At 47.7% G+C, this 226,237-nt stretch carries 195 protein-coding genes, 3 tRNA genes and 1 riboswitch (1 of these 199 running past the window's edge); of the genes, 82 read left to right on the forward strand and 116 right to left on the reverse strand.

Features of this window, described 5'->3' with window-relative positions; genetic code table 11:
- Positions 1–1,116 carry the start of a nitrite reductase large subunit NirB gene (gene nirB / locus ABEA14_RS11815; RefSeq protein WP_345340216.1) on the reverse strand. The gene continues 1,473 nt to the left of window position 1, outside the view, so the window shows 1,116 of its 2,589 coding nt (coding positions 1–1,116); its start codon is at positions 1,114–1,116; the stop codon falls past the left edge of the window.
- A 17-nt stretch (positions 1,117–1,133) separates the two neighbouring features.
- Positions 1,134–1,955 (reverse strand): uroporphyrinogen-III C-methyltransferase, encoded by an 822-nt coding sequence (cobA, locus tag ABEA14_RS11820; protein WP_345340217.1) that lies wholly within the window; start codon positions 1,953–1,955, stop codon positions 1,134–1,136.
- Positions 1,956–2,363: 408 nt separating this feature from the next.
- Between cobA and ABEA14_RS11825 the strand changes: the two genes are divergently transcribed.
- Together ABEA14_RS11825 and ABEA14_RS11830 are read left to right on the forward strand one after the other, a co-directional pair.
- Positions 2,364–5,039, forward strand: coding sequence for a nitrate reductase (locus ABEA14_RS11825; protein WP_345340218.1), 2,676 nt, complete (start codon positions 2,364–2,366; stop codon positions 5,037–5,039).
- Between the two features lie 163 nt (positions 5,040–5,202).
- Complete coding sequence (locus tag ABEA14_RS11830) at positions 5,203–5,919, forward strand: hypothetical protein (protein WP_345340219.1); 717 nt, start codon at positions 5,203–5,205, stop codon at positions 5,917–5,919.
- Positions 5,920–5,984: 65 nt separating this feature from the next.
- Here ABEA14_RS11830 and bioA read toward each other — a convergent pair whose 3' ends face one another.
- On the reverse strand, positions 5,985–7,295 hold the full coding sequence (gene bioA, locus ABEA14_RS11835; protein ID WP_345340220.1) for an adenosylmethionine--8-amino-7-oxononanoate transaminase: 1,311 nt from the start codon (positions 7,293–7,295) through the stop codon (positions 5,985–5,987).
- 104 nt (positions 7,296–7,399) lie between these two features.
- On the opposite strand from bioA, the gene bioB reads away from it, so the two are divergent.
- Genes bioB through bioD form a run of 4 tightly spaced genes read left to right on the forward strand, consistent with a single transcriptional unit; the run spans position 7,400 to position 11,091 of the window.
- Positions 7,400–8,440 (forward strand): biotin synthase BioB, encoded by a 1,041-nt coding sequence (gene bioB / locus ABEA14_RS11840; RefSeq protein WP_345340221.1) that lies wholly within the window; start codon positions 7,400–7,402, stop codon positions 8,438–8,440.
- 5 nt (positions 8,441–8,445) lie between these two features.
- Positions 8,446–9,606: an 8-amino-7-oxononanoate synthase gene (bioF, locus tag ABEA14_RS11845; protein ID WP_345340222.1), complete on the forward strand. Its 1,161-nt coding sequence runs from the start codon at positions 8,446–8,448 to the stop codon at positions 9,604–9,606.
- Positions 9,593–10,423: a malonyl-ACP O-methyltransferase BioC gene (bioC, locus tag ABEA14_RS11850; protein ID WP_345340223.1), complete on the forward strand. Its 831-nt coding sequence runs from the start codon at positions 9,593–9,595 to the stop codon at positions 10,421–10,423. The genes bioF and bioC overlap by 14 nt, the downstream gene beginning before the upstream one ends.
- Positions 10,420–11,091, forward strand: a complete 672-nt coding sequence (bioD, locus tag ABEA14_RS11855; RefSeq protein ID WP_345340224.1) for a dethiobiotin synthase — start codon at positions 10,420–10,422, stop codon at positions 11,089–11,091. Before bioC ends, bioD begins: the two co-directional genes overlap by 4 nt.
- 6 nt (positions 11,092–11,097) lie before the next feature.
- On the opposite strand, the gene pepE is transcribed toward bioD, so the two are convergent.
- Entirely contained in the window at positions 11,098–11,796 is a 699-nt protein-coding gene (gene pepE / locus ABEA14_RS11860; protein WP_345340225.1) for a dipeptidase PepE, read from the reverse strand.
- 275 nt (positions 11,797–12,071) lie between these two features.
- On the opposite strand from pepE, the gene htpX reads away from it, so the two are divergent.
- The 7 genes from htpX (at position 12,072) to ABEA14_RS11895 (ending at position 17,435) form a co-directional block, all read left to right on the forward strand.
- Complete coding sequence (gene htpX, locus ABEA14_RS11865) at positions 12,072–12,953, forward strand: protease HtpX (RefSeq protein WP_345340226.1); 882 nt, start codon at positions 12,072–12,074, stop codon at positions 12,951–12,953.
- 116 nt (positions 12,954–13,069) lie between these two features.
- Positions 13,070–13,810: a Sir2 family NAD+-dependent deacetylase gene (gene cobB / locus ABEA14_RS11870; protein WP_345340227.1), complete on the forward strand. Its 741-nt coding sequence runs from the start codon at positions 13,070–13,072 to the stop codon at positions 13,808–13,810.
- A gap of 8 nt (positions 13,811–13,818) precedes the next feature.
- Positions 13,819–14,463, forward strand: coding sequence for a LysE family translocator (locus ABEA14_RS11875; RefSeq protein ID WP_345340228.1), 645 nt, complete (start codon positions 13,819–13,821; stop codon positions 14,461–14,463).
- Between the two features lie 21 nt (positions 14,464–14,484).
- Entirely contained in the window at positions 14,485–15,036 is a 552-nt protein-coding gene (locus ABEA14_RS11880; RefSeq protein ID WP_345340229.1) for a YaeQ family protein, read from the forward strand.
- Positions 15,037–15,147: 111 nt separating this feature from the next.
- Entirely contained in the window at positions 15,148–15,942 is a 795-nt protein-coding gene (locus ABEA14_RS11885; protein WP_345340230.1) for a YciC family protein, read from the forward strand.
- Between the two features lie 171 nt (positions 15,943–16,113).
- Positions 16,114–16,779, forward strand: a complete 666-nt coding sequence (locus tag ABEA14_RS11890) for a glucosaminidase domain-containing protein (protein ID WP_345340231.1) — start codon at positions 16,114–16,116, stop codon at positions 16,777–16,779.
- Between the two features lie 44 nt (positions 16,780–16,823).
- Positions 16,824–17,435, forward strand: coding sequence for a DUF2987 domain-containing protein (locus ABEA14_RS11895; protein ID WP_345340232.1), 612 nt, complete (start codon positions 16,824–16,826; stop codon positions 17,433–17,435).
- Between the two features lie 43 nt (positions 17,436–17,478).
- Here the strand turns inward: ABEA14_RS11895 and ttcA are convergent, their stop codons facing one another.
- The 12 genes from ttcA to ccoN form a co-directional block, all read right to left on the reverse strand.
- Positions 17,479–18,384 carry a tRNA 2-thiocytidine(32) synthetase TtcA gene (gene ttcA / locus ABEA14_RS11900; RefSeq protein ID WP_345340233.1) on the reverse strand — a complete coding sequence of 302 codons (906 nt, stop codon included), beginning with the start codon at positions 18,382–18,384 and terminating at the stop codon, positions 17,479–17,481.
- A gap of 113 nt (positions 18,385–18,497) precedes the next feature.
- Complete coding sequence (locus ABEA14_RS11905) at positions 18,498–19,043, reverse strand: hypothetical protein (RefSeq protein ID WP_345340234.1); 546 nt, start codon at positions 19,041–19,043, stop codon at positions 18,498–18,500.
- 100 nt (positions 19,044–19,143) lie between these two features.
- Positions 19,144–20,076, reverse strand: coding sequence for a universal stress protein UspE (gene uspE / locus ABEA14_RS11910; protein WP_345340235.1), 933 nt, complete (start codon positions 20,074–20,076; stop codon positions 19,144–19,146).
- 143 nt (positions 20,077–20,219) lie between these two features.
- Complete coding sequence (fnr, locus tag ABEA14_RS11915; protein WP_345340409.1) at positions 20,220–20,933, reverse strand: fumarate/nitrate reduction transcriptional regulator Fnr; 714 nt, start codon at positions 20,931–20,933, stop codon at positions 20,220–20,222.
- Positions 20,934–21,028: 95 nt separating this feature from the next.
- Complete coding sequence (locus ABEA14_RS11920) at positions 21,029–21,709, reverse strand: sulfite exporter TauE/SafE family protein (protein ID WP_345340236.1); 681 nt, start codon at positions 21,707–21,709, stop codon at positions 21,029–21,031.
- Positions 21,709–21,873: a cbb3-type cytochrome oxidase assembly protein CcoS gene (gene ccoS, locus ABEA14_RS11925; RefSeq protein WP_345340237.1), complete on the reverse strand. Its 165-nt coding sequence runs from the start codon at positions 21,871–21,873 to the stop codon at positions 21,709–21,711. Before ccoS ends, ABEA14_RS11920 begins: the two co-directional genes overlap by 1 nt.
- Positions 21,870–24,275, reverse strand: a complete 2,406-nt coding sequence (locus ABEA14_RS11930) for a heavy metal translocating P-type ATPase (RefSeq protein ID WP_345340238.1) — start codon at positions 24,273–24,275, stop codon at positions 21,870–21,872. The genes ccoS and ABEA14_RS11930 overlap by 4 nt, the downstream gene beginning before the upstream one ends.
- Before the next feature lie 27 nt (positions 24,276–24,302).
- Positions 24,303–24,794 carry a FixH family protein gene (locus ABEA14_RS11935; protein ID WP_345340239.1) on the reverse strand — a complete coding sequence of 164 codons (492 nt, stop codon included), beginning with the start codon at positions 24,792–24,794 and terminating at the stop codon, positions 24,303–24,305.
- Positions 24,795–24,928: 134 nt separating this feature from the next.
- Positions 24,929–25,891, reverse strand: coding sequence for a cytochrome-c oxidase, cbb3-type subunit III (gene ccoP / locus ABEA14_RS11940; RefSeq protein WP_345340241.1), 963 nt, complete (start codon positions 25,889–25,891; stop codon positions 24,929–24,931).
- A gap of 3 nt (positions 25,892–25,894) precedes the next feature.
- The gene (locus ABEA14_RS11945; protein ID WP_345340242.1) at positions 25,895–26,068 is read right to left on the reverse strand and encodes a cbb3-type cytochrome oxidase subunit 3; all 174 of its coding nucleotides are present in this window, start codon (positions 26,066–26,068) and stop codon (positions 25,895–25,897) included.
- A gap of 9 nt (positions 26,069–26,077) precedes the next feature.
- On the reverse strand, positions 26,078–26,689 hold the full coding sequence (gene ccoO, locus ABEA14_RS11950; protein ID WP_345340243.1) for a cytochrome-c oxidase, cbb3-type subunit II: 612 nt from the start codon (positions 26,687–26,689) through the stop codon (positions 26,078–26,080).
- Between the two features lie 14 nt (positions 26,690–26,703).
- Entirely contained in the window at positions 26,704–28,143 is a 1,440-nt protein-coding gene (gene ccoN / locus ABEA14_RS11955) for a cytochrome-c oxidase, cbb3-type subunit I (RefSeq protein ID WP_345340244.1), read from the reverse strand.
- Positions 28,144–28,549: 406 nt separating this feature from the next.
- Between ccoN and ABEA14_RS11960 the strand changes: the two genes are divergently transcribed.
- Positions 28,550–28,828: a hypothetical protein gene (locus ABEA14_RS11960; protein ID WP_345340245.1), complete on the forward strand. Its 279-nt coding sequence runs from the start codon at positions 28,550–28,552 to the stop codon at positions 28,826–28,828.
- Positions 28,829–28,854: 26 nt separating this feature from the next.
- Entirely contained in the window at positions 28,855–29,475 is a 621-nt protein-coding gene (locus tag ABEA14_RS11965; RefSeq protein WP_345340246.1) for a GDSL-type esterase/lipase family protein, read from the forward strand.
- On the opposite strand, the gene ABEA14_RS11970 is transcribed toward ABEA14_RS11965, so the two are convergent.
- Positions 29,472–30,332 (reverse strand): hypothetical protein, encoded by an 861-nt coding sequence (locus tag ABEA14_RS11970; RefSeq protein WP_345340247.1) that lies wholly within the window; start codon positions 30,330–30,332, stop codon positions 29,472–29,474. The genes ABEA14_RS11965 and ABEA14_RS11970 overlap by 4 nt on opposite strands.
- 227 nt (positions 30,333–30,559) lie before the next feature.
- On the opposite strand from ABEA14_RS11970, the gene ABEA14_RS11975 reads away from it, so the two are divergent.
- Both ABEA14_RS11975 and fabA read left to right on the forward strand, forming a co-directional pair.
- A complete protein-coding gene (locus tag ABEA14_RS11975; RefSeq protein ID WP_345340248.1) occupies positions 30,560–32,560 on the forward strand; it encodes an AAA family ATPase in 2,001 nt (666 codons plus the stop codon).
- 70 nt (positions 32,561–32,630) lie between these two features.
- Entirely contained in the window at positions 32,631–33,143 is a 513-nt protein-coding gene (gene fabA, locus ABEA14_RS11980) for a 3-hydroxyacyl-[acyl-carrier-protein] dehydratase FabA (protein ID WP_345340249.1), read from the forward strand.
- A 73-nt stretch (positions 33,144–33,216) separates the two neighbouring features.
- Here the strand turns inward: fabA and rmf are convergent, their stop codons facing one another.
- The 5 genes from rmf to rlmKL form a co-directional block, all read right to left on the reverse strand.
- A complete protein-coding gene (gene rmf / locus ABEA14_RS11985) occupies positions 33,217–33,393 on the reverse strand; it encodes a ribosome modulation factor (RefSeq protein WP_345340410.1) in 177 nt (58 codons plus the stop codon).
- A gap of 111 nt (positions 33,394–33,504) precedes the next feature.
- Complete coding sequence (locus ABEA14_RS11990; protein ID WP_345340250.1) at positions 33,505–35,175, reverse strand: DUF3466 family protein; 1,671 nt, start codon at positions 35,173–35,175, stop codon at positions 33,505–33,507.
- A 13-nt stretch (positions 35,176–35,188) separates the two neighbouring features.
- On the reverse strand, positions 35,189–37,081 hold the full coding sequence (gene uup, locus ABEA14_RS11995; RefSeq protein WP_345340251.1) for an ATP-binding cassette ATPase Uup: 1,893 nt from the start codon (positions 37,079–37,081) through the stop codon (positions 35,189–35,191).
- A complete protein-coding gene (locus tag ABEA14_RS12000) occupies positions 37,078–37,305 on the reverse strand; it encodes a glutaredoxin family protein (RefSeq protein ID WP_345340252.1) in 228 nt (75 codons plus the stop codon). The genes uup and ABEA14_RS12000 overlap by 4 nt, the downstream gene beginning before the upstream one ends.
- Positions 37,302–39,404: a bifunctional 23S rRNA (guanine(2069)-N(7))-methyltransferase RlmK/23S rRNA (guanine(2445)-N(2))-methyltransferase RlmL gene (gene rlmKL / locus ABEA14_RS12005; protein ID WP_345340253.1), complete on the reverse strand. Its 2,103-nt coding sequence runs from the start codon at positions 39,402–39,404 to the stop codon at positions 37,302–37,304. Before rlmKL ends, ABEA14_RS12000 begins: the two co-directional genes overlap by 4 nt.
- 158 nt (positions 39,405–39,562) lie before the next feature.
- Here rlmKL and ABEA14_RS12010 point away from each other — a divergent pair.
- From ABEA14_RS12010 to ABEA14_RS12020, 3 genes are all read left to right on the forward strand, one after another.
- Positions 39,563–39,639: transfer RNA gene (locus tag ABEA14_RS12010), tRNA-Met, on the forward strand.
- A 48-nt stretch (positions 39,640–39,687) separates the two neighbouring features.
- Positions 39,688–39,764: transfer RNA gene (locus ABEA14_RS12015), tRNA-Met, on the forward strand.
- 24 nt (positions 39,765–39,788) lie between these two features.
- Positions 39,789–39,865: transfer RNA gene (locus ABEA14_RS12020), tRNA-Met, on the forward strand.
- Positions 39,866–39,979: 114 nt separating this feature from the next.
- Here ABEA14_RS12020 and ABEA14_RS12025 read toward each other — a convergent pair.
- The 13 genes from ABEA14_RS12025 to ABEA14_RS12085 all read right to left on the reverse strand — a co-directional run bounded on the left by ABEA14_RS12025 (position 39,980) and on the right by ABEA14_RS12085 (position 61,587).
- The gene (locus ABEA14_RS12025) at positions 39,980–40,528 is read right to left on the reverse strand and encodes a cell division protein ZapC domain-containing protein (RefSeq protein ID WP_345340254.1); all 549 of its coding nucleotides are present in this window, start codon (positions 40,526–40,528) and stop codon (positions 39,980–39,982) included.
- Positions 40,529–40,672: 144 nt separating this feature from the next.
- Positions 40,673–41,683: a quinone-dependent dihydroorotate dehydrogenase gene (pyrD, locus tag ABEA14_RS12030; RefSeq protein ID WP_345340255.1), complete on the reverse strand. Its 1,011-nt coding sequence runs from the start codon at positions 41,681–41,683 to the stop codon at positions 40,673–40,675.
- Positions 41,684–41,728: 45 nt separating this feature from the next.
- Complete coding sequence (locus tag ABEA14_RS12035; RefSeq protein WP_345340256.1) at positions 41,729–46,555, reverse strand: NAD-glutamate dehydrogenase; 4,827 nt, start codon at positions 46,553–46,555, stop codon at positions 41,729–41,731.
- 171 nt (positions 46,556–46,726) lie between these two features.
- Complete coding sequence (locus ABEA14_RS12040; RefSeq protein WP_345340257.1) at positions 46,727–49,057, reverse strand: efflux RND transporter permease subunit; 2,331 nt, start codon at positions 49,055–49,057, stop codon at positions 46,727–46,729.
- 9 nt (positions 49,058–49,066) lie between these two features.
- Complete coding sequence (locus ABEA14_RS12045; RefSeq protein WP_345340258.1) at positions 49,067–50,083, reverse strand: WD40/YVTN/BNR-like repeat-containing protein; 1,017 nt, start codon at positions 50,081–50,083, stop codon at positions 49,067–49,069.
- Between the two features lie 63 nt (positions 50,084–50,146).
- Entirely contained in the window at positions 50,147–51,511 is a 1,365-nt protein-coding gene (locus ABEA14_RS12050) for a DUF1329 domain-containing protein (protein WP_345340259.1), read from the reverse strand.
- Between the two features lie 17 nt (positions 51,512–51,528).
- The gene (locus ABEA14_RS12055) at positions 51,529–53,661 is read right to left on the reverse strand and encodes a DUF1302 domain-containing protein (RefSeq protein WP_345340260.1); all 2,133 of its coding nucleotides are present in this window, start codon (positions 53,659–53,661) and stop codon (positions 51,529–51,531) included.
- A 261-nt stretch (positions 53,662–53,922) separates the two neighbouring features.
- The gene (locus tag ABEA14_RS12060; RefSeq protein WP_345340261.1) at positions 53,923–54,141 is read right to left on the reverse strand and encodes a DUF2835 domain-containing protein; all 219 of its coding nucleotides are present in this window, start codon (positions 54,139–54,141) and stop codon (positions 53,923–53,925) included.
- A gap of 21 nt (positions 54,142–54,162) precedes the next feature.
- Positions 54,163–56,778, reverse strand: a complete 2,616-nt coding sequence (pepN, locus tag ABEA14_RS12065; protein WP_345340262.1) for an aminopeptidase N — start codon at positions 56,776–56,778, stop codon at positions 54,163–54,165.
- Between the two features lies 1 nt (position 56,779).
- A complete protein-coding gene (nhaC, locus tag ABEA14_RS12070; protein WP_345340263.1) occupies positions 56,780–58,258 on the reverse strand; it encodes a Na+/H+ antiporter NhaC in 1,479 nt (492 codons plus the stop codon).
- Between the two features lie 122 nt (positions 58,259–58,380).
- Positions 58,381–60,441 (reverse strand): carboxy terminal-processing peptidase, encoded by a 2,061-nt coding sequence (gene prc / locus ABEA14_RS12075; RefSeq protein WP_345340264.1) that lies wholly within the window; start codon positions 60,439–60,441, stop codon positions 58,381–58,383.
- A 9-nt stretch (positions 60,442–60,450) separates the two neighbouring features.
- Complete coding sequence (gene proQ / locus ABEA14_RS12080) at positions 60,451–61,089, reverse strand: RNA chaperone ProQ (protein ID WP_345340265.1); 639 nt, start codon at positions 61,087–61,089, stop codon at positions 60,451–60,453.
- Positions 61,090–61,113: 24 nt separating this feature from the next.
- The gene (locus ABEA14_RS12085; protein WP_345340266.1) at positions 61,114–61,587 is read right to left on the reverse strand and encodes a GAF domain-containing protein; all 474 of its coding nucleotides are present in this window, start codon (positions 61,585–61,587) and stop codon (positions 61,114–61,116) included.
- A gap of 122 nt (positions 61,588–61,709) precedes the next feature.
- On the opposite strand from ABEA14_RS12085, the gene ABEA14_RS12090 reads away from it, so the two are divergent.
- Positions 61,710–63,503, forward strand: a complete 1,794-nt coding sequence (locus tag ABEA14_RS12090; protein ID WP_345340267.1) for an ABC transporter ATP-binding protein — start codon at positions 61,710–61,712, stop codon at positions 63,501–63,503.
- Here ABEA14_RS12090 and ABEA14_RS12095 read toward each other — a convergent pair.
- Together ABEA14_RS12095 and rluC are read right to left on the reverse strand one after the other, a co-directional pair.
- Positions 63,482–64,165, reverse strand: a complete 684-nt coding sequence (locus ABEA14_RS12095) for an HAD family hydrolase (protein ID WP_345340268.1) — start codon at positions 64,163–64,165, stop codon at positions 63,482–63,484. The two genes, ABEA14_RS12090 and ABEA14_RS12095, sit on opposite strands and share 22 nt — an antisense overlap.
- Positions 64,165–65,202, reverse strand: a complete 1,038-nt coding sequence (gene rluC, locus ABEA14_RS12100; RefSeq protein WP_345340269.1) for a 23S rRNA pseudouridine(955/2504/2580) synthase RluC — start codon at positions 65,200–65,202, stop codon at positions 64,165–64,167. Before rluC ends, ABEA14_RS12095 begins: the two co-directional genes overlap by 1 nt.
- Before the next feature lie 490 nt (positions 65,203–65,692).
- On the opposite strand from rluC, the gene rne reads away from it, so the two are divergent.
- On the forward strand, positions 65,693–68,605 hold the full coding sequence (gene rne / locus ABEA14_RS12105) for a ribonuclease E (RefSeq protein WP_345340270.1): 2,913 nt from the start codon (positions 65,693–65,695) through the stop codon (positions 68,603–68,605).
- A gap of 103 nt (positions 68,606–68,708) precedes the next feature.
- Here rne and ABEA14_RS12110 read toward each other — a convergent pair whose 3' ends face one another.
- The 3 genes from ABEA14_RS12110 to ABEA14_RS12120 all read right to left on the reverse strand — a co-directional run bounded on the left by ABEA14_RS12110 (position 68,709) and on the right by ABEA14_RS12120 (position 69,823).
- Entirely contained in the window at positions 68,709–69,176 is a 468-nt protein-coding gene (locus tag ABEA14_RS12110) for a low molecular weight protein-tyrosine-phosphatase (RefSeq protein ID WP_345340411.1), read from the reverse strand.
- Between the two features lie 61 nt (positions 69,177–69,237).
- On the reverse strand, positions 69,238–69,549 hold the full coding sequence (locus ABEA14_RS12115; protein WP_345340271.1) for a DUF2845 domain-containing protein: 312 nt from the start codon (positions 69,547–69,549) through the stop codon (positions 69,238–69,240).
- Positions 69,550–69,595: 46 nt separating this feature from the next.
- Positions 69,596–69,823, reverse strand: a complete 228-nt coding sequence (locus ABEA14_RS12120; protein ID WP_345340272.1) for a hypothetical protein — start codon at positions 69,821–69,823, stop codon at positions 69,596–69,598.
- A 155-nt stretch (positions 69,824–69,978) separates the two neighbouring features.
- On the opposite strand from ABEA14_RS12120, the gene ABEA14_RS12125 reads away from it, so the two are divergent.
- Positions 69,979–70,524, forward strand: coding sequence for a SprT family zinc-dependent metalloprotease (locus ABEA14_RS12125; RefSeq protein WP_345340273.1), 546 nt, complete (start codon positions 69,979–69,981; stop codon positions 70,522–70,524).
- 1 nt (position 70,525) lies between these two features.
- On the opposite strand, the gene ABEA14_RS12130 is transcribed toward ABEA14_RS12125, so the two are convergent.
- The 20 genes from ABEA14_RS12130 to tagH all read right to left on the reverse strand — a co-directional run bounded on the left by ABEA14_RS12130 (position 70,526) and on the right by tagH (position 95,198).
- The gene (locus tag ABEA14_RS12130) at positions 70,526–71,380 is read right to left on the reverse strand and encodes a hypothetical protein (protein ID WP_345340274.1); all 855 of its coding nucleotides are present in this window, start codon (positions 71,378–71,380) and stop codon (positions 70,526–70,528) included.
- Between the two features lie 12 nt (positions 71,381–71,392).
- Positions 71,393–71,680 carry a PAAR domain-containing protein gene (locus ABEA14_RS12135; protein ID WP_345340275.1) on the reverse strand — a complete coding sequence of 96 codons (288 nt, stop codon included), beginning with the start codon at positions 71,678–71,680 and terminating at the stop codon, positions 71,393–71,395.
- A gap of 10 nt (positions 71,681–71,690) precedes the next feature.
- Entirely contained in the window at positions 71,691–73,520 is a 1,830-nt protein-coding gene (locus ABEA14_RS12140) for a type VI secretion system Vgr family protein (protein ID WP_345340276.1), read from the reverse strand.
- 58 nt (positions 73,521–73,578) lie between these two features.
- Positions 73,579–74,058: an Hcp family type VI secretion system effector gene (locus ABEA14_RS12145; RefSeq protein WP_345340277.1), complete on the reverse strand. Its 480-nt coding sequence runs from the start codon at positions 74,056–74,058 to the stop codon at positions 73,579–73,581.
- A 233-nt stretch (positions 74,059–74,291) separates the two neighbouring features.
- Entirely contained in the window at positions 74,292–76,868 is a 2,577-nt protein-coding gene (gene tssH, locus ABEA14_RS12150) for a type VI secretion system ATPase TssH (RefSeq protein ID WP_345340278.1), read from the reverse strand.
- A 38-nt stretch (positions 76,869–76,906) separates the two neighbouring features.
- Positions 76,907–77,878, reverse strand: a complete 972-nt coding sequence (gene tssG, locus ABEA14_RS12155) for a type VI secretion system baseplate subunit TssG (protein WP_345340279.1) — start codon at positions 77,876–77,878, stop codon at positions 76,907–76,909.
- Positions 77,875–79,704, reverse strand: a complete 1,830-nt coding sequence (gene tssF, locus ABEA14_RS12160) for a type VI secretion system baseplate subunit TssF (RefSeq protein ID WP_345340280.1) — start codon at positions 79,702–79,704, stop codon at positions 77,875–77,877. Before tssF ends, tssG begins: the two co-directional genes overlap by 4 nt.
- On the reverse strand, positions 79,704–80,198 hold the full coding sequence (gene tssE, locus ABEA14_RS12165; RefSeq protein ID WP_345340281.1) for a type VI secretion system baseplate subunit TssE: 495 nt from the start codon (positions 80,196–80,198) through the stop codon (positions 79,704–79,706). The genes tssF and tssE overlap by 1 nt, the downstream gene beginning before the upstream one ends.
- Positions 80,198–81,007 (reverse strand): type VI secretion system accessory protein TagJ, encoded by an 810-nt coding sequence (locus ABEA14_RS12170; protein ID WP_345340282.1) that lies wholly within the window; start codon positions 81,005–81,007, stop codon positions 80,198–80,200. Before ABEA14_RS12170 ends, tssE begins: the two co-directional genes overlap by 1 nt.
- A gap of 4 nt (positions 81,008–81,011) precedes the next feature.
- Positions 81,012–82,436 (reverse strand): type VI secretion system contractile sheath large subunit, encoded by a 1,425-nt coding sequence (tssC, locus tag ABEA14_RS12175; RefSeq protein WP_345340283.1) that lies wholly within the window; start codon positions 82,434–82,436, stop codon positions 81,012–81,014.
- 57 nt (positions 82,437–82,493) lie between these two features.
- A complete protein-coding gene (gene tssC / locus ABEA14_RS12180; protein ID WP_345340284.1) occupies positions 82,494–83,987 on the reverse strand; it encodes a type VI secretion system contractile sheath large subunit in 1,494 nt (497 codons plus the stop codon).
- Complete coding sequence (gene tssB, locus ABEA14_RS12185; RefSeq protein ID WP_345340285.1) at positions 83,984–84,496, reverse strand: type VI secretion system contractile sheath small subunit; 513 nt, start codon at positions 84,494–84,496, stop codon at positions 83,984–83,986. The genes tssC (ABEA14_RS12180) and tssB overlap by 4 nt, the downstream gene beginning before the upstream one ends.
- 71 nt (positions 84,497–84,567) lie before the next feature.
- Positions 84,568–85,653 (reverse strand): type VI secretion system protein TssA, encoded by a 1,086-nt coding sequence (gene tssA, locus ABEA14_RS12190; protein ID WP_345340286.1) that lies wholly within the window; start codon positions 85,651–85,653, stop codon positions 84,568–84,570.
- A gap of 78 nt (positions 85,654–85,731) precedes the next feature.
- Positions 85,732–86,532, reverse strand: coding sequence for a PP2C family protein-serine/threonine phosphatase (locus ABEA14_RS12195; RefSeq protein WP_345340287.1), 801 nt, complete (start codon positions 86,530–86,532; stop codon positions 85,732–85,734).
- A complete protein-coding gene (gene tagF / locus ABEA14_RS12200) occupies positions 86,532–87,230 on the reverse strand; it encodes a type VI secretion system-associated protein TagF (RefSeq protein ID WP_345340288.1) in 699 nt (232 codons plus the stop codon). The genes ABEA14_RS12195 and tagF overlap by 1 nt, the downstream gene beginning before the upstream one ends.
- Entirely contained in the window at positions 87,212–90,760 is a 3,549-nt protein-coding gene (tssM, locus tag ABEA14_RS12205) for a type VI secretion system membrane subunit TssM (RefSeq protein ID WP_345340289.1), read from the reverse strand. Before tssM ends, tagF begins: the two co-directional genes overlap by 19 nt.
- A gap of 14 nt (positions 90,761–90,774) precedes the next feature.
- The gene (gene tssL / locus ABEA14_RS12210; RefSeq protein ID WP_345340290.1) at positions 90,775–92,070 is read right to left on the reverse strand and encodes a type VI secretion system protein TssL, long form; all 1,296 of its coding nucleotides are present in this window, start codon (positions 92,068–92,070) and stop codon (positions 90,775–90,777) included.
- A gap of 31 nt (positions 92,071–92,101) precedes the next feature.
- Positions 92,102–93,430 carry a type VI secretion system baseplate subunit TssK gene (tssK, locus tag ABEA14_RS12215; protein ID WP_345340291.1) on the reverse strand — a complete coding sequence of 443 codons (1,329 nt, stop codon included), beginning with the start codon at positions 93,428–93,430 and terminating at the stop codon, positions 92,102–92,104.
- A 29-nt stretch (positions 93,431–93,459) separates the two neighbouring features.
- A complete protein-coding gene (gene tssJ / locus ABEA14_RS12220; protein WP_345340292.1) occupies positions 93,460–93,909 on the reverse strand; it encodes a type VI secretion system lipoprotein TssJ in 450 nt (149 codons plus the stop codon).
- Between the two features lie 2 nt (positions 93,910–93,911).
- A complete protein-coding gene (gene tagH, locus ABEA14_RS12225; protein ID WP_345340293.1) occupies positions 93,912–95,198 on the reverse strand; it encodes a type VI secretion system-associated FHA domain protein TagH in 1,287 nt (428 codons plus the stop codon).
- A 397-nt stretch (positions 95,199–95,595) separates the two neighbouring features.
- On the opposite strand from tagH, the gene ABEA14_RS12230 reads away from it, so the two are divergent.
- Positions 95,596–97,494, forward strand: a complete 1,899-nt coding sequence (locus ABEA14_RS12230; protein ID WP_345340294.1) for a serine/threonine-protein kinase — start codon at positions 95,596–95,598, stop codon at positions 97,492–97,494.
- Between the two features lie 101 nt (positions 97,495–97,595).
- Entirely contained in the window at positions 97,596–98,390 is a 795-nt protein-coding gene (locus ABEA14_RS12235; protein ID WP_345340295.1) for a crotonase/enoyl-CoA hydratase family protein, read from the forward strand.
- Between the two features lie 12 nt (positions 98,391–98,402).
- On the opposite strand, the gene ABEA14_RS12240 is transcribed toward ABEA14_RS12235, so the two are convergent.
- On the reverse strand, positions 98,403–100,124 hold the full coding sequence (locus tag ABEA14_RS12240) for a mechanosensitive ion channel family protein (protein WP_345340296.1): 1,722 nt from the start codon (positions 100,122–100,124) through the stop codon (positions 98,403–98,405).
- Between the two features lie 164 nt (positions 100,125–100,288).
- On the opposite strand from ABEA14_RS12240, the gene ABEA14_RS12245 reads away from it, so the two are divergent.
- From ABEA14_RS12245 to ABEA14_RS12285, 9 genes are all read left to right on the forward strand, one after another.
- A complete protein-coding gene (locus ABEA14_RS12245; protein WP_345340297.1) occupies positions 100,289–100,513 on the forward strand; it encodes a PGPGW domain-containing protein in 225 nt (74 codons plus the stop codon).
- A 103-nt stretch (positions 100,514–100,616) separates the two neighbouring features.
- Complete coding sequence (locus tag ABEA14_RS12250) at positions 100,617–101,018, forward strand: translation initiation factor (RefSeq protein WP_345340298.1); 402 nt, start codon at positions 100,617–100,619, stop codon at positions 101,016–101,018.
- 1 nt (position 101,019) lies between these two features.
- Positions 101,020–101,511: a DUF4124 domain-containing protein gene (locus tag ABEA14_RS12255; protein WP_345340299.1), complete on the forward strand. Its 492-nt coding sequence runs from the start codon at positions 101,020–101,022 to the stop codon at positions 101,509–101,511.
- Between the two features lie 39 nt (positions 101,512–101,550).
- Positions 101,551–101,660: riboswitch (TPP riboswitch) on the forward strand.
- 38 nt (positions 101,661–101,698) lie between these two features.
- Positions 101,699–103,873 (forward strand): TonB-dependent receptor, encoded by a 2,175-nt coding sequence (locus ABEA14_RS12260; protein ID WP_345340300.1) that lies wholly within the window; start codon positions 101,699–101,701, stop codon positions 103,871–103,873.
- Positions 103,874–103,888: 15 nt separating this feature from the next.
- The gene (locus ABEA14_RS12265) at positions 103,889–104,149 is read left to right on the forward strand and encodes a YkoF family thiamine/hydroxymethylpyrimidine-binding protein (RefSeq protein WP_345340301.1); all 261 of its coding nucleotides are present in this window, start codon (positions 103,889–103,891) and stop codon (positions 104,147–104,149) included.
- 262 nt (positions 104,150–104,411) lie between these two features.
- Positions 104,412–105,032 (forward strand): nicotinamide riboside transporter PnuC, encoded by a 621-nt coding sequence (gene pnuC, locus ABEA14_RS12270; RefSeq protein WP_345340302.1) that lies wholly within the window; start codon positions 104,412–104,414, stop codon positions 105,030–105,032.
- Positions 105,016–105,864 carry a choline/ethanolamine kinase family protein gene (locus tag ABEA14_RS12275; RefSeq protein WP_345340303.1) on the forward strand — a complete coding sequence of 283 codons (849 nt, stop codon included), beginning with the start codon at positions 105,016–105,018 and terminating at the stop codon, positions 105,862–105,864. Before pnuC ends, ABEA14_RS12275 begins: the two co-directional genes overlap by 17 nt.
- A 190-nt stretch (positions 105,865–106,054) precedes the next feature.
- Positions 106,055–107,227, forward strand: coding sequence for a Bcr/CflA family multidrug efflux MFS transporter (locus tag ABEA14_RS12280; RefSeq protein WP_345340304.1), 1,173 nt, complete (start codon positions 106,055–106,057; stop codon positions 107,225–107,227).
- Positions 107,228–107,333: 106 nt separating this feature from the next.
- On the forward strand, positions 107,334–108,035 hold the full coding sequence (locus tag ABEA14_RS12285) for a glutathione S-transferase family protein (protein ID WP_345340305.1): 702 nt from the start codon (positions 107,334–107,336) through the stop codon (positions 108,033–108,035).
- Positions 108,036–108,248: 213 nt separating this feature from the next.
- Here the strand turns inward: ABEA14_RS12285 and ABEA14_RS12290 are convergent, their stop codons facing one another.
- Positions 108,249–109,820, reverse strand: a complete 1,572-nt coding sequence (locus tag ABEA14_RS12290; RefSeq protein ID WP_345340306.1) for a SulP family inorganic anion transporter — start codon at positions 109,818–109,820, stop codon at positions 108,249–108,251.
- Between the two features lie 284 nt (positions 109,821–110,104).
- On the opposite strand from ABEA14_RS12290, the gene ABEA14_RS12295 reads away from it, so the two are divergent.
- The 6 genes from ABEA14_RS12295 to ABEA14_RS12320 all read left to right on the forward strand — a co-directional run bounded on the left by ABEA14_RS12295 (position 110,105) and on the right by ABEA14_RS12320 (position 114,988).
- Entirely contained in the window at positions 110,105–110,305 is a 201-nt protein-coding gene (locus tag ABEA14_RS12295) for a DUF1289 domain-containing protein (RefSeq protein ID WP_345340412.1), read from the forward strand.
- 67 nt (positions 110,306–110,372) lie between these two features.
- Positions 110,373–112,013: a vWA domain-containing protein gene (locus tag ABEA14_RS12300; RefSeq protein ID WP_345340307.1), complete on the forward strand. Its 1,641-nt coding sequence runs from the start codon at positions 110,373–110,375 to the stop codon at positions 112,011–112,013.
- A gap of 11 nt (positions 112,014–112,024) precedes the next feature.
- Positions 112,025–112,561: a sigma-70 family RNA polymerase sigma factor gene (locus ABEA14_RS12305; RefSeq protein WP_345340308.1), complete on the forward strand. Its 537-nt coding sequence runs from the start codon at positions 112,025–112,027 to the stop codon at positions 112,559–112,561.
- Positions 112,548–113,486, forward strand: coding sequence for a hypothetical protein (locus ABEA14_RS12310; protein WP_345340309.1), 939 nt, complete (start codon positions 112,548–112,550; stop codon positions 113,484–113,486). Before ABEA14_RS12305 ends, ABEA14_RS12310 begins: the two co-directional genes overlap by 14 nt.
- Before the next feature lie 2 nt (positions 113,487–113,488).
- Positions 113,489–114,130 (forward strand): tRNA-uridine aminocarboxypropyltransferase, encoded by a 642-nt coding sequence (locus ABEA14_RS12315; RefSeq protein WP_345340310.1) that lies wholly within the window; start codon positions 113,489–113,491, stop codon positions 114,128–114,130.
- 198 nt (positions 114,131–114,328) lie between these two features.
- A complete protein-coding gene (locus ABEA14_RS12320) occupies positions 114,329–114,988 on the forward strand; it encodes a YiaD family glycine zipper/OmpA-like lipoprotein (RefSeq protein WP_345340311.1) in 660 nt (219 codons plus the stop codon).
- Positions 114,989–115,047: 59 nt separating this feature from the next.
- Here ABEA14_RS12320 and ABEA14_RS12325 read toward each other — a convergent pair whose 3' ends face one another.
- The 5 genes from ABEA14_RS12325 to ABEA14_RS12345 form a co-directional block, all read right to left on the reverse strand.
- Positions 115,048–115,353 (reverse strand): MGMT family protein, encoded by a 306-nt coding sequence (locus ABEA14_RS12325; protein WP_345340312.1) that lies wholly within the window; start codon positions 115,351–115,353, stop codon positions 115,048–115,050.
- A gap of 9 nt (positions 115,354–115,362) precedes the next feature.
- Complete coding sequence (locus tag ABEA14_RS12330; protein WP_345340313.1) at positions 115,363–116,178, reverse strand: SAM-dependent methyltransferase; 816 nt, start codon at positions 116,176–116,178, stop codon at positions 115,363–115,365.
- The gene (locus tag ABEA14_RS12335; protein WP_345340314.1) at positions 116,147–117,949 is read right to left on the reverse strand and encodes a GGDEF domain-containing protein; all 1,803 of its coding nucleotides are present in this window, start codon (positions 117,947–117,949) and stop codon (positions 116,147–116,149) included. The genes ABEA14_RS12330 and ABEA14_RS12335 overlap by 32 nt, the downstream gene beginning before the upstream one ends.
- The gene (locus ABEA14_RS12340; RefSeq protein WP_345340315.1) at positions 117,946–118,164 is read right to left on the reverse strand and encodes a hypothetical protein; all 219 of its coding nucleotides are present in this window, start codon (positions 118,162–118,164) and stop codon (positions 117,946–117,948) included. The genes ABEA14_RS12335 and ABEA14_RS12340 overlap by 4 nt, the downstream gene beginning before the upstream one ends.
- A gap of 172 nt (positions 118,165–118,336) precedes the next feature.
- A complete protein-coding gene (locus tag ABEA14_RS12345; protein WP_345340316.1) occupies positions 118,337–120,094 on the reverse strand; it encodes a GGDEF domain-containing protein in 1,758 nt (585 codons plus the stop codon).
- A 249-nt stretch (positions 120,095–120,343) separates the two neighbouring features.
- Between ABEA14_RS12345 and ABEA14_RS12350 the strand changes: the two genes are divergently transcribed.
- Positions 120,344–120,766: a hypothetical protein gene (locus ABEA14_RS12350; RefSeq protein ID WP_345340317.1), complete on the forward strand. Its 423-nt coding sequence runs from the start codon at positions 120,344–120,346 to the stop codon at positions 120,764–120,766.
- Positions 120,767–120,816: 50 nt separating this feature from the next.
- Here ABEA14_RS12350 and ABEA14_RS12355 read toward each other — a convergent pair whose 3' ends face one another.
- From ABEA14_RS12355 to ABEA14_RS12375, 5 genes are all read right to left on the reverse strand, one after another.
- A complete protein-coding gene (locus ABEA14_RS12355; RefSeq protein ID WP_345340318.1) occupies positions 120,817–121,692 on the reverse strand; it encodes a putative RNA methyltransferase in 876 nt (291 codons plus the stop codon).
- Positions 121,693–121,749: 57 nt separating this feature from the next.
- Positions 121,750–121,962 carry a hypothetical protein gene (locus tag ABEA14_RS12360; protein WP_345340319.1) on the reverse strand — a complete coding sequence of 71 codons (213 nt, stop codon included), beginning with the start codon at positions 121,960–121,962 and terminating at the stop codon, positions 121,750–121,752.
- A gap of 46 nt (positions 121,963–122,008) precedes the next feature.
- Positions 122,009–123,889: a tetratricopeptide repeat-containing diguanylate cyclase gene (locus ABEA14_RS12365; RefSeq protein ID WP_345340320.1), complete on the reverse strand. Its 1,881-nt coding sequence runs from the start codon at positions 123,887–123,889 to the stop codon at positions 122,009–122,011.
- Between the two features lie 157 nt (positions 123,890–124,046).
- Positions 124,047–125,966: a sensor histidine kinase gene (locus ABEA14_RS12370; protein WP_345340321.1), complete on the reverse strand. Its 1,920-nt coding sequence runs from the start codon at positions 125,964–125,966 to the stop codon at positions 124,047–124,049.
- A gap of 6 nt (positions 125,967–125,972) precedes the next feature.
- Positions 125,973–127,166 carry a sugar ABC transporter substrate-binding protein gene (locus ABEA14_RS12375; RefSeq protein WP_345340322.1) on the reverse strand — a complete coding sequence of 398 codons (1,194 nt, stop codon included), beginning with the start codon at positions 127,164–127,166 and terminating at the stop codon, positions 125,973–125,975.
- Between the two features lie 211 nt (positions 127,167–127,377).
- On the opposite strand from ABEA14_RS12375, the gene ABEA14_RS12380 reads away from it, so the two are divergent.
- Positions 127,378–129,024 carry an AMP-binding protein gene (locus tag ABEA14_RS12380; protein ID WP_345340323.1) on the forward strand — a complete coding sequence of 549 codons (1,647 nt, stop codon included), beginning with the start codon at positions 127,378–127,380 and terminating at the stop codon, positions 129,022–129,024.
- Between the two features lie 56 nt (positions 129,025–129,080).
- On the opposite strand, the gene ABEA14_RS12385 is transcribed toward ABEA14_RS12380, so the two are convergent.
- Entirely contained in the window at positions 129,081–130,766 is a 1,686-nt protein-coding gene (locus tag ABEA14_RS12385; RefSeq protein ID WP_345340324.1) for an NAD-dependent malic enzyme, read from the reverse strand.
- 48 nt (positions 130,767–130,814) lie between these two features.
- Positions 130,815–131,300, reverse strand: coding sequence for a YajQ family cyclic di-GMP-binding protein (locus ABEA14_RS12390; protein ID WP_345340325.1), 486 nt, complete (start codon positions 131,298–131,300; stop codon positions 130,815–130,817).
- A 470-nt stretch (positions 131,301–131,770) separates the two neighbouring features.
- Between ABEA14_RS12390 and gltB the strand changes: the two genes are divergently transcribed.
- The 3 genes from gltB to efpL all read left to right on the forward strand — a co-directional run bounded on the left by gltB (position 131,771) and on the right by efpL (position 138,600).
- A complete protein-coding gene (gene gltB / locus ABEA14_RS12395; RefSeq protein WP_345340326.1) occupies positions 131,771–136,372 on the forward strand; it encodes a glutamate synthase large subunit in 4,602 nt (1,533 codons plus the stop codon).
- Positions 136,373–136,409: 37 nt separating this feature from the next.
- Positions 136,410–137,897 (forward strand): glutamate synthase subunit beta, encoded by a 1,488-nt coding sequence (locus tag ABEA14_RS12400; protein WP_345340327.1) that lies wholly within the window; start codon positions 136,410–136,412, stop codon positions 137,895–137,897.
- A gap of 133 nt (positions 137,898–138,030) precedes the next feature.
- Complete coding sequence (gene efpL / locus ABEA14_RS12405; protein ID WP_345340328.1) at positions 138,031–138,600, forward strand: elongation factor P-like protein EfpL; 570 nt, start codon at positions 138,031–138,033, stop codon at positions 138,598–138,600.
- 13 nt (positions 138,601–138,613) lie between these two features.
- Here efpL and ABEA14_RS12410 read toward each other — a convergent pair whose 3' ends face one another.
- Positions 138,614–140,395, reverse strand: coding sequence for a flagellinolysin (locus ABEA14_RS12410; protein WP_345340329.1), 1,782 nt, complete (start codon positions 140,393–140,395; stop codon positions 138,614–138,616).
- A 264-nt stretch (positions 140,396–140,659) separates the two neighbouring features.
- Here ABEA14_RS12410 and ABEA14_RS12415 point away from each other — a divergent pair, with 264 nt between their 5' ends.
- Positions 140,660–140,851, forward strand: a complete 192-nt coding sequence (locus tag ABEA14_RS12415) for a hypothetical protein (protein ID WP_345340330.1) — start codon at positions 140,660–140,662, stop codon at positions 140,849–140,851.
- A 216-nt stretch (positions 140,852–141,067) separates the two neighbouring features.
- Positions 141,068–143,299 (forward strand): DUF6351 family protein, encoded by a 2,232-nt coding sequence (locus tag ABEA14_RS12420; protein ID WP_345340331.1) that lies wholly within the window; start codon positions 141,068–141,070, stop codon positions 143,297–143,299.
- Positions 143,300–143,344: 45 nt separating this feature from the next.
- On the opposite strand, the gene asd is transcribed toward ABEA14_RS12420, so the two are convergent.
- The 5 genes from asd to queE form a co-directional block, all read right to left on the reverse strand.
- The gene (asd, locus tag ABEA14_RS12425) at positions 143,345–144,457 is read right to left on the reverse strand and encodes an aspartate-semialdehyde dehydrogenase (protein ID WP_345340332.1); all 1,113 of its coding nucleotides are present in this window, start codon (positions 144,455–144,457) and stop codon (positions 143,345–143,347) included.
- 186 nt (positions 144,458–144,643) lie between these two features.
- Positions 144,644–144,862 carry a DUF3820 family protein gene (locus tag ABEA14_RS12430; protein WP_345340333.1) on the reverse strand — a complete coding sequence of 73 codons (219 nt, stop codon included), beginning with the start codon at positions 144,860–144,862 and terminating at the stop codon, positions 144,644–144,646.
- Between the two features lie 4 nt (positions 144,863–144,866).
- Positions 144,867–146,939: a S9 family peptidase gene (locus ABEA14_RS12435; RefSeq protein WP_345340334.1), complete on the reverse strand. Its 2,073-nt coding sequence runs from the start codon at positions 146,937–146,939 to the stop codon at positions 144,867–144,869.
- A gap of 129 nt (positions 146,940–147,068) precedes the next feature.
- Positions 147,069–147,377, reverse strand: a complete 309-nt coding sequence (locus tag ABEA14_RS12440) for a monooxygenase (RefSeq protein WP_345340335.1) — start codon at positions 147,375–147,377, stop codon at positions 147,069–147,071.
- 88 nt (positions 147,378–147,465) lie between these two features.
- The gene (queE, locus tag ABEA14_RS12445; protein ID WP_345340336.1) at positions 147,466–148,155 is read right to left on the reverse strand and encodes a 7-carboxy-7-deazaguanine synthase QueE; all 690 of its coding nucleotides are present in this window, start codon (positions 148,153–148,155) and stop codon (positions 147,466–147,468) included.
- Positions 148,156–148,234: 79 nt separating this feature from the next.
- On the opposite strand from queE, the gene queC reads away from it, so the two are divergent.
- Positions 148,235–148,891, forward strand: coding sequence for a 7-cyano-7-deazaguanine synthase QueC (gene queC / locus ABEA14_RS12450; protein ID WP_345340337.1), 657 nt, complete (start codon positions 148,235–148,237; stop codon positions 148,889–148,891).
- 40 nt (positions 148,892–148,931) lie between these two features.
- On the opposite strand, the gene ABEA14_RS12455 is transcribed toward queC, so the two are convergent.
- From ABEA14_RS12455 to ABEA14_RS19360, 4 genes are all read right to left on the reverse strand, one after another.
- On the reverse strand, positions 148,932–149,300 hold the full coding sequence (locus ABEA14_RS12455) for a hypothetical protein (protein ID WP_345340338.1): 369 nt from the start codon (positions 149,298–149,300) through the stop codon (positions 148,932–148,934).
- Positions 149,301–149,382: 82 nt separating this feature from the next.
- Positions 149,383–149,628: a FeoC-like transcriptional regulator gene (locus ABEA14_RS12460; protein WP_345340339.1), complete on the reverse strand. Its 246-nt coding sequence runs from the start codon at positions 149,626–149,628 to the stop codon at positions 149,383–149,385.
- The gene (gene feoB / locus ABEA14_RS12465) at positions 149,612–151,822 is read right to left on the reverse strand and encodes a ferrous iron transport protein B (RefSeq protein ID WP_345340340.1); all 2,211 of its coding nucleotides are present in this window, start codon (positions 151,820–151,822) and stop codon (positions 149,612–149,614) included. The genes ABEA14_RS12460 and feoB overlap by 17 nt, the downstream gene beginning before the upstream one ends.
- Positions 151,822–152,049: a FeoA family protein gene (locus ABEA14_RS19360; RefSeq protein WP_377776193.1), complete on the reverse strand. Its 228-nt coding sequence runs from the start codon at positions 152,047–152,049 to the stop codon at positions 151,822–151,824. The genes feoB and ABEA14_RS19360 overlap by 1 nt, the downstream gene beginning before the upstream one ends.
- Before the next feature lie 270 nt (positions 152,050–152,319).
- On the opposite strand from ABEA14_RS19360, the gene rrtA reads away from it, so the two are divergent.
- Positions 152,320–152,871 (forward strand): rhombosortase, encoded by a 552-nt coding sequence (gene rrtA, locus ABEA14_RS12470; RefSeq protein ID WP_345340341.1) that lies wholly within the window; start codon positions 152,320–152,322, stop codon positions 152,869–152,871.
- A gap of 23 nt (positions 152,872–152,894) precedes the next feature.
- Here rrtA and pyrF read toward each other — a convergent pair whose 3' ends face one another.
- The 10 genes from pyrF to gyrA form a co-directional block, all read right to left on the reverse strand.
- The gene (gene pyrF / locus ABEA14_RS12475) at positions 152,895–153,593 is read right to left on the reverse strand and encodes an orotidine-5'-phosphate decarboxylase (RefSeq protein ID WP_345340342.1); all 699 of its coding nucleotides are present in this window, start codon (positions 153,591–153,593) and stop codon (positions 152,895–152,897) included.
- A 27-nt stretch (positions 153,594–153,620) separates the two neighbouring features.
- Entirely contained in the window at positions 153,621–154,790 is a 1,170-nt protein-coding gene (lapB, locus tag ABEA14_RS12480; protein WP_345340343.1) for a lipopolysaccharide assembly protein LapB, read from the reverse strand.
- A complete protein-coding gene (locus ABEA14_RS12485; protein WP_345340344.1) occupies positions 154,790–155,080 on the reverse strand; it encodes a LapA family protein in 291 nt (96 codons plus the stop codon). Before ABEA14_RS12485 ends, lapB begins: the two co-directional genes overlap by 1 nt.
- A gap of 100 nt (positions 155,081–155,180) precedes the next feature.
- A complete protein-coding gene (gene ihfB / locus ABEA14_RS12490; protein ID WP_345340345.1) occupies positions 155,181–155,474 on the reverse strand; it encodes an integration host factor subunit beta in 294 nt (97 codons plus the stop codon).
- A gap of 98 nt (positions 155,475–155,572) precedes the next feature.
- On the reverse strand, positions 155,573–157,249 hold the full coding sequence (rpsA, locus tag ABEA14_RS12495) for a 30S ribosomal protein S1 (protein ID WP_345340346.1): 1,677 nt from the start codon (positions 157,247–157,249) through the stop codon (positions 155,573–155,575).
- Between the two features lie 99 nt (positions 157,250–157,348).
- Positions 157,349–158,044, reverse strand: a complete 696-nt coding sequence (gene cmk, locus ABEA14_RS12500; protein WP_345340347.1) for a (d)CMP kinase — start codon at positions 158,042–158,044, stop codon at positions 157,349–157,351.
- Positions 158,045–158,220: 176 nt separating this feature from the next.
- Positions 158,221–159,501 (reverse strand): 3-phosphoshikimate 1-carboxyvinyltransferase, encoded by a 1,281-nt coding sequence (aroA, locus tag ABEA14_RS12505; protein WP_345340348.1) that lies wholly within the window; start codon positions 159,499–159,501, stop codon positions 158,221–158,223.
- A 22-nt stretch (positions 159,502–159,523) separates the two neighbouring features.
- Complete coding sequence (hisC, locus tag ABEA14_RS12510) at positions 159,524–160,627, reverse strand: histidinol-phosphate transaminase (RefSeq protein WP_345340349.1); 1,104 nt, start codon at positions 160,625–160,627, stop codon at positions 159,524–159,526.
- 32 nt (positions 160,628–160,659) lie between these two features.
- Positions 160,660–161,748, reverse strand: coding sequence for a 3-phosphoserine/phosphohydroxythreonine transaminase (gene serC, locus ABEA14_RS12515; RefSeq protein ID WP_345340350.1), 1,089 nt, complete (start codon positions 161,746–161,748; stop codon positions 160,660–160,662).
- Between the two features lie 12 nt (positions 161,749–161,760).
- Entirely contained in the window at positions 161,761–164,403 is a 2,643-nt protein-coding gene (gyrA, locus tag ABEA14_RS12520; protein ID WP_345340351.1) for a DNA topoisomerase (ATP-hydrolyzing) subunit A, read from the reverse strand.
- Positions 164,404–164,571: 168 nt separating this feature from the next.
- On the opposite strand from gyrA, the gene ubiG reads away from it, so the two are divergent.
- From ubiG to adhE, 8 genes are all read left to right on the forward strand, one after another.
- Complete coding sequence (ubiG, locus tag ABEA14_RS12525) at positions 164,572–165,282, forward strand: bifunctional 2-polyprenyl-6-hydroxyphenol methylase/3-demethylubiquinol 3-O-methyltransferase UbiG (RefSeq protein WP_425557253.1); 711 nt, start codon at positions 164,572–164,574, stop codon at positions 165,280–165,282.
- Positions 165,283–165,993, forward strand: a complete 711-nt coding sequence (locus ABEA14_RS12530) for an HAD family hydrolase (RefSeq protein WP_345340353.1) — start codon at positions 165,283–165,285, stop codon at positions 165,991–165,993. It begins immediately after the preceding gene.
- Complete coding sequence (locus ABEA14_RS12535; protein ID WP_345340354.1) at positions 165,972–167,111, forward strand: FAD-dependent monooxygenase; 1,140 nt, start codon at positions 165,972–165,974, stop codon at positions 167,109–167,111. Before ABEA14_RS12530 ends, ABEA14_RS12535 begins: the two co-directional genes overlap by 22 nt.
- A gap of 85 nt (positions 167,112–167,196) precedes the next feature.
- Complete coding sequence (locus ABEA14_RS12540; RefSeq protein ID WP_345340355.1) at positions 167,197–167,913, forward strand: potassium channel family protein; 717 nt, start codon at positions 167,197–167,199, stop codon at positions 167,911–167,913.
- 101 nt (positions 167,914–168,014) lie between these two features.
- Positions 168,015–169,232 (forward strand): pyridoxal phosphate-dependent aminotransferase, encoded by a 1,218-nt coding sequence (locus ABEA14_RS12545; protein ID WP_345340356.1) that lies wholly within the window; start codon positions 168,015–168,017, stop codon positions 169,230–169,232.
- The gene (gene yfbR / locus ABEA14_RS12550) at positions 169,229–169,816 is read left to right on the forward strand and encodes a 5'-deoxynucleotidase (RefSeq protein WP_345340357.1); all 588 of its coding nucleotides are present in this window, start codon (positions 169,229–169,231) and stop codon (positions 169,814–169,816) included. Before ABEA14_RS12545 ends, yfbR begins: the two co-directional genes overlap by 4 nt.
- A gap of 12 nt (positions 169,817–169,828) precedes the next feature.
- Positions 169,829–171,163 (forward strand): anti-phage deoxyguanosine triphosphatase, encoded by a 1,335-nt coding sequence (locus tag ABEA14_RS12555; RefSeq protein ID WP_345340358.1) that lies wholly within the window; start codon positions 169,829–169,831, stop codon positions 171,161–171,163.
- A gap of 356 nt (positions 171,164–171,519) precedes the next feature.
- Positions 171,520–174,183, forward strand: coding sequence for a bifunctional acetaldehyde-CoA/alcohol dehydrogenase (adhE, locus tag ABEA14_RS12560; protein WP_345340359.1), 2,664 nt, complete (start codon positions 171,520–171,522; stop codon positions 174,181–174,183).
- Between the two features lie 101 nt (positions 174,184–174,284).
- Here adhE and ABEA14_RS12565 read toward each other — a convergent pair whose 3' ends face one another.
- Positions 174,285–174,794 (reverse strand): VC2046/SO_2500 family protein, encoded by a 510-nt coding sequence (locus tag ABEA14_RS12565; RefSeq protein WP_345340360.1) that lies wholly within the window; start codon positions 174,792–174,794, stop codon positions 174,285–174,287.
- Between the two features lie 154 nt (positions 174,795–174,948).
- On the opposite strand from ABEA14_RS12565, the gene ABEA14_RS12570 reads away from it, so the two are divergent.
- The 5 genes from ABEA14_RS12570 (at position 174,949) to ABEA14_RS12590 (ending at position 179,806) form a co-directional block, all read left to right on the forward strand.
- The gene (locus ABEA14_RS12570; RefSeq protein ID WP_345340361.1) at positions 174,949–176,580 is read left to right on the forward strand and encodes a response regulator; all 1,632 of its coding nucleotides are present in this window, start codon (positions 174,949–174,951) and stop codon (positions 176,578–176,580) included.
- 190 nt (positions 176,581–176,770) lie between these two features.
- Entirely contained in the window at positions 176,771–176,956 is a 186-nt protein-coding gene (locus tag ABEA14_RS12575; protein ID WP_345340362.1) for a hypothetical protein, read from the forward strand.
- A gap of 63 nt (positions 176,957–177,019) precedes the next feature.
- On the forward strand, positions 177,020–178,003 hold the full coding sequence (locus ABEA14_RS12580; RefSeq protein WP_345340363.1) for an ion channel: 984 nt from the start codon (positions 177,020–177,022) through the stop codon (positions 178,001–178,003).
- 218 nt (positions 178,004–178,221) lie between these two features.
- On the forward strand, positions 178,222–178,656 hold the full coding sequence (locus tag ABEA14_RS12585) for an acyl-CoA thioesterase (RefSeq protein WP_345340364.1): 435 nt from the start codon (positions 178,222–178,224) through the stop codon (positions 178,654–178,656).
- Positions 178,657–178,690: 34 nt separating this feature from the next.
- The gene (locus tag ABEA14_RS12590) at positions 178,691–179,806 is read left to right on the forward strand and encodes a pyridoxal-phosphate-dependent aminotransferase family protein (RefSeq protein ID WP_345340365.1); all 1,116 of its coding nucleotides are present in this window, start codon (positions 178,691–178,693) and stop codon (positions 179,804–179,806) included.
- Positions 179,807–179,876: 70 nt separating this feature from the next.
- Here ABEA14_RS12590 and ABEA14_RS12595 read toward each other — a convergent pair whose 3' ends face one another.
- A complete protein-coding gene (locus ABEA14_RS12595; RefSeq protein WP_345340366.1) occupies positions 179,877–180,272 on the reverse strand; it encodes a DUF6559 family protein in 396 nt (131 codons plus the stop codon).
- Between the two features lie 166 nt (positions 180,273–180,438).
- On the opposite strand from ABEA14_RS12595, the gene ABEA14_RS12600 reads away from it, so the two are divergent.
- The 3 genes from ABEA14_RS12600 to ABEA14_RS12610 all read left to right on the forward strand — a co-directional run bounded on the left by ABEA14_RS12600 (position 180,439) and on the right by ABEA14_RS12610 (position 183,290).
- Positions 180,439–181,629 (forward strand): GGDEF domain-containing protein, encoded by a 1,191-nt coding sequence (locus ABEA14_RS12600; protein WP_345340367.1) that lies wholly within the window; start codon positions 180,439–180,441, stop codon positions 181,627–181,629.
- 36 nt (positions 181,630–181,665) lie between these two features.
- Positions 181,666–182,475: an exodeoxyribonuclease III gene (xthA, locus tag ABEA14_RS12605; RefSeq protein WP_345340368.1), complete on the forward strand. Its 810-nt coding sequence runs from the start codon at positions 181,666–181,668 to the stop codon at positions 182,473–182,475.
- Between the two features lie 167 nt (positions 182,476–182,642).
- Complete coding sequence (locus tag ABEA14_RS12610) at positions 182,643–183,290, forward strand: Bax inhibitor-1 family protein (RefSeq protein WP_345340369.1); 648 nt, start codon at positions 182,643–182,645, stop codon at positions 183,288–183,290.
- A 97-nt stretch (positions 183,291–183,387) separates the two neighbouring features.
- Here ABEA14_RS12610 and ABEA14_RS12615 read toward each other — a convergent pair whose 3' ends face one another.
- Positions 183,388–183,882: a glycine cleavage system transcriptional repressor gene (locus ABEA14_RS12615; protein WP_345340370.1), complete on the reverse strand. Its 495-nt coding sequence runs from the start codon at positions 183,880–183,882 to the stop codon at positions 183,388–183,390.
- A 238-nt stretch (positions 183,883–184,120) separates the two neighbouring features.
- On the reverse strand, positions 184,121–185,686 hold the full coding sequence (locus ABEA14_RS12620; RefSeq protein WP_345340371.1) for a DUF3360 family protein: 1,566 nt from the start codon (positions 185,684–185,686) through the stop codon (positions 184,121–184,123).
- Between the two features lie 734 nt (positions 185,687–186,420).
- Here ABEA14_RS12620 and pflB point away from each other — a divergent pair.
- The 3 genes from pflB to ABEA14_RS12635 all read left to right on the forward strand — a co-directional run bounded on the left by pflB (position 186,421) and on the right by ABEA14_RS12635 (position 190,225).
- A complete protein-coding gene (gene pflB / locus ABEA14_RS12625) occupies positions 186,421–188,706 on the forward strand; it encodes a formate C-acetyltransferase (RefSeq protein WP_345340372.1) in 2,286 nt (761 codons plus the stop codon).
- Positions 188,707–188,826: 120 nt separating this feature from the next.
- A complete protein-coding gene (pflA, locus tag ABEA14_RS12630; protein WP_345340373.1) occupies positions 188,827–189,570 on the forward strand; it encodes a pyruvate formate lyase 1-activating protein in 744 nt (247 codons plus the stop codon).
- A 10-nt stretch (positions 189,571–189,580) separates the two neighbouring features.
- Positions 189,581–190,225 (forward strand): energy-coupling factor ABC transporter permease, encoded by a 645-nt coding sequence (locus ABEA14_RS12635; RefSeq protein ID WP_345340374.1) that lies wholly within the window; start codon positions 189,581–189,583, stop codon positions 190,223–190,225.
- 13 nt (positions 190,226–190,238) lie between these two features.
- Here ABEA14_RS12635 and yfbV read toward each other — a convergent pair whose 3' ends face one another.
- Positions 190,239–190,682 (reverse strand): terminus macrodomain insulation protein YfbV, encoded by a 444-nt coding sequence (gene yfbV / locus ABEA14_RS12640; RefSeq protein WP_345340375.1) that lies wholly within the window; start codon positions 190,680–190,682, stop codon positions 190,239–190,241.
- Between the two features lie 312 nt (positions 190,683–190,994).
- Here yfbV and ABEA14_RS12645 point away from each other — a divergent pair, with 312 nt between their 5' ends.
- Together ABEA14_RS12645 and pta are read left to right on the forward strand one after the other, a co-directional pair.
- Entirely contained in the window at positions 190,995–192,191 is a 1,197-nt protein-coding gene (locus ABEA14_RS12645) for an acetate kinase (protein ID WP_345340376.1), read from the forward strand.
- 61 nt (positions 192,192–192,252) lie between these two features.
- Entirely contained in the window at positions 192,253–194,397 is a 2,145-nt protein-coding gene (gene pta / locus ABEA14_RS12650; protein WP_345340377.1) for a phosphate acetyltransferase, read from the forward strand.
- Positions 194,398–194,680: 283 nt separating this feature from the next.
- On the opposite strand, the gene ABEA14_RS12655 is transcribed toward pta, so the two are convergent.
- The 4 genes from ABEA14_RS12655 to ABEA14_RS12670 are packed head-to-tail and all read right to left on the reverse strand — an operon-like array spanning position 194,681 to position 196,963.
- A complete protein-coding gene (locus ABEA14_RS12655; RefSeq protein ID WP_345340378.1) occupies positions 194,681–195,088 on the reverse strand; it encodes a CBS domain-containing protein in 408 nt (135 codons plus the stop codon).
- Positions 195,085–195,435, reverse strand: a complete 351-nt coding sequence (locus ABEA14_RS12660; protein ID WP_345340379.1) for a P-II family nitrogen regulator — start codon at positions 195,433–195,435, stop codon at positions 195,085–195,087. The genes ABEA14_RS12655 and ABEA14_RS12660 overlap by 4 nt, the downstream gene beginning before the upstream one ends.
- Positions 195,435–196,232, reverse strand: coding sequence for a DUF1538 domain-containing protein (locus ABEA14_RS12665; protein WP_345340380.1), 798 nt, complete (start codon positions 196,230–196,232; stop codon positions 195,435–195,437). Before ABEA14_RS12665 ends, ABEA14_RS12660 begins: the two co-directional genes overlap by 1 nt.
- Positions 196,229–196,963 (reverse strand): DUF1538 family protein, encoded by a 735-nt coding sequence (locus tag ABEA14_RS12670; RefSeq protein ID WP_345340381.1) that lies wholly within the window; start codon positions 196,961–196,963, stop codon positions 196,229–196,231. The genes ABEA14_RS12665 and ABEA14_RS12670 overlap by 4 nt, the downstream gene beginning before the upstream one ends.
- Before the next feature lie 168 nt (positions 196,964–197,131).
- On the opposite strand from ABEA14_RS12670, the gene ABEA14_RS12675 reads away from it, so the two are divergent.
- A complete protein-coding gene (locus tag ABEA14_RS12675; RefSeq protein ID WP_345340382.1) occupies positions 197,132–197,569 on the forward strand; it encodes a hypothetical protein in 438 nt (145 codons plus the stop codon).
- Between the two features lie 65 nt (positions 197,570–197,634).
- On the opposite strand, the gene ggt is transcribed toward ABEA14_RS12675, so the two are convergent.
- On the reverse strand, positions 197,635–199,401 hold the full coding sequence (gene ggt, locus ABEA14_RS12680; RefSeq protein WP_345340383.1) for a gamma-glutamyltransferase: 1,767 nt from the start codon (positions 199,399–199,401) through the stop codon (positions 197,635–197,637).
- Positions 199,402–199,549: 148 nt separating this feature from the next.
- Between ggt and ABEA14_RS12685 the strand changes: the two genes are divergently transcribed.
- Positions 199,550–199,804: a hypothetical protein gene (locus tag ABEA14_RS12685; protein ID WP_345340385.1), complete on the forward strand. Its 255-nt coding sequence runs from the start codon at positions 199,550–199,552 to the stop codon at positions 199,802–199,804.
- A 13-nt stretch (positions 199,805–199,817) separates the two neighbouring features.
- Here the strand turns inward: ABEA14_RS12685 and ABEA14_RS12690 are convergent, their stop codons facing one another.
- Positions 199,818–200,729: a class I SAM-dependent methyltransferase gene (locus tag ABEA14_RS12690; RefSeq protein WP_345340386.1), complete on the reverse strand. Its 912-nt coding sequence runs from the start codon at positions 200,727–200,729 to the stop codon at positions 199,818–199,820.
- A gap of 91 nt (positions 200,730–200,820) precedes the next feature.
- Between ABEA14_RS12690 and ABEA14_RS12695 the strand changes: the two genes are divergently transcribed.
- Positions 200,821–201,177 carry a hypothetical protein gene (locus ABEA14_RS12695; RefSeq protein WP_345340387.1) on the forward strand — a complete coding sequence of 119 codons (357 nt, stop codon included), beginning with the start codon at positions 200,821–200,823 and terminating at the stop codon, positions 201,175–201,177.
- An 85-nt stretch (positions 201,178–201,262) separates the two neighbouring features.
- Positions 201,263–202,153, forward strand: a complete 891-nt coding sequence (locus tag ABEA14_RS12700; RefSeq protein WP_345340388.1) for a TIGR01777 family oxidoreductase — start codon at positions 201,263–201,265, stop codon at positions 202,151–202,153.
- Positions 202,154–202,459: 306 nt separating this feature from the next.
- Here the strand turns inward: ABEA14_RS12700 and ABEA14_RS12705 are convergent, their stop codons facing one another.
- Positions 202,460–204,949 (reverse strand): ABC transporter permease, encoded by a 2,490-nt coding sequence (locus ABEA14_RS12705; RefSeq protein ID WP_345340389.1) that lies wholly within the window; start codon positions 204,947–204,949, stop codon positions 202,460–202,462.
- Positions 204,949–205,611, reverse strand: coding sequence for an ABC transporter ATP-binding protein (locus ABEA14_RS12710; RefSeq protein ID WP_345340390.1), 663 nt, complete (start codon positions 205,609–205,611; stop codon positions 204,949–204,951). The genes ABEA14_RS12705 and ABEA14_RS12710 overlap by 1 nt, the downstream gene beginning before the upstream one ends.
- Between ABEA14_RS12710 and ABEA14_RS12715 the strand changes: the two genes are divergently transcribed.
- Both ABEA14_RS12715 and ABEA14_RS12720 read left to right on the forward strand, forming a co-directional pair.
- Positions 205,610–206,257, forward strand: coding sequence for an arylesterase (locus ABEA14_RS12715; protein WP_345340391.1), 648 nt, complete (start codon positions 205,610–205,612; stop codon positions 206,255–206,257). The two genes, ABEA14_RS12710 and ABEA14_RS12715, sit on opposite strands and share 2 nt — an antisense overlap.
- A gap of 28 nt (positions 206,258–206,285) precedes the next feature.
- A complete protein-coding gene (locus tag ABEA14_RS12720; RefSeq protein ID WP_345340392.1) occupies positions 206,286–206,558 on the forward strand; it encodes a hypothetical protein in 273 nt (90 codons plus the stop codon).
- A 70-nt stretch (positions 206,559–206,628) separates the two neighbouring features.
- Here ABEA14_RS12720 and ABEA14_RS12725 read toward each other — a convergent pair whose 3' ends face one another.
- On the reverse strand, positions 206,629–207,987 hold the full coding sequence (locus ABEA14_RS12725) for a class II 3-deoxy-7-phosphoheptulonate synthase (RefSeq protein ID WP_345340393.1): 1,359 nt from the start codon (positions 207,985–207,987) through the stop codon (positions 206,629–206,631).
- Between the two features lie 393 nt (positions 207,988–208,380).
- Here ABEA14_RS12725 and ABEA14_RS12730 point away from each other — a divergent pair, with 393 nt between their 5' ends.
- Positions 208,381–210,135 (forward strand): DEAD/DEAH box helicase, encoded by a 1,755-nt coding sequence (locus tag ABEA14_RS12730; RefSeq protein ID WP_345340394.1) that lies wholly within the window; start codon positions 208,381–208,383, stop codon positions 210,133–210,135.
- Positions 210,136–210,215: 80 nt separating this feature from the next.
- Positions 210,216–211,112 (forward strand): DMT family transporter, encoded by an 897-nt coding sequence (locus ABEA14_RS12735; protein WP_345340395.1) that lies wholly within the window; start codon positions 210,216–210,218, stop codon positions 211,110–211,112.
- Between the two features lie 31 nt (positions 211,113–211,143).
- Here the strand turns inward: ABEA14_RS12735 and ABEA14_RS12740 are convergent, their stop codons facing one another.
- Positions 211,144–212,640, reverse strand: a complete 1,497-nt coding sequence (locus ABEA14_RS12740; protein WP_345340396.1) for a glycogen synthase — start codon at positions 212,638–212,640, stop codon at positions 211,144–211,146.
- A gap of 130 nt (positions 212,641–212,770) precedes the next feature.
- Between ABEA14_RS12740 and ABEA14_RS12745 the strand changes: the two genes are divergently transcribed.
- On the forward strand, positions 212,771–214,954 hold the full coding sequence (locus ABEA14_RS12745; RefSeq protein ID WP_345340397.1) for a transporter substrate-binding domain-containing diguanylate cyclase: 2,184 nt from the start codon (positions 212,771–212,773) through the stop codon (positions 214,952–214,954).
- A gap of 39 nt (positions 214,955–214,993) precedes the next feature.
- Here ABEA14_RS12745 and ABEA14_RS12750 read toward each other — a convergent pair whose 3' ends face one another.
- Positions 214,994–215,317 (reverse strand): hypothetical protein, encoded by a 324-nt coding sequence (locus tag ABEA14_RS12750; RefSeq protein ID WP_345340398.1) that lies wholly within the window; start codon positions 215,315–215,317, stop codon positions 214,994–214,996.
- Between the two features lie 525 nt (positions 215,318–215,842).
- Here ABEA14_RS12750 and ABEA14_RS12755 point away from each other — a divergent pair.
- Positions 215,843–217,825 (forward strand): SDR family oxidoreductase, encoded by a 1,983-nt coding sequence (locus ABEA14_RS12755; protein WP_345340399.1) that lies wholly within the window; start codon positions 215,843–215,845, stop codon positions 217,823–217,825.
- 16 nt (positions 217,826–217,841) lie between these two features.
- The gene (locus ABEA14_RS12760) at positions 217,842–218,345 is read left to right on the forward strand and encodes a DUF2505 domain-containing protein (protein ID WP_345340400.1); all 504 of its coding nucleotides are present in this window, start codon (positions 217,842–217,844) and stop codon (positions 218,343–218,345) included.
- 61 nt (positions 218,346–218,406) lie between these two features.
- Here ABEA14_RS12760 and ABEA14_RS12765 read toward each other — a convergent pair whose 3' ends face one another.
- Complete coding sequence (locus tag ABEA14_RS12765) at positions 218,407–218,682, reverse strand: acyl-CoA-binding protein (RefSeq protein ID WP_345340401.1); 276 nt, start codon at positions 218,680–218,682, stop codon at positions 218,407–218,409.
- A gap of 126 nt (positions 218,683–218,808) precedes the next feature.
- On the opposite strand from ABEA14_RS12765, the gene ABEA14_RS12770 reads away from it, so the two are divergent.
- Positions 218,809–219,390 (forward strand): TetR/AcrR family transcriptional regulator, encoded by a 582-nt coding sequence (locus tag ABEA14_RS12770; RefSeq protein ID WP_345340402.1) that lies wholly within the window; start codon positions 218,809–218,811, stop codon positions 219,388–219,390.
- An 8-nt stretch (positions 219,391–219,398) separates the two neighbouring features.
- Here the strand turns inward: ABEA14_RS12770 and ABEA14_RS12775 are convergent, their stop codons facing one another.
- The 5 genes from ABEA14_RS12775 to ABEA14_RS12795 form a co-directional block, all read right to left on the reverse strand.
- Positions 219,399–220,340, reverse strand: a complete 942-nt coding sequence (locus ABEA14_RS12775) for an alpha/beta hydrolase (RefSeq protein WP_345340403.1) — start codon at positions 220,338–220,340, stop codon at positions 219,399–219,401.
- 21 nt (positions 220,341–220,361) lie between these two features.
- Positions 220,362–221,810 (reverse strand): wax ester/triacylglycerol synthase family O-acyltransferase, encoded by a 1,449-nt coding sequence (locus tag ABEA14_RS12780; protein WP_345340404.1) that lies wholly within the window; start codon positions 221,808–221,810, stop codon positions 220,362–220,364.
- An 87-nt stretch (positions 221,811–221,897) separates the two neighbouring features.
- Positions 221,898–222,254 carry a phasin family protein gene (locus tag ABEA14_RS12785; protein WP_345340405.1) on the reverse strand — a complete coding sequence of 119 codons (357 nt, stop codon included), beginning with the start codon at positions 222,252–222,254 and terminating at the stop codon, positions 221,898–221,900.
- A 71-nt stretch (positions 222,255–222,325) separates the two neighbouring features.
- Positions 222,326–222,925 carry a phasin family protein gene (locus ABEA14_RS12790; protein ID WP_345340406.1) on the reverse strand — a complete coding sequence of 200 codons (600 nt, stop codon included), beginning with the start codon at positions 222,923–222,925 and terminating at the stop codon, positions 222,326–222,328.
- A gap of 544 nt (positions 222,926–223,469) precedes the next feature.
- The gene (locus ABEA14_RS12795) at positions 223,470–226,094 is read right to left on the reverse strand and encodes a PKD domain-containing protein (RefSeq protein WP_345340407.1); all 2,625 of its coding nucleotides are present in this window, start codon (positions 226,092–226,094) and stop codon (positions 223,470–223,472) included.
- Positions 226,095–226,237 lie beyond the last annotated feature (143 nt).

Raw genomic sequence — 226,237 nt, forward strand, 5'->3', positions numbered from 1 at the left:
CAACACCGCTCCCAACAGCTTCTTGTTGTCGGATGATACAACCAACTTTTTATACACTTGCGTGTACTCATCGATAAAGGTGTAACTCTGAGCACCTTCAGATTTAGCCATCGCATCACCGATGCTGGCCACGTCTACACCGAGAAGTTTAAGCTTGGTGCTCATGTCGGCACCGGCAAACTCTTCATCGCCGCCAGTGATTTGTGATACCGCAGCTTTGGCCATTTGATACCCGGGAGCGACCAGACCAAAGATCTTACCATCCCATAATGCACATTCACCAACAGCATAGATATCGTCAACACTTGTCTGACATTTATTGTCGATGGTGATACCGCCGCGTGGACCAATTTCGATGTCGAACTCACGTGCCAGGTTATCGCGAGGACGAATACCTGCAGAAAATACGATCATATCGGTTTCAAGGAAGCTGCCATCAGCAAAGTTCATGCGATAACGACAAGTGTCGCCAGCAACGATCTCCGTGGTGTTCTTCTCTGTGTGAACAGAAACGCCCAGATCTTCAATCTTGCGACGAAGCAGCTTGCCACCACCTTCGTCCAACTGAACGGCCATCAACCTTGGCGCGAACTCAACGACGTGGGTTTGCAGTCCCAAATTCTTGAGCGCGTTGGCACATTCAAGCCCAAGCAAACCGCCACCAACAACAACACCGATCTTGCTGTCTTTAGCGGACGCGGTGATATCTTCCAGGTCTTCAATGGTTCGATAAACCAGACAGTGGTCTTGGTCTTTACCTGGGATAGGCGGAACAAACGGGAAAGAACCGGTGGCTAAGACCAGTTTGTCGTAGCTTTCCACCAACCCTTTGTCTGTTGTGATGGTTTTAGCATCTTTGTCGATCGAGACCACCTGCTGGTTTACCAGGTGGCGGACATTACGCTCGTCGTAATACGCTTCGCTGGTCATCATCAGGTCATCGACCGTAGCACCAGAGAAATAGCTTGAAAGTTGCACTCGGTCATAAGCCAGACGAGGCTCTTCCGAAAAGGTTGTGATCTGATAGCTGTCTGCTTGGTCATGGTTTGCAAGTTCATCGATGAACTTATGACCAACCATGCCGTTACCGACAACAATGACTTTTTTCTGAGTCATACCGGGATCCCTCTAAGTTATGCTGACAGCTGATGCTGTTCTGATTCGATTAATTCGTTAAACCAGTTAAGGGCAGGGGCCAGGGTGACCACCTCCCCTATAACCACAAGCGTGGGAGAGGGCAGCTGATGAGTAGCAGCCATCTCGGGTAGTTCTGATAATGTGCCGATAACTGTTTTTTGGTTATCACGACAACCATTTGAGATAAGCGCTGCCGGCGTTGATGCAGTAAGTCCGGCGCCAGTCAGGCGATCTCGAATGAACGCCAACTTACTGAGGCCCATATACACCACCAATGTGTGTTGACTCTCAGCCAGGTTTTGCCAATCCAGATTCAGACCGCTTTCGCCGTGGGCGGTAATAAAGGTGCAGGCCTGCGACATGCCGCGATGGGTAAGAGGTATACCTGCATAGCTAGTACAGCCGGAGGCAGCGGTGATACCCGGAACAATTTCAACCTCGACACCCACCTGTCTTAGCTCAAGCGCTTCTTCGCCACCGCGGCCAAATACAAAAGGGTCGCCGCCTTTGAGGCGACAGATATTAAAACCTTCAAGGGCCTTATCTTTCAGAAGTTGGTTTAAAGCGTTCTGAGGAATGCTGTGATGATTTTTTGATTTGCCGACAAACAGCGCCGCGGTTTGCTTGGGAAACAAGTCGCGTATCTCATCACTGACCAACGCATCATAGAGAATCAAGTCTGCGGTTTGTATCGTGCGCAACGCCTTCACTGTGAGCAGGTCTGCGTCACCAGGGCCTGAACCAACAAGCCATACCTTGCCTACGGGCTTTTGGCTCCCCGTTGCAGCTTCAAACTTGATAATGGTCTCTTTGGTCATTGGTGCCCCCGATACAACATCTAACTTCTTGTTCAGAAGCAATTGAGCAAACGCGGGGCCAGTTTTGTTTTTTAACGTTAAAAAAATGTTATACGCATGATTTATATAGGATTTATTTTTTCTTGCTAAGGCTGGCCAATAAAACCCCTAGTTTGATGGGGGTAGTAGGTCTATCCCGGTATGGGTATAGAAAAATTGACCGAACTGCACAACGTGATCCCTGTTGCACTTCTAAACAGCGCCAATTATGTGCATGGGCATTTGCTTTGAATTTGTGGGTATGTGAGCTGGATAGTCCTATCTTATTGTTTTTATTGGTTTATAGCTTTGCACTTAATAGTGGCAAGAGTATTGCACCATCAGCATGCAGCGTAGTATTGAAGCATAGCGTAATTAATGGAGTTCCTGATGCAAGACAACTGGATTAAGACAACCTGCCCATACTGTGGTGTGGGCTGTGGCGTAGAAGCCAATGTCAGTTCTGATGGTCAAGTAACGGTCAGAGGCGATAAATCTCATCCAGCTAACCTCGGCCGTTTGTGCTCAAAAGGACTTGCGTTGGGAGATACCGTGATTCCGGATGGCCGCTTGTTGCATCCTTCTATAAATGGAGAGCGCGTTAACTGGCAACAGGCGCTCAACCATGTGTCATCCAAGTTTGCATCGATCGTTGAAGAGCATGGACCTGATTCTGTTGCACTCTACGTGTCAGGGCAATTGCTTACCGAAGACTACTACGTCGCCAATAAGCTGATGAAAGGGTATATCGGTACCTCAAACATCGATACCAACAGTCGTCTGTGTATGTCCTCTGCTGTTGCGGGTCATAAGCGCGCATTTGGAACAGATACTGTACCTGGCTGTTATCAAGATTTTGAAGTGGCAGATCTGCTGGTTCTGACAGGATCAAATTTGGCTTGGTGCCACCCCGTGTTGTTTCAACGCATCAAAGCCGCGAAAGAGCAGCGCCCTGACATGAAGATCGTTGTGATCGACCCAAGGCGCACAGATACCTGCGATATAGCAGATATGCATCTACCCGTTAAGCCGGGTACTGATGTGCTGTTGTTCAATACTTTGCTTGCTTATCTGGCCAAACAAAACCTTCATTCGCCGGAATACCTAGAACGCTATACCGAGGGTGCCGAGCAGGCATTGCATGCCGCCCATGGCGATGTTCCTGAGTTAGGCGACTTATCAGACGTTTGCGAAATTCTTGGGCTTGATGGGGAAATATTGAATAGGTTTCTGGCTCTTTTTGCTGAAACAGAAAATACAGTCACCATATACAGCCAGGGTGTTAATCAGTCGACCAGTGGTGTCGATAAGGTTAATGCGATCCTTAATTGCCATTTGCTTACCGGTAGAATTGGTAAGCCTGGCATGGGGCCATTTTCCATCACTGGGCAACCCAATGCGATGGGTGGCCGAGAAGTGGGCGGACTAGCAAACATGCTAGCAGCCCACATGGAGTTTACTGAGCAGCAGATCGCGCAGGTTCAAACCTTCTGGAATGCGCCATCTATGGCCATACAGCCCGGCGCTAAAGCGGTGGATCTGTTTGACCAGATATCAGAAGGCAAAATTAAAGCCGTGTGGGTAATGGCGACCAACCCAGTGGTGAGTCTTCCTGATGCAGACAAAGTGAAGCAAGCGCTGAAGCAGTGCGAACTTGTCGTTGTATCTGATTGTATCGCAGACACTGACACCACACGGTTAGCCCACGTGCTACTTCCAGCAAGAGGCTGGGCAGAAAAGTCTGGCACGGTCACAAACTCTGAACGAAGGATTTCTCGTCAACGCGCGATCGTCCCACCGACAGGCGAAGCGATGCCAGATTGGTGGATTATCTGTGAAGTCGCCAAACGTATGGGATTTGAACAAGGCTTCAATTTCAATAGTCCTGCGGAGATATTCGAAGAACACGCGGCACTTTCTGGCTATGAAAATGAGGGCAGCAGAGACTTTGACATTAGTGGTATGCAGGGGCTCGCTGAAACTGAATATGACCAGTTAGCACCGTTCCAGTGGCCAATGGCTACCCGGGGCGAAGTGAGCTTGCACAAACGTTTTTTTGCAGAGGGCAACTTTTATACGCCAAGTAAGCGCGCAAGGTTGGTGCCGGTAAAATATAGAGCGCCGGCGTCTGGCATTGATGGCAAGTATCCACTGGTGCTGAATAGCGGCCGGATCCGAGATCAGTGGCACACCATGACCCGCACTGGATTAGCGGCCAAGTTAAACGCGCATATTCCTGAGCCGTTTATCTCAGTTCACCCTAATACTGCGAAAAAGTACGCGTTGGAAGAGCAGGGCTTGGCACATGTTGAGAGTGCCCACGGGAGCGCGCTTGTTAGGGTTCAGGTCACCGACCGTGTCAGGGAAGATGAGCTGTTTATGCCGATTCATTGGACGGGGGTAACGTCGGCGCGAGCGCGGGTCGGTGCTCTGGTATCTCCAGATGTTGATGCGTTGTCTGGCCAGCCTGAATTTAAATACACCCCAGTATCAGTGCAGCCATGGTATCGGCAGAGCGAAGCGCTCTTTATAACCGCAGAAACTGATACGCAGATAAGTGAAAGTGAATACTGGGTAAATCAGAGAGTAGGGCAAGGATTGCTTTATAGAATGGCCAGTCTGCAAAGTAGTGAAACCATTGCCAGTCTGTTGGAAGCTAGGCTGAGTTGTATATCTGCAGATCAAAAACTAAGTTTCATCGATAGTGCGACAGGCAGTTATCGCTTGGCGCTACTCAAAGAAGGAAAACTATTGGCTTGCTACATCGTAGGCAAACGTCTTGATCGTGACGATTTCGATTGGGTATCGACGTTACTAGAGAAGCCCCTGGGTAGTGAAGCGATGCGCAGTATCATGAGCGGCAAAGCACAGGGCAGCCTTGCGGCCGGGCGAATAGTATGTGCGTGTAAACAGGTTGGCTACAAAACGTTGTGTAACGCCGTAAAAGGTGGCGCAAAAGACTTAGATTCGTTGAAATCTTGTACTTCCGCAGGTACCGGTTGCGGTTCTTGTGTACCCGAGCTCAAAGAGATTATTGACGAAAATCTGTTCGAGGCGGCGGACTGAACCGAAGAGTGATATTTACGGCAGTTTACTGTCAGAAAATTTAGCAACTTCAGTGTAATTGGGTATTCAATGTAAAACTTTCGAACACTCGCTTGAGCAGTGGTAGAACCACTGTTACGCTGCACAATTATTGAGCTTAATCACATTGACAGGACGAGTCGAAATGTTACGGAAAGCGCTGATTACCACTCTTTTACTGCCGTTTGCTGTAAATGCCGCCCCTTTGTCCATGGACCTTGATTCGCTGGTACATGGTGAGATTGTGACTGATCAATTTGCCGGTGTTACGGTGACCGGAGACAATCCAAACCGGGATTTCGACCATATCATTGCTTTCGACACAAATATGTCGAACACGCGCGACGATGATCTAGAGTCTCCTTGGTCTGGCGGTAACCTTCCAACAGACACCGACATGGGCAAGATTTTAATCTTTGCTGAGAACGACAACGGTGCCGAAGACAATGTTATCGACACACCGGACGATGAAGGCTCCAGGCAATACGATCTGACCATGAGCTTTCAGTTTGATTTTGATCTTAAAAGCTTCAGTTTTGTCTTGGTAGATGTGGAAGGGCCGGAAGAATACGGTTACTTCGCTTCGTTCTACAATGGCGACACCTTGATTGAAACTGTCGGCTTTGAAGAGTTGGTTGGCAATACCGGGCCCTATGGAAGCAACGCGGTTTTTGGTAACAACACAATCAATAGAATCAACCCTATTACTGCCGAGCAATTAGGCATGGACTTCAACCGCGTTGATGTCGTATTTGGTGGATCTGGCGGCATAGGCGATATCTCTTACGAAGTTCCAGCGCCTGCAATGATTGGATTGTTTTCTCTCGCTCTGATAGCGGTCGGTTTTGTTCGCCGCAAATAGTGATAAATGGCCATCAGAAAAGGGGCGCTTAAGCCCCTTTTTTAGTGCCTGCTGTTTGTTTTGGCTTACGCAGTAAGGCCTATGCCCGCTGCTAGCGCCTCATAGATCGACGAAGTCAGCAGGTTTAACTGCTCTTTGCTGATCACAAATGGCGGCATGATGTATACGCGTGTACCGAATGGTCTAATCCATACGCCTTTCTCAACAAAATAAGCCTGTATTTCAGCCACGTTTACAGGTTCTTTTGTTTCAACAACACCAATCGCCCCCTTTACCCGAACATCAACGACGGCATCAAGTGCCCTGCAACACTCAAGTTCATCGACCAGCTGGCGTTCGATCGATTCTACTTGTGCTCGCCACTCCCCGGAAATCAGTATGTCTAGAGAAGCGTTTGCAATACTGCAGGCGAGTGGGTTGGCCATAAACGTTGGTCCGTGCATAAATACGCCGGCTTCACTGGCGCAAACGCCTTTAGCAACCTTGTCACTGCAAATGGTCGCAGCCAGGGTGAGATAACCACCTGTCATTGCTTTACCCAATGTAATGATGTCGGGTATCGCAGAATTGTCTGGCGCCTGCTCGAACGCAAACATTGAGCCTGTGCGGCCAAAACCCGTGGCAATTTCATCGAAAATCAGTAACACGCCATACTCATCGCACAACGCTCTGATATCACTAAGTGCTTCGGCGTGGTAGATACGCATACCACCAGCGCCTTGCACTAAGGGTTCAATGATCACCGCAGCAATTTCGTGGTGATGGTCTACCAATTTGCTTTGTAACTCATTGAGTTGGCTTGAATGATATGGCCCTTGCGTAACATTGAGTGGCGGCGTTGCAAACAATTGCTTGGCTAGAATGCCTTCAAACAAGCTGTGCATACCGGTTTCAGGGTCGCAGACCGACATGGCGCCAAGCGTGTCACCATGGTAGCCCCGGTTAAAACTGAGAAAACGTGTTTTACCTGTGATTCCTTTTCCCAACCAATACTGCAATGCCATTTTCATCGCGACTTCAACGGCGACAGAGCCGCTATCTGCCAAAAACAACTTATTGAGCTGCGCTGGCAGCAATGAAAGTAGTTTCTTGCCTAGTTCGGTGGCGGGTTTGTGGGTAATGCCGCCAAACATCACGTGGCTCATCTCAGACAGTTGTTGACTGGCTGCTTGGTTCAAACTGGGAACGTTATAACCGTGGATCGCTGCCCACCAACTGCTCATGCCATCAACGAGTAGAGTTCCATCTTCTAGCTCCAATTCACAACCTCTGGCAGACACAACCGGATAACAAGGCAGTGGAGCTGAGGTGGATGTGTAGGGGTGCCAGAGATGATTTTTGTCGAATTCAAGGTCGATCTTGTCATTGGTGGGCATTATGTAACCTGCTGTAAACCCTGAGGGCTGGTCTGCGTTGACAGTGTGTATAGGCAAAGTAGACTAGCGACTATCACAAAAGAATCAATGGAAGAGTTGTCATTATGACAAATGTAAGCCGCCACCACTGGACCGTCGAAGAAGTGGTCTCCTTATTTGAGTTGCCGTTTAACGATCTGATGTATAAAGCTCAAACGGTACACAGGAAGCACTTCAATCCAAATCAGGTTCAGGTATCAACGCTTATGTCTATTAAGACCGGCGCCTGTGCGGAAGACTGCAAATACTGCCCCCAGAGTGGTCATTACCACACCGATGTCGAGCGACAGCGGCTACTTGAAGTTGAGAAAGTACTAAACGAGGCAAAACAAGCCAAGCAGCAAGGCGCCAGTCGTTTCTGTATGGGCGCAGCCTGGAGCAACCCGAAAGAACGAGATATGCCATACCTGATACAAATGGTTGAAGGTGTTAAGGAGATGGGTCTTGAAACCTGCATGACGCTTGGCAAGCTCACCCCGCAGCAGGCGGAAGCGCTCGGTCAGGCTGGCCTCGATTACTACAATCACAACCTGGATACTTCGCCTGAGTTTTACGGACAGATTATTACTACGCGTACTTATCAGGACCGTCTCGACACCCTTGAACATGTCCGTGCAGCCGGAATGAAAGTGTGCGCTGGCGGCATTGTTGGTATGGGTGAGTCCCGTCATGACCGCGCCGGATTGCTGGTGCAACTGGCTAACCTGCCAATGCAGCCAGAAAGTGTACCGATCAATATGTTGGTAAAAGTGAAAGGCACGCCATTGGATCAGGTTGACGATCTGGACCCATTTGAATTTATTCGGTCCATTGCCGTAGCGCGCATTCTGATGCCTAAGTCTTATGTTCGTCTTTCAGCTGGTCGCGAAAAGATGAATGAGCAAATGCAGGCACTGTCATTCCTGGCTGGTGCAAATTCGATCTTCTATGGCGAGAAATTGCTGACTACGCCAAATCCTGAAACCTCAGATGATCACAAGTTGTTTAACAAGCTCGGCATTGAAGTAGAACAGAGAGAAGATGCCAGCGATGAGGCCCACGAGGCCGTTATCATGTCTGCAGTGAAAGACGCGCAGACAGATGAGCTTGCATACCAGGCTGAGTAAGCCAGATGGCGTTTGATCACCTACGAACTGAGCTGGCGCAAAAAGCCAGCCAGTCGCTGCTGCGTAAGCGAACGGCTTTTGTCGCCGGGGCCGGTAGATATTTGGTTTCAGATGAAAAGCGTTTCTTAAACTTCGCCAGTAATGACTATTTGGGCCTCGCTGAGCACCCCAAAGTGATTGCGGCATGGAAACATGGTGCAGATAAATTTGGCGTTGGCAGCGGCGGTTCATACTTAATAACCGGTTACGCGAAGGCACACCAATCGTTAGAAGAAAAGTTGGCGCACTATACCGGTCAGCAAAAGGCTATTTTGTTTTCCTCCGGGTTTGCTGCCAATAGCGCGGTACTTCATGCCTTGCTTTCCAAACACGATCTGTTGGTGCAGGACAAGTTGAACCATGCGTCTTTAATAGACAGTGGATTAGACAGTGCTGCAAAGATGGTGCGGTTTAAACACAACGATGTGGACAGTCTGAACCAGCAACTCAGCCGTGATGCGAGCAATAAGCTGGTCGTGACTGAAGGTGTCTTCAGTATGGATGGCGATCAGGCCCCGATTAATGATATTGCTGGCACCTGCAATAAACATGATGCTTGGCTTATGGTTGATGATGCCCATGCGTTTGGTGTCACCGGCAAAGGTAAGGGCAGTTTAGCCAGTGTGCTGCCAATGGCGATCCGGATCTATATGGCCACGTTTGGCAAAGCATTGGGCGTTTCGGGTGCTTTTGTCGCGGGTTCGGATGAGCTAGTTGAATATCTGCTTCAATACGGACGCCACTACATATACACCACAGCCATGCCTCCCGCGCAAGCTTGCGCGATAGAAGCAGCTTTATCGCTAGCGTTTGATGAAGAAGCCTGGCGACGTGATGAGTTAAATCGGTTAATCAGCCAATTCCGGTTCAAAGCACAAGCAGAAAATATACCCCTTATGGATTCTAAAACGGCGATCCAACCGGTGTTATTAGGCAGCGTGAAACGTACGCTGGAGATCGGGGAACGTTTAAAGCGTAGAGGTTTTTGGGTCGGCACTATCAGACCGCCGACGGTGCCAGAGGGAGCTGCCAGACTGCGCATTACCCTAAGCGCATCACATAAGCCTGAAGATATTGACAAGCTGGTGGCAGCATTAGCTGAGGAGCTAAACGATGTCGGCGTATAGCCAGTTAAAGCACCGGATCGCCAACCAGTTTGGTAAAGCGGCGAATAGCTATGATGGTGCGGCTAGGCTTCAGCGTTTGACCGCTGAACTGTTATGGCGTGAGTTACTGCGAGAACAGCCTCCACAACGATGCAAAGTGAGGCCGTTAGGCGCTACGCTTGATCTGGGTTGCGGTACAGGACTTCAGCTAGAGGCGTTGGCTACACAATCTGATAGCGTTTGTGCGATGGATCTGTCCATCGATATGCTCAAATTTGCTTCGCGCAATATCGAATCACAGTCGGTATATTGGGTGCGTGGCGATGCCGAACATTTGCCGTTTGAGAACAATACCTTTGATACCGTATTTTCCAATCTGATGGTCCAGTGGTGCAAAAACCTCGATCGCGTATTGGCTGAACTTTATCGTGTACTCAAACCCGGTGGTAAAGCTGTTCTATCTACCCTGATGCAGGGCTCTTTATCCGAACTTAGCCAGGCATGGAAGTCCGTAGATAACTACCAACACGTGAATCAATTTATCTCAGAGCAAGCGTTGCGTGCTGAGATGGCAAATAGCGAGTTTTCCCGACATGAACTGATACAACGTACGCTGACCCTGCCTTACGCTCGACTCACCGGATTGACGAGAGAGCTAAAAAAGGTGGGCGCGAATGTTGTTACCGAAAATGCGCGGCCAACACCGCTAGGTAAGGCGGATCTGCAAAGGCTACTTTCAGCTTACGAGACTTATAGAAACAATGACGGTGACCTGCCAGCAACTTATCAGGTGGGAATATTGGTGTTAGAACGAAGCGACAATGGAGTTAAGCGTTGAAAACGTTTTTTGTCACTGGCACAGATACTGATGCTGGTAAGACATATGTTAGCTGTGCCCTGATTCGCCTGTTGATCGATCAGGGTTTAAGGGTAAGTGCATTCAAACCTGTAGCTGCGGGGGCCGAATGGTTGGAAGGGCAGTTAAAAAACGACGATGCGCTGGCTCTGCTCGATGTGATTAACGTCAAACGAAGTTACGACCAGGTAAACCCCGTATGCTTTGAAACGCCTGCGTCTCCTCATTTAGCTGCAAAGCTTGATAACGGTGTTTGCACTTTATCTACCCTCGAAAGCCATTACGCAAACCAACCAAACGATGCCGATGCCTGTTTGGTAGAGGGGGCCGGGGGGTGGTTGGTTCCCGTTAATGATGAGGAGTTGCTATCGACACTTCCAGTTTCTGCGGGTTGGGATGTTGTTCTGGTCGTAGGTATGAAGCTAGGTTGTTTGAATCATGCGCTACTTACCGCGCAGCAGATACAGGCTGATGGTGGCCAATTGGTGGGCTGGGTTGCCAATTCACCAAGTGAGGAGATGCCTTTGTATCGTGAAAATGTGACAACCCTGCAACGCATGATCAGCGCCCCTTTGTTGGGAGAAGTGGGCTACCGGGGACGGTTCTTGTCGACCCCGGCGTTTGATAGTTTGCGTAACAAGTTAGGTTAGGGCGCCTTAACTTAAGAAAATCTCTCCGTCGTTCAACGGTTGGTCTACGCCCAGTGTTAGTTGTTTACCAGCACTTACGCCAAGGTAAGTATGTTTGTCGCTCCGAACTTCAATAGCACAGCCCTCCGGAAGGCAGATAACTTTCTGATCTTGATTCATGACCAGATACTCTGCCAGGCGCTGGGAGCGAGATTCGCCGTTATGCCCAGGCAACGTGGCGTCGGTAAAATGGGGATTGATTTGGTAGGGAACCAAATCTAGCGCATTAAAGCTTGGCGGCTCTACGATAGGCATATCGTTTGTGGTACAGATTGTCGGTCCAGCCATGTTACTGCCGGCACTCCACCCAATATATGGCGTTCCCGATTCGACTTTTGCTCGAATGGCATGCAGCAACTCGTTTTCGTAGAGTTGTTTCAACAATTCAAACGTGTTGCCGCCGCCGACGAGTATTAACTCTGCGTCAGCTATCGCCTGTGTTGGCGATTCAGCTTCTGCCACATTTATAATGTCGATATTTAGAGTGGCTAGAGCCTCAGAAACCATTTGATGGTACTCAGGGTAGGTAATTGTAACACCGGCGTAAGGCACAAAAGCCGCGCGCTTCACGCCATCGGGCAGAAAGCTGCGGATATAAGCCAGGGGTTGCTCAAGGTAAGGATGGTCTGCGTAGCGAGAGCTACTTAGCAGCAATAAATTTTTCATAATATTTTGTGACTATTTTAAGAACAGAATTTGAACTTGGTCCATAGTTCAGCGAAGCAGAATACACTATATTGGCTGTACACATCGGCTTTATCACCCGATGTGGTGTAACTGTGTTACACATGTCTCCCAAGATATCGTCAAAGCCACCTGCGTCACAGGTGGCTTTTTATTGGATTTACACTTTTTACAATTTTCTCTGAGTAGTTTGGCCTTGAAAATGGTCAGACTGACCATATGAATTCCTTAGGTTTAAATAAGAGGTGTTCTCATTTATGAAACGCATCCTGCTCTTTATCGCGACCAACCTGGCTGTTGTGCTGGTGTTGGGCATTGTCTTAAACGTCATTTTCTCAATGACCGGACTGCAATACAGTCGGGGAAATATTCCTTCACTGTTGGTTCTTGCCGCCGTTTTCGGTTTTGGTGGCTCATTTATTTCTCTGGCGATATCAAAATGGATGGCGAAGCGATCTACTGGCGCCCAGGTGATTACTCAACCCGCCAATGAGACTGAACGCTGGTTGCTGGAAACAGTGCAACGTCAGGCCGCTCAGGCGGGCATTGGTATGCCGGAAGTGGCCATCTATCCAGGCCAGGAAGTCAATGCGTTCGCGACTGGTATGAAGCGTAACGATGCACTTGTTGCTGTCAGTGTCGGTCTGCTCAACAACATGACACGAGATGAAGCCGAGGCCGTACTTGCCCATGAAGTGAGCCACATTGCCAATGGCGACATGGTGACCATGAGTTTGATTCAAGGTGTCGTGAACACCTTCGTTATCTTCTTTGCGCGTATCGTTGCCAGCATTATCGATAACTTCCTCCGCGGGGATGAAGAGGGCGGTGGTCTCGGTGGTTTAGCCTACTTTGGTGTGGTCATGGTACTGGAACTCGTGTTCGGTATTCTCGCCAGCACCATCGTCATGTGGTTCTCGCGCCAACGTGAATTCAGGGCCGATGAGGGATCTGCAAAGCTGGTAGGTAAGCATAAGATGATCGCTGCCCTTGAACGATTAAAGCAGCCTGCCCCGGAGTCTCAGCTCGATGGCCAACTTGCCGCCTTTGGTATTAACGGCAAGAAAAGCATGGCGGAGCTATTTATGAGTCACCCGCCATTGGATAAACGGATCGAAGCATTGCGCAATATGCGCTGATTCGAATAAGCCCGCATTTGCGGGCTTTTTTGTATCTAAAATTAGGGAATTACGTGACCTAGCGCGATTAACGACTTTGGGAACCGGTGATAAGCTGAAACCACTAAGGAGGGGTTATGACAAAGTTTTCGCTACCGTTTAGCAGGCGTCCAAGTAACGTTGTTGTGCTAACAGGTGCTGGTATTTCACAAGAGTCGGGTATTCGCACTTTCAGGGCTTCGGACGGCTTGTGGGAAGATCACCGTATAGAAGATGTAGCGACGCCAGAAGGTTTTGCACGAGATCCTGCGTTAGTTCACCAGTTTTACAACGCCCGGCGTGAACAATTGCTTGCTGATACCACTCATCCAAACTCCGCACACGATGCGTTGGCGGCATTGGAGTCACTGGTAGGCGGTGAGCTTCTGGTTGTCACACAAAATGTCGATGACCTTCATGAGCGCGCTGGCCAAAAATCGTTAGTACATATGCATGGTGAGTTGTTGAAAATACGGTGTGAGGTGACGGGGCAAGTTTACCCTGCACCATTGACCTTAACTGAACGAGACACTTGCGATTGCTGCGGCTTGAGAGAAACATTGCGGCCGGACATTGTCTGGTTTGGTGAAATGCCAATGGAGATGGATCGCATTTACCAGGCATTAGCAGGCTGTGAATTATTCATCTCTATTGGCACCTCCGGGAATGTTTATCCTGCCGCGGGGTTTTGCCGCGAAGCTAAGCTCAATGGTGCAGTAACGTTGGAGTTGAACCTTGAGCCATCTTCCGGCAGCACCGATTTTGACTATACATATTACGGACCTGCGGGTACGCTCGTGCCGGAGTTTGTTGACTATTTTCAGGCGCTGCCGCAGTAAATTTTTATATGCACAATTGGTTTCCCGAGTTTTTAACCATCGTTCTAGTTCACGGTCTTGCGGTCGCAAGCCCGGGGCCTGATTTTGCTGTTGTGACACAAACGGCTATTCGGCAAGGCCGGCGCGTTGCGATAGTCACGGCGTTGGGCGTGGGTACAGCCATACTCTGGCATGTTGCACTGTCATTAGCAGGTGTATCAGTACTGTTTAATCAATCCCCAATGCTGTTAAACGGGTTTACAGTCATCGCTGCAGCCTATCTGGCTTACTTGGGCTGGGGAGGGATCACTGCGAAACCACTGGGTGAAAGTGCAGGTAGCGAATCACAGGAACAAGCCGCGAATGCGCATCAGGGGGCGTATATTAAAGGGTTGCTGACAAACGGGTTAAACCCGAAAGCTACACTGTTTTTCATTGCGTTGTTTGCCGTCGTTATCTCTCCTGAGAGACAGCTAATCGTTAAGCTGTTCTACGGCGTATATATGGCTATCGCAACGGCTGCATGGTTCAGTCTGCTGGCTTGGTTTATCGGCAGCCCTAAGTTCCGTAGTAAGTTGCGAGAAAAAAGCCATTGGCTTGAGCGGGTAACCGGTATTGCTTTGTGGATTATTGCGGGCAAGTTGTTAATTGATCTGTTCGCAGCTGCAGGTTAATCAAGGTTTTTGGGGAGCAAGGTGTCAGATAAAACGCTGGTTCATAAACTACACGCAGACGTCTCCCTGGAAGACGAAGGTCGGTATTACAAATGCCATACGACACTTTCCCTGGACCATATGGAGGTGACCGATCACCTTTATCTTCGCCTGTTGGCTTTCGCATTGTTTCATGAAGCTGAACTGCGTTTCTCTCACCATCTGGATAGCGCTGAGCTACCCGATATATATACCGATGATGCGGCATTGGGGGTTGTGCTAGGTATAACTGGTGAGCACCGGATAAAACGCCTTATCAACACTTACCAGACTTTTCATCTGCTGATGTTTGACGACGAAGTGACTGATGACGCTTTCAAACCACACCACTATCAAGGCGCAGATGTTTGGGTTATCGAACGTGCGTTAGTTAAGGCACTGGAAGACGAAGAGTTATTAAACCACCGATGGTCTCTGGACCTCAGCGATGGCGTACTCAACATATCAACCGCAGAAGGGCACTATAGTGGGCGTTTCAGTCTGCTTGATACAAACTTTGTGTCAGGTTCAGGCGCGCTGCATTTACCGAGATAACCTGGTTTGACTGCGAGAGTATGGCGATTAGCTTGTTTGAAAGTGTACCGCTATCTTCATCTTGCACAGGTCTATATAATTGCCGCCAACAATAACTCTGATTAGATGCTGATGTTCAACGATCCTAAAAACAACCCTGTCATTCAACGCGCCATTTCAGGCAAATACACGTTCAGTGTTAAGTCCGTTTTAAAGCAAAGCTGGGAAGTTACCAAGGCAGACAAGTTAGCTGTGATTATTGGCTTCGTGTTTGCGATGGCGGTAAGCATTGGCGTTCAGTACGGGATCGTCATGATGTTTGGTGGTGGCGCAGAAGATAACCAGAGTATGAGTGGTATTGGTAATCTGGTCGCTACGCTTGTGGCTGCGCCGTTTTGGGCCGGGCTCGATATGATGGCTCTAAGGCGCACGCGAGGTGGCCCCATCGCAGTGACCGACATGTTTAACTTCCTCAAGTATTTTGCGCCGCTGGCATTGGTTCAGGTGATCATTACTTTCCTTGTGCAAGTGGGATTGATACTGCTGATTCTTCCCGGCATTTATATTGCGGTAGGCACTACTTTTGCCTTGATGCTAATGCTGGAAAAAGGGCTATCTCCGATGCAGTCGGTGATTATTTCTATTCGCGCTGCACACCATCAGTGGTTCAAAGTATTCTTAGTCTTTCTGGCAATCACACCTGTACTGGCGGTGGGCGCTTTGCCAATGGCAGTCTACATGTCAGGAGAGGGTATGGATGCAGTTAAAGGTACTTTGGCATTCAGCTTGGTGCTGATTTGGGGGCTACCCATGCTCTACTACGCTAAAGGATTTATGTATCAAGAGATTTTCAAGGAGTTGGAGCAGGAGCCGGAAAACGTACCGTCTGACAGCACCAGCGACGATCAGGGCAGTTTTTCTGCCTAACTTCTAACAGCTAAAAGCGTATTGAACCAGTTAAGTCGTATGGTTAAGAGAGATAAGGTTTTCATAGCAGGTGTTCTAGTTGTTTCGTTTAGCCTGCTGTTAATGGTTTGGCTGCATCGTCACTACCAGATTACAAGCCAAGCGAGTGGCGAGCAGGTTCAGGAAACTAGGTTGCCTGTTTTTGCAGAGATTTCAGATACTAAGGCAAGAAAACGAGCGTTTTTTGCTTATCTGGCGCCTTATGTAGAAGCGCTTAATGGCCGCATCACCCAAGAGCGGTTGCAAATCTTAAAGATGCGTGATGAGCTGGAGTCAAAAGGGCACCTTTCAAATCAAACGTTGTATAGGTTGCAGGCTGTTGCAGTCGCGTACCGCCTTGATAGGTTCGACCTGTCAGTTGAAAGCCTCGACGCATTGCTAAAGCGTTTGGACATTCTCCCTTTAGAGTTCGTTTTGATCCAAGCGGCTAATGAGTCCGGGTGGGGTACTTCCAGATTTGCGAGGGAAGGCAATAACCTTTTCGGCCTCTGGTGTTTCAAAAAGGGGTGTGGCTTGGTGCCAAAGCATCGTGATGAAAACGCAGTTCATGAGGTTGCGGCATTTAGCAACATGGAGCAAGCCATCTCGGCTTATTTCAAAAATCTCAATACTCATCCCTCATACAAACACCTTCGGGACCTTCGCTTTATCGCCCATCAACAGGGTAATTTAGTTGAGGCGAGTTCATTGTTTGAGGGACTAACTGCATATTCAGAGCGAGGTGAAGCCTACGTCGATGAGCTTCAAGCGATGTTGCGGCAGAACCAGGGATTGATTCGAGAGGTTGTCACGCAATGATAAAGTCAAAACTAGTGGTGCTGTCGCTATGCTGTCTTCTACCGATGCAGCAGGCCTTGGGAGAAAGCTTCGAATCGGTCACCATGGAATACAAGCCTTTCTATCAGCGTTTAAAAGTGCTCTATAAAGGCAATTATGCAGATAGCGATGTGGGTTTCTATTTTTATAAGGTCAATGCCAAAGATCAGCCTTGTGATATTACAGGTGGGCGAATCTTTAATAAAAACTATGAGTTACCTCTTGTATATACAGCTAAGGGCCGTTTGTATATTCCCTATGAGAAACAGCTCTATTCTGATAAAGCGTTCGTTACCGTTGAATCCGAATCAGCCTGTGAATTAAGCATTTCACTTGAGCTAAAGCGCCCGCAAACTGATTATCGCAGTCAGGATCTAAAGAACAAAGCGGAACAACTGTATGCATTGATGCGCGACTTTGCTGGTGTCGGAAGTATTTTATTGCCAAACCAGCAGGGGATTACTGTAGATTTTGAGGTGCCTTCGAGTGTTTCATATTTGAGCGCTAGTGGCGCTGAAATTGAACAAGGTGAGGTGTCTGAACAGCAACTCATTAGTCTCAAGCAACTAAGCGAGATGGGTAGTTTGCACTTTTCTTCTCAACCATCAAGAATTTCATTGTGGTTAGCAACAAAGTAGAAAGGCACCAGTAGGCGCCTTTTTACTGACTGCCCTGTCTGTACTATCTGACTTCTACAACGTCCAATGTTTGCACTGGCTGGAACTCCGGCGACGTCATCGATGTGTCTTCAAAAGACTCTCGGTCAAATGCCGTATCGCCATTTTCGACAGGCGTGCCGGTGGCTTTTATCGTTGCAAAGTCGAACAGTGATGGGTCGGCGAGATGGGAGGGGACCACATTCTGCATAGCTCGGAACATGGTTTCTATGCGGCCAGGAAATCGTTTGTCCCACTCATTAAGCATGGCTTTTACCTGTTTACGCTGCAGGTTCTCTTGAGAACCACATAGGTTACATGGAATGATGGGAAACTGTTTCTGTTCTGCAAAAGGAATGATGTCCTTTTCTCGACAGTATGCAAGCGGGCGAATAACCACATGTTCACCGTTATCGCTAACCAATTTTGGCGGCATCGATTTTAGTTTCCCACCAAAGAACATGTTCAAAAACAGTGTCTCCAGAATGTCATCTCTGTGATGCCCAAGTGCAATCTTGGTAATACCAAGTTCTTTCGCTGTCCGGTAAAGCACACCCCGTCTTAATCGGCTGCAGAGCGAGCAGGTGGTTTTACCTTCCGGCACTTTGTCTTTCACAATACTGTAGGTATCTTCTTCGACGATCTTGTATTCGATATCAAGCGAGTCAAGATAAGCGGGTAAAACATCCTCGGGGAAACCTGGTTGCTTTTGGTCCAGGTTTACCGCGACCAAATCGAAGTGGATGGGTGCACTCTTTTGCAGAGAGCCTAAGATCTCCAGCATGGTGTAGCTGTCTTTACCGCCGGATAAGCACACCATCACACGATCACCATCTTCAATCATATTGAAGTCGGCTATCGCGCGACCAACGGCATTACGTAACCGCTTTTGAAGCTTGTTGGCGTTGTATTGTGCTTTTGGGGTTGCCATCTGAATTGTTCCACATCACTTTGAGGGCGCGTATTATACGGCTAGGAACACGACTTGATAAGGCCTATTTAGTAAGGCCTTATCAAACCAAATTGAGATGGGAACAAATGCTGTTAGCGGTGGGCACCAGCAAAACGACGGGCGAACTTAAACGGCGCAACCGTCATGCGTTTTAAACTCAGAGATGATGTTACGGCAGGTTGTTCTACCTGAGGGCACACCTTTTGCGGATAAACCTTTATAAAAAAGCGATAAAGCTGCAACAGTTCAACCAGCTGCATGTCGCTATATTCCATTGAGTATTCACCGAAGATAATGGCGTCGTTGGAAGCGATTAAGGACTGGCTGGGGAAGGGCGTTGTTTCATTCGAATCATATTTCCCAAACCATTCGGAAAACACTTGTTTCATCGATGCTGAGTCAGGAATATGTTTTAACCAGTCTTGGATAGCCTGCTCACTAACGCAGGTGACTTGAACCCCCTCTAAGAACTTTCTCGGCTGGCCTTCATAAATAGTCGCATACAGTCCCATGGGGAGGTGGGTTTTGATACAGGCCTCTTCTGGTTGGTCAGAGACCCACTCTTTAATACTTTCTATAAACGCGCTTTTTGTTTCTTTTAGTTGATCAAGCAGCGCTTCGCCTTCTTCGATTCTCATTGCTATCGTCCTTTGCAAGGTTTCACACAGGTGTGAATAATTGCAATCACCCCTTTTAGTAATTATGTGTAGGGTGTGCTGCTGCGTCAGGATTGCCGACTTATTCAAGTTGTATAGGTGATACAAATCCTTCTGGTTTTAGGGCCAAAACATCACAGTTAAGGCTATCGATAATATGTTCCGCTGTGTTGCCGATAAGGGCAGCGGAAAGTCCGGTTCGTCCAACAGAACCCAGGATAACTAACTCTGCATCAAGCTCTTCAGCCAGGCGGGGAATAACGTCTTCAGGCAAACCTTCTTTGACGTGGCAATTTGCGGTACAAACGCCATGTTTTTCCGCTTCCCTATGCAACTCTTTGACATGATGGTCGCATACTGCCTGGTTATATGACTTAGGATCAAACTCTGGAATTTCGATGGCGATATTTACAGGAGTACCGGGGTAGGTATTGACCAAATGGACGTCGGCCTTCAGCAGGCCCGCCATATCGTTGGCTTCAGTAATGATCTGTTCGTTCAGGGATATATGTGCTTCCTCTTCGCTTCCTGAATTCACTGCCGCAAGAATATTGCCATTGGCAGGCCAGGCGTGTTGCTTAACGAGAAGCACGGGCACAGGGGATTTACGCATCAAGTGCCAGTCAGTAGGGGTGAAAATGACGGATTTCAGCTTGTCGTGTTCGTGGGTCGCTTTGATAATAATGTCGTGGCCATCTTTGAGCACTTCTTCAATAACTGATTCAAAGGGGCGGTTATGCCATACGACTTTAACCTGAATGGTTAACGACTTATCGCTGTACGCCTCAACTAGTTCAGACAACCACTCTTCTCTTTGTGCAATAACACCACTTCGCATCGCTTCACGCTCTTCACCCGAAAGCATAGTGGTCATTTCATAAGAGAAATCGTAAATAGCTAGGAAGACCTTCAGGCTTGCACCGGTCTTTACGGCGAGTTCAACAGCTCGGTTAAGCGCGGGCTGTTCATTTCGTGTGGGATCAACCACAACAAGAATTGATGTGAAGTTGGCCATACATCCTCCAAACCCTAAAAGAGTAGAACAGAGCTAAGGATAGAACACTGGGCTCGTAGTTAAATGTAGGACTTTTAGAGAGAAAGTGATAGGGGGGAGGGTTGCGCTGGATCAACCATTAGAAGATCCAGCGACTTAGATGTTTATTCGTTTGACGCACCCGCCAATTCAGTGAGCTGATCGTCGTCAAGTACCGTGATGTACTTGCCTTTTACTTCTATCATTCCGCTCTTCTGGAAACGACCAAGTAAGCGTGAAATAGTCTCAACCGTAAGACCAAGGTAGTTACCAATATCGCCTCGGGTCATGCTTAGGCGGAACTCTTTAGGAGAGAAACCACGCTCACCAAAACGGCGGCTAAGGCTGTAGATAAAAGCACCCAAACGTTCTTCTGCGCTTTTCTTGCTCAACAGCACGATCATTTCCTGGTCACCAACAATTTCGTTGCTCATCAGTCGCATTACCTGGTGACGCAGCTTTGGCATTGAGCCGGATAGATCATCCAAGGTTTCGAAGGGAATTTCACAGACCATGGCGGTTTCTAGTGCTTGTGCGAAGCTCTGATGCTGACCCGTGTTGATTGCATCAAAGCCAACGATATCACCGGCAAGGTGGAAAGCAGTGATTTGCTCTTCGCCTTGTTCAGTGATGGTATAGCTCTTAACTGTGCCCGAACGAATGGCATAAAGCGCTTTTAGTTCGTCACCGGCCTGGAAAAGCTCATCGCCTTTGTGGATTGGCTTTTTACGTTCAATGATCTCGTCAAGCTTGTCGAGTTCATTTTCATTTAGCGTAAAGGGTATGCAGAGCTGACTGATACTACAGTTTTGACAATGAATCGCACACGCGCCGTTCATAACTCGTGAGCCTGCTGCTCCACTGGCTTTATCGTATCCCATACTTTACCTAAAATTGATCTCAGTTAATTAATGATACACTCAATTTCACATGTTTAGAACCAAGTGCTGCGATCAAGCGCGGATAAGAGTGTAAACAACCCCAAAGCGATCACAAATCCTCCCGCGAGGTTACGAAACCCTCGATTACTTAATAGTTTTGCAACACGGTTTCCCAACATGCCTAGGGACAACATAGATGGAAGCGTACCCAGTCCGAAACAAAACATAACGGCTGCGCCGTGCCATGCCGCTTCTGCAGATAAATTCCAGGTCAACGTGCTGTAGACAAGCCCGCACGGTAGCCATCCCCAAACGAGGCCGTAACAGAATGCAGTGGGAATCGTACGGATAGGCAAAAAAGCTTTTGCTAGACGCTGAAGACGTTTCCAAATTCCTGCACCTGCGCGCTCGATGTAGGTTAGGCCACGGTACCAGCCTGTAATGTATAACCCAGCTAAAATCACCATGACACCGGCAAGTATCTGGGTTGTCACTATCCAGTGCTTCGCTTCGGCTAGTTGCGTTAGAGCAGATGCCGTGAGTGCGACCAGAAAACCTGCCACAGCGTAACTGAAAACTCTGCCGGCAGATAAGGCCAGGGCCTTTAAAAAAGTTCGTTCGTTTGAGCCGGATAGAAGTGCCGCGGAGAGACCGCCACACATGCCCGCGCAATGTCCACTGCTAAGAAGACCAACTGAAAATGCTGCGCCAAGTTGATATAGCAGTGGCTCCACTATTGTTTGTCCCTTTTTGACGGCTCATCTTCATCAAACAGAATGTCGCTGCCGTGACGTTCAAGATCTTCAAATTGGTTGCTCTTGACTGCCCAGACAAAAATGCCAATGGCGATAAAGACAAAAACGATGGCAATGGGGATCAAGATATAAAGTATGCTCATTTGGTTTTTAATAACCTCATCGAGTTACTTACCACGAGTAGGCTGCTCAGGCTCATGCCAAGCGCAGCAAAGTAGGGCGCTATATAGCCGCTAACTGCTAACGGGATGATAAACAGGTTGTATGCCAGCGCCCAGCCCAAGTTTTGTTTGGTAATACTTGCGGTGCGTTTAGCCAGTTCCAATGCAGCCAGCAACACGCTGAGCTTGTTGCTGGGCAGCACGGTATCTGCACTCACTTTTGCTAAATCCGTACCGCTGCCCATCGCAACGGAGCAATCTGCTGCCGCTAGTAGAGGCGCATCATTGATGCCATCACCAAGCGCGATACATTTATGACCTTTAGCCTGTAACGATTTGAGATGAGACAGTTTGTCCTCTGGAAGCTGGCCACCGTGATAGTTATCGCGTTTTAGTCCTGCAGACAAAAGCGTAAGGTAGTGGCTCTCAGAATCATCACCGGTGAGCACGGTGGCCTGAATATCAAGTTTTTTGAACTTGCCTAATAAAGACGACACATCGCTTCTTAGCGCGTCACCTACATCAAAACTCGCAATGGCTATTGTGTCATTAGCGAGCACTGCATTCGAGCCGTAATAAAGATCTGAAGATTTGATACCCAAGTCATCTAACCACTTCTGACGGCCCAGGTACCAGCGTTGTCCATCAATAACCGCACTCACGCCTTGGCCGACAATTGTCTGATGGTCGGTCGCTGGCAATATTGGTTGCTCTTTACAATATCTAGAAATTGCTTTTGCGATAGGGTGATGCTGGCCCGCTTCTAATGAATGCGCTATCTGTTTAGCACGTTCAATATCATCCCGTCGGTAACACCTGAATTCCGTTACCTGCTGTTTGCCATGAGTTAGCGTGCCGGTTTTATCGAAAACAACGTGAGTTGTTTTTGCTAAGGCCTCCAGCACATGGCCACGACGAATCATTAACCCTAACTGGCTCAAATTTGCGTAGGCACAAGTAATTGCGGTGGGTGTGGCTAGGCTTAAAGCGCAGGGACAAGTCGCCACCAAAACAGAAAGCGTGATCCAAAAAGCTTCGTTGGCATCAATTGACAACCAAGTTGTATAGGTCAGGGCTGCAATAATCAGCAGGACTGGAATAAACCAGCGAGCAATCTTGTCCGCGATAATCGCGACTTTAGGTTTTTGATCTAGAGCAGCAGCTTGCAGCCTTACTATATCGCTGAGTACGGAATGATTTCTATCCCTCAACACTTCTGCTACAACCACTTGTTCGCGGTTGACAGTGCCGGCGTAAATTACTCCATCCAACCTTTTAGAGACAGGATAGCTTTCCCCAGTAAGCATTGATTCATCAAATCGGCTTTCACCTTCAATGACTTTCGCGTCTGCAGGTACCGTATCTCCTGGCACAATCCGGATCTTATCGTTCGCTTTTAATGATGATGCGGCGACCAGTTCAATACTTCCGACATTTGAGACTAAGTTGGCTTTTGCTGGCAAAAGTTTTAGCAAGTTGCTGCCAATCTCGCTGGCTCTGCGACGGGCACGCATCTCCAGGAAGCGTCCAAGCAGTAAAAAGAAAGCGAACATGGAGACAGACTCAAAATACACTTCACCAGTGCCGGTAAGGGTGGCGTAGGCAGAGCTTGAATAAGCCAAAAGCAAAGCGATGGACACAGGAAGGTCCATATTCAGATGTTTAGCGCGAAGCCCGATAATGGCGTTACGGTAAAAAGGTAAGGATGAATACAGGATAACAGGCGTGGCCATAATCATGCTGGTCCAACGGAGCAGATCGCGGAACTCTTCATCCAAATCGCTGAACACGCCAAAATAGAGACCGACGGCGAACATCATTACCTGCATCGTCGCCAAACCCGCAATGCCCAAACGGATCAGGTATTTCTGAAATTGCTTTTTATAATCCGCTTCTTCAACACCGGGTTGAAATGGGACGGCTTTGTAGCCAATGGTTTGGATGTGAGTCAGGATGTCAGAAAGTGGTAGAGCATCAGGTTGCCATTGCAGCACCAAACGGTGTGTTGTGGTATTGACTGTGACGCGGACGACACCCTCCAGCGCGCCTAACTGATGTTCAATTAACCATGCGCAAGCCGCGCAACGTATTCCTTCAACGGTTAAAACGGCCTCATGGTAGGTTTCATGCTCGGCGACAAACTCTTGCTGTACTTCAGGCAGGTCGTAAGCGAGCAGCTCGTTCAGTTGTTCTTTTGTGGGTGGCTCAATTTTGTCACTTTGCTCGGTGCGATAACGATAAAAGTTGGATAGCCCTGCATCTACAATACTTTGTGCAACGGCTTCGCAACCGGCACAGCACATGGCGCGCGACTGACCATCAATCATTACCTTACGGTTTTCGTGTGCCGGGATTTCTTCGCCACAGTGATAACAGTTACCCACGCGCGGTGCTTCCTAATTCAAGAGGTTTTAAGGTGCGAGAGTCAACTTTGTTTGATTTGGGTAATCGAGATAATTCTGGAGTCGCCAGTCATCCGTCAGTGACTCTATCGTCAGGCGCCACTTGCCACTGAATGAACTAGGCAGGTCCGCCTTGTAATTACCTTGAGCATCAGATGTAAGGGTAAGGTGATAGTCTCTTTCGCTTAATGTAGGGTGATATAGATGCAGCTTTAGTGCGCCAAATTGCTGAGGTTTGGTACCTTGATGAGTGACCAATAACTGAACACCGCCGTTATTGTCGGAAAACGCAGCCTCTAACACGATACCAAGCTCTGCAGCACGCTTCTCTCGCGCAAGCTCAAGATTAATTGCCTTACCTTTTTTATAGTAATCATCGATCACCATATCGGGTGCGTTGCTACTGGCAATGTATAAGTTGGTAAAGCTGACAATTACCGCTGTGCCGGGTAAAGCGATGAGGAACCAGGGCCAAAATTGTTTATACCAGGGAGACTGCATGGGAATACTCTTTTAGTTAGGCGGCCTCATTATACTGACGAATAGCGCTAACAAAACCTGTACATGGTTAGAATTAGTGACAGGCATAAAAAAAGCCGCTTTTAAGCGGCTTTTTCTCAAGCAGGTTAACTGAATTATTCTGCTGGTTTCTCAGGATTGGACAAGCGATACACATAGGCTGAAATGATGTGTATTTTGTCTTCGCCGAGAGTGTCCTTAAATGCTGGCATTACACCCGCACGACCATTAACCAGTGTTTCGATAACCGCTTTACGAGAACCACCGTAAAGCCAGATATTGTCAGTAAGGTTCGGTGCGCCAAGCGCTTGATTACCTTTACCATCCACGCCGTGACAGGCTGCACAGGCTGCAAACTTGAGTTTGCCCGCTGCCGCTTCGCGTTCATTTACCTTACGACCTGACAGGCTCAGCACATAGGACGCCAATTCTTCTATGGCCTGTTCACCCATGCTCGACCAACCAGGCATGGCGGCGACGCGGCCGTGCAACAAGGTCTGCCTGATCGTCTCTGGTTCACCACCGTAGAGCCAGTCACCGTCGGTCAGGTTAGGGAAGCCGATGCCACCGCGAGCATCTGAGCCGTGGCACTGTGCACAGTTTTGCAGGAATAAGCGTTGCCCGATACGCAGAGCCTCTGCGTCGTAGGCTAGATCAATGATTTCACGCTCAACAAACGGCTTTAACACTTCGTTGAAACGTTCGTCTTTGAACCGAACTTCACGGTCATACTGAACCAGCAGCCCCGCTTCTTCAGCACTGTCCGCGGCCGCTTTTGATTCTTCCAGTGACTTAATGCCCTGGTTAGAACTCGTCCAACCGAGCACGCCAGCAAAGTTACCCAAACCAGGGTAGAGCGCCAGATAGCCTAAGCCGAAAATGAAGGTAATGATGAACATAATGCTCCACCAGCGAGGCAGTGGATTATTAAGCTCTTCAATACCGTCGAATTCGTGGCCCATGCTTTCGCCTTCTTCGACACCCATTTTGTCCTTCATGCACCACCACAGCACGACTGCGCATAAGCCCAGGCAGGCGAGGGTGAGGACAATGATCCAAACACTCCAGAAAGTACTCATTCTTTATGACTCCCGCTTGTTGTCTTTGTCCTGTTGAGCATCGTTCTCGTCGAAAATCATATTGGCAGCTTCGTCAAAAGCTGATTTGCGACGTTTGCTATATGCCCAGACAACAATTCCAATAAACACCACCAGGATGATGATTGTTAGTACGCCTCTAAACGTTCCGTAATCCATCATTGCACCTTACTTGAGTGCTGTACCCAGGGACTGAAGATACGCGATTAGCGCGTCCATCTCAGTTTTGCCTTCGAGACTGGCGACATCAGCTTCTAACGCTGCATCATCACCATAAGGCACACCAAATTGGTCGCGGAATACCTGCATCTTCTTCAACGTCAACTCGCTGCCTACCGCGTTATCTTCCAACCAGGGGAAGCCCGGCATATTGGATTCAGGGATCACAGCTCGAGGATCTATCAGATGTATGCGGTGCCACTCATCACTGTAACGACCGCCCACACGTGCCAGATCTGGGCCTGTACGCTTAGAACCCCATAGGAACGGATGTTCCCATACAGATTCACCGGCAACCGAGTAGTGACCATAACGTTCAGTCTCTGCACGGAAAGGACGAATCATTTGGCTGTGACAACCATTACACCCTTCGCGGATGTAGATATCGCGGCCTTCCATCTCAAGTGCAGTGTATGGGCGCAGGCCATCAACTGGCTCTGTAGTGTCTTTTTGGAAAATCAATGGCGTGATCTCTACCAGACCACCAAAGCTGATGGCGATAACGATAAAGATCGCCAGCAGGCCAACATTCTTTTCGACTAATTCGTGAGAAAATTTCATCTTCTGCGACTTCCTTATGCTGGCTGCGCTTCGCCTTCAGTGATCTCTTCAAGAGAACCATCTGGCGCAGTGATAGTCTTGAAGGCGTTGTACGCCATCACAAACATACCGGCGAGGAAGATTGCACCACCTACAAAGCGAACAAAGTAGAATGGATAAGATGCTTCCAAAGCCTGCACAAAGCTGTAGGTCAGGGTGCCGTCAGTATTTACCGCACGCCACATCATGCCCTGCATGATTCCGCTGATCCACATAGCGACGATGTAAAGCACAACCCCCACTGTTGCTAACCAGAAATGCACATTTACCAGCTTAGTGCTGTACATGCGGCTTTGATTAAACAGGGCAGGGATCAAGTGGTATACCGAACCAATCGAAACCATTGCTACCCAGCCTAGCGCACCTGAGTGCACGTGGCCGATAGTCCAGTCGGTATAGTGAGACAGAGCATTAACTGTCTTGATTGACATCATCGGACCTTCAAAGGTCGACATACCGTAGAAAGACAGAGAAACAATCAGGAAGCGCAGAACTGGGTCAGTACGCAGTTTGTGCCATGCACCTGACAGGGTCATGATACCGTTGATCATGCCACCCCAGGATGGTGCAAACAGGATGATTGACATCACCATGCCCAGAGACTGTGTCCAGTCTGGCAGAGCAGTGTAGTGCAGGTGATGCGGGCCAGCCCAGATATAAAGACTAACCAACGCCCAGAAGTGAACAATCGACAAGCGGTAGGAGTATACCGGACGACCGGCCTGTTTAGGCACGAAGTAGTACATCATGCCTAGGAAACCTGCGGTGAGCAGGAAGCCTACGGCGTTGTGACCGTACCACCACTGCACCATGGCATCGATCGCGCCTGAGTAAATGGAATATGATTTCCATAGTGACACAGGCACAGCCATGCTGTTAACAATGTGCAGAACAGCAACAGTGATAATAAAAGCGCCGAAGAACCAGTTCGCCACATAAATATGGGAAGTTCTACGGATTACCAAAGTGCCGAAAAATACGACGGCATAAATAACCCATACCACCGCAATTAAAATATCAATTGGCCATTCCAGCTCTGCATACTCTTTGGACGTTGTCAGTCCCATAGGCAGAGTGATTGCCGCCGATACAATGATGAGCTGCCATCCCCAAAACACGATACTGGCTAGCGGGCCACCGAATAGACGTGTCTGACAGGTTCGTTGTACGACATAAAGTGATGTTGCCATTAAGGCACACGTACCAAACGCAAAAATGACTGCGTTAGTGTGAAGAGGTCTGAGACGGCTGTATGTCAGCCAGGGTGTTTCAAAGTTTAACGCTGGCCAGATTAACTGGGCTGCAATTAAAACCCCCACGGCCATGCCAACAATTCCCCAGATGATAGTCATGATGGTGAATTGGCGCACAACAGTGTAGTTATAATCAGCGTGAGACGTGCTTGCTTGGCTCATAATCGTGCTTCCGCTGGTGCTTCTTGCTACGTTGTTCGGCTTAAAATTACCGAATCGTTAAATTGTTATAGTTTGAGAGTAAAACCGCCAGTTACAATTCACTAAAAATGAGTTGAATTGTTTTGCTAGGGTTAAACGCCGCGCATTCTACGTCACTCATTTGTAAAAAGATAGCGATGCCCCCACAGTTCCAGAGGGTATATTTGCTGTTCAAATTAGATGTGAGACGAAGCGCATGAAATGTGAGCATAGGGCTGGTTTAACTACAGCAATATTACTGATTTTTCCGTTTTTTATGGTGGGCTGTGATGGAAGCCAAAAGCCCTTAATAGGCGACATAGAGGGGTGCGTACCGGCTAAAATCCAGTGTGTTGATGCCAACCAGGCCCATAACGCAGTTTTTTGGTTGGAAACCGATAGTTTTGAGACTGAAATTGCCATGCCTGCCCATGTTAAATTCAGTCAAAAGGGCTTGATGGTTGAAAGCGCAAAACTAAGCGGTGACAACATGTATATGGGTTACATTCCGGTGATGTTTGAGAAAGATGCTGAAGGTGTTTTTGTTGCGGATATGTATCTTGCTTCCTGCACCCAAAAAGATATGCGCTGGAAGCTGACGCTGAATACCGTGAATACCGAGGGCGTTTTAGAAGAGTGGCACTTTGTTTTCGATGCTCCGCGCTAAGGGAGTGGTTTGGACTGACAGGGGTTATGAAAAAGATTCTTTGTTTTGGTGATTCCAATACCTGGGGGTATGCACCCTCAGGGAAGAGGTATAAGAAGCGTTGTCGGTGGCCTGGTGTATTAGCCAAACAATTAGCGCCTGCATTCACAGTAATCGAAGCCGGGTTGCCGGGTCGGACATCCGAACGTGATATGCCTTATGGCGATAACGATTTAATTCTTCCCAAACTAAAGGGGCTTGTTGCAGAACATCGACCAGAGTTGGTGGTGATAGCCTTAGGAACTAACGATTTTCTCTCTAACGTAAACATGACCGTCGAAAAGACTATAAGAAACTTGATCGGCTTGGTGGGCTCAATACGTGAAATTGAAGAGGCATCGGGTCAAATCTCGGAGATAATACTGGTCAGCCCGACAGAAATTCTTCCAGAAGGAGAGTTCACTCCGATGTTCAACGCTCCACAGATTGCTTTGCAGGCAATAGAAGTTGAAAATGTAGCCGCTCAAAATGGGTTAGGCTACGTCGATGCTCGGCAGCATGCTGAGCCTGATCATAATGAAGGTGTGCACTGGACGGAAAGTGCGCATGAGAAATTTGGGCTAAAAATTGCGGAAGTAGTAGTTGATAGATTGGCGTCACCCAACTAGTTTTTCTGCTCCTTTAACACTTGGTTCAGGTTTGTTTTAAAGGCCGGTACGGTGCTTTGGTCAATGTGTAATGTGTGCGCCTTTAAGAAGTCGTTTGTCTCATACAGATTGGATAGCGTCTGATTCACATCTTCTATGAATTTAGCGCCAATTTCCGATTTACTGCACGCTATATAGGTGACGAGAAACTCGGGTGCACCAGCGAGACTTATCGATTCAATTTCGCTCTCAGAAAGGTTGTGCTGGGCTATTTGGTGTTTGATTTGCGTAGGGTAGTCAACGATTAAATCAACCATCTGATTACTTAGCAACATGGCGTTTGTGTCGTATCTGTTGTCGACACTGAACATCGAAATGCCTTCTTTGGTCGCTTTGTGTAGTTCAGCGTCCCAACGTTTTCCATAAGAAGCATCACTAGCCAAACCAAGAACAACTCTCGGCTTTTGACTTAACAGCAAGTGAATAGACGTGAGTTTGCCATTGGCATCGATAAGCTGAGGTGGAATAACGGTTCTATTTTTCAAAAAGTACAATCTAGGGCCGAGGTGAAGGTTGAGTGGTTGAGAAAAGTAATTCCTGGATTGTCGCTCACTGTTTTTTAATCGATTAGCGACACAGGCATTTGGATTGGTAAAGAGTTCCTTGTCGATACCAGAGACTGATGCGACGCGAATATCAAAGTGATATTGAGGAAGAGACTTCATTACCAACTTCACTGTGTCTACACCAATCGAGAATGGTTCATGGGAAGTTAACGCAACTTCATCTCTCTGGTCATCGGTTATCCAGACGATTGTCTGAGCAGACAAAGCGGAGCTAAGTACAACAGAGAACAAACCAATGAGCCAACGACGCATTATTAATTCCCACGCGATAAATAGGTGTTAGCTAGACATAGCGGTAAACAGGTTAGAACTCTAATAGGGGGATAAGAATTGAGAGAGGTATCACTGTTACCAGATACTATATTTAACATAATATACATTATGCGCATATAACTATAATTTCATAAAACTAGGTTACTGCTGTGTGCCTGGCGTATAATCGACAAATAGCTCATCTATTCAATTGATTAAGGTTCAGTTTGGTCACGCTCCCCAAGCCAATTAGTTCGGAACAGATCGGTCCTCTATTTCTAAAGCAGACATTTTCTGAAAGTAACAATGACGTCAATGTTGCCCGTGTTGGTGTCGACCTTTCTCTCGGTCAGGATGCCGCAGTCGAAACCTTGTCCATCGCATTCTCTGACGCCTGTCGTGGCCAGCACCTGTATTTTAACAGTCGTGGTGGTTTTGATGATGAGTTCTTGATTAGTGACCTGTTATCTAGAGGTTTGCCAGACGATCATAAGTTAGCCAGCAGAGATTGGGTTTACGTTCCATGCTCCTTGCAACCAAACAAGCCGCGCTTAATCGAATTGCCTGCCGCGAGTGCTGGTCAGTTTTGCGAAGATATAGCGGCTTACTACGAGTCACTACTCAAAGACATTGATGGCCCCAGCTTCGAAGCTTTGTTGTCTCAATATGGTGATTCAGCAAACCTACGAGCTTATTTGGCTGAGCTAGCGCTTGGTGATACCGCCCATGAAATGACGCCCGCCGTGCTGGTGACTCACAGCCAGGCAAACGAGTTTCCTCTTATCCATTGTTACCGTCTTGATGAGCGTCGTTTGTTTGGCGAGATACGTTACGAAACACAGCAAGGCAGTGTTATTACAAGCCAGCAGATGCTTCAGCCTGGGTTGCTACACCTTGCAAATGGCGGTGTATTGGTGATTAAGGCTGAACACCTTATTGAACGTCCAGACCTATGGGGTCGCCTGAAAGCAGTCATCTTAACGGGATTACTCGACTGGCTCCCGCTGGAATCACAGAACGTTGTTTCTGCGTTTAATCCTGAACCTATGCCGCTCAACATTCGCCTGATACTAATCGGTGACCGATCATGTTTATCTGAATTGGAACTGCAGGACCCCGAGTTCACTGAATTCTTTTCACTGATATGCGACATTCGGGCGGTTTATGACGTGCGTACCGCTTCGGATCATTTGAAATACAGGCTGTATATACAGGAAGTAGCCCGGTTTAGAGGGCTTTTGCCACTGTCCGAAGAAGCGATTGATGCTATAGCAAACTGGTCTTCAAGACATTGTGAAGATAACAGTCGGGTGCTTTTAACCAGCCGGGACATTGGGAATCTTATGGCTCAGGCCTGCCACTATGCCCATAAACAAAAAGCACTGCAGTTAGATGCAAGCCACGTGGTTAAAGCGATTGAAGCGAGCAAAAAGCGGCTCTGTTTGATTGCTGACGAACATCTATATGGGATTGAAACCGGGCAAGTAAAACTGCAACTAACTGGCAAGGCTATTGGCCAGGTCAACGGTCTTACAGTCATCGATGCTGCAGGCGAACAGTTTGGTGAACCTGCTCGAATCACAGCCTCCGTTCATATGGGTGACGGTGACGTTATCGATATTGAGCGCAAAGCCGATATGGCCGGCAATATCCATGCAAAGAGCACTATGATTTTGAGTGCATTTGTCCATGGTCTGTTTTCTAAAGATACTCCTCTCCCCTTGTCCTGCAGCTTGGTGTTTGAACAGAGCTATTATCATGTAGATGGTGATAGTGCAGGTTTAGCCGAATTGCTTGCCCTGCTCTCTTCGTTTTCACACATACCTATTCAGCAATCTTTTGCCATCACAGGCGCTATTGATCAATTTGGTCAGGTAATGGCCGTTGGCGGGGTGAATGAAAAGATTGAAGGGTTTTATAAAGCCGCAAAGCATGTCGCACCAGAGCAGTCTGTTAGTGTTATTCTACCCAGAGCCAATATTAATCAGTTGAATCTCGCACCTGTTTACATAGAAGCCATAGAACAAGAGTCTCTTATTCTGTACGGCGTCGATAACGTGGCCGAAGCTATTGCTCTGAGTATGGGGATGAGTGCTGGTGAGTTAGATGACCACGGCTACTATCCCGAAAACACGGTTTACGGGAGAATTCAAAGACGGGTTGATGACATTCATAGTCACGAAAAACCCAGTCTTTGGTCTATCTTTTTCCCTTGGAAGCGACATTAAATCTGATCGGAGTTGTCCAGCGTACATGTGTTCGCTAATCTAAGCCGCTTTATGAGTAATGGAATTTAACATGCAGCAATCTAGCTACAATAAAGAAGAACTACTGGCATGTAGCCGTGGCGAAATGTTTGGCCCGGGAAATGCGCAACTGCCGGCTCCTAATATGTTGATGATGGACCGGATCATCGAAATCAATGACCATGGTGGTGAGTTTGGCAAAGGCCAAGTGATTGCTGAACTGGATATCACACCTGATTTATGGTTTTTTGATTGTCACTTCCCTGGTGACCCAGTAATGCCTGGTTGTCTTGGTTTGGACGCCATGTGGCAGATTGTTGGTTTCTTCCTTGGTTGGGGCGGTAGTCCTGGTAAAGGTCGCGCCCTGGGTGTTGGCGAAGTTAAATTCACTGGGCAAGTTCTGCCTACAGCGAAAAAAGTCACCTATCGCATCGATCTTAAGCGCGTTATTCGTCGCAAGCTGGTTATGGGGATCGGTGATGGTGTGGTTGAAGTGGACGGTAAGAAGATCTACGAAGCCACCGACCTCAAAGTTGGCTTGTTCACAGACACCTCTACTTTCTAATAAACGCAACTCATAAAAAAACAAAAGCCCCGTAATGGGGCTTTTTGTATTTCTACGATAGAAAAAAGGATAGTTATTTGGGGCCTATGCCCATACTTCGATTTTCGACGGCTTCACGCCATCCACCTAACCATTGCGACCTGGATTCGATGCCTTGATAGGGACAATCTTCCCTCGAACGACCAACGATCCCCGCCTGGTAACCTCGCGCATGCGCCCTTTCCATACGATCTCTTTTCTGCCGTTTCATCATACAGTGTCATCCTCTTTGTTAGGAAAGTGGCACTCCGTGGTGACGAAGCGCCCACCCTCTTATACTCAATCAGACACGCGTATGACACAAAGTCGTATTGGCTATTTACTAAGCTTTTTTACTTATAAGCCAACGACGGCGCAGGATAGCGAGGACAAACAGTGTAATTGTACCAAAAACGCTGGTGCTGGCTCCTGAACGGGAAAAGTTCTCTTCTTCCTGTTCTGGACAAACTTCTGGGATGCCGTCGGGATCAGCATAGAGCCTGACGGCACGAGCAACTTCTTCGAGTTCCTGCTCGCCTTCACTGTTAACAACGGGGTCGCCGCTATTATCCAGAGCCGGAACCGTAGCAATAGCAACGCCAGAAATGGTGCCGTTATCGTCAATATGATTTGCCTCTACCATTTCGTATTCCGAGTCGCAGGGCAAAAGGTTATTCAGATCAGTGAAAGTGTTGGTTGGTATATCGTAAAGGAATGCATGCTTGCGGCGCGGAATCTGTGGATTAACACGCTCGTATTCACCAAAACCGACCACTTGTCCCAAATTATTAACGCTACGAGCTGTGCTTGATGATCCGTTATAGAAATCTGTTACATCGGAATCGTCACCGTAAGCAGACTCTAGCTTGGCGCCTTCTTTACCTAACTCGTAATAAAAGAACTTGCTACGCCAGTAACCATTAATAAACTTCGTCACATCACCCACAACGTAACTGATACCGTCAGCGTTCTGGTCGCTGATGTCGTATGCGACGCTGGCTCGGAACTCATCGGGGTCAGTAATATCCAGCACCTCATCATTCTGATAAATCGCCGCATATGTACGAACCTGATTGTCGTCACCATCTTCAAATGCGTAGCTCATACCAACTGAAACACCTTCAGCATTCACCGCAAGCGCCTGGCTGATATACTGACGTTCGTCATCTTCATCAGGTGTTGCAAGCAAACCCAATTCCTTGGTTGAGACCACTGAGCCTTGGTCGTCTAACTGCCATTGGTATGCTCTAAGTTGGTAGTTAAGCGATCGCGTACAGACTTCCAGCGGGACATCCTGATCAGGACAATTTTCCTCTGCATAGTCTCGGCTTGACTCAGTCAGTTCAATGCTCGCGTAACCAACAACAAGGTTATTGTTGTTAATATCGTTGCTGATACTAACACCACCATATTCAATAGTGGGTGGTAAAAGAGCTTCCAATTCGCCGTTGAAATGTGCGTATCCTCTGAACTGGAACTCTCGAGCAAAGTAGACCACCTCAGTTCCATCTTCTTCGGTATATTCAATGGCGTAATATGGAGCCGTACCCACACCTACTATGATAGAACTGTCATTAACACCGAATGCAATATCGTTGGTACTGCCGGTCAACTCGCCAGTGTCTTCATTAATAACATCAAACAACTGCAAGCGCGTTGAGGTTGTTCCGTCGGTTACCCAGGCAACTTCGTTACCTTGAGGTAATTCAAGAAAATCTTCGTCCTCATCATCGTCATCGTCATCATCGAGATCATCATTAATGTCGTCATTGATGTTATCGTCTATATCGTCATCCAGCTCATCATCGCCATCTTCAGGATCAGGCTCTAAACTGTCTTCAAATCGGTCTTTGGAAGTTGCTGCCACTTCGCCGCCGGCATTTGCCCCCATTGCGTAGGAATGTTTGGCTTCGCCGATTGTTCCTAGGTCGTCGACGCTATATGTTGTGGCGCTAGTACCAAACGGCACGAAGCTGAGTAAGAAAGTAGACGTTACGAGTTGTTTAATGCGCATTGATACACCCTAATTACAGCGAGCCATTGGCCATTTCATCTAACTCTTCCCAGCGTTCAAACGCCGTTTCCAGTGATGCTTCTGCCGCTTGAAGGGCGTCTAGCACCGGCTGAGTGGCATCGACCGGTTGAGAGAAGAAATCGGATGCGCTGATCTGATTTTGTAATTCTGCTACTTGTTGCTCTAACACTTCAATGCGCTCTGGTAAGGCATCCAGTTCGAGCTGTAGCTTGTATGATAACTTTTTGGATTTTTGCGAAGAAGGTTTAGCGGCCGGTTTTTGTTTTGTTTCGACACTTTCTTCACGTTTTATCGTTTGAATCAGCGGCGGTAGTTCGGAATATCCTCCGACATGGATATTCAACAATCCATTACCTTCAAATCGCCAGCAACTGGTTGCTACGTTATCGATGAATGCACGGTCGTGACTCACCAGCAACACTGTTCCTGGGTACTGACTGACTAACTCTTCCAACAGTTCCAGCGTTTCGACATCCAGATCGTTAGTTGGTTCATCAAGGATTAAAAGGTTAGAGGGCTTCAAGAAAAGTTTTGCTAACAATAGCCTGTTTTTCTCTCCACCAGAGAGTGCCCTCACTGGCTGTCTTGCTCTCTTCGGCGCGAATAAAAAGTCCTGGAGATATCCCAGCACATGGCGCTTTCGCCCTTGATAATCAAATTCTTGTCGACCGTCTGCGACCGTATCTACAACGGTTTTTTCTGGGTCCAGCTGGTCTCGATACTGGTCGAAATAAGCGACTTCGAGTTTTGTACCGCAACGACAACTACCATCCGTTGGCGTTAGCTCCGACAGCAGTAATTTAATTAAGCTCGATTTACCACACCCATTTGGGCCAACCATGGCGATCCTGTCGCCTCGCATTACCTGTGTAGTGAAGTTCTGGAATAAACGTTTATCACCACGCCACAAAGCGACATCTTTGAGCTCAAAAACCAGTTTACCCGACTTTTCAGCTTCGTTTATCTGCATCTGCGCTCGACCAACGCGTTCAATGCGCTCCCCCCTCTCCCTACGCATCGCTTTTAGGGCGCGCACTCGCCCTTCGTTTCTTGTACGACGCGCTTTAATCCCCTGGCGGATCCACTTCTCTTCTTCGGCTAACTTGCGATCAAACTCTGCCTGGTGTTTGGCCTCGGTTTCCAGCCATTCAGCTTTGCCCTCAAGGTACTTGTCGTAATTACCTGGCCAACTGGTTAAAACGCCGCGGTCGAGGTCGACAATCCTGGTAGCAAGTTTGCGAATGAAAGCTCGGTCGTGGCTGATAAAAACGATAGCGCCTTTAAACTGGCTGATAAATTGCTCCAGCCAGAGCACCGCTTCGATATCGAGGTGGTTAGTTGGTTCATCCAGTAACAGCAGATCAGGTTCTGTTACCAGCGCTTTCGCCAATGCCACGCGTCGTTTCCAACCACCGCTGAGAGAAGCCAATGCACCGTTGACATCAAGTTCCAGTCGCTTTGCAACTGATTCAATCTGTGTTTGAAAGCTCCAGCCATCGACGGAGTCCAATTGTGACTGCAGCTTTGCAAGCTGCTCCATTTGGCCGGCGTCTTCTGTGTTTAGTGACGCCGTCAAATGTTGAAAGTCCTGCAGCCATTGTCCGGTTTCGCCAAGACCCTGAGCGATGTAGTCGAATACCGTGATCTCTTCGGCATCAGGTGGATCCTGATCTAAGCGCGCTAAACGAACATCGGTTCTAAGTTGTCTGCGTCCATCATCCAGGGTTATTTCGCCACTGATGACTTTCATCAAACTAGACTTACCAGCGCCGTTTCTGCCTACCAAACAGACCCGTTCTCCGGGCTCAATCTGAAAATTTGCTTCATCAAGCAAAGGTGTTTGACCATAGGCCAGGCAAGCGTCTTCAAGTACAAGCAAGCTCATGATGACTTCTCTAAAAATTCGTTTAACTCAGTTAGTGTAAAAGGCCAGTCCAGCTCGTTCTGCGCTAACTGTACAACGGGTATTCTGACGCGAAAACGTTCAAGCCACTCCGTCTTTTCCATAATATCCCGGTAGATGACTTCAACTTCCGGTTGTAGCTGAAATAGTTTCATTGCGTCTTCGCAGAGATGGCACCCCTCGGTGCCGTATAAGTAGACGATCATCCTCGCTTGCAATCCAGCAGGTAACAGTGGTGAATCTTTTGATTCCGCTTGAAGTCTTCGGGCAGACTGGCTTGTGTTACGTCTTCTATTTCAAGATCGTACTTGGCCAATTTCTCTTCATCCAGCTTGAAACCGCGTAGATTATTGGAAAACACAATCGTACCGCCTGGCTCAAGCAGTTCACGCGCGTATGCAAGCAACTCTACATGATCTCTTTGCACGTCAAAATGCCCTTCCATTCGTTTGGAATTGGAAAAGCTCGGCGGGTCTATAAAGATCAGGTCGAATTTATCATGGGTCGATGCCAACCATTTCATGCAGTCAGCTTTGACTAGTACATGACGTTTGGGATCGAGGCCATTTAGTTCGATATTTCTTGCCGCCCAGTCTAAATATGTACGGGACATATCAACGCTGACAGATGATTCTGCACCACCCTTTGCAGCATGACAGGTAGCGGTTGCTGTATAACAAAACAGGTTAAGAATGCGTTTACCCTCGGCCATTGCGCCTAGTTCTGTTCGAACAGTTCTATGGTCTAAGAACAGTCCGGTATCCAAATAGTCAAGTGGGTTGACCCAGAATCGGCACTGCCCTTCATTGACTCTGAACCAAACGTTAGCTTGTTGCTGACGTTGGTACTGTTGCTGGCCTTTTTGACGCTGGCGTGTTTTAAGCGCGATCTGGCGGCTATCTACATCCGGTAACTCGGTTAACGCAACCAGGGCATCGTTTAACCGATTACGTGCTTTCTGTTCATCAATCGATTTAGGTGCTGCAAACTCCTGTACTACCAACCAATCACCATATTTATCAATTGCCAGGTTGTATTCAGGCAGGTCTCGGTCATAAATACGGTAGCAATCTGTGTCAGCGGTTTTAATCCACTTGTTCAGGCGTTTGATGTTCTTCTTAACGCGATTGATGAAATCCTCAGCCAGCGGTTTAGGTTCACCCTGTTTGATCTGGTACGTCGCAAGGGTGCCTTTGAGCTGTCCGTTGTAAAGTGTATACCGCTTGTCAGCGCGCATACGTAACTGGTTTAGCATCGAATCATCGATGTTATATATTGCTGCACGCCACTCGCCAAAATGCTGCTTTAACTGACGGCCAAGATAATAGTGAATCGCCAGTACCTCTGCGATGGTGCCTAAACGCTCACCATAAGGAGGGTTTGATACCAGTAACCCTTGTGCGCCGTAACGGTTGTCCAGTTCGCTCACGTCACCTTGGCTAAATTCAACCAAGTGGCCAACACCCGCTGTGTTCGCATTCTCTTTGGCAAGGGCGACCATGCCATAGTCGAGGTCCTTACCGAAGAAACGTTTTTTAGTTTGGCTTCGACCAAGCTTTGCGCGCTGTTCCGCGGCGTCTCGTGCCTCAAACCACAAAGTTTCGTCAGCCTGAGGCCAACGCTGAAATGGGAAACTGTCAGTGAGTAGTCCTGGTGCTATATCTGCGGCCATCATGGCAGCTTCAATCACCAACGTGCCACTACCACACATGGGATCTACCAGAGGTTGTTCTGAATGCGAATCATAGCCAGCGCGGTAAAGAATTGCGGCGGCCAGGCTTTCACGCATCGGTGCAGCCCCTGCTTTATCACGATAACCGCGCTGATGAAGTGGCCCGGATAAATCAATAGACAGGCTAATCTGGTCTCGATTCAGGTAAGCATGAATTCTTAGATCTGGATAAGCTTTATCAACTGACGGGCGAGGTAATTCATTTTCGCGGCAGAAATCAACGACCGCATCCTTGACTGTTTGTGCGCCAAACTGAGTGTTGCGCATCCAATTGTTTGTGCCATCGAACTGGACAGCGATGGTACCGTTTGCGCGCATATGCTTTTGCCAATCAATCTGCTTGGCTGCGTTGTATACGGCGTCTGCGCTTTTTACATCGTAACTGCCAAGACTGAGCAACAATCTGCTTGCGACACGACTGTACAAACAAAACTGATAAACAAAATTGATATCGCCTTTTACCTGTACCCCTGCCCTAGCCAATTTCGTTTCAAAGGCGCCAAGTTGTTCTGCTTCTTTTGCAGCAAGATCTTCCATCCCCAAAGGGGCGGTAATAAACAGTTCAAGGGTCATATTTGCGGTTGTTATAGCTAGCGATTCAGTAAGGATTGCGCATTATAGGTAATCCACTGGCAAAAGTCTTTTTTGTGGCGATTGAACAAAGATTCAGCGATTGAACAAACAGGGGTTGCATATAGCAAATCAACTCCCTATGATACGCCCCTCTCTGACGCGGGGTGGAGCAGTCTGGTAGCTCGTCGGGCTCATAACCCGAAGGTCGTCGGTTCAAATCCGGCCCCCGCAACCAATCTTGTCATTACGACGCTACCAGAGATTGGACAGAGTTAGTTTCGGACGCGGGATGGAGCAGTCTGGTAGCTCGTCGGGCTCATAACCCGAAGGTCGTCGGTTCAAATCCGGCTCCCGCAACCAATTTCCGAAACCGTCATATACGGACGCGGGGTGGAGCAGTCTGGTAGCTCGTCGGGCTCATAACCCGAAGGTCGTCGGTTCAAATCCGGCCCCCGCAACCAATTTCAAGTATTAATCTATTTCTCCATCGTTTATCTACAGGCATACGCGCACATGCGCCAACCGGCCAGGCCAGTTGTTCCCGCATTAATTTCTTTCTACAAACGTTTTTGTAGCTAGGCGAGTTTGAAGAATTCGTCAGTGTCAGACGCGCTCACAAAGCCGATGACTCTATCGTTCATCACTTTGATGACATCGAACATAGCCATGGTCTTGGTGTCATTGAGTCGAAGGGTCTCATCGACGAGCATGCAAAGAGAAGCCTGCTCATTGCTTTCCAGCACGATAAACTGGCCTAATTGGCCCGCAACCGTGCTTAATTCAATCAATAAGTCTTCGCATACTGCTACCTGACTTGAGCCTGGAGCGAAAAACCAGCTCTTAGGCATCACGGGCAGTAAAAACCGCTTTGCTGCAACAGCGTTTAACACGGTTTGGACAAGCAATGGGCGGGGTAAAAGCTTATATCCCAAAAGCATTTCAGCAATCAGGTTGTAGTTTTTGCAGTCTTCTGTAGAGAAAGCCTGGCTTTGATGTGCAATGGGGCACAACTGCTTTCCCTTATAGTGGGTTTTGAAGTGGAGATCATCATCAAGTGTGATGCAGAGACGATCTGCCTCTTTATCAAAGTACCAGCGCCACCCCTGATTTGGCTGCATAAACATTAATAAGCTCTATTTTATTAGTTTTATTGTGTTTTTCTGCGGACATTTTCTGTATGTAGTTTGAACAGTGCAAGTGCTTTAGTGAAAAATTGTGAAAAAAAACGCGACTAATTGTCGCGCTTTTCCGTTAATTGGTGAATTTGTTTAAAGCTTGCTCACTATCTCTTTGACTAAAGGTGGGCCTTGGTAGATGAATCCGGTATAAACCTGAACCAGACTCGCTCCAGCGTTAAGCTTTTCCTGTGCTTTTGATGCGCTGTCTATGCCACCAACACCGATGATTGGTAAATCACCATCAAGCAAGCCACTCAATTTTGCAATAATTGCAGTGCTTTTGTCGGTAACAGGCCGGCCACTTAAACCGCCGGCCTCTTCAGCATGTGGATGGCCAGCAACGGGCTCACGATCAAGGGTTGTATTGGTGGCAATAACACCATCGATCTTATGTTTGACCAGGGAGTCAGCAACCTGAGCCAGCTCTTCATCACTTAGGTCCGGTGCGATTTTTACAGCTACGGGCACATACTTACCATGCTTCTCTGCCAACTCTGCTTGTTTTTCCTTTAAGGCCGACAGGAGTTCATCAAGCGCTTCACCGTACTGCAAACTGCGGAGCCCCGGCGTGTTTGGGGATGAAATATTGACTGCGATATAAGACGCGTACAGATAAACCTTTTCCATGCAGATAAGGTAGTCATCTTTACCCTGCTCTACAGGTGTATCTTTGTTCTTGCCAATGTTGATCCCCAGAACCCCCTTAAAACCGGAGTTTTTGACCTGTTCAACCAGGTAATCTACGCCCTTATTGTTGAAACCCATACGGTTGATCAAGGCGTTATGTTCTACGAGCCGAAAGATACGTGGTTTGTCGTTGCCCGGCTGTGGTCTGGGAGTGACGGTGCCAATCTCGACAAAACCGAAGCCGATGGCATCCCAGGCGTGAATACATTCACCATTTTTATCGAGACCTGCGGCCAATCCAACAGGGTTGGGGAACTCAATTCCCATTACAGTCCGAGGTCTGGCAGGCAGCTTTTGCTTTAGAAAACTAAGTAAAAAGCTACCTTTTAACTTCTTAAATCGATCAATAGTGAAGTCATGAGCCCATTCCGGGTCTTGAGCAAATAGAAAGGCGCGCGCAAATTTATACAGCATTTTCTACCGTTTAATGTTGCGGGCGCCTAGTCGGCGCCCATGGTCTTATTTGGGTTCGCAATTGTGGCTTAATAGCATGAGTTCGCGCAAGGCCACAGAGAACTTGGCAAACTCGTGACTTTGGCTGACACGGAATTCACCGAGCATGTGGTTCCAGCGTTGGATCTCCTTCTCATGGTCTTCTACCCAGCTTTCTAACATAGCGTTTGCTTCGCACATACCTGAGCAATACCGGAGAACAACGGCCGTCAATGCGCGTTGTTGCCAATCCAGCTCCTCACGGAAGGAAGCCCTTGCTAACGCCTGCCAATGATTACTTACAGGTTGTAGCGATATTTGATTGAGGAACCAATGCAATTGCAGTTTGGCACCCAGCTTGAAGTAGACATCTGCGACAATAGCCACATCGCGTTTAGCCTCAATAGCCACTTCAGCAATATCGAGAGCCGAGAACAGCGTGCTTATTTGTGACATCAGGGAGGCGATGTCGCCATTGACTCCTTTGCTCTCCAACTCATTTGCTGTGACTTGAAGCTCTGCGACCTCGTCTTTAACCAGGTAGTGCTCCAGGTTACTTCGAATATCATCAAACGTTGCCTGGTAGCGCTTAACGTTCTGCTCAATGCTCAGACTGCGATCACGGTGGCGCAGGAACCAGCGAGTGGCTCTTCGCATAATTCTTCGGAATTGATGCAGCAATTCGCTTTGGGTCTCTGCCGCGATCTTGTTGTCGAGAGATGAAATGCTTTGCCAAACTTTCGATAACTCGAAAACTTCTCGCGCCATGGTGTAGCAGTTAGCGATTTCAGCTTCCGTTGCTCCAGTTTCATCTTGTAGGCGACCAACAAAATTGAAACCAACATCATCAACCATGGCATTGGCAATCTGCGTTGCAATGATCTCTGATCTCAGCGGATGTGCCTGCATCTCTTCGCGATACTTTTTCTGCAATTGCTTGGGAAATGCGCCAATAAGAGACTGGTTGTGATACGACACATCCGTCACTTCAGGTACCAGCAATTTCTCTTTCAGGAACATTTTTCCGTAGGCCAGCAAGACACAAAGCTCTGGACGGGTAAGTCCGAGGCCAGCCTGTGTCCGCTCTGCCAACTCTTCATCGCTCGGCAAAAATTCAAGCGCTCTGTCGAGTAAACCCTCGCGTTCCATTGCATGAATAAAACGCTGATACTCTTTGACCTGCTCTTCATTCTTGAGCTGTGATATGGAGAGCCCCTGAGTTTGACGATAACAGTTATCAAGTACGATCTCTGTTACGTCGTCGGTCATGTCATACAGTAACTTATTACGCTGCTTCAGCGTTAAATCACCGTGACTCACCAAACCGTTGAGCAATATCTTGATGTTAACTTCGTTGTCTGAACAGTCGACACCGCCCACATTGTCGGTGAAGTCAGTGTTAATACGACCACCATTAGCTGCGTATTCGATACGACCTAATTGAGTAGCACCAAGGTTGCCGCCCTCGCCTACTATTTTTGCGTTAAGTTCGCTGCCATTAACACGGACGGCATCATTCGCGCGATCGCCGACATCACTGTGGTTTTCGTTCGTACCCTTAATATAAGTACCGATACCGCCATTCCAGAACAGGTTGACCGGCATTATGATGAGTTGTTTGATCAGTTCGTTGGGGGTTAGCGACTTCTTGTCAGTGTTTAGCATTTTCTTCATTTCCGCGCTAAGTGTTACCGACTTAGCGCTTCTTTCGAAAATGCCACCACCCTTGGAGATAAGCTTTTTGTCATAGTCAGCCCAGCTTGAGCGAGGCAATTCAAAAAGCCTTTTGCGTTCTACATAGCTGGATTGTGCGTCAGGATTTGGATCGACAAAAATATGCAGATGGTTAAACGCTGCCTGAAGCCTGATTTTTTCGCTGAGTAACATACCATTGCCGAAAACGTCCCCCCCCATGTCGCCAACACCGACACAGGTGAACTCCTCTTCCTGGCAGTTAATACCAATTTCACGGAAGTGACGTTTGACTGACTCCCAGGCGCCCCTGGCTGTGATCCCCATCTTTTTATGGTCGTAACCAACGCTGCCACCAGACGCAAAAGCATCGCCTAACCAGAATTTGTATTGCTCAGAGATTTCATTAGCAATATCAGAGAATGTGGCAGTGCCTTTATCTGCTGCTACAACTAGATACGGGTCATCTTCATCGTGTCTAACGACGTTAACTGGAGGGACTAATGTGCCATCAACAACATTGTCTGTAATATCCAGCAGTGCGCGAATAAATGTGCGGTAACAATTCTGGCCTTCATTCAGGAAAGCGTCACGATCTGATGGTGATGGCAATTGCTTGCATACAAAGCCACCTTTCGCGCCAACAGGCACGATCACGGTATTTTTAACTTGCTGCGCTTTAACCAGCCCCAGCACTTCAGTACGAAAATCCTCTCGACGGTCAGACCAACGTAATCCGCCGCGAGCCACCTTGCCGCCACGTAAATGAACACCTTCAACGCGCGGTGAATAGACAAACACTTCGAATTTAGGCAGTGGCAAAGGCATGTCTGAAATAGCGTCTGGTGACATTTTAAAAGCGATGTAAGGTTTATCGCGACCATCACTCATCGCTTGGTAATAATTAGTCCGCAACGTCGCTTGGACCAACTCGGCATAGCGTCGAATTATCCTGTCGTCATCCAGGCTGGATACATTGTCCAGCGCCGTCTCAAGTTGCTCCAGTTGCTTAGTTAAATCGCGATTCTTTACCGCTGGTGAAAACTTAGTTTCGAAAAGTTCAAACAGCTGACACGCAATGTCAGCGTAATCACACAAAGAGTTTTCGATGTACTGTTGACTGAAACTGCTGCCAATTTGGCGCATATACTTTGCGTACGCGCGAAGCATTGACACCTGTCGACCAGTAAGCCCAGCAGATAATATGAGTTTGTTGAATCCATCATCTTCATATTGACCGGACCAAACACCACTAAGTGCCTCGACAAAACGCCCTTGTACCTCATTAATATCCAGTCCGGTACCACTGGCATGAGCCATATGGAACTCAAGAACCCAATGCAACACACCTTGATTGTCTGTGATCTTATATGGCCGCTCCCCGATGACTCTGAGCCCCATGTTTTCGAGTAGAGGTAGAATGTCAGACAGGTGTAACGGCGTTTCCAGGTGGTATAGCTTAAGGCGCACCAGCTTGGAGTTGTCTCGCTCTTCCTGCGCTCGATAAAACAACATGCCCAGCTGATGTTGATCATTTAGCCGTTCGAGCTGCTCTATGTCGGCTATCGCACTGCCGGGCAGCACGTCGTCTTTGTAGCTTCGTGGGAACCCCTCAGCATATTTCTGATGGAGGTGTTTTGCTTGCTCCTCACCGAATTGACCAAGTAATGCGTCTTGAAATTTGTCTTCCCAAGAGCGAGCTGCTTCTACCAGGTTTTGTTCTATCTGTTTCACATCGACATCCATGGTGTTGTCTTTAACGTGGACGATGTAATGGGTTCTCGCTAAGACTGATTCGGAAAAGAAAGTGGTAAACTCAACGGGCGCCTCACTATTGAAATAGCGCTGAAGAATGACCTGTGTTTGTTGGCGGAGAAAGGTGTTGTACCTGTCTTTTGGTACATACACCATGCAGGAGAAGTAGCGTCCAAAAAGGTCGCGACGAACAAACAAACGGCTCATGTCGCGTTCCTGCATTTGCAGTACACCCAGGCCAATATTTAAAAGCTCAGACTCAGGCGATTGCAGCAGTTCGTCACGTGGGTAAGTTTCCAGAATATTCAGCAGGGCTTTGTATGCGTGTGAGCCCTTCGCGTATCCGCCACCAGCCATCACGCGGTCTAACTTGTTTCTAATAAGCGGTACCTGGGTCGCGCTTTGATTATAAACTGATGCCGCGTACAAGCCGATAAAACGGTGCTCACCAATAACATTGCCTTTATCATCAAACTTCTTGATACCTATGTAGTCGATGTAGGCTGGCCTGTGTACCCGTGATTTTGAATTGGTTTTGGTCAGTACCAGCAAGCTTTGATCGAGTGCATTTTCGCGTGCACTTGTTGGCAGCGTGCTCAGCTTTCTTGAACGGTTATTCTCGCTTGCACGCATCAAGCCAAGGCTTGAGCCTTTCAATTGACTTAACTCGTGGTCCCCTTTTACCGCTTTAACTTTGTATTCGCGGTAACCCATCAATGTAAAGTTGTGATTCTTTACCCATTCAAGGAACTCTATCGCTTCTTCTCTTTCACTCTCAGCACCGGGGAATGGTGACTTGGCTAACTCTTTGATCACCGATTCCAACTTGTCTTGCATCGGCTGCCAATCCTCGACTGCCAGCGTGACATCCCGAAATACTGAATTTAGCTCCTCACAAATCTTCTGCCGGTCAGCTTGTGACGTTTGACGATCAATCTCGACATGAAAAACCGTGATCTTATGTTTGAAAGTATCTGAGATATCACCAAGCGCAGTGACTTCTCCTTCGCTGGATTCCACAGAAAGTGGCGCATTCAACAGTAGATGCGCGGTTACGCCGAGCCGCTTCAATGCCATTCGCAATGAATCCACCATAAAAGGCGTATCACGTTGAATCAATTCAATAATAGTGTGATTGGAATGCCACCCGTGACTACCCACTTCTGGGTTAAAAACGTGAATACTTGGTTGCTCGATGTCATGTGATTGCATCAAATGCCAAAGACTCATGACACCGCCATACAGGTCACTGTCACTGCGGCCTGCTAAATCTTCCAGAGAGATATTGCGATACAAGCGTTGTACTAAACGCTCGACCATAGGCGCTTCAGTCGCGGGTAACTTAGTATGGATCAGGGTACGTAGACGTTCGAGAAGAACAGAAAAGTGGGCTTCATTTGGGGCCATGGTTTCACCTTTACGGCTTGTTGTTATCAGACCTTACCTTTTTACAGGCGACACTATTGTGTACCGGTCTTTACCACATAGGTTAGCCCAGAACCGAGATCCCACAACACGCCAATCAATTGTTTTGTCTCACAAACTTTACAAAAAAGGCCGCTATTGCGGCCTTTCTGTTCACTTGCTTTGACGGGGCCAGAAGAAGCTGGCTATCGCAGGAAGCAATATGATAGCGCCCAGCATATTTACCAGGAACATAAATGTTAGCAGGATCCCCATATCTACCTGGAATTTCAGCGCAGAGAAGAACCAAGTGCTGACGCCAATCGCCAGAGTGAATCCGGTGAAAAGTACGGCATTGCCCCTTTCTTTAAGTGCTTCTAAATAAGCGTCTTTTACTGCTACCCCTTGGCTGAGGCGTGAAACCATGGTGGAAAGGATATAAATACCGTAATCCACACCGATACCCACACCTAGTGCAATAACGGGCAGTGTCGCGACCGTTAAGCCTATATCCAACATGGTCATTAGCGCTTGTGCCATGGTGGACACAACGTATAACGGCAATACCACAGAAATGGTTGCTCGAATAGAGCGGAAGCTTACCAGGCAGAGCAAAATAACAGCGCTGTATACGTACATCATCATAGGCATCTGCGCAGCACTGACCGCTTCATTTTTGGCAGCCATCACACCCGCAGGGCCTGACGCCAACTTAAAGCGAAGGTCTGGCCGTTCGTATTCTTTACGCAGCGATTTAACTGCATCCACAACAGTTTGAATTGTCTGCGCCTTATGATCTTTAAGGAAGATATAGATCGGCAGTACGCTGCAATCGCGATTTAGCAGCCCAGATGATGTCGGTACCCTTGCTACAGTTTGCACCAATGATGCGGTATCAAATGGCAGGACACGCCAACGTGCACTTCCCTCGTTGTAACCTTCGTTAACCTTCTTTGCGATGGTGGGAAGGCTGACGACAGATTGGACTCCCTCTACGTTGCTCATTCGCCACTGAAACTCATCGATGGCCGTCATATATTCGTGATAGGTACAAGCTTCTTCCTTGGTCTCAGTAATAACCGTAATGATATCTACGCTCACCGAGAACTTTTCAGTGATCAGGAAGGTATCCTGGTTATATCGACTACTCTCGTGCAGTTGAGGCGCTCCGGCCTGCAGATCGCCTATCTGCATTTGGCTGGCAAATTTCCAGGAGCCTGCAAACAACGCTGCGGTAACTATGATAATGACTGTTGCGACCCGTCGGTCTGCACACATAGCAGCAACATCAAACAACCAGGAAATGCGTGATTTCCTTTCTTGTTCATTGGCATCTTTCTGTTGCCCTGCGTTTTTGTTGGCAAAGCTGAGCAATACAGGTAGCAAAATAAGGTTAGTTAAAATGATAACTGCCACACCCAAACTCGCTGTAATGGCCAGCTCACGGATGATGCCAATATCGATTGAGAGAATCGTCAGGAAGCCAATGGTGTCAGATAGCAACGCGATACCGCCAGGCACCAATAGTTTTCTGAAACTGGACTGAGCAGCTTCTTTACCCGTGTAACCCTGACAGCAAAGTCGGCCCGCGGAATTGATCATTTGCACGCCATGACTGACACCGATGGCGAAAACAAGAAACGGTACCAAAATCGACATTGGGTCTAAGCCAAAACCCAAGACTGTTAGTAGACCCACTTGCCAAACAACAGCTACGAGGGAGCAGGTTAAGGCAAGTACCGTCATAGAAAGTGAACGGCTGAAGATGAATACCAGTATTGCGGTAATGACAAAAGCGATGGCAAAAAACAACACGACAGACTTGGCGCCGTCAGCAATGTCGCCGATCATCTTCGCAAAGCCGATGATATGAACATCAATGTCATCATCAGCATATGCGCCACGGATCTCGTTTTCTAGTTGTGCGGCTAGCGCCAGTACATCCAGCTTTTCACCTGTGTCAGGATTGAATTCCAATAGACTGGCTCGCACCATGGCAGCAGAAAAATCTTCTGACACCAAGCGCCCAACAATACCTGCCTTATTGATGTTTTCTCTGACAACCGATAGGTCTTCAGCCCTGTCAGGATTGAAATCGGCGGGTATCACTGGACCACCAGCAAAACCATCCTCAACAACCTCGACGAAACGCGTACTGGGCGAATAGATCGAAGATACAGATGTACGATTCACACCTGGTATAAAGAACAGTTGGTCGTGAACTTTCTTTAGCGTTTTAAAAAATTTAGGGTTCGAAATGTCACCGTTTTTGGCTCTAACAGCAACCATAACCGTATTAGCACCGCCAAAATCTTTCTGGTGCTTAATGTAGGTTTTCATGTATGGGTGATGCAGTGGTATGTTCTTAATGAACCCAGCATCCATTTTCAACATTGTTGCCTGATAAAGCAGAAATGCTGTCATTACGGCAAACAGTGCAACTACAAACGCGCGATGGCGGAAAATGACCAGTTCACACAGGTCAACCATTCGGGAAACTCGCATCGTACTACCTTACTTATCCGACTTAACTGGCGGATTAACTAGAATACCTTCAGCACTTGCTAACACGGGCTGCTGGTCAACGAAAACGGCATCAAGCAAGGCTGGGGTTTCGGTAAGCTGGTAATGCTCATACCCACCTTCGTTGTCCGTTAATTTGAAATAGTGACCACCGTTACCCAGCGCCCAGAGATGCTCGTCCATTAGAACTAAGTTGTTTATGGTGATCGGCTGACTAAAAGAAAGATTCTGCCATCTGTCATCGCTTAACAAACGTAACGTCCCTCTTAGACCTGCAACCAGCAATTTACTTTCGGAAAGCGCTTTAACAGCAAAATATGAGCCTTCATAACCGCTATCCAAGCGCTGCCAGGTTTTACCCTTGTCATCACTGACTGCAACTAACCCCATCTCTCCAGCAATGACTAATTTGGTTCCCTGAACAGTAATCGCATTGAAATGCGGTAACATACTGTTCAGCTCGATAAGATACTCCTCTTCACTTTCCAGGCGGATCTCTTCGAGGTATTCCTTATCTTCTTCATAAAGTAGATCGGTCAAGAAGCGCTGATGCCAATTGTTACCACCATCATTTGTCTCGAGATAGAGGCCGTAAGCTCCAATAGCAATGCCGTGGTTATCGTCTAAAAAGGTGATGTCTAACAGTGGACGATCCTGACCTGCCCACGCATGCTGAATAGTCCAGTGTTTACCTGCATCGGGTGTATGAAGAATTGTAGCTTCATGCCCCACAGCCCAACCATGTTGGCCTGCAAAGAATCCTCGAGTTAGTGTTGTCTTTGTCGGGGAGTCGATTTGCTGCCAATCGTTCAATTCATTTAACTCTAGAATGTGGCCACGTTCGCCAAAAGCAAATACCTGGCTACCAGTAGTAGCAAAATCAAGCGTCAACGCATTCGCTGCGTTTGGCACGATCAGCGCGCCAGTCGCCATATCGGCAAATGAAGGAAATGATAAAAAGGCTGTTGCCAAGCCGATGATTGGCCAACCCCTGACTTCTCTACCCATGAAAGACTCAAAAAATAGCTGGAGAAAACAAAAGCGGGCCCTCAGGCCCGCTGGCTAACGTGGTTAGCGACGTCCCTCTTTTCTCAGAGCAGACGCGCTGAATTGTCGATCGCTTAGTTTGGCGCTGAAATCGTACATTGTCTCTTGGTTATCCAGGCCAATGGCGATATAACGCTTTGAGTTTAGGTCATGGAACACTTCAAGTGTTGACCAATGTGCAGGAAGTTCGTAGTAGTTCAAGCCGTGGGCCATAGCTACACGATATAGTTGGTCACGATTGTCGTACATATCAGCAACGCTAACCTGCCAACTATCCTCATCCAGGAAGAATACCCGCTTCTTATAGATGTGGCTGATACCGTCTTTAAGCGTGGCTTCTACAACCCAGACACGGTGCTTTTCATAGCGCACATGCTCTGGATTGATATGACCTGCCTGCAAAATATCATCGTACTGCAGCTTATCGCTATGTAGCTTGTAGCTGTTGTAAGGAATGATCATCTCTTTCTTGCCTAGCAGTTTCCAGTTGTAGCGGTTTGGAGAACCATTAAACATATCGTAATCATCGGTGGTACGAAGACCGTCAGCAGCGGTACCTGGTGCATCATAGGCTACGTTCGGTGCGCGACGAACGCGACGTTGACCCGTGTTATAGGTCCAAGCCTGGCGTGGGGTCTTAATCTGGTCCATGGTTTCGTGAACCAACAACGCGGTACCGGCAAGACGTGCTGGCTGAGTTACTTTCTGTTTAAATTTGAACAGAATGTTGGTCTCTTCCAGCTTGGCTGGGTCAGCATTAGCATTGTTGTATGGCAGTAGTAATGCCTCGTCCAAACCAATATAGGTATAAGAACCGCTGGCTGTGGGTGCGGCCTGCCCCGCTCGTCTTGTTAACGCTTCACCACGATAACGGGTTACATGGTTCCAAATAGCTTCCAGGCCGTTGGCCGGAATTGGAAATGGCGTACCGATAGCCGCGTTCTTGAGGCCATTACCACCATCTACCAACTCTGCATTGACTGCGTTCTTTCTTGTCCAGTCATAAGCGACCTGTGGGAAAGATGCGCTACGACGAGTTGGATATACGTTGATTTTGAAGGTTTCAGGGTATGCATCAAAAAGTGCCAGCTGACCAGGGCTCAGTAGCTCCTGATACTGGGACACATTGTCTTTGGTGATGGTGTAGAGCACCTGATCATCCGCAAACGGATCCGGATGATGCATGCCTGGCTCATAGCCAGCCGGTGCGGACGTTATACCACCTTCCCAAGGAGGAATACTGCCGTCAGCATTTCCCGCCTTCTCAGCGCCCAGAGGTGTGAGAGTGTCTCCAAGTTTGGCGGCTTCAGCTTCACTTACTTTTGCGTGTGCTGCGCCTGTCGCCAGAAATAGGGCGACAGCCGAAGCGATAAGAGATGTTTTTATCATTGTTATCCTCTTCCCCATTAAATCGAATACTTAATATTGAAGGAAACGAAGTCGCGATCTTCCATACGGTTAGAGGTACCTACGCCATCCCAGAACGCGTTGTAGCTGAGGTCAGCACTCCAGCGTTGCAGGTAGTCGAAACCAATACCTAAACCAGCGGATTTTCTTTCTTCAATAAACATGAACAGAGGATCGGGAGTTGTGCCCGATACATCGTGAGCAAAGAATACACGAGGTGATACGTTTACACCTGCGAATACGTCGTTATACACGAATTGTGCTCGCAAGCGATAACCCCATGAGAAGTCATCTGGGAATGGGTTGGTTTCAACACCATCCTGAACTAACTGCTCCAAGCCCTGACTTACGGGGAATCCACCACTTCTATCTGTACCTGGCGCGTTAAGTCGAAGCTCATCTTCATCAGGCATATCGTGGATATAGATGCCACCAACTTCAGCCAGCGCGAAGAAGTTATCAGCCCCCAACGTTGGACCAAACAGATGGGTCAAAGTCATCTGCATCTGGGTAGTGTCTGATTCAACGTATCCGTCTACCCAGCCACCAGGTGCCGGCGCTTCAAGCTGAGAGATCCCCTCCAGCGCCCCATAGGTTTCTGGATCTGCATTTGCCAACTGTTCAGGCATAAAGGCAAACAACAGCTCTACGTCGTCAATTTGGAGAGGTTCATCTTGCCGGTGACTGATTTCACCAGCAACCGACGTATCACCGATACCGGTATTGAAGCTCAAACCAAACATCTTGATGTCTTCAGGGTAAACCAGATAACCACGGGTGAATGCCGTTAGGTCGTTGATGCTTGACTCGTCGATCGGTCCAGCTGCAATTCGCGATAGGTCTTGCAACACAGCGGCATCAGTACACTCACCTGCAGTTGGGTCGACACAGAAGTTAGATGCATAGCCAGAAATGATTGGACGACGACTATGGTAGTTCACAAAGTAGAAACCAAATTCGGTGTCGTTTAGTTCAGGAACAAACCAAGCCAATTTAATACCATATTGGCCGCCATCATCCGGTTCAATAGAGCCCGACTTCAAAGCTTGCTCGGTGCCGGACGCGATGTAGAGCCCAGCAACTTGAGATTGTACGTCCGCGGGCAGGTTTTCGAAATTAGCCAACAATTCTGCCAGTGTCATTCCGGTTAGAGCCTGATACTGCTCATCCAACCCGTTCATGCGAGCAATAAGCCCATCCAGGTTTTGGTCTGGATTCTGTGCAAATTGCAGCTGCACTGTATTCAGGTGGCCCCCAGAGCCTGCGAAATCATTTGTAGAAAAATAGGAGCCTGGTGGTGGTAGTACTGACTTTTCCCACTCATATTGATAGAAGGCTTCCAATGTTATGTTTTCAGTCAGGCCCAGAGATGCCCAAATCATACCTGTGGGAATAAATGCTTCTCGCAATTCTGCACCCGGTGTACGGAGCTGCGCGATATCGACAGGGACAATTTCACTCAAACCGTGAGGAATAAAAGTACTCTCCCCCCAGTTCACTACCTGATTACCTACACGAATAGAGAGTGGAATATCACCCTGATCGCCGAGGTCAAAATCTGCCGTTACATAAGCGTCTAACAGACGTATGTCACGACATACTTCGTCTTTTGCTTCACCGTCGCGACAAGGGTCATACTCTTCACCTGTGACAGGATTGTCCCAATCGTGACCGTCCATCATAGCGAAATCATAGAAATACATGCCTCGAACGAACAGGCCATAATTTTGGTAGTTCAATTCTAATTCATGTACGCCTTTTACGATCTCAGAGAAGGTGTCTCCCGCGTCGTAGGTGAGATTGGCGTTGTCACTGTTTGTGGAATAGATGCCTGTGGGGTGGCCCCAGACACTGCTCACTGGAAATATAGGGTTGGTGACCGGATCGTAACCACGCCAGTTAGCACTGTTGTTATTAAACGCAGGCTGATTGGACTTACCGATAAGGTCGTAGTCTCTATCTTCTACTCGCCAGCTGGCACCCACTGTAAAGGTAGAATCGAAAGAGCCTTCGACTTCTCCCCAGTTGAATGTGACTGCATTTGCGGCGTGATGCCCTGAGAGGGCAAGTAAAGCGATGGATATACTCTTGGCGATGGGCCTTTTTATAAAGCGGGATTGCCCTTTTTTCATTATTAGTTCTCCCCAGTAAAGCAACCCTATTGTTATTTTCAATTTTGGTGTGCGCAGGTTGCATTAACACAGCATAGTTACAACAAAAGCATAACATTTCAAGACATTGGACCAGCGACAACTGACGGGTTTTTAACGAATTTTTGAGCTGTGTATCGTTTTTAAATAAACGAATTTATACACCTGTTTAAAATGAGGGGAATAACGCGCAACAAACAGCCAGTTAGGTTTAAAAAGCGCGTTTGAAGTTATTACTCTAAATTACAATAAATTTAAACTAACAAACCGGTTTTCCTGATCTGTCTCCAGTTCAAAACGACCTTCAATGCCCTTCTGACTTAGAAAAGGTCTAAAGCGTGTGGCGGGTATCTGGATACGTCGGCCATAGCTGTCGGTTACAAGAACTGTACTCGCCTGACCTTTATAAAGCGCCTGAAACTCATGAAAGCTCAGGCGCATATTGAAATAGTATTTAGCCATTTGCTGAAGTAAAGCCTTGCGCTATTGCGCAAGGCTTTTGTTAACAACTTCGTAAAGGTCTTTGGCCAGATCGTCTAAGTTGACTATCCGCGTTAGCTCTTCCTTCATCAACGCTTGGCGTTTTTCATCAAAACGTTTCCATTGAGTTAGTGGCGTAATTATCCTTGCTGCAACCTGAGGGTTAATGCTGTTCATTTTAATGACTACATCCGCCAGTAACTGGTAGCCCGTGCCATCGAGATTATGAAAGGCTCTATAGTTCGCTGCAGCGAAGGTACCAATCAAGGCGCGCACTCTGTTTGGGTTAGTGAAACTAAATACAGGATGTTCAAAAATAGCTTTGATCTCCTGAATAGCTGATTCTTTGGGGCTTAACGCCTGTATAGACAGCCATTTATCCATGACCAGAGCGTCTTGTCGCCATGTCTTTTCAAACATAGACAGGAGCGTGTCTCGCTCGCTCAGTTGCCAATGGTTAGCTGCGGCTAACATCGATAGTTTTTCAGTCATATTGTCACTGGCATTGTAACTATCGACCAGATTTAAGTTTTCAGCGCCACTGGTGGCTGAAATGAAGTTCAAGAGGCACGCCTTCAAAGCTCTCAGCGCGACATCTTTTGCCTCATAGGCATAGTCGCCTGTCTGCAGGTTGTTGTATTCACTCTGAATCAGATCACGGTGTATTTCGCCAATACCTGTAACAAGGCCATCGCGTGCATCTATAAGCGCATGAATGTCTGTGAAATGTTGTTTTTCGACCAATGTGGATATTGCAGGCACCGCTAAGATTTCAGCAATGATCGCTTTATCCAGTTCTTTGTCATTAAGCACATCTCTGAATGCATTAGCTAATGTTTCGCTGACCACAGGCTTAGTCGATGACTGTTCAGCTTTAAACACGGTATCAGCGTATAGGGCTTGCATTGCATCCCATTTCACAAAAGCGTCTTTTGCATGGGAGACCAGAAATGCTCGTTGGTCGTCAATGTATGGGTAACTGCATCTGACAGGCGCAGAGAAGTTGAGCAGAAGCGCTGGCAATGGCTTTTGCGAGATACTTTCAAACTCAAAGGTTTGTTCAAACTCTGTAACGTGCAATACACCGTTTTCTTTAGCGGCGCTGTTTGAAATATCTAACTCGCTGCCTTCTGGGTCATATAACGCGACCTTTAAAGGAATATGTTGAGGAAGTTTCTCGCGTTGGTCCGACGTGGCGGGTGTATGTTGTTTTACATGGAGCCTGTATACGCCCTTACCTGCGTCATAGTCGTCGGTGATGTATAACTCTGGTGTACCTGACTGGCTATACCAACGTTTGAACTGGGAAAGGTCAACTCCTGTTGCATCCTGCATCGCCAGAACGAAGTCATCACACGTGACCGCCTGGCCATCATGACGTTGGAAATAGAGGTCCATACCCTTTCTGAATCCCTGCTCACCCAGCAATGTATGGATCATTCGAATGACTTCAGAACCTTTGTTGTAGACGGTCACTGTGTAGAAATTATTCATTTCTATCACTTCGGACGGTCTTATTGGGTGTGCCATCGGCCCAGCGTCTTCGGCAAACTGCTGAGTCTGAATGATGCGCACATTCTGCAGACGATTAACCGCGGCGCTTCCCATGTCAGCGCTAAACTCCTGATCACGGAATACAGTTAACCCTTCTTTTAATGAAAGCTGGAACCAGTCGCGGCAAGTGACCCTATTTCCTGTCCAGTTATGAAAATATTCGTGACCGATCACCGCTTCGATATTGTGATAGTCAGTGTCAGTCGCTGACTTAGGCTCAGCAAGTACATATTTGCTGTTGAAAACGTTCAGGCCCTTGTTTTCCATCGCACCCATATTGAAGAAGTCGACCGCGACGACCATATAGATATCCAGGTCGTAACAAAGACCAAACCGTTGCTCGTCCCACGCCATAGAACGCTTTAACGCTTCTAAAGCAAACTCGCCTCTGTGGCTGTTGCCTCTGTCGACGAACAATTGCAGGGCGACATTTCGACCTTCTGCCGTCGTATAACTGTCTTCCAATAAGTCAAAATCACCCGCCACTAAAGCAAACAGGTAACAAGGTTTTGGATGGGGGTCATGCCACTCTGCAAAATGTTTCCCATTACTGAGTTCACCTTGCCCCACTTTGTTTCCGTTTGAGAGCAGGTAGGTAAATCCCTTATCCGCCTCAATTCGCGTGGTGTAGGTGGCCAAGACATCTGGCCTGTCCATAAAGTAAGTAATTCGGCGGAAACCTTCCGCTTCGCATTGTGTGCAGTATGCACCATCACTCAGGTACAACCCCTCCAGCGAGGTGTTCTTTTCGGGATTGATTTTAGTAACTACGGTAAGCTCGAACTCGTTAAGTTCTGTGAAAACTGAAAGGGAGCTTTCACTGCAGTTAAACTCCTGGGCGGCTAACGCTCGACCATTTACCTGAATCGATTCAAGCGTAAGGCTTTCACCGTCAAGCTCCAGTGCGCCGCTGTGCTCACCTACTCTAACAACTTTCATGGTGTTAGTTACTAAAGTCTCTGCAGGCTCTAGGATGATATTCAGGTTAACCGTTTTGATTGTGAACGCTGGCGGCGTGTAATCCGCTAACCGTTTTGCGCTTGGAGTTTGTTCTGTTTTAGCCATTTTACTCTCCTCGGTTAGCAGCCAGGCGGGCTTCTTTTAGCGGCTTGATCTTAAAACCGATATAGCCATACAAGAGAGCAACCAATGGGCTGGTCCAGTTGAAGAAACAGAACATAAAGTATTCCAGAGGGTTCACCAGGAGTACGCTTTGCATATACGCACCACATGAATTCCATGGGATCAGAGGGGAAGTAATGGTACCGGCATCTTCAAGGGTCCGGCTCAAGTTCACAGGCGCTAAGCCTCTTTCGGCATATGCCTCTTTATACATGCGCCCCGGCATGACAATAGCTATGTATTGGTCAGCAGTGATGATGTTGGTTCCGAAACAGGTCGCCAGTGTACTGGCGATCAATGACCCTGTGCTTTTAACCATGGATAGCAGCGCACTAACTAACCGCTGAAGAAGACCGGTAGCTTCCATCACGGCACCAAATGTCATGGCGCTGATAATCAACCATATAGTGTTCAGCATACTGGACATGCCACCACCACTGACAAGCTCGTCGACATCGGTATTACCCGTTTCAACCGAGATACCATCAAACATCGCGGTCCAGATACCGTTCAATGTGGCCATGCCACCTTGCAGCTCATCGGTTGAGAAAGTGCTTTGAATAAGATCCTGCTGGAAAATAGCGGCCCAAACTCCGCCAAACAGCGCACCCAGGAAAACAGACGGTAATGCAGGAACACGACTGATCGCCAGTGCTAGCAGCACAATCAGAGGCACCAGATTTATTAAGCCGATATGGAATTGCTGCTCAAGCCCTTGGCTGATCGCTGTGATGCGCTCTGATGTGACGTCAGCCGCTGAATCAAAACCCAGAAACGCAAAAATCACTAGCGCCAACACAATGCTTGGGATGGACGTCCAAGTCATATGGCGGATGTGTTCAAACAACTCACTACCAGCCACTGCAGGAGCAAGGTTTGTTGTTTCAGATAGCGGGGACATCTTGTCGCCAAAATAGGCACCGGAGATAATCGCACCTGCTGTTATCGGCAGTGACAATCCAAAACCATTAGCTACACCAATAAATGCCACACCCACTGTCGCAGCGACCGTCCAACTGCTGCCAATACTGATAGCTACGATTACGCAGATTAGACAAGTTGCCGCATAAAACCAGTCGGGATGCATGATCTCAAGGCCGTAATAAATAAGCGCAGGCACAGTACCGGCCAATAACCAGGTACCAATCAGCGCCCCAACGGCTAGCAGAATCAGTATCGCGCCCATTGCGATGGAGATACCTTTGACTATGCCCTGTTCCAGCTCATCCCAACTAAAGCCGTTTTTTAAACCGATAACGGCTGCGACTGCGGCAGCAATCAAAAGCGCAATTTGATTAGGCCCATATGACGAGTCATCGCTATACAAGGTGACTGAGGTTGCGAGCATGATTACCAGTAAGGTAATTGGAATGAGTGCGTCGACTATGGACGGCTTAGTGTGAGACTTGTTCTCTTTAGTCATGAATCATAAACCCTGGAGTGGTTGTGCTTAGGGGCCGCTCTTTGGCAGCTTATATTTGTTTTGTTCTAATTACACAAAAAGCCGCATTGTTACATGCGGCTTTTAGGTAAGTTATCTGGTACTTAATTGGCTTTTGCTAGCCGGTCTGCTTCGACAAAGTCAAGTGTAATATTGACTGTTTCCGTCAGGTAGAGGTCTGTCTCTGGCAGCTCCTCTTTTTCAGGAATATCATCGATTTGATCGACCGACTCCAGCGCCTTAAAACCCAGTCTTGCGCGACGTTCGTTCAGGCGAGCTAAACGCTTAGCCTCTTCCTCTTCGCGCTGAGCAATTCTGGCTTTCTCATTGAGTGAAATAGACGTTCTATCACTCTTGGCGCGGTACTCTTCAATGTCGGCAAAGACGTAACCAAACTCAGGGTCTTTGCCAATACGTTGCTCATGCTTAAGTTTGAGGTTGGCTAGCGCTGTGGTTGCATCGCCCGAGCTCTTATAACGAGCGCGTGTGATTTGGTCATACGGCAATGCATTTTCCTCGGTACTTTCACCGTAATCGCCTGGATCGACTTCCGTAGGCAATTTGATATCAGGAACAACACCTTTGTGTTGCGTGCTGCCGCCGCTAATGCGATAAAACTTTGCAATTGTGTATTGGATGTCTCCCATCGGAGAATCGTAAAGGTCATAGATTCTGCCCAAGCCTTTATGCTGTTGGACTGTACCTTTACCAAACGTTTGCTCACCAACGATGAGTGCGCGTCCGTAATCCTGCAATGCTGCAGCAAAGATCTCTGAAGCTGAAGCGCTGTAACGATTGACCAGAACTGTCAAAGGTCCGCCATACAGTAATTCGCCATCAGTATCGGCTTTCTCATTGACGCGGCCATTCTGAGAGCGCACCTGCACTACGGGGCCTTTCTCGATGAACAAGCCGGTAAGCAGAGTGGCCTCTTCTAGTGAGCCGCCACCATTATTACGCAGGTCAATGATAAGGCCATCAACGTTAGGCTCTTTTGCGATCTGGTCGAGAAGTTTACGAACATCCTGACTCAAGTTGACATAGAAGCCAGGGATCTCTATAACGCCGACTTTCTTGCCCTTGTGGGAACCCTCTTCAATTTTTTCGAAGGTGAGTTTTGCAGCACGATCTTCTAGTCGAATTTTGTCCCTTACAATTGTGATAACGCGTGTTTTGGAATCGCCGCCAGCTTTCTCAGTAAGAACTTCCAACCTGACTTCGGTACCTTTTGGGCCTTTGATTAAGTCGACAACATCGTCCAGACGCCAGCCGATAATATCGACCATTGTCTCGCCTTCCTGCGCCACACCAACAATTTTGTCTTTGGGCGATAGTTGTTTACTTTTTTCAGCCGGGCCACCTTTAACCAAACTACGAATAACAGTGTAATCATCGATGGATTGCAGGACTGCACCGATACCTTCCAGCTGAAGGTTCATTTCCATCTTGAACCGGTCAGCGTTTCTCGGAGATAAATAAGAGGTATGAGGCTCAATGGTACGGGCAAACGCGTTGATGAAGGTTTGGAAAACATCCTCGCTTTGAGCCTGAGTCAGACGCTTAATCGCGTTGTTGTAGCGTTTACCCAAGAGGTCCTTTATCTCATCCGGCTTTTTGCCAGCGAGTTTCAGGTTTAACGCTTCATATTTGACCCATTGGCGCCAGAGTTCATTTAACTCATCGGTTGTTTTTGCCCAAGGAGCGCTCTCACGCTCGTAGACATACTCATCGTCTTTGGTGAAATCGAAAGGTGTTTCTAACAGTGCTAAAGCGTATTCATAACGCTCATAGCGACGTTTTTGGTAAACGTCATAAATCTCATAAGCAGGAGCTAACTGTCCCTTTTTGAGTGCGCTGTCTAATTTGTAACGATATTTTTCAAACGACTGAATATCGCTCTCAAGGAATATGTTTCTGCGAAAATCCAGTTGCTTGAGGTATCGGTCCAGGATTTGTGAAGACAACTCGTCATCAAGGGCGACTTTTCGGTAATGCTGGCGTTGGAACGTATTGGTTATACGAACTGCTGCGTCTTTATGCTGCTCCTGCTGGACTAGCTGTGGAAGGCTTTCGACATCGTACTTGGGAGGGATGGCGAATGCAGCGGCAGATAGCAGACCACCTATGAGAAAGGCGCCAATGCGCTTGCTGATGAGTATCTTCAAAAAAATCCCCTACTTCTCTAATTTCAGGTGTTCAGGCTGAACTTTCATCACCATTCCGGTAGCTAGCCTCACCTGAACTTCACCTTTAGTAATATCAGTTATCACACCTTTTACGGGACGCGTTCCCAGAGTCATAACGACAGCTTGATCAACTGCTAACGTATCAAGCGTAGCATCTTTGAGTTCAAGCTCTTTAGCTTTAGGTGAGCTGTTCTTTGGTTTGGTTCCCTTCTTAGGGGCAGAATTTTTTGGCTTGCTTGGGCGAGCAGGTTTTTTCTCGCTTTGCTTTTTCGCCATGCGCTGCTTTTTACGTTCAGCAGCGCGCTGCTTACTTTCTGCTACTTGTTGCGCAGCATGGTCAGCGTGTTCTTCTGAGACCGTTCCAGCGGGTGCACCGTCCAGGTCAACGCGTTCAACACCCGCTTTGACACTTTCCAGGTAGCGCCAGCCACTGGTATATCTACGAAGCGCAACCCGCAACTGAGTTTTACTAACGTCTTCGTTTTCTGCAAAGCGTTCAGCTAAATCTTTAAAAATTCCAATTTTAAGAGGCTTAGCCTCACCAGACGCTGAGAAACACGCGGGGAATGTTTCAGTTAAAAGTTTAAGCGTGTTTTCAATCGCCTGGGCTTTGGTTTGGTTTTCCATCAATATTTTCCGTTAGGTCTTAAATTACTGCGGTACCGGTTCAGAGAGCGCTCTATCAATTAGCTCGGCGAAACCGCTAAGGCCTTCTTCATCTTCCAGATCAAATCGCGCCAGGTGTGGACTATCGATATCCAGCACACCAAATATGGCGCCATTAACGTATAAAGGAACAACCAGCTCTGAATTGCTGGCTGCATCGCAAGCTATATGGCTTTCAAACTGCTCTACGTCATCAACACGGATAACGCGGCCTTCTCTAACTGCAGCGCCACATACACCACGGTTAAAGGGTATCCGATAACAGGCTGGTTTTCCTTGAAAAGGTCCTAAAACCAACTCATCACCTTTGGCCAAATAAAATCCAGCCCAATTAATGTCAGATAAACGTTGCCAGATCAATGCTGACAAATTCGCCAATACGGCAATATCATCTTTTTCACCTTCGATTAATGCCCCTGCCTGCAGCAACAGCTCCCGGTAAAACTCTTTTTTGCTCATAACTCCGCCATCTCACATCGCTAGCCGGACAAAACTACCCGATTTTTTGGGCTATTGGAATGGACATGCTACTCTCTCGCGCCGTATTAATGCAGTAATTGCGTAAATTTTACCGGAACGGCATGACAGAACCACAAAATCAGCCTCTAAGCTGGTCAAATATTGCCCAGCGGGTTCGACAGTACAAACGTCCACTATTAATAGCTAACATCATCGCTATCCTGGCGACCCTTGCCAGTGTTCCAGTTCCATTACTCATGCCGCTAATGGTGGATGAAGTTCTCCTGGGTAAACCAGGTAGTGCTGTCGAAGCTCTGAATACAATACTCCCTACGCCACTGCAAAGCGCCGCTGGCTACATAGGCACCATGTTCATATTGACGGTCCTATTGCGTATAGCTTCTGTATTTTTGAGTGTGTTGCAAAGCCGGCAATTCACCATCATTGCCAAAGACATGACCTACTCTCTTCGCAGACGTTTGCTGGCCAGGATCCAGAAAATCAGTTTGTCCGGCTATGAAACCATAGGCAGTGGAGGTCTGAGTTCTCATCTCATCACTGATGTTGATACGCTGGACAAGTTTATCGGTGATACGCTCAGTAAGTTGTTAATTAGCCTGTTAACCGTTGTTGGTACCGCTGTCATTCTTCTGGTTATCGACTGGAGGCTGGGGCTGTTTATATTGTTGTGCAATCCGGTCGTTATCTATTTTTCAAAGATCCTTGGCAGCAAAGTCAAAACCCTTAAAAAAGAAGAAAACAAAGCGATCGAGCTGTTTCAACAGTCGTTGGTGGAGACGCTGGATGCCATACACGAGATCCGAACCGCAAATCGTGAAAGGCACTATTTAAAGCGCATTGCCGACAACGCTTTTCAAGTACGCGGAACGGCGATCAATTATGGTTGGAAAAGTGAAGCCGCGGGCAAGCTGAGTTTTCTCATATTTTTAATCGGGTTTGAGCTGTTCAGGGCAGTTGCCATGTTGATGGTGGTCTTTTCTGATCTGTCAGTAGGCCAGATATTTGCGGTATTCGGGTACCTGTGGTTCATGATGTCCCCTGTCAATGAATTGCTGGGAATGCAGGTTGCCTATTATTCTGCAAATGGTGCAATACAGCGCCTGAACAAGATTTTTGATTACCCTGTTACCTCTGATCATCATGGACGCGAGAACCCTTTCGATGGGCGACGTTCAGTGCCAATTACAGTTAACCAGGTCCAGTTTCGCTACAACGCTGAGCAAGATGTGCTTAGAGGGGTAAGTCTTGAGATCCGTGAAGGTGAAAAAATTGCCATTGTAGGCGCCAGTGGTGGAGGTAAGTCGACGCTGATTCAGCTCCTACTCGGGTTGTATCCTAAATCCAGCGGTGAAATTTTTTATGGCGGCATCGAGCAGGATGATATTTCAGAGGAAGTACTCAGAGAGCATGTCGCAACGGTTCTTCAGCATCCTACGCTTTTCAATGACACCATCTACGCCAATCTTTGTATGGGTGAAGAGTATTCGCGAGAGGACTGCCTCAAAGCGTTAGATGTGGCTGAGCTCGCACAGTTTGTTGAAGGATTGGAGTCAGGTTTGGATACGCATATAGGCACCCGGGGCGTTAGACTCTCTGGCGGCCAGAAACAGCGGCTGGCGATTGCGAGAATGGTGTTACGCGAACCATCTGTAGTGATACTCGATGAAGCTACCTCGGCGTTGGATACAGAAACAGAAGCCCGGGTCCATAGCAACTTAAAAACGTTTCTTGAGGGTAGAACGACGATTGTCGTTGCTCACAGACTCAGCGCAGTACGCCAGGCGGATACGATTTATGTATTCGAGGATGGACGTATCTGTCAATCAGGTCGACATCACGAACTGATTGACAAAGATGGGCTCTATCGGACGCTTTACGCCGGGCATACGTCCTGATGTTCGCTGAACAGCCAGGACACCAGTTCCTCAATACTGTTTAAAATAGCTTTGGGTCTGTGCCCTGCCAAGCGTTCTGCGCTCTGAGCGCCATAGGTTACGCCGAGGCTGTCCACGCCAGCGTTTGCCGCCATGCCTAAATCATGGCCTGTGTCACCAATCATTAACATGCGAGCCTTATTCACCTTCATCCTCGCGGAGAGCTTATCCAACATTTCAGGATCCGGTTTAGAATTGGCTTCGTCAGCGCAAATGGTGTCGTGAAACAAAGCCCCTACTTCAGTTTCAGACAGTGCCCGATTGAGCCCTACTCTCGACTTACCAGTTGCAACGGCGAGCTTAACGCCCAACAAATGCAACCTTTCAACCAGCGCCTCCGCGCCAGGGAACATTGGCATCAATTCGTCGTTATCGGCAATAAATTGCTGACGATAATTTTGGAACAATTCGTCTCGTTTAGTCGGCGTAAGCAGATCATTACCGAATAAAACATCAAATGCGGTGTTCAGACTTAAGCCGATAATATCAGCGACCTCAGTTGAGGTCGGAACAGGTAAAGATGACAACTCAGCTGCGTTCTGCATGCTGGATATGATACGTGCTGTTGAATCCATAAGCGTGCCATCCCAATCGAATACGATCAGGTCATAATGTTTAACCATTACCTACTTCTCCTGCGAAGCGATGGTCTGCTCTTTTTTGTTACTGGATTTTTAACCGGGGAGGCAGCGTCGTTTTCGGGCTGTTTAAGTTGCTTCAGCACTTTCACCAAGCTTGCCTCAAGTGGCGCTTGAAGCCTCAGCGTAGTTCCGTCAGAGGGGTGCTTGAAACTGATTTCAGCTGCATGCAAAAACAAGCGATGACAGCCAACAGCCTGCATCTCACTGGTAAACACCTCACTCCCGTATTTGGGATCACATGCGATGGGGTGACCCGCTGCGGCGGTATGAACCCGGATCTGATGGGTACGGCCAGTCACCGGGCTGGCTTTGAGTAAGGTTGCGCCCTTTAAACGTTGCTCAACTTTTATTCGTGTCTCAGAGGGTTTGCCATCGGGGTGAACTTTGACAATACGCTCACCTGATTTCAGCTCGTTTTTTTGCAAAGGGTAATCACACACTTTACGCCGCTCCGGCCAGCGCCCTTTCACCAATGCGAGATAATTTTTCTCTACAGATTTCTCTTGCAACTGCTTATGCAGAGCGCGCAATGCAGAACGTTTCTTGGCGACCAAAAGAATCCCTGAAGTCTCGCGGTCAATTCGGTGCACCAGTTCCAGGTATTTACTTTGGGGTCTGAGGGCCCTCAGACCTTCAATGACGCCAAACTTGAGTCCACTTCCCCCGTGAACCGCAATTCCAGAAGGCTTATTAATAGCGAGCAGGTGCTCATCTTCATAGAGGATGCACTCCTCCAATTGAGCAACGGCGTCTAGTTTGGCTGAGATTTCGACAGTCTCGCGTTCGGCGACACGAACCGGCGGGATCCTCACTTCGTCTTGTGGGCAAAGTTTATACTCTGCTTTCACGCGTTTGCCGTTGACGCGGACTTCACCTTTGCGAATGATCCGATAGATCATGCTTTTTGGTGTGCCCTTCAACCGAAGTTTTAAAAAGTTATCGATACGTTGCCCAGCATAGTCTTCTGAGACTACTACCTTTTGGACTTTGGGACGTTGTGTTTCTGTGCTCTGTGTCATGGCCGCGGAGTGTATCAGAAAGCGTTAAAGATTGCCTGATTAAAGGGTGGTTGCTATAGTCCGCAAACGTCCGCCACTAATACAGCAACGTTATTTGCTAAAGCAGCGAACGATAATGCAACACATCACGTAATTTAGCCGCACGATTGGTTTAGAACCCATGTTTTTCGGCCCATATAGATTCTCAGGGCGGGTCAAGCCAAAAACGTCGGATTACGTCACTGTGCACTGCAAGTAAGAGTTTCGTCCTTAAAAAGAACCGCCATAGCGCATTATGCAGGACGATTTGCGAGCATCTGGAACAAATTCCTATATTGCTGCCACCCTGATCGAGCAGCAATTTAAAAATTGGAGCTGGCGTAAGCCAGATAGGTACTGCTAATAGGAACAACCGGGAGGTTGCCTGAACCTGCGAGTGCAATACCAGCGCACGTCATAATCGGCGTAATGGGCTGTGGCTGACTACCAAGAAAGAAGTTGAGCCACACGCATGAAAAGAATGCTAATTAACGCAACGCAAGAAGAAGAATTACGCGTTGCATTGGTTGACGGGCAACGCCTGTACGACCTGGATATTGAAAATCCGAATCAAGAACAGAAAAAAGCCAATATCTATAAGGGTGTCATTACCCGAGTAGAGCCCAGCCTTGAAGCTGCATTTGTTAACTATGGTGCTGAGCGCCACGGTTTCCTTCCTGTCAAAGAGATTGCCCGTAGCTACTTCCCCAAAGGCTATGAGTTTCATGGCCGCCCGAACATTCGTGACATCATCAAAGAAGGTCAGGAAGTTCTTGTTCAGGTGGACAAAGAAGAGCGTGGCAATAAAGGTGCAGCACTAACAACCTTCGTGAGTCTTGCCGGCTCCTACCTTGTGTTAATGCCAAATAACCCAAGAGCGGGCGGTATTTCACGCAGAATCGAAGGAGAAGAACGTTCAGAACTAAAAGCAGCGCTAAGCGAGCTGGAAGTTCCTAACGGCATGGGCCTGATTGTCAGAACAGCAGGTGTTGGCAAATCGGCAGAAGAACTGAAGTATGACTTAGCCAATCTGCTGAACCATTGGCAGCGTATCGATGAAGCGACCCAGAGCACCCCTGCCCCGGCACTGATCCATCAGGAAGGCAATGTTATCGTTCGTGCCATCCGTGATTATCTGCGTCGCGATGTGGGTGAAGTCGTTATCGATAACGCCCAAGTTTACGAACAAGGTAAAGCACATATTGCGCAGGTTCGCCCTGACTTTGTTCAGCGTGTGAAACTGTACAGTGGCGAAGTGCCGCTGTTCTCGCATTACCAAATTGAAAGCCAGATCGAATCTGCGTTCCAACGCGAAGTTAAACTGCCAAGCGGTGGTTCGATTGTTATCGATCCGACCGAAGCGCTAACTTCTATCGACATTAACTCTGCCAAAGCAACAAAGGGCAGTGATATTGAAGAAACTGCGCTGAACACTAACCTCGAAGCTGCTGATGAGATCGCTCGCCAACTTCGCCTACGGGATGTCGGCGGTCTGGTTGTAATCGACTTCATTGATATGTCCCCGGTACGTAACCAACGTGCTGTAGAAAACCGCCTGCGAGATGCTGTTCGTCAAGATCGCGCAAGAATCCAGCTTGGCAAGATCAGTCGCTTTGGCTTGATGGAAATGTCACGTCAGCGCCTGCGTCCCTCGCTTGGCGAATCAAGCCAGATTGTCTGTCCACGTTGTGATGGTGCCGGCAGTATTCGTGGAATTGAATCTATTGCTCTCTCCGTACTTCGTTTGATTGAAGAGGAAGCGATCAAGGAGAACACTGCTCAGCTTCAAGCGCAGGTACCGGTTGAGATCGGTACTTACTTGTTGAATGAGAAACGTGCTGCAATTCGTGGGATTGAGAAGCGTAACCGCGTTAGTGTAATCATCATTCCTAACCAGCATATGGAAACGCCGAAATATCAGGTAACTCGCCTGCGCAAGGATGATATTCAGGAAGATTCCAGCTACGCGATGATCGCGCCTTCTGAAGAGCCAGAAATGCGTTTATCAACACCTGGCGAACAGGTGAACAGGCAGCAACCGGTACTCCAAGGGTTTGTTACTGCCCCAGCTGAAACGTCGGAAATGCCTGCGAAACAAGCTAAGAAACCGCGCCCGCAAAAGCCTTCATCAAAACCCTCTAAAACGAAAGAAGACGCTGGTGTATTGGCAAAACTGTTTGCATTTATTGCTGCCCTGTTCGGCGGTGGTAAAGAGGAGCCGAAGTCCAAGAAATCACGCCAAAGTGGTGACAAACGACAAGGCGGTAACCAGCGCAACAATCGTAATCGTCGACGTAACAATGAGCGCGATAACAAACGTAGACAGCGCGGGAAACGTCGTGACGACGACAAAGAACAGAAGCGCGCCTCTGATGAGCGAGGCGATTCGAAGCCTAAGCAAGAAAAGAGTGGGAACAAGTCTGACCGTCGTCGAGGAAAGAGCAGAAAACCAGAGAAAGTTGCCAACGAAAAACAGGAAGCAACTGCGGATGAAGCTCAGAAAGAGGAAGGGCAAAAACGCCAGGAGCAGGTGGCAAAGCGCCGCCAGCGCCGTAATCTGCGCAAGAAAGTGCGTGTAGCGAATGAAGACGCACCGAAGCCATCAAAGAGCTCACAAACGAAAGAAGAGCTGAAGCCGGTTGACCCAGTGGTGTCTGAAGATCCAATTGGTGCTCGCTACCCTGAAGCCGTTAGCGCTGAAGCATCGTCAGAAACAGCTGTTGAGGCAGTAGTTGTTGAGACGCCTAATGAACCAGCAGAAGCCCAGCCGAAGACTGCTGATGCAGACGCAAAAAGTGCTGAAACTGAAGCCAAGCTCAAGGTAGAAGAAAGTGCCGACAACGTCGTTGAAACCGAGGCCAAGGTCGTTGAGGCTAAAGTCGAAGAGACTCCAGTAGAAGACGCAGTTTCAGATGCTGACTCGGCTACCGCTGAAACCCCGATCGAAGTTGAAGAAGTTTCTGCTGCAGTTGCTGAAGAGGCTGACACTGCCCCACAGGCAATCAAAGCTGAGAAAGCAAATGAAGAAGAGCCTAAAGAGGCCGAAACTACAGATACTTCGTCTGACGGAGAGCAAAAACCAGCGGTTGCCGATGTGACAGTTGAGGTATTGGAAGAAACACCTGTAGCTTCTGAGCCATCAACAACAGCTGTAGAAGAGCCTGGTTCGCCAGTTACTGTAGAAACCGCTGAAGTAACTCACGCTGACCGTTACGCTAAGGCGGCTCTAAGTGATATGGCAAAGCCCGCACCAGTAGAAACTAACGATGTAGACGTTTCAATCATCAATAGGCGTTATGGCGCAGGGTTAAGTGATAGCCGTGGAGCATCTACTTCCAAGGCACGTGAACACGCCACAGCAGAACCTACAAAGCCAAGCATGTAGAGAGCATTTGGCAGCCCCTATTGGGTCGCCAACCTCCTGTTTAGCACAATAAAAAAGCCGCATCAAAAAATGCGGCTTTTTTTTCAGTGTTAGCAGTTGGTTCTTAAGATTGAAGTTGACGCAACAACCCGTCACATGCTTCTTCAAGCAAGTCTAAAACCACCTCAAAACCTTTTGCCCCACCATAGTATGGGTCAGGTACCTCTACTATGTTTGAGCTACCATAACTCAACATCAACTGAACTTTGTCCTGATACTGTTCAGGACAACGCCCTATTAGATCATCTAGGTTTTGTTGATCCATGGCGAGTATAAGGTCAAATTTTTCAAAATCTTCTGCTTCGACCTTCCTAGCGACAAACCCTTCACAGCTATAACCACGAAGGGTTGCCGCGGCTGAAGCTCTTGGATCTGGCGGTGTGCCTTGGTGATAGCCTATTGTACCCGCTGAATCAGAAGTAACTTCGATGCCTAAGGCTTGAGCTTTCGCTTTAAAAACAGCTTCTGCGCTTGGTGAACGGCATATGTTGCCCATGCACACGAACAAAATTGAATTAACCTCTAGCGCCATCAGCAATTTATCTCTTAACAATGTGTTTCCTACCAAGTATCACTCTACCAACTAAGCGTATTTATTGCTGTATTAGCTTCTCAATTAGTACCACTTTACCGCCACGCAGTGTAAAGATCGTGATCGTGTTTTGATTTTCAAATTCGTAGCCTAGCTTTTCGACTTTCGGCGACTCTTCACCTGATAGCACTTCTTGCATTAATGGTGTTCCGCATCGTGCAAGAATAGCGAACTTATCATCGCCGTGTTTTATCCAACCACCATCGCAATGATAGTTTTTTACCGTATAGCTGGAAGCATAACAGCTCGCGATGGCCGTTGAAGCGACCAAAAGCCCAATAGTAATCCTGGTTAACATTAGAATTTCATCCATAAAAAAACACCCAACAGGGTGTCTTTTATAGTAGATAATTCAGGCTCTACCATTGCGCTAGCTCATTTATTAGCTCACCGTAGCCCTGCACCTCTAACGCATCAAACAGGGGACTGATAGATTGCCACTCAGAGGAGACAGCCGCATCGAGGGCGTTGCTAATCTCCATCGCATGCTGTGCACTATGGCCCTCGTTGATCGCCAGTGCGATGATTTCAGATTGATTAAACCCACGAGTTCCTGATTTAATCTCTTTGATCGCGATATCTAACATGCGACCCTCCTGACAGTGTTTTAGTAGCTCTAATGTATCAATTGAAGCACACTCAAACGATTACGTATTAACCACGCCGTGATCAGAGACAAACAAAGGTGCAGTACTTACCCTCAACAGTTTGGCATCGATCACATATTAAGAGTTTTGGTCTTATGGGACAGCTTTTGACGCGACACCTACAGCGCATTATCTATAAAAAGATCCGTGAGGCTGAGACCGCTTTTTGCGTCCAATTTCCTCACATCACCATAAGCTTTGATTTGAAAGGACGCGCAGCAGGAAAGGTCGAGTACCGCTGCACTCTCTTCGGCAAGATGAAGCAAGCACACCTAAGGCTCAATCTAGACGCCTATCATTTAGATAAAAACTTTATCGAGAGTGAGGTGGTCCCACATGAAGTTGCCCACCTTGTTTGTGCCCTTCTCTATCCAAGAAAATCTGAAGTGAAACCGCATGGGGTTGAGTGGAAAGAGATCTGCCAAATATTGGGCGGCTCAGGAAAGGCGACTCACGCTCTACCTTTGAAAAAAAAGTTTCAACAAAGAAAATGGCTTTATCGAGATTCTCACGGAAAGGAGCATTCGGTATCTACAACACGGCACAAAAGGCTCCAAAATGGAGTGCAGTATCACACACGTACACTAGCCAGCATCACGAAGGAGGGCTTTATCAGGCAACATATCTCTGTTGATGAATAAATCAGGTTCGAACATAAACTGCAATAATACCTGTCTCAGCCATGCATAGGTGCAACCGTGTGCCGGTTTTGGGGGTGGTATATTGCAGCAACCCATTGATGCTGCGTAAATCACCAATCTGATAGTCCATTAGCTCTACTTGAGTCTTATCGTACATTACCGAACCCAGCCAACGAACGGTTTCTGCAAACGCATTTAAATAATCTTCATGGCCGTTACAATCCAAGGTTAGTAGGTCAATGGGTAGGTCAACTTCATCGACGTAATCCAAAAACAAACCTTTAAGCACTACCTTAAGTTGTACCGCATCCTTGGCATATCCTGATTTGGACCATCGGATCTTCAGCGACTCCCCGCCCCCCAGTCTCGCGATACAGACAGCATCATTCTGAATCATGGATACTGTTTTTTGAGGAGTAAACGCAAGCGCTGAGCTTATGCTCAATATTTGTATCGATTCTTCGTTTTTGTTCAGGCTTTGAAACGAAGCTGGAAATGAAGCCCGTCCATAAGGAAATAGGTAACACTTCTTATGTGAGGCGATCTCTGGTAGCACCTGTTTGAGGGCTTGATACTCTGCCATTCCAGCTTCAGTAATTGAATCCATGGGCAGTGGATCCATATAGATTATTAGTGTTCCCTCTGATTCCAGATAAGGTGTGACTATTACTCGAAATTGATTTAGCAGGCTTTGTGTGTGTGTTTTGTTGTCGCAAGATGAATCAAATATGCGATGAAGTCTCGCTTTTATTGCGGTGTCTTGATGATCCACAACCTCAAAAGGGCAAAGCGCTTTGCGGTAGTTCTTTACTGAACCTAAAAGAGTCGAACCTATGGCCAGCTTTTCAATGATCATTTTTTCTGCTCACTAGCCTATTTTGACTGTCGGATTTCCTACGACAATCTTTCCTCCATGGGCGGTACTATCACCCAGCCTTGCAGCAGGTTTACCATTAATTTTCACTGAGCCAGAACCAGAGTTGATAGTATCCGGCGGTCCGACACATATGAGCTTATCTCCCTTCCTTGCTGCAGGAACGCCTCCTATGGTCACATTACTTGAGCCAGCGATGACAGGCCCACCAACATGAGGGACTTTTGACGTCACTTTGGGGCAAACATGAAAACAGCCAATGGTTGCAGCGGGTTTCGCCATGATAAATTACCTAGTTCAATGAAATTGAGCCTGCTTTAAGTGCAATAGCACTGCCGTTTATAGAGATCTTCGACCCTTTTATATCGATCGCACCGCTGCTGGACATTGTGATCGAAGCAGAGCCAGTTTTGATTGTGATCGACTTTCCTACATCAATCGTCAGTGTCTGAGATACTTTTAACTGATCTTTTCCATTCACAGTAACCTGACGGTTTTTGTCGATGGCAACCTTGTCATTTGCTTTAACTGTTAGGTTTCTATTGTTACCAACCTCTGTGCTTTGATCATTTTCAACGACATTGAGCTGGTCTTTCTCAGCGTGAAGGTACAACTGCTCACAACCCTTGGTGTCATCGAACTTAATTTCATTGAAGTTTGGTGCGCTCCCCCCTTTTGTAGAGCGTGTTTTTATACCAGAGATGTTTTTGTTCGCAGGTAATGAATAAGGGGGCATTAAATCAGCATTATAAATTGCACCATTAATAATAGGCTGGTCAGGGTCGCCGCCCAGAAATTCAACCAATACTTCCTGCCCTACTCGTGGAAAGAAGAAAGCCCCCCAATTATCGCCCGCCCAGTTCTGTGCAACTCGTATCCAACAGGAACTGGAACCGTCTTCTTTACCTAACCTATCCCAGTGAAACAACACTTTAACGCGGCCATATTCATCAACATGAACTTCTTCACCCGCATCGCCAGTGACTCTTGCCGTTTGCACTCCGCCGATTACAGGCCTAGGCGTTATCTTTTTTGGGACATATACAAGATCACGAGGAACACAAGAAATCCGATTTTCAATTAACCAGGTATCATTACCTTTAACGTTTCCAGTTTGATCGGGAAGTTTGATTGATAATTGGTTTCCTACAATCAGGTAACTTTTTCCTACTTCTGAAGCTGTCTCGTGCTTTTTGAACTTAAAATAACCGCCAGCATGAAGAGTTCTGCAATTTGACACACCAAAATGGAGTTCGTTGTCTCGTCTGGCAGACGCAAGTAGAACGCTTGCTGCTCGACCTGTTCGATTGCCCCATTCTGACTCACCAATATATTTATATATCTCTAATCCGCTCTGATAAGACAATGGCGTGGTTTTTGCCAAGTCAGAAAGTGGTTTGTCCCTTGGTTTCTCGTGGCTGTACCCAATCACAGATGATTTGTAGCTATCTAAACCGGACAACGAATCCCATTTATGCATATGTGCTTCAGAAAATGAACCAGTCGTATGTACTAGTTCGCCTTCAGGACACTCAATGTAATCGTTAGCATTATCAGAGAAAAATATTTGATGACTGCCTTTCTCGTGCTTGAAGAAGTAGTAAAGGCCTTCATCTTCAAGCAACCGATTAACAAAATCCAGGTCAGTCTCATCGTACTGCACCTTGTACTCGAATTTACTTAACGCGTTTTTTATAGAAAAAGAGCTTTTAATGCCGTATTCACTCAGGATCTGACCGATAACTTCCTTTGTGTCTTTATCCTGAAATATCCTGTTGTTTGTTCTGTTTGAAAGAAAATAGAAATCCGGCACTATTGAGATATGAAAATTGAAAATGTTTTCACCTGTCTCTACTGAAACCCTATTACCTTTTGATACGACAGCGCTGATAACGCCATTAAAAAATCTTTTGCTTTTATCTGTGTTCTCAACAGTTATTGTTGCTTTCGTCCCCAATAGAGACTTTATATCAATTGAACTACCGTTGGAGTGTACATCTAATTCGATGTTATATATGGAGGAAAGCCTTTCATTTACCTCTAACGAAGTGACTTGGATGACATCTGTTCCCAATGTCGTATTCAACTTAACCAGACTAGTTTTATTTGATGCCTGTTCCATGGCCAACCCAAATTAGAAGATAAAATTAAAAGGGGCAGAATAACTGCCCCAAAACAACTTATAGCTGTTGGCCTTTAACGCCGCTATAGCCGTATACCATAGGTGCTTGAACATTGTTCTTGTCGTCAGTAGGTGTCACTGTCATCATCATCTCTGTATAAGAGATAGTGAGTGTTTCTACGGGACGATCGTTTTGAACAGATACTGAATAGCTAGAGATCATCGCGTCAGTCAGTTCAATTTTCATAATTTCTTCGATTTTTTCACCTTGTTTAGTGATATGAAAAATCGCTTTTTTACCTTTACCGATGGTCGCTTCTTTGAACAAGTCAGGAGAAGCTTTGTCTTGCAGCTTGGTAATGGTGATATCACCCAGACGAGTGGCGCTAGCTTCACGGTCTTGAGCAGTACCAGTGAAAGAAGTGATTTCACGGTTTACTGACCAGTCAACCGACAGCAAAGTAATCAAATCTTTGTACTGCTCAGCTGTTGTTTCGCCCTTGATACCTTCGTAATTAAGATAAGTATTCGCTTGCACGCTAATCTCCTTTAGCATTATCTATTGTAAAGTTATTACTTTACATCTTGGAACATCATTATTGATGTAGTGATAAAACCAAAGAGGAAACGGAGGAGAATTACTCCTTGCCAAGTCCCTTTGGCATTAATCTGGCCTCAAGTTCCAGAAGCCAAGTTAATTATATGTACTGCTATCTTCATTTCAACGAAAAACTATCGATAGGATATTAAAAAACAATCACTTAAATAGTCTTAGCTAATATTTGCGCAAAGTTCGCCTTCTGTTATTGTCAGTTCAACAGATAAGACGTCAACTTTTTCTGAAATTGCCATTAGTACTTTTTCTGAAACTAAAGGTAAAAGATGATTTTGAATAAATTGAATTATATTCCTTGCGCCTGTTTTGATATCACCACACCTATCCAAAACATATCTGTAAACTGTGTCATCAACCTTTAAGCTGGCACCGTGATGCTCCATGAGACGGAAAGATAAATTATTAAACTGCATCGAAAGAATCCTTCTCATCTGTTCAGCTCCCAATGGATAGTATGGGACTGTATTTACGCGCCCTAAAAACGCTGGCTTAAAGTAGCTAAGCAGGTCTTCTTGAAGTGCTTTAATCAGTCCATCAGGGGTTGGCGCGGTCGCAGGGTCTGCACACAATTGTAGCGTCGTATCCGCTCCCAAATTGCTTGTCATCATGACAATAGTATTAGAGAAATCGATATCTCTACCTTCTCCGTCTTTAATGACACCACGGTCAAAGGCCTGATAAAAGATATCTTGAACACCAGGGTGAGCCTTTTCCATTTCATCAAGCAGTACAACGCTGTATGGCCTGCGTCGGACAGCTTCGGTCAAAATGCCGCCTTCGCCGAAACCGACATATCCCGGCGGTGAACCAAGAAGCAAACTCACTTTATGCTCTTCTTTGAACTCGGACATATTGATCACCGTCAGCGCATCTTCACTGCCGTAGACTCTTTCCGCGACAGCAAGCGCGGTTTCCGTTTTACCCACGCCACTTGGTCCTGCCAGCATGAAAACACCGTTTGGCCTGCGCTCATCTGACAGCTGAGCTCGTGCAGTCTGAATTACTTTTGCGATCAAATCGACAGCGTGATCCTGGCCTACAACCCTTTGTTTAAGGCTATCTGAAAGCCCCATCAAAATTGAGAATTCGTCACTTTGCATCCTACCAAGAGGAATGCCCGTCCAGTCTGACAGTATTCGGGCGACTGTTTCTCTTGATACATGACTGTCAACGAGCTGTTCCTCAGATGTACTGGCTTTAGATTTAAGCTCGAGCAACTGTGCCTTCAATGATGCCTTTTCTTCGGTATCATCAGTCGAAAGCAATTTGGTTGAAGTTTGAGATATTTGGTCACAGATACCTTTTTCATCGCGCCACTGAGACTCTTTACTATTAAGAGTGATGCTCTTTTGAGCGAGAAGTTCGGTGATCTCAGCTATACGCTGGTGATGGTCTTCGCCGAGTTGCTGCTCCTTGGTAAGGGCTTCCAATTCAATCTTTAGGTGTTCACATTCCTTAGCCAGCACTTCGATTGAAGCCGGAACAGCGTTTTGGCTCATCGCGACTCGAGCGCATGCTGTGTCCAACAAAGCGATCGCTTTATCGGGCAGTTGCCTGGAGGGCAGATACCTTTTAGAGAGGTGGACCGCCGATTTGAGCGCTTCATCATCAATGAAAACACCGTGGTGGGTTGTCATGCTCGACGCAATGCCTCTTAACATTCTGACAGCCATGTCAGGCGCAGGTTCGAGAACGTTAATGACTTGGAAACGACGTGACAAAGCCGCATCTTTTTCAAAATATTTCTTATACTCGGCCCACGTGGTAGCAGCGATGGTTTTAAGCTCCCCTCTCGCCAGCGCAGGCTTGAGTATGTTCGCAGCATCGTTTTGTCCTGCCGCTCCGCCACTACCGATTAGGGTGTGTGCTTCATCAATAAACAAGATAACGGGTGTTTGTTGCTGCCCAACCTCCTTGATTATCGATTTCAATCGATTTTCGAACTCACCCTTAACACCGGCGCCTGCTTGTAATAACGCAAGATCCAGCGACAACAAGCGAACATTTTGAATTGCCTCCGGCACTTCATCGTTAGCTATCTTTAACGCCAGACCTTCCACTACAGCAGTCTTACCAACGCCGGGTTCACCGGTTAGCAAAGGGTTGTTTTGACGGCGGCGTGCGAGTATATCGATCATCTGACGAATTTCGATTTCTCTGCCAATAACAGGGTCTATTTTGCCCGACCTGGCTGCAGCAGTGAGATCTGTCGTGTATTGTTCAAGCATTGGTGCTTGTGTGCTACTACTTGCAGGTGTTTCTATGTTTTCCGAAACACCCTCATTCTCGATGGCTGTCTTAATTGACTCCGGTGAAACACCATCAAACAATCGAATTAGATAGGCCGCGTTGCTCGCTGTACTGTCATCGGTCAATAGCGTGTGGAAAAGGTGGCCAGCGCGAATATGCGTATCGCCAAATACTAACGAGCAGTTGAGCCAACTAGCTCTTAACCATGAAACCAAGTTGGTTGATAAGCCTGGTGTCGCGTTATAACCGGTTTTCACACGCTCTAATTGCTGTGTGGCATCAGCGAGTAACACTCCCTTTTCAACGCCTAATGCGTCAAACACGTTGTCCAGAAGGCCCTGATTTAAAATCGCTTGCCACCAGTGACTAATCTCTACCGACTCATGAGAGAGCGAATGGCTTGAAGCCGCGGCCAACTCCAAACTTCTTCTAGCATTTGGTTCAAGTTTTTCTACCAGTGACTTCAGTGTCATTGTAGACATTTCAGCTTCCTTACTTTGGTCTAGTTAATTTTGCTACGTCAGCCGAGTTTGACTGATGTCCATTGTTCCAGTTTTTTCTTTTGAGCACTTAGCCGCGCTCCGCCACCTAAACCGTGTTTACGGACGCCAAGGCTAAGTCTTTGGTAGTTTTTGTATTGCGTCTCAACGATAAATTTGGCCTCTATAGCCGACGGCAAGTAGCGCTGAGCAAACTTAATTAGATTTTTTGATGCGTTAGTTCCCGGCATATAGCGACTAGCTTGCTCTTCGTTGCTCGCTTTTATCCTAATTTCTATATTTGACTCAATATCCCAGGTTCGCTTCCCAAGGATGGCTGACCTACCAAGTTGACAGTATTGGCCCTCAGGTTCGGTGCGGCTTGTGAGGTGTGTTTGATCACTCCTGGCTACCTGTTTCCAGCAGCCCACGTTCTGCTTAATGGCCACTCGACAATGGGTTACGTCCTCGAGCATGTGCTGTAGGCTTTTCGCGCTTACAATGCGCCGAGAGAAATGTCCTGCGTAGTACTTTTCTGCACCTTTTTTGGCGCCGGAGATGCTGCTAAGTAAGCTACTGGCTATAGCATTTCTTCCATTAGCTTCATTTTCTATTTGAATGGGGTATTGGAATTTTTCCCACGCACGATAGTCCAGCGATGCCAATCGATGATTAAAAAGGTCGTAAAAATCAGCCATTGCCGTGTCTTTCGACTTCAGTCTATGTAACACCAGCTCTGTGTAATGTTTTGGCAAAACACCATTTGCACCAGTAAGCGACGGCATAGTGGTTTCCAGCGTAGTTCTGGACTCGGCTTCGCCTTTAAAGTTAGCTAAGCGATTGACCGACTGAGTTGGCAAGCTTAGAGACTGGCTCGCTTTTAACTTAATAGATTCGTCTGTGGGTAACGCATCAGTCCCAATTAAGCCGCAGGTTTTACCGCGCTGTAGGTATTTAACCACCTCAAAAAAACTTAACTGTTCCAAATGAAGCTCTGACAGTTCCTTGCTCATAGTAACGGTCGACCTCCACTGGTTGCACCCCAGCTATAACAGGCCGTTTTTTGGTCACGTAATTTGATCGTTAATCGGGTAAAACTATTAATATGAGCAAACTGAGAAAAGAAGTTCGACAACACCGTGCCGAACAGGAATATTTGGCTGCCGAATAGCTCATCATCCATCATCTCTACTTCAACATCGCTGCCACTGCAGATTGCCGCCCTGCCCTGGGTTAAGACCCGCGCGGTCGTGGGCTTCACTGTAACTCCAGTGATTGCTTTGATTAATGTTCGATTTTCAGCCGCTTCTGTGTAGTCATATAAACGAAGCACTGTTTGCAGTAACTCGGCACCGTTATTCCCGGAGAAATCGTTTAGGCTCAGGTGCTGGACTAACTGCCAATCATCATCTTCATTCGGCATTTTCCGGTAGGTAGCAGTCGGAGCTACAAGGCAGGTTACTTTTTCAATAACATCAGCTCGTTCGCTGATTCTACAACGAGGTGAATCGGCTCCAAACGGCAGGCGACTGGGTAAATTGCGATTGCAACACAAGGCTTCGACCTCGATAACCTTGTGAGTGTTGTTCAAAGGGCTCGCCGCATTACCGACAATAGATAAATAGGATTCCATGCCTGGCTCAGTGTACCCACCTGCCCATTGACTGAATTCTCGCCGAAGTCGCCAATAGCTGATGGCACGTTCAGCATCGTCAGTTTCAGGCAAAATATTTTCCTGATAGAAAGCATAAATGGGTTGTTTCTGCCCACTGTACCCGTGCGCTGTCACACGATTAACTTTTACGACCTCGGAGATGTCCTGGTCTTCATAACTGGCCTTAAGTTGGTATTCATACTTAGCCTCGGAGTATTCGATAGGCTCAAGAACTGTGTCGTAGAGGTTTACCACGGGAACACAGCCTAACCTTACATTGTCTCGACTTAACTGCTGCGCAAGCGTGTTTTCAGGTTGTTCGAAAAAGAATACCAAATCACAATTCGAACCATCTCCCCACCAATCAGGGTTCATTTCTTCAATGTCGAAAAACAAGAATTTCTGTGGAAACGTAAAGTGTTCCGCCAGTAAACGGAAAGCTGAAAAGCTCTGTTTGCTATAAGGGATAAGTTGCTCTTCATCCTTAAAGCCAACCACTGTTATATGACGCTTTTGAAGATACTTTACTTTCTCATGCCCGTTAGCCTTACAGACAATAGCCGCGCCCAGAGCACCTTGGTGTAGCAACTTGGCCAACGGATAGGTTAGCTGAGGGATACCATTTAAAAACAGTCTCAGGGTATTGATAGACATTGTTGACAAGGAAACATTGTCATATTTAGCTCGCAGGGAAAGCCTGAGTATTGAGCGAGTCTTATTTGTAAATGGCCCGCAATCAAACTTAAACGGGGCATTGATAAACTGGGCTTTATCAAGTATCAGCGGATACACTTGCGTATCGTAGCAAGTTCTGAATCGACACTCTTTATAACCCGGCGCAGTCATTTTGACTTCGGCGCCGCGCGTCAGGTTCAAGGGTGAATCAGTTAAGTTTTTGGTCGTCAATTCAACCACTGACATGGACGGAATAGGCGCATGAAAATCTGGCATGAGCTGCCCAAGCAAGCCGTTGGCAAGTTCCGGATAGCCTTCATCCAGCCTTTGACGTATCTGAGCGGTGAGAAGAGCGAAACCTTCGAGCAGGCGGGATACGTGCGGATCTTCGGCCGTTTCATCACTTAAATTCAATCGACCTGCAACTTTAGGATATCTCTTCGCAAAGTCAGCACCGGAATGACGTAGAAAAGCTAACTCACGGTTATAGTACTTAAGGAGACTGTCCATCAACCAACTTTCCTTACAGAAATACCCAACCTCACCGGCTCTAATTCTGAGTCAAACGTAATCTCCTCAGGCAGTGGCTCTGCCTGAACGACCGCGTTGATTCGAATTTTGAATGTTCTCTCAATGCTGTTGGGGTCTGATAGGCTGTACACGGAAACATGGGTAAATCTCAAATCAAAAGTCCGGATCAACTGCTCTATGTAGCTACAAACCTGCGATTGGCCATCTTCACTATCAGTCCTTAACGTTGCAAAATCCGGCAACCCGTAACTCAAAACTGACTTTTTAAGTTCTTCATATGCCTCAGGTATTTGGATCCAGGTTTGACGCGCATTGAGTAGATTTTCTAAATCCCGACGTATACTGTCTCGATACAAAGACACGTTCGCAATTTGCACCTGTCCGCCATTTGTACTGCTGTCTTGGTCCAGAACCAACCTGTCGATAATCGACGGTTGAATGGCTTGCGAACGGTCTTTTGCACTAAGCGACACTATGCTGGCTCCACCGGATCTGTCTCAAAGGCTTCTGAGATTGATGAGATTGCCTGTAGCGTCATTCCCTCTTCTCCCACAAGCCATGTTTTGAGTCCTACGCCCTCATAGATAAGACCACCGCACAACGATAGCCAATCAGTTTCTCGTCCCAACTTTTGGCTCTCTGTTTCAGAATTCACATAAGTGAGTGGGACAAAAACTTCACCAGATAGCCCATCCTTTACGGTCAACTGGACTCTACGCCAAACATTTTCGATAAGTGAACTTACGGGTAAGAATGACATTTTTTCAATCTGATCAACTGCCAGTAGATAGTAGTGACCATTGGTTCCAAAACACTCAAGGAATTGACTGAAAGTGTCATCACCATCCCTACAGTGGAGCACTGCTGTGTCATTAATTGCGATAGGTTTATCTACTTTATAGCTTTCAAGAACCTGCTTAGCTTTAGTTATCAGATCCTTATCGTCATTCATAATGCCTAGTCTCATCTTAACCAGGGCACCAAACTGTGTTTTGTCGCCGGCAAGTAAGGTAGCCGAATCAGCCCCCTTCGAAAAATCTATGCGCGCCTGTGCCGCTCTGACGAGTTGGCGGAGATTGACGGCACCACCAAGACATTCTGGGTGCTGTTTTACCAACATGTCCAACTGACTGTCTGCCAGTTGTAGCTGCCCATCCAGACACAACAACTCAATGTACTGACTTCGTACATCTATATTCATAGGGTCGCTGCGTAGTCCATCAGCAAGTAGTTCGATCGTGCGGTTGAGTTCGCCTGAAGAAATTAACTTTTTGATATCCATATCTTTATACCGTCATGCCTTGGGCTGGAGTGAGTTCGGTAACCAGCTTGATGCTGGATACCATCTGATCTAACTGAAAATGCGGGCGGAGGTGTATCACACTGAAATAGTGCCCGGGTTTTCCCGCTCGCTCTTTAACTTTAATGGTCGCTGCGCCCAGAGGGTATTTGGCACGCAGCTCATTCGACGAGTTATCGCTTGAGGTGGTGTACTGATGCAACCATGCTTGCAGCGTAGTTTCGATTGATGCAGCAGTATCATGTGAGCCAATAATGTCTCTGCCCATTACTTTCAGGTAATGAGCAAATCGACAAACACAAAGGGTGTATTGGAGCATAGATGCAAGCATCTGGCTTTTGGTCTCGTTGTCTTCATTGACCGTGATGGCCTGTAAAGATGGGTTAGAATAGAAGGCCAGCAAGGCTGAATAGTTGACAGGAACAAGCGGGATCACCCCGGTGTCAGCCAACTGTTTTTCCAAACGATCAGAAATCTGCACATCTGTAGAATGGTGCCCTAGCCCGTTACCAGTAAGCTCTGCCAGTCGAAAATTTGGAACGCCAGTCACTAATCCACTACTTACCTTCTCGACTTCGATTCCTCTGATCTGACTAAACCAACCACTTTCGCAGAATGCGCGAATAAGCACGCTACCGAATGCAAAATTAGCATTTCCCCATACCAAGTCCTGGTCTTTGTTAGCGATACGCTCCTCAAAAGCAAACGCTTCATTGCGCGAACTGTCTGAACGATAGGGTTGTCGCATCAGGATTCTCGGTAAAACCAAACCGAGAAACTTACTATTTTCATCGCGCCGTAAGCTCTGCCATTCGCTGTATTCAGGTTGTGCGAAATGCGCACAAGGCTCTGACACCGAGGGCAATTCTCTGAACTGATCTACTTCGAACAATTCTGGGCTGGCTGAACAAATAAATGGTGCAAAAGAAGCTGCGGCCGTATTGGCTATTTCACGAAGAATAGCGGCGTCGTTGGTACGCTCTCCCCGCGCTCTGTAGGCACTTACAGCATAGTCACCAAGCAGCACACCAAATGGCTTACCACCCGGCATGTCATACTCATTTTTGTATATAAGTCGATAAAACTCGCTCTGTTCAAACTCTATTGCTCTGGTTACATCCTTTTTTAACTCGGGCCAGCCTAAACTCAGCACTTTGATCAGGCATTGGTTGTTTGAGTCATTGCTAAACTTTGTATCAACCAAATAAAATAGTCCGCGCCACCGCGCCTCCAACGACTTAAACGCAGGCGCGTGCAGGATCTCATTGAGCTGTTCAGATATGCATCTGTCTATCTTGCTGAGTAACCACAGCAACACTGTGTAATCTGATCTATTCGCGGATTTGCTTGTTTGCTGCGCAGTTAAATCTGATTGAAAACCCGTCTCTAGAGGCATAGCCGTCGTGTTCATCATCATCCCTGAGATGGGGTTGAAGGAGCATGGCTCTCCTTCAACCCTCACTTTCAATTAACTACCGATTTCAGGGATCTTGGCAACCAATCGCAGTGAAGTCGTAAGTTCCTCCATCTGCAACCAAGGTCTCAACCATGCGATCGCATTGTATGCGCCGGGTTTTCCAGGGATCTCTTTTACCTGAACCTTTGCATCGGCGAGTGGGTATTTGGCGCGAATGTCCTGTCCTCCGCCCTCAGATGCATTAACAAATGTAAGGATCCAGCGGTTTAACCATGCCTCGACCTCTTCGGCTTCCATATAGCTTCCGATTTTATCCCGTGCCATCACCTTCAGATAATGTGCGAATCGGGAAGTGGCCATCATATAAGGCAGACGACTAGAAATTGCAGCATTTGCAGTCGCTTCCGGGTTGTCATATTTTTGCGCTTTTTGGCAGGACTGGCCGCCAAAAAATACTGCATAGTCAGTATTCTTGTAATGGCAGAGTGGCAGGAAGCCCAATTTGCCCAGTTCTGCCTCACGGCGGTCTGTAATGCCTATTTCTGTGGGGCACTTCTGATCAGGATCGCCATCATCGCTGATAAACATATGAGAAGGGAGATTCTCGACTCGACCACCACCTTCAGCGCCGCGAATCGCTGTGCAGAAACCATATTTCGCGAATGCGTCAGTTAGCTTGGCACCCATGACGTAGCTTGCATTCATCCAGCAATAATCTTCATGGTCGGCGGATTTGCTGAGCAGAGATTCTGCATCCAAATCAAACTCTTCGTACTTAAACTCTTCAATAGCGCATGTGGCTTCACCATACGGCAACCTGGCAAGCACACGTGGCATAGTTAAAGTAACGAAACGGCTGTCATCACTCTCTCTGAATGAACGCCATTTACTGTATTCGAGAGATTCAAACACTTTCTCTAAATCTCTTGGTTTTGACAGTTCAGTCCAATTGTCAAAACCGAACAGCGATGGCGACGATGCAGAAATAAATGGTGAGAAGCCCGAGGCTGCAACGTTAGACATCAGTGAGAGTGTTTCAATATCCTCAGGATGATTAGTAAACTCATAGTCACCAATCAACGCGCCGTATGGCTCGCCACCTGGCGTACCAAACTCAGATTCATATACCTTCTTAAACACCTGGCTCTGGTCAAATTCGACAGCTTTGCTCAAGTCTTTATGAAGCTCTTTTTTCGTCATGCTTAACATACGAATTTTTAAGGTCTGACTGGTTTCACTGTTCATTACTAAATAGTTCAAACCGCGCCAGCTACCTTCGAGCTTTTGAAATTGCTCGTTATGCATGATCGCGGCCAGCTGACGGGAAATATGATCGTCAATGGCTGCGATAGCTTCGTTGAAAGTGACTGTAAGATTCTTTTGCCACGTGACAGTGCCATTTAACGCTTCTTCGGTTAGCGTTTTTAGCAACTCCTGCGCGCGACTACTCTCTGTTTGCTTAGTCGCATCGATAGCTTGTGACAGTAAGCTTGATGCTTCACCTTCTACCTCAGGGGCTAATGCTTCTGCTGCTTCCGTGCTCATTCTGCAGGCTCCTTGTCATTGATGTTTAATTCATCCGCTAACTTCTGCAGGTCACCTGAGTTGTTTAACACCTTCTCAAGAATGTCTTCCAACTCTTCAGAGCGATCTACTTTGGTCATTAGGTCGCGAAGCTTGTTTCGCGTTTCCATTAGCTTTCTGAGTGGTTCAACCTGGTTCACAACGGCAGCCGGTTCGAAATCGGCCATAGAGTTAAACTGAAGTTGAACGCTCATTTGACTGTCATCATTGGCAAGCTTGTTGTCTACCTTGAATGAAAGTTGAGGGTTCATTCGCTTCAGGACGTCGTCGAAGTTGTCTCGATCGATCTGGACAAATCTACGATCTTTAAGTGGCTTCAAAGAGTCAGTGTTTTGTCCTGCAAAATCTCCCATAACACCCACAACAAAAGGGAGCTCTTTTTTTACCGTCATACCTTCTGTTTCTACATCATATGTGATGTGAACCCGGGGTTTACGAACCCGGGATAATTTGCCGTGGATGCTGTTCATGGTGATCTCCTTTTCATTACGTTCCACGCGACTTCACAATGTTGAGTTTGAAGCCTAAGTTACGATTAGTTTTATTCGACAGGGATCCCTGTCAGTCTGAAATATCCGTTTCTTGCGTCGCCATCTGTAATCAACTCATTAAGTAATTCGGGAAGAGACATGTCGCTCCACCTTATTACCTGCTCGATTCCATAAGCCATTGGCGAATGTGGCTCTGTATTTTTAAAAAACTCAGCGACTTGTCGTAAGGTCATAATCGCTTGTTTGCGACTGGCTAGGGTATCGCTGGATACCGGGGCGTCAGCGCACGCCGACTCATTCACAAGTGCATGTTGATCGGTGTCTGACTCAGACAATATGTTTAATTTGTCGCCAGCAAGGTAAATAATACTATCCAACGCGTTTTGAAGACGCTTTTGGATTTGACTGGTTGGTTGCGGTGACTGACATGCACTATCCATAGCATCAGACAAACGTTTGAAGGCTAATAGGGCCTGCTCTATTGATGTCTTTGTACTGACAAAAAATGCCTGAGAAGAACTCTTGGCGCAGTCCATTACTTCGTCGAGGGAAGTAGCCCCTGCATCTAGTTTTGCGCGTTTTTTTTCTTCGTCCAGCCGATCAACTTCAAGCGCCTGCTCTACTTGCCACAATGAATACGGGCCATGCTCGCCTTCTTCGGTCAAGGGTATCGATGAAATGGGCATCAGTAACGCACCTTCCCCATCAATACCATTAAGGCCAGTAAGTGGCGCAACGCATGTCTCTACGCCATCTTCGTCAGGTAGCGGATAAATGCCTTCCCAAAATGTTTCTATTAGTATCGCTGCAACTTCAAAGCTTTTAGATAGTCCTGAGAACCCATGAATTCTGCAGCTAGCTTCAATTAACCAGGCTGATAACTCTAAATCTTTGGTTGAGGTATACAGTTGCTCAGGAACCTGATTGAGGATGGGCAACCACTCTTTGGCAAACGAAGAAAGATCTTCGCCATCCACTAACGCTTTGCGCTCGGCTGCACGAGCACGGTTTCTGATCTCTTTTAAAGAAAAATAGGGAGATTGTGGTGACGCATCTTGTCGCAGATCCGAACCGGTTTTAACTTCACCGTGGATTGGCGAACGTATAGCATCAAAATTGAATTCGACTTCTTCCATGAAATCCCTGTCAGAAATGGTTTGCGTCCAGCAACGGCGGAAAGACTATATGAGCTAACTACATGTTGCAACGGTTAATTAGCCAAAAGCGTCAAATATTGGAACTGTATCGTCATTTTTTTGACCATCACTTTCTACATTAGCCTTTGCTATGTCGACCAGGATGGTCGTTACGTTATCGGAAGCCCCTTTAACCAAAGCAGAATGAAGCAAAGCCAAACTTGCGTTGGTTAAACTTTCCGCGTCCATGCACCTGAGAATATCTTCATCCGATAGTTCCTTATTCAAACCGTCGCTGCAAAGAAGAAAACGATCCTCAGGAAGAACAATGCCTGACACCTGATCTAATCTCAGGTCTCGGCCTACACCAACCGCCCTTGTGATGACGTTAGAAAGTGGGTGGCTCTCGACTTCATCCAGCGCTAACGTGCCCTCGTCGACCATATCCATTACCTGGCTATGATCCCGAGACTTTTGAGACAATCTGCCCTGCCTGAGTACGTAGAAGCGGCTGTCGCCGGCCCACAGGCAATGAAACAATCCATTATCAATGAATAACAACGCTGCCGTAGACCCAACGGTACTGCCAGCCTGATAGCGTTGCCCATATTCATATATTCTAGCGTTTGCTTGCTGAATCGCAGCAGAGAGGAGATCTATGGAAAGGCGCCCTTTTGGGACTTGCTGTACAACTTCCAGCACCGTGTCCACCAACATTTGACTAGCCACGTCACCGGCGGAGTGCCCGCCCATTCCATCAGCAACCATCCATACGCCATACTCCGGCAGTTCTAAAAACGCATCTTCATTGTGAGTGCGAACTTTGCCTGGATGACTATTCCCATAGCTAACTAACTTAAACATTGAACGCTCGTTCATTAAAGCCACCCTCTTGACTGCCACTGTCCATCGAACATTGCCGAAAACTGGCTAAATTTTGGTAGCCCCTCTGTTACCATCAAGCAAGGCTCAACAAGCTCAGACCCCTCCGTCCACCACATACAGTAGAGGGAGTGACTGCCAGCAAGGTAGTCCGCGAGGACAGTCGCTGCATCCCCCTTATTTGGGTGACTTAGAAAATAGCCTTGTTGACGCTTTCTTTTTCCGTTTTTTTGAAGGCTGACAATGGCATCAAACTCCTCGGTGATCTGTTCATTGAGTTGCGAAAAATCCTGCCATGCGTCAAACGTCATATCCTCGCTCAACGCAGTTAATAGCTTTTTCGTTGTCGCCTGTACCCAATTTGAGTTCAACCAATAGCAAGGCGGCCTTCCTTCTACTTGGGCGACCACAGACAGAGGATAGTGTCTGCCAGCACCATCAACGCTTGGCATCATGGTACCTACAACAGCGTTGTCACCTAGCACACCGGCACTGAATGAAAAATGCCAAATGGGAGAAGACAGGTAGTATTCAAGCCAGTTTTCGTTGAGTTGCTCCCGGCTAACAGCCATTGCTGCTTGCAACCACTCATGAAAGTGCTGTGTGAAACCAAAAGGCAGCCCCGCGTGGACGAAGTCTCGCTGCAAGGGGTGCTTCCCGGTAAAGCCAAATCGGTTTAAAGCTGAATCGGACATCTGAATTTTCCCAGCTCTTTGTTCCAAAACGGGTGCTCTACGCTGCTTGGTATTAGCTCTACACCGAATGTATTGCCCTGCAGGGCGATATGAACAACTTTATCCTTTTTAGAATCAGGTCTGAGCTCTGCAGCCTGGTCTAGTAAGCGGAACCAGCCCCAATCCCCTTCATAAGTATCTGTGACTGATCTGCCCACCCTTGGGGGAACAAACATAATTCTGGTTTCATGAGCGGAGCCGTTACCAGGCCAGGTGAATTGCGTAACGCGCTCTGGGCCATGGCGATAGGAGAGCACCTGGCCGTCTAATTCCAACATGAAATGACTGATGGTCTCATCCAGGAACTCCGGTTTAAGCCCAAACTCTACTTTTGGAACCTTAGAGCCGGGCTCAAAGAATGCATTCCTAATTCGTCTTGCTCTCTGGAATGTCGCAAGTGTCGAGGCCTTAACGCCGATATTTTTCTCGAACTGCCACTTAACTTTGGAGGTATCGACAAAAGGTGCCAGATATTTATTAAAAAAACTGTCCAGCGTACCGCCGTAGCCGAAAAAGCGACCAAAGTCTTTAAGTGTCACTTCTCTATCGCTTTGCTGGTTAATGGGGTAACGCCCTTCGATCGCTGAGCGGTATTGAGCTAAAACCTGGTCACGCCAAATATCATTGAGGTGGGCGCGAGCCCCCTGCTGAGCCAGCACCTTAGTTTTACGCGATACTCCGCCCAACCAATTATTAAATGGCGGCGGTACAGAGGTAACAACGCGTCGCATTGCTGCTGATAACGCATTTTGTTTTTCGCCCCCCAATTGGCTTAAATAAGCCGTTTTAGCGTTATTGCCCGGCTCTGTTAATCTCTCAAGGTAACGTTTTAGCTGTTTAACCGGAGGTTGGATTTTCTCGACATCCTCTTCGGTTAGCTTAACAATCGCCTCAAAATGCTCCTCCACCTGCCAGCCGGGTAGCTTCATATCAATATTCGGCATCTCGTCGGGAAGGTACCGGCTAAGACGACTTTTGTGACGCGTCGCTCCCTCTTTCAGAACTTTACCCGCAACTTCTGTCGCCGCCTCTCCAGCTTCTCCACCTGGCATCCTGGTAAGATTTAACTCTGCTTTTGACGCAAGCATGATATTGGTCATCGGCTGTTCTGGCCCGGCCAAAACTTTGGCTAACTGCAGGCCTTGCTCGGCATTAACGAACGGTTTTAACTCAACATCATCAAGCAGCTCTTCCCAATGAAAGATGTAATCCTGGAAGTATTTGTTGCTAACCTCTTTAGCAATTCTTTCTTGTGCTTTCGCCCCCAATTCACCTAAATCATCACCATACACCCAACTGTCTTCCATCAAACGCTTGACGATGCGTTCGTTCTCTAACCGAAAAAGCGTATGGAATCCGCTATAGGTATACAAACCGGGGATCCCCTGATTAAGTGGTTTGCCACTCTTGCGCTGGAAAACCCTAAGGCTATCGGTCCCCAAAACTTCAGTTAGTCTGAAGTCTGGAACATGACTTGGGATAAACTCAGTTTTTAGTCGCTGATATGCGCGCTCAGACAAGGGCAACTTTGCCAACACACTTCTTGCTTCATCAACGACTGACTCATCGTAGAAACTGCTAGGCACCCCGAGCTTGAGCAAGCCTTCTACATGCCTGTGAATGGCAACTCTTAGCCCTTGATTAATTTTGCCTGGCAGTTTTCTTTCAAAGTAAAGCTGAAACCATCCAACGACCTGCTCTTTATCCATTTTTGTTGGGTCAAAAAACATTAAGTAGGTCTTCAGGGTTTCATAGGTATATTCCATATGCTCGGGGTTATTCGCCATTTCACCCGCAAGGGAGTCCAGCAGATAAGGGGCAAGGTAGCCTTGCAGCGCACGATGATACGCGCTCACTGAAGGTTGTTTGAGTTTGTCCCCTTGGTAAAGGCCCATGCCATTGATCCCAGAATTGTCCAGGCCATTGCCAAACTCACCCGCGGGTAACTCAGCCAACGCAGTTAAAGCATGCCCTAAGGTAACGATGTCAACTTTGTCATCCAACTCACCGTTTGTAATAGAGTTGAATCGCTTAACAGCGTCTGCACTTTCAGCGACGAGAAATGTGTTCCACTGGTAACTTGAAAACCATAGTGCACTGAAAAGTAAAACCGTACAGACACCGCACGCAATTGCAGCTCTGTGGTACCACTTTTGCCTATTCAGGTGTTTAAGATCTGTTGCTGCAAGACTTTGCTCTTTAAAAACAATCTGGTGCAACAAGCCATGAATGAAGTAGCTCTTTTGACTGGCAGCCTTATGTTTTAATGGTACCTGACCCAAACCCAGCCCTGGATTTTGTGTGGCCATGACTCGATCAATAGGTACGCCTTCCTGCGTTGCACTCGCCATATAGATACCGCGGATCATGGGCGGCTCTTCGAAAGCGTTCTTAGCAAAGATCTCTTTTAGGAAATCATCTGCAGCTGCCTGCAACATCCGCAACTGTTTTGGAAACTCATATATCAGCGCGCGAGTATCAGTGTTGTGTTCCTGCTGTAATCGCACAGGGACGAGGCGCTCGAGTCTCGCCAGTAAGTGGTGAAACTCCCGGTTGAACGTGCTGACCACACCGCCTTCCATGGATTCATCTTCATGACTAAACGTTACGCCTAGTAGCTCTTTGCGCTGTTCATTATCCAAGTCTGAGAAATACTCGCTGAAACCAGCAACAAGGTCTGCCTTGGTCAACATTACATAGACAGGGAAACGCAGGCCTAATTGGTTTTGTAACTCAAGAAGTCGATGTTTTATCGCCCTTGCGTGCAGATGTCGTTCTGTTTTGGTCTGGTTTAACAACTCAGGCATGCTGATCGCGATCACAGCGCCATTGATAGGGCGCTTTGAGCGAAATTTTTTAAGCAATCCAAGAAAACCGAGCCATGCTTTGGAATCTCTGCTTTCATTACTCTGTTGAGTGGTATATCGCCCTGCCGTATCGATTAAAACAGCATGGTCGGTAAACCACCAATCACAATTCCGCGTTCCGCCAATGCCAGATAAGGCATCACTGCCGAGTTTATCTTTTAAAGGAAAGGACAACCCTGAGTTAACCAGTGCAGTGGTTTTGCCTGAGCCCGGTGGCCCAATTAAGACATACCAAGGTAGTTGGTATACGCCTCGCCCCTTAGCGAGCTTTGCAGACTTTAAAACCTCCAATGCTTCCAGGATACGTTGTTTTAATATGCCAATCTCTTCACTGGTCGCTTGGTCATCAACATCGGTATCCGACAACAGCTCTTGTACCGCAGCATCATTATGTCTTCTTGTCCGCGCTTCACTGCTTACATTTATACCGCCCCAGATCAAAGTCATGACCAGGATCAGAATTAGCCTGGCTACTGCTCCCTCTAGTGGGACCGAGCCTGCGATACCGATTAGTGGACCACCAAACCAAACAATGAGTGACAACGCGACAAGGCCGATGAGGGTTGCAGCCCACCTCGACTTAAGCGCATTTACAGCTTTTTTTGTAGCATCTTTGAACGACATTTTGCTTCCCTGCACTATCGATACAATAAATCAATTTCAACTCGACGATTTTTGGCCCTACCCTGTGCCGTCGAGTTGTCGAACTTAGGCTCTGCCTCTCCGCGTCCTTCTGGCCATAACTTGCCTTCCAGGTCTGCACTGTAGGAAAGTATGTTGGCAACGGCGGTAGCTCTTGCCAGTGACAGGTGCCAGTTAGAGGGGTATTTGGACGTAAAAATCGGCTGATTGTCTGTGTGCCCGGTGATCAGTATGCGGGTTTTAACACCTTCTATGGTTCTGGCCATCTTACCCAGGATCGGTAAAACGCCCTCTTTTATATCAGCACTACCAGAATCAAACAGTTGCGCAGATTCAATAACAATACGTAGTCTGTCAGGCATAGACTCTACACTCAAAATCCCCCGCTCTACTTCTGTTTGCAGAAACTGCTCTACTTGAAGGTATTTGTTGAAAGGCGTAGTTACTTCAGCTGCGCTATCACTCCATGAGACAAGGTTCGTCAGCCGGCCAATTTGCTCAGAGGTAGTTCTAGATAGTGAGTAGTTAAACCCCAAATATATAAACAGTAGCACCATGGCAAGCAGCGAGCAGATCACCCACAGAGGGAAATCATGTTCGGTTAAATCTGCGTGCACAACCTTATCTCGCCAACTCAAGTCATTTAACCTGGCAGGCTCATCAACCAGGCTATTCAGCGCATCAAATACTCTAGCCCGGTACTCATCCAGTTGCTGTTGACCTCTGGTTTCAAGCCTCATCTTGCCAGTAAAACCTAACGACAAACACAGGTACTGAAGGCCCAATAGCTGACAATATTTGTGTGGTTCCGAAATGGAACGGTCCAGAAGCGTGAAAAAGTGTTCGCCACCCAGAGTCTCTGCGTGAAAAATGGAGAGCAGGCTCTTCGAGGACCATGTAGAGTTCCCGCCCCATGGCGTATTGAGCACGGTCTCATCGACAAACGCGCAAATGGAGTAGCCTGCAGACTCCACCAACTCAGACACTACGCCATGCCGCTTAAGCTCAGATTGAAATTCATTCACCATGTCCACAACGGCTCGCTGCAAACCAGGAACATCTGTATGAGTGCCGGTGCAACGCACTTGCGTCGCGAGCGTCAAAAGCGGCCCGGCAGCGTCGACAATCTTGTTTTCCCCCAGTCCCGGAATTCTGACTGCTGTAAACACCGGCGTTGACTCACTCTTTAAAACAGTACTGTCTACTGATACTGGAGTTGGTTTAGGCGCGATCATGCCTTGATTTAAGCGTCGCCCTCCGGGCGTGGGCTTAATAATGGTCGCTTCTGCCATTGTCATCATCCTTGATAGAGTTTTGTGCTGCCTAATCAGCAATTGACCATAGTTGTATATCGAGCTCGGGGAAATCACCAGATAAGTGAATTGCTATCCCACCGCTCGCGCTTAACTTAGGCCAATAGTTGTTTGACTTATCCAGTTCGAAATAGTGGTAGCCTGCGTGATAAGGAACCTGCCTTGGTGCCACGGGCAACACTGAGGCACCGATGCCGGGCAGTTGGTTATTTATCAAGTCACGAATGTGTTCCACTGGACCAATTTTTAACTGCATTGGTAGCTGTTTTCGGAGTGTTTCGCTATCTACATCAGCTTTTACTGCCAATACGAAAGCACTGTGCCTCAGCATCGACTTATCAGGTATCGATGCTGCATGGATACCAAACTTGGTCTTTTCTAAACTTAGATTTACTGCCGTCTGCTCGAACACCGTGCTCAATGTCTGGCTCAGAAGTACTTCTAAATCACCAAACAACGAACCCAAATCATCGTGTTTATATTTGCTAAATTCAGGGCTTCGTTTTTGATCGGTGTAATAAGTCGCCAGTTCACCGGCAAGTTCCATTAGCGCCAGCGCTAATTCTTGAGGATGGTAAGATTCAAGCTCTCTAATGCCCCTCAATAGAGGTTCAGACTTGTTTATCAGTTGAAGTACTAAAAAGTCGACAATGGTGCTTGAGCCTGCCTGTCCCTGTTTGAGTCTCTCAGCGATGGCGTCGCCTCGCTGATGCAACATAGCGATGATCTCATCCAGCATTCTGGATAGGTTGCAAGAGGCTTTATAGTTAAGACATGGGGGTATATAGGTATCATCAAGAATCAATTTCCCCTCTTCCGACACTTCCAGGATCTTCGCAATAGGCATCGCAACGTACCCGGCGAGGTCCTCTCCTTCGAGCTTCAATTCACAGCTTAAGCCTGCTAACTGAAGTATTTCGTTTGCCTCAATCCCGATAGATATATCTGTTACCTGGTGGTCTTTAAAATGAAATCGCGTGACCGCTTTCTCGTCCTCTGAGGAAATTGTTTTTGCATGTGTCAGGTCACTGGCGGCAGCGAGATAAACCTTTTTATCACGTACTACCCTGTTAACCTTGATGGGACTAGGCAGTATTTCAGCCGATGGTGCGACTAGGATTAGCCCATCCGGTAAAACTGCATCTATCTCGGTCAATCCAAACTGGCTTTCCAGCAGTGCAGCAGGATCTACAGCGAGTTTCCTTATTCCCCAACAGTTTGGAGCGATAGACTTAATTCCCTGCCTTGACTGATAGGTCAAGTACCTTTCTTGTTGTTGAAAATGTTGAGGGTGCAGGAACATCCCCTCTGTCCATGCCACTTTACAGAAGTCGCTCATCAATTCTTTCCAATGAAAAAGTACAACGCTTAGCGCTGGTATACCGCTAAAGCTTCAACATAAATGTCCACGTCGTCGTATCCCCTTCTATCGATCTCAATCACCTCACGCCAGCGAGCGTTCTCTATGTCTCGATAGGCTACCAAGAGCCCCGCATACCGAACATTAGGGTTAATCTTCATTTTGAACTCGACATGTTCTCCCGGTTCGAACTCGAACTCGTCTTTTACCAGCAGGTCGGGACCGAGTACTGCGTCAGCATCGTCGTAAAGACTGAAAAAGTCCTGGCTATCAAAGACCGTGCGCGAACTGAGCTCATACACTTTGACTACGACCGGAGAAGGTCTTCCATTTCGATCCGGGTTTACATCTTCAGCAACATGGAAATTGAGATAGGTGTAGGGATCCACCACAGCGTTAACAGCAGAACATCCGCTCAACACTGCTAGAGATAGAATTAATAGGCTGGTTTTAAACATGATTAACTTGCATCCTTTGCTTCCTGCTGCGCAATGCTTGATTCATAGGCTTTAACAAAGTCGTCCATAAAAACAGACGCGCCTTCCTGCTGTAACTGCTGTTTAAGATTTTGATACTCACTCAAATACGCTCGCCAGTGTTTGGCCGCGGCATGAGATGGCAGCATTTTTTCCGCCCATGCACTGTTACCGAAGCGCCCAGAAATTCCATTGGGGTCGAGGTGTTGCATCAATCCAAGCATGGCACCATTGATACTTTCAAACAGCGCCGTTTCATGCTGTTCAATGTCTTTAAATGATTGCTTTATCGCCTGCTCGTGACTGAGGTAACCGCTGCTTTGGCGGCCAACCAGGTTGTGGATCGCATCTTCGTAGGTAGCTGAGAATTTGAGTGGATTGTTTTCGCTGAATCCAAACAGTGTTTGGTTTGCTCTCACCTGCTGCTTGAACAGGGAGCGACCATGCATGGTTTTCATAAGACCAACGAGAAGTAAATTGAATACCTCGCCAAGTTGACGACACCAATACTCAGCGTCTTCAGGATCTTTTGGCACCATGTTTGGCGTGATTTGCGCTCCATTTAGAAAAGCAGAAAAATGATTAGCTTGATGGCCTTGGTTTTGGCTATGCGTATCTGATGAATGTGCTGGTTTATTCGATTCTGCAGAATCTTTAGTAGCTGGGACCTCACCAATTATCAGCTTTTCCCAATCTGCAGCCTCTGTAGGCTTAATCTCATCTAAAGGCTTGGTAGCAGGCAACTGAATGGCATCAGTCCCCAAAACCTCTAACGTCTCAGCGGCAGCAGATGGCCCGATGGCGGAACTGGGTTTCGGTGTGATAGCGGGCTTTGACGCGAGGTTTTCTTCAAAATCGGTTGTGTGAAAACCAAATTCCTTCGCAGACGCCTGGCTAACCTTGCTCTGGGGATCTTTTTCTGCAACTTTCACCGCGTCAGATGTGAGCTTAACCTCAATTTCATAATCACCCAGCGTCAGCAAGTCTCCATCTACCAGCGTATGTGAATTGTTTCTGCCTAGCGCCTCAATATCCCGGTTTATGAACAAACCATTAGTGGATATGTCGGTAACAACAAAACCCTCTTTAAATGAGGAAACCACCGCATGGCGACCTGACAACACTCTTTCGGGATCGGGTAGATGCCAGTCACACTCATCAGCGCGACCGATGACAAGGTCACTCTGTGCGGTGATAAGAGACAACTGCTTACTTGTCTCCTGGCCGGCAGTAAATCGATGGTAGCTAACTACTGATAACGTCAGTTCCATGTCGTATCTCTTCGTTCCATGAAGGTATTCGTAATTTATTGAATTCGAAGCAATCAGGTTGTTTCGAGTGCACAAGGCTAATGAGCATTAGATTAGATGTCAATTGTTTGACACCTATTTTTGCCGGGTGTCATATTGTTGTCTTTTCGTGTTGTGTTATCGCGTTAGTTAATTTAGAGTTTCGCGCTCCAAGGACGGCAAAACATTTTATTCGCTAACGAGAACAGACATGGAAAGTCAGCACAACAAAGCCCCAGCTGCAAAGGCCGATGAAAACAAGGCGGCAAGGAGCGCAAGTACCACTGGTTCCTCGCAGGATTGCACACTCATAAAGAGCGGTTCTTCCTTAGGCAACGGAGCACAGCCTATAACCGCACCATCGCCCCCCCAGGAGGGCTTGATAGGACAACTCTTTAATGGTCGCTATCGAATAGAGTCTTTAATTGGCACCGGAGGCATGAGCACCGTCTACAAAGCGGTAGATACGCTTGCGGAACAGGCTGGTATCGAAGAGCCCTATGTTGCCATTAAGTTACTTCAACCCAAACTTGCCAATCAAGCAGAAGCCAGAGAAGCCCTGATATCTGAAGCAAGAAAAACACAACAGCTTAGCCACCCTAACATCATCCGAATTTATGAATTTGGCTTTGAAAGTGGCAAGTGCTTTATTGTGATGGAATGGCTTGATGGCGAGACACTGGAGCAGGTGATCAGCCGGTCGCGTCCTACCGGCCTACCTTACAAAAAGCTCAAAGGTCTGTTAACCCAGTTAATCGATGGCCTTGACTACGCCCATAAGCAAGGGGTTATCCACGCAGACCTAAAACCAGCCAACATAATGCTTACACGTCAGGGCCAAATTAAGATATTTGATTTTGGCGTGGCACAGGCGATCAAAGAACTTAATGACAAGTTCGCGGTAGTTACCACGCAACCTAAAGAACAGTTAACTGGATACACGCCAACCTATGCTTCGCTTAACCAAATCACTGGCGGCAGTCCTCGCGCTAATGACGACGCGTTTTCATTTTGCCAGATAGCCTACGAGCTGGCCTGCAGCAAACACCCATTTGACCGACAGCCCGCTGACGTTGCCAAAAAGAAACAATTAGTGGCACGAAAACCAGGCAGCATGCCATGGTGGCAGTGGCTGTTGTTAAAGCGCGGACTGGCATTGGATAGCAGTGCGGATTTTTCATGGAGTGGCATGCGCAAACGACTTAACAAAAGGTTAGCTCCTGCGCTTTTAACGTTGACGATTGGATGCGTCGTTGCCCTGTTCGCTGCACAATACATTAATGGTATTCATCACGAAAATACGCTTCTTAACACCCACCTAGAACAGATGAAAGCCCGACAGCTATCACATCAGGAGATGATGCACCTCGATGCTAAATCACTGATCCAATTACTGCCCTCTATCCCAGAACATGAACACCTTTTACTTAATGGTCTGCTAAGGATTCATCAGACTTCCGTACTTAGGTTCTACGAGGGTCGAATTGATAGCATTCTCAATAATCGCTCAGCTACCTACCCCGATTACTACGCGATCGAAGCAGAGCTAAATGCTGCTAAGAATCTGTACCCAGATTCAAATGTTCTAAGTCGATTGGATGTCGATCTTCTGCAGCGCTGGCGGGGAACCGTAGAGGTGTTAGACCAGCGACTAAATGAGCTTCTTGAAAAGGGTCTTTATCAAACGGATGAAGAAACGTCAGAACTCTTCGAGCTACTTAACGAATTAACCCTAATCAAACACGACTATCGCCCTCTCCCGACCATTGCAGCGGAAAACCTGTTTAAGAAGCGTTTCAATGATGCGCTTAAAAATCACAAAGTTGGTGATCTGAAACAACTGATCTCAGTGGGCGAAAAAGTGTTTAAGGACAGCGACGAACTTTCCACCCTTATTGCTCAAGGAGAGTTACTTAAAAATGCCGTTGCCGATGTTGCACACTACCAACACCAGATAGGACTCGGCAATGATCCAAGTTACCCTTATGAATCCGCCCAGGTCTTCTATCAGTCTGCATTTGATGGGTTTCATAACCGATTGCAAAGGGCTGATACGGTCAAAAAAATGGACAGAATCAACAAAGAAGTTGACGCATTGGCAAACGATTTACCTGGCGATTTTTCACCATTGCTAGATATCCGGCGCTCACTGGCTAATCGCTATCTCAGCTTTTCAAAATCATTCCTGAAACAACGTAAGGTACGCTCGGCTCAACGCCAAATGGAAAAAGCGGACAAACTCTTCGCATTGATGGACACAGCACATGCGAAGATCTAACTGATTTGCACTCTGGCTTAGCGAATACCATTTCGGTGTTCGCTTTTTTTTTGGTGCTAACGTGCTAGGCTTTAACAAAATCAGCAGTTGGTCGGACCAGTATGCACCCCATAACAATAACAACAGAGAATCAGATAGCGACAGTTACCTTAAACCGCCCAGAGAAGCGAAACGCGCTTAGCTTAGAGATGTTTGAAGCGATTGTTAGCGCACAACGACAACTGAAGAAATCAAAGCAGCTTAGGGCAATCATCATACGTGGAGCAGGCGAAGACTTTTGTTCTGGGTTAGATGTTAAATCGGTACTTTCCAGCCAAAAAACCGGATTTAAGCTTCTCTGGAAGTGGTTACCCTGGCAAGCAAACTTAGCGCAAAAAGTCAGCGTAGGCTGGCGAGAGATTCCAGTACCTGTGGTAGCAGCGATACATGGAAGATGCTGGGGTGGCGGATTACAGATTGCATTAGGCTGCGACTTCCGGATCGCCACTCCTGATGCTGACCTGTCGATAATGGAAGGAAAATGGGGATTGATTCCGGACATGGGTGGCACCACTGCGTTGCGTGAAATCATGCCAAGAGATCAGGCCATGTTATGGGCAATGAGCGCTAACACCTTCAATGCTGAACAGGCCAAAGAATGTGGCGTTTTGACCATGATTTCATCAGATGTCGACGCTGCTGCCAAAGACATTTTAAGCGGGATGCTACCCAGATCTCCCGACGCAATTGCCGCTGTCAAAAAGCTCTATTCAAAACACTGGTTGGCGAGCATTGGTAAACTGCTTTGCCTGGAAAGCTGGTATCAGTGGCGAATTCTTTTAGGAAAGAACCAGCGCATCGCCGTTGCTAAACAACAAGGCAAGGACCGCACTTATCAGGCCCCAATGCGCTGGTAGTGTTTTGTCTAACTAAGCCGTTTCATCCCCCGGGACCTTTGAATCGGCTTTCACATCAACGGCGACGGGCAATGCAGTTGGATACAGATGTACATCCCGCTGCGGGAATGGAATGCAAATGCCCTCTTCGTCAAACCGCTGTTTAATCTGCTTGGTCAGATCCCATAGGACATCCCAATAAAACTCTGTTTTCACCCATGGTCTTACCCAAAAGTCGACTGATGACTCTCCTAGATTAGCAACCTTAATGACAGGTTCAGGGCGTTTTAATACATTAGGGTGAGACGTAACTACATCATGAATCACCCGCTCTGCATGGTCCAGGTCATCTGAGTAGCTAATGCCAAACACCATATCGACCCTGCGTAGCTTCTCAGCAGTAATGTTGGTTATCACATCGTTCCAAATCATGTTGTTGGGAACGACGACCCTTTGGTTATCAATCGTTTGAATAGTGGCACTCACAAGGCTGAGCTTTTTGACATTTCCTTGCACACCTCCGGCAATGACCATGTCACCTACATCGAACGGGCGATAAATAAGTATCATCATGCCTGAAGCAAAGTTTGATAATGTACCCTGTAACGCGAAGCCGATAACGATACCTGCAACACCAAAGCCCGCGAGTAATGGGGCGAGCTGCACCCCGATCTGACTGAGGCCAATCATCACACCGATAAAAAACACTATCTTACCGGCCATGGATATAAAGAAGTCTTTTAGTAGTTGGCTGAGATTCAACTTGGAGTTGTTAACTGCTTTTTCAGCAACCTTTCTCACTACGTTCGAAAGCAGGTGGAAAACAAACAAAATTGCGAAAAAGACAATGAGCTTTACTGTAAAACTAATCGAGTTTTCGCCAAACCACTCGGTCGCTGTTTCGGTCCAGGATTCCAGTAGTCTGGTGATGACCTTAACCTCGAAGATATCTTCGCTGACAGCACCCGTACTGGTAATTAACACCTCTTTGAAATAATCCGCGTTTGTTTCCAACGCGTCCAACGTCGCCACAGTGCCTTCCAGCGCCTGCGTACAGGTTGTACGTTTAATACTTAGGCGGCGTAAGGCTAAGTCGATATCTTCTTTTTCAGAAGCCGTTGCATTTGGTTTCTCTTTGACAAGCACGCCAATACGCTCATTGGCAAAATTAAGCAGCAGACTAAGCTCTTTACCGCGTCGAATGACCTCACCACTTAACTTTTCTTTAAGATGTTTTGTATCGACACCCAGCTGTGTCATCCACTTGATAAGGTCCAGCTTTAAAAGGTTGAGTTGACTGAGAGAACCTTCGACATGGCCTATGGCAAGTTCATGTTTTAAAGCGGGTTCACCATCCAAGCCCTCAAACTCTCCTCGCATGGTGAAAAGGGCCTTAGAGCGTTCAGCATAGGCTTGCTCTGCAAAGCGGTATTGCTCTAATAGTTTTTGCTTTAGTTTCTCTTTTGAATCCGCACTGACATAGTCCGGGTTAGCGCTCAGCTCATCTAACAGTGAAGAAATCGTCTCTGACTGCTTTTCTAATAACGTTTTTATCTGCAGCTTTTGGAGTAGCTCTTGCTCTCCCCTGAGCCCTTCATGAGACGCGATAAGCCGCTCTATTTGATTGGAAACATCCAATAACTCATCAGTAGCTTGCTTTCCTTCTTGAGCAAAGCAGGCATTGCCTATGAACAAGTATGCTAAGAAAAAGATTGTTGCACAGCGTCTATGTAAGGCCGTTCGTCCTATTCTCATTTCTATTTCCCATTAAAGAAGAGCCACTTACAAAGGTCAGAATAGTATTAGTTTTTGAAAGTGAAAATTAAAAGCCCCGATACGGCTTACAAATCGTTACTAAATGAGGCTCGCATTTGCTGAGTTTTGCGACGAAGCTGGTAGCAACGAAACGGAGTGAACCAATGAAAAACATGTTTATCAGTCTCACGGGCGGCTTTTTACTGATCGTTGGCATTGTGTGCTTGCTCACCCCGTTACCAGGCGCGTTGTTTATTGTTTTTGGCTTAGCGCTGCTCAGCATCAATCATCTTTGGGCACGTGTTTGGTTGAAACGAAGTCAGGATTGGATGAGCAAGGCGGCCAGGGCCATCGACAAGAAGCGGATCCAAAAAAAGCTGTATCGCTAAGTCAGAAACAATACACGCTTAGGACTCAATATCTCAGCTCCCTTTACTGCTAAGCGTACACGCATCACAATACAAAGTACCAATTTGACAGTGCTTTGAAAAAATGGGAAATAAACTTAATAGCTTCGCCGATCTAGCTGCTTTAACAGGCCGAGACCTACTGCCCGAGCAGGAAACCAGTTCCGATGATGAAAACCTGGTTTACAGTACAGACCGTGGGCGCATTTCTAACAAGAAGAGTACTGACGCCAATAAAGTGCTGGGTGACGGCAACGTTCGAGTGAGTCGCACCAGTAAAGGCCGTGGCGGCAAGACTGTCACTCTTGTCACGGGTTTACCCCTGAATCAGACAGAACTAACCGCTCTTCTGAAAAAACTGAAAAAACAGTTAGGCTGCGGTGGCGCAGTAAAGAATGACCAGCTTGAGTTTCAAGGTGACAGAAGAGACGCTTTGCTCAAACATCTCTCATCCGCCGGATACGAAGCCAAGCTCAGTGGCGGTTAGTATGAAAAAATTCCTTTACCTCATGTTGTTTGTTGTTGCCCTCGCCTGTTCAGGTCCTTTTATTATTAAAGGGCCTGACGGCAAGCCGCTGATGACAACTAAAACTATCATGCCAGACGATCACAGTACCGTGTGGGTTTACTGGAAGAACAAACTGGTTCTCTCATACAAAATGCTCTTAAGGCAAGGCAAGTCTTCTATGGGCATTGAAGAACCTGTACCTGCCGTCTATAAATGGCAGGACGAAAATGGCGTGTGGCATTATGGTGATAACCTTGCCGCCAAAGAAGTAGCAAACCCGAATGAAGTGACGCTCAGCGAGGGGCAGATAATTAATATTGATACCCCCATCAACAAGCAGGATGACAAAGCTAAGCAAGGTGGGACGGTAAGACTTCAACAAAGCGTCGATACGCTCAAGGAACCACTGGAAAAGGCTGAAAAAGCTAAACAGGCATTGGAAGACCGTAGTGAAGAGTTAGAAAAGTTGTAAATCAGTTGTCACATAACAGTTAAACCTGATTTATAATACCGCCAAGCCAAGGGGTGTTCCCAATTCAGGGAACTGAGATACCAAACCAAGGTAAACCCTTAGAACCTGATCCGGCTGGTACCGGCGTAGGAATGGCAATAGCAACGTTACCAGCCTTTTAGCACTTTAATTCGGCGGTAACTTTTATATGCTTCGTCCTTATGCCCTTACCCCTCTATCTCTTGCTATCAGCGCTATTCTCGCTTCCCACTCGGTATATGCTGAAACCCCAGAACCGGAAATCGAACGCATTCAGGTAACCGCAGATTTCAGGCCGCAATCATTATTCACCGTGCCCGCAAGCGTTACCGTAATTGACTCTCAGCAAATCAAGGATGAGTCCAGCCGCCATTTCGAGGATATTCTTGGCGCGATCCCAAATCTCAACTGGGCTGGCGGTAGTTCAAGGCCCAAGTATTTTCAGATCCGTGGCGTTGGGGAACAAGAAGAGTATCAAGGAGCACCAAACAGTTCCGTTGGTTTTGTTATAGACGACATAGACCTCTCAGGTTTAGGTTTAACCTCCAGTTTGTTCGATATAGAGCAGATTGAAGTTCTCAGAGGGCCGCAAGGTACAAGGTTTGGCGCCAACGCATTGGCAGGCATGATCTATATGCAAAGTGCAGCGCCTACAGAGACTGCAGAGTTCGGTACAGAAGTGTCAGTCGGCGAAGACAGTTTGACTCAATATGCTGGGTATGCATCGGGGCCGGTCAACGAGCAAGGAACGCTTAGGTACAGGGTATCGCTTCAACAGCACAACCAGGATGGGTTCAGAGACAACGATTTTCTTGGCACAGACGACACCAACGAGCGTGACGAGATGACACTGCGCTCGAAGTGGCACTGGGATGCGTCAGATGACCTGCAGGTACAACTTGCGCTGCTCTATGCAAACTTTGATAACGGTTACGACGCATGGACACTCGACAATAACGGATTTGATACCTTAACGGACCAACCGGGTGAAGATAGCCAGGAAACAACCGGCGGATCTCTAAAACTAAATTGGCGCATCAATAGTTATGTTGATCTGGTATCAATAACCAGCGCAGCGCATACAAATCATACCCACGCTTATGATGGAGACTGGGCAAATCCAGGTTACTGGCAAGCGCTGAGTTGCACAGACTATTACGATGAAAACGGCAATGGCGACTTCGCCGACCAGATACCGTGCCAATACGACTACCTGTGGGACAAAGATGCAGAGCGAGACACGCTTACCCAGGAAGTTCGTTTTCTTTCGACAGAAAACTCGAGAATATTCAATAAGTCAACTGACTGGCTTATCGGCCTGTATATACAGGATTTAGATGAAAGTAATGACCTTGAGAGCTTCTATAACGGTTGGCCAGATCAATTCCTGTCCAGTAATTACGAAGCGACTAACCTCGCCGGCTTTGCGCAGCTCGACAGTGAATTAACGGAAACAACTTCGCTATCTGTTGGCGTCAGGGTTGAACAGAGAGACGCGGAATATTCTGACGACGCGGGAGACAGTTTTGACCCTGAAGAAACAATGTGGGGCGGGCATATCTCGCTTCACTACAGCGTTTCCAGTTATTGGAGTTCCTACCTTAAGTTGGCTCGTGGCTATAAAGCAGGCGGCTTCAATATGGGGCTCCCATCAGACTTTAATCAGTACCGTGAGTTCGACAACGAAACCTTAGACAATCTTGAAATAGGGTTGAACGGTTATCTACCTGACTACCAGATCGCGTTGAATGCTGCGGTGTTCTATATGAAACGTGACGACCAGCAAGTCGAAGCTTCGATTCAGGATCCTGATAATCCTCAACGTTTCTTCCTTTACACTGCTAACGCAACCAGTTCAGACAGCTATGGCCTAGAGTTGGATGCTAACTGGCAAGCGACCAGTAATTTGGTGGTATATGGCACACTTGGCCTGCTAGATACCGAGTTCGACGATTATACCGTTGATCAAATCGATGGCTCTCAACTGGATTTGACTGGTCGTTCGTTGGCCCACGCACCTAATTACCAGTTTAGTTTCGGCACGACATGGCGCGGCGATAGTGGTTTTTTTGTTAACCTGAACGTAAGAGGCAGCGATGGCTTTTACTATTCCGACAGCCACGACCAGAAAGCTGACAGCTATGAACTGCTCAACGCCAGCATTGGTTACGAAGAAGCCAACTGGGCGCTTTATGCTTGGGGTAAAAACCTAACAGATGAAGAGTATGGTGTGAGAGGATTCTATTTTGGTAATGAACCAAACCTTGATTGGGCACCAAAGTTGTATGAGCGTTACGGCGATCCGCAACAGTTCGGCGTAACCTTCCGCTACAACTACTTTTAGTCACAAAGGTAAAAGATGAAAACAGCCGCAGAAATTAGCTTGTACCCGCTAAATGACAACTATTTGGAAATCATTCACTGGTTCATACAACGCCTGGATAGCTATTCTGAGATCGAACGGCTCACAAACGGCATGAGCACCCAACTTCAAGGCGACCATGATGCCATCTTTGACCTTTTGAAAGTTGAGATCGCTGCAGCCAATGAAAAATGGGGGCGCGGCGTCTTTGTGTGTAAGTTCATTCCTGGCGGCGTTAATCTCGCACACACGGAATAGCCTGGGTCTGTTGACCTTTGCTGTCTGTTTTTGCAGCAATATGTTGGCGATTTTGGCGAGGCAGAGGCTGTGAAGTCGAATGGCCCCAATAAAGTGCCGGCAACGAAGCGTAAATCACCAACAATTGCTGCCCTTCTTTTGAGGGAAATAGGGTTCGTTGAACCACGTTATGAGCTGCGTCATTCGCTACTTACTTAGATCGTCTTGCTCAGAACGTGTTTCATTCGAACAAAATCCATAGATAAAAGGTCAACCGACCCTAATGAACGAGCAGTCCCTTTTCTCTGACATACAGATTCAGTTTCACGCCTTAGTAGGATGGGAACTGGTAGCAGTGCTTCTGGCAATTGCCTACCTGGTTTTGGCCATGAAGCGTAGCCTCTGGTGCTGGCCTGCAGCCTTTTTCAGCACGCTCATTTACACCATGCTGTTCTGGCATGTTGCGCTGCTAATGGAATCAGCACTCAACGTTTATTACATGGCAATGGCGGGTTACGGGCTCTGGATGTGGCAAAGAGATAAAGCAGATGATGGAGAGGTGCACGTAACGCGGTGGCCAATCCATCACCACCTGATTGCAGTCTTTCTCTTGTCACTGGTAGCTGTAGGCACCGGTTGGTTGATGGACAATTATTCAAGCGCTGATTTTGCTTACTTAGATGCGGCAACGACAACATTCGCCGTGTTTACCACCTACCTCGTAGCAGCGAAAGTGCTCGAAAACTGGCTCTACTGGATCGTAATTGATGCTGTTTCCATCTATCTCTATTCAGAAAAAGGGTTGTATCTGACGGCTTTGCTGTTCGTGTTTTACGTAGTCCTAGCGGTTATGGGTTACAACAAGTGGAAACAAGCTGAACTTGAATATGCAGCCACTCACTGAAGTTCAAAAACTTCTTAAAAACCTTCCTGGCCGGCTGCTACCTGTAACACCAGAGGCATGCGACTTAACACCTCTGAGTGGCGGTTTTAATAATCTGGTTTGGCGGTTTACGGCAAACGACGGTGCTGGCTATGTCATCAAGCTTTTCAACAATGACAACGTAATACCGTCTGGGCGCAGCAACGAGAGAAAGCTGACTCAACAGGCTTCTGACATCGGCATTACGCCTAGGCTAGTTTACTGGGACGACAACAATACCTTTGCCGTAACAGAATACCAGGCTGCCGATGGTTCCAGGCTATCTAAAGATATGGCCTTAAGAACGTTGATTAAGCTTCATGGTTTGCATACACAATCCTCTCAGACAGTGGATTATCTGGAAGATTTCTCCGTTAATGAACAGCTTAAAGCCTTCTCTTTCAAGCGCGTTTATGATTGGCAAAATCGAATGCTGAGTAGCGCCCTTGCCCGATGTGTTTGCCACCACGACCTCTGTCCTGACAACTTGGTGATTGCGAAAGATCAGCTATGGGTTATCGATTTCGAATATAGCGGATGGGGTCACCCGCTGTTCGACCTTGCGAGCCTATCAGAGTCATTTAGCGACCCTGAAACAAAGCTGCAGCTCTGGCAAACATACCTTTCGACATCAGGGCTACCATGCTCAAAACAGGAAAGGGAAGCGTGGCAAGCCGCGCAGGCACTTTATACCTTCCTTTGTGCCAACTGGTTTTACCGACAACTAAGCTCTCAAAAAACAAACCAAAGGCTGGCGGGCAAAGCTGAATATTACCATTCTCAACTTATTGAGCTCATATCAAGAAGCAACTAGCGCCAGCTAGCACTTGTTTACCGATATAGCGCTCTTAGTCGCTGAGGTTTGTCACGCCTATTTACACTTTTCTACGTCACGCTAACATTGACGGCTAATAGCATGGCCAAATATCGCGTTATAATGCCGTCCGTTTTTCCGCTCCGCTTTTCCCTCCACGCGAGCCTCCACTAAGGATACGATAGCTGTTATGTGGCGAACTATATTGCTTCTCGCCTCAATCGTGGCTCTGACGCCATTGGCAATCGACATGTACTTACCGGCAATGCCAGCAATTGCCGAAAGTCTGGGTGCCCACTTATCTGTGATTCAGGGCTCCATGAGTACATTTCTGGTAGGTTTTGCCATCGGCCAGTTGATTCATGGCCCACTGACTGATGCTCTTGGCCGGCGCCCTATTGCCCTTGCTGGACTCACAATCTTCTGCGCGTCCAGTTTGCTTCTTACCTTTGCAGACTCCTCATCCATGTTTCTGGTGCTGAGGGTATTTCAGGCGCTTGGTGGTGCTGCGGGCAGCGTAGTAATTAATGCAACCATCACCGACAGATATAAAGGCCATGAGGCTGTGCAAGTGCGCTCGACCATCATTATGGTTATGACACTTGCGCCAATGTTAGCTCCGACACTCGGTGGCGGTTTGTTGCATTGGTTCGGTTGGCGAAGCATTTTTGCCGTTTTAACCGCCTGGTCAGTAGTCACACTAATCTGGAGTGCTGCCAGCTTAAAAGAATCCAATAGAAACACTCATGCACTGAGTTTTTCAAATGTCCGTTTGAGTTACACATCAGTCATAAAACAACCTCTGCTTTGGCCCTGGTTAAGTGGACTTTCACTCAATTCTGCTGCGTTCTTCGCCTTTCTTGGTGCCTCTCCCTACGTTTACATCAAGGTGATGGGTATTTCTCCGCAGCACTTCGGATTCTATTTTGCCGCCAATGTTGTGGTTATGACATTGGGAGCGGCGTTTAACAGCCGTTTATCAAGGTTGTTTGGTGCCCAGCAGGTCCTGCGTACTGCCCAAAAAATACAAATTACTGCACTAAGCCTGATGTTACTTCTGCACCTGCTCGATCTGCTTTCACTATGGACATTGGTGCCACTATGCGCGATATACATGGGCCTGAACAGCTTTGTCTTTCCGAATGCAACTTCACTATTGATGGAGAAGTTTTCTGAGAAAGCAGGGACTACATCGGCCCTGCTCGGCGCAGCACAATTTGGTACCGGGGCGTTGTCAACCTTCCTGGTAGCACAAGGCACTGATCATGGTGCGTCAGCCATGATCGTTATGATGTTCGCTGGTGGGATATCTGCATTTTTGTTAGTTGGCGTTGGGTGCAGAAAGCTCAATGGCCACAGTTAGAGGGCAAAAGCTAAAGTGTGCAGATGGTAGAATTTTGAGCGTTTATTAGCCACTTAGCGCCAAAGGTCGTCTATGATACCCGTAACATGACATGACGGCGGCCAAAATGATCGACCTGTATCAGTTTCCTCCAGGGTTAGGCGTACCTAACCCGAGCCCTTTTTGCCTCAAGCTCGAAACATTTCTAAAGCTTGCCGAACTCGATTATCGCAACCACTACGGTGCAGACCTGCGTAATGCGCCAAAAGGCAAAATGCCGTATGTATCAATAAACAAGCAAGTAATGGGCGATTCAGAACTCATTATTGAGACCTTGCTTGTTAGCGAAGCTGAGTCACTGGACTCATGGTTGTCCGGTGAAGAAAAAGCGATGGCCAAGGCATGGTGTCGCTTATGCAATGAGCACTTGTACTGGGCATTGGTCTACAGTCGTTGGTACTACCCTAAGGGTTGGCAACACATCAAGCAGGTATTCTTCAAACCGCTCCCGCCAATCATCAGACCTATTGTTGCGTCGCTGCTACGAAGGAAAGTGAAACGAGACCTCTGGGGGCAAGGATTAGCACGTCATACTCAAGAAGAAGTATGGGAAATTGCTGACAAAGACTTAAAAGCAATTTCAGATTTCCTCGGCAATAAGCCATTTATGATGGGTGAAAAACCAAGCAGTGCAGATGCCAGCGTTTTTGGTGTATTAGCCAACATCTGCTTTGCCAAGCCCGAAACGCCTCTCACGGTTAAGTCGCACCAGTATCCTAATCTAGCCCGATACTGCCACAACATAATGCAGACATATTACGATCAGTAATCGCCGTTTGTGGGGGTTAGCTTACCCTTTGGGTATCTCCGCTCATACGCTTTAGCATGCCCCACGAAGTGTTTTGGGTACCGTGCGCCCGCGGCAAAGCTCACCCCGTGAAGCGTAGTGGGTGTACCATACTTCCTGTACACAGCGTGCCCTTTGGGTATAAAAAAGCCGAACCCTAAAGGTTCGGCTTTCATAATTGGTTTTCAGGGATGGTTAATCGAGCTCATCCGCGGCAACGTGATATGAAGGATCTTCAATCACATTGACTTCAACCAGGTTGCCCGCCTTAGTCAGCAGCTTACGACATTCAGGGCTTAAGTGACGTAAATGAAGTCGTTTACCTTCGTTCAGGTATTTTTCAGCAACAGAGTCGATAGCTTCCAATCCTGAGTGGTCACAAACACGCGCCTGCTTAAATTCAATGACCACATCCAAAGGATCGTTTTTCGGGTCAAATGCATCCTTAAAGTCAGTCACAGAACCAAAGAACAGAGGACCATTTAACTCGTAAACCTTCCAGCCATCTTTATCTATAGATGACCTGACACCAATGTGTTTGGCATGCTCCCACGCAAATACCAGCGCTGCGACAATCACACCTACGACGACAGCGATTGCCAGGTCGGTAACGACAGTCACACCAGATACAAGAATCAGCACAAACGCATCGTGGCGAGGAACCTTACTAAGGATACGGAAGCTAGACCACTCAAAGGTCGCGATCACCACCATGAACATCACGCCAACGAGCGCTGCAATTGGGATCTGTTCAATTAGCGGAGCGCCCCACAAAATAAATGCCAACAGGAACAGCGCAGCAGCGATACCAGACAAACGACCGCGGCCGCCAGAGCTAACATTAATCATGCTCTGCCCAATCATGGCACAACCGCCCATGCCACCAAAACCGCCCGTTACGACGTTTGCAACGCCTTGGGCTACACACTCTTTATTTCCTTTACCACGGGTATCAGTCATATCATCGATAACCGTAACAGTAAGCAGTGATTCAATCAGGCCAATGGCTGCGAAAATGATTGAGTATGGCAGGATCAGCTCCAGCGTTTCCCAGGTAAGTGGCACATTAGGCAGGGCAAATGACGGTAACTCACCAGCAATACTTGCTAAATCGCCAACGCGCTTGGTGTCGAGGTCAAACATCAATACAACAACACTGACGACGACAATGGCGGCCAATGCAGATGGAATCGCTTTAGTGAAGCGCGGCAGGTAATGGGTGATCGCCATCGTTGCGCCAATCGCTCCCAGCATTAACACGAGCGACATACCACTTAACCACTCGCCTGATAACCATCCCCATTTGCCTTCTGGCGTAGAGACCTGAAGTTGAGGCAGTTGAGCTAAGAAAATGACAATGGCCAAGCCGTTTACAAACCCCAACATCACGGGGGTGGGAACCATTCGAATAAACTTTCCGAGCTTAAGTGCGCCTGCGGCTATTTGTATAAAACCCATAAGGATGACTGCTGCGAACAGGTATTGAACGCCTGCATCAGCACCATAACGCCGGGTTGCTTCAGCAACCAAAGCCACCATAACCACGGCTAATGCGCCAGTAGCACCAGAGATCATACCCGGACGACCACCAATAACAGCTGTGATTAACCCAACCATAAATGCTGCGTACAAACCAACCAGAGGGTGTACACCCGCAACAAAAGCGAATGCAACGGCCTCAGGCACCAGCGCAAGCGCAACAGTGAGGCCCGAGAGCAAATCTGCTTTTGGGTTATGGGTAAATGTTTTTAAAAAGTCGGCTACCATGGGTACGTCGCCCTTATTTGAACTTGATCACACAAACGGGCGCGTATGCTAACAGAATGTTCACTTTAAATCAGCGCTAGTTTGCCTGTGTCGGTTAAATATAGCCCCAGGCAGGCAACCTACGAATAGTTGAGTTATTCACTCGGAAAATGGGAGAATGTATTTCGTAGTACTTTTTTATGTACAGGAAGTACGGTATGACGCCGGTGCATGGTACCCAAAACACTTCGTGGGGCATGCTAATGCACAGGAGCGTCGATGAAGTAGAGAACTCTTTAACACCAATGAATAACAAGTTTCTTAAAGCAAGTATTTCACATTCCACACCGCCTCTGTCGCCCTGTGTTGGTTTGTGCAAGCTCGTAGATAGCGTTTGTTCCGGGTGCTTCCGAACCATGGAGCAAATCAGTGGTTGGTCTCGCATGTCGAACGATGAGCGCCAACGCGTTATCAACTCTTTGCCTCCTTCAATTGAAAAAACCTAACAGACATATTGCCCCGTTTCTCTAAAGGTACGTTTATTCCAACAAATCACAGCGTAGGAATAGATTAATGCGAAAGGGGATTATAGCGATTGCCATTACGTCCACTCTGATGGCTTGCAGTCAAAACAGCAGTGTTGATGAAACAGCAAATTCGGATTCGGCTAGCCAGTCAAAAGCAAAAGTCAGTGCCGAACTCTACCTAATGCATGAAGAGGCTATTCAGGCGCAGCGGTTCACAGCAAAACGTCAGCGGGCGCAAATGATACCAGCTCATGTTGAGGAGATGAGCGAGAATTACGCCGAATATCCTGCAAACCCCGTGCAACTTACAATCGACAACCCTGTATCCACTTTCTCGATAGATGTCGATACCAGCAGTTACAGCAACGTAAGAAGGATGTTGAATCAAGGTGTGATGCCTCCGGCTAAAGCCGTTCGGACAGAGGAGTTAGTTAACTATTTTAATTACGACTACCCTGCTCCCGACCAGGCAGATCAGCCCTTTAACGTTTCAACTGAACTGTCCGTCGCTCCGTGGAATAAAGATCGCCACTTACTGCGCATAGGCCTGAAGGGACTCGATATGGATGACGCGACTACCCTGCCCCCTGCTAATCTGGTGTTCCTGGTTGATGTAAGTGGCTCAATGCATTCCCCCAACAAACTCCCATTAGTTAAACGCTCTTTACGTATGCTGGCCTCACAGATGCGGGCGCAGGACACCATCGCTCTGGTTGTTTACGCCGGTGCAGCTGGCACAGTGCTGGAACCTACGTCGGGTAAAGAGAAACATACCATTTATCAAGCAATAGACAGCCTTGAAGCGGGGGGCTCAACGAACGGAGAAGCCGGCATAAAACTGGCGTACCAGTTAGCAGAGCAGTCTCGTCAGCCAAAAGGCATTAATCGGATCATTTTGTGCAGTGATGGTGATCTGAATGTTGGTACTTCAAACGTATCCGACCTCAAAGAGCTGGTGGAGCGTAAAAGAAAGTCTGGAACTCAGTTGACGACCCTGAGCTTTGGCACAGGTAACTACAACGACGAATTAATGGAACAGATTGCAGATGCAGGCAATGGGCAGGCGGCCTATATAGATACGCTGATGGAAGCGAAAAAAGTACTTGTAGATGAGTTAGGCGGCACCCTTCATACCATAGCCAAAGATGTAAAAATCCAGGTGGAATTTAATCCCGCTACCGTTAAGGAGTATCGATTGATTGGATACGAAAACAGAATCTTAGCGAGAGAAGATTTCAACAATGACAAAGTTGACGCAGGCGAAATTGGTGCCGGTCATACAGTCACTGCGCTATATGAGCTGACACTTGTGGGTGCTGAAAATCCAAGTGTCGATCCACTGCGCTACGGCAATGATACTGAAAACCCTGGCTCAAAAAGCAACGAGCTTTCATTCATCAAACTACGTTACAAGTTGCCCGATGAGGAGACATCACGCCTGCTCACTTTTCCGGTAAACAAATCTCAGTTCGTAGCACTGGATAAAACCAGCGATGACTTTAAGCACGCAGCCGCAGTTGCCAGCTTTGCTGAAGTGTTAAAGGGTGGAACTCATCTGAGATCTTTCGGATACGATGAGATAATATCCCTCGCTAAATCAAGTAAAGCAGCCACAGGTCGGCCACTACGCAGCCAATTTATCGAATTGGTTGAGCTGGCCAAACTGACCGCTGCCAGTGGCGCTTAAGGGAATTCAATATGACCGAGATGGTCACAGATGAACAGTTAATGGAGCGGTTTGCTAAAGGTGACAGTGCAGCATTCAGTCGTCTTTTCTCCCGCTACAAACAGAGGCTCTACGGTTTCTTAAGACAACAGTTACCGGCGAGCCTTGCGGATGAGTTATGCCAGGAGACCTGGGAATCCGTCATCCGACATTCAGCCAGTTATCAGCCTACGGCCAAGTTTCAAACTTATTTGTACACAATTGCCCGCAGAAAAGTAATTGACCACTGGCGAACACAAAAACCAAGCGAACCAATTGAGAACGCGATGCTTTACACAACTGGCCCCGACGAAACGTTGCTCAATGAACGATCAGCGCAAACAGTAAGGGCTCAAGTGGACTCCTTACCTTTTGTGCAAAAAGAAGCGTTTCTATTGAAAGAATCAGGACTCAGTGTCCAGGAAGTGGCTGACATTACCGGGGTCGGCTTCGAAACGGCCAAAAGTCGTCTCAAGCTAGCGTTTAGAAAGTTAAGAAACAGTTTGGAGGCCCATTATGCAGAGGCCTGATTATGAATTTGAGCAGTTTTTAGAGGGCAAACACCCGCTATCGCAACAGTATCAGAAAGAATCTGAGCAGATTCCGCCGATGCCCGCGGATTTAGAACAGAAAATCCTGGCGGAAGCGCATAAAGCAGCTAAAAAACGGATCCCAGCCAGACGCTGGCTATCTATCGCCGCTAGCTTGGTACTGGTGTCGCTTATCTACCGTGGCGGTGACTGGCAGTTTTCCACTGATACAGGAGCTTTCTTGCCTGAAGCGGAGCTCGATGCCCCATCATTGCAAGCGCCAGCAGATAATTACACCATAGCAGACTCTGCTGAGTTACTACGGAAAAGAAAAAGCGTGGAGCCAGCCGAAATACAAACTATGGTTCCCGATACTAAAGCGCGCCTTCATGCGCAACTGCGACCAAGAGTGATGAGCAATACTGCACAGTTTGCAGCTGCAGACGCAGCGGTCTCTCCTCAGTTGGAGAAATGGTTAGAAACAGAGTGCCTGTTAAGTCAATTCAACCGATACACAGAGAAAAAGCTCGCTCTAGAGCAGTGGTCAAGACATTGGCTCCAGGTACGCCATCCACAACTGGCTCAGCTTGCAGTGGCAAGGCAGGAGCAACGAAGCTGGCGGATCCAGTTTGAACACCAGCTGATCAACCAGATCGCAAAAGATGCACCGCATAAACTGCCTTCGGGTCAGCCGTTCGCTGTGTGGGCTCAATCATTTGATGACGAAACACTTTCAGCTGCTTGCCTTAGCAATGGTGCGCTGTGTGCGCCTTTAGCATCGTGGCAATTCCAACTGTCTCAGCCAGCTGAAGTGTTGACCGAAGAGTTTAACGACCTATATCAGGACACAACCTTCGTCAGTAAAAGCGAGGCAATACCGCCGCGTGCGTCTGTTTGCCTACCAGCAGAACTAGCCGTTGAATAGCGATGGCAGTTACGCAGGATAAAACACGAACCGTGTGCCAACGTTGTCGTTACCCGATAAACACCTGCGTGTGTGACCGAGTTGCGACAATTTCGCTGACCACACAAATCCATATACTGCAGCATCCAACAGAAGTGGGTTTAGCAAAAGGAACTGCGCGATTATTAGAACTAGCACTACCGACCGTAAAAATTTACGGCGGCGAAACAGAGCATGATTTTGCTGATATAAAAACAGAGTTACTGCGGGAGCAGCGGACCGGTCATTCAGTTTGGGTCTTGTTTCCCAGTCAGCAGGCCTTGTCGCTTTCCAGAACATCAGTAAAGACTGCGTACACATCGCCCCCCAAACACCTGATTGTCATTGATGGCACCTGGCGAAAAGCTAAAAAGATATTTGCCCTTAACCCATGGATACATCAATTTGAGCAGGTCGCCCTTAACAATGTCCCCGAGTCCACTTACACGATAAGAAAAGCTCCCAGCGCCAGCTCACTGTCAACACTTGAGGCCGTAGCTGAACTAGTTGAAATTATAGAAACTGTTGATATGACTCCGCTCAGGCAGCTGTTTCATTTCATGATATCAAAGCAGATGGAACAGATGCCTGAAGATGTAAAAGGTCGCTATTTATTACAAAAATAGGAACTATGTCCCCCTTAAAGCATCAAATCATCAACATATGGCTTCAATGAGCTATTTTTGTGCGGTTTGAGCTTGCTAAAAATACATTGCGTTTGAAGTATTATGGTTGGATTCTAATGTGAAAATGATTTGTTTTATAAGACATATAGTTTTTTGTTATCAAGTTTAGATGTTTATCGGGTTTTAAGAGGAAGTTCCATGCGTTACCTAGTTACCACGTCTGTTCTTATTGGTTCTTTGATAATCTCCGGTTGCCAAACCACACGTCAAAACGCAATGACAGGAGAAGAGGAAACTAACTCAACTACATCTGGTGCCCTCCTTGGCTGCGCAGGTGGCGCGCTATTAGGAGCAATGATCAAAAATAAGAAAACAGCAGCGGTCGGCTGCGCAGCAGGTGCTGTCGCAGGCGGCGCAATTGGTCACCAATTAGATGAACAGGAGGCTTCACTGCGCAGAGAGTTAGTTAACAGTGGCGTTCAAGTCCACAGAGAAAACGACCGAATCCGCCTGGTTATGCGGGACCAGATCGCTTTTCAAACAGGCAAATCAGACCTTAGCCCATCGATCTATAGCCCGCTAAACAGCGTTGCCAAAGTTCTGGCAGAGTACGAAGAAACAGAGTTGGTGATTGGCGGTCACACCGATAGCACAGGATCTGATGCGATAAACGATAGACTATCAAACGAGCGTGCGATGTCAGTACTTGTTTATCTTAGAGGCGTTGGCGTGGAATCAGCGCGTATGCACGCTCAAGGCTATGGCAAACGCCAACCCATGTGCAGCAACGACACAAAAGATGGTAGGGCATGTAATCGGCGGGTCGAGCTTGAATTAATACCTTCCACGAGAAGTTAATAAAAGTAAGAAAAAGCAAAGGCACCTTTTTAGGTGTTTTTGCTTTATATGCGTCGGCACTACCAGCCATAGTTTCTAATACTGACCTTGCCGTTTTTTACCACTATGCCCTCTTCAAGCAATCGGACTCGCTGTTTTTCAAACGCTTCGGAGCCCAATGGAAACGCTATCTTGCCGTCACTTCTTAATACCCTGTGCCACGGCAGGCGACTATCGTCTGGCAGCTCTTTTAGTACTTTACCCACATACCTTGCGTATCCAGGCAACCCAGATAACGCCGCAATTTGGCCATAACTTGCAACCTTACCTAACGGAATAGCGGCAACCACAGCCCAGATCTTCGCAGCTTTACTGACATCTACCATGAATACAGTTTACGGCAGCGCATCAGCTGTAACGCCTAAAGCCTCTAAGGCATCGAGATCTGGCAGCCAGGAATCTGCAGGCGGAATAACCAAGGTCGTAATGGTTCGAAATTCAGCTTCAGGTAAGCGGTTTAGAGGCAGGCGTTCCTCTCGATGTCCCTCAATCGGCAGAACTGCAGCTTCGTACAAAATGACTTCATGGTCTGCTGGGTACCATCTTTTCAGCTTTTCAACCAGAGCCCGCACATTCTCTGGCTGGGTGTGAAATTTTTTACAGGAAAGGTCACCAACAACGCCAACTTGCCATAAAATCAAAGTTGAACTTGGGTCCAGAGGCCGGTCATAGACCAAAAACTGAGTAGCCTCATAGGCTTGAATACCATACAGACCAGGATCAATGCAAAGATCAGCATACAAACAGGCATCAGCAGAGATAGCCGGTTCCATTATTGCCTCATAGCCTTCTTGCCTGGCTTTTTTAACAGCCGCATGGGTTACATCAGCAAAAACGCCTGGGTGGCCATAAAAAATCGCACAGACTCGCTTGCCCATCCTTAAAGGCGCCAAAATGGCATCTTCCATTTCTTGATAAGTTTGACGCCTGTCTTTTTCACCATCTTTGCCATAGAACTGAGACAGGTTTATCAGGTCAGGATACTTTTGTTGTAACCAGCACAGTGAAAAATCATCCATCATTGCCAGTATCACGTCGGCCTGATCCAATTCGGTTTGAACCCTGCCTGTCATGTGTCGCCCGAGCTGTATGCCGGTCCCGGTGATAACGAGCCGCGCTTCAGGTTTCTGCGGGTGCTTGCTGCTTTCCATCTAATCCCTGTTCCATGATCAAAAGGTCCCTATACAGGGAGATACGGTTTCTACCATTGTTCTTTGAGGCATAAAGCGCCTTGTCAGCTTCTTCTACCAAGCTCGAGAGCCCTATGTGACGCCCTTCAGAGATTGAAATACCAAAACTCAGTGTCACGGTAACATCTCGCTCTCCTGCGTTGACCGGTTGCAGTGACTCGCGACAACGTTCTGCTATGTGGATGGCTTGAGAGTAGTTTGCTCGAGGTAAGAACATAACAAACTCCTCACCTCCTGCCCTCGCCAGTATATCGTGACCGCGCAAACCTTGCTTAAGCTGATTTGCAACTGCCTGAAGCACTCTATCTCCGACACGATGACCATAACTGTCATTTACCTGTTTGAAATGGTCGATGTCAGCCATAACCACCGCAAATGGCTCTCCGCAGGCAATACTGCTTTTGAGTAACTTCTCACCATGGTCATAAGCGTGGCGGCGATTAAAGACTTTTGTAAGACCATCAACCTCAGAAAGCTGGCGATAATAGTCGTTGCGCATCCGATACCTAGCTAACACTAATACCAAGACAATCATTACTAACGCCGCGACAACCAGAAAAGCAGCTAACAGCCAGCGTTGTTGATTTATTGATTGCTCTCTCAGGGTAAGAAGGGTTTTGTCTTTCTCCAGTATCTCTACCTGTTGGGCCTGTTGTTCCGTTTCAAATTCAGTCTGAAGATAAGCCATTCGAAGAGACTTATCGTCATCCATTACTGTCTTAACAGCTGCCATGTATTGCTTGTAATAGATAATCGCTTCCTGATATTCGCCGACATCTTCGCTCAGCCCCGCGATCAGTAAAAAGCTATCTCGTAATTCATCCCATAGGTTGTTTTCCATGGCATCGGGTATCACGCTTAACAAATAGTTTCTTGCTTCATCCGTTCTGCTCAATGACGCCATTAAAGAACCGATTTGAAGACGCGCATTCAACATCCCATAGCGGTACCCAAGTGCATCAAACTCTGCCTCTGCCTTCTGAAACTCCTCTAACGCTTGTTTGAGTGCGTACCTTTCTATATAGACGCGTGCGATGACCATATGCGCGTTTGCTGCCAACAATCTTTGCGCCGCCAGATTGCATATTCCTAACTGCTTTTGTGCTGCTCTGAACGCAGCATCTGCTCTTCCCATTTGGGAGTATACAACTGAAACACTGTCGGCGGCCTGACACTTAATGACATCGTTAATCTGTGGCGCAGATTCAATCAATGCCACTGCTTGCTCAACGTATTGGATTGACTTCTCGTGAGCTTCAGCTCTTGAGAAAAGGTCGCTTGCCAGTAGTAATATTTCGATTCGAGCTTCGTTTGAAGCAACTTTAGGAAGCATCTGTAGCGCATAGTTTAGATAACTGAATGCGCGAGCATAATCACTCTCCAAATCAGCAATTTGACTAAGTAAATGATACGCTTTAAGTTCTGTTTCGGACTTTAGGTCACGATAGAAAAGCTCTGACAAAATCAACTTTGCAGACTCATATTGGCCAAGTATCGCTGCTTGATGGGCTTGTAGAAGTGCTAGTCTGGATTGCTGATAAGTGGTCAATTGATTCGACTGACTTAATTCGCTAATGATTGCAGACACCAACTCTGGAGAAGTTAACCGACGGCTCTCGGCTTCCTTAAGGCGTGCTTCTATATCCTCAGCAGTAACCTGAAATGAAAAAGGCAGTATTAAAACTAACACTGCCAATATACGGAAGGCACAGAGCCCTCGTAAAATCATCATTTTTGAGCGTAAGATTTGATCGTTTTATCCGGGTTTGCTTTAGCATTCATACCCGTCATTTGCTCAAGAGCAGCGACATTTTTTGCTAGAACAAGGGCTCGTTCTTCTTCGCTTAACCCCGCAGCTTTCATTACCTTTTCAGGGGCATCATAATAGCTATCCGCAAATTCGGCGTCTGCTCCAAGCTTATACATAAAATCTATTAACTTCGGCATAGTTTCCTCCGGCTGGTAAACTTCCATTCATCAGGCGCAATCAAACACGCACACTACTATACTGTGGACTTTTACAAGCTAGCGCCAAATCTCTCTATCGGCAAGGTATATTTAGAAAAAACTTTTATAATTCAGACGGGTAACAACGTAGACGCATTTTTTTCGTTTTTAGCTAAGACGTGAGATTTTCGTGGGGGTAAGGATGTTGTTGATGAGTCCCGAAAAACTCTACGCGATCTCTTCCCGCCCGCTTTGCTGCATAAAGCGCTTTGTCAGCACGATCCATTAGCAACTCTACGGTTAAAGACTCGTCAGCTTTTTCTGTGACAGCGACGCCATAACTTAGGGTTACACTCAGCATCTTACCCTGCTCATGCACAGGCACCATGGACAATCGACACCTGTCGACCACCGCTTGGGCTTGTTGTTTTGAAGCTCCGGGCAAAAACAGGGTAAACTCCTCTCCCCCCGTTCGTGCCAATATGTCGTTTTGCCTGATGCTGGCACGCAGTTGATTTGCAACTTCTTTTAATATGCGGTCACCAGCAGCGTGGCCATAGTTATCGTTGACCTGCTTAAACCAATCAATATCCGCCATGATCACGGAGAAAGGAGCGCCTCTTTGTTGGTGTGAAGCAAAAAGCTGCTCGGCTATTTCCATCGCATGTCGTCGATTATAGATCTCGGTTAAACCATCAACCGACGCCAAATATCTAAACTGATGGCTATGGCTCTTGTAACGCGTCATCATAAAAAACAGTGCGAAACAAATCCCGATTGAGACTGCTAAAACGCCGCCAAGGATCCACATTCGGCGGGTGTTGGCTTCTTGTCGTAACTGGGCGAGCTGCTGCTCTTTTTCAAGCATTGCAAGTTGCTGGTTTTTTTCATTAGTTTCAAATTGCGTTTGCAAAAATGCCAGCCGTTGCGCCTTGGAGTCGTCCATAATACGGCGAGATACCATGCGGTGCTCCTTATAGTATTTGGCTACTGCAGCGTGATTCCCCTTCTTTTCTTCCAATTCAGCAGCCAGTAACAAGGCGTCAGCATACTCAACGAGCATTTCATAACGCTGAGCCTCTGGCAGCATTTGCTGCAGTAACTGCTCAGCGCCATTGTCATTACCCATCAACGACAGCACTTTAGCCAAGCCGAGTTTTGCTTCAATAATTCCCCACCGATACTCAATCTCTTCAAGGTGCGCCAATCCTTCAAGCATCATTTTGTGCGCCTGAGGATATGCACCTCTGACAATTAATACTTCGGCATACGTATGCTTGGCCATGCCAATATAGAGCCCTTCGTTGGCTCTTACACAATACTCCAGTGCCGTCTGGTAAGTACTTTCAACTTCGGCATGTCGTTGCATTGCGCTGTGTATAAACAGAAGTCCAATCAAAGCATTGCACTGAGCTTTATCAGTACCGAGTTTTTTCGCAACAGCTAAGTCTTTGAGCGCGTACTCTTCTGCTCGCTCGAAGTCGCTGGCGCCAATGAATTGCTCTGCCGCGACGTTGTATACCGTGTGCTGTGATTCGATATCGTCAGTAAGCTCTACCAATGGAAGCATTTCGTTCAGATATCTGAATGCCCTTTCGTAATCACTCTCTACATATGCCATCTGTGACAAGAGTGAGTACGCACGAATCATCTGCTCGGTGTCGACATGGTGATAAAACAAGGAATTGATTTTTTGCTTCGCATGCTCATACGCGCCATTTAAAACCAATTGATGCGCTTCAACTAACAGCAACCGGTCCCTCTCCTGGGGTGACAACGAATCTCGTTGCGGAGTTAATTGGGCCACGATCTCTTTTACGCGTGCAGGCTCAGAGAGAGACTTGTTTTCAGCTTCATTGATTAGCGCTTCAAAGTTGCTCGCTCCAAGCGCCAGAGAGAAGATACCAGATAGGAAAAAGTAAAACGCCACGCACCCAAACGTACGAATGACGCGTAAATTGCGACATTCGAAACTAATGTTTCTATTTTTCAGTGCTACTGGCTTAATCATTGTCGAGCATTTAGAAAGAAGTTGATGAATTTTACCTAACCGACGTCGCTAAAGACACTCTTGCTTCTCTGAACTTCAGCACAAAACCAGATTAATAGCACTTATTCCATACAGCTAGGTGAAAGCGCAACTATCATTAATACGACATCGACAGCTAAGGAAGGATTTATGGCTACACCAATTACCAAGGTGATGTGGATAATGAGCACATCAACTGAAGCAGGAGCGGACTCGGAGATGTTTGTAGAGTTACATATCCCTAACCTGGTTACCGCGGAGGAACAGATTGCAGGCACGTCAGGTGAAACAAAAATTGTAGAGATTGATGCGTCTGGTGAAATGATGTTGGAGGAGATAACACCATCAGATATTGAACTGTCAGTTGATGGTGACACCCCATCAAGCTTCAATGCCTGGTTGCCTAGTAGTTGTTTGCTACTCGCTAAGGGCACAGGTACCAACTACCAATTAGTTTGTGCGGTCCCTAATTGGCCTGCGTCACTTTGGTTCAGCGCCGACCCTTCAGATCACACAGATCCACCTGCAGTCAGTGGCATGCTGACGTTACAAAACGTTCTAGACGCCATTTAAATGATGGAATGAATCAGCGCATCGCAGTTCTTGTGCTTTTGTGATGCGCTCTAACTACTCAATACAAACTTACGAACATGAACGTCTACAGTCAGGTTTAAACTTGACCGTGACTTGACAGCTTCAATACCGGATCTGGGTGCACGATGCAGGTGTGGCGTCATGCCAAGAAGCTTTTCCAAATATGCTTGCGATACGTTGTCGACCTGACATTGCCATCTTTCCGTATTTGCAATGGTGAATCCGGCGTTAAGTGCCGACTCACAATCAGGTTCCCGAAACGGCTTGATATTGCTGTAGATGACCTTTCTCATTTCTATCAGGTGCTCTGGTCCCGGGTCCAGCATAATCAGGTGGCCGCCGGGCTTAAGCACTTTTTTGAACATCTCGAAACAGGCAAAGCCAAAAGCACACACAATTAGATCGACTGATTGCTCGGCGAGAGGTAGCTGACTATTGCTTGCTACAAGCCAACGTAAACCAGACTTTCTTTTTTTACAGGCAGCTTGTATCGCGAACTTTGATATATCTACGCCTATGGCTTGCAGTTCACGGTCATCGTTCGGCAAAGACTCCAATCGTTCAAGTACCTGGTCCAGGTAGTACCCCTCACCGCAACCAGCATCTAGAACAACAAATGGATTGTTAGCGCAGGAATTCGTTATGACTATTTCGATGCTATCAGCCAGATTTGATGCTAATTGCTGATAGAAGCCGGCGGCGAGAAAGTCGCGGCGCATAGCCACCATCTCTTTGCTATCCCCAGGGGCCAGGCTTTTCTTATTCTGTACCGGCAACAGGTTTACGTAGCCCATTTTCGCTTGATCAAAATGATGCCCGCCGGCACATCGCCATCCGCCATCGTGCCTGATTAGTGGGTAACCTTCGATTGGACAAATGAGGTCGTTGAACTCTTGGAGTTTCATCTAGAATTAAATGCCTTTAGTTTAAAAGAGGATGATAAGGCTTGTTGCAAGGTGTTATTACCAAACAACGTTAGGCGCGTTGTCTCGAAACCAGGTGTTTAACTCTTCGAAAGTGTCGGCCCACTCAACAATCACTGGCGCTTTCATATCCTTGGATTCTGAAACAATGATTTCAAAGCCCAGTAAACACAGTTCCGCTTCAACTGTGATGAAACGACCGTGGTGTGTTCCCTCGGAAATCTGACCGATCTTATTGATCTCAATATTCATCAGTCACCCCATGTTCAAAAGTCAGAGCTAGAAGTTAACCTCGCTACTATAGCTCTGATTCTACGCGGTTGCGCCCCAACGCCTTCGCTTTATAAAGTGCGTTGTCCGCACGTTGAATAAGTGCAGATAGCTCTCTGTCAGAGGGTTTAAGCTCAGTTACACCAATGCTGACGGTTACGACTAAATCGTCAGCAGTAGCTGATTGGTCTGTCTTTTCAATGCGCGCCCGCAGTCGTTCTCCAATAGCCTCCGCCGCATCCAATTTTGCACCTGGCAGCAGCGCGATAAACTCTTCGCCCCCCGTGCGCCCGACCCTATCCTGTATGCGCACAGCGGAGGAAGCCGCAGGCGCCAATCTTTTCAAAACTTCATCACCTCCGATGTGACCAAAGGTGTCGTTAATACGTTTAAAATAGTCGACATCAAATACCAAAATTGAGAATGCGCTGTTTTCATCTCTGGCCTGCGATAGGAACGCATTCCCCTGATCCATGATGTTTCTACGATTGGGTAATCCAGTCAGTTCATCTGTACAGGCCAACTGATGAAGTCTCTGTTTACTTTTGATTTGGCGAATCGAATATACCACCAGGACGAATAGCAATACGCCGCCAAGTAGCATCACTACAGCCTGCCAGCGCTTGCGCTCCTCAAGAGACTCCACTTGTTTTTGCTTAATCAAGGTGTCAGCTTTTAATCTAATGTTTTCAGCCTCTTTTCTGGCAACGTCAAACTCCACCTGCATTCGGATTGTCTGCTGATTCTTGAGCATTTTATCAAGCATTTTGTGGGTTTCGTTGTATGCCAGGCTCTCTTGATAAGCCTCTTTCCACAATCCTGAGGCAGCATATGACTTTGCCCGTGATTCCTGTAACCAACTTAGAAAGCGAATATTTTTCTCTTTCTTAATCTCAGGCTCTGCGGCTGCAAAGTGTGATAGCGCTTTCCGATAGTCTTTTAACTGGTGCTGTGCTCTCCCTTCAAAAAGGTTGATAAGCCCCCAGTAACTGTTGTCTCCAACCTTCTCGAAAAAGGCTCGAGCTTTGTTCAACTGCTGCAATGCATCATCAGGCTTCCCAAGCAATACGAAGGCACCCGCCAAATTTAATCGTGAATTGGCTACACCATGCTCATCCTGTTTGGTTTGGTAGTAATCTAGCGTATCGCTGTATAAGGCCAACGCTTTTTCATACTCACCCTGATCCTCAAGTACAAGCCCGATCAGATCCCGGATAACGATTAGCTCCTCATTATTAGCAGATTCTAAATAGATTTTTTCCAGTTGATGGTAATACTCCAGCGCTTTACCGAAATCACCAATGCGACGATAAGTGTTGGCGACACTGGCCATATTGCTGTTGCCCCAATAGCTCAATCCCGCCGCTTCGTAATGATGTTGTGCTTTGAGAAGATCTGAGAGGCCTAACGCGAGGTCCCCCTGATAGGTTAAAAGTTCTCCCCTTACAGAATACGCATCTGCGATTAGTTGGTCATTCTTTGAGGTCTCGATTAGCTCTATTGCTTTGTTGTAATCCTCAAGACCACTATCTACATCTCCACCATACTGACGGTACCATCCTCGACATATATGAAAGTCTGTGTACGCATCCAGGTCACCTGCCATTTCTGCCTGCATGATGTACTGAGTCGCTTTTGCTGCAGCCTCTGCATATTCCATATCTGTCACAGGCTCCATTCGCCAGCAGTCCAGCCGTTTCCATCTCATTAAAAGCTGGGGTTCGGTGTCTGGAATAAGCTTGAGTAAGGTGTCAATTTTTCGGTTGAACTCTTCATGTGACAGATATTTACCACGCTCTAACTCAATTAACTGGCGCTCTAGTTCTGATGGTGTCGCAGCCCAAATGATTGAACTAATGGAGAAAACGCTGAACAGCGCAATAAAAAGGCGTTTGTAGTGTTTCTTCAATGGTGTTTACCTGAATACGACAAAACTACTTGCAAGACAGTTAGTAGTTTTAAACATGGCTATCGATTGCGCATTTTAAGGATTAAACCTCTGGTTTAAAGTCGCTTTGCCAATTAGTTTGCTTTAGCACAACTTATTCTGGTCAATCATCGCTTACTTAATTTTTGTGTTCCGGCGCAACTAGTGGCACTATCAGGTGGAAACATGCGCCTCGTCCTACGTTATGGGAAGCACGTATGGTTCCACCCAAACGCTGGGTGACCATGTTGTAAACAATGTGCATACCAAGCCCCGTGCAGCCTGCATTTCTGCCTGTTGTAAAGAATGGCTTAAACATCTTATCCAACACATCATCTGACATGCCTGTGCCGTTATCCGTGTATTCAATGTGGAGTAAATCTCCGTCTAGAACAAAGCTAATGGCGATTAGGTAGCTTCTAGCCGCCTCAGTGAAGCCATGTTTTAAACTATTGAGAATGAAGTTACTGAAAATGTGACTGTATGCGCCCGGATAACTATCGATTGATAGCTTGTCGTCACCTGAGATTCTGAATTCTATGTTGTGGCGTTTAGTCTCAGCTTTAAGGCTCGCTACCACCTCTTCTAAGTAACTCTTAAGCAAGAACTCACGACGTTGACCACTAGATTGATCGACGGAGACCTCCTTAAAAGTGCGAACTAACTCAGCCCCCCTGTTCAAGTTGTATTCCAAAAGCGTCAATGCTTCATCGCTAAGTGCAAAATGTTTTTCAAGATCACTCCGCTTGAGCTTATTGCTATCGAAAATTGCCCGGATCTTTTTCAGATCATCTATTAATGTTGTTGTCGCAGTTAGCGATATGCCCAGTGGCGTATTAATCTCATGGGCGACCCCCGCCACAAGCTGGCCCAACTGAGCATTGGTTTCAGATTCAACAAGATGAGATTGAAGCTGGGTCAACTGGTCCAACGTATCAGAGAGTTCATCGTTTGTGCTCCGGAGTAATTCGGTACGCTCCATGACCTTACTTTCAAGTTCCGCCTGATCTTCGATCACTCTACTGGTTAACCTGTTTACCAGGGCAAGCAACTGTGCTGGCTCCTTAAACTTCACATCCATCGAAGATTGGGAGTACTCACCTAAGGAGATTCGCGCAACTAGACGTGAGAGTTGACGAAAGGGTGTCAGAAGCCTTTTCGCTACAGCAATTGAGAGGAAAAGTAGTGCCAATAAACTACTGCAAAGCATCAAAATCAGATGCCTGATCGTTTCGTTCACCCTGTTTTGAACAATCTCAAGTGGTACCCCTACTTCAACTGAAATCTCCAACCCGGTATTCAGTTGTTCTGTAAAAGTAAAAGTGGAAAAGTCTTTCCTTTGCTTGCTGGAACTAAAGATATCTTTACCGCCTAATTTGATGGACAGAAGTGCAGCACTGCCTAGATCTTTGCGAATGTTTTCAACCAAGGCTTTACGATCGACGATGACCAGCAAAGCACCGGTTAAAGTACTGGCGGGCGCTTCAATTAGCGTAGGTAGATGCAGGGGTGTAATAAATGCAAGCTGATCTTTTGGCGCGCCCGGCTCCTGCTCCAGGTTAAGCTCCTCACTATCTTCATAAACAAGCTCAATAGGTGCTGGCTCTTTAATTACTGAATTGCGCCTTAAAAAACCAGCAATTTGGTTGTCGAAGATACTGTAGTCATTAAGCAGCAGTTCAACAGGTTCGGCTTCAGCGACAGTCAAATTTCGGTCAAAAATAACTGCACCTATGCCCTCTCTGGAACGAATAATTCTCCTTTGTAGAAGATCCGTTGCATAACCAGAGAATGCGCCGCTGCGTGCAGACTGAGCCACATTATGGTCTGCTGCCACATCAACCAGATCTTCCATCAAACGATCAAATACAGAAACAACCAGATCGCCAACGGCTTTTGCCTGTAATTCGGCTTGCAGCTCACTGTCTTCGATCAGGGTTTTATTTAACGTATATACAAAAGCACCACTTAATATGAGCGCTGGTATGAGCGCGAACGCCGCGATCACTATCACCAGCGTCCGGCTGAGATGTGGCTGTTTCTGGTTTTCTTGTTTCAAAACTGTCTATTCTGCTCTCAATTGACGTGCTAATTCACGCTCTGCATGCACTTGCATGAGTTTACCTGAATCATCCAATGACGCCTTTTTACGCATGTAAACCGATACGCCTTTTGCCATGCCTATCCAGGCAGCTGACATTTGAGGCGTAGGCGGCATCGGAATAGTGTGTTTCATTTGTTGAAAGAAAGCCTGCATATTAGGATCTGCGCTGTACTTCTGTTCAAGCTCGTCGTACGTCTCTGATTGAGACGGCATCATGCCACTCATTTCATGCAGATGAATAAGGTTTTCTGGGCGCAACATAAATTGAACGAACATGTTGATCTGCTTGTTTGCTTCTCCTCCCAGGCTATTGCCAGGAAACATAAGCGCGATCGATGATGTCATCGGCGTCATATCTCTGCCTTCCACCGAAGGTAATACGGCCACGCCAAAATCATCCCCCAAACTTGCTTTCATGGCTCGGTAAGCCCAATCACCGTTGATTGTGTATGCGTATTGTCCCTGAAGAAAATGATCATAAACACACTCATAGCTACAACGCATGTTGATCAGTCCTGCATCGACCTGTTCTCGGTAAAATGCCAAGCCTTTCTTAAACTCCGGGGTATTAAGCGTCACCTTGTCACCATCTACTGGCCTCCCATCAAATGCCGTCAAAAACGGGATAAGCCAGTACATTTCCATCGGTTTCCAACTAATCAGATTGGTGCCTTTACCTTCTATATCCTTTCGCTGCGACAGTAACTCTTGCCACGTGGTTGCGGGGCTTTCTACAAACCTTTTGTTGTAATAAAGAAGCAAGTGGTTGCCGAAAAGCAAAGGTACCCCATAAACACTGCCTTTTTCAGTTACGCTGGCCATCGCTTCGGGTTTAATACCCTTGGTAAGCTCGACTTGGTCGACTTCAGAGAGTTTTAACAAAGCATGGTTGCCGATAAAGTCAGACGGGGCAAAAACGATGTCGGGCCCCTTATCCTCACTAACACCTTGTATGATGGCTGCTTTTAAATCTCCGGTTGGCATATGCTGGCTTTTTAGGTTAATGCCGGTCTCTTGTTGAAACTTGATAGCCAGATCGTCAAAGACTGGTTTTGCCTCATACTTCTCAAACCAAAGTTCTAACGTAGCTGCCTTTGCTGCGGTAATGAAAAGCAAAAGGCACGATAAAGCACACAAAAATTGATTAAATTTCATGCTTAGTTATCCCACTTCCAATGGTTTAAACCATAATTTGGAACAAACAGCACTAAAACAAAACCTGTTTGTGTACCACAGGCTGCTGGAACCAAAACTCACTTCAGTCATCTGAATTGCTAACAGTTTAATATGTCGTGACATTGTTTACATAACTGTCACTCACAACTACCGACATCTATACGCATGAGGTTAACGATTCCCAATGAGAATGCCGATTTCAGAATTAGAGAGACGGACAGAATTAACCCCAGACAAAATCTACCTGCGCCAACCTGTCGATGGCCAAGTGAAAGACTTTACCTGGTCTGGAGTCTTCGACCAGGTAAGACGTTTAGCAGGCGGTTTTCAATCGCTCGGATTAAAACCCGGCGACCGTATCGCATTGATGGCTAAGAATTGTGCAGAGTGGTTTATTACTGATTGGGCGATCATGGCAGCGGGGATGATCTCCGTACCCATCTACCCTACCGCCGGGGAAAAAACGATACGCCATGTGCTTTCCCATAGCGAATCAAAACTTCTGATAATAGGTAAACTAGATAGCACCGATGCGCTTTCTAACGTTCTGAATGACTCTGGCGAACTCGCACTGCAAACCCTTTCAATGCCTTACCCAACGGTAATGACTAAATTGCAGTGGTATAAGTTTCTTGATGCTTCAGCACCTATAGAGAGTCTGAATGATCCAGATGAAAATGACGTCATGTCGATCATTTATACCTCTGGCAGTACAGGAACACCAAAAGGCGTAGTGATGAGTTTTGGTGCCTATCACTACGCCAGCAAACAAACGCAGGATACGCTCGGCGTGACAGAATCGGATCGTGTCGTATCCTATTTGCCTTTGGCTCATATTACTGAGCGTGGTGTTATTGAAGGACCAAGCCTATATGCGGGCTGCACCGTCTATTTTGTCGAATCGCTCGATACATTCATATTCGATATAAATCGCGCACAACCCACATTTTTCCTGTCTGTTCCAAGGTTGTGGAGCAAGTTCCTTTCAAACATTCACGCGCGGGTTACACCTAAGAAGTTATCTATCCTTCTTTCTTTACCCGTGATTGGTAATTTAGTCGCAAGAAAGATCCGTCGCACGCTAGGCCTCGACCAGGTAAGGGTTTTTGGCTCAGGTTCTGCTCCAATTTCGCCTGAAATTTTAAAATGGTACAAACGATTGGGGATGAATATCTCTGAGGGTTGGGGAATGACGGAAACTGGCGGGTTATCGTGCAGCAACCTGCCTTTTGACGAAGCGAGAATTGGCACAATCGGTGTCCCGCTGGACGGGACCGAGATGAAAATCTCTGAACAGGGAGAAGTCCTCATAAGTAGTCCAGGCTTGTTTCAGGAATACTATCAGGACCCCGCACTGACTGAAGAAAGCTTTACTGAAGACGGCTTCTTTAAAACAGGCGACAAAGGAGAGTACAACGAGGCCCTCAACGCATTCAGAATAACTGGTCGCGTGAAGGAGCTGTTTAAGACAGAAAAAGGCAAATACATCGCGCCAGTTCCTATCGAATCCAAACTCGCTGTTAACGACCTTTTCGAACAGATCTGCGTGATGGGTACCCTATTACCGCAGCCCATTGCGGTAACGGTCCTCAGTCCAGCGGCAGAATCTCTCTCAAACGAAAAAATTGAGGCCAGCATTAATCAAACTCTAGAAAGCATTAATGCCCAACTTGAGCCTCACGAAAGGCTATCTGGTGTGTTTGTAGCGAAGGACGAATGGACAATCGAAAATGAATTGCTCACACCCACGCTCAAAATCAAACGAGGTGACATCGAACAAGCTTATCTACCAAAGCTAAGGATGATGACGGGTAAGACGGTTTGCTGGGAAGCATGAGCTAGGAGCATCCAATATTAAGACAGTAAGCCCGGCTATTGCCGGGCTTTTTACTATTAAAACGATGTTCGTTTGTAACGTCGGTATTCAGGCTGCCAGAAACTCTGCTGTATCGCATTTTCTAGCGTTTCATGATCAACCTGTGTTGCTACGCCATCCTCCATTGCCGCCAGAGCCACCTGAAAAGCAATATGCTTACTGACCTGCTGCACATCCTCCATGGGCGGCAACAATGGACCTTCACCATGAATAGCGAGTGGCGACATATCTGCAAGAGCACGACTTGAGGCCATTAGCATATTGTCGGTAATTCGGTTGGCGCCGCACGCCAACGCACCTAATCCAATTCCGGGGAAGATATAGCTATTGTTGCATTGCGCAATGTCTATTTTCCGATCACCCAGAGTTACTGGTGCGAAAGGACTCCCTGTTGCAACCAGTGCTTCACCATTGGTCCAATTGAGGATATCAACTGGCCTACCCTCAACACGACTGGTTGGGTTTGATAGAGGCAAGACTATGGGACGAGCACACTGCTTGTGCATCTCTTTGATCACCTCTTCGGTGAACAAGCCTGGTACACCCGAAACACCAATCAGTACACTGGGTGCCGCATTCTTCACCACATCTAACAAAGATACATTACTTCCCTCGACTTCCCAGTCTGCGGTCGCTGTGGTGGTTTGAGTCAGCTTCTGTTGGAAAGCAAGCAAGTTCGGCATTCCCTCCTGAAGTAGGCCCCAACGGTCAACCATAAACACCTGTGAACGTGCTTGCTCCTCACTGATACCCTCAGCGACCATTTGAGCAATGATCGCTTCAGCAATACCGCAACCCGCAGAACCAGCCCCCAAAAACACGATTTTTTGCGAGCGCAGCGTCGTTCCGGCAGCGCGGCAAGCTGCAAGCAAGGAGCCGACGGTTACAGCAGCCGTACCTTGGATATCATCATTAAAGCAGCAAACCTTGTCTTTATAACGCTCAAGTACCGGCATTGCGTTCTTCTGAGCGAAGTCCTCGAATTGCACAAGCGCTTCAGGCCAACGCACCTTGATCGCTTCCATCACATCATCAACAAACTGGTAGTATTCGTCACCCGTTATGCGTGGATGGCGCCAACCCAAGTACATGGGATCATCTATCAGGTTTGGATTATTGGTACCCACGTCCAGCACCAACGGCAATGTATAAGCCGGGCTGATACCGCCACATGCGGTATATAGGCTCAGCTTGCCAATCGGAATGCCCATGCCACCAATGCCCTGGTCACCCAATCCCAAAATACGCTCACCATCGGTGATAACAATGACCTTCACATTGTGGCGTATGGAGTTGTTAAGAATGTCCTCGATGCGCTCTCTGTCGGGGTAGCTGATAAACAAACCTCGAGCTCGGCGATAGTTGCGAGAAAACTGCTCGCACGCATGCCCAACGGTTGGGGTGTAGATAATCGGCATCATCTCAGTGATATGGTCAGCCACCAGTCGATAAAACAGTGTCTCGTTAGTGTCCTGAATATTTCTCAGATAAATGTGCTTATCTATGTCAGATTCAAACGCAGTGAACTGATGATATGCGCGCTCACTCTGCTCTTCGATAGTTTCAATCGCGTTAGGAACCAATCCTTCCAGATTGAACTCTTTGCGCTCCTCCTCAGAAAATCCACTGCCTTTATTTAACAGTGCGGTTTCCAGCAAGATTGGTCCTGCGTAAGGGATATAGACGGGACGTTTATTGGGCATTCTTATACTCGATTATTGTAGGGGAACCAGTTTAGCTTCTAAGTCTGTTTAATCTCGGAAGTTATTGAACTGCAGGGGTTGTTCCAGCTCTGCTGCTTTTAGCATCGCCATGACGCCCTGCAGATCATCACGTTTCTTGCCGGTCACCCTCAACTTCTCACCTTGAATAGACGCCTGCACTTTCATCTTCTTATCCTTGATCATTTTTACGATCTTTTTTGAAAGCACCTGCTCTATGCCCTGTTGAAAGCGAATGTTACGGCTAAAGGTTTTGCCGGTATGGATATCTTTTTCATCCACTTTGATTGCTTTTGGATCTACGCTGCGTTTAACCATTGCACTGCGGAGAATGTCCTCCATCTGTTGAAGCTGAAACTCTGCTTCCGCTTTCAAAGTTACGACCAGCTCCTTTAGCTCAAAACTGGCTTCAACATTTCGAAAATCGAAACGTGTACTCAACTCTCTATTGGCATTATCAACAGAATTCTTTACTTCAACGGCATCTACTTCAGATACGATGTCAAACGACGGCATGGTGCACTCCGACTGGCTGGTATTGGTTACTTTTCAAGGGATGAATTCTAACTGTTTCCCTGCGCTGAATCATGGTTAGTCAGTCATTTTTAAAAGAAAATTCGAAGGTTGTTTCCACTCTTCATCTGTTGACTAACGCCTCAGTAAAAATGAATACCCCACCTCAATAACTCAATATTCATGCATTTTTTTTGAATAAAAAGCGAGAAATATGCATCGGATGATGGTATAAACAGCGGTTCGGCCCACATAAAATCTGTGTTGTGTTGAATAATTACACAATCGCCTCAGCTTCCCTGTCGCTAGGAAATGGTTGGTGGTGTGGGCCACAGAGGGATCGATCAGGCACCGAAGTGCGTTAACACTCGCCCGGTTACTCGAAGAAGTAGACGCTGATGCGTAATTGCCCGATCCAATGAAAACAGGTGCATCCCGTTAACAGAAACGCACCCCGATATAGGAAGTGTTAGATGACCACTAGTAGCAAACAATCTACTGGCCTTTATCGCTCGGATTTCGAGCATGACAGTTGTGGTATCGGCTTTGTTGCCAGCCTGAAAGGTGAAAAGTCGCACGATATTATTGAAAACGCACTCACCATGCTTACCTGCATGGAGCACCGTGGCGGCACGGGCTGTGACGTTCATAGTGGTGACGGCGCCGGTATTCTTATTCAGATCCCCCATGATTTCTTTAAAGCTGAGTCAACAAAACTTGGCTTTACACTGCCCGAAAAAGGCGAGTACGGCGTTGGTATGGTATTTTTCCCACCCAACGTACAAGAAGCAGCTAAGTGTCGTAACGTTCTTAACCAGAACATTCAAAAATTGGGTATGACACTGCTAGGTTATCGTCCTGTACCACGTGACAATTCAAGCCTCGGTCAAGCGGCACTTGATACTGAGCCAACGACTGAGCAGGTATTTATCGAAAAGCCTGCAGACCTCAGCCAGCAAGAATTCGAACGTAAGCTGTTTGTATTGCGTAAGTATACGGGTCATACGCTCAACAATAACGTGGTAAAAGAGAAAGATGACTGTTACATCGCCTCTCTCTCTACACGGACTATCGTTTATAAAGGTCAGCTGACAACGGCTCAGGTACGCAAGTACTACCTGGATCTTCAAAACCCTGACGTTACCAGCTCACTGGCGATGTTCCACTCCCGTTTTTCTACCAACACGTTCCCTGCCTGGCGTCGTGCACAACCTTTCCGCTACATGTCTCATAACGGTGAAATCAACACGGTTAAAGGCAACGTCAACTGGATGGCAGCACGTGAAGCACTGTTTGATTCAGTGAACTTCAGTCAGGCCGAGATGGACATGCTGTTGCCAATATGTAACCGCAGTAACTCTGACTCAGCCAACCTGGATATGGCCGTTGAACTGCTCGTACTAAGTGGTCGCCCTCTCGCTCAGGTTATGATGATGGTTGTGCCAGAAGCGTGGCAAAGCCAGACCGACATGGATCCGGTTAAACGTGCTTTCTACGAGTACTACAGTTGCATCATGGAACCGTGGGATGGCCCAGCGTCTATCAGCTTCACTGACGGTAACGTGATTGGTGCAACGCTTGACCGTAACGGTCTTCGCCCTTCTCGCTACCTAGTAACAGACGACGGCATCGTGGTAATGGGCTCAGAAACGGGCGCGTTGATTGTTGACCAGTCAAAGGTTGTTCAAAAAGGCCGATTGCAGCCTGGTAAGATCTTTATCGCCGACCTTGAACAAGGTCGTATTATTTCTGACGACGAAGTTAAAGCAGATATCTGCTCGCGTCAGCCGTACGGAAAGTGGCTAGACGAAAATAAGATTGTTCTTGATGACCTGCCAACGCCAGCGGCAAGTGTTGCACAGCCGGTAATGGATGATTTACGCAAGCGTCAGCAAGCGTTTGGCTATACCAACGAAGATTTGAATTTGATCCTCGCGCCTATGGTAGGCACAGCCAAAGAACCATTGGGTGCCATGGGTACCGACAGCCCGCTTGCAGTGCTCTCAGACAAGCCGCAAAACTTGTCCAACTATTTCAAGCAACTGTTTGCGCAGGTAACCAACCCACCTATCGACCCCATCCGTGAAGAGATGGTGATGTCACTGCAAACCTACGTGGGTGGCAACCAAAACCTATTGGCAGAAACACCTCTGCACTGCCACAAGGTTGAAATCAAACAACCGGTACTGCTTAACGAGCAACTGATGAAGCTCAAGCATATCGACCACAATCACTTCCAAGCCAAAACGCTGGACACAGTATTCCCAGCAACCGGAGCTGAAGGTGAGTTAGAAAAAGCTATCGACCGTGTATGTCGATATGCAAAAGATGCAGTTGAAGACGGTTATTCCATCATCATCCTGAGTGACCGCGCGACCGACACAGATCATGCAGCGATCCCATCACTGCTGATCACATCTGCTGTTCACCACTACCTGATCCGTGAAGGCCTGCGTACAAAAGCCGACATCATTGTTGAATCTGGTGACGTACGTGAGACTCACCACTTTGCAACGCTGATTGGCTACGGCGCATCAGCTGTTAACCCTTACCTTGCACTTGAGACACTACTCGAGCTGCGCAATGCTGGCGTGATTAAGAGCGAACTGTCTGATCAAGAAGTATTTGGTAAGTACATCAAAGCTGTTAATAGTGGCTTGCTGAAGATCTTCTCGAAGATGGGTATCTCTACTCTGCAGTCTTATCAAGGCGCGCAGATCTTCGAAGCGCTGGGTGTAAACAGCGACGTCATTGAAAAGTACTTCACCGGTACCGTTAGCCGTATCCAGGGTATAGGTGTCAACGAGATCGCTAAAGAAGCGTTGGCAAACCACCGTGAAGGTTTCCCATCGGCAGATCGCATCCACGTTGACGACCTGTTGAAATCAGGTGGTGAATACGCATGGCGTAAGGATGGTGAACGCCATCTGTTTAACCCAACAACTATTCGTTTGCTGCAACACGCAACGTCTCAGAACGACAAATCGCTGTTCCAGGAATACGCAAAGAATGTCGATGACCAGAGCACCGAAGCATTTACTCTGCGTGGTCTGATGAAGCTGAAATCTGACCGAACCTCAATTCCATTGAGTGAAGTTGAGCCGGCAGAAAACATCTTCAAGCGTTTTGCGACAGGCGCCATGTCGTTTGGTTCTATCTCTTGGGAAGCACACACTACCCTTGCGATGGCAATGAACCGAATTGGTGGTAAGAGTAACTCTGGTGAGGGTGGTGAAGATCCTATCCGCTTCACGCCAGAAGCAAATGGCGACTCCAAACTATCGAAAATCAAACAGGTTGCATCTGGCCGTTTCGGCGTAACCAGTTACTACCTGGCCAATGCAGAAGAGCTGCAGATTAAGATGGCTCAGGGCGCTAAGCCAGGTGAAGGTGGGCAGCTACCGGGCCACAAAGTCGATGCCTGGATTGGTAAGACTCGTGGCTCAACACCAGGTGTGGGACTGATTTCTCCTCCGCCTCACCACGATATTTATTCAATCGAGGATTTGGCTCAGCTGATCTACGATCTGAAGAACGCCAACCGTGAAGCTCGTGTCAACGTTAAGCTGGTATCAGAAGCAGGCGTAGGCACCATTGCATCAGGTGTATGTAAAGGTTACGCAGACGTTGTACTTATCGCTGGTTACGACGGCGGTACCGGTGCTTCGCCGCTGAGCTCAATCAAACACGCGGGTCTGCCGTGGGAGCTGGGTCTGGCTGAAACTCATCAGACGTTGGTTCGTAACAAACTTCGTAGCCGTATCACGGTACAGGCCGATGGTCAGATGAAGACTCCTCGCGACCTGGCTGTAGCCACCCTACTCGGTGCAGAGGAATGGGGTATCGCCACCGCAGCGCTGATTGTGGAAGGCTGTACCATGATGCGTAAGTGTCACCTCAACACCTGCCCTGTGGGTATTGCGACTCAAGACCCTGAGTTACGTAAGCGCTATAAAGGTAAAGTCGATCACGTCGTTAACTTCTTTACCATGATGGCCGAAGGTCTGCGTGAAATCATGGCTGAACTTGGTTTCCGTACCATCGATGAAATGGTTGGCCAAACACAGTGTCTAGAGATCCGTGACGATATCGACCACTGGAAGTTCAAGCACGTCGATCTGACCCCGATTCTGTTTAAACAAGAGACGCCAGAAGGTGAAACCCTTTACCGTAGCATTGAACAGAAGCATCTGATCCACGATATCGTTGATCGCAAGTTGATCGCTGACGCTCAACCAGCGCTGGAAAACCAGGAAAGCGTTGATCTCAGTTATGAGATCATCAATACCGACCGTAGTGTTGGTACCATGCTCTCCAACGAGATCTCTAAGAAGTACAAGGGCGAAGGCCTACCTGAAGACACCATTAAGGTGAAGTTCAATGGTTCGGCTGGTCAGAGCTTCGGTACCTTTGTAGCTAAGGGTGTCCGTTTCGAGCTTGAAGGTGACGCCAACGACTACTTCGGTAAGGGTCTAAGTGGCGGTAAGCTGGTTGTTTACCCTGCCAAAGAAGCACCTTTCGCGCCACGTGAGAACATTCTTATCGGTAACGTTGCCTTCTTTGGCGGCACCGACGGTATCTCATTTATTCGCGGTATCGCTGGTGAGCGTTTCTGTGTTCGAAACTCCGGTGTAACAGCGGTTGTCGAAGGCGTGGGTGACCACGGTTGTGAATACATGACCGGTGGTAAAGCAATCATTCTAGGTGAAACCGGCCGTAATTTTGCAGCAGGCATGTCCGGCGGTGTTGCTTACGTACTGGATGTTAAAGGCGACTTTGCTTCCAAGTGCAACATGGAAATGGTTGAACTTGAGAAGATCACAGACGCAACAGAAAGTGATGAACTGAAATCTCTTATCGAACAGCACCTAGAAGCGACTAAATCAGACGTTGCACAAGAGTTGCTGGCAGATTGGGATGGCGCACTGGCCAAGTTCGTTAAGGTTATGCCTGTCGACTACAAGCGCATGCAGAGTTACATGAACATTGCCCGCGAAAGTGGCAAGTTCGAGAGTGACTATGATATCGCAGTAGAAGCGTTCGATATGCACCTGAAAAACCTGGCAGCTCAGTAACGCTGAGCCAACGAGATAAGAGTTCGGAGAAAGAATCATGGGTAACCCAACAGGATTTTTAAAAGTAGAACGTGCGCTGCCAGAAGATCGTCATCCAAAAGAACGTTTGATCGATTGGCTGGAAGTTCATGAACACATGCCTGAAGAAGGCATCAAAGAGCAGGCTAGCCGTTGTATGGATTGCGGCGTACCTTTCTGTCAGTCTGGCGAATCTCAGTACGCGCCAGTTGTCGCAGGCTGCCCCGTAAACAACGTCATCCCTGAGTGGAATGACCTTGTTTACAACGGTCGCTGGAAAGAAGCGGTGCAATTACTGCACAAAACCAACAACTTCCCGGAGTTTACCGGTCGTGTCTGCCCTGCCCCTTGTGAAGGCAGTTGTGTATTGGGTATCAACGCAGATCCGGTAACGATTAAGCACCACGAGTACGCCATTATTGAGCGAGCTTTCGAAGAGGGCTGGGTTGTTGCTGAGCCACCAGCGCGACGCACCGGCAAGACGGTTGCAGTTATCGGCTCTGGCCCTGCAGGCTTGGCCGCAGCCGCTCAGTTGAACAAAGCTGGTCACATGGTGACTGTTTACGAACGAGCTGACCGTATTGGTGGATTGCTGATGTATGGCATTCCCAACATGAAGCTCCAGAAAGAGATCGTTCAACGCCGTGTTGATATCTTGGCTGAAGAAGGGATTGTGTTTGTTACCAACACCGAAGTTGGCAAAGATATCTCTACAGACGATCTGAAAGCTAACTTTGACTCAGTGGTCATTGCTACTGGTGCAACAGTGCCGAGAGATCTGCCGGCTGAAGGGCGTCAGCTTAATGGCATTCACTTCGCCATGGAGTTCCTGGGCAAAAACACCAAGAGTCTTCTTGATAGCAATCACGCTGACGGTGAATACATCGATGCCAAAGACAAAAATGTGGTTGTCATTGGTGGTGGTGATACGGGTACTGACTGCGTAGGTACTTCTTTACGTCACGGTTGTAAGAGTGTTATTCAGCTCGAAATTATGCCTGAGCCAGAAGCACAGCGTGCTGACAACAACCCTTGGCCACAATGGCCAAAAGTTAAGCTGGTTGATTATGGTCAGCAAGAAGCCGTTGCAGTTCAAGGCGATGACCCTCGTGACTATCAGATGATGACTAAGCACATCGAAGGTGACGACAGCGGCAATGTAAAAGCGGTACATACCGTAGGCATCGAATGGCAGAAAACCGACGACGGCCGTATGGTACCTGTTGAGATCGCTGGAACAGAGAAGGTCTATCCTGCTGATATCGTGCTATTAGCGATGGGCTTTATGGGCCCTGAAGGCGGACTTTTGGACGCTTTAGGTGTTGAAAAAGACGCTCGCTCTAACGCAAAAGCTGAATACGATAATTTTGCCACTAATGTGCCAGGCGTATTTGCCGCGGGTGATGCTCGTCGTGGACAGAGCCTTATTGTATGGGCTATTGACGAAGGCCGCCGCGCTGCCCGGGAAGTTGACAGCTTCCTGATGGGTAAGAGTTATTTGCCTTAGTCGACATTGTTTTGAAAAGCCCTTCTCTCGAAGGGCTTTTTTTTATGCGGACTTCACGACTAACAGCTCAATCGTTTAATGGCAGTAAATACCGTGTTAGATTTAGCCAAATATTTCTAACCCGAAGATAACTATGCCGAAGGCGTCAGATTTAAAACGCGGAATGGCCATTGAACACAATGGCAAACTTTTAATAGCTAAAGAAGTTGAAGTCAGCAGCCCCAGCGCAAGAGGCGCTGCGACGCTCTATAAAGTCAGGTTTGCCGACATTCAGACTGGCTTAAAAGTTGAAGACCGCTTTAAAGGTGACGACAGCCTGACTGAAATAGAGTTGGTCAAACGCCCGGCCAGTTTTTCCTATGAAGAAGGTGATGAAGTGATCTTTATGGATAACGAAGATTACTCCCAATACCACTTCAATAAACAGAGCATGACTGACGAGTTACTTTTCATCCACGAGGCTATCGAAGGTTTACTTGTGGTTATGGTCGATGGCTCAGCCGTTGGCGTGGAACTTCCACAATCTGTGGAAATGGTCATTACGGATACACCACCCTCAATCAAAGGGGCATCCGCCAGCGCACGTACTAAGCCAGCTGAGTTTGCTACAGGACTAATAGTTCAGGTACCTGAATACATTGCCCCCGGCGATAAGATCAGGATTAATACCGCAGACAAAAAGTTTATGTCGCGAGCGGACTAAACCAGGTAAATATCTATCCGAGCAGTGACAAAACACTTTGCCACTGCTGGTTAGCCTGTCCAAGCATACTGGTACTCGCTTGAACCTGAATCTGCTTCTTAACAAGTTCTGCCGTCTCGAAAGCAAAGTCAGTATCACGCTGTCGAGAACGACTGTCAGATAGATTCTCCCTACTGATTGCCATACTGTTCAACGTGCTTTCAAAACGATTTATTACGGCTCCAAATAGGCTACGCTGTTTATCGACGACTCGCAACGCGTCGTCTGCTGCAATAATGGCAAACTGAGCGTTGTCGACTAAATCAACTTCATCAAGGCCCAGGTTTTCTGTGCTAAATGTTCCCAGTGTTGCTTCTATCAGTTGAAAGGCATCGGCACCGGCTTGAAAAGAAACGGTTCTGCCGCCGGCACCATTGATTTCGGTCTGGTACGACTCAAGGCGAACATAACTAAACTGGGGGTCATGGAAGTTAGTGACATCATAGTCGGTGCCATCAAAATCATCGTCGTTTTCGATAAAACGTTCCAAAAAGCCTTCAGAGCCGGAGCTGCTACCGGTGCCTAAACCGCGCATCGTATTTTGGCGAACGTCACCACCATCAGCATCAAAACCACCGAGAGCCCCGTTATCCTCGTTATAGATGTTCATCTCATCATTAACGACGTCATTAAATGTATTACCGGCGCCGAGTTCAGTAAAAAGGCCGGCCTCACTAGCCCAACGGCCGGTCTCTGCAATGGCTTCATCAAGAGTTGCGCCCTCTTTCAAGGACTGCATCATTGTTTCAATGCCAGTGCCGTTGGTTCTCTCGTGAATGTATCGCATTACAACGTAGCCACCGGAATATACTGCGGCTACCTCAAGGTCCGTGGATGGCTGTCCAGTATTGCCCTGCCAATTATTTAGAAGCTCATCTCTTATCGCGCTTAACCCTCCCGGGATATTCTCAATGTCATTGGCAAGGCGTGTATCTGCACCCCGTACAACTTCAGCAGAACCCTCAACAAACCACGTCGATTTGGTGGACAGGTCCATATTCACTGCCATTACGCCGTGAGTCATCTCATGCAAGATTGTTTCGTCCAATCTAATCAGGTTGTCGCCGGTTAGCCCGTTATCAAAACCATTGCCAAAATCATCCATATCAACAACAAGGCGTAACTCTTTCGCAGGATCACCGGGCACATTCTGGTATTCGACAAACGCTAACGTACCGTTCTGTCCATCAACATGCTCAAGGTCGACAGTTAAAAGTTCCCCTCCACCAAACAAACCTAACTGATCTCCCAGAATAATGGTGGACTCTTGAAGGTAACTCTTTCTCAGACCCTGCAAAATATTGCGCTCAGACACATCAAAAAGATAACCCGAACCATTATCAAACAACTTAGTGTCGCCAAAACGCGTAGTTTCGTTTATTCGGTCAACTTCCTTGAGAAGCTGACTCGCTTCCTCTTGCAGCGACTGACGGTCCTCGCGGCTGTATACACCGTTAGCTGCTTGAATACTTAATTCTCGTACACGTTGGATTGAGTTGGTGATTTCCTGCAAAGCTCCTTCTGCGGTGCGCAGCATAGCTGCGCCGTCATTGACGTTTCTTGTAGCAACAGCAAATCCATCGATCTTTGCAGTTATGCGATTTGATAACTGCAAACCAGCAGCATCGTCAGCAGCAGTATTTATGCGCAGCCCAGAAGATAAACGTGCAAACGACTCGCTCAAGCCTCGGCTGGCGTTGCTCAACGCGTTTTGGCTAAACAGTACATTGCTGTTGGTTTGTAAAGATGAAATCAAATGGCAGATCTCTGGCTACAATAGTGACAGCTCTCACACTATGTCGGCATGCACATAATCAACCTTTAGATAAAAGTCACAAACCAAGATCCAGCTCATACTGAATTAGCAATTAAAAAATAGAAACTAACTTAGATCACAAACAGATATTGGAATGTGCGTGTCCTCGCAAGCCTGATGATTACTGGCGATTCAGGTTTTACTTAAGCGCAAGCAAGTACCAAAATAGCCACACCTACTCACCAATTAGTAAGACTAAAAGCGATGAAAAAAGGTATTAAAAACTTTCTCAAGTCCATCCTTCTTGCAGCTGGATTATGGTTTTTATTTATGTGGTTGACCGAATCACAAACTCTGGCAGTTCTCACCTCAGTTTTAGTACTGTCTGCCGGAATCCTTTCTTTGGTTGAAGACTTGGTCAATCAAAGCAGGAAAACAAACCAACTGATTTTATAGTTAAGGCTCCGTCTGCCTCTTAAGAGGTGTGGCAGACGCTACTTATCGCGCTTAACTTTTTTCTCTCTTTTTTATTCCTTATCTTTCTTAAAACAACAACTCCTTGTTTACGCGTACCTTTTGGCTGACTTGCCAGGAGACCTTCGTTATTCCGTACTCATTACAAAGCTGGCTTTGTCCATACTTACACTGACGCTTGTTTCGCTGGAGTAAGTTATGGCGGGTCGCTACTTCCCTTTTTCTTTTAAGAGTTTTGTTTGGTTAATCGTGGCTTTGTTGGTACTACTTTATGGCTTGCAATGGCTGACATACGCAGACAAATATCAACTACGACAGGTAAACGACTTCCCGGAATCAGATAGAATCACCCCACTCTATCGGAATGTAACCACACATATCCGCGACACACCGCGACCGGAAGAAACTTTTACCTTCCCTGTTCCTCTGGGTGGTGTGGGCCCTGACATTCCCCTCTATGCAGGTGACAATCAACATCCCTTCTTTTGCATGACAGTAGATTCCAAACTTGGCCAACCACTCGTTGATAACCAGCAAGGCTTAGGCGTCCCAGTCTACGAACAGTACCCTCCCGAAAATAACAATCATGTGATCGGGTATAGTAAAGATTGTTTGATAAAGACCTCCCTTCGATACTTTTTTCAAAACACAGAAGGCGAATTTAAGCCGTTCGAACTTGAGTCAGCCCCCGACTCGAATGACATAATGAGAGTTAACCTGGGAGGAGAAGATGTCCCCTTCATTATCCGTGTCGAGACGGGCAGCATAAATCGCTATCTGTACATGATCGCGATGCCAGTCGTTTGGCCTGCAGCCCCTGAGCGTGATTCATCTCAGCTTTGGAATAAGCGCCTGATTTACCAATTCAAAGGGGGATCGGGGATTGGCTTTCGTCAGGGCAAACTGCGTATGCGTGGCATTATTGAGCGACGTGCTGCGCAACTGGCCAAAGGATATGCTGTCGTCACATCCACAGCCAATCGAACAAGTTATACCTATAACATGTTGCTGGCCGAAGACACCGCAACCAGAGTAAAGCGGCAGTTCACCAGCATTTACGGTAATCCATTATATACAGTGGGTGTAGGAGGCTCTGGTGGTGGACTAGCGCAATACCTGATCGCCCAAAATAAACCCGGCATCATCGATGCCGCCCTCCCCCTTTACAGTTACCCAGACATGATCTCGCAAACCATTTATGGATTAGATTGTGAACTGATTGAGCACTATTTTGCTATCACCTCGTTTGATAGAGATAAGTGGAGTGACTGGAATCTCAGGCGTTCCATACTCGGTGTTAACACCAAGCAGGGACATATACATAGGTATGCATGGCTCCAGCCCATAAACCAGTTAGCTGCTGGAGTATGGCCAGAGTATCCCGACGGCAACAGTGAATGTCACAATGGCTGGTTTGGCCTAACCTCTCTGGTTCACAACCCGAAGCAGACCTATCTTCGTAACTATTACTCAGATAACACCAAGGCAGCCGTAAACTGGACTTACTGGGAAGACATGGTTGCACTGTTTGGGCGAGACAAACATGGTTTTGCCAATACCACCTGGGACAACAGAGGTGTTCAGTATGGTCTTGAGGCCCTGAAAAATGGAGAGATTTCGCCAGAGGAGTTCATTCATCTAAATCGTTATATTGGCGGATGGAAACCACAGCACCAAATGGAAGAAGAGCGCCTCTATTCACTGTTCGGCCCCCATAATAAGCCATTGTGGTTGAGCCTTTGGAGCCGGCACAACATTACCCAACCGAATGAGCCCAGTAAAACTGCTGAGCGCAGCACCGCTAACCTAAAGGCTGTGCAGATGGCCTATAGGGGTGGCCAGGTGTTTATTGGCAATGTTGACTTACCCATTATCGATATCCGGCACTATTTAGAGCCTGAACTCAACATGCATCACGTTTCGGCTAGTTTTGAAGCCAGGCAAAGGATCATCGACTGGCGTGGAAATTCAGATAACCACGTTATTTGGGTGTCACATCCTGATTTCGATCCGCAAGAGCTTGGGTTCCAGGCGATGGATGATTGGATGTTAAGCATGATGGCCAGACCGGACGCTACAGCATCAGACAGTCGCCCTGCACAGATAATGGATATGTGTATCGACGAAGCAGGTAATGAGATCTCTAAGGGGCATAACGTATGGGACGGCCCATGGAATGCAAAAATAGAGGGTTCCTGCCATCAAGCCTACCCCATGTTTAGCACTTCTCGGATACAGGCGGGTGGGCCATGGCGAGGCAGTGTATTTATCTGTTCCAGAGAGCCGGTCGAAAGAGCACTCAAGCGAGGCGTATATCACCCCGTTGACATGTCCGCCTATCTGGCACAACTAGTAGAAGCTTTTCCAGACGGCGTTTGTGACTATTCGAAAGGGGACGCAGGTAGACCGGATGATATCAGTCCAGGTTAATAGGCATAAAAAAACCGCCAGTTGGCGGTTTTCTATTGAGTCAAACTATTTATCAAGAATAATCCGCAACATTCTACGCAGTGGTTCTGCAGCGCCCCAAAGCAATTGGTCACCCACAGTAAATGCAGAGATATATTCAGACCCCATTGAGAGCTTGCGAATACGTCCTACAGGAATACTCAGCGTGCCTGTAACTTTAGTTGGAGAAAGCTCTTCTACGGTAACTTCCCTTTCATTTGGTATCACTTTTACCCAATCATTATGAGAAGACAGTATTGACTCGATCTCGGCTACTGGCAGGTCCTTATTCAATTTGATTGTCAAAGCCTGGCTATGGCAGCGCATAGCACCAACGCGGACACAAAGTCCGTCAATTGGCATTGGCGCATCACTACGCCCGATGATCTTGTTCGCTTCGACTTCTGCCTTCCACTCTTCTCGGCTTTGACCACTTGGCATAGGAGTATCGATCCACGGGATCAGAGAACCAGCTAGCGGCACACCAAATTGATCTGTTGGGAAAGACTCGCTGCGCATCTTTTCAGCGACTTTTTTGTCGATATCCAAGATAGCTGATGCTGGGTCTTGCAGCTCTTCACTCACTTCATCACGCAAGTCGCCCATCTGGCTGATCAGTTCACGCATATTACGCGCGCCAGCACCTGAAGCTGCCTGGTAAGTCATAGGACTAACCCAGTCGACTAAACCTTTTTCGACCAGACCACCAATCGCCATCAACAGAAGGGAAACAGTACAGTTACCGCCAACGTAGGTTTTCACACCTTTGTTCAAGCCATCTTGAATAACATTGGCATTGACCGGATCCAGAACGATAATCGCATCGTCATCCATACGTAACGAAGACGCCGCATCGATCCAGTAACCTTGCCAGCCAGCGGCACGCAAGTCATCGTACACAGCCTTGGTGTAGTCACCACCCTGACAGGTGATGATAACTTCCATCTGTTTTAGCGTTTCGATGTTATGCGCATCTTCCAGTGGTTTAATCGGTTTTCCAACGTCTGGGCCGTCCTGACCCGCTTGAGAGGTTGTAAAAAAGGTGGGATCGATCAACGCAAAGTCTTGTTCTTCACGCATACGCTGCATTAGCACGGAGCCAACCATGCCACGCCAGCCAACTAAACCTACTTTCATCATGCTGCTATTATCTTCCTGTACCTCGGCTTAGCGCCATAATTGAGAGCGATACACAAATGCCCAACGCTCTAAACTAAAAACCCTCTTGGAACGAATAATTTCCAAATTGGAAAGAATTCGAGACAAGACGGTCACCATACCGATTTTTGACTAAGAAATAAATCATATTGGGCAGTGATCGGGGCTTTATTGTGTCCGTCTCACTGCCTGCTTAACAAAGCCTTCTAGCCCTTCCAGCTTGATTTCATATACAAGGGCAAGCAGTTCACCCAACTCACCTTTTGGATACCCCTGTCTTGCGAACCACATCATGTAGGGTTCAGGTAGGTCTATGAGCACCCTTCCTGCATATTTACCAAAAGGCATCTTGAACTCGCAAAGCTTTTTCAGAACAACCGGATCCATATGCTTAATCTGCCGATTCCGTTGCCTGATTTTCATTTACAATGTCATATTGCTCAAACCACCAAAGAATATGTGCCACTTTACTCATCAGGTTGGATGGGCGTGCAGCAATCCCATGCCCTGCTCCCGGGATCCTTACCATCGCGGTTTCAACTCCGGCTAACTTCAATGCTTGGTAGTACTGTTCAGTTTCTGACATGGGCGTTCGATAATCAGCTTCACCAGTGAGCAGCATCGTTGGCGTTTTAACGTTGCCCACGTATGAAATTGGTGAACGTTTCATATACGACTCGGGCGTCTCCCAAGGCATCGCCTCAAACCAGTACTGAGTGAAGAAAGGATACGCATCCGCAGTTAAGCTGAAGCTATACCAGTTGATCACAGGCTTGGCTACGACCGCAGCTCTAAATCTGTCTGTATGACCAATGATCCAAGCGGTTAACGTACCCCCCCCACTGCCGCCTGTAACGAACATACGATTTTCGTCGATATATCCTTTATCCAACAGGTAATCGACACCACTCATCAAATCATCATAATCCTGTGAGGGGTAGTTATGGTGTATTTCATTGGCAAACGCCTCACCATAGCTATCACTGCCGCGGGGGTTGATATAAACAACGACATACCCCTTAGCTGCAAACAACTGCATTTCAGCTGCAAAACGGGGCCCGTAATTGGCAACCGGTCCACCATGAATTTCCAACAGCAGGGGGTACTTTTTGGATTCATCAAATCCTGGCGGAAATGCAACCCAGCCTTGTATCTCCAACTCGCCAGCGCTTGATGGGTAGCGGATCTCCTGAATGTCGGAAAGAGCACGATGCTCAGTCCAAGACTGGTTTAACTGAGTTAGTTTGCTAACCTTACCTCCCCGATAATTTACCAACGCTACTTCGCTAGGCTGCTTACCGTTGGTTTGCGTAAACGCGAGGAGGTTGCCCTCGATATCAAAATCACCAGCTGAGTAAGGGCGTCCGATTGAAAGACCGCCGGCACCCGAAGCGACATCACTGATACGGCCACGCATATCCACACGGGCGATTCTGGTGTCACCCATATCGTCATACTTAAAATATACATGTTTACTGTTACCGGCCCACTTAGGGCTCGATACTGAGCGGTCCAGTTCACCAGTCAACACGAGAGTCCGCTTATCTTTCAAGTCGTACAGATAGAGCATTCTGTTTTGGTAAATAACCTTTTTATCGTCATAGCCGATATATGCCAGCCAGCGACCATTGGGAGAAATGATCGGCTGACTATCTGGTCCAAAACGTTCCGTGAGTTTTTCGACTTCGCCACTCGCTAGTTTGAGTTCGAAAAGCTCGCTGTTTTGGGGGGTAGTTTCAGGCGAAATATTTGCGGAAAAATAGAGGGATTCTCCGTCTTGAGAAAAATTCAGGGGGCCGTCATGACTATATTCGGCGCTTGTCACCTGCTGCGCAACGCCACCGTCTGCCGATATCACAAAGATCTGTTTATCACCCTCAGGCAGGTAACCCGCCCCATCGAACCGATAAAAAGTTGAATTAATCAGGGTCGCCGGTTCCGCCCACTTCGCGCCTTTGGGTTTGCCCGGCAAACTGACTACGGGTGCCTTTTTACCCGGCACAAAGGCTGTAAATGCCAGCCTTTTGCCATCTGGCGACCAGGAGATATTTGAGGGTGAAGATGATAGCTGGCTTATTGGCGCGTATGTTCCAGTATCAAACCAGTACATATAGATCTGGCTGGAACCCTCTCTGTTGGAAACAAATGCCATGCGTTTACCATCGGGCGATATGCGTGGCATACGATCATTGTGAAGTCCGGTTGTCAGCGGTCGTAGCACCTGGCCATCGGTTGAAACACGCCACAAATTACTTCGTCGTTTATCGGATTGGATATCCATGTAGTTACGAACAAAGACAACGTTTTTTAAGTCGGAGGTTATTTGAGGATCAGATGCATACTCGATTGAGAAAACATCTTCTAACTGCATTGGCTTTTTGTCGTCAGCAATCGTAGCGGGGCTAAACAAGAGCCCTTTGCACAAGACACCAAAAACCAACGCGAAGCTAAAACCTGCGCGCATTTCGAACTCCCTGGACATTATTAGTTATGTTTTATGCCACCCTATATGACGCAATGAGGGAGTTCAATAAACGCAGGCCAGTTGAAATGTTTGGTTACATATCCCGGGACTCAGAGTTCCTCTGACCTTTTAGGTAATCGGTGCGCGAGTGATCAGTGACAAACTTTCATTCACCTCATATATATGAGATTCAAACTCAGTGACACCGAGTGCTTCCAAGCGATCCCTGTGTTGAAGTAGATAGTCTTCTGCATCATCCCGGTTACTGAACAAGTATATTCCACCAGCTAAGCGGGTTTCCGGATTCTCGGTCCATATCTTCCACTTTAGCCCAGGTGATTTGGCAACTGCGTTAGCTAGCGGCTCACATGCCTCAGCCAATTGAGTGTGCCAGGGACCTCTGCTATGAAAATGGATCTCGAGAATCACGTTCGACATGGTTTAGCTCCCTTGTCCAGATACCTTTGAGTGTAGACAAGTGAAGCCCAACCGACTTGCTTAAGGTCAATAAACCTTAAACAGTAAATCATTCGATATTCAGATACTTGTGAGCTTGTATAGACAGACGCCAATTGCGCTGGATACAGGTTTTAATCGCTAATTCCGTCGCTCTTGGCAGCTGGCTGATAGGCTGCAGGCAGATGGTTTTATCTGCCAGTTCTCCGGTCTCGGAAAGAGGCTCAAGCAACCTATCGAGATCATCTATGTGAGACTGTTTTGCGATTGGATGTTTGATCTCGTCTGCACGTTGCAATGCCGACTCTAAAACATCGTAACCACCACGCATATCGACTTTTGGAGAAACAGTTACCCAGCAGGCTGCAGCGGCTTTGATTTCAAAGGTGCCAGAAGTTTCGATTTGGACAGAATACCCCTCGCTAATAAACGCATCAGTTAACGGCAACAAATCGTGAATACAAGGCTCTCCACCGGTAATCACAATGTGCTTTGCCACATACCCTTGCGATTGGCAGAGGTCCAATAATTGCTTAGCTGTCAGATAGCTCCATGTGGGCGCTTCTGCTGATTTTGCTGAAAGATCTTTTATCGAGATCTCGTTCTCTGGCTCCTGCTCCCATGTTTGCTTGGTATCACACCATGAGCAACCTACTGGGCAGCCCTGCAAACGAACAAAAACCGCTGGCACACCCGTGTAGACCCCCTCCCCTTGGATGGTTTCAAACACTTCATTCACTGGATATGCTAATTGCTGCATCGAATACCTGTTGTGTGTGAGCCAGATCGCGTAAAATGCGGCCGTTTTATACGTGAACCTGTGGCATTAAACAACTGTTATGAACGAAAAAGTCGTCGTTATCTATTCAGGAGGCATGGACTCCTTCACCGTACTGAACAAAGCCGTTAAAGAAGGCAATGAGGTATATGCTCTCAGCTTTGACTATGGCCAACGCCATGTCAAAGAGTTAGAGGTCGCTGCCGCTGTATGTAAAGAGCTCAATGTACCGCACAAAGTCGTTGATATCAGCGCGATCAACAGCCTGATTGGCGGTTCCTCTCTAACTGATGATATCGAAGTCCCTGAGGGGCACTATGAAGAAGAGAGCATGAAATCAACCGTGGTGCCAAATCGTAATATGATTTTGTTATCACTGGCGGTGGGTTACGCTGTGTCTTTAAAAGCAGGCAAAGTGTTTTACGGCGCTCACTCTGGCGATCATGCAATCTACCCGGATTGCAGACCTGAATTCGTGTTAAAAATGAATGAAGTCGCCAAAATTGCGAACTATGAAGAGGTCGAGATATTCAGCCCTTACCTAAATGAAAGCAAGATCGACATCCTCACCGATGGATTGAAGATGAGCCTGGATTACTCAAAAACCTGGACCTGCTATAACGGCCGCGAGAAGGCTTGCGGAAAATGTGGGGCCTGCGTAGAGAGACTCGAAGCATTTGAAAAAAATAACGCGGTTGACCCACTACCGTACGAATAAACGCCGACTGTTTAGTAAAAAAGCGCCCTAAGGCGCTTTTTTATTCGATATCCAACTTCATCGCGTCATGCTTTTGAATAAGAGGGAGGACAGATTCAAATTGCTTCAGGTAATCCTCACATAATTCACCTTTGCCATGCTCTTTATTGAGCCCAGCCAAGGTTTCCTGACCACCATTTTTTACCTTATCCCAGTCAACATCGATATCCAGGTCAAACCCGTTGGCATAAAGATATAGGCGAGCAACTTCCATCACTTTGTCTTTTTCAATTGTGATCCCACAATGCTGGTTGATATACATCATCTTGCCAACACCATCACTCAACGCTTCGTGTGCACGATTCTCTGCTGCAATCGCGGTAGCGGATGTGCATACCAAACTTAATGCGATGAAAGTTGTTTTAAGCATGTGACGCCTCTCTATGTATTCCGTTGTAAATGTTAATTAGTCATACAGAACTACAGACACAAGTATAACCAATTAATTCCATTTAAAATTTAACGTTCATCGGAACAGAGGTTTGACCTCGCCAAAAATAGCCTTTTGCCTCGGGTTCACTGCCACAACCACAACTTCCACCACACTGATTACTTTGCTGTATACCTATACGGCCTCGCTTAAGTAATAATGCCAACATCCCCTCAAGTGCCGACTGCTGAACCTTAAAATGGCGCTCCAGCTGTTCGCTGGTCACTAACTCCTGCGCTTTAATGTAATCCTCAAGCTGCTTTAGCATAATCAGGCGCCTTTATACCACCTTGCAGCCACTGCTCTGCGACTCTGCTTTTCAGTAACAGGAAAAATCCAATCAATACCGCAATAACTGCCGCGACAATACCGACAGAGCCACCATTGCCCACCTTAGCCAGTTGATAGAAAAGCGTTGCTGAGCAATAACCCGCCATCGTGGTCCAAATGGCTATGAGTGCCGACCACCGAGGTCCATATTCGCGAACCATGGCGCCCATCGCAGATGCACAGGGTACATACATCAGTACAAACAAAAGATATGCAAATGCGCCGATCTGGCCATCAAACTTAGCCGCAAGTCGGGTAATCGTGGAGACTTCGATCTCTTGCTCTTCAGCCGCTGACTCAAGGCTACTGACCTCTCCGACATCAAGGCCTAGAGGGTCCACTAACGCAGCGCCGATGTCAGCAAAATTGTCACCAATGGTTTGGACTGCCTCTGTCAGAGACTCAGCAATTGTGGCCTCTTCGCCTTCTTCTTCACCTTGATAGAGAGAGTTGAGCGTTCCCACAACCACCTCTTTCGCGAAGATCCCAGTCACGATACCCACTGTCGCTTCCCAGTTATCTTCCTTTAGCCCAATTGGTGTGAATAGAGGTGTCACCCATTGCGATGTTGCTGACAATAGCGATTTCTCACTATTTTCGTTGCCTACCGAACCATCTGTACCCACTGAATTAAGGACACTGAGAAAGGTCACTACAACTACGATGGTTTTACCAGCGCCAAATACAAAACCTTTGAGTCGCTGCCATGTACGCAGCCCCATCTCCCGCAAACTAGGCCATTGATAATGTGGGAGTTCAAAGATGTATGCGCTGCTGTCTCCTTTTAACACCGTATGCCTGAACAAGAGGCCGGTTAAGACCGCAGCCACAATACCGATGATGTATAGAAGGAATACTAAATTCTGACCGTTGTCAGGGAAAAACGCGGCGGCAAACAGTGCATATACCGGCAGACGTGCGCCACAGGACATGAAATGACTCATCGCCCCACTGAGAATACGTTCTCGCTTTTGCTTTAACGTGCGCGTCGCCATCACCGCCGGAACAGTACAACCAAACCCCATCATCATTGGCACAAACGCAGAACCGGGAAGACCAATCTTCTGCATCATTCGATCGGTTACACAAGCCGCCCTTGCCAGATAGCCAGACTGTTCCAACGCTGTCAGGAAAAGATATAAGCAGAAAATCAGAGGGATAAAAGTGGAAACAGTCTGTACGCCGGTACCCACCCCATCCGCTATCACGACAACGATCAACTCTGGGATACCAAGGGAGCGTAATGCGCTGCCAACACCATCAACCAGAATAGCGCCTACCGCAATATCAAAAAAATCAATGAAGGCACCACCTATATGGATCGCAAAGGTGAACATGAGATACATGGCAGCAAGAAATAAGGGGATCGCTATCCAGGTATTCAACACCCAGTTATCAATCTTGTCGGTAACAGATGCACTTGTCGCATCAGGCTCCTTCACCACTTCATTTACAATGCGATTGCAACAGGCGTATCTGGCACTGGCAATAAATAGCTCTGCATCTTCCTCAATAAGCGGCTCGCCCTGATATTGAGCGTCAATAATTTTCTTGGTTGCCAGAAATCTATTTTCAGAGCCTGAGCTCGCAAGGTACGCCTCAATTTCAGGTTCATAACCAATAATGAAAGGCTCACAGTGAATATCAACTTCATGTTCAATCGTTGATATGAGTGTGCCTTTATCAGCGCCAGTCACTGCAGTTACTGGGCACTTGAGTAGGTCGCTCAACTTGTTGATGTCGACAACTAAACCAAGCTTTTTGGCGACATCCAGTTTGCTGAGCACAACCAGCATAGGTAGCCCAAGCTCACGCAGTTGCATCGAGAGGTATAGGTGGCGTTCAATACTGGTCGCATCAACGACATTCACCACTAACGCTGGTTTGCGTTCGGCTAAATAACGTAATGTAACCAGCTCATCTTCGGAGGTTTGTTGTTGTGGAACCAACGAGTAAACACCAGGCAGGTCAACAATTTGAGTCGTTTTGCCGTTTATCTCAACCGTACCGATTTTCTTCTCAACAGTAACGCCTGAAAAATTTCCGACCTTTTGCTTTAGACCAGTGAGAAGATTGAATAGCGTCGATTTGCCTGCATTTGGGTTCCCTACAAGAACAATCTGTTCTGACATTAACTAACCACCTGAACGTCGATAAGCTTTGCCAACCCCTTTCTGACAACGAGACGCGCTCGCTTGACGTCAACTTGCAGACTCTGGCTAAGTGAAATGTGTCTAACTAGCTGTATGGTCGCCCCAGGAATAAGACCAAGGTCCATCAGACGACCTTTTTCCTCATTAGCACCGGCTACAGAACGAATGACTGCATGCTGACCCTTTGATAAATCTGATAAATGCATAAGGCGACCCAACAATAAATGATAATTGTTATTATTCAACACCGAAAAAAGTGTGAACACAAGCAAAGTTTAGCGTTGCTACCGTTTGCAAAATATTGATCACACGCATGGGATGTAAATAAAACTCAGTCTCAATAGCAAAAACATTTTGCTTGAGTCCCTCCCGCAGGAACGAGAAACTATGTCTATGGAACGGTTACTGATTGATTTTTCTTGAACTTACACCCGGTACTACATAACTTTAAACGCCAATGGCCCTTGCTAACGCTGATGATTGTCATACTGACTTTGGAAATAGGCACTCAGCTTTGGCCAACCCTACGCGACGACTTGGCCTATCAGCGTTTGCTAATCTTGAATGGCGAATGGTTCAGGTTGCTATCTGCAGGCCTAACACATACCAATTTGTATCACGCTCTGCTTAACCTGGGTGCGCTTTTTATAATCAGCCAAACGTATCCAAAGCAAACCGAGGGATGGAAGTCAGTAGCAATCCTTATGTATCTGATAGCAACGAGCTCACTGCTCGTTTTGACGCTTTATCCGAACATAGACTGGTTTGTTGGGATATCAGGCGCGCTTCATGGCTTCCTTATTTGGTTAGCGATCAATGATTGGAAACAGCACCGCTGGCTGAACTCGACAGTCATTGCTGTTGTGATAGCAAAAGTCGTCTGGGAACAATTCTTTGGAGGCAGTTCTGCTACCTCAGGGTTAATTGGAGCACGAGTGTTGATCGAGGGTCACATGGCTGGCGCAATTTGCGCGCTTGTATCAGCACCATTGGCAGTACTGTTTTTGAGGAACTCCCCTGAGAAGTAGGTCAAATCAGGGGAACAGATAAATCAAACAGCCAGCGAAGCATTAATTTGCTTGAGCACCTCAACTGGACTATCGGATTTGGTGATCGGGCGTCCAATTACCAGATAATCCGAACCTGCCTCTATCGCCGCCCTTGGTGTCATAACACGGTGCTGATCCCCTACATCTGCACCAGCCGGGCGGATACCGGGAGTAATGAGCTGAAAATCCTGCCCAAGTTCAGCTTTCAGTTTGGTTGCCTCTTGAGCTGAACAAACCACGCCGTCTAGCCCGGCATTCTTGGTCAGCTGAGCGAGTCTAAACACCTGTTCGTCTGGGCTCTCAGCAATACCGATGCCATTCAGGTCCGAGGCATTCATGCTGGTTAAAACAGTAACAGCGATCAGCTTAGGTCTATCATCGCCGTATACCTCCAGAGCCTCACGCGCTTTGACCATCATCTGCTCGCCGCCGCTGGCATGAACATTGACCATCCAAACACCAAGCTCAGCGGATGCAGCAACCGCACGTGCTACTGTGTTTGGAATGTCGTGAAACTTCAAATCAAGAAAAACCTCAAACCCACGCCCGTGAAGTGCCCTGACGTAATCGGGACCAAATAGCGTGAACATCTCCTTTCCAACCTTCAGACGACAAAGATTGGGATCGATCCTATCAACAAATGCCAGCGCCTCTTCTTGAGACGGATAATCTAGGGCAACGATGACTTTAGGATCGGACATAAGGCGAGTTCTCCTTCGAGTTATTGACTATTCACCATCTAAACCACGGATGGGTTTAATGCGGCCCCAGCTTTTACATGATGGGCAGTGCCAAAGCAAGCTTCCGCTGGAAAAACCGCAATTGCAACAGCGATATTTAGGTTTGATGCGTATCTGCTGCGCCACCAGTTCCTGTAATGATTTCAAACTGGAGCGCGCTTTTCCGGTTTCTGCGGAATGTATGTGGTAATGCATTAAATGACAAAAACCACGCATCGTTGGATGCCTTACCAGCTCTTGTTTTACCAACGCTTCAGCTGCTTCTTCACCGTCGGTCGCCGCAACCCGTTGAGCCAACTTAATCAGAACACTGACTCCGGCTCCCAGTTGCAACAGGTCTCTCAGATAATGCTCATAGGCTTTAGGGTCTCTTTGCCCAGCGAACAATGGCTCAATCAAATCGAGGATCTCGCTGGCGAAGTCGACATCATGTGAAGGGATTTGCTGGAGCGATTTCAGCGCCGTTTTTCTATCGCCCTGCTCTATCAGGATGTTTGCTTTTTCTATATGCGCTCGAATACATGCAGGATCAGACTTGATGGCCTGATTTAAAAACCTGAGTGCATGATTGAAATCCCCTCGTCTTACCAACGGCTCTACCAGTTGGCAGTAATAATGGGCAAGCGCTGCTTTGATTTTTGGCTGTTGATAGAGCTTGTGAGATTCTACGACCTCAATCGCCTTGTCCCACTCTTTGGTGTATTCATAAATATGAAGCAGTTGCTCCGCAGCTTTTGTACGATAGCCTTCGTGACTTAGCAGTTCGATAAATATCTGCTCCGCCCTGTCATATAGCCCCGCCACCAGATAATCATGCCCCAACTCCAGCATCGACAAATCTCTTTGCTCCACCGGTAGATTGGGTCTGGCGATAAGATTTTGGTGTAGCCGGATAGCGCGATCAACTTCGCCACGCTTCCTGAACAGGCTCGCCAATGCCAGATGGGTATCGATGGTTTCACTGTCGACCTGAATCATCTCGATAAACAGATCGACCGCCTTATCTGACTGATCTGAGAACAGGTAATTTAGACCTGCTACATATTTTTCTGACAGTTTAAGACTGGTGTCTTTGAGCTCCTGGTGTCCACTGCGTCGCCCCATATACCACCCATAGGCAACAGCAATTGGCAATAGCAGGAACAGCAGTTCACTCATTATGGGAGTTCAGCCTTTACAGGAACGGTACTGGACAGTTGTTTTTTTAACTTGTCCCGTTCTTTGATTGCAAACCGCAATTTGATCCGCGTTTTGAGATTGAAGATAAACAGAGTGAATGCGCCAATGGCGAAGCCTATGGCCAAAAACAGCCCCAGCAGCGTACTGAGCTTGAATTCGCCCATTGCGATTAGGTAATTGAATTCGACGAGCTGACCGTTTCTCGCGCCGATAAACAAACCTACGACGAATACAAACACCCAAATAAACAGGTAGATGACGAGTTTCAAAGCGTGGCCTCCAAGCGCGAATTTTGCCAGCGTAGCGCTTGGTATTATGACATAAAAAAACGGTACGCCTAAAGCATACCGTTATCTAATCATTTAACTATCAGCCGTTTACAAAGGCTTCGTTGACGCGGTCGCGTAACTCTTTGCCTGGCTTAAAATGTGGGACAGACTTGCCCGTTAGCGAAACAGCATCACCTGTTTTAGGATTGCGACCCACTCTGGGCGCACGGTAGTGCAACGAGAAACTGCCAAAACCCCGGATCTCAATACGATCACCCTGCTCCAGCGTATCAGCCATCTGCTCAAGGATCTCTTTAACCGCAGACTCAACTTCTTTGGCCGACAAATGGCTATGTGAAGTGGCTAGTCGCTCTATCAAGTCGGATTTTGTCATATCTTTTATCACCCTTGACTAAATTTACCGCACGTAATTTCGGCTTACATAATAAAAAGGGCCACATAAGCGGCCCTTTTTTAAAAGCGGACTAGTGCTTATGCATCGCCTTTCGCGTTCTTGAACGCTTCTGCCATTGCGTTGCTGAAACCAGCATCTTGCTGTTGGCTGTTCAGGTCTTCAATCGCAGTCTTCTCGTCAGCTTCGTCTTTCGCACGGATAGACAGGCTAACTACGCGGTTCTTACGATCAACGCCCATGAACTTAGCTTCAACAGAATCGCCTTCGTTCAGAACAGTAGAAGCGTCTTCTACACGGTCACGAGAGATGTCAGATGCGCGGATGTAACCTTCTACGCTTTCTGCCAGCTCAACAGTCGCACCTTTAGCGTCAACTGCCGTTACCTTACCAGTAACGATAGCACCTTTCTTGTTATCATTCAGATAATTATTGAAAGGATCTTCGTTCAGTTGCTTAACGCCCAGGCTGATACGCTCGCGCTCAGGGTCGACTTGCAGTACAACTGCGTTAACTTCGTCACCCTTCTTGAATTCGCGAACTGCGTCTTCGCCCTGGCCGTTCCAGCTGATGTCAGACAGGTGAACCAGACCGTCGATGCCGCCTTCCAGGCCGATGAAGATACCGAAGTCAGTGATAGACTTGATCTTACCGCTTACTTCATCACCTTTAGCGTGGTTGCTAGCGAACTCTTCCCATGGGTTAGCTTTACACTGCTTAAGACCCAGAGAGATACGACGACGATCTTCGTCGATGTCCAGAACCATAACGTCAACAGCGTCACCCAGGTTAACAACCTTGCTTGGGTGGATGTTTTTGTTAGTCCAATCCATCTCTGAAACGTGTACCAGACCTTCAACGCCTTCTTCGATTTCAACGAAGCAGCCGTAATCAGTCAGGTTAGTAACAACACCGCTTACGCGAGTGCCTTCTGGGTAACGACCAGCAATTGCTACCCAAGGATCTTCGCCAAGTTGCTTCAGACCCAGAGATACACGAGTACGCTCACGGTCGAATTTCAGAACTTTAACCAGGATCTCGTCACCAACGTTAACGATTTCGCTTGGATGCTTAACGCGCTTCCAAGCCATGTCAGTGATGTGCAGCAGGCCGTCAACACCGCCCAGATCTACGAATGCACCGTAGTCGGTCAGGTTCTTAACGATACCTTTAACTTCCAGGCCTTCCTGCAGAGATTCAAGCAGCTGATCACGCTCTGCGCTGTTTTCTGTTTCGATAACAGCACGGCGAGAAACAACAACGTTGTTGCGCTTCTGGTCAAGCTTGATAACTTTGAATTCGAGCTCTTTGCCTTCCAGGTGAGCTGTGTCGCGTACAGGACGTACGTCAACCAGTGAACCAGGCAAGAACGCACGGATACCGTTAAGGTCAACAGTGAAACCACCTTTAACCTTACCAGTCATAATACCGTTAACAGTTTCTGCTTCTTCGAAGGCACGCTCAAGAACGATCCAAGCTTCGTGACGCTTAGCTTTTTCACGAGACAGGATAGTTTCACCGAAGCCATCTTCAACTGCGTCCAGAGCAACGTCTACCTGGTCACCAGCTTGTACTTCTACAACGCCTTCAGCGTTCTTGAACTGCTCTGCAGGGATAACTGCTTCTGATTTAAGACCTGCGTCAACCAACACAGCTTCTTTAGTGACAGAGATTACAGTACCTTTAACGATCGCACCGGGGCGAGTTTCGATTTCCTGCAGGCTTTCTTCGAATAGTTGAGCAAAAGATTCAGTCATGTAATTTAGAACCATTGTCGTCCACACTGCATCCGTTTGTGTGGGGTAGTTAATAAAAGTCGCGACCTTCCATAGAAGCGAAAATAGCCAGCTCTTCGATTAAGAAGCGCCGGCGGATAGCTTACTGTGAATATAATCGAACGCGGCAGATTCTACCTGTTCAATTGTCATTTCACTGCTGTCGATGACCAGAGCGTCGGTGGCGGGAACCAATGGAGCCACGGCTCGGTTGGTGTCGCGCTCATCACGCGCCTTCACATCGGCTAAAATTTGCGCGAGATTAGCATCGTGTCCCGCATTTTGCAACTGAAGATAGCGACGGTTAGCCCGGTTCTCGGCGCTTGCGGTAAGGAATAGCTTAACGGGCGCATCTTTGAACACGACGGTGCCCATGTCTCGTCCATCTGCCACTAAGCCGGGAAGCGCCTTGAATGCACGCTGGCGACGTAACAATGCTTCACGCACACGGGGAAAAGCCGCAACCTTTGACGCGACGGCACCACACTCTTCAGTGCGGATACTCTTACTCACGTCCTCTCCTTCTAGCACGACTTTAATCGCTTTAGAGCCATCTTCAGATAAAAACTGAACATCGAGGTGAGCAGCTAGAGGAACCAACGCCTCTTCATTTTCGATATCAACACCATGGTGGATACTCGCCAGTGCCAGAACACGATAAATCGCGCCACTGTCGAGCAGGTGCCAGCCTAACTGTTGCGCTAATCGTTGAGCCAGGGTGCCTTTACCAGAGCCACTTGGACCATCAATTGTAATAACCGGTGCGCTATCAGGCATCTGCCGCTCCATTTTGTACCAATTCAGTTCACAGGGAGTAAGCCTCCCAAAAAGCGCGCCCATTATAGTGACAAAGTATTAAAGGTAAAATGCAGGCGCCAAATAAAATGAACTCGTTGTAAGGGCAAGTTCACACCATTAAAAAAAGGGCCTTAGTGGCCCTTTCTCATTTGTTCCTATTCGCTTACCTGGGCCAGCCGGTCAAAGTAATCGGGGAAGGTCTTGGACGTGCACTTGGGGTCGTTAATCGTCACGGGTGTATCACTTAACGCTACCAACGAGAAGCACATCGCCATACGGTGATCATTATAGGTATCGATTGCTGCGTGAGTGAGTTTTGCGGGGGGGGTAACAACGATATAGTCGTGCCCTTCTTCCACTTCTGCACCAACCTTACGTAGTTCTGTTGCCATCGCAGCAAGACGATCAGTCTCTTTTACACGCCAGTTGTACACGTTGCGAATAGCCGTTGTGCCCTCAGCAAACAGAGCCGCGGTTGCAATTGTCATAGCAGCATCAGGAATATGGTTCATATCCATATCGATCGCTTTGAGTTTGCCAGCACGCGCTGTGATGTGCTCATCACCCCATTCAATTTCTGCACCCATAGCTTCAAGTGCGTCAGCAAAATGGATATCGCCTTGGATACTGTTTTTACCAATACCAGTCACTTTGATCTCACCACCTTTAATTGCCGCGGCAGCGAGGAAGTATGAGGCAGAAGATGCATCGCCCTCGACCATAAAACGGCCGGGCGATTGATATTGTTGATTTCCTTTTATCAGGAAACGCTGGTAGTCCAGATTTTCAACTGAAACGCCAAATTGCGCCATGATATGCAAAGTGATGTCGATGTATGGCTTAGACACCAATTCACCGCTGATCTCGATTTCAACGTCACCTTTTGCAAGTGGCGCAGACATTAAGAAGGCGGTTAGGAACTGACTTGACACGCTGCCGTCAATAGTGACTTTGCCACCTTTCAGGCCCGAGCCAACGATCTTAAGTGGCGGATAATCTTTGTTTTTCAGATACTCCACTTGTGCGCCGGCCTGCTGAAGTGCGTCTACCAACGCGCCAATCGGACGCTCTTCCATACGAGGCTCGCCAGTAAGAACGTATTCACCCTGGCCCAAACAAAGTGCAGCACATAAAGGACGCATCGCAGTGCCCGCATTACCCAGGAACAACTCAATAACGCCTTCGGTGTCGAATGCTCTACCCAGGCCCTCAACAACGCACTCAGTTTTGTCTGCGGATAACTGGTAAGAAACACCAAGCGCTTTTAGCGCATTCAGCATGTGGCGGATATCATCGCTATCCAATAGGTTGGTAAGCGTCGTCTGGCCGTTTGCTAGCGCCGCTAGCAGTAACGCGCGATTTGAGACGCTTTTAGAACCCGGCAGGTTTACCGTGCCATTAACTTTTTGAATCGGTTGAAGAGTGAGCTGTTCCATGAATGATATCTACCAACAAAACTTATAAAGAGAGCACTTTGGTAAGTGCTTCAATGAATTTCTGGTTTTCTGACTGGGTGCCGATACTGACACGAAGGTGACTTGGCAAGCCATATCCGCCGATTGGACGAACAATCACCCCTTCTTTTAACAACAGTTCATAGACCTCAGCGCCATTGCGCTCGGTATCGAAGGTGATGAAGTTACCCCAAGATGGGATAAATGAGAGGCCCGATCTCTCGAAGAATGATGCCAATTGCTGCATACCTTCGCTATTCAACGACACAGACCGCGCTAGGAAATCATCATCGGCTAAAGCAACTTCAGCAGCTTTAAGCGCGAGGCTATTGACGTTAAATGGTTGGCGCACGCGATTAAATAAGCCCGCCATCTGTTCGCTGCTGACACTATATCCAACACGCAATCCAGCTAAGCCATAAGCTTTAGAAAAGGTACGCGTAACGATAAGGTTGGGAAATTCGCTTAGCCAAGCAATACTGTCTGCACGCTCTTCGTCAGAAACATACTCGTAATAAGCTTCATCTAAAACGACAACAACCTGCTCCGGCACCTTATTTAGAAACCCATAAATCGCATCTGCCGAAAGGAAGGTCCCTGTCGGGTTATTAGGGTTAGCAATGAAGATCATTCGTGTCTTGTCTGTGATCGCCGCAGCCATTGCATCAAGGTCATGACCGTAGTTTTTCGCGGGTACGGCAACAGGCGTCGCACCAATTGCTTGCGTAACTAGCGGATAAACCACAAATGCGTGCTCTGCGAACATCACTTCATCTTCAGCAGACACAAAGGTACGCGCGATCAATTCCAAGACATCGTTCGAACCGTTACCCAGCGTGATCTGCGCTGGTTTGGCATTTAACTTATCCGCCAACGCTTCTTTCAGGTAGAAACCGTTAGAATCCGGATAACGGGCAATTTCCAAAGCCTCTTCTGCAATCGCAGCCTTAACTTTGTCACTAATACCTAAAGGATTCTCATTAGATGCAAGCTTTACTGCCTCTGTGATCCCCAGTTCACGCTCCACCTCACTGACAGGCTTGCCAGCCTGGTATGGATGAAGCCCACGGATGCCGGCATTCGCCAGCGCATTGAAATCGCAGCTCACGATCACTCCTCGATAATCAAATGGGGTAATGATTAGCCGTAACGCTTTTCGAAATCAGCCATAAAAGAAACCAGCGCTTCGACCCCAGCCAAAGGCATAGCATTATAGATACTGGCTCTCATACCGCCCACAATACGGTGCCCTTTTAGAGCCTTGAGACCGGCAGCATCTGACTGTTCAAGAAACTTGACGTTAAGCGCGTCGTCGGCCAGCTGGAATGGAACATTCATCCAGCTACGACAGGTGCTATCGACCTGGTTTCGATAGAAGTCACTTTGGTCCATAAAACGATACAGGGTGTCAGCTTTATGCTGATTAACCTTTTCAATGGCACTCAGGCCACCTTGCGCTTTAAGCCACTTGAAAACCAGTCCAGCCAGATACCACGCATAGGTAGGCGGCGTGTTGTACATTGAATCGTGTTTAACGGCCAGCTCATAATCAAGAATCGCTGGCGTTTCCTTCCGCGCTTTACCGACAAGATCATCACGCACGATAACCACAGATAATCCGCTCGGACCAATGTTCTTTTGCGCCCCCGCGTAAATAATGCCAAATTTTGACACATCGATTGGGCGAGAAAGGATAGTAGATGACATATCTGCGACCAGAGGTACGTCACCGGTTTCAGGTATATATGAGAACTCGACCCCTTCAATAGTCTCGTTCGGGCAATAATGAACGAACGCTGCATCAGGGTTTAAATTCAGTTGCTGCTGTGTCGGGAGAAAGACTTTTCCTTCAACCACTGAGACATCTGCCGCTATCTGAGTGTTTAGGTACTTCTGTCCCTCTTCTAACGCTTTTTGCGACCACTGCCCAGACAACACGTAATCAGCCGTATCATTTGCAGCACTGATATTCATCGGCACACCTGAAAACTGGCCTCGACCACCACCGTGTAAAAACAACACTTTGTAGTTGTCAGGGATAGACATGAGGTCACGCAGATCTTTTTCAGCCTGTGCAGCCATTTCAATATAGGGCGCAGAGCGGTGACTCATCTCCATCACAGAGACGCCCTGCCCCTGCCAATCCAAAAATTCTTGTTTCGCCTGCGCCATAACAGAGGCCGGCAACATTGCCGGCCCCGCGCAGAAATTAAACACAGATTGTGTCATGCTAATTCCTGGTTAACTTTCCTCAGTATCGCCGGAAGCTTCAGGCGCCTCCTGCGCACTTTCAGCGCCTTCGGCTTCAACCACGACAGCCTCTTCACCTTCGGCGGCGTCGAGTTCTTCGTCAGTCTCAACCTCATCGATGCGCTGCATGCCAACAACATGCTCGTTTTCCGAAGTACGGATAAGGCGAACACCTTGGGTGTTTCGACCAACACTGCTGACTTCTGAGACACGGGTGCGTACTAAGGTACCGCCATCGGTGATCAACATGATCTCTTCGCTGTCTTGCACCTGAACGGCACCAACAACAGAGCCATTACGATCGCTCACTTTAATCGATACAACGCCCTGAGTTCCGCGCCCTTTAGTAGGATATTCAGACTCAGGCGTTCGCTTACCGAAGCCATTTTCAGTCACGGTGAGAATCTGGCCCTCTTCACGAGGAATAATCAGAGACACAACCTTCTGACCAGGCTTGAGCGTAATACCCTTCACACCTGCCGCTGTACGGCCCATGGCACGCACATGCTCTTCATTGAAGCGAACAACCTTACCACCGTCGGTAAACAACATGACCTCGTTGCTACCGTCGGTGATGTCAACACCGACCAGAGTATTCCCTTCGTCGAGGTTAATAGCACGAATACCGCTGGCCAACGGACGAGAGAACGCTGTCAGAGGTGTCTTCTTAACGCGGCCGCTGGCAGTCGCAAAGAAGATATTCAGACCTTCTTCATACTCTTTAACTGGCAGGATCGCGGTAATACGCTCTTCCTCATCCAACGGCAACAAGTTGACAATAGGACGACCGCGGGCTGCGCGGCTGGCCAGTGGCAATTGATACACTTTCAGCCAGTAGACTTTACCGGTGGAGGAAAAGCAGAGTATCGTATCGTGGGTATTAGCCACCAGCAGACGTTCGATGAAATCTTCTTCTTTCATCTTGGTTGCCGATTTGCCTTTACCACCACGACGCTGCGCTTCGTAATCAGACAGCAGCTGATATTTAACATACCCCTGGTGAGACAGGGTTACGACAACGTCTTCCTGAGTGATCATATCTTCGATATTGATCTCAGCAGACGCCGCGGTAATTTCTGTGCGACGCTCGTCGCCAAATTCCGCCTTAATATCCACCAACTCTTCGCGAATAACTTCCATCAAACGCACTGGGTTAGCGAGAATCTCGAGCAGTTCTTCGATCAGTTTGAGTAGCTCTTTGTACTCGTCGAGGATCTTCTCGTGTTCCAGGCCTGTCAGTTTGTGCAGACGAAGATCCAGAATGGCTTGGGCTTGTTGTTCGGTCAGGTAGTAACGGCCATCACGAATACCAAATTCAGGTTCTAACCACTCTGGACGCGCAGCATCAACACCGGCGCGTTCAAGCATCTGAGCAACATCACCCAATTCCCAGCCTTTGGCGATCAGCGCAGCTTTCGCTTCGGCAGGCGTAGATGAGTTTTTGATCAACTCGATAACAGGATCGACGTTTGACAATGCGATTGCCAAACCTTCAAGGATGTGGGCACGTTCGCGCGCTTTACGCAGTTCGTATACGGTACGACGTGTCACCACTTCACGGCGGTGATTGATAAATGCCGACAGCATGTCGACCAGGTTCATCACCTTTGGTTGACCATGGTCGAGAGCAACCATGTTGATACCAAACACATTTTGCATTTGGGTCTGCGAATAAAGGTTATTGAGGATCACCTCACCCACCTCACCCTTACGCAGTTCAATCACGATACGCATTCCATCTTTATCAGATTCGTCGCGCAGCGCGGTAATGCCCTCAATCTTTTTGTCTTTGACAAGCTCGGCGATCTTTTCGATCAGCCTAGCTTTGTTAACCATGTACGGGATTTCAGTGACGATAATGGTTTCTTTACCACTTTTCTCGTCAACTTCAATCTCAGACTTAGCACGCAGATAGATTTTGCCACGGCCAGTACGGTACGCCTCTTCAATACCACGGCGGCCATTGATTTGTGCGGCGGTTGGGAAGTCAGGCCCTGGGATGTACTCCATGAGTTCATCTACGGTGATCTCGGGCTTATCAACCATCGCCAAACAACCATCGATCACTTCGTTCAGGTTGTGAGGTGGGATATTGGTAGCCATGCCCACCGCAATACCGGAACTACCGTTTACCAGCAGGTTAGGTACGCGTGTTGGCAAAACCTCGGGAATGTGTTCAGTGCCATCATAGTTAGGCACATAATCAACAGTTTCTTTATCCAGATCAGCCAACAAAGAGTGGGCGATCTTAGACATACGAACTTCCGTGTAACGCATTGCTGCTGCGGAGTCGCCGTCAATCGAACCGAAGTTGCCCTGACCGTCTACCAAGGTATAACGGAGTGAGAAAGGCTGCGCCATACGAACAATCGTGTCGTAAACAGCGGAGTCACCGTGCGGGTGATATTTACCGATCACATCACCTACCACACGGGCAGATTTCTTATACGGCTTGTTAAAGTCATTCTTCAATTCATTCATCGCGAATAAGACGCGACGGTGAACAGGTTTCAAGCCATCCCTGACGTCAGGAAGTGCGCGCCCCACGATAACGCTCATGGCGTAATCAAGGTAAGAGCCCTTGAGCTCCTCCTCGATATTAATCGGGGTGATCTCTTTTGCGAGTTCGCTCATAAAATGTCTAGTTCCCTAAAAGGATACTTTTGATTCTAATTATGGTGTTTAGCCGCCGCATGCTATCACGTTTTAAAACGGTCGTCAGCGGCCTCTGATGTGGCTGGCGCACACTTTTAACCTGCGTATAATCAGCAACCTGATATTCGCATCTAAATTGTTCAAATAATGACAACTTCTATGAACGTAGACCCTGCAGAAATAGCCAAATTTGAAGCCCTTGCTCACCGCTGGTGGGATGAAGAGGGTGAATTTAAACCACTTCACAGAATGAACCCGGTCAGACTGCGGTTTATCGAAGACAGATGCGATGGCCTGTTCGGCAAGAAAATACTCGATGTGGGCTGCGGTGGCGGCATCCTTTCAGAAAGCATGGCAAAGCAAGGTGCAACTGTAACAGGCCTAGATATGGGTGAAGCCCCGCTATCAGTCGCCCGACTGCACGCACTGGAAACTGGTACCGAGCTGGAATATCTGCAAATAACTGCTGAACAGCATGCCGAAGAAAATGCGGAAACGTATGACGTGGTTACCTGCATGGAGATGCTGGAGCACGTACCCGATCCAGCGGCGACCATCAAAGCGTGCGCAGCCATGGTCAAACCTGGCGGCCAGATTTTTTTCTCAACCCTCAACAGGACTGCAAAAGCCTGGTTGCTGGCCATTGTCGGCGCAGAGTACGTGCTCAAACTGCTACCTAAAGGTACCCATGAGTTTGACAAATTCATCCGCCCTTCTGAGCTGATCAGTTACATCGAAAGTGCACAGTTATTACCGAAAAAGATGATTGGGATTCATTACAATCCTCTCGCGCAAACCTTTAAACTAAAGCCGAATGTTGATGTAAATTACATGGTGCACTGCGTAAAGGAGAGCTAGATGCCGACCATCAAAGGTGTGCTGTTTGATCTTGACGGAACTCTATTGGATACCGCGCCAGACCTCGGAGATGCACTGAACTTCTTGTTAGCGCGTGAAAATCTCCCAACACTAAGTGACGATGAGATCCGTCCCGTTGCTTCTCACGGCGCTAAAGGGCTGTTGGATCTTGGTTTTGGCAAGGGTTTGGCTGAAGACTATTTTGAAATGCTCAGGCAGGACTTCCTTGACAGGTACAGTACCAACCTATGTCACCGCACCGGACCTTTCAGCGGCATCGACACCTTGATTGAGGAGCTTGAAAGCAGCGGTATTCCATGGGGTATTGTGACGAATAAACCTGCATGGTTAACAGATCCTTTAATGAGTAACTTTGCGCAATTTGCCAACGCAGGCTGCGTCATCAGTGGTGACACATTGCCTGTCAGGAAACCGGATCCTACGCCCCTCCTCCATGCCGCTGAGTTAATTAATGTGGCTGCAGAACACTGCTTATATATCGGTGATGCACAGAGAGACATTGAAGCTGGCAATAGAGCAGGCATGACCACCATGGTCGCCACATACGGATATCTGGCAGAGTCTGACCAACCTGAGCGTTGGCAGGCTGATGTCAGTGTCGCCCACCCAGATGAGATTGCCTTGTGGCTCACAGAGTTGCAGCAAATAGAAGATTCAGTAACATCACAATGGCCAACAAAAGCATACTAATCGTTGGGGCTGGCATCGCTGGCCTCTGTTTTCACCGCGCACTTAAACAACGAGGTTTAGACGCCACGATCGTTGAAAAATCTCCCTCCTGGCCGCCTGCTGGAGCGGGTATCTGCCTTCCTGGAAATGCCATGGCCGCGCTGCAAACACTTGGTCTGAAGCACCAGGTTATGCAACAGGCCAATCAATTTTCTTCTATTGAATATGCAAAAGCGAACGGCAAAACCTTGTCAACTGCGAACCTCGACAATGCACCACTGGATGAACAGCCTTTTGTTGCGATGAAGAGCCTTGCTTTGCTGGATATCCTCAAAGACGGCGTCGAAAACATACGCTTCAACTGCAGCCCGACCAAGGTTGAATATGTGCAAGAAGGAACATTGGTTGAATTTAGCGATGGATACAGCCAGTTCTTCGACCTTATAGTCGGCGCCGATGGCATTCATTCAAAGATCAGAGAACTGCTTTTCTCTGCCAACCCTGTCCAGAACCTGGCGGTAAGCTGCTGGCGGTTTTTGGCTTATTTGCCGGACGTAGCTCAATCACCTCGCTATTTGGTTGGCAATGACGACGCGTTTGCTTTCTACCCGCTAGGCAAAGGTTACTTTTATTGTTACGCGGAAAGTGGGGACAAAAACAAACAACTTCTAAGCGCCTCGCCTGAACAACTGGCAAAACACTTCCAACACTATGAAACTTCGGTAGCTCGCGCGTTTGAACAAATAGGCAATGCTAACCCGCTGTTCGCTAGTGCTGTGGAAACGATTACGCCGAAAGAATTTTTTAATAGCAATGTTGCGTTGATTGGTGATGCGCTTCATGGCTGTCCCCCTTCCCTGCAACAGGGTGTAGGTCTCGCTATCGAAGATGCACTTGTTCTAGCCAGACTGCTTAGCCGGTACCCATACGAACAGGCGTTCCCTCGTTACGAACAGATTCGGCGACAGCGAGTTACTTGGGTCGGCGAACAGTCTACTCGAAGCCTGAAGTTGGCGAGCAAAGGGCGATTTTTCCATGGAAGAGTTGCACGCAATAACACTCTGCGTCGTAAAGGCCCCGGGAATGTCGCGTTCTGGCAGAAGCTAATGGCACAGGATCCTCTTAAAGACGTACTTTGATCCATTCCTCATCCAGATTGCAATAGTATATCAAGCACTTAGACTAGGTAGGTATGATTGATTTAATCTCGATGAGGGAAAGCTGATGAGTAGAATTCTTGCCAACGCGCCGCATTTGCAACGATTACGTCCTAAGCTCTGCTTTCATTATCTATTTGTCAGCCTATTGCTACTGATTGTACTGCCTCCGCACATGGAGGGAGTGATAGGTGTTGCGATCACTGAGGCGATGCTCAGTCTGGTAATGCTGAGCTCGCTTTACTTAGTGGTTGAGCAAAAACGTTCGCTTTATGTTGGCATAGCGCTGTTTTTACCCGCGATGTTCCTAAGTTGGAACGAAGTCTACATCGGTCAACAATTTGCTCATTACGTACCCGCTGCCGCTAATATCGTGTTTTTTGGGTTTGTAAGCATTCAAATCTTCAGGTACCTGATTAAACAACTTCATCCTAATACCGAGATGGTTTTAGCGGCAACGTCGCTCTACCTGATTCTAGGTGTGCTCTGGGCCTTTATTTACGCAGCGCTTGAGCTGAAATACCCGGGTTCTTTTAATCTGGGCGCACGCATCGACTCAGGGACATTCAGCGAACTTCTATCAGATATGGTTTACTTCAGCTTTGTCACACTCACGACCCTTGGGTATGGCGATATCTCACCCCAAAACAGTTTTTCCGAAAGTTGGGTGGTACTGGAAGCAGTGTTAGGCCAATTCTATGTCGCGATCGTTTTGGCCCGAATACTCGGTCTTTACGTTGCCAGAGAGCTGGATGAAGAATCAAACGGCAGCGACGAGAACTGATTGTTTAAACGCTGACGTTCGAGATATCCAAGCGCTTAGTGAAATGATATGTTCGCCTTAAGCTACTAATTTCCGCACCGCGGCAAAACGCAGAGAACTGCATGAAGCAAATAGTAAAATCGCACAAGTTAGACAGTGTTTGTTATGAAATTCGTGGTCCAGTGTTAGAGGAGGCAAAACGCCTCGAAGAAGACGGCCACCGCGTGTTAAAACTTAACATCGGTAATCCCGCTCCCTGGGGTTTTGAAGCCCCCGAAGAACTGATTATTGACGTCATACACAACTTGCCCACTTCACAGGGTTATTGCGATTCCAAAGGTCTGTTTTCGGCTCGAAAAGCGGTCATGCAGCAGTTTCAGCAGCGTCAGGTGTTTGGTCTGGATATCGAAGATATCTATATCGGTAATGGCGTCAGTGAGTTGATTCTTATGGCGATGCAGGCACTGCTCAACAATGGCGATGAGATGCTTGTTCCTGCACCTGACTATCCCCTTTGGACCGCTGCAGTCACACTTTCAGGGGGTAACCCTGTGCACTATGTCTGCGACGAAGCAGCAGACTGGCAACCGGACATCGAAGATATCAAGCGCAAAATTACGCCAAACACCCGTGGCATCGTTATTATCAACCCAAACAACCCCACAGGTGCGGTCTACAGCAAAGAGGTGTTGCTTGAAATTATCGAGTTGGCAAGGCAGCACAATTTAATCATCTATGCCGATGAGATCTACGACAAAATTCTGTACGACGACGCTGAACATATAACGCTTGCCTCGCTTGCTGACGACGTAATCATTCTCTCTTTTAACGGGCTATCTAAAAGCTATCGCGCGGCAGGATTCCGCGCCGGCTGGATGGCGGTAACCGGCCCCAAAATACGCGCCACAGGGTACATCGAAGGGCTGACTATGTTGGCCTCTATGCGACTATGCGCAAATGTGCCTTGCCAGCACGCTATCCAAGCGGCACTGGGCGGCTATCAAAGTATTAATGAACTGATACTTCCTGGTGGACGTTTACGAGCACAACGCGATATTGCTTATGAGATGCTTAACGATATTCCAGGGGTTAGCTGTACCAAACCCAAGGGCGCACTTTATGCGTTTCCGAAGCTGGACCCAAAACGCTACCCGATCCACAACGATGAGCAATTTGTCCTCGATTTGCTAAGGCAGGAAAAGATTCTTGTCGTACAAGGCAGCGCTTTCAATTTGCCCAGTACTGACCACTTCCGCCTGGTGACCCTGCCCCGAGAAGACCAGTTAAAAGGCGCCATTGAACGGATCGCACATTTTCTTGAGAGTTATCGTCCTGCATGAGTAAGCAAAGCCACTTCTTCGCCCATGTCGCACGCTTGAAGTTGATTCAGCGTTGGCCGCTGATGCGAAATACCCAAGTAGAGAACGTGCAGGAACATAGTCTGCAGGTTGCAATGATCGCTCACGCTCTTGCTGTGATAAAGAATAAACACTTTGATGGCAACCTGGATGCTGCTCAAATTGCGCTGCAAGCGATGTATCACGATGCCAGTGAAGTGATTACCGGCGACCTGCCTACTCCGGTCAAATATCACAATCCAGAGATTGCCCGTGAATACAAAAAGATTGAAAAATCTGCTGAACGAAAACTGCTGGATATGTTGCCAACGGAGCTGCACAGCGAGTTTGAATCTCTGCTTATCAGCGACCAGCAGGACAGCGAGAGCCATCGGCTGATTAAGGCCGCCGATACCATATGTGCATATATTAAGTGCCTTGAAGAGGAAAACGCGGGCAATAGCGAGTTCAATCTTGCCAAGCAACGCCTGACTGAGCAGCTGGAATCTATTACCAGCCCCGAAGTCACCTACTTCAAAAAACACTTTATCCCCAGTTTCTCCCTCACGCTCGACGAAATCAGTTAAGGTGTATGGTTAATGGAAGATTTGGCTTGTAAAGACAGAAGACTGACTGAAACCAAGGCACGCCAAAGCGACCATAGAACTCCCTATCAAAGAGACCGCGCACGCATCCTCCACTCTGCAGCTTTCAGGCGCTTACAGGCCAAGACTCAGGTGTTGGGCGTCGGTATGAATGATTTCTATCGAACGCGTTTAACCCACTCGCTGGAAGCAGCACAGATAGGTGCCGGCATTCGAGCTCAGTTGGTGTTAAAGTTCCCAGAGCAGGCCTCTTTGCTGGACAGCGATCCACTTATTGAATCGATCTGTTTTGCACATGACTTAGGTCATCCTCCCTTTGGCCACGGCGGAGAAGTGGCACTTAACTGCATGATGGCTAAGCACGGCGGTTTTGAAGGCAATGCGCAAACCTTTCGCATTTTGGCCAAACTTGAGCCTTATACGCCCGAACACGGTATGAACCTCTGCCGACGAACATTATTGGGTGTACTCAAGTATCCGCAAACGCTGGATACCCTCAGCCACAAACAATATCCGGACAACGCGCAGGTCAAAGCGCAGATCAGGCCCTCTGAATGGCATCCGCCAAAAGGCATATATGATTGTGATACCGAGTTATTAGATTGGGTTCTCTCCCCTCTCACATCAGAGGACCAAACACGCTTCACCAGCTACAACCAACAAAGCGATAAACACGGAAAAACGCGCTACAAATCGATGGACTGCTCGATAATGGAGTTAGCGGACGATATCGCCTACGGCATCCATGACATGGAAGATGCAGTAGTCATGGGCATCGTCCAGCGAGATGACTGGGAGCAGCATGTCGTGCTTCCGCTTCGGGACCTGAATCATGTCTGGTTCAAGAAAAACCTGGATAAGTTATCGAGCCATTTATTCAGTCAACACCAGTACGATAGAAAAGATGCCATAGGTAGCCTGGTAAACCTGCTTATCTCATCCATCGAATTAAAGCGGTCGCGGTCTTTTCACTCACCGCTTTTGGATTATCAAGCGGTACTTCCTGAAGCACTAGCCAAAGCGCTGGGACTGTTTAAATCTTTTGTATACGACTTCGTAATACGAAAGCCTGAACTTCAGTTGCTTGAATTTAAGGGGCAACGGATCGTCATGTCCCTGTTTGAAGCGTTTCATGCAGAACCTACGCGGCTGTTGCCCAGAACCGTTCAAACAGATTGGCAAGCAGCATTCGATCAACTTGGAGAATCCGCCGCATGTAGAGTCATTGCGGACCATATCTCTGGCATGACAGATGCTTCGGCAAACCGGTTATATCAAACCTTGTTTCTGCCACAAGCAGGGTCAATAAACAGCCAGCACGACTTATAAAAGGGATCCGCTGAATACAAACACAATGAGAAGATAATCAGTGTCGTAACCGCTTATAAATCTAGCAATATTTCATTGCCCCAGGCTTCAACTCGAAAGATTTCGACCCTAATCACACTATCGCCATAAACGAGATGTAAAACTTTCATTTATGTAATTAAATTACATTTGATCCACATCAAGCGTACCTCTAAGGAGGCATCTATACTCCCCACCGACCAAAGAAATTTATTAAACAGACGAACCGGAAATCAGCTAAAGCTGGACTATACTCAACAACTCGCTAAGCTACGAAACTTGTTAGTAAGCTGTTGGTCTGTTTAATAAATTTCACATCTCACCAGGAGACATAGCAAATGCCTGTCACCAATATCGAAGAGCTTAATGCTCTGGTAGAACGCGTTAAAAAGGCACAACGCATTTTCGCCACATACTCACAAGAGCAGGTTGATAAAATCTTCCGCGCTGCATCTTTGGCCGCTTCAACAGCTCGTATCGAGCTGGCTAAAATGGCTGCAGAAGAGTCAGGCATGGGCATCATGGAAGACAAAGTGATCAAAAACCACTTTGCTTCTGAATTCATCTACAACAAGTATAAAGATGACAAAACTTGCGGCGTTATCGAAAGCAATGACGAAGCAGGTACCATCACTATCGCAGAGCCAGTAGGTATCGTATGTGCGATTGTTCCTACGACTAACCCAACTTCAACCGCTATCTTTAAAGCGCTTATCTCGTTGAAGACGCGTAACGGTTGTATCTTCTCTCCACACCCTCGTGCGAAAGACGCAACTAACTACGCAGCGAAATTGGTTCTGGACGCGGCTGTTGCAGCTGGCGCACCAAAAGACATCATTGGTTGGATTGACCAGCCTTCAGTTGAACTGTCTAACGGTCTGATGAAGCACGACGACATCGCTATGATCCTTGCGACCGGTGGTCCAGGCATGGTTAAAGCTGCTTACTCTTCAGGTAAGCCTGCAATCGGTGTTGGTGCTGGTAACACACCAGTTGTTATCGACGAAACTGCTGACGTTAAGCGTGCTGTTTCTTCAATCCTTATGTCTAAGACTTTCGACAACGGTGTTATCTGTGCTTCTGAGCAGGCAGCAATCATCGTTGAGTCTAAGTACGACGAAGTTATCGAGCGTTTCGCTAAGTACGGCGCAGCTGTACTTTCTAAAGCAGATGCAAACAAGGTACGTAAAGTACTGATGATCGACGGTGCTCTGAACGCCAAGATCGTAGGTCAGCCAGCATACAAGATTGCTGAACTGGCAGGCGTAACTGTTCCTAAGGCAACTAAGATCCTTATCGGTGAAGGCCTGGAAGCATCTTACGATGACGAATTCTCTCACGAGAAACTGTCTCCTACTCTGGGTGTTTACAAAGCGAAAGACTTCGAAGATGCGGTTCGTCAGGCAGCTATCGTTCTCGACATCGGCGGTGTAGGCCACACTTCAGTGCTTTACACAGACCAAGACGCAAACGCTGATCGTATCAACTACTTCGGCGACAAGATGAAGACTGCACGTATTCTGGTGAATACGCCTTCTTCTCACGGTGGTATTGGTGACCTTTACAACTTCGACCTTGCGCCTTCACTGACCCTGGGTTGTGGTTCTTGGGGTGGTAACGCCATCTCTGAAAACGTAGGTCCTAAGCACCTGATTAACAAGAAAGTTGTTGCTAAGCGAGCTGAAAACATGTTGTGGCATAAACTACCTAAGTCTATCTACTTCCGTCGTGGCTCTCTGCCAATCGCTATGGACGATCTGGACGGCAAGAAACGTGCTCTGATCGTTACCGATAGCTTCCTGTTCAACAACGGTTATGTTGATGACCTGCGTGCCATCCTTAAAGATAAGGGCATGGAAGTTGAAGTATTCTACGAAGTAGAAGCGGATCCTACACTGAGCGTTGTAAACAAAGGTGCTGACGTTTGTCGCACTTACCAGCCTGACGTAATTCTGGCTGTGGGCGGTGGTTCTCCAATGGACGCTGCGAAGATCATGTGGGTAATGTACGAGCACCCAGAAACTGACTTCGCTGACCTGTCTATGCGCTTTATGGATATCCGTAAGCGTATCTACAAGTTCCCTAAGATGGGTACCAAAGCTGAGCTGGTATGTATCACTACCACTTCAGGTACAGGTTCAGAAGTTACTCCGTTCGCTGTTGTTACCGATGACCAGACTGGTCAGAAGTACCCTCTGGCTGACTACGAGCTGACGCCTAACATGGCAGTTGTTGACGCCAACCTGGTTATGGATATGCCTAAGTCTCTGTGTGCGTTCGGTGGTTATGACGCTGTAACTCACGCAATGGAAGCTTATGTATCTGTACTGGCTAACGAATACTCTGATGGTCAGGCTCTGCAAGCACTTAAGCTGCTTCAGCACTACCTGCCTAGCTCTTATAAGAACGGCAAGGCTGACGCTGTTGCCCGTGAGAAGGTTCACAACGCCGCGACTATCGCTGGTATCGCGTTTGCGAACTCTTTCCTGGGTGTGTGTCACTCAATGGCTCACAAACTGGGTGCTGAGTTCCACATTCCTCATGGTCTGGCAAACGCCCTGCTTCTGGCTAACACTGTTCGCTTTAACGCGACAAACACGCCTACCAAGCAAACTGCGTTCTCTCAGTACGACCGTCCTAAGGCACGTGCTCGCTACGCTGAAGTGGCTGACCACTTGGGTCTGGGTGGTAAGAACACCGAAGAGAAAGTTAACAACCTGCTGACTTGGTTGGAAGAACTGAAAGTTGAGCTGAACATCCCACTGTCTATCCAAGACGCTGGTGTTGATGAAGCAGCCTTCATGGCCAAAGTTGACCAGCTTGCAGTTGATGCGTTCGACGACCAGTGTACTGGTGCGAACCCACGCTACCCTCTGATCAGCGAACTGAAGCAAGTTCTTATCGATTCTTTCTACGGCCGTCCGTACCAAGAAGGCGAAGACAGTGCTGATGCCTTAGCTAAATCTCAAAAAGCTAAGAAAGCACCTGCTAAGAAAAAGTAATTAGCAGCCGCTAAGAATAAAAAAGCCCGCTTAATGCGGGCTTTTTTATTAATTTTTTAAAACAAAGCTGCTTGTACATAAGCCAACTTCGCTGGGACTGTTTACGCTGCGACGGGCTTTGAGTGCAGCTGATTGAGCAGGGATATCATTGGCTCGTCAGCAGGATATGTTCTTTCAGTAGGCTTTGCTGGGTTTTGTTTCCAATGCGGCAAGATAGCTTTAATGTCAGCAGATATACCATCATCATTTTCAGACTTGCCTACAAGCGGCTGTGGCATTAATGCGTCAGCTAACCTTAGATCCGCCAATGAAGCTTCTGCTTTACGTAACTGATGATACAAGCCAAGTTTTTCGTCGATAGCGTCATCAGCGTAAAGCGGTTTGGGGGGAGTAAGTTGAAGTGCACGCCGCAGCGAAGCATCGGTTGCATCGGCTTCTCTTTGTTGAGTATTAGCAAACGAGAATTGCGGCTGATCCGTTACGTCATCAGAGAGCATTGCCAACAGAAGGGAAAACTTAGCACTATCGCTACTGGCTATCGCATAATTCAGCGATTGACCAAGCTCCAGCTCGTTTACTACCCATGTTGAATTGACCTGATTGGACTGCACAATTCTACCCGTTTCACTTTGTTAACTAGTTGTCGGCAAGCTCCATAAAATCTTTAATCAAATTTAGTTTTGCGGTGATCCATGCCCCTTACTGCACCATGTCGCTATGCTATATTCACGCAGGAGTTAAAACGCGGTAACTCAGGGAGTTAGTTTGAAACTAAACAATTCACGCGTGCTGGTTGTTGATGACCAACGTTCATTTCAGGTCATGCTGAAAGGCATGCTGAACAATATTGGTTATACCAGCATAGATATGTGTGAGAGTGGCGAGCAAGCAGTCAAGATATGTAACGATCATGACTTCGACTTGCTGCTTGTCGACTACAACTTAGGTATGAACAAGAAAAATGGGCGGCAACTGCTGGAAGAGCTGCGCGCAAAATCCCTGATCACCACGGAAGCTATTTTCATTATTGTCACCGGCGAAAACAGTCGTGCAATGGTGTTAGGCGCCATTGAAAACCAGCCCGATGATTACATAATGAAGCCCTTCTCTCAGCGCCAACTTAGTTCTCGTATCGAGCGCGCCTATCACAAGCGCCAGGCAATGCAGCCGATTCTCACCAAGCTGGCCGATCAGGACGATAAGGGGGCAATCGAAGCCTGCCACAAACTCATCACAACTGGCGGCAAGTACAGCGCCCACTGCAAGAACCTGCTGGCGGAACTGTTTTGTAAAACCGGTCAATATGAGGAGTCGGAGAAATTCCTGAAGTCGCTACTTGCCGAAAGAGATATCTCGTGGGCAAAAGTCGCACTAGCCCGCAGCTTAATCGGCATGTCTCGTTTTGAAGAAGCAAAAGAGCTTCTTGAAGAGCTTCTTGTTGTGCACCCTCAGCTGTTGGATGCTCATGACCTAAAAGCCAAAGCACTGTATGGGCTATCCGAACCAGCACTTGCACTTCAATCACTGCAAGACGCAGCGGATATCTCTCCATACTCAATTGAGCGTCAACAACAAATTGCCACTATCGCAAAAGAGGTCGGCGAAAAAACCTTAGCGCAAGAAACGTATCAAAACATCTATGAGTTAAGTAAGCGCTCTCTTCATCATGATATAGAGCACTTACTTAACTATGTCCGGAACACCTTTGAAGCGTCAGAGAGCGCAGAAGAAGCCCCTAAACGACATAAATTCCATCACGAAGCGATGAACTGTTTACACCGAGCAAAACAAGACAACTTGTATGGTGACTTCGACTTCGCAACCTTTGAGGGTTTATGCCAGGCCAAGCTTGAAGCAAACAAAGGTGAGCTGATTAAGGCAAAGAAATCCTACTATCAGGCGGTCAAGCCATTCTCCGACTTAGGCGTAGAGGGTATTCCAAAGGAGTTTCTGGGAGAGAGTTTGATTACGTTAGGCAGGATTGGTGAGTTTGAGGAGATGATGCAGACTGCAAACCGAATGAATAACGAAAAGGAATTGGGGAATTTTGCCGCTACTGCTTTGGAAAATTTTCAGAAAGATGAAGAGCAGCACGAGCGTGTTGCGCAGTTCAGACAGTGCTACCTTGATGGTTCTAATGCGTACGATAACGGTGACTATTCAGCGGCTGCGAAAGCCTTTAGAACGGCACTGAGTTTAGCTCCAACCAATACAGGTGCTGCGCTAAACTTGATCCAATCTATGCTGCAACAATGTCGGAATGATAAAAAACCGCAAGCAACGCTTAGTGAGTGTAAGGAAGTGTTCCGCTTGCTCGATGGTGTACAACTACCCAAGCAGCACAAAACTCGATACAGCGACCTTAAACAAACCTACAACAAGATGATGCAAAAATAGAAATTCTGTTTCTCATTTGTATCTGCAAGCGTATACACTAACGAAAAACATCAAGATTGAACTTTCTATGCAGTTTACAGTCAAAACTTTTTCGTCTTTGTTTCTCGCGTTTTCTTCCTTGGCGATATTCTCTGGCTGTTCGACAACGAATGGGTGTGAAAACATCGAAGAAGTTATCGCACAAGAGAAAATGTGTAAGGATCTTCAGAGAAAGATATCCACCAGCAAGAGCCTTCAGGTACGCGGCGCTTTAGAGGACCAGTACCAACAGGAGTGTGTCGAGTTTCGTTATTACCGCGACAATTTCGAAGGTGGCAATATCTGCACCTTGGAAGATCGGAAAAAGATAGCGGCTGAAGCAGACACTACTGAATAACTACCCTTCCCCATTCCAACCATAATCTATACTAGGGTCAGTGACTTATAAAACACTGACCCTATGTCTGAAAAGAAAACACAATGCGGCTTTGTTGGCGCAGGATCCAAGCAGTGTGAAGAGGATGCGTTAAGTAATGGCTACTGTTTTTGGCATGATCCAAATACAGACAAGTCAGGCTTGGAAATTAAAAATGCGCTGGAGAAGTTTGTCAGGCAAGCGCCAGTCAGCCAAGGATTACAACTTAAACGCACTCGCTTAGACCAAATAGACTTAGTCAACCGAGGCGAGCACAAAGGCTTTGACCTCAGAGGTAGCGACTTCTACCGCGCATCGCTGGTAAACGCCCATCTATTTTCCGTAGATCTTTCCAACAGCAGTTTGATGAAAGCCGATTTGAGAGGTGCCAACCTCCACTGTGCAAACCTTACAAACTGCAATCTACTCGGCGTAAAGCTAAAAAATGCCCGGTTGGATAATGTTCAGCTAGGCAAGCAGTTACTCCAGGAAAAGCGCGGTAGAAAGCTTTGGAAGCAAGGACGTAAACCGGAGGCGGTCGATAATTTTCAGCAAGCAGAAGAAGTCTACAGAGACTTAAGAAAAGCGGCAGACAGCCAGGGCCTATTTGAAATGGCAGGATACTGCCTGCACAAAGAACTCACTATGCGCCGCTATCAAATGCCAAAACCCTCTTTCCAACGAGCACTTTCCAAAGGCATTGACCTGTTTTGTGGCTACGGCGAGCGCCCCTTCAATGTCGTACTATTTGCCATGTGTTTTATTGTTGTCTGTGCACTCGCTTACTTCATGCTGGGAATTACTCATCAGGGACAACTATTGATGTTTACGCCTGAAACACTGGGCATGGAAGATGTTAGGAGCGCGTTGGCCTGCCTCTACTTTAGTGTTGTCACATTTACCACACTTGGATATGGGGATATCGCACCGGTCGGATTAGCAAGGTTTATTGCGGCTTTTGAGGCATTTACGGGTAGCTTCACTATCGCATTGTTCGTGGTGGTCTTTGTAAAAAAGATGACCCGTTAATACCTCCCCCCTGTTTTAAAGAGGCAAATTAAGTCTCATTAAAAAGCTGTTTTGTTAACACGCAAATGTTAAACACGCATAAACCAGCCAATAGCGAATTAAGTTAGTCCCTCTTTTGCCCTGCTCTTTACAACAGGGCCGGAACACTGTGTTACTGGCATTTCCTTCCAACAGCCTCTAGACTGGTCGTACCAGACCATAAAAACAACAATACTTCTATGCTTAAAAACTTTCCTATTGTCATAAACACATCTGTTGCCTGGGGAGAAATGGATGCGTTAAACCACGTCAACAATACTATTTATTTCAAATACTTCGAGAATGCGCGCATTGCGTACTTTACCTCGTTAGACCTGATGCCAACAATGCAATCTCAAAAGCTTGCTCCAGTTCTTGGCTCAACCCAGTGCCGATACAAAGTCCCGTTAACCTACCCCGATGACATCGCTATCGGAGCGCGTATCACAGATATCTCCTGCGACAGATTTACCATGGAGTATCAGGTGTTCAGTGAAAAACATCAGCGTGTCGCGGCTGTTGGTGAGGCAGTAGTTGTTGCTTTTAATGTAGCCTCGGGCCAAAAGGACACCATCCCCACCCCCTTGGTAGACGCAATCAAACGAGCAGAGGCTGATGCCGGCAATCAGCTGTAAATCTTAAAGATGAATAGAACTGAGGAAATCAGGCATGACGTTTAACAGCTTTACACCGCCTAAAAGAACACTGCTGGGACCCGGCCCATCAGATATTTCACCAAATGTATTATCCGCTCTTTCACGCCCAACCATTGGCCATTTGGATCCTCTCTTTATTGGTATGATGGACGAAGTCAAAACCATGCTTCAAAAAGCTTTTTTGACCTCCAACGAAATGACCCTGGCGGTTTCTGCGCCTGGTTCTGCAGGTATGGAGACCTGTTTTGTTAACCTTCTCGAGCCAGGAGACAAGGTCATCGTGTGTCGTAACGGCGTATTTGGTGGCCGGATGCTGGAAAACGTTGAACGTTGCGGCGCGACGGCCGTAGTCGTTGACGCCCCATGGGGGCGCGCAGTATCAATTGACAAAGTTGAGGAAGCGCTTAAAGCAAACCCTGACGTCAAATTTGTTGCCGCTGTGCATGCCGAGACCTCAACTGGAGCATGTTCGGACATAAAATCGTTGTGTTCACTCGCTAAACAATATGGCTGCTTAACCATCGTTGACGCAGTAACATCTCTGGGGGGTATCGAGTTAAGGGTCGATGACTGGGGCATAGACGCGATCTATTCCGGCAGCCAGAAATGTCTTTCATGTGTGCCAGGCCTGTCTCCCGTGAGCTTCAGCCCTGCCGCTGTTGAAGTGATCAAACAGCGCAAAACCAAAGTCCAGAGTTGGTTTTTGGACCAGTCACTGGTCATGGACTATTGGGCGGGAGAAGGCAAGCGTTCATATCACCATACCGCTCCGGTTAATGGCCTTTACGCTCTGCATGAGTCGCTATGCCAACTTCTGAATGAGGGGCTGGAACAGTCGTGGCATCGCCATTTGCTAATGCATAATCTATTAAAACAAGGACTAACCGACCTGGGTATCGAGTTTATCGTTCCTGAAGATGAACGACTGCCACAATTAAATGCCGTGTACATTCCTTCGACCGCCAGTGACGCGGAGATACGGACGGCGTTACTTAATGATTACAACATTGAAATTGGCGCAGGCCTTGGAGAGCTGGCAGGCAAAGCTTGGCGTATAGGCTTGATGGGATATGGCGCAAGGCGTGAAAATATCACGCTGCTCTTGGGCGCATTACGAGCACTCCTTTAATCCAATTGGCAATAGCCATAAATACAAAAAAGGTTGAGTTTTCACTCAACCTTTTTTGTATTCCGTAAGATTACCGGCGACGTTGCGGCCAAGGAAGTTTCCACTGGCTATCCCAGTTAGCACCTCTCGGTCCGAACTCATTTGCATATTGGTATAGATACTGCGTTGTCAGCGCCTGCTCAGGGGAAAGGTTTAGCCTTTCTCTGATTTGACGACGTATACGCTGGTAACTTAAAGAAAGCTGTTTCGCTCTAACCCACGCATTAAATTCCTTTTCCTCTACGAAGATGGCATATGCCTGCTCCGCTGCCTTATCACCCAACAATCCACAACGATCCAACCCAATGTTTACTTGGTCAATGGAGTAGCTGTTTCTATCTCCGTAGCATGCTCGAAGATATGGAGACACAAGGGTGATAACCTTGATCAGCTGTTTTCGTGCAGAAAACAAACTAAAAAGGGCCATAAAACATCCATTCAAATAGCGATTTGGACCCGCATACTAGCATTTTTGTGACGCGGTTCAAATATATTTGCCATTTCAGAATGTTAAAGCTCTCGTTGTTGCGATTTTGTAAAACCCCTTTAGCATGTTCGGTTGGCGCATATTCAGTTCGCCTTGTGGATATTTAATGACCAGATTTTCTATTTTTCCAGCGGGTAACAAGCAGCGCGCACTCACTGAACGATTCCTTCTGTCGGCATCAGCCTATGTTGTTGGAATATCTTTGGCATGGATTGCCACTGCTTTCGAGTTAGCAGAGATATCAACGCCGGTGCTGGTCTGGAGCACCGGTATCATTTCTTTCTTTATTGTTGGCATGTATTTTCTCTATCGATTTGGTGCTAACAACAACATCGAAGATTCTGTCCTGACCCGACTGCAAATGCTCGCAGCCATAGGTTGGAGCAGCTTCTTTATTTTTCATACACAGGAACTCCGTGGCGCCTTTCTTATGGTTTACCTGTTTATAACCATGTTTAGTTTCTTCACATTGAATCGAGCCCAAACCGTACTCATCGCATTTTTAATAGCTGCTGCATATGGGTGGGTGATATTGTTTGACTGGGTAAGGCAAACACCAGGATTCAACTTACAGGTGAATCTATTGCAATGGGTGATTCTTTCTGCAGTGCTGGTCTGGCTCTGCGCTATTGCTGGTTACATGACCCATGTAAGAGAAAAAGTTCGAAAGTCCTCAATCAAAATCCAGCAACAAAACGCGTTGATCAAAGAGGCTAACCAGGAGTTGGAACAGGCTTTGGCGAAAATGGAGTTAATGGCCAATACAGATGAATTAACCGGGATTGGTAATCGCCATTACTTCCGTCAGCAAGCCCACTCAATGGTTAAACAGCAATACGTAGATGAAAACAGCTTTGCTGTTTGCCTGGTGGATGTTGACCACTTCAAGTGTATTAATGACCAGTATGGGCATCACAAAGGGGACCGAGCCCTAAAGCAAATCGCAAGAGAACTGCGTGTAGCTTTACCAGATGAAACCATATTAGCGAGATTCGGCGGCGAAGAGTTTGTCGTACTCCTGCCAAATGCGGCGCTCAAATCAACCATGGAACAGTGTGAGAAGATGCGAACATCTATTGAACAATACCGCTTCTCAGAGCTTGAGCTTTCGGCACCACTTACCGTGTCGATTGGCGCCACACTTTTCTGCAGTGGAGACAACCTTGATTCAGCCTTACGACGCGCTGATCAGTCACTTTACAAAGCTAAGGAGGCCGGGCGTAATAAGTGTGCCTACGACTTTTCGCTGGATCCTTCACTTAAGCAAGATTTAAACTTGGACTCTTCCATAACCTGAGCTTTTAATCCAACTCGTGCTAACAGATAAAACCTTATGAAAATAGTTAGTTTCAATATCAATGGCCTAAGAGCCAGAATTCATCAATTAGCTGCGCTTATTGAGAAGCACCAGCCAGACATCATTGGCCTGCAGGAAACGAAAGTGCATGATGATGCTTTTCCACTGGAAGCAGTTCAGGAACTGGGTTATCACGTCGAGTTTTTTGGCCAGAAAGCACACTACGGTGTGGCAATGCTTAGTAAGCAGAAGCCCGTTTCGGTTGAAAAAGGCTTCCCAACTGACGATGACGAAGCACAAAAACGCATGATAAAAGCGAGCTTTGAGCTTGATGATGGTTCGATACTGCACGTGATGAATGGCTACTTTCCTCAGGGGGAGAGCCGTGACCATCCCATAAAGTTTCCATACAAAGAGAAGTTCTACCAAGATCTTCAAAATTATCTGGAACAAACACACCAACCGGGTGATCAGCTTGTCGTCATGGGGGATATCAACATATCACCAATAGACCTGGATATTGGCATTGGTGAAAACAATGCCAAACGTTGGCTGAAAACTGGCAAATGCAGCTTTCTCCCTGAAGAGCGGGAGTGGCTGGCTCGCCTGAAAGCATGGGGCTTTACCGATACATTCCGTCATCTGACCCCTGAGGTTGAAGGAAAGTACAGCTGGTTTGACTACCGCTCACGTGGATTCGATGACAATCGCGGTCTCCGAATTGACGTCATTCTAGCCACGGCTCCCTTGGTGGACAAATTGAAGGAATCTGACATCGATTATGAACTGAGAGGCATTGAAAAGCCGTCAGATCACGCTCCTATTTGGAGTGTGTTCGCGCTTTAGGCCACAGTGCTAACCCACTGATTTTGTGTGGACATATCCAAAACTTTCGGTTCCATTTGGCTTGTGCTGGGGGAACCAGACGCTAAGATAGTGGTCAGACAAAATCAGAAACCCGTTTTAATGCTCGCGGTAAGCGTGCCATTGGCAACAAAATAAAAGGAAACGTTATGAACGTTGTTTCTTCAACCTCTGAAGGTATTATCAAGGAACAGAATAAGGTGTTGAAAAACACCTTTATTATGGTTGGTTTGCAGTTTGCAACTGCAGCCGCAGCAGGCGTCATAGCGACTATGTTTGCCCTGCCCCCTGTTCACTGGATCATTTTTCTTGTTGGCTTTTACGGCCTCTCCTTCCTGGTAGAGAAAAACCGTTACAGCATGACTGGCTTTTTCTGCGCCCTGGCCGCTGCAGGCCTGCTGGGCTACGCAAGTGGCCCATTGATCAGTCTTTATCTGGCGGTAAAACCTGACGCAGTATTCATGGCGCTGGCAATGACTGGCTTATCCATGTTTGGACTTGCCCTCTACGCAACAACCACCAAGAAGGACTTGAGTGTTTTTGGTGGCCTGATGAGCATTGCTTTCTGGGTCATTATCGGTGGTGTGGTATTAAACATTTTCATGGGTAGTAGCTTAATCGCACTCGCCCTCTCAGGAGCTATTGCTGCTTTCTCAGGCTTGGCGATCATGATGGTGTTGCAGTCGGTTATCCGAGGCGGTGAAACCAGTTATGTTTCTGCCTCCCTGACAATCTTTGTAGGTATCTACAACATCTTTATGTTCTTCCTGCATATCTTCGGTGGCGGCGACGATTAATTTCTAACCTTGTCTTTCGAACACTAAAAAGCCTGGCAATCGCCAGGCTTTTTTTATCAACACGTGAGCCTACTACTTGGTGCGCGTACCATGCTCTCTAATTAAGATTTACCACGGCATCACTATCTAAAGATTCCAGCTCGGCGGTAACCATCGCCGGCTCCATATCGTTGGGTAAACGAAGCTTCATTTGCGCGGTAAAAATGTTAGTACCGAGTTCCGCAACACCAACACGATGACATTCCATATGTTCTACCTGAACGCCTTGATCAGTTAGCACATGAGTTATATCACTTACTAAACCCGGTCTGTCATTTGCGTCGTAACTTACATTAAGTGTTGCGCCCGCATCGGTGTTAGCGACCTCGTTAATGTTTACCAGATATCCCTCGAGTTCACTCAACTCTGCTTTAAGTGCCGGCGCATTCTCAATTGGAACTTCAACTTTCAATAGGCCAGAAAACTGACCTCCCAGATGATTTGTTTTGCTATCAAGCCAACGACCACCCAGAGCGTGTGTTTTCTCAGCCAACTGCTTAAGTAAACCAAAGCGCTCAGGCCCCATAATACTCACCATAAATTGCGCACTCATGATGGCTCCTCCTCAGGAAAAACAGGCAGTTGCGAATAACACTGCCTAAATAACGGGTACGCACTAAGTGTAACACTCCAGCGCAAAATGCACTGAAATTAGCGGTTTAATTTCAAGCAGCAGATCTAGATGTCTGTGCTAGATCATGAAGTCGATTAGATTTGCCTGCGGCCAATAAAAAAGGTCGCCTACTTCACGCAGACGACCTTTTTTTTGAATTATATTGTTAAGTTACGTACTACAGCAGCGCTGGAATACCAAACTTAGGCTCCAACATACCTACCGCAAGCATTGCCGCCAGACAGATAATCAGAACAACCGTAGGAATGATAACTCGGTCCAGCTTGCTCAGCTTCTTCGGACGCTCTTTATCACCAATCAGGCCATTGTTATCTAACAGCATGGTCAGTGCCCAAGCCAATACAGGGTTGGTCACCATCGCAGCGAATACACAGATACCAGCTGACTGAGAGTCTTTGGCATCTTTAATCATCTGCATACCTGCTTCAAGTAGCGGCAGTGCAACACCAACCAAAAGCGCTACTCGCATGACAGGAGGCCATACAGCCGCATCCATTGGGTAACCCACGATAGCGATAACCATCACCAGAGCACCCAGCAGGATTGCACCTGCAGGGATTGGACGCTTAGCGATAGCAGCAGGGATCATGTATGTACCCCAGCTTGATGTGATGTTACCACCACCAACGGCAGTACCAACCATCTGACGAACAGAACACATGGTCATAGTGTCATCTACGTCCATCAGTACTTTTTCAGTCTTCTTCGGATAGTTAAGTTCCTGGAAGATTCGGTGACCAAGGAAATCTGGAGACCACATAGCAACCGCCAAAATGGCAAACGGCAGTGATGCAATAAAGTGCTGCATATTAGGTAAGCCAAGTTGCCATCCGGTCTCTGTAGAGCCCCACCAGTAAACTGGGTTCAGGTTTGGCAACCCTGGCTCAGTAGTGAACGTCAGGTCAAAGCCGGCGCCTGAAACCATAGCGACAACGAAGCCTGTTACAGCACAAAGAGGAATTGCCAGCCAGCGCTTGCCCAATTTAGCGAGTACAGCATAAACAACGACGGTGATTGCCAAGACGATCAGAGCGACATAGCCCATATCACCAGCAGCTACCCCTTCTGCCTCATTGCTTAGGCCACTAGCCCAACCAATAAGCGAGTTAATCTGGCTCATTGAACCGGTGAAACCGAGGAAGACCAGAAGGCCACCCGCGACTCCTTCACTGGTGAGGTTCACTAAACGAGAACCACCTTTGATCGCACTCAAGATAAGTCCAAACACACCAATAAGGATTGCCAGGGCCAATGGATGGGCCCCTGCCATGGCGATCAGGAAGATCATCGGGATCATCGGGCCATGGTTTCCGGCGAGGTTTGCACGAGGGTTGATAAACCCTGATGCAAGAATACAGAAGAGGAATGCGGGGATGATCATCTCTACACGGGCCACTTCAATTGCCCATGCAACGTCCAGGTTTACGTGATCCCACTTTTCAGTAAGGCCAGCAGCCCATGCCATCATTACCGCAGAATACATCGCGATAATACCAATGGTACCTGCAATCGCAGGTACCAGATCTTCAAGCTCAAAGCGGAAATCGCGCCCTGGCAAGTTCAGGCCGTAGCGGCGTGGTTTCATGATCTGAAGTTCATGATCCAGATAATCTGAACGACTATCAAACTCACTACTTGGGCGATGCAATTCGCTGTAGCTGCGCTCTTCTGTTGCGTCAGCGTTGCCCGGCTTTACCGGATCAATCTCTTGATGGGTACCCATAGCGACGTTGGCTTCCTCTGATGATTATAAATTCGGTGCTGATGTTAGCGTGCATCGTGCAATCAATAACTGGTATTGGCTATTTTTTACTCGAAACGCCAGCCTTTCAACTTTGGCTGCAAAGTGTAGTTTTTTTTCATTGCAGTAAGTTGATACGGATCATATTTATTTAACTGCTGTTTACATTTAAACAGGCTGTAAAGGGGCTTTAACCCTGAAAACTGTATGTGAAATCACAGTAACGATTCACAAAACAATAACAACTCTAATCACTTAGCTAGCTAACACCACTAAAAACTGGAATGTTTTTACAGCGCACATCCTACGAAGACTTATTCCAGTCATTTTTTAATGTTATATTTCAGCAACTTAAGCAACTCCTCACCACTTATGTAATTTTATTACAAAAACCCAGGAAAACTGATCCAGATCAATTATGAGACAAGCTTGACTGGTAAGATGTCGTTGTCAATTACTGCTTCCCTAGGTAGCTTGACATAGCTACTCAGGGGATTGTGATAACAGGATTTTTTCGGTTGATCTGATTTATTGAATGTGAGTAGTTTCCTTGCCTGAATTTTGGCTTTTTCAGGAACCTCCGCAGACAAAAAAAATCAGATGAACTAAGGCAGACACGCTATTCTTTGAGCAGGTGCATCGGCCATAAGGTGGACAAGGCACCAGCTTAATAAAGTGGTCTTAATTTCATGTCACGTGTGACAAGGGGAAACGTAATGCCAGAGTCAAATTCAGTAAATGCTTGGGAAGGGTTTCAGCCCGGCGATTGGCAAACTGAAGTAAACGTTCGAGACTTCATCCAAAAGAACTATACCCCGTATGAAGGCGACGAAAGCTTTCTAGCCGGCGCGACCGAAGCAACGAACAAGCTTTGGGAACAGGTTATGGAAGGTATTAAGCAGGAAAACAGCACTCACGCACCTGTTGACTTCGATACCGATAACCCAGCCACTATCACTTCTCACGATGCTGGCTACATCAACAAAGACCTGGAAACTATCGTTGGTCTTCAAACTGACAAGCCTCTCAAGCGCGCTATCATCTGTAACGGTGGTATCCGCATGGTTGAGCAATCGTGCAAAGTTTACGGTCGCGAGCTTGACCCTACAGTAAACAAAATCTTCAGCGACTATCGTAAGACCCACAACCAGGGTGTTTTCGATGTTTACACTGCTGACATCCGTAACTGCCGTAAGTCTGGCGTAATCACTGGTTTGCCTGATGCATATGGCCGTGGTCGTATCATTGGTGACTACCGCCGCGTTGCTCTGTACGGTATTGACCGTCTGATGAAAGACAAGGTTAAGCAGCACATCAGTCTTGAAGACGATATGTACAACGCAGAAGATCCAGCAGCGCTGGAGCGTTCTATCCGTCTCCGCGAAGAGATCTCTGAGCAGCACCGAGCCCTGGGCCAAATGAAAGAGATGGCAGCCAAGTACGGTTGTGATATCAGCCGCCCAGCTGAAACGGCTCAAGAAGCTATCCAGTGGACCTACTTCGGTTACCTGGCTGCAGTTAAGAGCCAAAACGGCGCGGCAATGAGCCTGGGCCGTGTATCTACCTTCTTGGACGTATATATCGAGCGTGACCTTGCTGCTGGCACGATCACTGAAGAACAAGCTCAGGAAATGATCGACCACTTCGTAATGAAGCTGCGTATGGTTCGCTTCCTGCGTACTCCTGAGTACGATGATCTGTTCTCTGGTGACCCTATCTGGGCAACTGAGTCAATCGGTGGTATGGGTCTTGACGGTCGCCCTCTGGTTGCTAAAACCAGCTTCCGTTTCCTGAACACCCTGTACACCATGGGTCCAAGCCCTGAGCCAAACACTACCGTACTTTGGTCAGAGCAACTGCCTGAAAACTTCAAGAAGTACTGTGCCAAGGTTTCAATTGACACTTCTTCAATCCAGTACGAAAACGATGACCTGATGCGTCCTGACTTCGAGTCTGACGACTACGGTATCGCGTGCTGTGTTAGCCCAATGATCATTGGTAAGCACATGCAGTTCTTCGGCGCTCGTGCAAACCTGGCCAAGACGCTTCTGTACGCAATCAACGGCGGTATCGACGAGAAGCTGAAACTTCAAATCGGTCCTAAAGAAGCACCAATCACTGACGAACTCCTCGACTTCGATACAGTAATGGATCGTCTGGACCACTTCATGGATTGGCTCGCTAAGCAGTACGTTGCTGCACTGAACTGCATCCACTACATGCACGACAAGTACAGCTACGAAGCAGCCCTGATGGCACTGCACGATCGTGACGTTCGTCGTACTATGGCGTGTGGTATCGCAGGTCTGTCAATCACTGCTGACTCACTGGCGGCAATCAAGTACGCCAAAGTTAAGCCAGTACGCGACGAAGATGGCATCGCTGTTGATTTCGAAACAGTTGGCGACTTCCCTAAATTTGGTAACAACGACGCTCGTGTTGATGAGATCGCATGTGACCTGGTTGAGCGCTTCATGAAGAAGATTCAGAAGCTTTCTACTTATCGCGACGCAATCCCAACTCAGTCAGTTCTGACCATTACTTCTAATGTTGTATACGGTAAGAAGACTGGTAACACACCTGATGGTCGCCCAGCTGGTGCACCGTTTGCGCCTGGCGCAAACCCAATGCACGGTCGTGACGAGAAAGGTGCTGTTGCATCACTGACTTCTGTAGCCAAACTGCCATTTGCTTACGCGAAAGACGGCATCAGCTACACTTTCTCTATCGTGCCAAATGCGCTGGGTAAAGATGACAACACACGTAAGTCAAACCTTGCAGGCCTGATGGATGGTTACTTCCATCACGAAGCCAACATTGAAGGCGGTCAGCACCTGAACGTTAACGTGATGAACCGTGAAATGTTGCTCGACGCAATGGAAAACCCTGAGAAATATCCTCAGCTGACTATTCGTGTGTCAGGTTACGCTGTTCGCTTCAACTCTTTGACTAAAGAGCAGCAACAAGACGTAATCACCCGTACATTCACTGCGTCACTGTAAAACTGCAGGTTGCCTGGCCTTGCCGGACAACCGCAGCGTATGTGTAACGCGCTGAAAAATACGGTATAAATGTAGGGCCTTGCGTATTTGATACACAAGGCCCTTATTTTTGGAGAATTTATGTCTGACATTATTGGTCGAATCCACTCAACGGAATCCTGTGGCACTGTCGACGGGCCTGGTATTCGTTTTATCGTCTTCATGCAGGGCTGCCTGATGCGCTGCAAGTACTGTCATAACCGTGATACCTGGGATCTCGATGGTGGCAAAGAGGTAACCGTTGAAGACCTAATGAACGACCTTCAGAGTTACCGCCACTTCATTACTGCCAGCGGCGGTGGTGTAACAGCCAGCGGTGGTGAGGCGATCCTTCAAGCCAAGTTTGTCAAAGAGCTTTTCAAGGCCTGTAGAGCTGAAGGAATTCATACCTGTTTAGACACTAACGGCTTTGTTCGTGTTTACAACGACGATATTCATGAACTTATTGATGTCTCAGACTTGGTGTTACTGGATATCAAACAGATCGATGATCAGAAACACATCGATTTGACCAAGGTGAGTAATAAGCGAACTCTGCAATTCGCCGAGTACCTTGCAGAGAAAAACCAGCCCGTATGGTTGCGGTACGTAGTCGTTGGCGGCTACACCGACGATATCGAATCGGCGCATGCACTAGGTAACTTCATCAAAGATATGAAGAATATTGAGAAAGTAGAACTTCTCCCCTATCACGAACTTGGCAAGCACAAGTGGGAAGCGATGGGCGAAAAGTACGACCTTGAGGATGTGAAACCACCGTCCAAAGAGACGATGGAAGCCATCAAAGAGGTTATTGCCAGTTACGGTCATAACGTCATGTATTAAGCAGTGAAAGATGTCGGTAACCTTATTCGCCACCATAATCAGCATCGTTGCTTTGGTGACGTGCCGACCTCTGACTCTCGCCTCCCGTCTCTCGTCAGTACCGCTTTATCAGCACCTTTTCTTCGGTGCTACGGCAATCGTAGCGCTGATTTGGTCTCTCAAATACACCCCACATCCCCTGCTCACTATTCATTTTCTGTGCGCAACTACGCTAACACTTTTGCTTGGCGCCAGGTTGGCATTGATGAGCTTAGCGCTGGTCATCCTTATCTTTCTTCTGACCACTGGAGCCGGTTTAAATAGTTGGGGTTTGAGCTTCGTTATCTGGGGCATTATTCCAGTCACTTTTTCCAGAGCATCCCTGCTTCTCAGTCAAAAATTCCTGCCCAGACACTTGTTCATATATTTGTTGGTGAATGGCTTCATTACCGGGGCATTGGCGATTCTATTGACATTGATAGCCCAGTACCTGGCATTTATATGGATAACTGGTGGGGACTGGCAAAGCCAGCTAACCTATCTGAACGTGACTCCCCTTCTAATGTTCCCAGAAGGGTTGCTTAACGGAATGGCGATAACACTTTTGGCCGTCTACAAGCCGCATTGGCTAAAGACCTACGACGACCGCATCTATCTCAATGAGGGAAAGGACTAAAAGACTTCTCTGATTAAAACAGTCGCTGCAGCCTGGACTCTTCCAACTGCTTGAAGGCTTGTTTTAAGAGTCTACCCATGTCCATAAATATTGGACGCGCTTTTGCTGGTGCAACCTGGCAGCCCTCTGCATCCATTCTGGCGTGAATATCGCGATACCATGAACTCAACGCCGGCGGGAGGGGCTCAGAAGACCTGTGCCCCAGCCACATTAGCCCTTGGAACGGTATTGATAACAACAATACGCTTATCGCGATCATTTGTGGCAGGAAAACACTCTCCACAAGTAGTATTTGTATCGCGGGTAACATGATGGCAAACCCGGGCAACCATTTAATCGACCAACGGGTGAACTGGATGACTCGCAACTCGGGGAAGTGACGAAAGAGTTCTGGCCGAATCGGCCACGTATCCATGTATCGCTGTCCTTGAGAGATTAGCGCTGGAAATTTTGTCACTCAGTAGCTCCGAGAACGTGTCTATTAGTAAATTAAGTGTACTCCATATGACCGTAAATTGAGAGAATCTATCCACCAGAATATTTGGTGATGTCATTTGACGATCACTTACCCCCCAAAACTTGACCTAAATTAAAGCGAGACCGCAGATTTTTTGTAATTTTCTTACAAACAAGCTATATTTCGCGCGCCCACACGACGTATCGCTATCCCACTGATGATCTAGCATTTATGTTCTATTATTAGAGGGTTTTTTAAGCAGGTACGGTGTGATCATCCCCCACGACTATTTACTCAGGCTGAAAGACTATTATGAGTGCCAACTTAGTTCTCGTTCTTAATTGCGGTAGCTCTTCTTTAAAATTCGCCATCATCGATGCTGATAATGGTGATGAAATTCTCTCGGGCTTGGCAGAATGCTTAAATCTTGCCGACGCTCGCATCAAGTGGAAACTCAACGGTGAAAAAAGCGAGCAGAAGCTTGGCGCTGGCTCCGCTCATCGCGAAGCCTTGGATTTTATCGTTGCTCGAATCAATGAGCAGCAAGGACTTGCAGAACAATTGGTTGCCATCGGTCACCGTGTAGTACACGGCGGCGAGCGCTTCACGCAGTCTATCTTAATTGATGAGCAAGTCGTGGAAGGTATTGAAGCTTGTGCAACTTTGGCACCATTGCACAATCCAGCTCACCTTATCGGCATTCGCGCCGCGCAGGCGGCCTTCCCCGCGCTGCCTCAGGTAGCCGTTTTTGATACTGCATTCCACCAGACAATGCCGGAGGAAGCTTACCTCTACGCCCTGCCGTATAAGATGTATCGCCAACACGGTATCCGCCGTTACGGTATGCATGGCACCAGTCACTACTTTGTTAGCCGTGAAGCAGCCCGCATGCTTGGCAAGCCAGTTGAAGAGACCAACGTGATTGTTTGTCACTTGGGCAATGGCGGTTCTGTATGTGCCATTGAAGGCGGCAAGAGTGTTGATACCAGTATGGGACTAACCCCGCTTGAAGGTTTGGTGATGGGCACGCGCTCTGGCGACATCGACCCTGCGATCATCTTCCACTTGGTAGACAACGCGGGCTACACATTAGACGAAGTAAACAACATGCTGCACAAGCAGAGCGGTTTGCTTGGTCTGACAGAAGTTACCAGCGACTGTCGTTACGTTGAAGATGGTTTGAAAGAAGGTAAGCCTGAAGCAATCCGCGCACACAACGTATTTAATTACCGCCTGGCAAAATACATCGGTAGCTATACAGCTTCACTACCTTCCATTGACGCTGTAGTGTTTACTGGCGGCATTGGCGAAAACGCTGCTGATATTCGTAAAGACACCCTAAACCTGTTGCCTGTTCTTGGCTTCGAAGTTGATGAAGAAGCCAACCTGGCTGCGCGTTTCGGTAACGAAGGCGAAATTACTACGCCAAACAGCCGGATTAAAGCGCTGGTGATACCAACCAATGAAGAGTTGGTTATCGCACGTGACAGCGCTCGCTTAGCGAAGTAATTCCACTAGGCCCCGCGACTGCGGGGCTTTTTGATGTGTTAGAGGACAAGAGGAAGTTATAGTGTCACGCACTATCATGCTAATTCCCATCGGTGGCGGCGTTGGCCTCACCACTATCAGCCTGGGCATGGTACGCGCTCTGGAACGCCAGGGCGCTCGTGCAGGATTCTTCAAGCCGGTTGCACAGTTGCGACTCGGTGACCAAGGTCCTGAACGCTCCACTGCCATTATCAAAAACGCAACCAACCTGACACCACCTGATCCGCTTCGTATGCATTATGCTGAAAGCCTTATCAGTAGTGACCAGCGAGACGTGTTACTCGAAGAAGTTGTCGCACGTTATCAGCAGTACTGCAGTCAGGACGATGTAGTTGTTGTCGAAGGCTTAGTTCCTACTCGCCGATCACCCTGGGCGAACCGCGCCAACATTGACATCGCTAAGGCGCTAGATGCTGAAGTCGTGTTTGTTGCAACGCCGGGTATCGACGACGCAGGTCAGCTTCGCGAGCGTGTTGAAATTGCCCAAAGTAATATGGGTGGCTCCAAGAACAAACAGATCTTAGGCGTGATCGTTAACAAGGTTGGCGCACCTGTTGACGACCAGGGGCGTACTCGTCCTGACCTAAGCGAGATTTTTGAAGGCAGCGAACTTCAAACTCACGCGTCCACTGACTCGATTCTGAAAGCTTTCAAACATGCCAAGTTGCCGTTGCTCGGCTGCATTCCCTGGACATATGATCTGATCGCTCCTCGCGTTCAGGATCTTGTTGAGCATCTTCGCGCATCCATCATTAATGAAGGCGACATCAAAGACAGACGTCTTCGTAGCGTCACTTTCTGTGCGCGTTCAGTCCCTAACATGATTAGCCACTTTAAGCCGGGTAGCCTGTTGGTTACTTCAGCTGACCGCCCAGACGTTATTGTGTCAGCATGCCTTGCTGCAATGAACGGTGTTGAAATTGGCGCGCTACTTCTCACTGGTGGTTTTGAACCAGATGAGAGCCTGATGGATCTGTGCAAACCCGCGATGGACGGTGGTCTTCCCGTTCTTCTGGTTGAAACAAACACTTGGCAGACGTCGCTTAATCTGCAGGCGTTCAACCTAGAGGTGCCTACCGATGATCCGCTTCGCATCGAGCAGGTTCAAGACTACACGGCAAGCCACATAGACGAAGCCTGGATTGAAAGCTTGATCTCCGGTTCAGAGCGTAAGCGCAAGCTATCACCTCCTGCTTTCCGTTATCAGTTAACAGAACTGGCACGCCAGGCTAATAAACGTATCGTACTGCCAGAAGGCACCGAGCCTCGCACTATCAAGGCTGCAGCAATTTGTGCAGAGCGTGGCATCGCTCGTTGTGTTCTGATTGGTAACCCTGAGGAGGTTCATAAGATTGCAGAACAGCAAGGGGTGACTCTGGGCGAAGGTGTTGAAATTATCGATCCGGAACAGGTACGGGAAAACTACATTGCTCCTATGGTCGAGTTGCGTAAGCACAAAGGTCTTACCGAAGTGGTTGCTGAAGAACAACTCGAAGATGAAGTTGTACTTGGCACAATGATGCTGGCGCAAAATGAAGTTGATGGTTTGGTATCTGGCGCGGTTCACACCACAGCTCACACCATCCGCCCTCCTCTGCAGTTAATTAAGACTGCGCCTGGAAGCAGTTTGGTGTCCTCTATCTTCTTCATGCTGTTACCAGATCAGGTTCTGGTATATGGCGACTGTGCGATTAACCCAGATCCAACAGCTGAGCAGCTTGCCGATATCGCTATCCAAAGTGCTGAGTCGGCATTGGCATTTGGTATCGAACCCAAAGTAGCGATGATCAGCTATAGCACAGGTACCAGTGGCACCGGTTCTGACGTCGACAAGGTACGCAAGGCGACAGAGCTGGCGAAGTCTAAGCGTCCAGACATCGTGATTGATGGTCCACTACAGTACGATGCCGCGGTGATGGAAAATGTCGCGAAGAAAAAAGCACCTGATAGCCCAGTCGCAGGACAAGCTACCGTGTTTATTTTCCCTGATCTGAATACCGGCAATACAACCTATAAAGCGGTGCAGCGTTCAGCAGACCTTATCAGTATTGGTCCAATGCTTCAGGGTATGCGTAAGCCTGTGAATGACTTATCGCGAGGCGCTTTGGTGGAAGATATTGTTTATACAGTAGCTTTGACCGCTATTCAGTCCAAACAGTTGGATTAGACAGACAAAACCTTATATTCAGGTCAAGTCAAGCATAAAAAAGGGAGCATCGCTCCCTTTTTTATGCTTGACATTTTACTGTACCTTAGTGCTGAAAACTGCATGAACACATTTCAAACAGATCTATTTTCTCTTATATAACAACTAGATAAAACAAACACAGCCAGTCATCAACAAACTTATCCACAGGTTTTGTGGATAGCTATAGGTTTACCAGTTATAGAAAATTGCTTCTGAGAGCAATCTGGTTATCAATCAGCTTGAGAGCATTAAAATGATCGCACTAATCGCTATGATTTAGCGCAAAGCCTTTGATCACTATGTCATTATAACTAACAACGCCTTCAACCTTACCCGCTGCAATCACTGGTGCCCGGTGGATCCCAAAACGATCAAATAGACGAGCGCAGTACCTAACGTCCATCTCTGGATCAACGGAAACAACAGGTTTCGCCATGATCTCATAAAGATTCACGCGTTCTGGCGCTTTGTCTTTCGCGATCACCTGCTTTGCAATATCAGACAACAGCACCATACCAAATTCGTCGTGAGGATCCCGCTTATCAATAATCAGCGCATCCAAATCTCGCTCCCGGATGATTGATAGCGCTTCCTTTACCGTGATTAATCCATCGACTAATGCATATCTATCAACCATCACTTGCTTCACATGCACACGATGCACACTCATAGTGTTTCCTCCACCTGCTTACTCAGCGCCGCAACCTGATGAGCTACACCGACGGCATCCTCGACATCTAATTGAAAGGCGATCCCCGCACCTTTTTTATCGTCAAACTTTCCAAGCTTTGAGATCGTCTCTAAAACCTTTCGAGACAAGTGCTCTTCTACCAGAAACAGCAGAACATCACGCTGAGTCTCAAGATCTAACCCGAAAAACGTCTTATGTTTACTTAACCCTTCGCCACGAGCATTGTTAATAACTGTTGCGCCTGTGGCTCCCGACACGCGTGCTGCCTCCATAATATGGTCAGTCAAACTGTCCTCAACAAAGGCAATAATTAATTTAAAGTGCATTAGCTCAACTCCTGACTTGAAGACTGCGCTTTCCTCTGCTCCATCCACTCAGACATCTGCGCATACGCCATTACTGTTATGATCGGAAACAGGCTGGCAAATGCGATCAAACCAAATCCATCAACCAAGGGATTTCGACCCGGCACGGTTTCCGCCAAACCCAACCCTAGAGCGGCAACCAATGGCACGGTAACCGTTGACGTTGTAACGCCTCCGGAGTCATAGGCAAGAGGAATAATTAACTTGGGTGCAATAAAGGTTTGAATAACAACGACAACGTAGCCAGCCAGAATGTAATAATGCAGTGGATCTCCCACCACAATTCTATAACTGCCCAAAGCAATGCCGATCGCTACGCCCAATGCAACAGCGACTCGAAGGCCCCACACGCCTATGGCACCACCCGACACTTCGTTAGCTTTAATAGCGACAGCGATCAGGCTGGGCTCAGCGATAGTCGTGCTGAAGCCAATGGCAGCAGCAAAAATATAGATCCAGTAATAGTCTTTCCAATCTACATGTAGGTCCAATTCTGCTGCGTGGGTGTAGATAAACTCTGGCCGGGTTAGCTGTTCCGCCATCAGTTCACCTAATGGGAACAACGCTCGCTCTAGACCAACCAGGAACAAACTCAGACCGATAATGACATAGACAAATCCAAGAAAAACACGTTTGGCTCGTGGGATCGGTCGCCTTAACAGCACCAACTGAAAAACAAGAATAATAGTAATGATGGGTAGCACATCAATGACGGTACCACCTAGGCTCCAAAGGATTTCCTGTAATAGACCACTCATATCGTCATCCCGTAGATCATGACGAAAATCATTGGAGTTAGAGACGCAAACGCGATTAGACCAAAACCGTCAAGCATAGGATTACGGCCTTTAATCGCACTCGATAACCCAACACCCAATGCAGTCACCAGTGGAACAGTGATCGTAGACGTAGTAACACCGCCCGAATCATAGGCGATGCCAATAATCTCTTTCGGCGCAAACATGGTGGTAATAAGCACCAAAATATAACCGCCAATGATCATGATATGGATAGGCCAACCTTTAAGGATACGAAGCACTCCAATCACAATAGCCACGCCAACCGAGAGCGCGACAGTGAGCCTCAAACCATCTGCATAACTTTCCATCGCCTCTTCGGAACGCTGAATCATCTCTCCTTCGGCGGCAACCTCTGCGGCCTCATCTGCGACCGCAATCAACGCTGGCTCCGCCACTGTTGTGCCAAAACCCAGACAGAAGGCAAACCCAAGCAAAAGCCATATATTCCCCTTACGCGCAAAGGCGTGAGCCAGGTTTTCTCCAAGGGGAAATAGCCCGATCTCCAACCCTCTGATAAAGAATGCTAAGCCAGCGACGACCAAAAAAAGGCCTACGATGATTTCAAGAAAATTTGGAAGGGGCTGTTGAAGAACAACTAACTGAAAGAAGGCGACAACCACAACAATGGGCAGGAGGTCTCGAATCCGCCCAGTCAACGATACTACGAGGTTGTGAATTAGTTCTTTCAAATACAACCTTTAGAATGCATTAAACCTACCGATAAATAATGAGTTATAAAAACGGGGAACCCAATTTATTTGTTAAGAACTGTGATGAACCCCAATTTGCTATCTTTACTTTGACCAATAGCAAAGGTTTCTGCACTATACGAAGAGTTACCTTAATCAGTGATAAAAATGAAATTCAGTCGTATTTACCAGGCAGTGTTCTTGCTTATCTGCCTTTGTTTTGTAACCGCGTGCGAAGAAAAAGTGCGTACGCCGGAGCAGGCTGCTCTGGATTTTTTCCACGCTATCTATGTAGCCAATGATACTGATCTGGCAGCATCCTATTGCCTTCCAGAGCTTGCCGAGTTGGTAAAACACTACCACTCTCCTCACTCGGTCAAGCGCCACATCATTGGCTTCACTATGGATGAGGTAGAACTGTCAGTCTCTGAAACTGATGCGGATTTTTTCCGAAAAGTCGCAACTCAGGCCGAGGTGTCTATCCATTTCAAAGGCAAGGTCGAAGGTTTTGTCAGAGAAGATGAGCGCACGGTAATTGTGGTCAAAAAAGGCATGGAATGGTACGTACAGGAAGTGAAACCGGACATGTTTATGACCAACGGTTAACTTGGTTTCTAAACAATAAAAAAGGGCCTGATGGCCCTTTTTTATTTGCCCGCTTTCGTTAAAAGCTATTTTGCAACGGCAACCCCTTCCCTTCTCGGATCCGCCGCTGATATCAACTTGCCCGGATGAACCTCAATGGCGTGGATTCCACTGTTGAGGTCAATTAGCCTTACGCGATGCCCTCTTACTTCAAGAGCCTTTTTGAGAATGGCGAGTTCAGAGCCTTTCTCCAATGCTGTGTAATCATTGCGATTGGTTACTCGAGGTAAATTGATCGCCTCCTGCAAAGTCAATTTCCAATCGATGCGCGCAATAATGCTCCATGCGACATAATCTATGATACGACTCCCGCCGGGAGAGCCAACAAGCAAAAACAGTGAGCCATCTGGGCGAAACACCATGGTAGGCGCCATAGAACTTCTCGGACGCTTTCCTGGGGCAATGCTGTTTGCGACAGGTGTTCCGGCACGGTTGGGAACCAAAGAGAAATCAGTCATCTGATTGTTGAGTAAAAAGCCACCCACCATCAAACCTGAGCCAAATCCCATCTCAATACTTGATGTCATTGAAACCGCATTGCCCTTTGCATCAACAATCGACAAGTGACTGGTGCTATCAAACTCAGGTGTTTCATCCAACGCCCGCAGATAATCGACCGGCTGCCCCGCTTCGACCACCCCGCTGTCGCGCCCAGTAATCTGCCCGTGCCGCAACTCCAGATATCTCGGGTCCAGCATTTCAACTAACGGAACGGAGACAAAGTCACTATCAGCCAGGTAAAGGTTACGATCTGCGTAGGCCAATTTTGAAGCCTGTGTAAACAGATGCACCGCATCCGCAGAGTTAGGCTTCAACTCACCGATATTTCTAAATTCGAGTAATTTCAGGATCTGGAGAACAGCAATACCGCCCGAGCTTGGCGGAGCCATTCCACATACCCGATAACCGCGGTACTGGTCACATATGGGGGTCCTTTCCAACGCTGTGTAGTGGATTAAATCTTTTTCAGACAACAACCCCGGATTCACTTTCGCGTTGCGTACGGTTGTTACAATCTCTTTGGCAAGTTCCCCTTGATAAAAAGCTTCTGGACCATGTTCCGCAATCAGTCTGAAAGTGGCAGCCAACTGCGGATTTTTTAATAAGTGTCCTGCTCTTACCGGCTGACCTTCTGGAAAGAAGTAGGCTTTGTTAGTGTCAAATAATCCCATCGCTGGGTTGAAGTTGGCCGCGACCAGTTTTGCCAGTCTTGGAGACACTTCAAAACCATTCTCTGCCAAACTGATTGCCGGCTTAAACAAGTCGTTCCAAGGCAAAACGCCGTGTTTCTCATGCGCCATTTTGAGCATGGCAACCAGCCCAGGAACCCCCACCGACTTACCACCAACAAGTGCATCTATCCATTTCATTGGCGTTCCGTCGGCCTGCAGGAACATATCAGGCGACGCTTTTTCAGGCGCACTTTCGCGGCCATCAAAAGTGGTCAACACCTTGTCATCGCCACTGTAATGCAGCATGAATGCGCCACCACCAATCCCCGAAGACTGGGGCTCCACCAGCGTCAGTACCATTTGCGCCGCTATCGTTGCATCGACCGCGCTACCACCCGCCTCTAACATTTGATACGCCGCATTACTGGCGTGAATATTGGCGGTAGCAACAGCAAACTGCTTCCCTTGCGCCGCTTTCTTTTTAACTAATCCAGAAGCCGCTTCCGGCTCTCTGGTCGGCTCAGCTGCAGAGAAGAATGAAAAAGAGAGTAAACAACAAACTAATAGCGAGCTGACTATGTAACTTTTTGAAGTGACATGCGCGTCTTTGCCCAACAACATCCAGTGTCCACCTAATACACAAATAGTTTGTAACAGCTTAACAGATTTAACTTTTTAGCAGGAGAGCACAAAACGCTATAATCTGGATACAGTTGTTTTCAGACATTTCCTGGGCACAAAACAAGCCCGAAACTATCAGGGAGCAGATATGAGCAAAGAAGTAATGGTTGTGGCGATCATCGCCATCATTTTTGGTTATTTAGCGATGAAGCAATGGAGCTTCCGGAACCGCAACAGTAGTAAGCTGAAACAGCGAATTGATATGCTGGAAACTGAAATTGCAATGCTCCGCCAGTTCGCCAATAAAGAGCAAGCGGAAAACATCGAGCAAAGGCTTCAGACCCTGGAAAAGATCGTAACTGACGACGGCTACGAGCTTAAACGCGATATCAATTCGCTATAAGTCACACGGTAACTCATTCACGACTAAAGTGAAGCACCTTTAACGACTTCTCGGGGTATTTATCAGCAAATACCTCAGGGTTAGGTAGCCTTGAGACAAACCTTAGCTCTGGCGCATCCTGTGCTACCAGGTCGATTAAAAACTCTGACGATTTTTCAGGTGCATTTAAACAAAGCAAGAACTCGGCGCCAGGCTCAGTCAACGAGCACAACCGTCTAATCACTTTCGGATAATGACTATCCAGGGTAAAGCTGCTTCCTTGAAACGATGGCGGATCAACAATAACCAAGTCGTATGGGCCTAATCGCTTTAACTTGCCCCAACTGTTGAAGAGATCGTGAGCAAAAAAACGTGCACCAGTTAAGTCATTTTTAGCGTGATTTTTACGCCCTACCGCAAGGGCGCCCTTGCTCATATCCAGGTTAATAACTTCGTCCGCTCCCCCCGCCAATGCAGCGACAGAAAAAGCACAGGTATAGCTGAATAGATTCAATACACGTTTGTGTTGAGCGCGTTCCTTTACCCAGCGCCGGCCTTCTGCCATATCCAAAAACAGCCCATGGTTTTGATGCTGCTTCAGGTTGATTCTGTATTGAAGTCCCTGCTCCTGCGCCCAAATCTCATCTGCAAGCTCACCGTAAAGCACCTCTGTTGGTGCGCCTTTAAGGTATCGTCGCTGGAGTGCAATCGATGTTGGTGGCAGTTGCCACTCTTTCAACTGATTTAACAGATAATCAGCCAGTACGGAAACATCCTGATCTGGCCACTCCTTGTAAAGTGTGACCAGTACATTTGACGCAAACCAGTCAATAGCTATGGTTTCGGCGCCGACGACCAACTGCCCTCTACCATGTAATATTCTTTCAGAATTCAGGGGGGAAATAGGCCGATTTAAATATTTCTGGATATTTTTTAACCATTCCATGCTAATATGGTCACCAATTCGTCACACATTTGTTGTAAAATTAGATTTTGACAGCAAGTAGTTTGCTTTTCATCATCGTAGGGAGGTCAACATGCTGACCTTAGTATTAGTTGCCGTTTTTATCGCTATTTTGCACGGCTACAACCAACTTAAGAAAGTAGACACCCAGTTTTCAGACCGCCTTATTCGTTCAATGGTACTTTGCATTCTGGCGGGTGGTGTCGCCTTGTTCAGTGATATGATGAACCCTGTAAACATCACTGCAAAAAGTATGCAGTCTGCAGCACGCATGGTCGCTTGTGGTATTGCCATGGCCGCCGTCAGCCGTGCGCTGCATGCTGTTTTACTGTTCGCCAATCACCGTCGCGAAACAGGCACGTATCGTATCACAAGCTCATCTGAATCCAGTAAGGAGGATGAGCTCGCGGTGTACACAGCTGCCAACTAATTGATTTCACTCTTAGAGACGTTTGCCACTATAGTTGCTAAACCGGTACCTTAATGTCATTAACGATTAAGAGGGGTGAGCGGTTTTGGACATTCTTATTACGGGCGGGACCGGCTTTATCGGCAGCACGCTGGTAAAGCACCTGAAGAACCAACACAAACTTACCGTGCTGAGCCGCAGACCCAAATCGGCGCAGCAGTCCCTTGGTTTCGATCTCACCGTCATTGACACACTTTCAAACTTCAAAGATTTAGATGGCTTTGATGCTGTCATCAACCTCGCTGGCGAGCCTATCGCCGATAAGCGCTGGAGCAATTACCAAAAAGAAAAGATAACGAAAAGTCGTTGGGATATTACCCAACAGCTGGTCAACTTGATGCATCAAGGTAAAAGTCCTCCTGCAACTTTTATCAGCGGTTCGGCAATCGGTATTTATGGACGACAGGGTGATACCCAGGTTGATGAGTCATTTACCGACTTTCATCCTGAATTTTCAAATAGTGTTTGCGAGAGATGGGAACAGATTGCACTTAGTGCGCCACAGTCAACACGCACTTGCCTCATTCGAACAGGCATTGTCCTTGGCAAAAAAGGCGGCGCACTAAAGAAGATGGTGCCACCATTCAGGTTTGGTTTGGGGGGACCGATCGCTGCTGGGGAACAGTACATGTCGTGGATCCATATTGATGACATGGTGAAAGCGATAATTTTTCTACTGGAACAACCAACAGCAAATGGCGTTTATAACCTAACAGCACCTAACCCGGTAACCAATCAGGAGTTTACCGAGCATCTCAGCGCCGTGCTAGACCGCCCCGCACCGTTTCGAATGCCAGAGTTTGTCCTTCGGATCCTGTTTGGTGAAATGGCAGACCTTTTGATTTATGGGCAACGTGTTATGCCAACACGATTACTTGCCCACGATTTTCACTTTTGTCATCCAAAACTTAAAGAAGCGCTCTCTTCAATCTTGTGACATGGTTTTAGGGTCTGTTGACCTTTGCTGTTTGTTTTTGCAGCAATATGTTGGTGATTTAAGCGAGGCAGAGGCTGTGAAGTTTAGTGGCCCTCAATAAATAGCCGATAACGAAACATAAATCACCAACAAATGCTGCCCCTTCTTTTGAAGGAAATGGGGTTCGCTGAAACACGTTCTGCGCTACGTCATTCACTACTTACTTAGTTCGCTAAGTTACTTAGCTCACTTCTTGCTCAAAACGTGTTTCATTCGAACAAAATCCATACACGAAAGGTCAACAGACCCTAGCAACTATTAACCGCCTCAAACTGAGGCGGTTTTTGCTTTTGAAGCATTTAACAGCCGCCACGTGAGCCAAATGGCTAAGGGCAAGGAAGCAGCAATACCGGCGAGTGGACCATACAGCCACAACGTGAGATGAAATTTCGGCGTTTGCTCAAACACCCAGATCGCCTGGCCAGCCAATAGCAGTTCACCTAACGCCGACGCCAACAAGCCTGCTAACGCTCCTACCATCAAAAACTCAGATAACAACAAGCCCCGCAACGCCTTGTCGCCAGCGCCCAGAATGCGATAGATATGAAGCTCTCGATGCCGCCTGACAAAGCTCCCCATCACAAGCGAGGCGGTGACAAGTATGGCCGTCAGCATCACGAGCAGGACTAACACGGTAACAACCTGAACGATTTGAACCAGATAAGTGGCAAATTTTTCGAGAATTTGCTCAATATCGATCAAGCTGACCGCTGGATAACTGCGCATAAACTGATACAGCCAATCTCTGTGTTCATACGGTAGATAGAAACTGGCGATATAGGTGTGCGCATATTGTCCCAGCTCTTTTTCAGGGAAGATCACAAAGAAGTTTGGTCTCATGGACTTCCAGTCGAGGGAACGAATACTGGTGATCGGCAGCGTTATCTCGCCTCCAGTGACAACAAAGGTCAGCGTATCACCCAACCCAACTTCCAATCTTTCTGCCATGCCCACTTCGACAGAAAGTCCTTTACCATCTGAGGTGAGTTGCCAGTCACCGGACTCAATTTCATTTTCTGGCGGAAGTGCGTTGCTCCAGGTGAGATTAAGCTCTCGGTTTATTCCTCGACGGCGCTCTTCGCCTTCTTCCCGCTCAGCGGCTCCAGTCCTATTGTCGACAACCTGTTCGCCGTTAATCGCAACCATTCGACCACGAACAATAGGGTAGAAACCGCTTAAACTGCCCTCACGCTTTTCGATTTCGGCCGCTAGCACCTGTCGCTCGTCAGGACTCACGTTGACCAGGAAGAAGTTGGCTGACTGATCAGGCACCATACGTTGCCACTCTTCCAACAAATCACTACGCACAAACACCATGGCGAGGGTGAGTGCCACCGCGAGTGTCAGCCCAACCATCTGAATGGTCACACGTACCCGCTGACGCACCAGCAACAACAGTGCGAGGTTTAGGTTTTTCAACTTCGCTGGTAACTTGATTTTACCCACTAGGAACAGCGTCAGACTGCAGAAAACAATCAGCACTAATACCAACCCAGTCATCAGCAACAGGTTTAACAGCCCGCTGGTTAAGCCGGTCAAAAGCACAAAACCGACAGCCAATAAGATCCCACCCCAGACGGAAGGCGACTTTGCGGTACGCTCCTCTGACTCCAGCAGACCTCGAGGACTTGCACTGAACCAGTTCAGGAAAAGTGGCACCAGCAGACATTTCGCCGCGATTAAACCGCTTAGTGCCGCAAGTGCATAAGGCTTCCAACCTATGTCTACGATAGCCAGCTCTTCTGACAGCTCGGCAAACTGTTTTGCTGAAGCGCTATCTAAAAGATACCCAACGCCCAGACCCACACCGATTCCAAACAGAATCGATATACTCAGATGCACTGTAAATTGTATATACAACTGCAGGCGAGACACGCCAAGGATTCGGAGTATTCCCACTCTACGTGTGAGAGGCCCAGAATAGGACTGTAAAGCAGACCACATCGCTATCAGAGTGAGTGCAAGTGCAGATGCCATCGCCAAAAATATCACCTGCTGTGCGCGCTGGTAGGCATCGCCCAGGTTAGACTCACTGTCGACCAATGACGTTAATCTGTGGCGCTCTTTCTTATTCTCTTTTAACCACTGATACCAAGCTTGTGTCGCCTGATTGCTGCCGCTGAATAAATATCGATAGTTGACGCGACTGCCCGGACGGATCACGCCACTGGCATCAAGATCATCAATATGCATCAGGCTCGGAGGACTGGAGCTAAACACACCAAAAGCCACATCCGGCTGCTCAATGAGATAGTAAGTAAAACGCAGGGGCGCATCCCCTACTTCAACCAAATCTCCCGGTTGTACACCTAATTGCAACGCCAGCGGCTCGCTTAACCACACTTCCCCTTTGGCGGGACCATGCTTAACTTCACGCTCAGCTGCAGCATCACCACCGCGGATCTTTAGCTCTCCCCTGAGGGGATAACCATCAGCCACCGCCTTCACGGATGACAACTGCAGCTTATCGACAGCAAACAGCATGGTGGAAAAACGAACCATCTGCGTCGAATTTAAGCCTCTCGATACAGCTTCATTCAGCCAGGAATTATCTATGGGTTGGGGGGCAGAAAGAACAACATCAGCGGCCAAAAAACCAGAAGTTGAACGCTGCAGGAAGGTTTCTATGCGTTGGCTAATAGCCAGAAACCAAAACAGGATAGCAACGGCCGCAGCCAGTGATATACACCAAAGGTAGAGCGAAGCACCTCGCCTTTCGCCCCTCAACATTTGCAGGCTTTGTTGAAGCGCTCTCATTACGCCACCTCTAATTTGCCATCAATGAGTCGATATACGCGTTGGCACTGTTTTGCCAGCCCCTCATCATGGGTTACCAATAACAAGGTTGTACCCTGCTCCTTGTTCATTCGAAACAGCAGCTCGCTGATGTGCTCACCATTGGCTCGGTCGAGATTACCCGTGGGCTCATCGGCAAGCAGGATGGTTGGGTTAGTCATGAATGCTCGAGCTATCGCCAATCTCTGCTGCTCACCACCTGACATCTGCTGTGGGTAATGGTGACCACGTTTGTCCAGCCCCACCTTGGTCAGCATTGATTGAGCTGTCTCAGGTGATACCGGATGACCACATAGCTGCGCGGGCACCGTCAGGTTTTCAATAGCCGTCAATTCTGGAATAAGCAGGAAGGACTGAAACACAAAACCAATATATTCCGCTCTTAACTCGGCAAGGGTGCTTTCGTCAGCGCCAGTCAAAGACTTACCCGCGACTTTCACTTCGCCAGCACTGCTGCGCTCTAATCCTGCAGCCAGTGACAGTAAAGAACTTTTACCTGCACCGGAGGGGCCAATAATGGCAACCGACTCCCCCTGCTTGACTTCAAGCGTGACTCCATTGAGGATGGAAAGCGCCCCTTGAGGGCCGTCAACCGTATAGTTTACTTGTTGGAATTCAATCATGTTCAGAGCTGCATTCACGCGCACAATTACCTTATTGATTGTTTTAGTTTGGCTACCTGGCTATACGCACGCTCAGGAAAAAACGACCATTATGGTCGTCGGAGACAGCCTAAGTGCGGCCTATGGTATGGCGATGCAACAAGGCTGGGTTCACCTGATGAGCGAAGCGTTGACTAACCCCAAAGATAATCAAAACGTTAACAAAGTCGACGTAGTAAATGCCAGTATCACCGGAGATACCAGTGATGGCGGTTTGCGCAGACTGCCAGCACTTTTAAGCAAGCATTCACCTGAAATAGTGATTATAGAGCTGGGCGGAAATGATGGCCTGCGCGGATTCGATCTCGCTCATACAGAACGCCAGCTAAGTCAAATGATTGAACTTAGCCAACAGGCCGGCGCTACGCCGCTTTTGGTTGAAATCATGTTGCCTCCAAACTATGGAAGGCGCTACACGCAGGCGTTTCAGAGCATTTATCCAAGACTGGCAGACAAATACAAGATCACACTGGTGCCGAGTTTTCTACCTGCAGTTGCCGAAGATCCACAGCTGATGCAAGCGGATGGCATTCACCCCTCAGCGGAAGCACAACCTATTATCAGTAGCCACATGCTTCCTTATGTTCAAGCCGCACTTGCGCCATAAATAGGCAAGAAAACAGGGAAGTTTATTTATGTCTGGTTACAAAAAAACACTCTCTCCATATCAAAAGCAGAAATACCGGAGCGCCATCGTAGGTTATGCCATTGCGATCACGAGCTTTCTTGCCGCAATCAATGGGGTGTTAACCATAGCAATGGGGTTTGTGTCCCTTTATGGCTTAGTGACGGGAAGCTATAGCCTGTTACTGGCCAGATTTAATTACGATGAAGAAGACGCTGACATGGTTGAACAACACACCTTACGTGCCACCGTCAAAACACACTCGGATTCAAACAAAAAGTAGAAACTCCAAACTGTGCAGACAAAAAAGGAGCCAATTGGCTCCTTTTCCGCAATGACTACAACGCTACGTTTTACTTAACAGCGGCTCTCGCTGCCTTCACGTGATCAACGATAAGGAATGCAAGCTCCAATGCCTGGTCTGCATTTAAGCGCGGATCACAGTAGGTGTGGTAGCGCTCTGCCAAGTCATGATCGGTGATCTGGAATGCACCACCGGTACACTCGGTCACGTTACGGCCCGTCATTTCGAAATGCACACCGCCTGCCACAGAACCTTCCGCGCCGTGGATCTCAAAGAAGCTTTGCACCTCTTTCAGAACATCTTCTACGCGGCGAGTTTTGTAACCCGTGGACGACTTGATGGTATTGCCATGCATAGGATCACAGCTCCACACAACGTTGCGCCCTTCTTTCTCAACCGCACGGATCAGTTGAGGCAGGTGCGCTTCGACGTTGCCCGCGCCCATACGAACGATCAGGTTCAAACGACCCTCTTCGTTATCTGGGTTGATAATGTCGATATTGCGCAACAGGTCATCGATCTTGGTCGAAGGACCGGCTTTTAATCCGATAGGGTTGTTAATGCCACGACAGAACTCTAAGTGGGCGTGATCTGGTTGGCGGGTACGGTCACCGATCCACAGCATGTGCGCCGCACAATCGTACCATTCACCCGTCAGGTGATCTTTGCGAGTCAACGCCTGCTCATAAGGCAACAACAGTGCTTCATGAGAGGTATATAGGGTAGTTTCGTGGATCTGCGGAGTCGTTTTTGAGTTAATGCCGCAAGCAGCCATAAACTCAAGGGACTCATCAATACGATTTGCCAGGTTTTGGTAACGATCACCCAGTGGACTCTTTTCAATAAAGTCCAAATTCCAGCGATGAACCTGATTAAGATCGGCCAAGCCACCCTGCGCAAAAGCACGCAGCAGGTTCAATGTAGAAGTAGACTGCTGATACGCTTTCAGCATCCGCTCTGGATCTGGTACACGGGACGCTTCTGTGAAGGCAATATCGTTAATGATATCGCCGCGGTAGCTGGGAAGCGTCACGCCATCAATCGTCTCATCGTCTGCCGAACGTGGTTTAGCAAACTGACCTGCAATTCGACCAATCTTAACGACGGGGCTCTTCGCGCCAAACGTTAAAACCACAGCCATCTGCAGTAGTACTTTAAAGGTATCGCGAATATGGCTGGTTCTAAACTCAGCAAAACTTTCAGCGCAATCGCCCCCCTGCAGCAAAAACGCTTCACCACGACCTACGCGTGCAAGGTCGGCTTTAAGTGCGCGGGCTTCACCGGCAAACACCAACGGAGGTTGATTAGCCAGGGTTTCTTCTACACGCGCCAATGCGTCAGCATCAGGATACTTTGGCATCTGTTTGGCTGGCTTAGAGCGCCAGCTATCAGGGGTCCACTGAGTCATCTCTTGTTCCACAAAATTCGTTTGGCCGAGCATTATAGAGCCAGGGCAAACAGGATGTCAGCCTTCCAGCGTAATTTATCCTTTAGTAGTCTTTTCTTTTTCAATCGACTGATTTTTAAGTAAGTTAACGCTTAAACATCTGGTTATTTTTTAACCACGCTTGCATATTTTTGTGACCCATGTATCATTGCGCCGGCTTCTCACAGGAAATATCGTGAGATAGCGCAACGTTTTGAGGTCGTAGCGCCTGTTTTCGCCCGTGAGTTCATGGCGAAACCAACATCTTCAGGGCTGTCACCTCTATTTAGTGATTTGCATGTGCCGCGCTTGTAGCACCGTGATAAACGGGTTGCGAGATGAACGCCGCGCCGCCTGCCCAATGAAGAATGTGAAATGTCAGAAGTTGAAACTCTTGACAGCGGCTTCGCTGTACTTAATCTTCCCGAAAACCTTCAAGCTGCTATCGACGATCTTGGCTTTACTCAGCCTACGCCGATCCAGTTAGACTCTATTCCTCATCTGCTTGAAGGCCGCGATCTGTTGGGCGAAGCCCAGACAGGTACTGGTAAAACTGCTGCGTTTGGTCTGCCAGCGCTTGCTCATATCGATCTTAACATCCGCCAGCCTCAGCTAATGGTGTTGGCACCAACGCGTGAACTCGCAATTCAGGTTGCTGAAGCCCTTGAGAGCTTCGGTAAACGTATGCGTGGTCTGCGCATTGCCACTGTTTATGGCGGTCAATCTTACGGTCCTCAGCTGGCTGAACTAGAGCGCGGCCCTCAGGTAATTGTTGCAACCCCAGGTCGCTTGATGGACCACATCCGTCGCGGTCGCATCAAGTTCGATGCCCTTAAGACACTGGTTCTCGACGAAGCAGACGAAATGCTCAACATGGGCTTCCTGGAAGACGTCGAGTGGATCATGGGTCACGTGCCTGATAACACTCAGATGGCACTGTTCTCAGCAACCATGCCTCCAGCGATCAAGAAAATCACCGATCGCTTCCTGAAAGATCCGGCACACATCAAAATTGCTCCTGAAGAGCGTAAGAAGGCGAATATCCGCCAGCGCGCTTGGGAAGTACGTGGTATCAACAAGCTAACTGCCCTTGAGCGTTTAGCCGAAACCGTTGAGTACGACGCGATGATTGTATTCGTACGTACCCGTAATGACACCGTCGAGCTGGCTGAGCGTTTGGAATCACAAGGTTTCAAAGCGTCTGCACTGAACGGTGATATGAACCAGCAGATGCGTGAGCGCACTGTAAACCAGTTAAAAGAAGGCAAGATCAATATTCTTGTTGCAACTGACGTTGTTGCACGTGGCTTGGATGTACCTCGCATCTCTCACGTACTCAACTTCGACCTGCCAGATGACCATGAATCATACGTCCACCGAATTGGTCGTACTGGCCGTGCTGGTCGCAGCGGTGAAGCGATTTTGTTTGTTCGTCCACGCGAGCGTTACTTGCTGCGCCACTACATGCGTGCAACAGGTGGTGACATCGAACAGATGGAACTGCCTTCGCCAGCAGAGCTTGGTGCACACCGCCAAATTAAGTGTCGCGAAGAGTTGACCAAGCTGGTAGATAACCCAAATCTTGAGCCGATGCGCGAAATGCTGAATCAGATGGCTGAGCAGTCAGAAACCAGCGTGCTGGACCTGGCAGCCGCCCTGCTCTACAAGTATCAGCAGCGCCGTCCACTGCAGCCTAAGCCTGATCCTGAGCGTCCTCGTCGCGAAGGTCGTAGCTTCGACCGTAACGACAGAAATGACCGTCGTGGTGGCCGTGGTGCACGCTTCGAGCGCAATGGTCAACGTGGCGATCGCAACGGTGGTCGTGGCCGCCAGGGCCGTCGTAACGACATCGACTGGACTACCTACCGTCTGGCTGTTGGCCGTGACCACGGTGTTCAGGTGAAGGATATTGTTGGTGCTATCGCTAACGAAGCCTCTATCGACAGCGGCAACATTGGTGCTATTCGCCTGTTCGACGGCCACAGCACAGTTCAGCTGCCAAGTGGGATGCCGAAAGAAACATTTAACCAGTTAAGCCGCGCACGCGTTCGCAATAAGCCAATGGGCATCAGCGCTGACAAGGGCCCTCGCCCACGCGCTCGTCATCACGAAAATCGTGCTGACGCTTAACAAGCGTTAACTAAAAAGCTATAACGCCGCAGTCGTATTCGATTGCGGCGTTTTTGTTTCTGACCTAGGGGCTTTGTTGGATGTTTATGTTTGGTGGTGAGTTAGCTGCACTCTCCGCAGCGCTGTTCTGGGCCATCGCCACATGGATCTACAGTCAAAGCACACAGCGCTTTGGCGCCATGCCGCTCAACGTTATCAAAGGGGCCATTGCCGGCGCCCTGCTACTCATCTCCCTGACCTTCTTTGGCTGGCAGCAAGGCGCGCCTTCCGGGCATGCCTGGACCTGGCTTATCGTCAGCGGCATTGTCGGCATAGCGATTGGCGACACCGCATACTTTGCCGCATTAAGACGAATCGGACCAAGAAAAACACTCTTACTTGAAGCGTTAGCACCACCACTGACGGGTGTACTTGCCCTGCTAATTTTAAACGAGGCGCTGTCATGGCAAGCCGCTTTGGGTATCTTGATCGCGCTAGCGGGCATCATTTACGTACTTCGACAGCAATCAGATAATCAACAAGAGCCGCTAATGACCTCAAGCGGGCTCGGGTTTGGTGTGCTTGCCGCTGTTTGTCAGGCAACCGGAGTATTGATGTCTCACTACGCGCTGGTGGATGCGGAAGTCTCTCCCCTTTGGGGGGCATTCGTCAGGCTGAGCGCAGGCACCGGTGTGATACTACTGTTAGTTGTATTGCGTAAGGAATTAAGTCAAAGCCTCATCAAGCCTTTGTTTAAGCTGTCGACAAAAAACGCGGCTGTACTTTTCTTCGCTATTTTTACCGGCACGTTTCTGGCCATCTGGTTGCAACAGGTGTCACTTAAGTACGCTGATGCTGCTGTCGCACAAACACTGATGGCGACCAGTCCACTATTCGCATTACCCATCGCCTTGATAAGAGGCCAACGGCTAACATGGCGAATTTGGGCTGGCACCCTGTTCGCTTTTGTCGGTGTTTGCTTGCTTATTTTCGGCTAGCAGCGGCAAACAATAATCGCCCAACCTCAAATCAAGCTAACTTTAACGGCTGCATTGGACCTGCCTGATGCACAGCGATACATAGGCTTTGATAAAGCTTCAGGTAAGCATCCACCACTCGTTGCCAATCAAGGTCGATCGACATGCCGTTGCGGCGTAATAGCTGCAGTAACATTTCATCGTAGTGATAATGATGAACCACCAAAGCCAATAACTCTTTTAGCACGTCACTGTCAGCTTCACTGAATTGATACCCCGTCGCCCATGCACGATTCGAGGTGATGCTGTCCAAACCAGCAATACTGTCTTTAAGACCACCGACGGCATGAACCACAGGTACCGTACCAAACCGCATGGCATAGAGCTGGCTCAGTCCACATGGTTCGAACAGCGACGGCATCAACAGATAGTCACTGGCAGCCATCACGCTATGGGTACCATCTCGGCTGAAATCTGACAGGTAGCAGAAATGCTGAGGGTACATAGCTGCCAAACGATTTAGCTGTTCAACGTAATCAGGCTCACCATGGCCCATCACCACACACCTGAGGATCCCGCTGGCCAGCAAAGGCTCTATGGCGGGTAACATAAGAGAGAATCCTTTCTGTTGTGCAACACGGCCAATGGAGCAAAACAGAGGAAGATCATGATCAGTAGACCAGCCCAATCTTTCCAACAACGCCTGCTTGCACAATCTTTTTCCTGACATATCCCCCTTCGAGTAATTGGCAGGTAAAGCAGAATCTTTAGAAGGGTCCCATTCGGACAAATCCACCCCGTTCAAAACACCGGAGAAGTCATCCCGACGCTGACAAAAAACGGGGGCCAACCCATGCCCCCGTTCGTTCGTCATTAGTTCATCGCGATAGCTAGGTGACACAGTCACAATGCTATCAGCAAGCGACACACCCACCTTAAGCAGGTTGATACACCCCATATCTTCAAACAACTGTGGCACCATAAATTTTGGGTGGATCCCAAGCGCCTGATGCCAGCCACCATCAAAACGCCCCTGGTAAGCACCATTATGAATGGTCAGTACTGTTCGGGTTCTCGCAAACAGCGGTTCGTGAGCAAAGTGCTCCCGGCGATAAAAAGGCACCAACGCCCCCTGCCAGTCACTGCAATGTAAAATATCTGGCTGCCAGGCCAACGCTATCGCAAGATCAAATGCTGCATGTGAAAGTAGCGCAAACCGAAGCGGATTATCACCATAGGCCCCGCTTGCATCATCATAGATACCCTCACGCCCATACAAAGCCTGGTACTCAATGAGGTAGAGAAGCACTCCTTTATAAGCCACTTCGTGGGCAAGACAATGGAATGATTGCCAACAGCTCAGCTGTACTTCCAGCGGTATACTTCGTTCAATTTTCAGGGTTCCCTGCAGCTTGCCGTAGTATGGCATCACCACACGAACATCCTGTCCTTCCTTACGCATTTGCTGCGTAAATGCCGCACTAAAATCCGATAGCCCGCCAACCTTCACCAGTCCTTCATACTCAGGTGTCACAAATAAAACTCGCACAACGCCCCCAAAAGATTGAGTAATTACTCTACCTATTTAAAGCTAATAGAGATCGTCAGTTTTTCCAGCGCAAATAAATATTTAGGACTCTATACTTAGTATTAAATCTTATAAGGACTCGTCACCACTGATGCGGTTAGTCTGCCTGTGCTACCTACTTTTCCTCGCTATCAGCTTCTCCCACGCTGAAGAACTTGCACCTTCCACCAGCGTCGATAAAGCAACCCTACTCACAGACGACGAAAAGCAATTCCTGGCGCGTTTAGATAAGATCACATTCACCACCATCAGGCATGACTATCGTCCCTATATTTTCTTCGAAGATGGCTTTCACGGTTACCTTCCCGACGTCCTGGCGCTTGTTAGTGAAAGGTTAGACAAACCCATCGAGATCCAGTTAACACCAACTGTCAGCCAAGCGTTATGGGAGTTTGATAGAGGGAATACACATGGACTGATGCCAGTAGCAATGCGGCGCATTGAGCCTGAACTGGGTTTTGCCAGCTCTCCGCTGATGACAGAACGGCTCGTTGCACTTGTTCACGCCAGTATTGCTGAAAACGTCGACGTATTGAGGATCACCAATGCACGAGTGGGTGTGGTCGGCCGCCTGACCTTTAGCGCCTGGTTTTTGGATAAACTAAAAGAAAGAGCGATTAACCGTATCCAATTCAGTTCTCACGCTCAGATGCTCGATGCCTTGGATGAGCGGCGAATTGACGCAGCCATTGCCAGTGAAGAAGTTCTGCGTCATGCCATCACACTGAACCGACACACAGGATTCAAGATCATCCCGATACAACGCGAATCAACCTTGTTTAAATCCAGCACTGTTATTAATCAAGACTCACCAGAGCTTCTGTCAGCATTTAATAAAGCCCTCGCCGACATACCAGCGGAAACGCTCATTGCACTGGAAAAAAAATGGCTGGTTGAACACGCCTTAGCGGCATCAAAAGCGCTTTCCGACAAGCAGGTAGCGAGCCTATCCAAATATGACAAGTTAACCTATTGCGTCGATCCAGACTGGAAGCCCTTGGAGTGGCTCCAAAATGGCAAACTTGCTGGACTAAGCGGTGATTTAGTAGAAATGCTGCAACAAAGAATCCCACTGCCATTTGAACTACATCCAACGGAGAGCTGGCAGCAAACGCTTGCGGCAATAGCTCATGGCGATTGTGATTTTATCCCGCTCGCGGCGCGTACCCGCGAGCGGGAGGATTTGATGGAATTTACCCGACATCATTTACGCACCCCCATAGTCATTATTACCAAGTCTTCAAAACAATATATTGCCGATGCTGATTCGCTTGGCTCTGCCGCACTGGGCATGATAAGCGGTTACGCCTATGGCGATTTAATTAGCTTTAACTATCCAAAAGTAAATTTGGTGTCCTTCAACTCATTTAAAGAAGCACATAAAGCGATGAGCAAAGGGGAAATTGAGGGGTTTGTTGATAATCACATTGTCGCATCCTATCACCTCAATACAGGCGACTACCCAGGTTATAAGATTGGTGGCCAACTCAACATGCCACTATTTCTCTCCATCGCCACAAGCAAACACAAGCCAGAACTTAACGGCGTTTTTGATAGTGCGTTGTCTGATATTTCTGCACAAGACAAGCGCGCGCTGATTAGCAAATGGACAACAGTGGAGATCAGAAAGAGTCTGGATACAAAGTTGATAGTGAGGATCGTTGCTGGCGCCTTGGTGGTGCTCATTATCTTCATCCTCTGGAATTACAAGCTTCGTCGGCTCAACAATACCATCACCGCCGCCCATGCTGAGCTCAGACTAACCCATGACAAACTCGAAAAGATGGCGGTTACCGACGCCTTAACACAAGTCGGCAACCGAGCATTCCTGGACAATACGCTTGAAAAGGAAATAGAACGCAGCTTGCGATATCAGCAACCTCTTTGCGTTTTGTTGCTGGACATAGACCACTTCAAGCAGGTCAACGACACATACGGCCATCAAGTAGGGGATGCCGTTCTTGTTGAGGTAGCTCGCCGACTCAAATCAAATACCCGCAAGTCCGATACCGTTGGCCGCTGGGGTGGCGAGGAGTTCCTTATTGTTTGTCCGCAGATTGAGATGGACTCAGCCATGCGTCTGGCAGAAAAATTGAGAAAGAGCATCGAAGAAACACCATTTGACGCAGCTGGCAAGCAAACCACGAGCATAGGTGTAGCCATGCTGAATGACGAGGTTAAACCTGAGCCTATGATTAAGCGAGTTGATGATGCGCTGTATCAAGCCAAACGTTCAGGAAGAAATCGGGTGGTAAAAGCAAGCCCAATGAGCTGAACGACTCAATGGGCTTATAACACTTGAGGTCAATGGACGCTAGCCATATACAACCAGATCCTGAAGGTCCGCGATCAGGCTGCCCACCTCCCCTTTGCCATTGCTGCGAGTGCCGGGCAAATCAATCGATTTACGAAGTTCAATCAACGAATCAACCAAAGATAATCGGCTTCTGTCTACCGAGCTATCCCAATGGTGTTCATCAACCACAAATGACGCTTCGCTCAAGGCCTTAAGCGCACTCTGCCAATCCTGATTACTCTCCATCGCTTCATGGCGATGTCGCTGCAATACCTGTCGTACCACAATCTGCAACTGTTCCGTCGAGGTTACGATCTTTTCTGTTTGGTGATATGCATCCATACCTGACTCCTTCAACTCCCCGTGAAGTACCCCTAAAGATAGCCAATACGGCACGGTTCGGATCAGGCGGAAAACACCAAAATTTCACTTAGCAAAGGTGGCACGAAATATTCGCTAGATTTGAAGGGAGGTTGCGGAAATCAGGATATGAAAAAATTTTTTTTGCGGAAAATAATGGCCATCCATGGCCGGCGTGACGTCCTTTTAGCCCCGGGGGGCAGCACCTTTGGGGGGCACTAAGTCACAAAATAAAGGTCCAGAGTAAGCAGTTATTCTTGCTATTGCTGAGCTCGATAGTAAGAGGAAAAACCAAGATGAAATGAGAGCCGCTTCATGATTTTTAGCGCCAAAAAATGCAGCAAGTAAAAGATCATGACAATCCTGATTCAGATCAAACTGCACGTAATTTCAAAATATTAACGCTCATTTTTTGACCTACTCCAAATATGTCACGCTTGCCACTTTAATTCTGGTCGGACCAGATAATAATCAACTTATATACATTAATAGAGAAGGGATCCGACAATGAACTACTTTGTCACGGGCGGCACAGGGTTTATAGGCCGACACCTGATTGCCAAGTTATTGGCTCGTGGGGGTAACGTATATGCGTTAGTAAGAAGTGAATCTGCAGAGCATAGATTGCTGGCACAGTTTCCAGAGCACACCAAGCAACTGATCCCGGTGCATGGCGATATTATTCTCCCGCAACTTGGCCTGACAGAAAGAGACCAACAGAATCTCTGTGGCAAGATTGACCACTTCTTCCACCTAGCCGCTATTTACGATCTTAATGCTGACGAAGAAGTCCAGCAGTTAGCCAATGTTCATGGAACACGCCATGCACTTCAATGTGCCGAAGCGCTGGAAGCCGGCTGCTTCCATCACATCAGTTCCATCGCCGTCGCAGGTATGTATCAGGGCTGGTTCAGGGAAGATATGTTCGACCAGGCAGAACACCTGACACACCCATACCTGAAATCCAAGCACGAATCAGAGCAGCTGGTTAGAGAGAACACCAAAGTCCCCTGGCGCATTTACCGTCCAGGCATGGTCATAGGCCACTCAAAAACAGGCCAGACTGACAAGGCTGACGGCCCCTACTATTTCTTCAAAACTTTACAAAAGCTGCGCAGAACGATACCACCATGGGTACCGACCATAGGCATTGAAGGCGGCTACCTCAACATAGTGCCGGTCGATTTTGTAACTGACGCGCTCGACCATATCGCCCACCAGCCAGACCTAAATCAGCAGTGTTTCCATTTAACTGATCCCAACCCATTCACTGCTGGTGAAATGCTGAATATTTTTGCCGATGCTGGTCATGCACCACGTATGGCAATGCGCCTCGATACCCGGCTATTCTCATTCCTGCCAAAGCAGGTTAAATCGGGCGTCATGCGCATGCCGCCGGTAAAACGTTTGCTCGGCGCGATTATCAGGGATCTGGGTATCCCGCAGTCAGCACTGGAGTTTGTTAATTACCCTACCCGATTTGATTGCGAGAACACTCTGAAGGCGCTCAAGTCCTCCGGCATCTCATGCCCCAGGCTAAATACCTATGCACCAGCGATCTGGGACTACTGGGAGCGTAATCTGGATCCAGAGTTAGCACTGGATAAAACCCTTGCAGGCATTCTCAGAGGAAAAACAGTCGTCATTACAGGAGCCACGTCCGGTATTGGCGAAGCCACAACCCGATTATTAGCGGGTTCTGGTGCTCAGCTGGTGCTTATTGCTCGCACCTTAGAAGAACTGCAGCGCGTGCAGGCAGAAGTTGAAAATGCAGGTGGCAAAGCAAGCATCTTCAGTTGTGACCTGTCAGACCTGGATGCTATCGACCTGATGGTGGAGCGGTTACTGGAGCTGCACCCGCATATCGACCTGTTGTTAAACAATGCCGGCCGTTCTATTCGTCGCTCCATTGAGCACTCATTTGATCGCTTCCACGATTACCAACGCACCATGCAGCTGAACTACTTTGGTTGCGTCAAGCTCACTATGGGTCTGTTACCCGGCATGCTAGCCAATGGCGGTGGCCATATTATCAATATGTCGTCTATTGGCGTGTTGACCAATGCGCCAAGATTCTCTGCGTATGTCGCTTCTAAGTCTGCAATGGAAGCGTTTACACGCTGTGCCGCAGCAGAGTTTTCAGATCGTAATATCCAGTTCACCACCATCAATATGCCGCTGGTTGCGACACCAATGATTGCCCCCACAGAGATCTACCAGCAGATGCCAACGCTAACCCCCGAGGAAGCGGCGGAAATGGTAGCCAAAGCAATCATAGATAAACCAAAGCGTGTGGCGACGCGTCTTGGCATCTTTGGTGCGTTGATCCATGCCATTTTCCCCAAGCTGGGCGAGATCATTATGAACACCGGATTCCGTATGTTCCCTGACTCACCCAAAGCAGCCAAAGAGGTAGCATCGGATAAAAAAGAAAAGCCATCGCAGGAGATGATCGCCTTTGCGGCACTACTGCGCGGCATTCATATGTGACAGGGAGGAAGACCAAATGCAATGTCACGTTAAACACCCCTATCCTTGCGGATTAGAAGAGGTATATCTCTACTTTCGTGACGAGGACTCTGTAGTAGCTAAATATGAGGCCCTTGGCGCAAGAAACATCGAGATGATCCGCAATGAGGAAAACGATAACGGATTTTACAGTGAGAGTAAGCGGGAGATCCCAGCGGACGTTCCCGCCATGCTGAAAAGTCTGCTCGGTGATTACAACCAGGTAGTTCAGAAAGAGCACTGGTACAGCGAAGACGACGGTAGTCTCGGTTGTGATCTAATTATCGATCTGGTGGGCGTGCCCGTGTCTATCAAAGGTGAAATGCATCTCTATGACGTAGATGATGGCTGTATTAACGAGGTGGTACTGGAGATAGATTCCTCTATTCCACTGGTCGGCGGCAGCTTATCCCGGTTTGTTGCTGGTGATTGCAACAAATCGATGGAGCAAGAGTACCGCTACATTCTCGAAGCAGTAAAAAGCCATGAAGCATCAGCGTAGGCTGCGCATAAAAAAAGCGGGTATCAACCCGCTTTGTACTTTTTCAAATTTGCGTTGCTGTTTAGGCAGCAAGCTCGCTTTTCAGGCGACAGACCACTCGGCAGTAGCGGTCCATCGCGTCGGTCGACGAAAGTCCGCTTGTCTGCGACCAGGCCTCATATTTGGCACAGGCTCTAAAATCGAAGAATGCGGGTCTCGGCCCGGTTACATCGCCTTCAGTGGCTTGCTTGAACAACGCATAAAGCTCGAGCAAGTCTTCATCTACCGGGCGATGGGGCAGCTGCCGCACATCCTTCTGAGCTTGTTCAAACAGGGCTTCCAAGTTTGAATCAGCCATTATTATTCTCCCTTACATTGATGAGACACTGCATCCATAGTGGTACAAGGTTTCAGTAAAGGGAACGTAGCGAGATCAATAAATCGATGCTTTTTTAAGCAAATGCGACACATGACAGGATAAAAAATGCGCAATCGTGAGCGAGTCCTCAATCTGAGTCTGGCGCTGTTTAATCAGCAAGGAATAGCCCATGTTTCTACGCTCCAGATCACAACTGAGCTGGAAATCAGCCCTGGTAACCTCTACTACCACTTCCGAAATAAAGAGGATATTGCTAAAGCCCTGGTACAGGAATTTGACCAGGCAGTAAGCCGCATGCGCAGTGAATTTTCTCACCAGGTTAACACGCTTGATGACTACCCTGCTTTTCTGTTGAGCCTGATGACGCTGCTAGCACAGTACCGATTTGTACTGCGGGATCTAGAAACACTGGTGCTTGGCGAGCCCGACCTGAAACGTTGTTTTGGTCACTTATACAATTCTCTGAAAGCACTTAACCAAGCCATGTTCGACCACCTTAATCACTTGGACGCCCTTAGCATTGAGAAGGAGGATCAACGTTTTCTCGCTGACAACAGTTTGATGATTGCCATAGGTTGGATTAACCAATTAAGCATGGTCAACAACACAGACGAACATACCTTAATCCTGCGCCAGGGCGTCAGTAGACTGGTTGCCTTGGTACAGCCTTATCTAAAGCTTACTTAATAAAGGATTCAACCCACGTTCGCTTCGGGCAGTGGGCTCTCCAGCCTGGCGATCTGCTCCAGAATAAACGCGCCGCATTGTGATATCGCCTGCTGGGCTTCGGGGAGTTGGTGGAATATCGGGAACACATGCGGCATTCCCTCCCAGATATTCAGATGTGCTTTACCGCCCTGCTCTTTGACCTTGTCAGCCAACCGGATTGAATCATCCAGCAGCACTTCATCTGACCCGACGTGAACCATCATCGGCGGCAGCCCATGGAGATCAGCGTAAAGTGGAGAGATATTCGGATCGCACGGGCTATGTCCATTCAGGTAGCTGTTTCGCATCAACAACAGGGTTGGCAAGGCGAAGAAAGGATCGATATTGCGCTTGGCAAAGGCCGATTCGCCGGTAAGCGCCATATCCACTGACGGCGAAAACAACACCACGGCAGCAGGGAGCGGCTGATTATCCTCGCGCAATTTTACCAGGCTACTTAAAGCCAGATTGCCACCCGCGGAATCCCCTGCCATCACAATAGATTGTGGTGGTACGCCGTGTGCCAGCAACCAGCGATAAGACGCAAGACACGCCTCCAACGCACATGGATATGGATGCTCGGGTGCGAGCGGGTAATCCACCATCATGCCTCTAAGGCCGGTTTGTTCAGTCAGGCGCGCTAATACTGCGTTATGGACCAAGGGGCTTTTAAAACAGAAACCGCCACCGTGGAAATAGAGGATCACGCCATCACGCTGGCAGTTAGGCATCTCCACCCATTCACAAGGCAGAGAGCCCGCTTTAAAAGGAATAGAAAACAGATCTGAGGGGTGATTGATAAAGGAGCCGAGTCGGTCAATGCCATCAATCACTTTGCGCATATCGAATACATTATCACAGCGCTCCAGGCGGTTTCGCATCACCCGGACTAGCAATTGATTGAATGCCTTACTTTGCCAACTGGCCATACATTCCCCTCTCTCGACGGGTTAATCGGAAACGCTGCTTGTATCATCCTCCTGAATTAATAGGAGCTGGTCAGTTACCAAATTTACAGCAGTATTAAGTACATCTTGCTCCAATCCTGCCATCGCTTCTGTGAGGTAACCTGAGATCTGCTCAAATTCCGGCAACGATGTATTGCAGCCAACCAAACCAAAATGCACCCATCCATCATAGCTGTATAACGTGATATTGAGTGATTGCCCTGGCAATAACAATGACAGCGGATACACCTCTGTCATCCGCGCCCCCATAAAGTATCGGGGTGATTGTGGCCCGGGAAGGTTGGAAATAATCAGGTTACTGGCCGGTGGGACCACGCCGTTTACATTCAGCTTGCCACCCAATAATGCGGCTGCATTTACCAAAATCGAGTAGTTCACATAGGCCTTCGGCGACAGATCCAAGGCTTCCTCTTTAACCCCTTTTGAAGACGCCTGAATCGCGGCTAATCGCTCAAGCGGCGTATCTTCCGGCTTGCCCATCTCCACCAAGCCAATCGACATTTTATTGCAGGCGGAGTGTATATCACCCTCCTTGCGCAGATTTACCGGCATCAATGCCACCAGCGGCTTGCCCGGTTGCATATCCTGAGCTTTCAGATAGCGCTGCAAAGCAATATCGCAGACCGCCAACGCCACATCATTCATTGAAGCACCGGTCAAACGGCTAATCTGTTTAAAACTTGCCAATGGAAAACGGCCAACACAGATCGAACGCCCCTGCTCAGGTTTACGATTAAATGCGGTTTTAGGGGCGGTAAAAGGGGTGGTCAGTGCAGAGGGTTTTAGATTCAGCGCGCTCATCGCCAGCGTGCTGCCAATGCGGAACAACCCTGGCAGCGTAAACGCCTGCTTGGACAGCTTGTAAACAGCATCCAACCAAGCCTCGACCATGCCCACTTCGTCATCTTCACACTTCTCTGGCACCAGACTTTGGGTCCAGAATGGCTTCACGATCTCATCGGGTGATTCAGAGCAGCTATTGATAAAAATACCACTGGCTCGCATGCCATCGGCCAACGCATGATGCACCTTAACCGCTAGGGCTATCTGGCCATCCTCCAGGCCATCGATTAGCAGCAGTTCCCAGGGCGGGCGACTGCGATCTAACCTGCGAGCATGGTAACGGGCCACCAGCGCCATCAATTGCGAACGGTCTCCGGGCTCGGCCATGGTTTCAAGCCGCACATGGTCGTCCAGTTGTACAGCGTCACTGACTTTCCAATCCGGCAGGTTGCTGTACTTCATATTGAGCCGCCAGCAAAACGGCGGCGCCACTTCATCCTGCATCAATAACCAGGAATATAGACGGCGTGCAAATCCTTCTGTTTCGTCTTTTGGGGGCTGAAGGAACACCAGTCCGGTGACATGCATAGGCGTTTCATCGGACTCAAACCAAACAAAAGCGGTGTCCATCAATGACAGTCCCGGCATAGACGACTCCTTTTTCTCAAACCCTAACGAAATCGTCGAGCGACAGCGCGAACCGTCGCCCGACTTATCTATTCACTTTCTAACTTGCTACTTCTTGGAAAGTGATTCAACTGCATCAGCCAGTTTGTCGAGCTTGTCATTCATCTCTTCCAACTGTTTACGGTCGATGCCGCTCAGTTTCAGGAACAGGTCATTTACTCGAGTTTCCAGCTTTTCAGAGGCCTTCTCTTTTTTATCTTCTAACTTTTGTCTTGTGGCGTATTCCACTTCCTGACCGCGAGTCACTAACTCTTCGAACAGTTCGGTGGTTTTACCATTCAGGCCTTGTGCTTCCTCCAAACTTTTACTGTACACACCTAAACCAGCCAGCCAGATGTTACGAGCCAGCTGCTCACCATTTTCCATTACGCGTTTAGCGGTTTCTTTTACATTGCTGGGGTCCATAATATCGCCCTCCTATCACTATGTTTGGCAGCTGAGCCAGCCGTGCCGGCTCGGCTACGTAACAGCGTTAACTACGCTGGCTCTGTGGTTTTCTTTTCAGCTGGCTTTGCCACTGCTTTTACTGCTGGCTCAGCTTTTTTAACCGCGGGTTTTGCTACCGCAGGTTTAGCCACTGCTGGCTTTTTAGCTGCTGGCCTGGCGACTTTTTTCGCTGCGGGTTTGGCCGCAGGTTTTGCTGGCGCTTTCGCTGCAGGCTTACGGGCAGCGGGCTTTTTAGCAGCAGGCGCTTTTTTCGCAACAGGTTTCTTTTCCTTCGCTAATAGCGCATCAACCTGCTTGGTAAGTGCATCCAACTTGTCGTTCATTGCTGACAACTTGTCAGGGTTCAAACCGGCAGCCTTTTGCACCAGTTCATTGACACGTTTTTCAATCGCTTCAGAAGTATCACTCACCGCATCAGACGCTTTCTCTTTGGTTGATTTCTCAACCTCTTTACCGCGCTCAATCAGCTCTTCAAACAGTGATTGACCTTTGGTCTGCAATCCGCTGATCTCTTCTGAGCTTTTCGCATAGGCTCCAAGACCTGCCAGCCAGATGTTGTGCATCATGGCTTCACGCATGCCATTCACTTTCTTCACCGCGGCGCTCGCTTTTCCAATTAAGTTGCTCATCTCTCCTCCCTACCTGGTTCCTGTGCGTGCCATCGGTTTGTGTGTTGCACAGCGAGAACAGGTGTTTTATTAACCTACTGAAAAGGTACGCCAGAGAATTAGAGTGCTCTCTCTAAACCAAGGAAGAGAATTGATATGGGTCAATTTTGTGGTGAATAAAACCAGTCCGCATAAGAAGATGATCTACCAGCGGGAATTTAAATTACTTTAGGCAAGGCAGGTGATTGAAGTCATAGTTGTTCTACGCCGAAATCAGCTAACGCTGCATAAAGTAATTTAAAACCCGCCCTACGGGGAAGTCTGGGCAAGCACTCTTCTACGTTGCAGCCATTTGCAAGGGAACAACCATTGCTGCATGACTGCGCCTTGAATTGAACTTGCCCAGGCTTCCTGGTTGACCATATTTTTATACGGATTGGTTTAAACTATGCAGCGGAAAAGTCGCACTTGTAGAAAAGCAGGCGCTAAATAAACAACGCCTCTCAAACCATTCAGGCCTGAAAGGCGTTCCAGCTCAGTATAGCTTAGCTTGGCTCTATCTAGCTTAGTCCATCAGCTGTTGTAGCTGTTCGAAGAACTCAGGGCTGGGTGCCGGTTCAATCGAGACCTGCGGCACCGACAAACTTCTCATGCCCGCGCCTTCGCCGCGATAGAAATAGAAGTTGATGTTGCTCCAATCATCATGATCTTCCAACACGTCATAGTTTCCATCACGATTGACATCGAGGTCGTAGACAAAATCCAGATCATCGCCATCACAGTTGTAATCGATGGACACAGAGCCAGGGTGGCCAAATCCATCCTTTTCAACCATTGGCCTTGCACCGGTCTCATCAAGATCCAGACTGATACCGTGGCTGTAATCAATTTTGAAGTAACGGTAATCATCCGTCGGCGCATTGCTTATTGCTGGAACACATAGACTGCCATGCAGCCTGCGCAACACACGATCCCCCTCTTCCACACCTATCGTGGGTAGACCATCTAACTGATGCAGGTAATTCATCACACTCAGGTAGTTCGACTTGTAGTTAACATTGTCATGGCCACCGTGCAGCAACCCAAGGTTATGCCCAAACTCATGCATCACAGTACCGGCCTGGTAGTTGATCAACAGGTTAGTATTGCGGTCAGTGTTGCGATTCAGTCCCCACTTGCCCAGCGACACAATGGATTCTTTGCCGTTAACATAGGCAACACCCGAGCTTCCCGCCGCCCCAGATGCCTTGCGAGAGCTACCAAACACCATATAGTACCAGGGGCCGTTCAGCCTGCGCTGCAACGCCATATGATCAAGTTTCAAGTTGTAAAGACCTGCGATTTCGGGATCGCTGCTGTAATGCAATTGAATGGTTTTGGTAAATGGCAAAGCGTTACCGCCACCTAAGTCGAAATCACCAGGGCTGATACCCGCTTCGGTGTGATATAAAGCCCCAGTGTCAAAGTGGATGGCGATGCCACTGTCAGCAAATGCATCTCGCACCATCTCCAGCGCTTCTTTTTGCGGAATAACGCCCAGGTCAGTTGTTTCCATCCAATCGATCTCTACGAACAGATCCCTGGTACCGGCGCGCGCCCCCAGGTCGTAGTAGTACTCGTCCAAATAAACAATACCCGGCATTTCAGCGCAATCCGGCAAACCATCTTTATCGGCGTCACCCAGGAACTGGATATCAGCATCACAGGCTGCAGGCGCGGCAGGCTGGTCAGCAATGGTGACAACAACAGTGTCAGTATCTTCAGCACCCTGGTCATCAACCACTGTTAGCGTGATCTCATAGATGCCCTCAGCTACAAAGGTATGGAGTGGCGCCACGCCGGTCATACCATTTGACCAGAGATAACTGACAATCTCGCCATCGGGGTCATCACTCAAAGACGCATCAAACTGCACAGGCTCTCCGGGAGCCGCCCAAATATCTTGTCCTGCATTAGCCACTGGCAACTTGTTAGGCGCGCTGATTTGCGTTACCCGGTAAGCGAAGGTCTCATCATTGAACTCAATCAGATAACCGCCCGCACCTTGTGTCAGGTAGATATCACCACCGCTTTGCTCTGCCCAACCGTCAGCATTGTTATCGCCAAAATTCTGAGACCAATCACCAAAATGGTCGAACTTAAATCGTTGGTCGGCGGCGTCAGTGAACTCAGCCTCCACAGCCCAAGTGTTATTCGCCGTTAATTGCATCGCGGTTAGGTCCCAGCCGTTGCTGGTGCCGCGCAGGTAAAGCTGCTGGAAGTTAGCCTGGTATCCGTGCGTCTCTGACACCGTCACGGTTAATGAATCGGTCGCTTGCGCACCTTCATTGTCAGTGACCGTTAAAGTGACGTGGTATTCACCGGGCGAAGCGTAGGTTTTCGACGCCGTCACACCATTTAAGCCGTTCGACCATGCGTAGGTAGAAATTGCGCCATCCGGATCATAAGAGCCGCTGGCGTCGAAATTCACCACACTCCCTACTTCAACCTGTAGGTCGTTACCGGCGACAGCAACAGGCGGAAGGTTCGACGCACCGAGCTTTGTGACTGTATAAACAAAGCTTCGGTCATCAAATTGGACTCGATAATCACCTGCCCCTTGAGAAACAAAAATATCCCCACCGCCCTGCTCAGCAACGCCGTTACTGTCCGAATCGCCATAGTTCTCTCGCCAATCAGCAAAACGATCGAACTTAAAACGCGCATCTGCTTCTCCATCGAAATAGATCTCCGCCAGCCAAAGGCTGCCATCACTCTTGGACATGGCGTAAGCATCCCATCCATTGTGGGTGCCTCTTAAATACAATTGGGAGAATTGATGAGTATCTTCAACGGCCTTAACCAGGCTGTATTGCAACGTCTGATCGTTGAACGTGACTAGGTAGTCACCCGCCGAAGGCACAGCGATATCATTGCCAGAAAAATCAGCGACACCATCACCATTGTTGTCACCATAGTTGTTGGACCAATCGCCATGGCGATCAAATTTAAACCTGTCGTTTTCAGCACCCGAGAAAGTTACCTGAGAACGCCAGGTATGATCAGCAATCAATGACATCGGTGTCGTTTGCCAATCGTTGAATGTACCGCGGAGGTATAGCTGTGAAAATCCTTGCTCTAACGCCAACACCTGCATTGATAAGCTCATGATGCAGATGGAAATAACCCGAACTAAGCCTTGCATGGACATAGCCGATACTCCTTTTCTTCAAACCACCAAACCACATGAAGCGCGCGCAATATCACACCAACACAGTATTATGTGAGCGATATCACATACAGGCTATGCTGTTGTTACACGGATGTAAATGAATGGTTAATGACAGTTTTCAA

This window comes from Corallincola platygyrae (genome assembly GCF_039544265.1).
GTDB lineage: Bacteria > Pseudomonadota > Gammaproteobacteria > Enterobacterales > Neiellaceae > Corallincola > Corallincola platygyrae.

What these genes read in the sequence shown, in the direction of transcription:
- cobA (WP_345340217.1), bottom strand. Translation starts at nt 1,955, where the DNA reads ATGACCAAAGAGACCATTATCAAGTTTGAAGCTGCAACGGGGAGCCAA.
- ABEA14_RS11825 (WP_345340218.1), top strand. Translation starts at nt 2,364, where the DNA reads ATGCAAGACAACTGGATTAAGACAACCTGCCCATACTGTGGTGTGGGC.
- ABEA14_RS11830 (WP_345340219.1), top strand. Translation starts at nt 5,203, where the DNA reads ATGTTACGGAAAGCGCTGATTACCACTCTTTTACTGCCGTTTGCTGTA.
- bioA (WP_345340220.1), bottom strand. Translation starts at nt 7,295, where the DNA reads ATGCCCACCAATGACAAGATCGACCTTGAATTCGACAAAAATCATCTC.
- bioB (WP_345340221.1), top strand. Translation starts at nt 7,400, where the DNA reads ATGACAAATGTAAGCCGCCACCACTGGACCGTCGAAGAAGTGGTCTCC.
- bioF (WP_345340222.1), top strand. Translation starts at nt 8,446, where the DNA reads ATGGCGTTTGATCACCTACGAACTGAGCTGGCGCAAAAAGCCAGCCAG.
- bioC (WP_345340223.1), top strand. Translation starts at nt 9,593, where the DNA reads ATGTCGGCGTATAGCCAGTTAAAGCACCGGATCGCCAACCAGTTTGGT.
- pepE (WP_345340225.1), bottom strand. Translation starts at nt 11,796, where the DNA reads ATGAAAAATTTATTGCTGCTAAGTAGCTCTCGCTACGCAGACCATCCT.
- htpX (WP_345340226.1), top strand. Translation starts at nt 12,072, where the DNA reads ATGAAACGCATCCTGCTCTTTATCGCGACCAACCTGGCTGTTGTGCTG.
- cobB (WP_345340227.1), top strand. Translation starts at nt 13,070, where the DNA reads ATGACAAAGTTTTCGCTACCGTTTAGCAGGCGTCCAAGTAACGTTGTT.
- ABEA14_RS11875 (WP_345340228.1), top strand. Translation starts at nt 13,819, where the DNA reads ATGCACAATTGGTTTCCCGAGTTTTTAACCATCGTTCTAGTTCACGGT.
- ABEA14_RS11885 (WP_345340230.1), top strand. Translation starts at nt 15,148, where the DNA reads ATGTTCAACGATCCTAAAAACAACCCTGTCATTCAACGCGCCATTTCA.
- ABEA14_RS11895 (WP_345340232.1), top strand. Translation starts at nt 16,824, where the DNA reads ATGCAGCAGGCCTTGGGAGAAAGCTTCGAATCGGTCACCATGGAATAC.
- ttcA (WP_345340233.1), bottom strand. Translation starts at nt 18,384, where the DNA reads ATGGCAACCCCAAAAGCACAATACAACGCCAACAAGCTTCAAAAGCGG.
- ABEA14_RS11905 (WP_345340234.1), bottom strand. Translation starts at nt 19,043, where the DNA reads ATGAGAATCGAAGAAGGCGAAGCGCTGCTTGATCAACTAAAAGAAACA.
- uspE (WP_345340235.1), bottom strand. Translation starts at nt 20,076, where the DNA reads ATGGCCAACTTCACATCAATTCTTGTTGTGGTTGATCCCACACGAAAT.
- fnr (WP_345340409.1), bottom strand. Translation starts at nt 20,933, where the DNA reads ATGAACGGCGCGTGTGCGATTCATTGTCAAAACTGTAGTATCAGTCAG.
- ccoS (WP_345340237.1), bottom strand. Translation starts at nt 21,873, where the DNA reads ATGAGCATACTTTATATCTTGATCCCCATTGCCATCGTTTTTGTCTTT.
- ABEA14_RS11935 (WP_345340239.1), bottom strand. Translation starts at nt 24,794, where the DNA reads ATGCAGTCTCCCTGGTATAAACAATTTTGGCCCTGGTTCCTCATCGCT.
- ccoP (WP_345340241.1), bottom strand. Translation starts at nt 25,891, where the DNA reads ATGAGTACTTTCTGGAGTGTTTGGATCATTGTCCTCACCCTCGCCTGC.
- ABEA14_RS11945 (WP_345340242.1), bottom strand. Translation starts at nt 26,068, where the DNA reads ATGGATTACGGAACGTTTAGAGGCGTACTAACAATCATCATCCTGGTG.
- ccoO (WP_345340243.1), bottom strand. Translation starts at nt 26,689, where the DNA reads ATGAAATTTTCTCACGAATTAGTCGAAAAGAATGTTGGCCTGCTGGCG.
- ccoN (WP_345340244.1), bottom strand. Translation starts at nt 28,143, where the DNA reads ATGAGCCAAGCAAGCACGTCTCACGCTGATTATAACTACACTGTTGTG.
- ABEA14_RS11965 (WP_345340246.1), top strand. Translation starts at nt 28,855, where the DNA reads ATGAAAAAGATTCTTTGTTTTGGTGATTCCAATACCTGGGGGTATGCA.
- ABEA14_RS11970 (WP_345340247.1), bottom strand. Translation starts at nt 30,332, where the DNA reads ATGCGTCGTTGGCTCATTGGTTTGTTCTCTGTTGTACTTAGCTCCGCT.
- fabA (WP_345340249.1), top strand. Translation starts at nt 32,631, where the DNA reads ATGCAGCAATCTAGCTACAATAAAGAAGAACTACTGGCATGTAGCCGT.
- rmf (WP_345340410.1), bottom strand. Translation starts at nt 33,393, where the DNA reads ATGAAACGGCAGAAAAGAGATCGTATGGAAAGGGCGCATGCGCGAGGT.
- ABEA14_RS11990 (WP_345340250.1), bottom strand. Translation starts at nt 35,175, where the DNA reads ATGCGCATTAAACAACTCGTAACGTCTACTTTCTTACTCAGCTTCGTG.
- uup (WP_345340251.1), bottom strand. Translation starts at nt 37,081, where the DNA reads ATGAGCTTGCTTGTACTTGAAGACGCTTGCCTGGCCTATGGTCAAACA.
- ABEA14_RS12000 (WP_345340252.1), bottom strand. Translation starts at nt 37,305, where the DNA reads ATGATCGTCTACTTATACGGCACCGAGGGGTGCCATCTCTGCGAAGAC.
- rlmKL (WP_345340253.1), bottom strand. Translation starts at nt 39,404, where the DNA reads ATGACCCTTGAACTGTTTATTACCGCCCCTTTGGGGATGGAAGATCTT.
- ABEA14_RS12025 (WP_345340254.1), bottom strand. Translation starts at nt 40,528, where the DNA reads ATGTTTATGCAGCCAAATCAGGGGTGGCGCTGGTACTTTGATAAAGAG.
- pyrD (WP_345340255.1), bottom strand. Translation starts at nt 41,683, where the DNA reads ATGCTGTATAAATTTGCGCGCGCCTTTCTATTTGCTCAAGACCCGGAA.
- ABEA14_RS12035 (WP_345340256.1), bottom strand. Translation starts at nt 46,555, where the DNA reads ATGGCCCCAAATGAAGCCCACTTTTCTGTTCTTCTCGAACGTCTACGT.
- ABEA14_RS12040 (WP_345340257.1), bottom strand. Translation starts at nt 49,057, where the DNA reads ATGCGAGTTTCCCGAATGGTTGACCTGTGTGAACTGGTCATTTTCCGC.
- ABEA14_RS12045 (WP_345340258.1), bottom strand. Translation starts at nt 50,083, where the DNA reads ATGGGTAGAGAAGTCAGGGGTTGGCCAATCATCGGCTTGGCAACAGCC.
- ABEA14_RS12050 (WP_345340259.1), bottom strand. Translation starts at nt 51,511, where the DNA reads ATGATAAAAACATCTCTTATCGCTTCGGCTGTCGCCCTATTTCTGGCG.
- ABEA14_RS12055 (WP_345340260.1), bottom strand. Translation starts at nt 53,661, where the DNA reads ATGAAAAAAGGGCAATCCCGCTTTATAAAAAGGCCCATCGCCAAGAGT.
- ABEA14_RS12060 (WP_345340261.1), bottom strand. Translation starts at nt 54,141, where the DNA reads ATGGCTAAATACTATTTCAATATGCGCCTGAGCTTTCATGAGTTTCAG.
- pepN (WP_345340262.1), bottom strand. Translation starts at nt 56,778, where the DNA reads ATGGCTAAAACAGAACAAACTCCAAGCGCAAAACGGTTAGCGGATTAC.
- nhaC (WP_345340263.1), bottom strand. Translation starts at nt 58,258, where the DNA reads ATGACTAAAGAGAACAAGTCTCACACTAAGCCGTCCATAGTCGACGCA.
- proQ (WP_345340265.1), bottom strand. Translation starts at nt 61,089, where the DNA reads ATGGAAAACCAAACCAAAGCCCAGGCGATTGAAAACACGCTTAAACTT.
- ABEA14_RS12085 (WP_345340266.1), bottom strand. Translation starts at nt 61,587, where the DNA reads ATGAGCAAAAAAGAGTTTTACCGGGAGCTGTTGCTGCAGGCAGGGGCA.
- ABEA14_RS12090 (WP_345340267.1), top strand. Translation starts at nt 61,710, where the DNA reads ATGACAGAACCACAAAATCAGCCTCTAAGCTGGTCAAATATTGCCCAG.
- ABEA14_RS12095 (WP_345340268.1), bottom strand. Translation starts at nt 64,165, where the DNA reads ATGGTTAAACATTATGACCTGATCGTATTCGATTGGGATGGCACGCTT.
- rluC (WP_345340269.1), bottom strand. Translation starts at nt 65,202, where the DNA reads ATGACACAGAGCACAGAAACACAACGTCCCAAAGTCCAAAAGGTAGTA.
- rne (WP_345340270.1), top strand. Translation starts at nt 65,693, where the DNA reads ATGAAAAGAATGCTAATTAACGCAACGCAAGAAGAAGAATTACGCGTT.
- ABEA14_RS12110 (WP_345340411.1), bottom strand. Translation starts at nt 69,176, where the DNA reads ATGGCGCTAGAGGTTAATTCAATTTTGTTCGTGTGCATGGGCAACATA.
- ABEA14_RS12115 (WP_345340271.1), bottom strand. Translation starts at nt 69,549, where the DNA reads ATGGATGAAATTCTAATGTTAACCAGGATTACTATTGGGCTTTTGGTC.
- ABEA14_RS12120 (WP_345340272.1), bottom strand. Translation starts at nt 69,823, where the DNA reads ATGTTAGATATCGCGATCAAAGAGATTAAATCAGGAACTCGTGGGTTT.
- ABEA14_RS12125 (WP_345340273.1), top strand. Translation starts at nt 69,979, where the DNA reads ATGGGACAGCTTTTGACGCGACACCTACAGCGCATTATCTATAAAAAG.
- ABEA14_RS12130 (WP_345340274.1), bottom strand. Translation starts at nt 71,380, where the DNA reads ATGATCATTGAAAAGCTGGCCATAGGTTCGACTCTTTTAGGTTCAGTA.
- ABEA14_RS12135 (WP_345340275.1), bottom strand. Translation starts at nt 71,680, where the DNA reads ATGGCGAAACCCGCTGCAACCATTGGCTGTTTTCATGTTTGCCCCAAA.
- ABEA14_RS12140 (WP_345340276.1), bottom strand. Translation starts at nt 73,520, where the DNA reads ATGGAACAGGCATCAAATAAAACTAGTCTGGTTAAGTTGAATACGACA.
- tssH (WP_345340278.1), bottom strand. Translation starts at nt 76,868, where the DNA reads ATGTCTACAATGACACTGAAGTCACTGGTAGAAAAACTTGAACCAAAT.
- tssG (WP_345340279.1), bottom strand. Translation starts at nt 77,878, where the DNA reads ATGAGCAAGGAACTGTCAGAGCTTCATTTGGAACAGTTAAGTTTTTTT.
- tssF (WP_345340280.1), bottom strand. Translation starts at nt 79,704, where the DNA reads ATGGACAGTCTCCTTAAGTACTATAACCGTGAGTTAGCTTTTCTACGT.
- ABEA14_RS12170 (WP_345340282.1), bottom strand. Translation starts at nt 81,007, where the DNA reads ATGGATATCAAAAAGTTAATTTCTTCAGGCGAACTCAACCGCACGATC.
- tssC (WP_345340283.1), bottom strand. Translation starts at nt 82,436, where the DNA reads ATGAACACGACGGCTATGCCTCTAGAGACGGGTTTTCAATCAGATTTA.
- tssC (WP_345340284.1), bottom strand. Translation starts at nt 83,987, where the DNA reads ATGAGCACGGAAGCAGCAGAAGCATTAGCCCCTGAGGTAGAAGGTGAA.
- tssB (WP_345340285.1), bottom strand. Translation starts at nt 84,496, where the DNA reads ATGAACAGCATCCACGGCAAATTATCCCGGGTTCGTAAACCCCGGGTT.
- tssA (WP_345340286.1), bottom strand. Translation starts at nt 85,653, where the DNA reads ATGGAAGAAGTCGAATTCAATTTTGATGCTATACGTTCGCCAATCCAC.
- ABEA14_RS12195 (WP_345340287.1), bottom strand. Translation starts at nt 86,532, where the DNA reads ATGAACGAGCGTTCAATGTTTAAGTTAGTTAGCTATGGGAATAGTCAT.
- tagF (WP_345340288.1), bottom strand. Translation starts at nt 87,230, where the DNA reads ATGTCCGATTCAGCTTTAAACCGATTTGGCTTTACCGGGAAGCACCCC.
- tssM (WP_345340289.1), bottom strand. Translation starts at nt 90,760, where the DNA reads ATGTCGTTCAAAGATGCTACAAAAAAAGCTGTAAATGCGCTTAAGTCG.
- tssL (WP_345340290.1), bottom strand. Translation starts at nt 92,070, where the DNA reads ATGGCAGAAGCGACCATTATTAAGCCCACGCCCGGAGGGCGACGCTTA.
- tssK (WP_345340291.1), bottom strand. Translation starts at nt 93,430, where the DNA reads ATGAGCGACTTCTGTAAAGTGGCATGGACAGAGGGGATGTTCCTGCAC.
- tssJ (WP_345340292.1), bottom strand. Translation starts at nt 93,909, where the DNA reads ATGTTTAAAACCAGCCTATTAATTCTATCTCTAGCAGTGTTGAGCGGA.
- tagH (WP_345340293.1), bottom strand. Translation starts at nt 95,198, where the DNA reads ATGGAACTGACGTTATCAGTAGTTAGCTACCATCGATTTACTGCCGGC.
- ABEA14_RS12235 (WP_345340295.1), top strand. Translation starts at nt 97,596, where the DNA reads ATGCACCCCATAACAATAACAACAGAGAATCAGATAGCGACAGTTACC.
- ABEA14_RS12240 (WP_345340296.1), bottom strand. Translation starts at nt 100,124, where the DNA reads ATGAGAATAGGACGAACGGCCTTACATAGACGCTGTGCAACAATCTTT.
- ABEA14_RS12245 (WP_345340297.1), top strand. Translation starts at nt 100,289, where the DNA reads ATGAAAAACATGTTTATCAGTCTCACGGGCGGCTTTTTACTGATCGTT.
- ABEA14_RS12250 (WP_345340298.1), top strand. Translation starts at nt 100,617, where the DNA reads ATGGGAAATAAACTTAATAGCTTCGCCGATCTAGCTGCTTTAACAGGC.
- ABEA14_RS12255 (WP_345340299.1), top strand. Translation starts at nt 101,020, where the DNA reads ATGAAAAAATTCCTTTACCTCATGTTGTTTGTTGTTGCCCTCGCCTGT.
- ABEA14_RS12260 (WP_345340300.1), top strand. Translation starts at nt 101,699, where the DNA reads ATGCTTCGTCCTTATGCCCTTACCCCTCTATCTCTTGCTATCAGCGCT.
- ABEA14_RS12265 (WP_345340301.1), top strand. Translation starts at nt 103,889, where the DNA reads ATGAAAACAGCCGCAGAAATTAGCTTGTACCCGCTAAATGACAACTAT.
- pnuC (WP_345340302.1), top strand. Translation starts at nt 104,412, where the DNA reads ATGAACGAGCAGTCCCTTTTCTCTGACATACAGATTCAGTTTCACGCC.
- ABEA14_RS12275 (WP_345340303.1), top strand. Translation starts at nt 105,016, where the DNA reads ATGCAGCCACTCACTGAAGTTCAAAAACTTCTTAAAAACCTTCCTGGC.
- ABEA14_RS12280 (WP_345340304.1), top strand. Translation starts at nt 106,055, where the DNA reads ATGTGGCGAACTATATTGCTTCTCGCCTCAATCGTGGCTCTGACGCCA.
- ABEA14_RS12285 (WP_345340305.1), top strand. Translation starts at nt 107,334, where the DNA reads ATGATCGACCTGTATCAGTTTCCTCCAGGGTTAGGCGTACCTAACCCG.
- ABEA14_RS12290 (WP_345340306.1), bottom strand. Translation starts at nt 109,820, where the DNA reads ATGGTAGCCGACTTTTTAAAAACATTTACCCATAACCCAAAAGCAGAT.
- ABEA14_RS12295 (WP_345340412.1), top strand. Translation starts at nt 110,105, where the DNA reads ATGAATAACAAGTTTCTTAAAGCAAGTATTTCACATTCCACACCGCCT.
- ABEA14_RS12300 (WP_345340307.1), top strand. Translation starts at nt 110,373, where the DNA reads ATGCGAAAGGGGATTATAGCGATTGCCATTACGTCCACTCTGATGGCT.
- ABEA14_RS12305 (WP_345340308.1), top strand. Translation starts at nt 112,025, where the DNA reads ATGACCGAGATGGTCACAGATGAACAGTTAATGGAGCGGTTTGCTAAA.
- ABEA14_RS12310 (WP_345340309.1), top strand. Translation starts at nt 112,548, where the DNA reads ATGCAGAGGCCTGATTATGAATTTGAGCAGTTTTTAGAGGGCAAACAC.
- ABEA14_RS12315 (WP_345340310.1), top strand. Translation starts at nt 113,489, where the DNA reads ATGGCAGTTACGCAGGATAAAACACGAACCGTGTGCCAACGTTGTCGT.
- ABEA14_RS12320 (WP_345340311.1), top strand. Translation starts at nt 114,329, where the DNA reads ATGCGTTACCTAGTTACCACGTCTGTTCTTATTGGTTCTTTGATAATC.
- ABEA14_RS12325 (WP_345340312.1), bottom strand. Translation starts at nt 115,353, where the DNA reads ATGGTAGATGTCAGTAAAGCTGCGAAGATCTGGGCTGTGGTTGCCGCT.
- ABEA14_RS12330 (WP_345340313.1), bottom strand. Translation starts at nt 116,178, where the DNA reads ATGGAAAGCAGCAAGCACCCGCAGAAACCTGAAGCGCGGCTCGTTATC.
- ABEA14_RS12335 (WP_345340314.1), bottom strand. Translation starts at nt 117,949, where the DNA reads ATGATGATTTTACGAGGGCTCTGTGCCTTCCGTATATTGGCAGTGTTA.
- ABEA14_RS12340 (WP_345340315.1), bottom strand. Translation starts at nt 118,164, where the DNA reads ATGCCGAAGTTAATAGATTTTATGTATAAGCTTGGAGCAGACGCCGAA.
- ABEA14_RS12350 (WP_345340317.1), top strand. Translation starts at nt 120,344, where the DNA reads ATGGCTACACCAATTACCAAGGTGATGTGGATAATGAGCACATCAACT.
- ABEA14_RS12355 (WP_345340318.1), bottom strand. Translation starts at nt 121,692, where the DNA reads ATGAAACTCCAAGAGTTCAACGACCTCATTTGTCCAATCGAAGGTTAC.
- ABEA14_RS12360 (WP_345340319.1), bottom strand. Translation starts at nt 121,962, where the DNA reads ATGAATATTGAGATCAATAAGATCGGTCAGATTTCCGAGGGAACACAC.
- ABEA14_RS12375 (WP_345340322.1), bottom strand. Translation starts at nt 127,166, where the DNA reads ATGAAATTTAATCAATTTTTGTGTGCTTTATCGTGCCTTTTGCTTTTC.
- ABEA14_RS12380 (WP_345340323.1), top strand. Translation starts at nt 127,378, where the DNA reads ATGCCGATTTCAGAATTAGAGAGACGGACAGAATTAACCCCAGACAAA.
- ABEA14_RS12385 (WP_345340324.1), bottom strand. Translation starts at nt 130,766, where the DNA reads ATGCCCAATAAACGTCCCGTCTATATCCCTTACGCAGGACCAATCTTG.
- ABEA14_RS12390 (WP_345340325.1), bottom strand. Translation starts at nt 131,300, where the DNA reads ATGCCGTCGTTTGACATCGTATCTGAAGTAGATGCCGTTGAAGTAAAG.
- gltB (WP_345340326.1), top strand. Translation starts at nt 131,771, where the DNA reads ATGACCACTAGTAGCAAACAATCTACTGGCCTTTATCGCTCGGATTTC.
- ABEA14_RS12400 (WP_345340327.1), top strand. Translation starts at nt 136,410, where the DNA reads ATGGGTAACCCAACAGGATTTTTAAAAGTAGAACGTGCGCTGCCAGAA.
- efpL (WP_345340328.1), top strand. Translation starts at nt 138,031, where the DNA reads ATGCCGAAGGCGTCAGATTTAAAACGCGGAATGGCCATTGAACACAAT.
- ABEA14_RS12415 (WP_345340330.1), top strand. Translation starts at nt 140,660, where the DNA reads ATGAAAAAAGGTATTAAAAACTTTCTCAAGTCCATCCTTCTTGCAGCT.
- ABEA14_RS12420 (WP_345340331.1), top strand. Translation starts at nt 141,068, where the DNA reads ATGGCGGGTCGCTACTTCCCTTTTTCTTTTAAGAGTTTTGTTTGGTTA.
- asd (WP_345340332.1), bottom strand. Translation starts at nt 144,457, where the DNA reads ATGATGAAAGTAGGTTTAGTTGGCTGGCGTGGCATGGTTGGCTCCGTG.
- ABEA14_RS12430 (WP_345340333.1), bottom strand. Translation starts at nt 144,862, where the DNA reads ATGGATCCGGTTGTTCTGAAAAAGCTTTGCGAGTTCAAGATGCCTTTT.
- ABEA14_RS12435 (WP_345340334.1), bottom strand. Translation starts at nt 146,939, where the DNA reads ATGCGCGCAGGTTTTAGCTTCGCGTTGGTTTTTGGTGTCTTGTGCAAA.
- ABEA14_RS12440 (WP_345340335.1), bottom strand. Translation starts at nt 147,377, where the DNA reads ATGTCGAACGTGATTCTCGAGATCCATTTTCATAGCAGAGGTCCCTGG.
- queE (WP_345340336.1), bottom strand. Translation starts at nt 148,155, where the DNA reads ATGCAGCAATTAGCATATCCAGTGAATGAAGTGTTTGAAACCATCCAA.
- queC (WP_345340337.1), top strand. Translation starts at nt 148,235, where the DNA reads ATGAACGAAAAAGTCGTCGTTATCTATTCAGGAGGCATGGACTCCTTC.
- ABEA14_RS12455 (WP_345340338.1), bottom strand. Translation starts at nt 149,300, where the DNA reads ATGCTTAAAACAACTTTCATCGCATTAAGTTTGGTATGCACATCCGCT.
- ABEA14_RS12460 (WP_345340339.1), bottom strand. Translation starts at nt 149,628, where the DNA reads ATGCTAAAGCAGCTTGAGGATTACATTAAAGCGCAGGAGTTAGTGACC.
- feoB (WP_345340340.1), bottom strand. Translation starts at nt 151,822, where the DNA reads ATGTCAGAACAGATTGTTCTTGTAGGGAACCCAAATGCAGGCAAATCG.
- ABEA14_RS19360 (WP_377776193.1), bottom strand. Translation starts at nt 152,049, where the DNA reads ATGCATTTATCAGATTTATCAAAGGGTCAGCATGCAGTCATTCGTTCT.
- rrtA (WP_345340341.1), top strand. Translation starts at nt 152,320, where the DNA reads ATGATTGTCATACTGACTTTGGAAATAGGCACTCAGCTTTGGCCAACC.
- pyrF (WP_345340342.1), bottom strand. Translation starts at nt 153,593, where the DNA reads ATGTCCGATCCTAAAGTCATCGTTGCCCTAGATTATCCGTCTCAAGAA.
- lapB (WP_345340343.1), bottom strand. Translation starts at nt 154,790, where the DNA reads ATGAGTGAACTGCTGTTCCTGCTATTGCCAATTGCTGTTGCCTATGGG.
- ihfB (WP_345340345.1), bottom strand. Translation starts at nt 155,474, where the DNA reads ATGACAAAATCCGACTTGATAGAGCGACTAGCCACTTCACATAGCCAT.
- rpsA (WP_345340346.1), bottom strand. Translation starts at nt 157,249, where the DNA reads ATGACTGAATCTTTTGCTCAACTATTCGAAGAAAGCCTGCAGGAAATC.
- cmk (WP_345340347.1), bottom strand. Translation starts at nt 158,044, where the DNA reads ATGCCTGATAGCGCACCGGTTATTACAATTGATGGTCCAAGTGGCTCT.
- aroA (WP_345340348.1), bottom strand. Translation starts at nt 159,501, where the DNA reads ATGGAACAGCTCACTCTTCAACCGATTCAAAAAGTTAATGGCACGGTA.
- serC (WP_345340350.1), bottom strand. Translation starts at nt 161,748, where the DNA reads ATGACACAATCTGTGTTTAATTTCTGCGCGGGGCCGGCAATGTTGCCG.
- gyrA (WP_345340351.1), bottom strand. Translation starts at nt 164,403, where the DNA reads ATGAGCGAACTCGCAAAAGAGATCACCCCGATTAATATCGAGGAGGAG.
- ubiG (WP_425557253.1), top strand. Translation starts at nt 164,572, where the DNA reads ATGACAACTTCTATGAACGTAGACCCTGCAGAAATAGCCAAATTTGAA.
- ABEA14_RS12530 (WP_345340353.1), top strand. Translation starts at nt 165,283, where the DNA reads ATGCCGACCATCAAAGGTGTGCTGTTTGATCTTGACGGAACTCTATTG.
- ABEA14_RS12535 (WP_345340354.1), top strand. Translation starts at nt 165,972, where the DNA reads ATGGCCAACAAAAGCATACTAATCGTTGGGGCTGGCATCGCTGGCCTC.
- ABEA14_RS12540 (WP_345340355.1), top strand. Translation starts at nt 167,197, where the DNA reads ATGAGTAGAATTCTTGCCAACGCGCCGCATTTGCAACGATTACGTCCT.
- ABEA14_RS12545 (WP_345340356.1), top strand. Translation starts at nt 168,015, where the DNA reads ATGAAGCAAATAGTAAAATCGCACAAGTTAGACAGTGTTTGTTATGAA.
- yfbR (WP_345340357.1), top strand. Translation starts at nt 169,229, where the DNA reads ATGAGTAAGCAAAGCCACTTCTTCGCCCATGTCGCACGCTTGAAGTTG.
- ABEA14_RS12555 (WP_345340358.1), top strand. Translation starts at nt 169,829, where the DNA reads ATGGAAGATTTGGCTTGTAAAGACAGAAGACTGACTGAAACCAAGGCA.
- adhE (WP_345340359.1), top strand. Translation starts at nt 171,520, where the DNA reads ATGCCTGTCACCAATATCGAAGAGCTTAATGCTCTGGTAGAACGCGTT.
- ABEA14_RS12575 (WP_345340362.1), top strand. Translation starts at nt 176,771, where the DNA reads ATGTGTAAGGATCTTCAGAGAAAGATATCCACCAGCAAGAGCCTTCAG.
- ABEA14_RS12580 (WP_345340363.1), top strand. Translation starts at nt 177,020, where the DNA reads ATGTCTGAAAAGAAAACACAATGCGGCTTTGTTGGCGCAGGATCCAAG.
- ABEA14_RS12585 (WP_345340364.1), top strand. Translation starts at nt 178,222, where the DNA reads ATGCTTAAAAACTTTCCTATTGTCATAAACACATCTGTTGCCTGGGGA.
- ABEA14_RS12590 (WP_345340365.1), top strand. Translation starts at nt 178,691, where the DNA reads ATGACGTTTAACAGCTTTACACCGCCTAAAAGAACACTGCTGGGACCC.
- ABEA14_RS12595 (WP_345340366.1), bottom strand. Translation starts at nt 180,272, where the DNA reads ATGGCCCTTTTTAGTTTGTTTTCTGCACGAAAACAGCTGATCAAGGTT.
- ABEA14_RS12600 (WP_345340367.1), top strand. Translation starts at nt 180,439, where the DNA reads ATGACCAGATTTTCTATTTTTCCAGCGGGTAACAAGCAGCGCGCACTC.
- xthA (WP_345340368.1), top strand. Translation starts at nt 181,666, where the DNA reads ATGAAAATAGTTAGTTTCAATATCAATGGCCTAAGAGCCAGAATTCAT.
- ABEA14_RS12610 (WP_345340369.1), top strand. Translation starts at nt 182,643, where the DNA reads ATGAACGTTGTTTCTTCAACCTCTGAAGGTATTATCAAGGAACAGAAT.
- ABEA14_RS12615 (WP_345340370.1), bottom strand. Translation starts at nt 183,882, where the DNA reads ATGAGTGCGCAATTTATGGTGAGTATTATGGGGCCTGAGCGCTTTGGT.
- ABEA14_RS12620 (WP_345340371.1), bottom strand. Translation starts at nt 185,686, where the DNA reads ATGGGTACCCATCAAGAGATTGATCCGGTAAAGCCGGGCAACGCTGAC.
- pflB (WP_345340372.1), top strand. Translation starts at nt 186,421, where the DNA reads ATGCCAGAGTCAAATTCAGTAAATGCTTGGGAAGGGTTTCAGCCCGGC.
- pflA (WP_345340373.1), top strand. Translation starts at nt 188,827, where the DNA reads ATGTCTGACATTATTGGTCGAATCCACTCAACGGAATCCTGTGGCACT.
- ABEA14_RS12635 (WP_345340374.1), top strand. Translation starts at nt 189,581, where the DNA reads ATGTCGGTAACCTTATTCGCCACCATAATCAGCATCGTTGCTTTGGTG.
- ABEA14_RS12645 (WP_345340376.1), top strand. Translation starts at nt 190,995, where the DNA reads ATGAGTGCCAACTTAGTTCTCGTTCTTAATTGCGGTAGCTCTTCTTTA.
- ABEA14_RS12655 (WP_345340378.1), bottom strand. Translation starts at nt 195,088, where the DNA reads ATGAGTGTGCATCGTGTGCATGTGAAGCAAGTGATGGTTGATAGATAT.
- ABEA14_RS12660 (WP_345340379.1), bottom strand. Translation starts at nt 195,435, where the DNA reads ATGCACTTTAAATTAATTATTGCCTTTGTTGAGGACAGTTTGACTGAC.
- ABEA14_RS12665 (WP_345340380.1), bottom strand. Translation starts at nt 196,232, where the DNA reads ATGAGTGGTCTATTACAGGAAATCCTTTGGAGCCTAGGTGGTACCGTC.
- ABEA14_RS12675 (WP_345340382.1), top strand. Translation starts at nt 197,132, where the DNA reads ATGAAATTCAGTCGTATTTACCAGGCAGTGTTCTTGCTTATCTGCCTT.
- ggt (WP_345340383.1), bottom strand. Translation starts at nt 199,401, where the DNA reads ATGTTGTTGGGCAAAGACGCGCATGTCACTTCAAAAAGTTACATAGTC.
- ABEA14_RS12685 (WP_345340385.1), top strand. Translation starts at nt 199,550, where the DNA reads ATGAGCAAAGAAGTAATGGTTGTGGCGATCATCGCCATCATTTTTGGT.
- ABEA14_RS12690 (WP_345340386.1), bottom strand. Translation starts at nt 200,729, where the DNA reads ATGGAATGGTTAAAAAATATCCAGAAATATTTAAATCGGCCTATTTCC.
- ABEA14_RS12695 (WP_345340387.1), top strand. Translation starts at nt 200,821, where the DNA reads ATGCTGACCTTAGTATTAGTTGCCGTTTTTATCGCTATTTTGCACGGC.
- ABEA14_RS12705 (WP_345340389.1), bottom strand. Translation starts at nt 204,949, where the DNA reads ATGAGAGCGCTTCAACAAAGCCTGCAAATGTTGAGGGGCGAAAGGCGA.
- ABEA14_RS12715 (WP_345340391.1), top strand. Translation starts at nt 205,610, where the DNA reads ATGTTCAGAGCTGCATTCACGCGCACAATTACCTTATTGATTGTTTTA.
- ABEA14_RS12710 (WP_345340390.1), bottom strand. Translation starts at nt 205,611, where the DNA reads ATGATTGAATTCCAACAAGTAAACTATACGGTTGACGGCCCTCAAGGG.
- ABEA14_RS12720 (WP_345340392.1), top strand. Translation starts at nt 206,286, where the DNA reads ATGTCTGGTTACAAAAAAACACTCTCTCCATATCAAAAGCAGAAATAC.
- ABEA14_RS12725 (WP_345340393.1), bottom strand. Translation starts at nt 207,987, where the DNA reads ATGACTCAGTGGACCCCTGATAGCTGGCGCTCTAAGCCAGCCAAACAG.
- ABEA14_RS12730 (WP_345340394.1), top strand. Translation starts at nt 208,381, where the DNA reads ATGTCAGAAGTTGAAACTCTTGACAGCGGCTTCGCTGTACTTAATCTT.
- ABEA14_RS12735 (WP_345340395.1), top strand. Translation starts at nt 210,216, where the DNA reads ATGTTTATGTTTGGTGGTGAGTTAGCTGCACTCTCCGCAGCGCTGTTC.
- ABEA14_RS12745 (WP_345340397.1), top strand. Translation starts at nt 212,771, where the DNA reads ATGCGGTTAGTCTGCCTGTGCTACCTACTTTTCCTCGCTATCAGCTTC.
- ABEA14_RS12750 (WP_345340398.1), bottom strand. Translation starts at nt 215,317, where the DNA reads ATGGATGCATATCACCAAACAGAAAAGATCGTAACCTCGACGGAACAG.
- ABEA14_RS12755 (WP_345340399.1), top strand. Translation starts at nt 215,843, where the DNA reads ATGAACTACTTTGTCACGGGCGGCACAGGGTTTATAGGCCGACACCTG.
- ABEA14_RS12760 (WP_345340400.1), top strand. Translation starts at nt 217,842, where the DNA reads ATGCAATGTCACGTTAAACACCCCTATCCTTGCGGATTAGAAGAGGTA.
- ABEA14_RS12765 (WP_345340401.1), bottom strand. Translation starts at nt 218,682, where the DNA reads ATGGCTGATTCAAACTTGGAAGCCCTGTTTGAACAAGCTCAGAAGGAT.
- ABEA14_RS12770 (WP_345340402.1), top strand. Translation starts at nt 218,809, where the DNA reads ATGCGCAATCGTGAGCGAGTCCTCAATCTGAGTCTGGCGCTGTTTAAT.
- ABEA14_RS12775 (WP_345340403.1), bottom strand. Translation starts at nt 220,340, where the DNA reads ATGGCCAGTTGGCAAAGTAAGGCATTCAATCAATTGCTAGTCCGGGTG.
- ABEA14_RS12780 (WP_345340404.1), bottom strand. Translation starts at nt 221,810, where the DNA reads ATGCCGGGACTGTCATTGATGGACACCGCTTTTGTTTGGTTTGAGTCC.
- ABEA14_RS12785 (WP_345340405.1), bottom strand. Translation starts at nt 222,254, where the DNA reads ATGGACCCCAGCAATGTAAAAGAAACCGCTAAACGCGTAATGGAAAAT.
- ABEA14_RS12790 (WP_345340406.1), bottom strand. Translation starts at nt 222,925, where the DNA reads ATGAGCAACTTAATTGGAAAAGCGAGCGCCGCGGTGAAGAAAGTGAAT.
- ABEA14_RS12795 (WP_345340407.1), bottom strand. Translation starts at nt 226,094, where the DNA reads ATGTCCATGCAAGGCTTAGTTCGGGTTATTTCCATCTGCATCATGAGC.